Annotated in this window: 190 protein-coding genes and 19 pseudogenes (1 of these 209 cut by a window edge); 102 read left to right on the top strand and 107 right to left on the bottom strand. The window is 69.7% G+C overall.

Going from position 1 to position 230,686, the window contains the following annotated elements; translation table 11 throughout:
- Window positions 1-52 carry the beginning of a hypothetical protein gene (locus tag ABT057_RS14290; RefSeq protein WP_352343119.1) on the bottom strand. Its footprint begins 179 nt before the window's first position, so 52 of the gene's 231 nt are visible here — the first part of the coding sequence; the start codon lies at window positions 50-52; its stop codon lies beyond the left edge, outside the window.
- A gap of 1,198 nt (window positions 53-1,250) precedes the next feature.
- Here ABT057_RS14290 and ABT057_RS14285 point away from each other — a divergent pair.
- The 8 genes from ABT057_RS14285 (at window position 1,251) to ABT057_RS14250 (ending at window position 10,940) form a co-directional block, all read left to right on the top strand.
- Window positions 1,251-3,251: an ATP-binding cassette domain-containing protein gene (locus tag ABT057_RS14285; RefSeq protein WP_352343117.1), complete on the top strand. Its 2,001-nt coding sequence runs from the start codon at window positions 1,251-1,253 to the stop codon at window positions 3,249-3,251.
- A 297-nt stretch (window positions 3,252-3,548) separates the two neighbouring features.
- The gene (locus tag ABT057_RS14280) at window positions 3,549-3,785 is read left to right on the top strand and encodes an HIT family protein (protein WP_352343116.1); all 237 of its coding nucleotides are present in this window, start codon (window positions 3,549-3,551) and stop codon (window positions 3,783-3,785) included.
- A complete protein-coding gene (locus ABT057_RS14275) occupies window positions 3,782-4,819 on the top strand; it encodes a phosphotransferase enzyme family protein (protein ID WP_352343115.1) in 1,038 nt (345 codons plus the stop codon). The genes ABT057_RS14280 and ABT057_RS14275 overlap by 4 nt, the downstream gene beginning before the upstream one ends.
- On the top strand, window positions 4,803-6,182 hold the full coding sequence (locus ABT057_RS14270; protein WP_352343114.1) for an MFS transporter: 1,380 nt from the start codon (window positions 4,803-4,805) through the stop codon (window positions 6,180-6,182). Before ABT057_RS14275 ends, ABT057_RS14270 begins: the two co-directional genes overlap by 17 nt.
- The gene (locus ABT057_RS14265) at window positions 6,179-7,738 is read left to right on the top strand and encodes an NUDIX domain-containing protein (protein ID WP_352343112.1); all 1,560 of its coding nucleotides are present in this window, start codon (window positions 6,179-6,181) and stop codon (window positions 7,736-7,738) included. The genes ABT057_RS14270 and ABT057_RS14265 overlap by 4 nt, the downstream gene beginning before the upstream one ends.
- Window positions 7,735-9,000, top strand: a complete 1,266-nt coding sequence (locus tag ABT057_RS14260) for a protein-L-isoaspartate O-methyltransferase family protein (RefSeq protein WP_352343111.1) — start codon at window positions 7,735-7,737, stop codon at window positions 8,998-9,000. Before ABT057_RS14265 ends, ABT057_RS14260 begins: the two co-directional genes overlap by 4 nt.
- Window positions 9,001-9,047: 47 nt before the next feature.
- Window positions 9,048-10,445, top strand: coding sequence for an NUDIX domain-containing protein (locus ABT057_RS14255; protein WP_352343109.1), 1,398 nt, complete (start codon window positions 9,048-9,050; stop codon window positions 10,443-10,445).
- Between the two features lie 33 nt (window positions 10,446-10,478).
- Window positions 10,479-10,940 carry a phosphotransferase gene (locus ABT057_RS14250; RefSeq protein ID WP_352343108.1) on the top strand — a complete coding sequence of 154 codons (462 nt, stop codon included), beginning with the start codon at window positions 10,479-10,481 and terminating at the stop codon, window positions 10,938-10,940.
- A gap of 128 nt (window positions 10,941-11,068) precedes the next feature.
- Here ABT057_RS14250 and ABT057_RS14245 read toward each other — a convergent pair whose 3' ends face one another.
- The gene (locus ABT057_RS14245; protein WP_352343107.1) at window positions 11,069-12,385 is read right to left on the bottom strand and encodes an MFS transporter; all 1,317 of its coding nucleotides are present in this window, start codon (window positions 12,383-12,385) and stop codon (window positions 11,069-11,071) included.
- 89 nt (window positions 12,386-12,474) lie between these two features.
- Between ABT057_RS14245 and ABT057_RS14240 the strand changes: the two genes are divergently transcribed.
- Window positions 12,475-13,455 (top strand): winged helix-turn-helix domain-containing protein, encoded by a 981-nt coding sequence (locus tag ABT057_RS14240; RefSeq protein WP_352343105.1) that lies wholly within the window; start codon window positions 12,475-12,477, stop codon window positions 13,453-13,455.
- Window positions 13,456-13,459: 4 nt separating this feature from the next.
- Here ABT057_RS14240 and ABT057_RS14235 read toward each other — a convergent pair.
- Window positions 13,460-13,888, bottom strand: a pseudogene (locus tag ABT057_RS14235) (IS5 family transposase); the annotation flags it as partial.
- A gap of 205 nt (window positions 13,889-14,093) precedes the next feature.
- Between ABT057_RS14235 and ABT057_RS14230 the strand changes: the two are divergent.
- The 5 genes from ABT057_RS14230 to ABT057_RS14210 all read left to right on the top strand — a co-directional run bounded on the left by ABT057_RS14230 (window position 14,094) and on the right by ABT057_RS14210 (window position 19,436).
- Complete coding sequence (locus ABT057_RS14230; RefSeq protein ID WP_352343103.1) at window positions 14,094-15,206, top strand: tyrosine-type recombinase/integrase; 1,113 nt, start codon at window positions 14,094-14,096, stop codon at window positions 15,204-15,206.
- A complete protein-coding gene (locus tag ABT057_RS14225) occupies window positions 15,203-16,183 on the top strand; it encodes a hypothetical protein (protein ID WP_352343101.1) in 981 nt (326 codons plus the stop codon). Before ABT057_RS14230 ends, ABT057_RS14225 begins: the two co-directional genes overlap by 4 nt.
- A gap of 9 nt (window positions 16,184-16,192) precedes the next feature.
- Window positions 16,193-17,827, top strand: a complete 1,635-nt coding sequence (locus tag ABT057_RS14220) for a tyrosine-type recombinase/integrase (RefSeq protein WP_352343099.1) — start codon at window positions 16,193-16,195, stop codon at window positions 17,825-17,827.
- The gene (locus ABT057_RS14215; RefSeq protein WP_352343098.1) at window positions 17,824-18,384 is read left to right on the top strand and encodes a hypothetical protein; all 561 of its coding nucleotides are present in this window, start codon (window positions 17,824-17,826) and stop codon (window positions 18,382-18,384) included. Before ABT057_RS14220 ends, ABT057_RS14215 begins: the two co-directional genes overlap by 4 nt.
- A 104-nt stretch (window positions 18,385-18,488) precedes the next feature.
- Window positions 18,489-19,436, top strand: a complete 948-nt coding sequence (locus ABT057_RS14210) for an SMI1/KNR4 family protein (RefSeq protein WP_352343097.1) — start codon at window positions 18,489-18,491, stop codon at window positions 19,434-19,436.
- A 78-nt stretch (window positions 19,437-19,514) separates the two neighbouring features.
- On the opposite strand, the gene ABT057_RS14205 is transcribed toward ABT057_RS14210, so the two are convergent.
- Window positions 19,515-19,790, bottom strand: coding sequence for a hypothetical protein (locus tag ABT057_RS14205; protein WP_352343096.1), 276 nt, complete (start codon window positions 19,788-19,790; stop codon window positions 19,515-19,517).
- A 542-nt stretch (window positions 19,791-20,332) separates the two neighbouring features.
- Here ABT057_RS14205 and ABT057_RS14200 point away from each other — a divergent pair.
- From ABT057_RS14200 to ABT057_RS14185, 4 genes are read left to right on the top strand one after another with little or no spacing between them, the layout of a single operon-like run.
- Window positions 20,333-21,625 carry an IS256 family transposase gene (locus tag ABT057_RS14200; RefSeq protein WP_352343094.1) on the top strand — a complete coding sequence of 431 codons (1,293 nt, stop codon included), beginning with the start codon at window positions 20,333-20,335 and terminating at the stop codon, window positions 21,623-21,625.
- Between the two features lie 28 nt (window positions 21,626-21,653).
- Window positions 21,654-22,946, top strand: coding sequence for an NsdA family TPR-like regulatory protein (locus ABT057_RS14195; protein WP_352343092.1), 1,293 nt, complete (start codon window positions 21,654-21,656; stop codon window positions 22,944-22,946).
- Window positions 22,943-23,338, top strand: coding sequence for a hypothetical protein (locus ABT057_RS14190; RefSeq protein WP_352343091.1), 396 nt, complete (start codon window positions 22,943-22,945; stop codon window positions 23,336-23,338). Before ABT057_RS14195 ends, ABT057_RS14190 begins: the two co-directional genes overlap by 4 nt.
- Window positions 23,314-24,129, top strand: a complete 816-nt coding sequence (locus tag ABT057_RS14185; RefSeq protein WP_352343090.1) for a DUF3592 domain-containing protein — start codon at window positions 23,314-23,316, stop codon at window positions 24,127-24,129. Before ABT057_RS14190 ends, ABT057_RS14185 begins: the two co-directional genes overlap by 25 nt.
- A 9-nt stretch (window positions 24,130-24,138) precedes the next feature.
- On the opposite strand, the gene ABT057_RS14180 is transcribed toward ABT057_RS14185, so the two are convergent.
- A complete protein-coding gene (locus tag ABT057_RS14180) occupies window positions 24,139-25,602 on the bottom strand; it encodes an NF041680 family putative transposase (RefSeq protein ID WP_352343089.1) in 1,464 nt (487 codons plus the stop codon).
- A 228-nt stretch (window positions 25,603-25,830) separates the two neighbouring features.
- Between ABT057_RS14180 and ABT057_RS14175 the strand changes: the two are divergent.
- A pseudogene (locus tag ABT057_RS14175) lies at window positions 25,831-26,638 on the top strand (IS5 family transposase).
- Between the two features lie 98 nt (window positions 26,639-26,736).
- On the opposite strand, the gene ABT057_RS14170 reads toward ABT057_RS14175, so the two are convergent.
- Window positions 26,737-27,042, bottom strand: a complete 306-nt coding sequence (locus tag ABT057_RS14170; RefSeq protein WP_352343088.1) for a hypothetical protein — start codon at window positions 27,040-27,042, stop codon at window positions 26,737-26,739.
- Window positions 27,043-27,526: 484 nt separating this feature from the next.
- On the opposite strand from ABT057_RS14170, the gene ABT057_RS14165 reads away from it, so the two are divergent.
- Together ABT057_RS14165 and ABT057_RS14160 are read left to right on the top strand one after the other, a co-directional pair.
- Window positions 27,527-27,814, top strand: coding sequence for a hypothetical protein (locus ABT057_RS14165; RefSeq protein WP_352343087.1), 288 nt, complete (start codon window positions 27,527-27,529; stop codon window positions 27,812-27,814).
- Window positions 27,815-27,842: 28 nt separating this feature from the next.
- On the top strand, window positions 27,843-28,379 hold the full coding sequence (locus ABT057_RS14160; protein ID WP_352343085.1) for a TetR family transcriptional regulator: 537 nt from the start codon (window positions 27,843-27,845) through the stop codon (window positions 28,377-28,379).
- Between the two features lie 146 nt (window positions 28,380-28,525).
- On the opposite strand, the gene ABT057_RS14155 is transcribed toward ABT057_RS14160, so the two are convergent.
- Window positions 28,526-28,810 (bottom strand): hypothetical protein, encoded by a 285-nt coding sequence (locus tag ABT057_RS14155; RefSeq protein WP_352343083.1) that lies wholly within the window; start codon window positions 28,808-28,810, stop codon window positions 28,526-28,528.
- Window positions 28,807-29,625, bottom strand: coding sequence for a phytanoyl-CoA dioxygenase family protein (locus tag ABT057_RS14150; protein WP_352343081.1), 819 nt, complete (start codon window positions 29,623-29,625; stop codon window positions 28,807-28,809). The genes ABT057_RS14155 and ABT057_RS14150 overlap by 4 nt, the downstream gene beginning before the upstream one ends.
- Window positions 29,626-29,695: 70 nt before the next feature.
- On the opposite strand from ABT057_RS14150, the gene ABT057_RS14145 reads away from it, so the two are divergent.
- Window positions 29,696-30,481, top strand: a complete 786-nt coding sequence (locus ABT057_RS14145; protein ID WP_352343080.1) for an AraC family transcriptional regulator — start codon at window positions 29,696-29,698, stop codon at window positions 30,479-30,481.
- A 77-nt stretch (window positions 30,482-30,558) separates the two neighbouring features.
- On the opposite strand, the pseudogene ABT057_RS14140 reads toward ABT057_RS14145, so the two are convergent.
- A pseudogene (locus ABT057_RS14140) lies at window positions 30,559-30,657 on the bottom strand (peptide-methionine (S)-S-oxide reductase MsrA); the annotation flags it as partial.
- Between the two features lie 892 nt (window positions 30,658-31,549).
- Here ABT057_RS14140 and ABT057_RS14135 point away from each other — a divergent pair.
- Window positions 31,550-32,364 (top strand): annotated as a pseudogene (locus ABT057_RS14135) (IS5 family transposase).
- Here ABT057_RS14135 and ABT057_RS14130 read toward each other — a convergent pair.
- The gene (locus ABT057_RS14130) at window positions 32,353-32,784 is read right to left on the bottom strand and encodes a DUF5959 family protein (RefSeq protein WP_352343167.1); all 432 of its coding nucleotides are present in this window, start codon (window positions 32,782-32,784) and stop codon (window positions 32,353-32,355) included. The pseudogene ABT057_RS14135 and the gene ABT057_RS14130 sit on opposite strands and share 12 nt — an antisense overlap.
- 192 nt (window positions 32,785-32,976) lie before the next feature.
- Window positions 32,977-33,423: a nuclear transport factor 2 family protein gene (locus tag ABT057_RS14125; protein WP_352343079.1), complete on the bottom strand. Its 447-nt coding sequence runs from the start codon at window positions 33,421-33,423 to the stop codon at window positions 32,977-32,979.
- Between the two features lie 237 nt (window positions 33,424-33,660).
- On the opposite strand from ABT057_RS14125, the gene ABT057_RS14120 reads away from it, so the two are divergent.
- Entirely contained in the window at window positions 33,661-34,272 is a 612-nt protein-coding gene (locus ABT057_RS14120) for a TetR/AcrR family transcriptional regulator (RefSeq protein ID WP_352343078.1), read from the top strand.
- A 410-nt stretch (window positions 34,273-34,682) separates the two neighbouring features.
- Here the strand turns inward: ABT057_RS14120 and ABT057_RS14115 are convergent, their stop codons facing one another.
- The 5 genes and pseudogenes from ABT057_RS14115 to ABT057_RS14095 form a co-directional block, all read right to left on the bottom strand.
- Entirely contained in the window at window positions 34,683-34,892 is a 210-nt protein-coding gene (locus ABT057_RS14115; protein ID WP_502973898.1) for a transposase family protein, read from the bottom strand.
- 10 nt (window positions 34,893-34,902) lie between these two features.
- A pseudogene (locus ABT057_RS14110) lies at window positions 34,903-35,501 on the bottom strand (transposase); the annotation flags it as partial.
- A gap of 91 nt (window positions 35,502-35,592) precedes the next feature.
- A complete protein-coding gene (locus ABT057_RS14105; RefSeq protein WP_352343076.1) occupies window positions 35,593-36,015 on the bottom strand; it encodes a DUF6417 family protein in 423 nt (140 codons plus the stop codon).
- On the bottom strand, window positions 36,012-37,226 hold the full coding sequence (locus ABT057_RS14100) for an MFS transporter (RefSeq protein ID WP_352343075.1): 1,215 nt from the start codon (window positions 37,224-37,226) through the stop codon (window positions 36,012-36,014). The genes ABT057_RS14105 and ABT057_RS14100 overlap by 4 nt, the downstream gene beginning before the upstream one ends.
- 34 nt (window positions 37,227-37,260) lie before the next feature.
- Window positions 37,261-38,135 (bottom strand): annotated as a pseudogene (locus ABT057_RS14095) (threonine aldolase family protein).
- Window positions 38,136-38,499: 364 nt separating this feature from the next.
- Here ABT057_RS14095 and ABT057_RS14090 point away from each other — a divergent pair.
- On the top strand, window positions 38,500-39,684 hold the full coding sequence (locus ABT057_RS14090; protein ID WP_352343074.1) for an IS701 family transposase: 1,185 nt from the start codon (window positions 38,500-38,502) through the stop codon (window positions 39,682-39,684).
- A gap of 206 nt (window positions 39,685-39,890) precedes the next feature.
- On the opposite strand, the pseudogene ABT057_RS14085 reads toward ABT057_RS14090, so the two are convergent.
- Both ABT057_RS14085 and ABT057_RS14080 read right to left on the bottom strand, forming a co-directional pair.
- A pseudogene (locus ABT057_RS14085) lies at window positions 39,891-40,061 on the bottom strand (IS481 family transposase); the annotation flags it as partial.
- 175 nt (window positions 40,062-40,236) lie between these two features.
- Window positions 40,237-41,724: an RICIN domain-containing protein gene (locus ABT057_RS14080; protein ID WP_352343073.1), complete on the bottom strand. Its 1,488-nt coding sequence runs from the start codon at window positions 41,722-41,724 to the stop codon at window positions 40,237-40,239.
- Between the two features lie 1,265 nt (window positions 41,725-42,989).
- Here ABT057_RS14080 and ABT057_RS14075 point away from each other — a divergent pair.
- The 5 genes from ABT057_RS14075 to ABT057_RS14055 all read left to right on the top strand — a co-directional run bounded on the left by ABT057_RS14075 (window position 42,990) and on the right by ABT057_RS14055 (window position 46,605).
- Window positions 42,990-43,328 (top strand): ArsR/SmtB family transcription factor, encoded by a 339-nt coding sequence (locus tag ABT057_RS14075; RefSeq protein ID WP_352343072.1) that lies wholly within the window; start codon window positions 42,990-42,992, stop codon window positions 43,326-43,328.
- A complete protein-coding gene (locus ABT057_RS14070; protein ID WP_352343071.1) occupies window positions 43,325-45,061 on the top strand; it encodes a SulP family inorganic anion transporter in 1,737 nt (578 codons plus the stop codon). Before ABT057_RS14075 ends, ABT057_RS14070 begins: the two co-directional genes overlap by 4 nt.
- Window positions 45,058-45,498, top strand: a complete 441-nt coding sequence (locus ABT057_RS14065; protein ID WP_352343069.1) for a pyridoxamine 5'-phosphate oxidase family protein — start codon at window positions 45,058-45,060, stop codon at window positions 45,496-45,498. Before ABT057_RS14070 ends, ABT057_RS14065 begins: the two co-directional genes overlap by 4 nt.
- A complete protein-coding gene (locus tag ABT057_RS14060; RefSeq protein WP_352343068.1) occupies window positions 45,498-45,929 on the top strand; it encodes an ATP-binding protein in 432 nt (143 codons plus the stop codon). Before ABT057_RS14065 ends, ABT057_RS14060 begins: the two co-directional genes overlap by 1 nt.
- Window positions 45,930-46,254: 325 nt before the next feature.
- Window positions 46,255-46,605: an ArsR/SmtB family transcription factor gene (locus ABT057_RS14055; protein ID WP_352343067.1), complete on the top strand. Its 351-nt coding sequence runs from the start codon at window positions 46,255-46,257 to the stop codon at window positions 46,603-46,605.
- Between the two features lie 30 nt (window positions 46,606-46,635).
- On the opposite strand, the gene ABT057_RS14050 is transcribed toward ABT057_RS14055, so the two are convergent.
- The gene (locus tag ABT057_RS14050; protein ID WP_352343066.1) at window positions 46,636-46,974 is read right to left on the bottom strand and encodes a hypothetical protein; all 339 of its coding nucleotides are present in this window, start codon (window positions 46,972-46,974) and stop codon (window positions 46,636-46,638) included.
- A gap of 173 nt (window positions 46,975-47,147) precedes the next feature.
- Here ABT057_RS14050 and ABT057_RS14045 point away from each other — a divergent pair, with 173 nt between their 5' ends.
- The 3 genes and pseudogenes from ABT057_RS14045 to ABT057_RS14035 all read left to right on the top strand — a co-directional run bounded on the left by ABT057_RS14045 (window position 47,148) and on the right by ABT057_RS14035 (window position 49,113).
- Entirely contained in the window at window positions 47,148-47,918 is a 771-nt protein-coding gene (locus ABT057_RS14045) for a transposase (protein WP_352343065.1), read from the top strand.
- A gap of 756 nt (window positions 47,919-48,674) precedes the next feature.
- Window positions 48,675-48,883 (top strand): annotated as a pseudogene (locus ABT057_RS14040) (DinB family protein); the annotation flags it as partial.
- Between the two features lie 92 nt (window positions 48,884-48,975).
- Entirely contained in the window at window positions 48,976-49,113 is a 138-nt protein-coding gene (locus tag ABT057_RS14035; RefSeq protein ID WP_352343174.1) for a hypothetical protein, read from the top strand.
- A gap of 35 nt (window positions 49,114-49,148) precedes the next feature.
- On the opposite strand, the gene ABT057_RS14030 is transcribed toward ABT057_RS14035, so the two are convergent.
- Window positions 49,149-49,988, bottom strand: coding sequence for a COG4705 family protein (locus ABT057_RS14030; protein ID WP_352343064.1), 840 nt, complete (start codon window positions 49,986-49,988; stop codon window positions 49,149-49,151).
- Between the two features lie 92 nt (window positions 49,989-50,080).
- On the opposite strand from ABT057_RS14030, the gene ABT057_RS14025 reads away from it, so the two are divergent.
- Window positions 50,081-51,118 (top strand): bile acid:sodium symporter family protein, encoded by a 1,038-nt coding sequence (locus ABT057_RS14025; protein WP_352343063.1) that lies wholly within the window; start codon window positions 50,081-50,083, stop codon window positions 51,116-51,118.
- A gap of 3 nt (window positions 51,119-51,121) precedes the next feature.
- The gene (locus tag ABT057_RS14020; protein ID WP_352343062.1) at window positions 51,122-51,766 is read left to right on the top strand and encodes an FtsX-like permease family protein; all 645 of its coding nucleotides are present in this window, start codon (window positions 51,122-51,124) and stop codon (window positions 51,764-51,766) included.
- Window positions 51,767-51,849: 83 nt separating this feature from the next.
- On the opposite strand, the gene ABT057_RS14015 is transcribed toward ABT057_RS14020, so the two are convergent.
- From ABT057_RS14015 to ABT057_RS13985, 7 genes are read right to left on the bottom strand one after another with little or no spacing between them, the layout of a single operon-like run.
- Window positions 51,850-52,518, bottom strand: coding sequence for a response regulator (locus tag ABT057_RS14015; protein WP_352343061.1), 669 nt, complete (start codon window positions 52,516-52,518; stop codon window positions 51,850-51,852).
- Window positions 52,515-53,780: a sensor histidine kinase gene (locus ABT057_RS14010; protein ID WP_502973897.1), complete on the bottom strand. Its 1,266-nt coding sequence runs from the start codon at window positions 53,778-53,780 to the stop codon at window positions 52,515-52,517. Before ABT057_RS14010 ends, ABT057_RS14015 begins: the two co-directional genes overlap by 4 nt.
- A gap of 51 nt (window positions 53,781-53,831) precedes the next feature.
- On the bottom strand, window positions 53,832-54,671 hold the full coding sequence (locus tag ABT057_RS14005; RefSeq protein WP_352343059.1) for an ABC transporter permease: 840 nt from the start codon (window positions 54,669-54,671) through the stop codon (window positions 53,832-53,834).
- Entirely contained in the window at window positions 54,668-55,606 is a 939-nt protein-coding gene (locus ABT057_RS14000) for an ABC transporter ATP-binding protein (RefSeq protein WP_352343057.1), read from the bottom strand. Before ABT057_RS14000 ends, ABT057_RS14005 begins: the two co-directional genes overlap by 4 nt.
- Before the next feature lie 31 nt (window positions 55,607-55,637).
- Window positions 55,638-56,528 carry a M56 family metallopeptidase gene (locus tag ABT057_RS13995; protein ID WP_502973892.1) on the bottom strand — a complete coding sequence of 297 codons (891 nt, stop codon included), beginning with the start codon at window positions 56,526-56,528 and terminating at the stop codon, window positions 55,638-55,640.
- Window positions 56,468-57,265 carry a lysylphosphatidylglycerol synthase domain-containing protein gene (locus ABT057_RS13990; RefSeq protein WP_352343056.1) on the bottom strand — a complete coding sequence of 266 codons (798 nt, stop codon included), beginning with the start codon at window positions 57,263-57,265 and terminating at the stop codon, window positions 56,468-56,470. The genes ABT057_RS13995 and ABT057_RS13990 overlap by 61 nt, the downstream gene beginning before the upstream one ends.
- Window positions 57,262-58,785, bottom strand: coding sequence for a hypothetical protein (locus ABT057_RS13985; RefSeq protein ID WP_352343055.1), 1,524 nt, complete (start codon window positions 58,783-58,785; stop codon window positions 57,262-57,264). The genes ABT057_RS13990 and ABT057_RS13985 overlap by 4 nt, the downstream gene beginning before the upstream one ends.
- 110 nt (window positions 58,786-58,895) lie before the next feature.
- On the opposite strand from ABT057_RS13985, the gene ABT057_RS13980 reads away from it, so the two are divergent.
- A complete protein-coding gene (locus tag ABT057_RS13980) occupies window positions 58,896-59,279 on the top strand; it encodes a BlaI/MecI/CopY family transcriptional regulator (RefSeq protein ID WP_352343054.1) in 384 nt (127 codons plus the stop codon).
- Window positions 59,280-59,455: 176 nt separating this feature from the next.
- Here ABT057_RS13980 and ABT057_RS13975 read toward each other — a convergent pair whose 3' ends face one another.
- Together ABT057_RS13975 and ABT057_RS13970 are read right to left on the bottom strand one after the other, a co-directional pair.
- Window positions 59,456-60,385, bottom strand: a complete 930-nt coding sequence (locus tag ABT057_RS13975; RefSeq protein WP_352343052.1) for a M48 family metalloprotease — start codon at window positions 60,383-60,385, stop codon at window positions 59,456-59,458.
- On the bottom strand, window positions 60,382-60,753 hold the full coding sequence (locus ABT057_RS13970; protein ID WP_352343050.1) for a BlaI/MecI/CopY family transcriptional regulator: 372 nt from the start codon (window positions 60,751-60,753) through the stop codon (window positions 60,382-60,384). Before ABT057_RS13970 ends, ABT057_RS13975 begins: the two co-directional genes overlap by 4 nt.
- 122 nt (window positions 60,754-60,875) lie before the next feature.
- Between ABT057_RS13970 and ABT057_RS13965 the strand changes: the two genes are divergently transcribed.
- From ABT057_RS13965 to ABT057_RS13945, 5 genes are read left to right on the top strand one after another with little or no spacing between them, the layout of a single operon-like run.
- On the top strand, window positions 60,876-61,547 hold the full coding sequence (locus ABT057_RS13965) for a DedA family protein (protein WP_352343049.1): 672 nt from the start codon (window positions 60,876-60,878) through the stop codon (window positions 61,545-61,547).
- Entirely contained in the window at window positions 61,544-62,152 is a 609-nt protein-coding gene (locus ABT057_RS13960; RefSeq protein WP_352343047.1) for a phosphatase PAP2 family protein, read from the top strand. Before ABT057_RS13965 ends, ABT057_RS13960 begins: the two co-directional genes overlap by 4 nt.
- Window positions 62,149-62,886, top strand: coding sequence for a phosphatase PAP2 family protein (locus tag ABT057_RS13955; RefSeq protein WP_352343046.1), 738 nt, complete (start codon window positions 62,149-62,151; stop codon window positions 62,884-62,886). The genes ABT057_RS13960 and ABT057_RS13955 overlap by 4 nt, the downstream gene beginning before the upstream one ends.
- On the top strand, window positions 62,840-63,502 hold the full coding sequence (locus ABT057_RS13950) for a response regulator transcription factor (RefSeq protein ID WP_352343045.1): 663 nt from the start codon (window positions 62,840-62,842) through the stop codon (window positions 63,500-63,502). Before ABT057_RS13955 ends, ABT057_RS13950 begins: the two co-directional genes overlap by 47 nt.
- Complete coding sequence (locus ABT057_RS13945) at window positions 63,499-64,869, top strand: sensor histidine kinase (RefSeq protein ID WP_352343044.1); 1,371 nt, start codon at window positions 63,499-63,501, stop codon at window positions 64,867-64,869. The genes ABT057_RS13950 and ABT057_RS13945 overlap by 4 nt, the downstream gene beginning before the upstream one ends.
- Window positions 64,870-64,888: 19 nt before the next feature.
- Here the strand turns inward: ABT057_RS13945 and ABT057_RS13940 are convergent, their stop codons facing one another.
- From ABT057_RS13940 to ABT057_RS13920, 5 genes are all read right to left on the bottom strand, one after another.
- Entirely contained in the window at window positions 64,889-65,680 is a 792-nt protein-coding gene (locus ABT057_RS13940; protein ID WP_352343043.1) for a COG4705 family protein, read from the bottom strand.
- 409 nt (window positions 65,681-66,089) lie between these two features.
- The gene (locus ABT057_RS13935) at window positions 66,090-66,776 is read right to left on the bottom strand and encodes a helix-turn-helix domain-containing protein (protein WP_352343042.1); all 687 of its coding nucleotides are present in this window, start codon (window positions 66,774-66,776) and stop codon (window positions 66,090-66,092) included.
- A gap of 47 nt (window positions 66,777-66,823) precedes the next feature.
- Window positions 66,824-67,267: a hypothetical protein gene (locus ABT057_RS13930; protein WP_352343041.1), complete on the bottom strand. Its 444-nt coding sequence runs from the start codon at window positions 67,265-67,267 to the stop codon at window positions 66,824-66,826.
- Window positions 67,268-67,294: 27 nt separating this feature from the next.
- The gene (locus tag ABT057_RS13925) at window positions 67,295-67,486 is read right to left on the bottom strand and encodes a hypothetical protein (protein ID WP_352343040.1); all 192 of its coding nucleotides are present in this window, start codon (window positions 67,484-67,486) and stop codon (window positions 67,295-67,297) included.
- A 479-nt stretch (window positions 67,487-67,965) separates the two neighbouring features.
- The gene (locus ABT057_RS13920; protein WP_352343038.1) at window positions 67,966-68,883 is read right to left on the bottom strand and encodes an alpha/beta hydrolase; all 918 of its coding nucleotides are present in this window, start codon (window positions 68,881-68,883) and stop codon (window positions 67,966-67,968) included.
- 235 nt (window positions 68,884-69,118) lie between these two features.
- On the opposite strand from ABT057_RS13920, the gene ABT057_RS13915 reads away from it, so the two are divergent.
- From ABT057_RS13915 to ABT057_RS13905, 3 genes are all read left to right on the top strand, one after another.
- On the top strand, window positions 69,119-69,988 hold the full coding sequence (locus ABT057_RS13915) for a helix-turn-helix domain-containing protein (protein ID WP_352343036.1): 870 nt from the start codon (window positions 69,119-69,121) through the stop codon (window positions 69,986-69,988).
- Between the two features lie 399 nt (window positions 69,989-70,387).
- On the top strand, window positions 70,388-70,753 hold the full coding sequence (locus ABT057_RS13910) for a hypothetical protein (RefSeq protein WP_352343035.1): 366 nt from the start codon (window positions 70,388-70,390) through the stop codon (window positions 70,751-70,753).
- A 260-nt stretch (window positions 70,754-71,013) separates the two neighbouring features.
- Window positions 71,014-71,559 (top strand): GNAT family N-acetyltransferase, encoded by a 546-nt coding sequence (locus tag ABT057_RS13905; RefSeq protein ID WP_352343034.1) that lies wholly within the window; start codon window positions 71,014-71,016, stop codon window positions 71,557-71,559.
- 92 nt (window positions 71,560-71,651) lie between these two features.
- On the opposite strand, the pseudogene ABT057_RS13900 reads toward ABT057_RS13905, so the two are convergent.
- Window positions 71,652-72,249, bottom strand: a pseudogene (locus ABT057_RS13900) (IS256 family transposase); the annotation flags it as partial.
- Between the two features lie 92 nt (window positions 72,250-72,341).
- Between ABT057_RS13900 and ABT057_RS13895 the strand changes: the two are divergent.
- Entirely contained in the window at window positions 72,342-72,947 is a 606-nt protein-coding gene (locus ABT057_RS13895) for a dihydrofolate reductase family protein (protein ID WP_352343032.1), read from the top strand.
- 193 nt (window positions 72,948-73,140) lie between these two features.
- On the opposite strand, the gene ABT057_RS49185 is transcribed toward ABT057_RS13895, so the two are convergent.
- A complete protein-coding gene (locus ABT057_RS49185; protein WP_502973891.1) occupies window positions 73,141-73,392 on the bottom strand; it encodes a hypothetical protein in 252 nt (83 codons plus the stop codon).
- Between the two features lie 123 nt (window positions 73,393-73,515).
- Window positions 73,516-73,686 carry a hypothetical protein gene (locus tag ABT057_RS13885; RefSeq protein ID WP_352343031.1) on the bottom strand — a complete coding sequence of 57 codons (171 nt, stop codon included), beginning with the start codon at window positions 73,684-73,686 and terminating at the stop codon, window positions 73,516-73,518.
- Between the two features lie 361 nt (window positions 73,687-74,047).
- On the opposite strand from ABT057_RS13885, the gene ABT057_RS13880 reads away from it, so the two are divergent.
- The 6 genes from ABT057_RS13880 (at window position 74,048) to ABT057_RS13855 (ending at window position 83,534) form a co-directional block, all read left to right on the top strand.
- Window positions 74,048-75,025 carry a carbohydrate ABC transporter permease gene (locus ABT057_RS13880; protein ID WP_352343029.1) on the top strand — a complete coding sequence of 326 codons (978 nt, stop codon included), beginning with the start codon at window positions 74,048-74,050 and terminating at the stop codon, window positions 75,023-75,025.
- A 14-nt stretch (window positions 75,026-75,039) separates the two neighbouring features.
- A complete protein-coding gene (locus tag ABT057_RS13875) occupies window positions 75,040-75,879 on the top strand; it encodes a carbohydrate ABC transporter permease (RefSeq protein ID WP_352343027.1) in 840 nt (279 codons plus the stop codon).
- 123 nt (window positions 75,880-76,002) lie between these two features.
- Window positions 76,003-77,346: an ABC transporter substrate-binding protein gene (locus tag ABT057_RS13870; protein ID WP_352343026.1), complete on the top strand. Its 1,344-nt coding sequence runs from the start codon at window positions 76,003-76,005 to the stop codon at window positions 77,344-77,346.
- A 52-nt stretch (window positions 77,347-77,398) separates the two neighbouring features.
- Window positions 77,399-78,478 (top strand): LacI family DNA-binding transcriptional regulator, encoded by a 1,080-nt coding sequence (locus ABT057_RS13865; protein ID WP_352343025.1) that lies wholly within the window; start codon window positions 77,399-77,401, stop codon window positions 78,476-78,478.
- A 176-nt stretch (window positions 78,479-78,654) separates the two neighbouring features.
- Window positions 78,655-81,282, top strand: a complete 2,628-nt coding sequence (locus ABT057_RS13860; RefSeq protein ID WP_352343024.1) for a carbohydrate-binding protein — start codon at window positions 78,655-78,657, stop codon at window positions 81,280-81,282.
- 116 nt (window positions 81,283-81,398) lie between these two features.
- Entirely contained in the window at window positions 81,399-83,534 is a 2,136-nt protein-coding gene (locus ABT057_RS13855; protein WP_352343023.1) for an alpha-galactosidase, read from the top strand.
- A 54-nt stretch (window positions 83,535-83,588) separates the two neighbouring features.
- On the opposite strand, the gene ABT057_RS13850 is transcribed toward ABT057_RS13855, so the two are convergent.
- From ABT057_RS13850 to ABT057_RS13800, 11 genes are all read right to left on the bottom strand, one after another.
- Complete coding sequence (locus ABT057_RS13850; protein ID WP_352343022.1) at window positions 83,589-84,038, bottom strand: hypothetical protein; 450 nt, start codon at window positions 84,036-84,038, stop codon at window positions 83,589-83,591.
- Window positions 84,039-84,220: 182 nt separating this feature from the next.
- A complete protein-coding gene (locus ABT057_RS13845) occupies window positions 84,221-85,306 on the bottom strand; it encodes an MSMEG_0565 family glycosyltransferase (RefSeq protein ID WP_352343020.1) in 1,086 nt (361 codons plus the stop codon).
- Window positions 85,303-86,139 carry a carbon-nitrogen hydrolase family protein gene (locus ABT057_RS13840; RefSeq protein WP_352343018.1) on the bottom strand — a complete coding sequence of 279 codons (837 nt, stop codon included), beginning with the start codon at window positions 86,137-86,139 and terminating at the stop codon, window positions 85,303-85,305. Before ABT057_RS13840 ends, ABT057_RS13845 begins: the two co-directional genes overlap by 4 nt.
- The gene (locus ABT057_RS13835) at window positions 86,136-86,984 is read right to left on the bottom strand and encodes a carbon-nitrogen hydrolase family protein (protein ID WP_352343017.1); all 849 of its coding nucleotides are present in this window, start codon (window positions 86,982-86,984) and stop codon (window positions 86,136-86,138) included. Before ABT057_RS13835 ends, ABT057_RS13840 begins: the two co-directional genes overlap by 4 nt.
- The gene (locus tag ABT057_RS13830) at window positions 86,981-88,447 is read right to left on the bottom strand and encodes an MSMEG_0567/sll0787 family protein (protein WP_352343016.1); all 1,467 of its coding nucleotides are present in this window, start codon (window positions 88,445-88,447) and stop codon (window positions 86,981-86,983) included. The genes ABT057_RS13835 and ABT057_RS13830 overlap by 4 nt, the downstream gene beginning before the upstream one ends.
- On the bottom strand, window positions 88,417-89,499 hold the full coding sequence (locus ABT057_RS13825; protein ID WP_352343015.1) for an MSMEG_0568 family radical SAM protein: 1,083 nt from the start codon (window positions 89,497-89,499) through the stop codon (window positions 88,417-88,419). The genes ABT057_RS13830 and ABT057_RS13825 overlap by 31 nt, the downstream gene beginning before the upstream one ends.
- Window positions 89,500-89,509: 10 nt before the next feature.
- Window positions 89,510-90,040: an MSMEG_0572/Sll0783 family nitrogen starvation response protein gene (locus ABT057_RS13820; protein WP_352343013.1), complete on the bottom strand. Its 531-nt coding sequence runs from the start codon at window positions 90,038-90,040 to the stop codon at window positions 89,510-89,512.
- Window positions 90,041-90,077: 37 nt separating this feature from the next.
- Entirely contained in the window at window positions 90,078-90,893 is an 816-nt protein-coding gene (locus ABT057_RS13815; RefSeq protein ID WP_352343011.1) for an amidohydrolase family protein, read from the bottom strand.
- A 12-nt stretch (window positions 90,894-90,905) separates the two neighbouring features.
- Window positions 90,906-92,219 (bottom strand): MSMEG_0569 family flavin-dependent oxidoreductase, encoded by a 1,314-nt coding sequence (locus tag ABT057_RS13810; RefSeq protein ID WP_352343009.1) that lies wholly within the window; start codon window positions 92,217-92,219, stop codon window positions 90,906-90,908.
- Window positions 92,216-92,521, bottom strand: a complete 306-nt coding sequence (locus ABT057_RS13805) for an MSMEG_0570 family nitrogen starvation response protein (protein ID WP_352343008.1) — start codon at window positions 92,519-92,521, stop codon at window positions 92,216-92,218. The genes ABT057_RS13810 and ABT057_RS13805 overlap by 4 nt, the downstream gene beginning before the upstream one ends.
- Before the next feature lie 219 nt (window positions 92,522-92,740).
- Entirely contained in the window at window positions 92,741-94,546 is a 1,806-nt protein-coding gene (locus ABT057_RS13800; RefSeq protein ID WP_352343006.1) for a helix-turn-helix domain-containing protein, read from the bottom strand.
- A gap of 192 nt (window positions 94,547-94,738) precedes the next feature.
- Here ABT057_RS13800 and ABT057_RS13795 point away from each other — a divergent pair, with 192 nt between their 5' ends.
- The 4 genes from ABT057_RS13795 (at window position 94,739) to ABT057_RS13780 (ending at window position 98,380) form a co-directional block, all read left to right on the top strand.
- The gene (locus ABT057_RS13795) at window positions 94,739-95,542 is read left to right on the top strand and encodes a class II aldolase/adducin family protein (protein WP_352343005.1); all 804 of its coding nucleotides are present in this window, start codon (window positions 94,739-94,741) and stop codon (window positions 95,540-95,542) included.
- An 8-nt stretch (window positions 95,543-95,550) separates the two neighbouring features.
- Window positions 95,551-96,633 (top strand): enolase C-terminal domain-like protein, encoded by a 1,083-nt coding sequence (locus ABT057_RS13790; protein ID WP_352343003.1) that lies wholly within the window; start codon window positions 95,551-95,553, stop codon window positions 96,631-96,633.
- Between the two features lie 82 nt (window positions 96,634-96,715).
- Window positions 96,716-97,759 (top strand): carbon-nitrogen hydrolase family protein, encoded by a 1,044-nt coding sequence (locus ABT057_RS13785; RefSeq protein ID WP_352343001.1) that lies wholly within the window; start codon window positions 96,716-96,718, stop codon window positions 97,757-97,759.
- A gap of 81 nt (window positions 97,760-97,840) precedes the next feature.
- Window positions 97,841-98,380, top strand: a complete 540-nt coding sequence (locus ABT057_RS13780) for a YbhB/YbcL family Raf kinase inhibitor-like protein (protein ID WP_352343000.1) — start codon at window positions 97,841-97,843, stop codon at window positions 98,378-98,380.
- Window positions 98,381-98,578: 198 nt separating this feature from the next.
- Here the strand turns inward: ABT057_RS13780 and ABT057_RS13775 are convergent, their stop codons facing one another.
- Window positions 98,579-99,277 carry an alpha/beta fold hydrolase gene (locus tag ABT057_RS13775; protein ID WP_352342999.1) on the bottom strand — a complete coding sequence of 233 codons (699 nt, stop codon included), beginning with the start codon at window positions 99,275-99,277 and terminating at the stop codon, window positions 98,579-98,581.
- A gap of 89 nt (window positions 99,278-99,366) precedes the next feature.
- On the opposite strand from ABT057_RS13775, the gene ABT057_RS13770 reads away from it, so the two are divergent.
- From ABT057_RS13770 to ABT057_RS13760, 3 genes are all read left to right on the top strand, one after another.
- On the top strand, window positions 99,367-99,783 hold the full coding sequence (locus tag ABT057_RS13770; protein ID WP_352342997.1) for an effector-associated constant component EACC1: 417 nt from the start codon (window positions 99,367-99,369) through the stop codon (window positions 99,781-99,783).
- The gene (locus ABT057_RS13765) at window positions 99,783-104,306 is read left to right on the top strand and encodes a caspase, EACC1-associated type (protein ID WP_352342996.1); all 4,524 of its coding nucleotides are present in this window, start codon (window positions 99,783-99,785) and stop codon (window positions 104,304-104,306) included. The genes ABT057_RS13770 and ABT057_RS13765 overlap by 1 nt, the downstream gene beginning before the upstream one ends.
- A 308-nt stretch (window positions 104,307-104,614) precedes the next feature.
- Window positions 104,615-104,767, top strand: a complete 153-nt coding sequence (locus ABT057_RS13760; RefSeq protein WP_352342994.1) for a hypothetical protein — start codon at window positions 104,615-104,617, stop codon at window positions 104,765-104,767.
- Window positions 104,768-104,921: 154 nt separating this feature from the next.
- Here the strand turns inward: ABT057_RS13760 and ABT057_RS49180 are convergent.
- The 3 genes and pseudogenes from ABT057_RS49180 to ABT057_RS13740 form a co-directional block, all read right to left on the bottom strand.
- A pseudogene (locus tag ABT057_RS49180) lies at window positions 104,922-105,681 on the bottom strand (winged helix-turn-helix domain-containing protein); the annotation flags it as partial.
- A gap of 25 nt (window positions 105,682-105,706) precedes the next feature.
- Complete coding sequence (locus ABT057_RS13745; protein ID WP_352342991.1) at window positions 105,707-106,222, bottom strand: SRPBCC family protein; 516 nt, start codon at window positions 106,220-106,222, stop codon at window positions 105,707-105,709.
- Between the two features lie 695 nt (window positions 106,223-106,917).
- Window positions 106,918-107,616, bottom strand: a complete 699-nt coding sequence (locus ABT057_RS13740; RefSeq protein ID WP_352342989.1) for an alpha/beta hydrolase — start codon at window positions 107,614-107,616, stop codon at window positions 106,918-106,920.
- A gap of 110 nt (window positions 107,617-107,726) precedes the next feature.
- On the opposite strand from ABT057_RS13740, the gene ABT057_RS13735 reads away from it, so the two are divergent.
- On the top strand, window positions 107,727-108,353 hold the full coding sequence (locus ABT057_RS13735) for a helix-turn-helix domain-containing protein (protein ID WP_352342987.1): 627 nt from the start codon (window positions 107,727-107,729) through the stop codon (window positions 108,351-108,353).
- Between the two features lie 17 nt (window positions 108,354-108,370).
- Here ABT057_RS13735 and ABT057_RS13730 read toward each other — a convergent pair.
- From ABT057_RS13730 to ABT057_RS13715, 4 genes and pseudogenes are all read right to left on the bottom strand, one after another.
- Window positions 108,371-109,512, bottom strand: a pseudogene (locus tag ABT057_RS13730) (IS630 family transposase).
- A 698-nt stretch (window positions 109,513-110,210) separates the two neighbouring features.
- Entirely contained in the window at window positions 110,211-110,936 is a 726-nt protein-coding gene (locus ABT057_RS13725; RefSeq protein ID WP_352343164.1) for a glucose 1-dehydrogenase, read from the bottom strand.
- Window positions 110,937-111,435: 499 nt separating this feature from the next.
- Window positions 111,436-112,425, bottom strand: coding sequence for a sugar kinase (locus ABT057_RS13720; protein ID WP_352342985.1), 990 nt, complete (start codon window positions 112,423-112,425; stop codon window positions 111,436-111,438).
- A gap of 10 nt (window positions 112,426-112,435) precedes the next feature.
- Window positions 112,436-113,856: pseudogene (locus tag ABT057_RS13715) on the bottom strand (MDR family MFS transporter).
- 387 nt (window positions 113,857-114,243) lie between these two features.
- On the opposite strand from ABT057_RS13715, the gene ABT057_RS13710 reads away from it, so the two are divergent.
- The 3 genes and pseudogenes from ABT057_RS13710 to ABT057_RS13695 all read left to right on the top strand — a co-directional run bounded on the left by ABT057_RS13710 (window position 114,244) and on the right by ABT057_RS13695 (window position 117,176).
- On the top strand, window positions 114,244-114,792 hold the full coding sequence (locus ABT057_RS13710) for a YciI family protein (protein WP_352343163.1): 549 nt from the start codon (window positions 114,244-114,246) through the stop codon (window positions 114,790-114,792).
- 207 nt (window positions 114,793-114,999) lie between these two features.
- Window positions 115,000-115,345 (top strand): annotated as a pseudogene (locus ABT057_RS13705) (DUF4158 domain-containing protein); the annotation flags it as partial.
- Window positions 115,346-116,699: 1,354 nt separating this feature from the next.
- Window positions 116,700-117,176, top strand: coding sequence for a hypothetical protein (locus ABT057_RS13695; RefSeq protein WP_352342983.1), 477 nt, complete (start codon window positions 116,700-116,702; stop codon window positions 117,174-117,176).
- Window positions 117,177-117,350: 174 nt separating this feature from the next.
- Here the strand turns inward: ABT057_RS13695 and ABT057_RS13690 are convergent, their stop codons facing one another.
- From ABT057_RS13690 to ABT057_RS13680, 3 genes are all read right to left on the bottom strand, one after another.
- Complete coding sequence (locus ABT057_RS13690; RefSeq protein WP_352342982.1) at window positions 117,351-118,295, bottom strand: serine/threonine dehydratase; 945 nt, start codon at window positions 118,293-118,295, stop codon at window positions 117,351-117,353.
- Between the two features lie 52 nt (window positions 118,296-118,347).
- Window positions 118,348-119,397 (bottom strand): carbon-nitrogen hydrolase family protein, encoded by a 1,050-nt coding sequence (locus ABT057_RS13685; RefSeq protein WP_352342980.1) that lies wholly within the window; start codon window positions 119,395-119,397, stop codon window positions 118,348-118,350.
- A 116-nt stretch (window positions 119,398-119,513) separates the two neighbouring features.
- The gene (locus tag ABT057_RS13680; RefSeq protein WP_352342979.1) at window positions 119,514-120,266 is read right to left on the bottom strand and encodes an IclR family transcriptional regulator; all 753 of its coding nucleotides are present in this window, start codon (window positions 120,264-120,266) and stop codon (window positions 119,514-119,516) included.
- Between the two features lie 619 nt (window positions 120,267-120,885).
- Here ABT057_RS13680 and ABT057_RS13675 point away from each other — a divergent pair.
- Window positions 120,886-120,987 (top strand): annotated as a pseudogene (locus ABT057_RS13675) (aminoglycoside phosphotransferase family protein); the annotation flags it as partial.
- Between the two features lie 330 nt (window positions 120,988-121,317).
- On the opposite strand, the gene ABT057_RS13665 reads toward ABT057_RS13675, so the two are convergent.
- From ABT057_RS13665 to ABT057_RS13655, 3 genes are all read right to left on the bottom strand, one after another.
- Window positions 121,318-122,013: an alpha/beta fold hydrolase gene (locus ABT057_RS13665; RefSeq protein ID WP_352342977.1), complete on the bottom strand. Its 696-nt coding sequence runs from the start codon at window positions 122,011-122,013 to the stop codon at window positions 121,318-121,320.
- A 542-nt stretch (window positions 122,014-122,555) separates the two neighbouring features.
- Window positions 122,556-123,296 carry a 3-oxoacyl-ACP reductase family protein gene (locus ABT057_RS13660; protein WP_352342976.1) on the bottom strand — a complete coding sequence of 247 codons (741 nt, stop codon included), beginning with the start codon at window positions 123,294-123,296 and terminating at the stop codon, window positions 122,556-122,558.
- 108 nt (window positions 123,297-123,404) lie between these two features.
- The gene (locus ABT057_RS13655; protein WP_352342975.1) at window positions 123,405-124,013 is read right to left on the bottom strand and encodes a TetR/AcrR family transcriptional regulator; all 609 of its coding nucleotides are present in this window, start codon (window positions 124,011-124,013) and stop codon (window positions 123,405-123,407) included.
- A 154-nt stretch (window positions 124,014-124,167) separates the two neighbouring features.
- Here ABT057_RS13655 and ABT057_RS13650 point away from each other — a divergent pair, with 154 nt between their 5' ends.
- Window positions 124,168-124,881, top strand: coding sequence for an SDR family NAD(P)-dependent oxidoreductase (locus ABT057_RS13650; RefSeq protein WP_352342974.1), 714 nt, complete (start codon window positions 124,168-124,170; stop codon window positions 124,879-124,881).
- 183 nt (window positions 124,882-125,064) lie between these two features.
- Here ABT057_RS13650 and ABT057_RS13645 read toward each other — a convergent pair whose 3' ends face one another.
- The 3 genes from ABT057_RS13645 to ABT057_RS13635 form a co-directional block, all read right to left on the bottom strand.
- Window positions 125,065-125,451, bottom strand: coding sequence for a hypothetical protein (locus ABT057_RS13645; protein ID WP_352342973.1), 387 nt, complete (start codon window positions 125,449-125,451; stop codon window positions 125,065-125,067).
- Between the two features lie 434 nt (window positions 125,452-125,885).
- Window positions 125,886-126,233 (bottom strand): hypothetical protein, encoded by a 348-nt coding sequence (locus ABT057_RS13640; protein WP_352342972.1) that lies wholly within the window; start codon window positions 126,231-126,233, stop codon window positions 125,886-125,888.
- Window positions 126,234-126,349: 116 nt separating this feature from the next.
- Window positions 126,350-127,210, bottom strand: a complete 861-nt coding sequence (locus ABT057_RS13635; RefSeq protein WP_352342970.1) for a hypothetical protein — start codon at window positions 127,208-127,210, stop codon at window positions 126,350-126,352.
- Window positions 127,211-128,005: 795 nt separating this feature from the next.
- On the opposite strand from ABT057_RS13635, the gene ABT057_RS13630 reads away from it, so the two are divergent.
- Together ABT057_RS13630 and ABT057_RS13625 are read left to right on the top strand one after the other, a co-directional pair.
- On the top strand, window positions 128,006-135,316 hold the full coding sequence (locus ABT057_RS13630; protein WP_352342969.1) for a SpvB/TcaC N-terminal domain-containing protein: 7,311 nt from the start codon (window positions 128,006-128,008) through the stop codon (window positions 135,314-135,316).
- 352 nt (window positions 135,317-135,668) lie between these two features.
- Window positions 135,669-140,969 (top strand): Tc toxin subunit A-related protein, encoded by a 5,301-nt coding sequence (locus ABT057_RS13625; protein ID WP_352342967.1) that lies wholly within the window; start codon window positions 135,669-135,671, stop codon window positions 140,967-140,969.
- 186 nt (window positions 140,970-141,155) lie between these two features.
- Here ABT057_RS13625 and ABT057_RS13620 read toward each other — a convergent pair.
- Window positions 141,156-141,990: pseudogene (locus ABT057_RS13620) on the bottom strand (IS5 family transposase); the annotation flags it as partial.
- Window positions 141,991-142,221: 231 nt separating this feature from the next.
- A pseudogene (locus ABT057_RS13615) lies at window positions 142,222-142,707 on the bottom strand (DUF6192 family protein); the annotation flags it as partial.
- A gap of 517 nt (window positions 142,708-143,224) precedes the next feature.
- On the opposite strand from ABT057_RS13615, the gene ABT057_RS13610 reads away from it, so the two are divergent.
- Window positions 143,225-144,211, top strand: a complete 987-nt coding sequence (locus ABT057_RS13610) for an NAD-dependent epimerase/dehydratase family protein (RefSeq protein WP_352342966.1) — start codon at window positions 143,225-143,227, stop codon at window positions 144,209-144,211.
- Between the two features lie 324 nt (window positions 144,212-144,535).
- A pseudogene (locus tag ABT057_RS49175) lies at window positions 144,536-144,892 on the top strand (IS701 family transposase); the annotation flags it as partial.
- A gap of 194 nt (window positions 144,893-145,086) precedes the next feature.
- Here ABT057_RS49175 and ABT057_RS13605 read toward each other — a convergent pair.
- Window positions 145,087-145,923 carry an SMP-30/gluconolactonase/LRE family protein gene (locus ABT057_RS13605; protein ID WP_352342965.1) on the bottom strand — a complete coding sequence of 279 codons (837 nt, stop codon included), beginning with the start codon at window positions 145,921-145,923 and terminating at the stop codon, window positions 145,087-145,089.
- Between the two features lie 484 nt (window positions 145,924-146,407).
- On the bottom strand, window positions 146,408-147,352 hold the full coding sequence (locus ABT057_RS13600; protein WP_352342964.1) for a LysR family transcriptional regulator: 945 nt from the start codon (window positions 147,350-147,352) through the stop codon (window positions 146,408-146,410).
- 72 nt (window positions 147,353-147,424) lie between these two features.
- Here ABT057_RS13600 and ABT057_RS13595 point away from each other — a divergent pair, with 72 nt between their 5' ends.
- Window positions 147,425-147,868 (top strand): RidA family protein, encoded by a 444-nt coding sequence (locus tag ABT057_RS13595; RefSeq protein WP_352342963.1) that lies wholly within the window; start codon window positions 147,425-147,427, stop codon window positions 147,866-147,868.
- A gap of 31 nt (window positions 147,869-147,899) precedes the next feature.
- Here ABT057_RS13595 and ABT057_RS13590 read toward each other — a convergent pair.
- Window positions 147,900-148,164, bottom strand: a pseudogene (locus ABT057_RS13590) (IS5/IS1182 family transposase); the annotation flags it as partial.
- Between the two features lie 117 nt (window positions 148,165-148,281).
- Between ABT057_RS13590 and ABT057_RS13585 the strand changes: the two are divergent.
- Both ABT057_RS13585 and ABT057_RS13580 read left to right on the top strand, forming a co-directional pair.
- The gene (locus tag ABT057_RS13585) at window positions 148,282-149,439 is read left to right on the top strand and encodes a mandelate racemase/muconate lactonizing enzyme family protein (protein WP_352342962.1); all 1,158 of its coding nucleotides are present in this window, start codon (window positions 148,282-148,284) and stop codon (window positions 149,437-149,439) included.
- Window positions 149,440-149,589: 150 nt separating this feature from the next.
- Window positions 149,590-150,120 (top strand): hypothetical protein, encoded by a 531-nt coding sequence (locus ABT057_RS13580; protein WP_352342961.1) that lies wholly within the window; start codon window positions 149,590-149,592, stop codon window positions 150,118-150,120.
- 601 nt (window positions 150,121-150,721) lie between these two features.
- On the opposite strand, the gene ABT057_RS13575 is transcribed toward ABT057_RS13580, so the two are convergent.
- The 3 genes from ABT057_RS13575 to ABT057_RS13565 all read right to left on the bottom strand — a co-directional run bounded on the left by ABT057_RS13575 (window position 150,722) and on the right by ABT057_RS13565 (window position 152,509).
- Window positions 150,722-151,111, bottom strand: a complete 390-nt coding sequence (locus ABT057_RS13575; protein ID WP_352342959.1) for a toxin Doc — start codon at window positions 151,109-151,111, stop codon at window positions 150,722-150,724.
- A gap of 3 nt (window positions 151,112-151,114) precedes the next feature.
- Complete coding sequence (locus tag ABT057_RS13570; RefSeq protein WP_352342958.1) at window positions 151,115-151,363, bottom strand: antitoxin MazE7; 249 nt, start codon at window positions 151,361-151,363, stop codon at window positions 151,115-151,117.
- 258 nt (window positions 151,364-151,621) lie between these two features.
- The gene (locus tag ABT057_RS13565) at window positions 151,622-152,509 is read right to left on the bottom strand and encodes a LysR family transcriptional regulator (protein WP_352342957.1); all 888 of its coding nucleotides are present in this window, start codon (window positions 152,507-152,509) and stop codon (window positions 151,622-151,624) included.
- A 79-nt stretch (window positions 152,510-152,588) separates the two neighbouring features.
- Between ABT057_RS13565 and ABT057_RS13560 the strand changes: the two genes are divergently transcribed.
- Window positions 152,589-153,509, top strand: a complete 921-nt coding sequence (locus tag ABT057_RS13560; protein WP_352342956.1) for an EamA family transporter — start codon at window positions 152,589-152,591, stop codon at window positions 153,507-153,509.
- Window positions 153,510-153,531: 22 nt separating this feature from the next.
- A complete protein-coding gene (locus ABT057_RS13555; protein WP_352342955.1) occupies window positions 153,532-154,395 on the top strand; it encodes an NmrA/HSCARG family protein in 864 nt (287 codons plus the stop codon).
- A gap of 19 nt (window positions 154,396-154,414) precedes the next feature.
- Here the strand turns inward: ABT057_RS13555 and ABT057_RS13550 are convergent, their stop codons facing one another.
- The 3 genes from ABT057_RS13550 to ABT057_RS13540 all read right to left on the bottom strand — a co-directional run bounded on the left by ABT057_RS13550 (window position 154,415) and on the right by ABT057_RS13540 (window position 155,692).
- The gene (locus ABT057_RS13550; protein ID WP_352342953.1) at window positions 154,415-154,705 is read right to left on the bottom strand and encodes a hypothetical protein; all 291 of its coding nucleotides are present in this window, start codon (window positions 154,703-154,705) and stop codon (window positions 154,415-154,417) included.
- Window positions 154,702-155,367 (bottom strand): nitroreductase, encoded by a 666-nt coding sequence (locus ABT057_RS13545; RefSeq protein WP_352342951.1) that lies wholly within the window; start codon window positions 155,365-155,367, stop codon window positions 154,702-154,704. Before ABT057_RS13545 ends, ABT057_RS13550 begins: the two co-directional genes overlap by 4 nt.
- A gap of 187 nt (window positions 155,368-155,554) precedes the next feature.
- Window positions 155,555-155,692, bottom strand: a complete 138-nt coding sequence (locus tag ABT057_RS13540) for a hypothetical protein (protein ID WP_352342949.1) — start codon at window positions 155,690-155,692, stop codon at window positions 155,555-155,557.
- Window positions 155,693-155,808: 116 nt separating this feature from the next.
- Here ABT057_RS13540 and ABT057_RS13535 point away from each other — a divergent pair, with 116 nt between their 5' ends.
- A complete protein-coding gene (locus tag ABT057_RS13535; protein WP_352342948.1) occupies window positions 155,809-158,664 on the top strand; it encodes a helix-turn-helix transcriptional regulator in 2,856 nt (951 codons plus the stop codon).
- Window positions 158,665-158,707: 43 nt separating this feature from the next.
- Here the strand turns inward: ABT057_RS13535 and ABT057_RS13530 are convergent.
- Window positions 158,708-158,890, bottom strand: a pseudogene (locus tag ABT057_RS13530) (IS5/IS1182 family transposase); the annotation flags it as partial.
- Between the two features lie 122 nt (window positions 158,891-159,012).
- On the opposite strand from ABT057_RS13530, the gene ABT057_RS13525 reads away from it, so the two are divergent.
- A complete protein-coding gene (locus ABT057_RS13525; protein WP_352342946.1) occupies window positions 159,013-160,260 on the top strand; it encodes a CoA transferase in 1,248 nt (415 codons plus the stop codon).
- Complete coding sequence (locus tag ABT057_RS13520) at window positions 160,257-161,717, top strand: amidohydrolase family protein (protein ID WP_352342945.1); 1,461 nt, start codon at window positions 160,257-160,259, stop codon at window positions 161,715-161,717. Before ABT057_RS13525 ends, ABT057_RS13520 begins: the two co-directional genes overlap by 4 nt.
- A gap of 212 nt (window positions 161,718-161,929) precedes the next feature.
- Here ABT057_RS13520 and ABT057_RS13515 read toward each other — a convergent pair whose 3' ends face one another.
- Both ABT057_RS13515 and ABT057_RS13510 read right to left on the bottom strand, forming a co-directional pair.
- Entirely contained in the window at window positions 161,930-164,404 is a 2,475-nt protein-coding gene (locus tag ABT057_RS13515) for a SpoIIE family protein phosphatase (RefSeq protein ID WP_352342944.1), read from the bottom strand.
- Between the two features lie 562 nt (window positions 164,405-164,966).
- Window positions 164,967-166,151: a thiolase family protein gene (locus ABT057_RS13510; protein ID WP_352342943.1), complete on the bottom strand. Its 1,185-nt coding sequence runs from the start codon at window positions 166,149-166,151 to the stop codon at window positions 164,967-164,969.
- Window positions 166,152-166,758: 607 nt separating this feature from the next.
- Here ABT057_RS13510 and ABT057_RS13505 point away from each other — a divergent pair.
- Complete coding sequence (locus ABT057_RS13505; RefSeq protein ID WP_502973888.1) at window positions 166,759-168,831, top strand: HelD family protein; 2,073 nt, start codon at window positions 166,759-166,761, stop codon at window positions 168,829-168,831.
- A gap of 246 nt (window positions 168,832-169,077) precedes the next feature.
- On the opposite strand, the gene ABT057_RS13500 is transcribed toward ABT057_RS13505, so the two are convergent.
- Both ABT057_RS13500 and ABT057_RS13495 read right to left on the bottom strand, forming a co-directional pair.
- Window positions 169,078-169,299: a helix-turn-helix domain-containing protein gene (locus ABT057_RS13500; protein WP_352342941.1), complete on the bottom strand. Its 222-nt coding sequence runs from the start codon at window positions 169,297-169,299 to the stop codon at window positions 169,078-169,080.
- Window positions 169,299-169,790: a DUF2975 domain-containing protein gene (locus ABT057_RS13495; protein WP_352342940.1), complete on the bottom strand. Its 492-nt coding sequence runs from the start codon at window positions 169,788-169,790 to the stop codon at window positions 169,299-169,301. Before ABT057_RS13495 ends, ABT057_RS13500 begins: the two co-directional genes overlap by 1 nt.
- Window positions 169,791-170,291: 501 nt before the next feature.
- Here ABT057_RS13495 and ABT057_RS13490 point away from each other — a divergent pair.
- Both ABT057_RS13490 and ABT057_RS13485 read left to right on the top strand, forming a co-directional pair.
- Complete coding sequence (locus ABT057_RS13490) at window positions 170,292-171,140, top strand: hypothetical protein (RefSeq protein ID WP_352342938.1); 849 nt, start codon at window positions 170,292-170,294, stop codon at window positions 171,138-171,140.
- A 268-nt stretch (window positions 171,141-171,408) separates the two neighbouring features.
- Window positions 171,409-172,353 (top strand): S66 peptidase family protein, encoded by a 945-nt coding sequence (locus ABT057_RS13485; protein ID WP_352342937.1) that lies wholly within the window; start codon window positions 171,409-171,411, stop codon window positions 172,351-172,353.
- A 237-nt stretch (window positions 172,354-172,590) separates the two neighbouring features.
- On the opposite strand, the gene ABT057_RS13480 is transcribed toward ABT057_RS13485, so the two are convergent.
- Window positions 172,591-174,531, bottom strand: coding sequence for an SMI1/KNR4 family protein (locus tag ABT057_RS13480; RefSeq protein ID WP_352342935.1), 1,941 nt, complete (start codon window positions 174,529-174,531; stop codon window positions 172,591-172,593).
- A 297-nt stretch (window positions 174,532-174,828) separates the two neighbouring features.
- Here ABT057_RS13480 and ABT057_RS13475 point away from each other — a divergent pair, with 297 nt between their 5' ends.
- The 5 genes from ABT057_RS13475 (at window position 174,829) to ABT057_RS13455 (ending at window position 181,258) form a co-directional block, all read left to right on the top strand.
- Window positions 174,829-175,353 (top strand): GNAT family N-acetyltransferase, encoded by a 525-nt coding sequence (locus tag ABT057_RS13475; RefSeq protein WP_352342934.1) that lies wholly within the window; start codon window positions 174,829-174,831, stop codon window positions 175,351-175,353.
- A gap of 531 nt (window positions 175,354-175,884) precedes the next feature.
- Window positions 175,885-177,018 carry an FAD-dependent oxidoreductase gene (locus ABT057_RS13470; RefSeq protein ID WP_352342932.1) on the top strand — a complete coding sequence of 378 codons (1,134 nt, stop codon included), beginning with the start codon at window positions 175,885-175,887 and terminating at the stop codon, window positions 177,016-177,018.
- Window positions 177,019-177,812: 794 nt separating this feature from the next.
- Entirely contained in the window at window positions 177,813-178,241 is a 429-nt protein-coding gene (locus tag ABT057_RS13465) for a hypothetical protein (protein WP_352342931.1), read from the top strand.
- A gap of 60 nt (window positions 178,242-178,301) precedes the next feature.
- Window positions 178,302-179,336: an ABC transporter substrate-binding protein gene (locus ABT057_RS13460; protein ID WP_352342930.1), complete on the top strand. Its 1,035-nt coding sequence runs from the start codon at window positions 178,302-178,304 to the stop codon at window positions 179,334-179,336.
- A 20-nt stretch (window positions 179,337-179,356) separates the two neighbouring features.
- A complete protein-coding gene (locus ABT057_RS13455; protein ID WP_352342928.1) occupies window positions 179,357-181,258 on the top strand; it encodes a SpoIIE family protein phosphatase in 1,902 nt (633 codons plus the stop codon).
- Between the two features lie 350 nt (window positions 181,259-181,608).
- On the opposite strand, the gene ABT057_RS13450 is transcribed toward ABT057_RS13455, so the two are convergent.
- Both ABT057_RS13450 and ABT057_RS13445 read right to left on the bottom strand, forming a co-directional pair.
- Window positions 181,609-182,283 carry a hypothetical protein gene (locus tag ABT057_RS13450; protein ID WP_352342927.1) on the bottom strand — a complete coding sequence of 225 codons (675 nt, stop codon included), beginning with the start codon at window positions 182,281-182,283 and terminating at the stop codon, window positions 181,609-181,611.
- A 514-nt stretch (window positions 182,284-182,797) separates the two neighbouring features.
- Window positions 182,798-183,349, bottom strand: a complete 552-nt coding sequence (locus ABT057_RS13445; protein ID WP_352342926.1) for a hypothetical protein — start codon at window positions 183,347-183,349, stop codon at window positions 182,798-182,800.
- 248 nt (window positions 183,350-183,597) lie between these two features.
- On the opposite strand from ABT057_RS13445, the gene ABT057_RS13440 reads away from it, so the two are divergent.
- Entirely contained in the window at window positions 183,598-186,402 is a 2,805-nt protein-coding gene (locus tag ABT057_RS13440; RefSeq protein WP_352342925.1) for an AfsR/SARP family transcriptional regulator, read from the top strand.
- A gap of 86 nt (window positions 186,403-186,488) precedes the next feature.
- On the opposite strand, the gene ABT057_RS13435 is transcribed toward ABT057_RS13440, so the two are convergent.
- Complete coding sequence (locus ABT057_RS13435) at window positions 186,489-187,229, bottom strand: VOC family protein (protein WP_352342924.1); 741 nt, start codon at window positions 187,227-187,229, stop codon at window positions 186,489-186,491.
- Window positions 187,230-187,450: 221 nt separating this feature from the next.
- On the opposite strand from ABT057_RS13435, the gene ABT057_RS13430 reads away from it, so the two are divergent.
- Together ABT057_RS13430 and ABT057_RS13425 are read left to right on the top strand one after the other, a co-directional pair.
- Window positions 187,451-190,696 carry a GH92 family glycosyl hydrolase gene (locus ABT057_RS13430; protein WP_352342923.1) on the top strand — a complete coding sequence of 1,082 codons (3,246 nt, stop codon included), beginning with the start codon at window positions 187,451-187,453 and terminating at the stop codon, window positions 190,694-190,696.
- 481 nt (window positions 190,697-191,177) lie between these two features.
- A complete protein-coding gene (locus tag ABT057_RS13425) occupies window positions 191,178-192,503 on the top strand; it encodes an SGNH/GDSL hydrolase family protein (RefSeq protein ID WP_352342922.1) in 1,326 nt (441 codons plus the stop codon).
- A gap of 93 nt (window positions 192,504-192,596) precedes the next feature.
- Here the strand turns inward: ABT057_RS13425 and ABT057_RS13420 are convergent, their stop codons facing one another.
- The 3 genes from ABT057_RS13420 to ABT057_RS13410 form a co-directional block, all read right to left on the bottom strand.
- Window positions 192,597-193,616 (bottom strand): nuclear transport factor 2 family protein, encoded by a 1,020-nt coding sequence (locus ABT057_RS13420; RefSeq protein ID WP_352342921.1) that lies wholly within the window; start codon window positions 193,614-193,616, stop codon window positions 192,597-192,599.
- Between the two features lie 213 nt (window positions 193,617-193,829).
- Window positions 193,830-194,330 carry a VOC family protein gene (locus ABT057_RS13415; RefSeq protein WP_352342919.1) on the bottom strand — a complete coding sequence of 167 codons (501 nt, stop codon included), beginning with the start codon at window positions 194,328-194,330 and terminating at the stop codon, window positions 193,830-193,832.
- Window positions 194,331-194,426: 96 nt separating this feature from the next.
- Window positions 194,427-195,002, bottom strand: coding sequence for an NADPH-dependent F420 reductase (locus ABT057_RS13410; RefSeq protein WP_352342918.1), 576 nt, complete (start codon window positions 195,000-195,002; stop codon window positions 194,427-194,429).
- An 85-nt stretch (window positions 195,003-195,087) separates the two neighbouring features.
- Here ABT057_RS13410 and ABT057_RS13405 point away from each other — a divergent pair, with 85 nt between their 5' ends.
- Entirely contained in the window at window positions 195,088-195,594 is a 507-nt protein-coding gene (locus ABT057_RS13405; protein ID WP_352342916.1) for a MarR family winged helix-turn-helix transcriptional regulator, read from the top strand.
- A gap of 48 nt (window positions 195,595-195,642) precedes the next feature.
- Here the strand turns inward: ABT057_RS13405 and ABT057_RS13400 are convergent, their stop codons facing one another.
- The 7 genes from ABT057_RS13400 to ABT057_RS13370 all read right to left on the bottom strand — a co-directional run bounded on the left by ABT057_RS13400 (window position 195,643) and on the right by ABT057_RS13370 (window position 202,542).
- Window positions 195,643-195,927 carry a muconolactone Delta-isomerase gene (locus ABT057_RS13400; RefSeq protein WP_352342914.1) on the bottom strand — a complete coding sequence of 95 codons (285 nt, stop codon included), beginning with the start codon at window positions 195,925-195,927 and terminating at the stop codon, window positions 195,643-195,645.
- 37 nt (window positions 195,928-195,964) lie between these two features.
- Window positions 195,965-196,672 carry an alpha/beta fold hydrolase gene (locus tag ABT057_RS13395; protein WP_352342913.1) on the bottom strand — a complete coding sequence of 236 codons (708 nt, stop codon included), beginning with the start codon at window positions 196,670-196,672 and terminating at the stop codon, window positions 195,965-195,967.
- Window positions 196,669-196,869 (bottom strand): hypothetical protein, encoded by a 201-nt coding sequence (locus ABT057_RS13390; RefSeq protein ID WP_352342912.1) that lies wholly within the window; start codon window positions 196,867-196,869, stop codon window positions 196,669-196,671. Before ABT057_RS13390 ends, ABT057_RS13395 begins: the two co-directional genes overlap by 4 nt.
- Before the next feature lie 114 nt (window positions 196,870-196,983).
- A complete protein-coding gene (locus ABT057_RS13385; protein WP_352342911.1) occupies window positions 196,984-197,829 on the bottom strand; it encodes a class III extradiol dioxygenase subunit beta in 846 nt (281 codons plus the stop codon).
- Window positions 197,822-198,178, bottom strand: a complete 357-nt coding sequence (ligA, locus tag ABT057_RS13380; RefSeq protein WP_352342909.1) for a protocatechuate 4,5-dioxygenase subunit alpha — start codon at window positions 198,176-198,178, stop codon at window positions 197,822-197,824. The genes ABT057_RS13385 and ligA overlap by 8 nt, the downstream gene beginning before the upstream one ends.
- Before the next feature lie 50 nt (window positions 198,179-198,228).
- Complete coding sequence (locus ABT057_RS13375) at window positions 198,229-200,025, bottom strand: FAD-dependent monooxygenase (RefSeq protein ID WP_352342907.1); 1,797 nt, start codon at window positions 200,023-200,025, stop codon at window positions 198,229-198,231.
- Between the two features lie 240 nt (window positions 200,026-200,265).
- Window positions 200,266-202,542 (bottom strand): MMPL family transporter, encoded by a 2,277-nt coding sequence (locus ABT057_RS13370; protein ID WP_352342906.1) that lies wholly within the window; start codon window positions 202,540-202,542, stop codon window positions 200,266-200,268.
- Between the two features lie 259 nt (window positions 202,543-202,801).
- Here ABT057_RS13370 and ABT057_RS13365 point away from each other — a divergent pair, with 259 nt between their 5' ends.
- Window positions 202,802-203,404 (top strand): TetR/AcrR family transcriptional regulator, encoded by a 603-nt coding sequence (locus ABT057_RS13365; RefSeq protein ID WP_352342905.1) that lies wholly within the window; start codon window positions 202,802-202,804, stop codon window positions 203,402-203,404.
- 48 nt (window positions 203,405-203,452) lie between these two features.
- Here ABT057_RS13365 and ABT057_RS13360 read toward each other — a convergent pair whose 3' ends face one another.
- The gene (locus tag ABT057_RS13360) at window positions 203,453-204,256 is read right to left on the bottom strand and encodes an IclR family transcriptional regulator (protein ID WP_352342904.1); all 804 of its coding nucleotides are present in this window, start codon (window positions 204,254-204,256) and stop codon (window positions 203,453-203,455) included.
- A 233-nt stretch (window positions 204,257-204,489) separates the two neighbouring features.
- Here ABT057_RS13360 and hcaB point away from each other — a divergent pair, with 233 nt between their 5' ends.
- Window positions 204,490-205,287 carry a 3-(cis-5,6-dihydroxycyclohexa-1,3-dien-1-yl)propanoate dehydrogenase gene (hcaB, locus tag ABT057_RS13355; protein WP_352342903.1) on the top strand — a complete coding sequence of 266 codons (798 nt, stop codon included), beginning with the start codon at window positions 204,490-204,492 and terminating at the stop codon, window positions 205,285-205,287.
- Window positions 205,288-205,356: 69 nt separating this feature from the next.
- Here hcaB and ABT057_RS13350 read toward each other — a convergent pair whose 3' ends face one another.
- The gene (locus ABT057_RS13350) at window positions 205,357-205,968 is read right to left on the bottom strand and encodes a TetR/AcrR family transcriptional regulator (RefSeq protein WP_352343160.1); all 612 of its coding nucleotides are present in this window, start codon (window positions 205,966-205,968) and stop codon (window positions 205,357-205,359) included.
- A 259-nt stretch (window positions 205,969-206,227) separates the two neighbouring features.
- Here ABT057_RS13350 and ABT057_RS13345 point away from each other — a divergent pair, with 259 nt between their 5' ends.
- From ABT057_RS13345 to ABT057_RS13320, 6 genes are all read left to right on the top strand, one after another.
- A complete protein-coding gene (locus ABT057_RS13345; RefSeq protein WP_352342902.1) occupies window positions 206,228-207,550 on the top strand; it encodes an aromatic ring-hydroxylating dioxygenase subunit alpha in 1,323 nt (440 codons plus the stop codon).
- Entirely contained in the window at window positions 207,547-208,095 is a 549-nt protein-coding gene (locus ABT057_RS13340; protein WP_352342901.1) for a 3-phenylpropionate/cinnamic acid dioxygenase subunit beta, read from the top strand. The genes ABT057_RS13345 and ABT057_RS13340 overlap by 4 nt, the downstream gene beginning before the upstream one ends.
- A 79-nt stretch (window positions 208,096-208,174) precedes the next feature.
- Window positions 208,175-208,498 (top strand): bifunctional 3-phenylpropionate/cinnamic acid dioxygenase ferredoxin subunit, encoded by a 324-nt coding sequence (locus tag ABT057_RS13335; RefSeq protein ID WP_352342900.1) that lies wholly within the window; start codon window positions 208,175-208,177, stop codon window positions 208,496-208,498.
- Between the two features lie 41 nt (window positions 208,499-208,539).
- Window positions 208,540-209,454 (top strand): VOC family protein, encoded by a 915-nt coding sequence (locus tag ABT057_RS13330; protein WP_352342899.1) that lies wholly within the window; start codon window positions 208,540-208,542, stop codon window positions 209,452-209,454.
- Window positions 209,455-209,536: 82 nt separating this feature from the next.
- Window positions 209,537-210,388 (top strand): alpha/beta fold hydrolase, encoded by an 852-nt coding sequence (locus tag ABT057_RS13325; RefSeq protein WP_352342897.1) that lies wholly within the window; start codon window positions 209,537-209,539, stop codon window positions 210,386-210,388.
- A gap of 6 nt (window positions 210,389-210,394) precedes the next feature.
- On the top strand, window positions 210,395-211,648 hold the full coding sequence (locus tag ABT057_RS13320) for an NAD(P)/FAD-dependent oxidoreductase (protein WP_352342895.1): 1,254 nt from the start codon (window positions 210,395-210,397) through the stop codon (window positions 211,646-211,648).
- A gap of 93 nt (window positions 211,649-211,741) precedes the next feature.
- Here ABT057_RS13320 and ABT057_RS13315 read toward each other — a convergent pair whose 3' ends face one another.
- The 5 genes from ABT057_RS13315 to ABT057_RS13295 form a co-directional block, all read right to left on the bottom strand.
- Entirely contained in the window at window positions 211,742-212,446 is a 705-nt protein-coding gene (locus tag ABT057_RS13315; protein WP_352342894.1) for a hypothetical protein, read from the bottom strand.
- Window positions 212,443-212,994: an RNA polymerase sigma factor gene (locus ABT057_RS13310; protein ID WP_352342893.1), complete on the bottom strand. Its 552-nt coding sequence runs from the start codon at window positions 212,992-212,994 to the stop codon at window positions 212,443-212,445. The genes ABT057_RS13315 and ABT057_RS13310 overlap by 4 nt, the downstream gene beginning before the upstream one ends.
- Window positions 212,995-213,028: 34 nt before the next feature.
- The gene (locus ABT057_RS13305; RefSeq protein ID WP_352342891.1) at window positions 213,029-214,069 is read right to left on the bottom strand and encodes a serine/threonine-protein kinase; all 1,041 of its coding nucleotides are present in this window, start codon (window positions 214,067-214,069) and stop codon (window positions 213,029-213,031) included.
- Window positions 214,066-215,949, bottom strand: coding sequence for an ABC transporter ATP-binding protein (locus ABT057_RS13300; RefSeq protein ID WP_352342890.1), 1,884 nt, complete (start codon window positions 215,947-215,949; stop codon window positions 214,066-214,068). The genes ABT057_RS13305 and ABT057_RS13300 overlap by 4 nt, the downstream gene beginning before the upstream one ends.
- Before the next feature lie 75 nt (window positions 215,950-216,024).
- Window positions 216,025-216,159 (bottom strand): hypothetical protein, encoded by a 135-nt coding sequence (locus ABT057_RS13295; RefSeq protein WP_352342889.1) that lies wholly within the window; start codon window positions 216,157-216,159, stop codon window positions 216,025-216,027.
- 236 nt (window positions 216,160-216,395) lie between these two features.
- Here ABT057_RS13295 and ABT057_RS13290 point away from each other — a divergent pair, with 236 nt between their 5' ends.
- The 6 genes from ABT057_RS13290 (at window position 216,396) to ABT057_RS13265 (ending at window position 225,312) form a co-directional block, all read left to right on the top strand.
- Window positions 216,396-217,538, top strand: a complete 1,143-nt coding sequence (locus ABT057_RS13290; RefSeq protein WP_352342888.1) for a LacI family DNA-binding transcriptional regulator — start codon at window positions 216,396-216,398, stop codon at window positions 217,536-217,538.
- A 369-nt stretch (window positions 217,539-217,907) separates the two neighbouring features.
- The gene (locus ABT057_RS13285) at window positions 217,908-219,302 is read left to right on the top strand and encodes an ABC transporter substrate-binding protein (protein WP_352342886.1); all 1,395 of its coding nucleotides are present in this window, start codon (window positions 217,908-217,910) and stop codon (window positions 219,300-219,302) included.
- Between the two features lie 74 nt (window positions 219,303-219,376).
- Window positions 219,377-220,318, top strand: coding sequence for a carbohydrate ABC transporter permease (locus ABT057_RS13280; RefSeq protein ID WP_502973883.1), 942 nt, complete (start codon window positions 219,377-219,379; stop codon window positions 220,316-220,318).
- Complete coding sequence (locus ABT057_RS13275; RefSeq protein WP_502973882.1) at window positions 220,315-221,247, top strand: carbohydrate ABC transporter permease; 933 nt, start codon at window positions 220,315-220,317, stop codon at window positions 221,245-221,247. The genes ABT057_RS13280 and ABT057_RS13275 overlap by 4 nt, the downstream gene beginning before the upstream one ends.
- 47 nt (window positions 221,248-221,294) lie before the next feature.
- Window positions 221,295-223,448: a beta-galactosidase gene (locus ABT057_RS13270; protein WP_352342885.1), complete on the top strand. Its 2,154-nt coding sequence runs from the start codon at window positions 221,295-221,297 to the stop codon at window positions 223,446-223,448.
- Window positions 223,449-223,506: 58 nt separating this feature from the next.
- A complete protein-coding gene (locus ABT057_RS13265) occupies window positions 223,507-225,312 on the top strand; it encodes an RICIN domain-containing protein (RefSeq protein WP_352342884.1) in 1,806 nt (601 codons plus the stop codon).
- A gap of 201 nt (window positions 225,313-225,513) precedes the next feature.
- Here ABT057_RS13265 and ABT057_RS13260 read toward each other — a convergent pair whose 3' ends face one another.
- The 5 genes from ABT057_RS13260 to ABT057_RS13240 all read right to left on the bottom strand — a co-directional run bounded on the left by ABT057_RS13260 (window position 225,514) and on the right by ABT057_RS13240 (window position 230,481).
- On the bottom strand, window positions 225,514-227,670 hold the full coding sequence (locus tag ABT057_RS13260) for an alpha-galactosidase (RefSeq protein ID WP_352342883.1): 2,157 nt from the start codon (window positions 227,668-227,670) through the stop codon (window positions 225,514-225,516).
- Between the two features lie 274 nt (window positions 227,671-227,944).
- Window positions 227,945-228,328: a nuclear transport factor 2 family protein gene (locus ABT057_RS13255; protein ID WP_352342881.1), complete on the bottom strand. Its 384-nt coding sequence runs from the start codon at window positions 228,326-228,328 to the stop codon at window positions 227,945-227,947.
- 20 nt (window positions 228,329-228,348) lie between these two features.
- Window positions 228,349-229,941 (bottom strand): Na+/H+ antiporter, encoded by a 1,593-nt coding sequence (locus ABT057_RS13250; protein ID WP_352342879.1) that lies wholly within the window; start codon window positions 229,939-229,941, stop codon window positions 228,349-228,351.
- Window positions 229,938-230,078 (bottom strand): hypothetical protein, encoded by a 141-nt coding sequence (locus ABT057_RS13245; RefSeq protein WP_352342878.1) that lies wholly within the window; start codon window positions 230,076-230,078, stop codon window positions 229,938-229,940. Before ABT057_RS13245 ends, ABT057_RS13250 begins: the two co-directional genes overlap by 4 nt.
- A gap of 19 nt (window positions 230,079-230,097) precedes the next feature.
- On the bottom strand, window positions 230,098-230,481 hold the full coding sequence (locus ABT057_RS13240) for a DUF2255 family protein (protein WP_352342877.1): 384 nt from the start codon (window positions 230,479-230,481) through the stop codon (window positions 230,098-230,100).
- Between the last annotated feature and the right edge of the window lie 205 nt (window positions 230,482-230,686).

The raw sequence follows: 230,686 nt of genomic DNA, 5'->3' as shown, positions 1-230,686 counted from the left end.
CGAAGAGCAGGTGGATGTCCGAGGTGCGGGCAGCAGGGTTGGGCTGGGGCATGAAGGGTGTTCCCTTCCGCGGTGAGGTGCCGGGCGTGTGCTGAGGTGCTTGCCGGTACGGGCGAGGCCGCCGCTCCGGCTTGCGGGCCTGGACGGCGCCGGCCGGCGCTGACTGGGCGGATGCGTGCCTGAGGATCCGGGCGACCTGGTGGGCGAGCTGGAGCATCAGCCGTTCGCGGGCGACGAGTTCGCAGGAGGCCGGGCGGGTGTCCTGGGCATGGAGCAGGCCGGCGGCGTCCCACAGCAGGTGCTGGCCGATCTCGGCCGACCGGCGCGGCTCGTAGCGGTCGCTACTGGAAGAGCTGCACCTTCAGCCCGAGGAACTCCTCCGCCGCCTGGCCGCCCGGCTGCGCCACCAGACCGGCATCGGCGTCATTCTCAACACCAGCACGGTCACCCCCCGCCCCGTGGGAGACGTCCTGACCCGCCGCGACCCGGTGGAGCTGGTTCCGTACGACAACCGCCTCCTGTGCGCGGAGCCTTCGCCCGCGTGCGACCCGCGGACGCTCTGGGAACTCGAGGCACGCTTCGGCCCTCTCGTCATCGAGGTGCCGAGACGGGACGCTCCGCTGATCACTACGGACTACCTAAGGGCTGTCCCGTAATCCCCGGCGGGCGCGCGACGACAGCTGCGGCACCTCGCCGCGTTGTCGGAACATCCGCATACATCCAGTATGCGGACGTCCCTCCGCCTTGTGATGCACCGCATCTGACGCCGCGCGCTGATCCACCGCGGATTACGGGACAGCCCTTAGGACAGCAATTCCCAGCAACCCGCCCACACCCCCGCCCGCCTCAGTCAGCTGGTGTTGACGGAGCCGGAGCGCGACCGTCTCGCCCTGAAGCCGTGAAAGGCCCGCGCAAGCCCCTGATCGAGTGCCACACGTCGTCAACCACTCGAACGTGTGGATTCAAAAGCGACCAGGCAGGCGGCCCTTGCCCCGAACGCCAGAACCGCATTCATGTTCGAGACATTCACCCGTCCGGGGCCGTTACGGCCCCGGATTCGGCGCGTTCTTAGAGCACCAGTACCAACCAGCCGGCCAAACGGAGGACACCATGAACACTGAGCCCGCTCCCGCCCATCGCCCCGGATTCGAACAGCGGCGGCGGTCCCCGCTCACCTCCCCGAACTGCGGAACTCGGCAGTCCGACGTCCACCCGCGCCGCTCAGCACGACTGAATACGAGGTGGGCGGCATGAGCAGCGGAAGTGATGCAGACGGCATCCGCCCGGGGGCGGTACCTGGCCCACGCGGTGCGGAACTTCCGCTGCCGCCCGCCGTCGCGCCCGGCGGGCCGCACGACGGTGACATCGCCGACGGCCTCGAGGAGGCGTACTGGTCCGTCTACGACGGCGCCGCGTCCCAGGCCACGGTGGGCCAGATCCTCGCTCGGCTGCCGCGCATCGTGCGCCAGATCGGTCGGCTGGCCTGGGCCGCGGACCGGACCGCGACCCTCTCCGTCGTGGTCTTACAGCTGGCGTCGGCCGCGATGACGGCCTTCGGGCTCATGGCCTCGGTGGCGGTGCTGCGGGAACTGTTCGCCGAAGGGCCCACTCCGGACCGGGTGCGCGCGGCCATCCCCCAGCTCCTGGTCGTCATCGGATTCCTGTCCGCCCGGGCGCTCCTGGAAGCGGGCGTCGCCACCGCGCAGGCCAGGGTGACCCCGAAGATCCGCACCGCGCTGGAGACGGAGTTCCTCACCCTGACCGCCCATGTGCGGCTGGAGGTCGTCGACGACGCGGACTGGCACGACGAGGCCTACCGGGCCAACGACCGCGGGCTGTTCTACGCCCGGCAGATCGTCGGCCAGGTCGTCTCCCTGGCCGCGGCACTCCTCGGACTCCTGGGCACCGCCGGCGTCCTGGGCGTCCTCCACCCCGCCTTGCTGCCGCTGCTCCTGCTGTCGGTGCTGCCAGTCGGCGCGGCGGCCGTTCGCAGCGCCCGAGCGCGCTTCCACTCCTTCAAGCGATGGAACACCCTGCAGCGCAGGGTGCGGATCTTCTCCTGGCTGCTGCTGGAGAGAGACGCCGCCGCCGAACTCCGCTCGGACACCGCCCAGGGCACGCTGCTGGACGAGCACTACCGGCTGACGACCCGGATCGCCGAGGAAGACACCCGCCTGGGCGTGAGCTCGGCCGTGCTGACCCTGGCAGGCCGGGCGGTCGGCGGGATCGGCACCGGCATCACCTACACGGCGCTCGGCGCCCTGCTGATCGCGGGCCGGCTTCCACTGGCCGCCGGCGCGGGCGCGGTCCTCGCCATCCAGGCCGCCCAGTCCTCGCTGACCCGGCTCGTCGACGTCTCCCACCTGGTCTACGAGCACGCCATGTGGGTGGATGACCTGCTGGCCTTCCAAGAACGCTGCCGCGACCTCCAGCCGCGCCGCAGCGGGCTGCCCGCCCCCGAAACGGTGAAGACCATCTCGCTGGACGACGTGTCCTTCACCTACCCGGGCAAGGACACCCCGGCGCTCAACGGCATCTCCATGACGCTGCACGCCGGGCAGACGGTGGCGTTCGTCGGCGTCAACGGCTCCGGCAAGTCCACCTGCGCGCGGCTGCTCGCAGGACTGTACGAACCCCAGGACGGGGGCACGGTCTGCTGGGACGGCGTGAACGTGCTGGACATGGACGCCGAATCGCTGCAGGCCCGCGTGGGCTGCGTGCTCCAGGATCCGGTCCGGTTCCCGTTCAGCGCGCTGGCCAACCTGACGGTCTCCCGGGGCACCCCCACCGAGGCCGACCCGCAGCGGGCCCTGGACGCCGCGCGGGCCTCCGGCGCCGAGCAGGTCATCGCCGGACTGCCCGGCCGGTGGGAGGCGCTGCTGTCCAAGCGGTTCCGCGGCGGCCAGGAACTGTCCGCCGGCCAGTGGGCGAAGGTCGCCGTCGCCCGCGGCCTGTACAAGAACGCCCCCGTCCTGCTGCTGGACGAACCGACCGCCAGCATGGACGCCCGGGCCGAGCACGCCGTGTACGAGGCGGTCCTGCGGGACAACCCGCGCCCCGATCAGATCACGGTGCTGATCTCCCACCGCCTGGCGAGCGTCGTTGCCTGCGACCGCATCTTCGTCTTTGACGGCGGCCGCATCACCGAGAGCGGCACCCACCAGGAGCTGATGGACCTCGGCGGCGAGTACGCCGCCATGTTCACCCTCCAGGCCGATGGCTACCGCGCCGAGGCCGGGGAGGCGGCATGATGCCCGACCACGTACAGCCCCGTCCCGCGTCGGCTGGCGTCTGGCCGGAGCACTTCACCGACCACCGCTACGGCACCAACTGCCCGATGTGCATGAACGACTTCGCCGCCGACGACATCGGCTGCGGCCTTCCTGTCCGGCGCGGAGAGGTCAGCAACGCCTACCTGTGGCGCAGCAGCCAGGTCCGCGGGTACACCGTCGTGATCTACACCGGCCGTCATGTCGCCGAGCCCACCGAGCTGGACGAGGGGGAGGCGGCCGCGTTCCGGCGCGACGTCCTCGCCCCGGGGCCGGGCGGTGGAGGCGCTCTACGAGCCGCTGAAGATGAACTACCTACTGCTGGGGAACCAGATCCCGCACGCCCACTGGCACTGCGTTCCACGCCGCGAAGCCGGAACGGACCCGGCCCCGGGCGGGCCGCTGCCCTTCGAGGTGCTCGATCTCGGGCGCCAGGACGAGGAGCAGCTGCAGGCGGATACCCGAGCGCTGCGCCAGCTGCTGAACCCCACCGGCCGGTCGGGGGTGCGGCAATGAACGGCGCCGAGTCGGACGTGATGGTCGCGGCAGGGATCCTGACGCTGTTCTACCGGATCATCCCCACCGCGGTCGCCGAAAGTCCCGCAGGGACCGCGACCCGCAACTACGTCGCCCGGGACAGCGACGGAGCCCGATGGTTCGTGAAGGCCTACCCGGCGGGCACCGATCTGGACGCGGAGCGCCAGGCGCTGAAGCTCGGCCAGTTCGCACGGCTCGGCCGGATCCGGGTGCCGATGGTGCGGCAGACCCTCGACGGTGACCTCATCGCGGCCGCCGGCGGCATGGCAGTGTCGGTCGCGGCGTACGTCGATGACGCGCAGACAGCGGAGGGTGGCCTGTCCGGCGACCGGTGGGCCGCGGTGGGCGAGACCGTCGGACGCCTTCACCGGACCCTGGCCCGGGACCCGGCCGGGCCACCGCGCCGGGTGCCCGGCCGGGAGGTCTGCGATGTGAAACGGGCCCGGCAGCGCCTTGAACTGCTGCTCGCCCTCTTCGCCAAGAGGCCGCCCGCCTCGGGGTTTCCCGCCTGGGCGCGCGAGACCGCCGCCCGGCGGCTCGACGCGCTGCCCGCTGTGGCCGCCATGGTCAAAGGGCTGCCGACGTCCTTGACGGTGCAGACCGTCCACGGCGACCTGGCCTCGCCCAACCTGCTCCTGCGCGGACGGCAGGTCGCGGCGCTGATCGACTTCCGGCCGCCCGGTCACCGCAGCCCCGCCTGGGAGCTCGGGCGGATCGTCCTCGACCCGCGCACCGTCCTGGCAGAGCCGCAGTGGGCCACGGGCCTGGCCGAAGCTGTCGACGCCTACCGGGCAGCCAACCCGGCGCTGCCCGCCGAAGAACTCCTCGCCGTGACCCCCCTCGCCGCCGGGTACCTGGCCTGCTCGGTGTATCCGCTGTCCGAGGCCGTCGACGACCCGGCCGCCGTCACCCCCGAACTCGAGGCGTACGGCCACAACCGGCAGGCGGCCATGGCTGAGCTGTGCGAGCGCCTGCCGGAAGCCGAGGAGGTGCTCCATGACCTCCTCCACTGACCCCTCCTCCCCCGGTGCCCGGCCTTCGCTTTGGCGGCACCGCGACTTCCGGCGCTACTTGACCGGGCAGGCAGCCAGCGTGACCGGCAGCTCGATCAGCACCATGGTGATCCCCGTGCTGGCGGTGCTCGATCTGGACGCGACCACCGCCGAGGTCGCCTGGCTGACGTTCCTGGGCCAACTGCCGCCCGCACTGCTGGCCTTGCACGCCGGGGCCCTCGCCGACCGCCACTCCAAGCGGAAGCAGATGATCACCGGCGACCTGGTCGGCGCCGCCGCGCTGGCCAGCGTGCCGGTGGCGGCCGCGCTGGGCCGGCTGTCCCTGACCCAGCTGATGGTGGTCGCGGCCGTGCAGGGCGCGGCGGGGGTGCTGCACGATGCTGCCGCGATCAGTCTCCTGCCCGGCCTGGTCGACCGGTCACTGCTCCAGCGGAGCAACAGCCGCATCGGCGGCCTCTTCGCCGTCGCCGCCACTGCGGGCAGCAACCTCGGCGCCGCCCTGACCGCGTTCCTCGGACCCGCCCGGGCCCTTCTCGGGGACGTCCTGTCCTACCTCGTCAGCGCCTGGTGCACCGCCCGCATCCAGGCCCCCGAAAGCCCCCGGCCGGCAGTGGAAGGCCGTCGGCTGCACACCGAGATCGGTGAGGGCCTGCGCTACGTGAACGGCGACCACCGGCTGCGCACTCTGACCCTTGTCAACGCCACGACGTCGTTCGCCCTGGCGCTCCTCAATACCTTGTGGGCGCTGTACCTGCTCCGGTCCCTCGCCCTGGGCCCGACCGTCTTCGGCGTGGTCCTGGGACTCGGAGCCCTGGGCGCGGCGGCGGGTGCTCTGGCCGCCCCATCGCTCGCGGCGCGGTACGGGCCCGGGCCGATGATGCTCGCCGCGCTCGCGATCACCCCGCTCACCCAGGTCCCTCTGCTCCTCGCCTCCCCGGGCCTGGTCTGGCAGTTCGCCATCGGTGCCACTCTGTTCCTTCAGCTGGCCTGTGCCGGGGCCGCGGGGACGACCCAGCGCACCATTCGCCAGGTCATCACCGCCGACGGTATGCAGGCCCGGATGCAGGCCGTGAGTACCTGGCTCACCTCCGGCGGGCGGCCGGTGGCCGCGCTCCTCGCCGGCGGGCTCGGCACCTGGATCGGTGTGCGCCCCACCCTGATCGTCGGCACCTGCCTCCTCGTCGTCCCCCTCGTGGTCCTTTACCGCTCCCCGCTGCGCAGCCTGCTGGACATGCCTGGCGCACCCACCGTGGCTCCGCCTTCAGCCGAGGCCGTCACACCCCCGACGCCGGGGCCGATCGTCCCCCATCCGTCAGTCGCCGTGGATGTGCGGCACGACCGCTCTTGGGAAGGCGGGCCGTGAGCACGAACCCGGACACGGCCCTCCCGCCCGTCCCCTACTGCCTGCCCTCCAACGTTCGAGGTGATCACGTGCCGCCCTCCCGCTCTCATATCCGCGCGACCATCGAGGCCTATCTCAGTCGGCACGCCGAGGAACGGGACGCTCCAGAAGGGTTGCTGGCTGCCCTGGACGGCACCGGGGAGCCGTCCAGCCGCGCCCCGCTGCCCGGTCACGTCACCTGCAGCGCCGTGGTCATCGACCGCGACCGGCGGGTGCTCCACATCGGGCATCGGGTGACAGGGCTGCTCCTTTGCCCAGGCGGCCACGTTGAGGCGGGTGACCGTACGCTCCTGGCCGCGGCCGTGCGCGAGGTGTACGAAGAGGCCGGGCTGCACCCCGGCGACCTATGCCTGACTCCGCAGTTCCTCGACGAGCCGATCGACGTGGACGTGCATGACATCGACGCCAATGCGGCCAAGGGCGAGCCCGCTCACCAGCACTTCGATGTCCGCTTCGCGTTCTGCCTCACCGCCGAGCAACCGCCCACGCTCGCTCTGCAGGACGAGGAAGTTGCCGGGGCCCGGTGGCTCTCGTACGCCGACGTGCGGTCCCCGACGCTGCGGGCCAAGCTCATGGCCGCCGAGGCGGACGGCCTTGATGGGCGCCCGGAGCCCGTCAAGGCGAGCACCTTGATCCATGACGGGGCCGGCCGGTATCTCCTTCATCTTCGGGATGACCGGGAGGGCATCTGGGAGCCCTGGGTGCTCGCCCTCCTCGGCGGCGGCCGCACGAGGGACGACGCCTGTCTCAAAGCGACGCTGCGACGTGAGCTTGCCGAGGAGGTGCCGGGTCTGGAGCCCGACGATCTAGTGCCGTTCGCCGTGGAGGAGGCGACGAGCGTCGACGGCCTGGCTGTGCCCATCAGCGTCTACGCCGGGCGCTGGAGCGGTGATGCCGAGGCGGTGGAACTCCGCGAAGGTGTCCTGCAGACGTGGTGCACCGTGGACAAGCTCGACCGGCTACGCCTGAGCCCCGGTCTCGGGGAGCTGATCCGGCGCCACGCCGCCGAGCAGCCCCCGGCCGAGGGACCGCCGGACGGCACCGGCCCGCTGGCCGACGAGGCTCCGCCGGGGACCGAGCTGCACATCGTTGGCGTGCACCTCCATCTCCAGGACGACCAGGGTCGGATCCTCCTCGGCCTGCGCCACCCGGACTCCGCGTATGCGCCGGACACCTGGCACTTCCTGGCCGGCCACTGCGAGCGGGAAACGGCGATCGACTGCCCGGTACGCGAAGCGAAAGAGGAAGCGGGCCTCACCATCGCACCCGAGGACGTCGATCTCGTCCACACGGTGCACCACGTCGACTCCCCCGACGCCCGGCCGAGGATCGCGCTCGTCTTCCAGGCCCGCTCCTGGACCGGCGACCCGGAGGTCCTGGAGCCCGACCGGTGCGTGGAGTGGCGATGGTGGAAGCCGCAGGACCTTCCGGCCGAGGTCGTGCCGTACACCCGCATGGCGATCGACGGAATCCTTCGGGAGCGCCCGTACTCCGAGCAGGGCTGGGGCGAGCGATGAGCACTCTGGACAACTGTCCCGCCGGCGGCCCGGTCGGCGGCCCCGCGCCGACGGATGCGGAAGCGGATCCGGCAGCCGCGCGGGCGGCGATGGTCGCCCGGCTTGAGAAGGAAGGGTCTCTGCGGCCGGGCCCGGTCCGCGACGCCCTTCTCGCGCTGCCCCGCGAAGTGCTGATGCCGCAGGCCTACGTACGGCGCAGCGGCCCGGGCGACGAGCCGCCACGGTGGGATCTGCTGGACTGGGCGGCGCCGCAGGACCGCCCCGAGCTGCTCGGGCTGCTGTACGGCGGGGCCAGTGTGCTCATCCAGCACGACGGGGAGCCGTTACTGAGCCGGGCGCGCGGGACGCGGTCGGGGGCGTCGATCACGTCGATGTCGACGGTGATGGGCCTGACCGTCGAGCTGCTGGAGGAGCTGGATCTGCGCCCGGGCCTGCGGGTGCTGGACGTCGGGACGGGCGCGGGGGTGACCGCCGCGGTGGCCTGCCAGGTCTGCGGCGACCAAGGGGTCGTCACCCTCGACCGGGACCGGCACCTCACCGACGCGGCCGCCGCCCGCCTGGCCGATCTCGGCTTCCGGCCCCAGGTAGCGTGCGGGCCAGGCGAACAGGGCGTGCCGGGACGGGAGTTCGACCGGATCTTCGTGTCGTACACGGTGGAGTGCGTGCCAACGGCCCTGGTCGAGCAACTCGCGCCAGGCGGCAAACTGCTGGCACACGTGACCAGCGCGTCCCCGTCGTGGCCCGGACTCGCCGTCGTCGAGCGCACCGCAGACGGGCATGTCACGGCGGAGCTTCAGGCCGTGGAGTTCGCCCACCGGGCCGGGCACGGCATGACGCGGATCTGGCTCAACGAGGAGCTCCGGCAGCGCATGGCCACCGAGCCCGGCACGTGGACCCAGCGAAGCAAGCTGACGCCGCCCGCGGACAGCGACCGCGGCTTCTGGCTGGCGGCTGACCACCTCCTCGGAGGTTTGGTGCGGGACTTCGGCGCTGAGCACCTCGCGATCGCCGCACCCAGCTGCGGATCCTGGATGCGCGCGGAGCCGGTGGGCCACCAGGGCTGGAACGTCACCGTCCAAGGGCCGCGGGACATCTGGAAAGAGATCCACGACCTCGCCGACCGGTGGCGGCCCGCACGCTCCCCCGACCGCTACCGCCTCTCCTTCGACACAGACGGCGGGCAGCGGGCCGCGTCCGAGTGCGGACGCCTGTCCTGGCAACTGCCCATCGCCCGCCCGCTTGATGAGGGAACCACCTCGTGACCTACCCCGACGGGCCCCTTGCGGGCCTTGCACCGGAGGAGGAGGCAATGTTCGAGGGCGCGGCGTTGCCCTACGCCCGCCACCGCCCCGGCCTGCCGGACGCAGCGGTGCGCCTACTCGCCGACACGCTGCGGGGCCGTCCGTCCCCGGTTCTCCTCGACCTGGGCACCGGAACCGGACAGGTGCCCCTCGCGCTCCTGACCGCCGGCGCTGACCTGACGCACATCGAAGCCGTCGACGTCAGCCAACAGATGCTGCATCAGGCCAGGCAAGCCCTCACCCCCGTGCTCGGCCACTGCACCCTCACCCTGGTCCACGCGGCAGCCGACGCCTACGAGCCGCTCGCGACGCTGCCCGGCGAACCGGACTCCGGCCCGGACCTGATCACCTTCTGCCGGTCCTACCACTGGATGAACGGTGAGGCGGTCCTGGAAATGGCCGATCGGATCGCCACACCGGGTGCCGCAGTGGCGATCACGGGCGACGGGAGCCTGTGGACCCACGACGCCGACCGGACCCGTGCGCTGCGCGAACTGATCCAGCGCTACCTGGGCGCCGAGCACCGGGCGGGCACCCGCCGTTCCTACGCCGAGCCCCGCCGCTCCTACGAGGAGGACCTCGCCGGCTCAGCGTTCAACGACGTCACCGAACACCTCTTCCCGGTGACCCGCACCTGGGCGCCGCGGGAGGTACTCGGCTACCTGCGCGCCACGTCCTTCGCCGCTCCTGAGCTCTTCGCAGAGCGGCACCACGCGTTCGAGGAGGCCCTCACGCACACGCGGTGGACGGGTCCCTGGTCGAGGAAGCGAGTTCAGGGTTCTGCCCGCCCGGCGTCCGGAGGGAGCGCGATGAGCGGCGGACAGCGGCACACCGAGCCGGTGGACGTCCACCTGATCCTGCGCCGGGAGACCGCCGACGGGCCTCAGGTTCTGCTGTCCCGGCGGGCCGGGCAGGTGTACGCCGCCGGCCTGTGGCACCTGCCGTCGGGGCATCTGGACGGTCCGCATGAAGACGTGGTCACCGCTTTGATCCGCGAGGCACGGGAGGAGACCGGGGTCGTCACCGAACCGGCCGACGTGCGGTCCGCCGTGACCGTGCACCACCACAGCCCCAAAAGCGCCAGTCGTACCGGCCACTTCTTTGAGGTCCGGCAGTGCAAGGGCGAGCCCGAGATCGCCGAGCCGGATATCTACGACGCGATGGACTGGGCACCCCTTACCGCCCTGCCCGCCCCAATGGTGGCGTACTGCCGTGCGGGCCTGGACACCTACACCGCCGGCGCACGCCTCGCCGTGCACTTCCAACTGCCCGGCGACACCATCGCCTCCGACCCCTGTACCGACCGGCTGCGCATCGTGCCGGACGTGACCGGCCAGGCGTCCGGCGCCCATCCCGACGCCACGGTGGAGTTCACGGAGCGGGCAGTCGACCGGATCACACAGTGAACGGATACCTCACGGGCACGCGAGGAGAGCCACGTGTGGCGGGTCCACGGCGTCCAGAGCGCCACCCGGTACGTCAAGGTCCACCAGAGCGAGCGGTTCCACGGCCGGGAAATGCGGGGGCTACGGACGTGGGCGCCGGAGCTGGGGGCGGCCGCGCCACGGCTGGTCACCGCCGACGAGACGCTGCCGACGGTGGTCCTCACCGCGGTGACGGGCCGCCCCCTGCACGGCACTGTCCTTGCTCCGGAGCCGGAGAGGGCGGTCCTCTACCAGATCGGCGCGCCGGCCCGCCGCATCCCTCAGTCCTCTCCCCCGCAGCCCGCTCCTGCCGGCAGCGGCCCGGCCGTGGCCAAGGCCGACCGGCACCTGGCCGGGGCGCGGCCTCATCTGCTCCCGGGTGATGAGGAGTTCGTCCGCGAGCTCGTCCGTCAGGCCGAGGACCTGCCACCGCTGGAGTGGGTGGAGACCCACGGAGATTTCCAGCTCCTTCATTAGGCAAGTCGACTGTCGGGTTCGAAGTTGTCGGGATTTTGGCCCAGGGATCTGGCGCAGTTCGGGGGCGGCGATCAGGCTGAGGGCCAAGGCGTGGCTGACGGGTGTGGTGGTGACTCGACCTGCGAGGGTTACTGCGCAGAAGGGCTACACGCATGCTGTTCGGTGCTGTTCTCTGATCCCGTTGAGTAGTTCGGGGCGGGGAGTGGGGAGGTAGGCGGGTGCCAGGTGAGTATCCAGCCGGCGGTAAGCGCCACCGCGCCGCCTGCCAGGGCGATTGCGCCGCCTGTTCCAATGCCTGCGGCCACCGCGCCCAAGCAAACCGGTCCGACGCCCTGTAGCGTCATGCTGCCGGAGCCGAGCAAGCCGAAAGCCTGACCTTGGCCGTCCTGCGGCAGGGCGTCCAGGAACGGGCGTTGCAGGCCGAGACCGTAGGCGTATCCGAGGCCGCTGAGCAGCAGCAGGCAGGACGAGAGGCCCACCCCGGGTTCGGCGGCGAAGCCGATCAGAGGCAGCCCCGCCAGCGCAGTCAACGGGACTACCAGTTGCTCCCGGGTGAGTGGCCGTAGGAGGCGGCCTACCAGCAGGTCACCGACGAGCATGCCGACCGGCAGACAGCCCATCAGCACCGCGTACCAGCCGGGTGCGAAGTTGCGTCCTCCGGCGTAGGCGACGATCAGGCCTTCCGCGCCCGCTACGAACGCGGGCGGTAGCCACTGGGCCAGCATCAGTCGTCGCACCGTGTGTCCGCGCAGCAGCAGGCCGGCACCGCGCAGGCTTGCCCGGACGGTCCCGCCATCGCCCCGAGCGCTGCCGGGTGTGCCGCCGAATTCTCCCGCCTGCAGCCGGGGTAGCCGGATGCGGACAGCGAGCGCGCAGCCGAGGTAGAGGGCGGCGCTGACCGCGAGCGCCCGGCGCGGGCCGAGTACCGCGACGGCCGCACCTCCCAGCGCCAGGCCGAACAATTGCGCGCCGGAGGCGGCGATGTTGTTCAGCGACCGGCCCAGTACATAGGCGTCGCCCTCCAGCGACTGGGCGACCAGCCGACTCGACGCGCCGTGAAACACCGGTGTGGCGAGGGCGACCAGCGCAACGACACCGAGGCTTGCCGCGATCGGCATCCGCACCAGGGCGAGCAGCAGGGCGGCGGCGCACGTCAAGGCGTAGCCGCCGGTGATGAGCGCGCGGGCCGGCAGCCGGTCGGCCAGTGAGCCCAGCAGCAGCGAGCCGAACAGCTGCGGGATGAAGCCGATGCCGAAGGCTAGTGCGCTCAGCAGCGCGGAGCCGGTGGCCGAGAAGACCAGCACCGAGAACGTGGTGATCCGCAGCGCGTCCGCAGTGATCGCGACGGTGCGGGTTGAGAAGAGCAGCCGGAATCGCGGCTCGGCCAGCACCTCCTGGTAGCTGGCACGGTGGTTGCCCTGCGCGGGCTCGGCGGTTGGGGTCATGACGCCCAGGCTCGCCGTGCGCCCACGCCACTCACCAATGATTCGTCGCTGGACGAATCTGAGCAGACGTCCTTCGGTAGCATGGCGCGGTGCTCCGCTTCGAAGTCTCCGTCGAGGACCTGCTGCGCAGCCGCTTCGCACTGTCGCCCGCGATGGACCTGTGCTTCCTGCTGCGCTCGCTCGCCGGCCAAGACAGGCCGCTGCCGCGAGCCTGGGCCGCCCGGCTCCTGCCGGCCTTTGAACGGCTTCGCCGCGAGAGCGAACTGAACGCCGCCCTCGCCCTGCACACCCCGCAATCCGGACCGAACTTTGTCGCCCCGCCCCCGCGCGGCCTCAACCAGACCTGGGCAGACGACCTGGCCATGATCCGGGCCACACCGCTGGACGCGGCCCGCCACGAAATCGCCACCAACGCGACCGGCCCGTCCGCCCGTGATCCCCGCGTACGCGCAGTGCTGGACTCGACGGACGCCGTCTCCAGGATCGCCGAGGCGATGGACCAGGCCTGGCACGAGCTGCTCGCCACGGACTGGCCGCAACTGCGCGCGATCTGTGAGCGCGACGTCGTGCACCGGGTGGGTGTGATCGGCGAACACGGATGGGTCACGACCATCGAGAGCCTGCACCCGAGCATCGCCTGGCAAGCCGGCGGTATCGAGATCGGCCACTTCCCTCAAGTCGGAACAGTCCGCCTCGCCGGCGACGGGCTCCTGCTGATCCCTTCGGTCTTCGTCGCGAATATCGCCGCCCACCTGGAAGACCCCTGGCCCAGGACCTTGATCTATCGTGCCCGCGGCACCGCCGCCCTGTGGGGCGAACAGGAGAGCGTCCCCCGACCGGACGCCCTGACCTCTCTGATCGGCCGGTCCCGAGCCCGGCTGCTGTTGGCGCTGGACGCCCCGGCCAGTACCAGCCACCTCGCCCGAAGCCTCGCCATGACACCCGGCGCGGTGGGAGACCACCTCGCTATCCTGCGAGGCGCGGGACTGCTCGTCCGCGCCCGGTCCGGACGGTCCGTGCTCTACCACCGCACCCCGCTCGGCGAGGCACTGGTCGCCGGTACGGGCTGAGGGCTCAGATCAGCACTGCTTTCTTGAGGCGCCGCCAGCAGATGATTGCGCAGCCGAGGGTGAGGAAAGCCTCGTGGATGTCGTCCCGTATCTCCCGGCGGATCCGCAGGCGGCGAAACCAGTGCAGGTGGGCGAACGCGCGCTCCACGACCCAACGTTGGGTTCCGAGGCCAGAGCCGTGCTCGGTGCCGCGGCGGGCGATGACCGGCTTCACGCCGAGGTCCCAGACGAGCCGGCGGTACTTGTCGTGGTCGTAACCGCGGTCTCCGAGGACGACGTCCGGGCGGCGGCGCGGTCGACCGCGCTTGCCGCGCACGGGTGGTACCGCTTGAAGCAGCGGGATGAGCTGGGTGACGTCGTTGCGGTTGCCGCCGGTCAGGGTGACCGCGAGCGGGATGCCGGTGGCGTCGGTAACCAGGTGGTGCTTGCTGCCCGCTTCTGCCCCGGTTTACCGACCGCAGGTAGTCCTGCCCGTGTTGTCCGTCTGGGACTGTGACCAGCACGTCCCAGACTTGTTTACCGACCGTGTCCGGGGCGTCTGTCATGTTCTGGAGTCGGTACGGAGGACGAGTGGCACGGCACGTGGTGGTTGGGGACTTGCGGGTCCAGCAGATCGAGCGGAAGGACGGGCGGCGGTCGTGGGGACGATCGTGTGGCCCGAGGGGACGGTGCACACGGAGGCGGACCGGTTCCTGCGTCTGCATGATGGTTCGGGAACGCAGAGGACGTACGCGTATCTGCTGGTGGACCACCTGCGGTGGCTGGAGCGGGAGTGCCTGGCCTTCGCTGCGGTCCAACTGCGGGACCTGGAACGGTACATGGGCATGGTCGGTGCCGAGGTCCGCATGCCGCTCGGCGAGCCGTGGCGGGTCGGCAAGCGCCCCTACGGCCGGTCCACGTTGTCGATCGCGGCGGCGTGTCTGAAGGGCTTCTACCTGCATCAGTCCTCCCTCGGTGTGAATGGGGAGCTCGGCAGGAAGCTCGATAAGTCGCGGCTGCCGTCGCGAGTGGACCGGCGCCGTTCGTTCCTCGGGCATGTGAAGTCGTCGCTGCCCACCAACCCGCTGGCGCCGAAGGGGCCGCACCGCCGGCATCCGAAGATGCTTCCAGACGGGGCGCGGGAGAGGCTGCTGGAGACGGTGAACGCCGCCCGGGACCGGCTGGTGGTCACCTGGCTCGCCGACGGCGGGCTTCGCATAGGCGAGCTCTGCGGACTCCACCTGGTCGACCTGCACCTGCGCGAGAACGCGGCCTGCGGCGAGTGCCGCGCCCCTCATCTGCACGTCTGCCACCGGCCCGGCAATCCGAACCGGGCCGAGGCCAAGCGCAAACCCCCCTGGCGGGTCGAACACGGAATCGTGACCGGCGGGTTGATCAAGCGGGTCAGCCCGGCGATGGTGCACACCTACTTCGAGTATGTCACCACCGAGTACCCGCGCGGCGCCGGGCACGGCATGCTCCTGGTCCAGCTGCACAGCGCCGATACCGGACAGCCGTGGGCTCCGGTCGGGGCCCGGCGGATGCTCGGCCGGGCCGGGAAGCGCGCCGGGCTCGGGCTGGTGAAACCCCATGCCTTCCGGCACTCGTTCACGTCCGCGGTTCTCGACGCCGCCGACGGCAACCTGTTGATCGCCCGGGATGCTGGCGGCTGGGCCTCGGCCGCGATGGTGGATGAGGTCTACAGACACGTCGACGTCCACGACCCGGTCTTCGACGCCGCCCTGCGCACGGTCTGGGGTGAGACGAAGTGACAACGCCATGGCTGCTGCCGCAGCAGGATGCCCGCACGCGACGGGACCGGCTGGAGGTGCTCACCGCGCTGATCAACGGGCCCGAGTTCGACCCGGCGCTGCGCGGCGGGGTGCTGAAGATCCCGCCGACGCACCCGGTCTATCCGTGGAGCTGCACGGTCGTCGACTGCGCGCGGCCCCGCTGGCGGCGCTACGCGATGTGCTCGGTGCACGCCGAGCAGTGGCAGGAGGCGGAGGCGCGCGGCATAGGCCGGGCTCAGTTCTTGCGGACCGCGCAGCCGCTGTCGGCCACGGAGATGCCGGAGGCGATGATGTGCCGGATCTGCCCGCAGCGTCCGGCGTTCAGCCTGCAGCTGGTGCTGTGCTTCCGGCACCGCAACCGGTGGCTGAGCCACCTGAAACGGCACCCCGGCGGGGGCGAGGCGGAGTTCGAACGGTGGCTGGCCGACCAGCCGTCGCTGCCGGGCTACGGTGAGTGCCTCGCGGACGTGTGCGACGAACTGGCCGCCTCGCCGGTGGGGCTGTGCGGCGCGCACGAGCGCGGCTACACCCGGGCCGGGCGCCCGGGCGGGGCGAGGCTACCGAAGAACTTTTTCGCCACCTACGAGCGTCGTGATCGCCCTGTCCCGGTGACCTGCGAGGACGACGTCGCCTTCCGGGCCTGGTGCCGCGCACAGCTGCCGGTTCACCGCACCGGAACGGTTAACCTGAGCGGGCTGCGGCCCTTGCTGCGGGCGGAGTTGCAGTGGGGTATGTATGTCCACGGCCTGCAGACCGTCGCTGTGTGGCACCTGACGTGGGTGCAGTCGCTCGCGGACGAGTGCCAGCGCCGCGACGTGGCATCCCTGGCCGGCCTGGATGCGTCCGTCTTCCGCCGCGTCTACCACCAGCGCATGGTCCAGGAAATGCAACAGGCCCTGCGGAAGATCTATTTCACCCCCTCCGAGACCCGGGATGCCGGCTATATCGAGACTTAGCACTTCGGGGTGCGCTTCTCCCACCGCTCCAGCTACGTCGACCTGACCTGTATCTCCCAGCGGTGGCTGCGCGACCTCTTGTGGGAGCACATCGCCGACGTGCTGCGCTCGCCCACCTGCCCTCGCAGCGCGCAGCCGGTGGACTTCGTGCGCCGCGCCGGCGCCGAACTGTCCGCGTTCTTGGAGGTGGAGGCGCCGGGTGGCGGCCACGACCCGTCCGTTCTGCGCGGCGAGCACGTCCACCGCTTCGTCGCGGACCTGCGCAACCGCGAACGCCTCGGCCTGGCCTTCCGCGGCCAGGCCCGCCTGGACGGCAAAAGGGCGAAGGTCACCGAGAACTCGCGCCGGATGGTGTTCAACTACGGCCGGTCTCTGCTGCGCGGCGCGCTGGACCGCGGCAGCGCCGAGAGAATCGGCCTGGACCGCGCCTTCATTGCCGCCATGCCGGTTGGCGGCCCGGGCACGCCCCGCAGCCGCAACCCCTTCCCCGACGAGGTCGCCCGGGCGCTTGCGGACGAGGCCAACCTGCGGCAGCTCGCCAACGGCTACGACCCGCACGACCGGGGCCTGAGAGATATGTGGGAGACCATCATCGTCACCGGCCGGCGTGCCAGCGAGGTCATCCAGCTCCGCCTGGACTGCGTCGGCCACTACGGCGGGCTGCCCCTGCTCTGGCACGACCAGACCAAGGTCGGCAACCTGAACACGGCCGTCCGCATCCCCGACCATCTCCTTCACCGGCTCGAAGAACGCCGCCAAAAGACCCTGACCCACTACGCCGACCGGCACGCCGGCCGCCCACCCGCTGCTGCCGAGCGTGCCCATCTGGCCCTGTTCCCCACCGACATCCTCAACCCCGACGGCCGCCGCGCCCTGTCCTACACCTGGTTCCACACCGGCTTCCGCGCCTGGATCGCCGAGCTTGACCTCGGCGGTCACTACGTCGCCCACCAGGCCCGGCACACGCTGGCCACCCGGCTGCTGCGGCACGGCGCGAGCCTGACGCACATCCGCCGCTACCTCGGCCAGGTCTCCGACCGCATGGCCGAGCACTACGTCCACCTGACCCAGTCGGACCTGGACAACGTCCTCCAGCACGTGTGGGTCACCGGACCCGGCACCATGAATCCCGGCGAACTCCTCACCAGCGACACCACCCCGCTCACCCGCGAGCAGGCCCAAGCCCCGGCCATCGACCTCTCTCGCCGCAGCACTCCCGCCGAGGGCGGGTTCTGCACCGTCCAGCCCGTCGTGAACGGCGGCGCCTGCCCCTTCAACCTCGACTGCCACAACTGCGACAAGTTCGTCCTGTCCGGCGCCGACCTCCTCTATTGGCGCCGCAAACGGGAACAGTGGCGGCTGCTGGCCGAAGGCGCCCCCGACGACGCCACCGCCGACTACCTCCACCGCTACTTCGAACCCACCGCCCGCGCCATCAACGGCCTGGAAAAGGTCCTGGCCAGCCTCGGCCTCCTCGACGATGCCCTCGCTCTTGACCTGCGCAAACCCCAGGACTACTGCAACCGCGTGTGGTCCACCGCTTTCCGCGCCGCCGATCTCGCCGACGCGGGCACCGAGGAGGGCAGCGAGTACAGCGATACATGCACGACCGAGGACACCGACCCCGAACAGGACGTCGCATGAACACCGTCCCCGAACCCCGCACCGCCGCTGCCCTGGCAGCCCGCCGCAGCAAGACCGAAACCGCCCTCCTGCGGGTCCGCGAGTCCGTCGCCCGGCGGGCAAACGTCTCACGCACCTTCCTCCATGCCAACCCCGAGGCCCGGGCCGCCATCGCCACAGCGCTAGCCGAGGCCAGTGAACGGCGGTCCCGGAAGCTTGCCGAACAAGACGACGAGCGCGAGGCGATATGGCGCGAGCGCTCGCTGAACGCCGAGGACGCACTCAAAGCCGCCCAGACCGAGATCCTCGCCCAGCGCATCCGCATCGGCGAACTCATGGGCCAAATAAGGGACTTGCAAGCCGAGTGGACCGAGGAATCCATCCAGCGGATCACCACCGAGAACACCACCCTCAGGCAAAGGGTCCGCCAACTGGCCGCCGACAACCGCACCCTCGACGAGCGGCTCAAGGCCGCCCGCTCCAACCTCCGCTTCCAAGACCGCCGCGTCGCCGACCTTGAAGCCCAGATCGCCGCCCCGGGATCAGCGCCGTTCTCAGGAGACCCCACAACCGCCTGACCCGCCCCGCACGGCAGGACGCGCGCACCACCTGCCGGTGAGCGCGGACCCCCTACTGTGTGAGGGGGACCGTCCTCCATCCGACGAGCAAGGAGCATCAGGCTGTGAAGGTCGAAATCCAGCCGGACGTATGCGACATCGCCGCCCAATTAGGGGCAGGCGTTCCCTACGCGCTGAAGGTCCTGGCAGGCCAGCTGGCCGACGACCCTGACATGGGCCGGCCCTCGAATCTGCCCGGTGTCCTGAACGTGACGGTTGACGGCGCCATGTTCGAGGATTGTCCTGACCTGTCCGTCGGCTACATCCACGAGCCGGACCGGATCGAGATCCGGTTTCTGAGAGCGGCTTCCTCCACCGAGCCCTCCACGGACGCGCGCGACCAGGAGCAGGGCCGAGGCCAGGACCAGCCTGCCGACCCTGCCATAGCCGCGGTCACCGTACGGGAGGTCGCCGATGCCTGGCGGCGCATCACCGGCTGGCTGAAGCACAACGCCCCCGACTCATACGCTGCACTCCGCGCCGGCGCCAGTCCCGCCGCCATCGCTGCTCTGGAAGGCGAGCTCGGCATCCGGATACCCGTCGAGCTGCACGTCCTGTGGCTGCTGACCTCGGGCGATGACGGTGGCAATGGCTGGGGATGTCTCCCGGGCAATAGGGCTCTGATGACCCTGGACGCCGTGGCCGCCGCCTACCGGCTGAAGATGGACACCCAGGCTCACGAGGACACCTTCAATACCGATCGCCCCGAGGAGGAGCGGATCAGCGTATGGAAGGCAACCCGGATTCCGGTTGTCGCTCTGGGCCCGGCTGACAGCACCTCGGGCCTGTACCTGGACGCCGAGACCGGTTATCTGGGCCGGTGGTCCCGCTACAACGAAGGTCCTGGTGAAGTACTCGACACCCTGGTCACCTACCTGGAAGGGGCTGCCGACATGCTCGAGGCCCCCGCCCTGGCCACGGGGGACAAACCCGGCCTGATCGGTGGGGCGCTGGTGTGGCTCAGCAGTATCGACCCGGTACAGGAAGACCAGTGGCAGCCCCTGACCGGCTGACCACGTATGAGATGGGGGGTCAGCCCCGCAGGCTGGCCCCCCCCATCTCGGCCTTCACATGCTGGCGCTCGGGCTACGTCAGCCGATCTTTTTCCACGTGCAGGTAGTCGCGGTCGACGTGCAGTGCTCGAAGCCCGGAAGGGTCAGGAAGAACCCGTCACCGTCCAGCATCCGCCACGCAGGGGCCGGGAATCCGCTGAACGCCTGCTGATTCTGCACGCTCGGGATCGCCGCACGCCCGCACCGCTCCGTGCCGCTTGGCCCGTTCGTTGCCGTGCGGGTGTCCGCGAGGATGCCGAAGTTCGCAGAGCCGTCGCCCATCTTGTCGGTGAACAGCTGGGCGCCAATCTTCACGTCCTTCGCCCATGACGGCACCAAGCCCCAGCGCAGCGGCCGCAACTGCCTGCCCTCCGGCGCGGCATCATCATGTCCACTCGCGGTGCGCTCGAGGACAGCCCACGCATCGTTTGGCCGGCGCGACATTCCAGTTCGGCGCGAGCGTCTCCTCGGCACGCCAGTCGGTGACCTGGAAGAGCTGGACCAGATCCTCGGCACTGCGGGTGGAGACGTATCAGCCACACATACAGCCACTGTGCCACCGGCCGGGCTTATCGAAGAACCATCTAGCGCGCCATGCCGGGCCGTGTCCCGAAGCTGCCGCAGGGCGTCCGTAGTGCCGACCGCTGGCGTTGCAGCGGTCCGGGTCATGGCGGGTGTGGCGGAAGCGGGCGGTGTAATCGGGGCGGGTGCGGGGGCCGCAGTACTCCAGGGGCAGGCCACAGGCCAGGCAGCAGTAGCGGTCGTGGGCGCGCCCGCGGGGCAGACGCTGGGCAGGAGCGGCGACGGTGGGGACTGTAAGACGTTCGGTGTAACTCCCGATCATGGAAGACGCATCGATGACCAGTGAGAACGTGTCCGAGTCCAAGGCCGTGGAGCCCACCAAGGCTGCGTCGCCGAAGACCGGGGACGACCAGCTGATCGACGAGCTGGTGGGCCGCGCCCGGGCCGAGGGTGTGCAACTGACCGGCGAGGGCGGGCTGCTGCAGCAGCTGACCCAGCGGCTGCTGGAGTCCGCCCTGGAGGGCGAGATCACCGACCACCTCGGCTATGACAAGCACGATCCGGCGGGCGAGAACGGCGGCAACTCCCGCAACGGCAAACGCTCCAAGACCGTGCTGACCGACGTGGGCCCGGTGGAGATAACCGTGCCCCGCGACCGCGACGGTTCCTTCGAACCGAAGATCGTCAAGAAGCGGCAAAAGCGCCTGACTGGCGTCGACGAGATGGTCATCTCACTCGCCGCGAAGGGCCTGACCACGGGCGAGGTCCAGGCCCACCTGGCCGAGGTCTATGGCGCCGAAGTCTCCCGCCAGACCATCTCCACCATCACCGACAAGGTCTTGGAGGGCATGGCCGAATGGCAGAGCCGCCCCCTCGACGCCGTCTACCCGGTGGTCTTCATCGACGCCATCCACGTGAAAATCCGCGACGGCGCGGTCGCCAACCGGCCCATCTATGTCGCCCTGGCCGTCACGGTCGAGGGCCGGCGGGAAATCCTCGGACTGTGGGCCGGTGACGGCGGCGAGGGCGCCAAGCACTGGCTGCACATCCTCACCGAGGTCAAGAACCGCGGCGTCAGCGACGTGCTCATGCTGGTCTGCGACGGGCCCAAGGGCCTGCCCGAAGCGGTGGAGACCGTCTGGCCCCGGACGATCGTGCAGACCTGTGTCGTGCATCTGCTGCGGAACTCCTTCCGCTATGCCGCCCGCCAGGACTGGGACAAGATTGCCCGGCTTCTCAAGCCCGTCTACACGGCGCCGACCGAGGAGGCCGCCCTGGACCGGTTCGCGGAGTTCGCCGACGCCTGGGGCCGGAAGTATCCGGCGATCGTGAAGCTGTGGGAGAACGCCTGGGAGGAGTTCACCCCGTTCCTGCGGTTCGACACCGAGATCCGCCGCATCGTCTGCACGACGAACGCGATCGAGTCGGTGAATGCGCGGATCCGACGGGCGGTCAAGGCCCGCGGGCACTTCCCCAACGAGCAGGCCGCCCTGAAGTGCGTCTACATGGCGATCATGTCCCTCGATCCCACCGGCAAGGGGCAGGCCCGCTGGACCATGCGCTCGAAGACCGCGCTGAACACCTTCGACATCACCTTCGACGGCCGCCTATCGGCGGCCCGTCAGTAACCTCAACTGCACCGATTACACCGCTCGTTTGACAGACCCGATGGAAGAGTTCGTCTCCGGTATCCGTGACGCGGCCGCCCGCCGTGGTCTGCGCCCAGGCACGGACGAGGCACGGGTGCGCAAATGGCAACGTGGCATCAAGCCCAACAAAGAATCCCAGATCTACATCGCCGAAGCACTCGGCTGGCCCGCGGACATCGTCCGCGCCGACGACTGGCCGAACTGGCTGCCGCTCACCGCCGACGGCGTGGTCCCGCTCGGACCCCACAACTCCGTGCCCGCCCTGAGAGAGGCCATGCGAACAGCGATGGACCGCCGCACCTTCTTCACGATCTCCGGCGCCACCCTGTCCGCGCTGGCCGCGGACTGGGCCGCCGACCCTACGAGCGCGCTCGCCCAGGCCCGCGACGGCAAACCAATCGGCGAGGACTTCGTCGCCTTCCTGGAGAACACCACCCAGCAACTCGCCAGTCACGCCACCGAGCAGCGACAGCACACCGCCACGCTGCTGGACGCCCACCTGTCCACGGTGACCGAACTACTCGAACACGGCCGCTACGCCCCCGCCCTCGGGCTGCGTCTGCACACCCTGGCCGCCTCCCTGTCCCAGACTGTCGCCTGGCACCGATTCGACCTGGACCGCCACACCCACGCCAGCCAGAACTGGATCGCCGGTCTGTACAACGCCCACGCAGCCGGGGACCACGACATGGGCGCCGGCCTCCTGGGCGACCTCGCCTACCAGGCCGCATGGCGCACGGACCACACCACCGCGGCAAACATCCTCAACTATGCCCTGACCCGCGCCCAGAACCCCGCCGCCCGCTGCCTGCTCCAGTTACGCCTCGCCCGCACCCTCGCTGCACAGGGTGACCGGAGCGAACGGCGCGCCGTGCTGCGTGCCCTTGCCGCGGCGGAGAAACACCTGGGCGACGCCGGCGCCGACCGACCGGCCTGGTGCGCCTGGGTATCCGAAGCCGATCTCGCCGTGGACTCCGGCCAGGCCCTCCTGGACCTCGGCGACATCGGCTGCGCTCACCGGCTGATTACCGAAGGCGAAGGCCTGCTGCCTCCGGCCCGGGACAAGACCCGCGGTGTGTTTCTCGCCTACCGTGCCGCGAGCTATCTCGATCTGAAGGAACCCGAGCCCGCCGCGGCCGCCGCCACCGAATCCCTGCTCCTGGCACGTCGCATCGGAGCACCCCGCTGCGTGCAGCTTGTCGACGACCTTCTCCCCGCTTCCAGCACTACCAGGACGCCCAGGGCGTTCCGGAACTCCTCCAGCTTGCTGCCGCATAGCAGGAAGGGGCGGATCCGATGACCACCGATGCTGGGCTCCCGTCGGTCAGAGAGTCCCTCCAGCTCGCGCTCCTGGCGGAACCCGAGGGCAGTCCGCTGGTGGCCGAACTCGCCGAAGCCGCCGCCGACCACTACCACCTCAACTACAGCAAGCACCCCATCCCGGTGCTGTTCCGGGAGGTCCGCGCCGCGCGCACCCTGCTGGCCGGGGTGCTCCCCGCCGGCACGGACGGCACCGAACTGCACCGCCAGCTCGGCCGGCTCTCAGGACTCCTGGGCAACCTGGCCTTCCACCTCGACGACCCGGCCGGCGCACGCACCCACCTGGGCACCGCCGTCTCCTACGCCAACCGCTGCGGTGACACGGCGCTGGCGGCCTGGGCGTACGGGTGGCCCGCCACACCGGCAACCTGACCGCCGCGTATACGTACGCCGAGCGCGGCGCGGCCGCGGCCCCGGCCGGACTGGTCCGTGCCCAACTCCATGCCTGGGCGCTGCTGCCCACCCTCGCCCAGCAGGGCAGCGACCGGGAGGCGGCCGCCGCCCTGGACGTCGCCTTGACCGAACTCGAAGCCGACCCGGGCGGCCAGGCCCCGGGCCGTTTCGGCTTCGACGAGCCCGAACTCGCCCTGCACCAGGCCGAAGCGCCCCCTCGGAGCCTGTGTCTGAACCCCGGTCGAGGGACGAGTTCGGGCGGCGACCGCAACCCTGACACCAGGGTGACGCGTCATCACTTTTGGGGTTCAAAGAGCCTTGCGGTACAGACGAGACTGGCGAGACGGAAGAGACACCCATTCATGCTGAAGGCGTTCGTGGCGGTTTTGATATGCGGGGGAGTCGCCGTGCTGCTCTTCCGTGCAGCACTTAAGGACGGTGCAGCGGCACGGAAATTACGGCGGCACGGGATACACACCCGTGGCGTCGTGGTTGACAACGTACCGGTGGAAGAACGGAATTCGGGGGCCAACGTGGCCCCGATCATCGCCTTCGCCGACCGGCAGGGCTGCCGCGTGGAGTTCACGACCCGGATCCGCGGGGTCGGGATGGGACTGGCGACCGGGCGGGAGGTGCCGGTGGTGTATCTGGCGCACGAACCACAGAGCGCGCGGGTGTTCACGCGGCGGCACATGCTGGGGCCCGCGCTGGGCATGGCGTTCGTGGCGTCGGGCTTCCTATGCGCCGGCGTGGTGATCGCCGTGCTGTGAGCTTGCCGTTTATCCAGTGCGGCGTGGTTTGGTGCCGACCTTGTGGTGGGTCGGTCGGCGGTGAAGTGCGCCGGTGACCAGGAGCAGGCCCACGTCGTAGCGTTCGGCTGGGCGGCGGTTCTTCGAGCCAGGTGGGCGTCCGGGGCCCGGTCTGGAGGGTTTCGGCACTCCGGCCGACGTTGAGATTTTGACGTGCAGGTGTCGGAACCCTCGGCGGACCCGGGCCGGGGTGAGCCTGTTCGCGGGGACTGGCCTTTCCCACGGGCGTCGAAGGTCAATGGCCAGGGGGCGGGCGAGGCGGAGTTGGGTGTAGGCGGCGATGATCAGCCAGGTCCAGTTGTCCGCCGCCTTGGGATCGCGCAGTTTCGGGGCGGTCCAGCCGAGGGTCTGCTTGATCATTCTGAAGAAGTGCTCGATGTCGAACCTTCGGAGGAACGCCTGCCAGGCCAGGTCGATGTCTTCGGATTCGGCTGCGGGCCGTGACCACCACAGCCATACGGGCTTGGGTTCACCGCCACTGGGCAGGTGGTCGACCTGGAGGCGGATCACGGTGCCCTCGATGACGGGGAGTTTGCCTGGGTGGTTGCGCCAGGCTGAACGCTGTTGGAGCTCGGGGTGAAGGCGGTGCCAGCCCTGAGCGTGGGCGGTGCCGTAGCGGGTCGTGGTGGTCTTCGTCTCCGCGTCAGGGGCGCCCCAGGTCCTGGTGTCCTTGAAGATGAACTCGCTGCCGTGCTTGGGCGGTCGTCCGCCCTTCGGGTCGTAGACGCGTGGGGGTGCGGGGCGGCGCATGACCCGGTCCGAGCGGAGACGTCCGAGGAGTTCGACGGGCAGGTCCCGCAGGAGGTAGGACAGGCGCATCACGTCGTAGCCGGCGTCGACCACAATCCAGATTAGTGGGTCGCCGTCATGCCACTGGCCTGCTGTGATCAGGCGGTGGACCAGGTCTCGGACCTGGTCGGCGGTCACGGCGGCGAGGTCGGCACCGGGCTGCAGCCGCACGGCATCCAGCGGTGCGGTCCACGAGGAGCGGCCCGTTTCCAGGGCGACGATCCACGAGCATGGCCAGCCCGGGATCATGAGGTGCTTGTTCTCGCCACGGCCGTAGGTATGGCAGAACGAGCGCGCATCGCTGGTGGCGGCGTCCGGTCGCAGCCACGGCGAGACGTCCACGGCCAGGACCAGCCGCCCGTCGGCAGCCCGCGGCAACGGAACCGAGGCCAGTGTCCTTCGCAGCCGGGCGACCTCGATGCGGCCCTGGTTGAGACCGGCGTACAGCGCACCGTGCCCACGCCGGTGCTCGGGCGCCAGCGCCAGTCCGACCAGGGTCTTCACCGGTCCGTCCGTACACAGCAGGGCATCGGCCAGCTCGAACAGAGCATCCGCCCGTCCTGTCAAGCAGTCGTAGAAGTCCGCCCGGAAGCATGACAGTTGCCAAATCGCATCCGGCCCGGCTCCCACGCGCGACAGAGACATCTCCACGGCCTTCCTGCTGAGCGGTATACCTGTGACGGAGCACAGCATCAGTGGAAGCCCGTTCCCACGTGCCCTGATCTAGGCAGAGCCCACGCATGCGTGAACTACGTTCGAGACCAGGCAGCAGACAACCGCGAGACATCCCGTGAGTTCCTTTAACTGATCGTTTCAGAATGAGTTGAGCTGTGGGTCTCGTGCTCGGTGATCTTGATCGGCAAGGTGTTCCGAGTGCGTGCTGATCTTGTTCCGGATGACCTGTGGGAGCGGGTGGCTCCGCTGTGCCGTCCGCTCCCGAACAGCGCCGTCGCTACCCGGGTCGACTTCGGGTTCCGGACCGGGCCGCCCTCGCGGGCGTCATGTACGTGCTGCGGACTGGTGTCGCTTGGCGCGATGTTCCGGCCGAGACCGTGGGCTGCTCCGGGGTGACGGCCTGGCGTCGGCTGCGGGACTGGACCGAGGCCGGCGTCTGGCCGCGTCTGCATGCCGCCCTGCTGGCCGAACTGCGCCGCGCCGCCCTGCTGGACCTGGACGACTGCTCCGTGGACGGGTCGCATGTCCGGGCCCTGAAAGGGGGGATCACGTCGGCCCCTCGCCCGTCGACCGTGCCCGTCCCGGCTCCAAACACCATCTGATCGTCGACCGCCAGGGCATTCCGCTCGCTGTCACGCTCACGAGCGGGAACCGACATGACGTCACCCAGTTGCTGCCGCTGCTGGACGCTGTCCCAGCGATTCGGGGCCTGCGAGGACGCCCACGCCGCAAGCCCCGGCGTCTGTATGCCGATCGGGGCTACGACTTCGACAAGTACCGCCGCCTGCTGTGGAAGCGGGGCATCAAGCCGTTGATTGCCCGACGCGGGGTCGCCCACGGTTCCGGACTGGGCAAGGTGCGCTGGGTCGTCGAGCGCGCCTTCGCCTGGCTGCACCAGTTCAAGCGGCTCCGCATCCGCTACGAACGACGCGCGGACCTGCACCAGGGCCTGCTCGAACTGGCCTGCAGCCTCATATGCCTTCGCCGTCTCCGAACTTCATTCTGAAAGGTCAGCGAGGGGCGACATGCCGGAGGCGGTGGCAGGGCGGCAAAGTCGATTCCCGCCCTTGGGGGGCTGAACTCAGGGGAGGTCGAAGGTGATGTTCACACCGAACCGTCCCCGTCCGGCGCCTCCGTGAGCGTGAGAGTTCCATCCTCTGCCTCGAAAACTCTCACCAAGATCCCGCCGTTGTCCTCGCCGGGAAACACAATGGAGAAGTAGGGGTCCATCTCCATGAGGAAGTCCCAACCCTCGCGCTGGGTCGTGTCGAGGGCATTGGCATGCCGACCGGTTGCCCGCCACGTGCCGACCGCGTCGACAGCGACGGTGATTTCGATGTCGTACTTCTCAAGGCACGTCGCGTGATTGGCCCACCATTCGAGGCGGGCCTGACCCACGAATCGATCCATGAGCACACTATGCACGGCGCCCCGGCCGGACGGGCAAGTCTGTGCGGCTGCCGGCCGCCGTGGGTCAGGCTGTGAGACAGAGCCGCATGGGGCAAGCCGGACAGACCCTCGCCTCAACCGGCTGCACCGCATGTGCCTCGCTGCCTCCGGATCTCATTCTGAAACCATCAGTTAGAGCACCAGTACCAACCAGCCGGCCAAACGGAGGACACCATGAACACTGAGCCCGCTCCCGCCCATCGCCCCGGATTCGAACAGCGGCGGCGGTCCCCGCTCACCTCCCCGAACTGCGGAACTCGGCAGTCCGACGTCCACCCGCGCCGCTCAGCACGACTGAATACGAGGTGGCCGGCATGAGCAGCGGAAGTGATGCAGACGGCATCCGCCCGGGGGCGGTACCCGGCCCACGCGGTGCGGAACTTCCGCTGCCGCCCGCCGCCGCGCCCGGTTCCCCCAGGCCCGCGCGACGCTCTCCCGGGTCGGCATGGAGGTCTTGCAGACTCTCGCCGAGCCGTACGGCCGGCACGAGCTGCCCACAGCGACCTGGAAGGACGCCGAACGAGGCGTCCCCGGAGACGACGTGCTCTCCCTTGTCGCCCGGCTGCTCGCCCGTGCGCCCGCGCCGATGACGCGCACCGACATCCTGTCGGCCCTTCCCGCCGCCGCGCAGCACCCGCACCGCCGGCAGATGGACGGACTGGGCCGCCTTCTGCACCGTTTCCCCGCCTTCCACCAGCCCGCCCCCGGGAAGTGGAGCGGAACCCGCTGCTGAGGGGCTGCGGGAGCGCAAGAAGCGGCTGTTGCGGCAGCAGCTGTCCGACACGGCCACCGAGATGTTCATGGAACGGGGCTTCGACGCCGTGCGCGTCTCCGAGATCGCCGAAGCCTGCGGGGTGTCGGAGAAGACCGTGTTCAACTACTTCCCCACCAAGGAGTCCCTCGTCCTGGACCTGGGCGAGGCCACGTTGGGCTCTCTGCGGACCACACTGGCCGATCCGGTTCTCTCGCCGGTCGAGACTGTGCTGAAGATCTTGTCCGGCGAGCTGGCGGCCATCACATCCTGGCTGACCGAACAGGACGACCTCGCCCAGGCGAAGAACATGCTTCTGCGCTTCGGCATGCTGATCAGATCCACTCCGTCGCTGCGGGCCTATCAGCGCGACATGGCTGACCAGCAGGCCGCCGTAGCCGCCGAAGTCCTGGCTCGGCGCAGTGAGACGAGCCCGGACGACCCCGAGATGCAGATCGCCGCAGCCGCCCTGCTCGCCCTGTGGCCCATCCAGTTCCAGGCGCTACGCAGGCACCTGAACCGCGTCCAGGCCCCCGAGCAGCTGTAACGAGGTGGTCGGCGCCGACGTCCGACGCGCAGCCCAACTCATCGACACGGGACTGGCCTCGCTCGCCCACGTCCGGCGCGGCAAGTGAAATCGCCCTGGAGCGGCGCCCGACGCCGCGCCCCAGGTGAGCGGCGGTGCAGCTCGGCTCACACCGCAACGAGTTTCTCGAAGAAGAACTCGTGCTTGAGGAACGACGTCTCGTGTTCGGCCCCCGGATACGGCGGGATGAGCTGGGCGGCCTGGATGAGGCGCCAGCCGTCCTGCAGTGCGGCGACGGCGCTCTCGTACGGCGGCTCGTCGCTGTCGCCGGTGGTGGGGCGGGTGGCGCCGGCGCCGTCGTAGCGGGCCCATCCGACGACCGGGGAGTCGAGCGCGGAGGTGCCCAGGTACAGGACGAGGACCTGCTGCCGCACGGTGCTCGAACTGGTCATGCGTTGCTCCTCTGCGCGGGCCGGTTGGCGATCCGGGTGGCCCAGTACTCGATGTCGAAGTCGGGGTCGGCGGACAGGAAGCGCCAGAGCTTGATCCGGTTGTGGATCTCCAGGCGGCCGGTGGCCGGTTCGTACCAGGGGAAGGTGCGCCCCAACTCCTCGCGCACAGCCGGGTCGTACAGGTCCGCGGTGTCCCAGAGCCGCACCTGTGGCACGGTCGGGTTGAAACGGATCTTGTACATGTGGCGGACGGTGTCGCTGTCGTTGCGCCGTCCGCCGTGCCAGATGCCGTGGTGGAGCAGGATGACGGTGCCCGCCGGGCAGGTCAGGCGGGTCTGGCCGCGCAGGTTCTGGTAGCGGCCGGTGTCGGACTCGTTGGTACGGCGCAGATGACTGCCGGGGACGATGAGCGTGCCGCCCATGTCCGCGGTGACCTCCTGCGGGTAGTACATGAGCTGCACGTCGAAGGCGTCGGTGCGGACGTCGATGAGGGCGTCTGCGTGCAGTGGTTGCGCGCTGCCCTGGCGCGGTTCGCGGATGTGCACGTAGTGGTGGTCGACGGTCGGATCCGCACCCAGCAGGCTCTCCAACGCGCCCGCGACGGCGGGGAGTTCGACGAGCCGTCGAGTGAAGGAGCCCTCAGGGAACGCCTTCGGTACAGGAGTGCCGTACGGCACGGAAGGCAGCCCCGCGGCGAAGACGCCGAGCGCCTCCTCGTTGAGCTCCCGGGGCACGACACCGTCCAGGCGCAGGAAACCCTGGGCCACGAACCGCGCCACCTGGGCAGAACTCAGCAGTTGTCGTGTGGTTGGCATACAGCAACCGTAGGAAGAGGCAGGCCCGAAGTAGTGGGCTGCAATCGGCGTCCACTGGTAAATTTCCGCCATGACGGATTCCGTGGAGCTGACCCTCGACCTGCCTCCCCAGGTGGCGAACGCGGGCGTGGGTGTCCACGGGTACGCCGGCCCCCACGACGTGTTCCGGCTGCCGCGGCTGTGGCAGCTCCATCTGTACGGCTACTCCGGCACCCTGGAGTTCGGCGGCTTCCGGCATCCGATCCGCCCCGGGCACGTGAGCCTCGTTCCGCCTGACACAGAGGTGCACTTCCACTACGACACCACGCCGAGCGAGCACCTGTACGCGCACTTCCGGCTGCCGGGCGAGGGCGAGCGGCGCCGCGTTCCGGTGATGCAGGACGCAGGCCCGGACGCCGCGGTGCTCCGCGGGCTGCTGCGGCAGACGGTCGCGGCCGACACGCAGTGCCCGGCGCGGGCCGCCGCCGAGCTCTGGACCGTGCTGTGGCGCATGACCGGCCTGGCCGGTGCCTCCGGGAGCGGCGAGGAGTCCCGGCATCCTGCGCTGCGGACGGCCATGGCCCACATCGAAGAGCACCTGGCCGCCCCGCTGGGCGTTCCGGACATCGCCCGTGCCGCCGGGATCTCGCACACGCAGCTCACGCGGTTGTTCCGTAAGCACACCGGGCTCACGGTCGTCGGCTACATCCGGCGCCGCCGCATGGAACGGGCCCGGCACCTCCTGATCGCCTCGACGCTCGCCATCCCGGCGATCGCCGCGACCGTCGGCATCCCCGACCTCCAGGCGTTCAACAAGACCTGCCACAGGGAACTGGGCGCCTCACCGCGAGCTGTCAGGAGCTCAGCACTCAGGTAAAGCGGGCCCGGGCTGCTACTCCGCCCCGCCCGGCGCCGAAGGCGACCGGGCGAGGCGAGTACCGGGCCGTTTCCCGGTCAGCCCTCCGTGCGGGCGGGCAGCCGCCATCCCGGGCGCGGGAAGTGGCAGTTGCAGCCGTCGGGATAACGCTCCAGGCAGTCCTGGTACTCAGGCTCGGTGCCTCCACCGACACCACATCGGTCGCCGTGCTCGAACTGGGACGAGCACGGCGTCCAACTAAGGCGTGTTTCGAAAGTGGCGTCGTCTGCCCGAAGGGCAGGCCTGGCGGCGTCTGATGCGTGCGATCGCAAGGCGGAGGGCCGCCCCGATACTGGATGTATCGGGGCGCGCCCGACAACGCGGCTGGGGTCCCCCCTCTGGGGGAGTGCATGCCAGACGCCGCCAGGCAGGCGGGACTTTCGAAACACGCCCTGGACGACGTTGAAAGGGCGTTCCGCAGGACTCGGGAGAGCCTTCGCCCCTCCGGGGCCAGACGCGGAAGAACTGCGCCGCGGCAACGCCCGCCCGCCCAGGCCGCGGTCGCGATGACGAACAGCTCCATCGCCTCGGTCACGTGTCCGAGGACGAGGACGACGGCGGCCGCGACGAACACCGCCGTCCCGGCCGCCGCGAGCCCCGTGGCACCAGTCTTCACCGCGAATCGGACGACGCGCACACGCAACTCGTGCAGGCGCTCACGGCGCAGCCGACGCCGCACGGCCCGGGCTTCGCGCCGCAGACAGACAGACTCGTGCTCGATCTGCGCCAGGAAGTCCACCGGCGTGCTGCTCAGCAGCACGGAGACCGGGACGTCCTGGCCTCGGCCGCCGTCGGGGTGCATCGTGGTCATCAGGTGTTCCTCAGCGAGTGCCTGCCCGCCGCCCGGGTTGGAGAGCCTGGGGGCGGCGGGCCCCGAGCGCGTGTACGCCGGTACGAACACAACAGTCGGGCCGGACCTGCAGTGTGAGCACCGACCCGGCCCGAATACGCAGAGGTGGCTTAGAACTCCTAACGAAATGATCTTTGAGGTGGTTGGATCGCCCTGGGAGTGTTGATCTGGGGGTGCGAGTGGCTCGGCCGAAGCTGTGGGACGTCGATGACGACCTGTGGGCTGTGATCGAACCGCTGTTGCCGAAGGTCGAGCAGCGGACTCGGCATCCAGGGCGGAAGCGGCATCCGGTCCGGCTGGTGTTCCAGGGCATCCCGTTCGTGCTGCACACCGGGGTCGCGTGAGAACACTTGCCGCAAGAGCTCGGCTTCGGCTCGGGCATGACCTGCTGGCGCCGCCCGGCCGAGTGGACCGAGGCTGGCTTGCGGCCCCGGCTGCACCAGGAACTCCTGGCGAAGCTGCGCAGCGCGGACGTGCTGGACTTCTCCCCGGCAGCGGTCGACGGCTCTCACATCCGGGCGCTGAAGGGGGGCCCAAGACTGGACGAAGCCCTGCCGACCGGGGCAGAACCGGCAGCAAACACCACCTGATCACTGACGCCACCGGCATCCCACTCGCCGTCACCCTGACCGGCGGCAACCGCAACGACGTCACCCAACCCATCCCGCTCCTCGAAGCCGTTCCGTTGGTGCGCGGCAGGCGTGGCCGGCCCCGGCGGCGCCCGGACATTGTGCTCGGTGACCGCGGCTACGACCACGACAAGTACCGCCGCCTCGTCCGGGCTCTCGGCGTGAAGCCGGTGATCGCCCGCCGGGGCACTGAGCACGGGTCAGGGCTCGGGACTCAACGCTGGGTGGTGGAGCGTGCATTCGCACATCTGCACTGGTTCCGCCGCCTGCGGATCCGCTGGGAGATCCGCGACGACATCCACGAGGCCCTGCTCAGTCTCGGATGCTCCATGATCTGCTGGCGCAGGCTGAGCTCACTCCGATGACAGGTGCCCGTCCCAGGCGCCGAGCACGGCGCTGAGCAAGCCCCGATGAGTTGCGACCCAGTCGGACGGCAGATCGATGGGCACCCGCACGGTCGTCATCGAGATCAGTTTGTCTTCAACCACCACCTCGGGGCAGTCACGCTCACCGTTCAGGTGGATGTAGACGGATGGCCCGCGCTGGACGTGCAACCAGGCGATGTCCTCACCGGCCTCCAGGCGGTCCAATGCCTCGGCCCACGAGGTGAGCCGCGATCGCCACAACGAGAGGTCCACGCGGCCGGCCACGAACGGCGTGTCGACGACAATCTCTGCGGCGAGCCCACCGGCCACACCCTGCAAGGGGCCAAGCACGGTGATGCGCACACTGTTGCCTTCGTCATCGCACAAAAGAGCCAGATCCAACTGCCCAGCCGTTACCACGCCGCCTCCCACGAAGATGAGACGATCTTGACGCACCTCCGCCTCAGCTGGCCAGCGACTTCCGAGTGGAGTGCGCCATTTCGTTAGGAGTTCTCAAGTGGCCCGAGCGGGGGAATCTGGCTGGCCGCTGACGCGCAGGGGGGAGCGGAGCCCATCGGTGCCCTTGGTGCGGTCACGAACAGGTCATGCCGGCTACATGCTGTCACGTACGGACTGACCCCAGGACACTCCGTCCGTGTGGGTGCCTGCGAAGTCGGGGTCTTCGTAGATGTGGAGCCTCTTGATCTTTTCGCCCTGGAACTCGAACACGTTGCAGAAGAGTCCGAAGGATGAGGATCCGTCGGGGAACTCCACACCGGATGTCGTCTCTCCCTTGACGGCCCCTTCGACGACGACGTAGTCGCCGGACGTGAGGACGTTGAAGTGCGCGATGTCGTGCTCGATGTCAGCGATGCCCCGGGCGAAGCCTTGGGCGAAGGCCCCGATCTGCGCCAGGCCCTTGGCGGTTCCGAACTTCGGGAAGAACATCTGCGCGTCGTCCGCGAAGAGTTCCAGGAGTGCCGGATCGGCGGCATCGACCAGGCGGAAGTACTGGATGGCTGTTGCTTCGCGCTGCGCGTGGAGGTCGTTTTCGTTCATGGTTCGTTCCGCTTTCCGTGTTGCCGATGCTCGTGGTTTCCATGGAGCACCGTTTCGACCTGATTCGTTTGAGGAGTCGCGTCGGCCCGCCGAGGGGTACGCGGCATGGCGCCACCGTAACACGGTTTCTGGTCGAACAACCAAAAACCTGCTCCACCGCCTCCGGGTGGACGGCCCGCCAGGGTCCGGCGCCGCCATTTTTGGTCGCGTACTCAAATTGGGGGGTAGAGTCTCCCCATGGCGCGACCACGAAAATTTGATGAGAGCACGGTGCTGAAGGCCGCTCGGCAGCAGTTCTGGCGCACCGGGTACGCGGCCACGAGCATGGCGGACCTCTGCGAGGCGACGGGGGTGGCGTCGCAGAGTCTGTACGGTGCTTTCGGCAGTAAGCACGGCCTGTTCGTGAAGAGCCTGCGGGACTACTGCGAGCAGCAGATGAACGGGCTGCAGGCCGACCAGGAGTCTGCCGACAGCGCCTGGGAATGGCTCATGGCCGCGGTGACCTACGGTGACAGCGGCCGCCCGGGACTGACCGAGGACGGCTGCTACCTCTCCGGCTCGGCCGCCGCGCTGGCCCGGCACGACGATGACGTCAGCGAAGCGGCCCGGCGCACGTACGACCGCATCATCGCCGTCTTCACGACCGCACTGCAGCGGGCCAGGGCCGCAGGTGAGATCCGGTCGGACACAGACATCGACAAGGCCGCGCTGAGCCTGCTCACGGCCATGCAGGGCATCGAATTCCTGCGCAAGTCCGGCATTGACGATGCACAGTTCCAGGAGGCGAAGGCAGGCATCGTAGACACCCTCAGCCGTGCTTACGGCGCCAACCAGGCCACCCAGGGCTGACGACGGGCCGCCCCAGCCGGCTTTCAGGATCCCGTAGGTCCGCCGTCCGCGAGCCCGAAGTCCCGTGACCGAATGCCCTCGTCGCCCCGGCAGGGCGCCACTTCGGGGCCCTCGCGGTCGACAGGCTCCCAAGTGATCGCATGGGGAGCATTGTTGCCAGGACGTCGTGGCAGGGAAGCTTTCAAAGGGGTAATGCGGGCCGTCGGCGAGAGGTCGACGTATTGGTCGACGGTGAGGATGCCGCAGACGAGCCCGGGATATGGGATGGCGATGACGAAAGCGGTCTGCGGGAGTGCGCGGCGCACTGAGACCCGTGCATCATGAAAACTGCACGTCAGACGGCCTGGTGTGCGTAGGCATCAGGAAGCTCGGGCAGGTCCGGAGCGGTAGTCGACCGACAAGATCATCCGTCAGCGGGCGACTTCCCGGTTCGTCAGCACGAGCAGGGCCCGCACCAGCGCGGTCGCCCAGTTCGGGTCGGTGCGGACCTTGCCGAGGACGCGCCAGTTCTTGAGATGGGCGAAGCCGTGCTCGACCGGGGCCCGCACCGCGGCCAGTGCTTTGTCGGACAGCTTCTGAGAGGGTGTTTTCTCCCGTCGTTTCGTCCAGGATTGCCGGATTGAGGGCGGTTCAGGGGCCGCGCCAGGTCGGGGTGGATTCCGCGGTCAGGCGGCGTGTCATGAGGTTGATCATTGCGAGGTGGACCATGGCTTCGGAGCGGTGGGGGTGTGCTTCGTAGTCGCGGGCCGGGCGGCGATTTCATGAGCCGGCCCAGGGTGCGTCCAGCGGCGGGGCAGGACTGTGAAACCCCTGGTGGTGGAATCGCGGCGGACGATGTGCATGTCGATGCCGAGGGTCGCGGCGTGCTCGACGAGGTGCTGGCGGTAGCCGCCGTCGACCCAGGTCTTGCGGACGGTGGGATGCTCTGCGGCCACCTTCTCGATGAGGGCCTGGCCGGCGACGGAGTCCTGCACGCTCGCGGCCGTGACCAGTACTGCCACGAGCAGACCGACGGTGTCGATGACGATGCTCCGCTTGCGGCCCACGATCTTCTTGCCCGCGTCGACACCCTGGCCGGCCGCGGGGACGTTGGTGGAGGTCTTGATGCTCTGCGAGTCGATGACGCAGACGGTCGGTTCGGCCTCCCGGCCTTCCTGCCTGCGGACTTGGCGGCTCAGGAGACTGTTGAGCTGATCGAAGACGCCTCCCTCCTGCCAGCGGGCGAAGTAGACGGAGGCGGCGATGCCAGGTCACAAGACGATCCCGGAGTCACCCACCGGAACAGCCGCCGACCGCCCCGACATCCACGGCCGCTTCCTTCTAGAGCGGCTGCGACCGCCGTCCACCAGCCGAGCGTTCCTCCGACTGGTGGACGACTCCGTATCCGCGTGCGAAGCGGTTGGCCTCCGCCGCCGATCCCGTCTGCTGGTGCAGCCAGAACCCGTATGCAGCCGACTCCATCTGCTCATGCGTCAGATACAGCTGCCACCGCCCCGCGCCGCGGTCGGGCACCGCCCTACAGACCTGCTCGACCAGCCCCAGAGCCGGAGGAGTCCTCAACTCTGCCGCCATGCCGACAAACAGCAACGCCCCGCGCATGGCCCATCTTCTGGCCGGGCTGCCGGTGGAGGTCCTCGGACGGTGCGTGCGGACCGGGCGGTGCGCAAGCCGGTCCCGGTGCCCTGGATCTCCGCGCCGCAGGGCAGGCTCCCACCCAAGCAGGGCAAGGAGTTCTGCTGTCACGGCCGAACCGCGGGGTCACCCACCCCCGCTGCCCCCGGCAACCGGGCACCGCCCTGCGCCCCCTCCACCGGTCCCGCGCCCGCGAAGACACGGGCCTGGACATGAGCCAGCGGCAGGCAAGGCAGACAGACAGCGGCCATGCACAAGAACGCCCAGTGCGGAGAGGCGGCGTAGAGGGGGCCGGTGACAGTGGTGACGGCTGCGACGCCGAGGCTGATCGCGAGGGCCGCGTACAGGCCGTGGGCGGTGGCCCAGAGTTGTCCGGGCACGTGCTCCTGCACAGAGCGGGCGTGTGCGATGTGCGTGAGGGCGAAGGTGCCGGCGTGCAGTATTTGCGTCAGGACGACGATCGTCACCGGGACCGGCGCCGCGAGCAGGCCCCAGCGCAGGAGGGAGATCCCGGCGGCCATCGCGAAGAGCACGGGGACGGAGCGCCGGCCGAGGAGCCGTCCCGCGTACTTGAACAGCAGCAGCTCGCATGCGACGGCGAGGGCCAGCATCAGGCTGACCTCGACGCTGGACACGCCGAGCGTGTGGAAGTACTCGGCCCCGAAGGCGTAGTACGCGGCGTGCGCGCCCTGGAGCAGGACCGAGTTGCCGAGCGCGAGGGCGTAACCGGGCTGGCGCAGCAGACGGCGCCGCCCGCCGCCCGCTATGGCGGTACGGCCCTCGGGGAATGTGGTGGGCCGCACCAGGTCGGCCAGCGCCATCACGGAGCACCCCACGACAAAGACGTACACGAGCGCCGTATCGCCGAACTGCCGCTCGATGCCCCCGGAGATGCCGAGTCCGACGATGAACCCCGCCGATCCGAAGTAGCGGACGCTGCCGTAGTCCACGTGGCCGTCCGCCGTACCGATGGTGGCCAGCGTCTCGCTGAGCGGCATCAACAGCGGGTAGGCCATGCCGACCAGTACCGACACTGCGATCATTGGCCCGAACCCCGGGTCGGTCAGATACAGGGTGCTCAGACCCGCCGACGTCCATACCAACACTCTGGACAGCCGCCGCAGCGAGGTCAGTCGGCACAGCAGCGGATAGAGGAAGGCGATGGAGAACGACCGCGCGACCAGCCCCACGGTCACCACCATTGTGACCTGAGTGGCCCGGAAGCCTGACGCCAGCAGCCAGACGCCCCAGTAGGAGAGGTACGAACTCCAGGTCAGGAAGAACAGGAAGAAGCGGGCGGACAGCCAGACTCGTAACGGCACCTCGGGCCTTTCGGTGATCGGCGGTCGGCGGTGCTCAGGCCCGCTCGGCCGCCTCGGAGACGGCCTTCGTCACTGTGAACGCCGCCCTCTCGCACTGCTGCGCGGTGACGTTCAGATGTGTCACCAGCCGCACCCTCGTCGGCGTCATCACGGAGACCCTGACCCCGGCGGCCGCGCAGGCTGCCTGAACCCTACCCACGTCGGGTACCTGCACGAACACGATATTGGTCTCAGGTGTGCCCACGTCCAGGCCGCTGTCGTTCAGCACAGCGGCGATCATCCGTGCGTTCTCGTGGTCCACAGCCATGCGCTCAACGTGGTTCTCGAAAGCGTGGATGGCAGCCGCGGCCAGGATCCCGCTCTGCCGCATCGACCCGCCCATCCGGTGGCGCATCGTCCGTGCCTCCTCCAGCCGGTCGGCGTCGAGAAGAAGGACCGTGCCGGCCGGGGCTCCCAGCCCTTTGGAGACACAGAGGGAGAGCGTGTCGAAGCAGGCGCCGTACGCGTCGCCTGAAGGGTCTCCAGCGGATAGACCACGCCTCCGCCGGCGTTGTGGGTGTTCTCCACAGCGACCGCCCTGGTGCCGGTGCCGTAGGGGGTGGTCGGCCGGATCATCCGGGCCAGTACGGCGGGGTCGAGCAGCCCGTTTTCGGACACGGTCGTGCGGGTCAGGATGCCGCCGTGCCAGGCGACGCCTCCGTCCTCGTAGAGGAGGAAGTGCGAGTCGGCGTCCGCCAGCAACTCCTGCCCGGGCGGCACCAGCAGCCGCAGGCCGAGCTGGTTTCCCATGACTCCGCTGGGCAGGAACAGGCCCGCGCTGAACCCGAAGGCGTCCGCGAGCATCTGCTCCAGGCGGATCACGGTGGGGTCCTCGCCCAGGGTGTCGTCGCCGACCTCGGCTGCCGCCATGGCGGCCCGCATCGCGGCAGTGGGCTTGGTGACGGTGTCGCTGCGCAGGTCGATGATCTCGTCGGGCACGGGTGTCTCCCACGGGTTGGTGGAACAGGTGTCGGGCAGGCTGTGGGCGAGGCGGGTCAGACGGTCCGACAGGACATCGAAGAAGACATCAGGCCCGTCGCGAAAGTAGAAGTGGCCACCAGCCAGGATCCGCACCTCGCACGGGCCGGTCGTGTGGTGCCGCCATTCGCCGAGCCGGTCCTCGTCCTCCCAGTCCCGCGCACCGCCCAGCACCAGCACCGGGCAGCCCAGCGGTGCCTTAGTACTGCAACGGTGCTTGCCGTGACTGCTGGCCAGCTCGTTCGTTGGTGTGGTTATGGGTGGGGACCTTGCTGAAGTCAGGTTGTGGGCCGGAGAGCTGGACGTACTGCATGAGCGGTTCGTGCACCGGTTCAACCGGGAGGAGCCGCGTCAGTCGGCGCTTGCTTATATGCGGGGGCTGGTTGCGCCGCTGGAGCGGAAGAACGGCTGGACGCTGGCGGAGGAGGCCGGTCACGCGGGCCCCGATCGCATCCACCGGCTGCTGAACCGGATCGAGTGGGATGCCGACGAGGTCCTGGACGACGTACGCGACTACGTGGTGGAACACCTCGGAGACCGGGACGCCGTCCTGATCGTCGATGACACCGGCTTTTTGAAGAAGGGCATCCGCTCGGCCGGCGTGCAAAGGCAGTACTCCGGAACCGCCGGCCGCACCGAGAACAGCCAGATCGGTGTGTTCCTCGCCTACGCCACCGGCCGTGGACGCACTCTGATCGACCGCCGTCTGTATCTGCCCACCTCCTGGACGGACGACCGGGCCCGCTGTCGCCGGGCCGGCATCGACGACAGTGTCGCTTTCGAGACGAAGGTGGCCATGGCCAAGGCGATGGTCCGCCGGGCCATCGCCGACAAGGTCCCGTTCAGCTGGGTGACGGCGGACGCCGCCTACGGCTACAGCAAGGGGTGGCGGTTCGAGCTGGAGCAGGCCGATGTCTTCCACGTCATGGCCACCACCCGGCACGACACCGTCGTCACCCGCTGGTCCATCGATCACCCCGTCCACGACCTGTTTCCCGGCCTGCCACGGCAGAAATGGAAACGCCGTTCCTGCGGTGAAGGAGCCCATGGCCGGCGGATCTTCGACTGGGCCCGCGTCGAGGTGAGGCCCTGGCACCGGGAGGACCGCCGGCACTGGGTTCTCGCCCGCCGCAGTGTCAGCAGGCCCGAGGAGACCTCCTACTACGTCGCCTACTGTCCCGCCGACACGACGCTGGACGAGCTGATCCGCATCGCGGGCAGCCGATGGGCAGTCGAGGAATGCTTCCAGACCGCCAAGCAGGAATGCGGCCTGGACGACTACCAGGTCCGCCGCTACCCGGGCTGGCACCGCCACATGACCCTGGCCATGGCCGCCCACGCCTGCCTGACCGTCCTGCGGGCCCGCCAGCTGGACACGGACAAAGCAGAAACGGATCCTCCCAGCCCATCCACCTCAGCCTCGCCGAAATCCGACGCCTGATCCACCGCCTCACCGACCGCCGGCCAGCACCGGTCGAGCACATTCTGCGATGGTCAACGTGGCGTCGGCGACGCCAATATCAAGCCCGCCTGAGTCACTACAAACGACGCGGACACAGCCCCTGAAACCTGCCCAGCACTCAGAACAAGCACCGTTGCAGTACTAAGGCATCAACCCGCCCAGTCACATGACCTATCGGACAGGCCCTAGTTGTATTGACCCGCAGCGTTGTTGACACGGCTGATCGGTGGCCGGCCGCCGAGTGCGGTGTGGCAGCGGCGGTGGCTGTAGGCGTGCAGGAAGTCTGCCAGGGCTGCGGTGCGTTCGGTGTTGCTGGTGTAGGGCCGCAGGTAGGCCCATTCTGCCTCGCAGGTGGTGGCGGATGCCTCGGCCCCGGAGCTGGTGAACCGCCTTCAAGTGGATCCTGCGACGCATCGGGCTGGACGCCGACCCCCGAGCAATGACCGCCCCGCTGATCGAGCGGCGCGGGCCCGGAGCGCGGGAGGGCCGGGGGGCCTGTGCCCTCCCGCGCTACCGGCCCTGCAGCACAGGTCAGGAGAGGCTCCACTGCTGGCTGGTCGCGCCGGTGCCCGTCTCCTGGTCCACCGCCGCGCCCTGGGTGCTCGACCCGGCGACGCCGATGTCCAGGTCACTGCCCACCCCGGCGAGCAAGTATGTGCTGCCGGTGTAGCTGCCGACCAGATCCAGGAACCACTGCTGGTTGGTCCCGCCGTTGCAGGTCCACTGCTCCAACTGCACGCCGGTGTCGGTCGACTGGCTCGGCACATCCAGGCACAGGCCACTCTTCACGCTCTTGAGCGTGTAGACGTTGTCCGTCACCTTCGTGAGGGTCCACTGCTGATTGGTGCCGCCGGTGGACGGCCACTGGATGATCTTGGCGCCGGTCGAGGTGGAGGACCCGGAGACGTCCATCAGCATCGTGCTGCCGACGTTCTTGAGGGTGTGGGTCCCGGCCGTGGGGATTCCGCTGTTCGGCGTCCAGGTGCCCGCGGACGTGTCAAGGGACCAGGTGGGGTACTGGCCGACGTTCACCGTCGTGCCCCTGATGGTCAGCGGCAGCCAGATCAGTTTCGACGAGCCGAGGTCGGAGGTGTTCCAGCGGTCGCCGGCGTAGATGTAGGTGGTGCCGGAGGCGCCCTGGACGGTGATGACGTTCGCCGTCTGGCTGCCGTAGGTGTGGGTGCCGGGGGCGGCGAAGTTCCGGAAGGACGACCACGGGCCGCTCAGGGAGGTGGCGGTGGCGTAGATGTTGTCGTTCAGGCTCCAGCCCGTCAGGTGGGAGCCGAACACGTAGTAGGTGCCGTCCTTCTTGATCATGGCGGGTGCCTCGACGCTGCTGCTGCCGCTGCCGCCGAGTATCGTCACCGCGCTGTCCACGGACAGGTAGTCGGCGGACAGTTTGTCGATGCGCAGGCCGTTGTTGCGGTCCTCGCTCAGCAGATAGGCGGTGCCGTCGGTGTCCTGGAACAGACCGAGGTCACGGCTGAGGTTGCCCAGTGGCCGGAAGCTTCCCCGGTAGGTGTAGGGCCCGCACGGAGTGCTGCTGGTCGCCACGCCGACCTTGGCCTCCGAGTAGTTCGTGCTGTCGATGTGCATGTACATCACGTACGTGCTGGTCGACTTGTTGTAGATGACCTTGGGCCGCTCCACGACGCGGCTTGGCCCCAGGTCGCCGCTGCTCTGCCGGCTCAGGGCCTGGCCCTGGTAGCTCCAGTCGGCGAGATTGGCCGAGGTGTAGCAGGTGATGTCCTGGAAGGACGTGTCCGACGAGGTCTCGCCGGTCTTGTCCTCGCCGAAGCCGTACCAGGTGTCTCCCACCTTGATGATGCCGAGGCCGTGCAGCTGGAGGGTGTTGCCGTCCTGGTCGGTGCGTGCGGCGCCCGTGGTGAACGACACTGTGGCGGCGTGTGCCTCGGTCGCCGGAAGCAGGAGGGCCGCGACGCCCCCGAGCAGCGCCAGAAAGGCGCTGACGGCTCTGTGCCATCGACCGGCCGGCCGACGAGGTACCCCCTTGGGCATGCTCTTCCCTCTCCGATCCGGAGCAGGCGGGTCCCTGCCGCCTGGCAGAGATCAATAAGAGGGGGGCTCACTCGCGGCGTCAAGAAGCGCGATCGATTTTGTTCGTTCTTGACCCACATCCGCTCTGTCCGATATTTCGGCCATCCGTCCTGTGTGTATCGGGGGTTGACCTTTCGGTCGATGAGACGCTAGAACTTCGGCGCAGTCGAAATCTGTCACTTGCTGGTCGGGTTTGTTTGAATCGATGTGCTGCCGCGAGGAGGGTCGCCGTGACCGTCCCAGTACACCGGGAATCCTCCCGCCGCGGGATACCCGGAGGCGCGCCGCCGCCGTCACCGCGGCGGCCGCGCCGTGCGGCGCGGCCGAGGGCGCCGACGCCTCGGCCACCGCCACCTCGCCCGACGGCACCACCATCATCACGATGTCACTGACCGGCGGTGCGCTGACGTGGTCGGCCGAACGCGACGGCGCGACGGTGGCCGACGCCTCGGCCATGGGGGCTGCGTCCGGGCGACGGCACCACCCTCGGCACCGACGCCGTGCCGACGAACTATCAGCACTGGCACGCCGACACCACTTCAGCCCCTGCCGCACACCCGTTGTCGTGAGCACGCAAATCTTCACCTCGGCGGCCACACTGCGCGTGGCGATGGCCGCCGCGGGGGCCGGGCCGTGGTCCTGAAGTCGAGCTGAGCACCCATTGCAGGTGAACAGCCGTCGGAACGGGGGCCACTTCCTGCGGGGTGTCCGTCCGACTGGTGTCCGCCCCTGTGGATCAGGAGGAAGCAGACGCGAACCCGGCCGCGGGGAAGGCCCCGGACCTCGTCAACCGCCACTTCAGGTGCGGGAGCGCGGGGTCATGACGCCCCCGTCGTCACCGTCGTCGTTCTCGTGACGGACCGAATCGCCATGGTCCTCGTCGTCGCCGTCTTTCGGGTCGGCGGAGGAGGACGCCACGGGGTTCCGTGCGGGCTGGCCGGACGGCGAGGGGAGGCCGAACTCCCCGGGAACAGGTGGGTGCAGAGTCACCCAGGGCCGCCGCACCGGTCACGGCGGCGACGGCGGTCAGCCCGCATCCGCCGCCGTTCGACCCAGTGGCCGGCCTGTGAGGCAAGCGCCCGGTCATCAACCAGATGCTTAATTGCAAAATTTTGCAATTCATTAGATGCTGTGCTGGCTGTGTCCGCAGGTTGGACCCCACGCGGGGCGGGCGCAGCCTTCTGCACCTGCCCCGTGTGGGGCGCCGTCGGGGAAGTCGAGGGGCCGTGTCCGTTCCGCTGTACCAGGCCAAGGCCGAGTTCTTCCGGTTGCTGGGGCATCCGGTACGGATACGGGTGCTGGAGCTCTTGCAGGGCGGGCCCATGCCGGTACGTGATCTGCTCGCGGAGATCGAGGTGGAGCCCTCCGGTCTGTCGCAGCAGCTGGCGGTGCTGCGTCGCGCGGGCATCGTCACCTCCCGGCGGGACGGCTCGACCGTGGTCTATGCCCTCGCGAGCGGGGACGTCGCCGACCTGATGCAGGCCGCCCGCCGGATCCTGACCGAGATGCTCACCGGGCGGAACGAGCTGCTGGCCGAGCTGCGAGAAGCCGAGGTCGGCGCATGAGGGGCACCTCCCTCGGCCGGATCCGGGCCCGGCTCACCGAACTACTGCCCGGCCGTACCGATCTGGCGGAGATACGCCGGGATCCGCGCCGGGACCTGCTGGCCGGTCTCACGGTGGCGGTCGTCGCGCTGCCGCTCGCACTCGGTTTCGGCGTCTCCTCAGGGCTCGGCGCCGAGGCGGGACTGGCGACCGCGGTGGTCGCCGGTGCGCTCGCGGCGGCCTTCGGCGGGTCGAATCTGCAGGTGTCCGGGCCGACCGGAGCGATGACGGTGGTACTGGTGCCGATCGTCGCCGAGCACGGGCCCGGCGGGGTGCTGACCGTGGGACTGATGGCGGGCCTGATGCTTGTAGCGCTGGCGGTGCTGCGGGCCGGCAAGTACATGCAGTACGTGCCCGCACCCGTCGTCGAGGGCTTCACTCTTGGCATCGCCTGCGTCATCGGCCTGCAGCAGATTCCGAACGCCCTCGGCGTGCCCAAGCCCGAGGGCGACCGCGTCCTCGTGGTGACCTGGCACGCGCTGGAGGAGTTCGCGAAGAACCCGAACTGGACCGCTGTGGCCTTCGCCCTGGCCGTCGCCACCGTCATGCTGACCGGGGCCCGCCTGCGGCCCATGATCCCCTTCTCCCTTCTCGCCGTGATCGCGGCCACGGTCGTGGCCCAGCTCTTCGGCCTGGACGCGGCGAAGCCGATCGGTGACCTGCCGTCCGGTCTGCCGGCTCCCTCGCTCGCCTTCCTGGACCCGGGGGCACTCGGCTCACTGCTCGCCCCGGCGCTCGCCGTCGCGGCGCTGGCCGCCCTGGAATCCCTGCTGTCGGCCTCGGTCGCCGACGGCATGACGGTCGGCCAGAAGCACGACCCCGACCGTGAGCTGTTCGGGCAGGGCCTGGCCAATATCGCCGCCCCGCTGTTCGGCGGTGTCCCGGCCACCGGTGCGATCGCCCGCACCGCGGTCAACGTCCGCACCGGCGCGAGCTCCCGGCTCGCCTCCCTGGTTCACGCCGCGGTCCTCGCCGTGATCGTCTTCGCGGCGGCCCCCCTCGTCTCCAGGATCCCGCTGGCCGCGCTGGCGGGTGTGCTGCTGGCCACCGCGATCCGTATGGTCGAGGTGGGCTCGCTGAGGGCGATGGCGAAGGCCACCCGCTCTGACGCGCTGATCCTCGTGCTCACCTCCGCCGCCACGCTCGCCCTCGACCTCGTGTACGCCGTGATCATCGGCCTCGTCGTCGCGGCAGCCCTCGCCCTGCGTGCGGTCGCCAGGCAGGCCCGCCTCGAAGAGGTCCCCCTCGACCGCGGCGACCACAGCGCCGAGGAGCACGCACTGCTGGCCGAGCACATCGTGGCGTACCGGATCGACGGGCCGCTGTTCTTCGCCGCCGCGCACCGCTTCCTGCTGGAGTTGGCCGAGGTCGCCGACGTACGCGTGCTCATCCTGCGCATGTCCCGGGTGACGACCGTCGACGCCACCGGTGCCCTCGTCCTCAAAGACGTGGTGGAGAAGCTGAACCGGCGCGGCATCGTGGTGATGACCTCCGGCATACGCCCCGGCCAGCACCAGGTACTGGAGTCCGTCGGGGCCCTGGAGCTGCTGTGTCCGGAGGGACGTGAGTACGCCACCACCCCGGAGGCGATCCAGGCTGCGCGCACCCGTCTGGAGTGCGCCGGACTGATGCCGTCCCTGACCGCCCACAAGTCCCGGCCCGTCAGCGAGCACACAGAGGAAACCGTCGGATGAGCACTGCGCCCGCATCCCTGCCCATGGCCGAAGTCTCCGGTGCCGAGGCCCTGTGGCTGCCGGAGGGCAGCACGCTGGGGCGGCCGGTGCACACGCAGCGGGACCGGACCCTCATCGGGCCCGGTCGGCACCCGTGGGAGTACGGGCGGCTGATCGTACGTACGCCCGCGCCGACCGCCGCCGTGCCGGAGACGGCGACCTACCACGAGGAAGAACCGGGCACGGAGACCGGCATCGGCCGGACGGTCACCGTCGCCGGTCCCGTCCACGTGATCCCCGATCCCGACGAGGCCACGCTCCTCCCCTGCCTCAAGGGCACGGGAGGTGTCCCCGTCCAGCGCAAGCTCACAGGCTGGACCCACGGGCCCCACGACACCTTGCTGCGCCTCCACCCCAGGACGGTGAGCGGATTCCGCCTCGCCCGTGCGGAGACGTGATGAGCCCCAGGCTCGAAGCCCTGCCCCACCGGCGCGTGCTGACCCTGCCGACGACGCCGTCCGCGGTCCGAACAGCCCGGGAGACCGCCGAGCGGTCCCTGACCGAATGGGGCATAAACCCGCGCCACCCGGCCATCGGCCCCGCTCTGCTGATTCTGAGCGAGCTGGTCACCAACAGCGTCCGGCATGCCGCGGTGCTCTCCCCGCAGATGACCGTCATCTACGCGGCCGGGGAGGACTGCCTGGCCCTCGCCGTCCACGACCGCCACCCCTACCAGCCGCTGCTCTACGGGGCGATCGGCGGTCCCGGCACCGGGACCCGCGGTCTTGCCATCGTCATGGAACTCACCCTCGGCCTGGGCGGCACCGCGGTCGTCCGAGGCGACGCCGACGGCCGAGGCAAGAGCATCTGGATCACCCTCCCGCTGTGACCGGCGGTGAGATTCCGACCTGCGACCCGTGCAAGGAAGTGCACCGTCATGATCATCGAGTGGCGTCACTCAGTGGAAGAAGGCTTTGACGTCCTCTCCACCAGCGGCTGTCCGGGCCCGGACACCGAGGACACGGATGCCCTTCTCAGGGCGGGCCGCACCCGAGGGGCCCCCACTCGAACCGGTAGGCCTGGTGGCTCGGCGCGGATTCGGTGTAGTCGGTTGCGTGGGTGAGGATGGGCCGCATGTCTGTGACGAGTGGGCGGATGCGATGCGCCGAGGTCCGGTCGACGGTGCCGTGCTGCTGCGGGGAGGAGACGGCCCGGTGACTACGCCGCTGTACCAACTGAAGGCCGAGTTCTTCAAGACGCTCGGGCATCCGGCACGCATCCGGGTCCTGGAGCTGTTGAGCATACGAGAGCACGCAGTCGCGGAGATGCTGCCCGAAGTGAGCATCGAGCCCGCTCACCTCTCCCAGCAACTCGCGGTGCTGCGGCGGGCGAACCTGGTCGTGACGCGCAGGGAAGGCTCCACGGTGTACTACTCGCTGACGAGCCCGCACGTCGCCGAGCTCCTGCGGGTCGCCCGCACCATTCTCTCCGGTGTGCTGACCGGCCAGGCCGAACTCCTCGCCGACCTCCAGGCCGCCCAGGTGCGGGGCAAGCCGCCGTCCTAAGAGCTGTCCCGTAACCCATGAGGCTGAGGGTCATGCTGTGTCAGGGTCGGTGCCGATGGCACCGGCCGAGCGAAGCGAACGCCCGAGGTCTCCGGTGAGGATGCGGGGGTGTCGCCGCCACCACCACAGCTCCGGGCCGGGCAGTCTGTGGAACTGGTCGAGTGTTTGGCCGTCGTCGTCGACGGTCGCGGCCTTGTACCGGTCGTCCAGAGCTTTGATCTTCGGGCTCCAGAGCTGGACGATGTGTTCGTCCAGCAGGAGCCACGCCTCGTGCAGCCAGTTTCGGCAGTAGAGGTCGTTGGTGTACTCGTAGATGTCGTCGCCGTAGCCGCGCTCGATGACGCTCACCAGGGCGGCCCACGCGTTCACCCTTCAGCGACCGTGAATGCCGTCCGCCGGCCGCGCTGGTGCAACAGCTCCCCCACCTCGGTTTCCGTAGCCACGGGCGTGAGGCTCTCACGCCGAATCCGGCCGGGCGAGCGAGATATGTGCCGCCAGGGACTGCGGGTCCTGGAGCATGATCAAGGTGAGACGATCTCGCCGTGGCTGGTGTGATCACGGTGTCGGAAGCCTCCTGGATAGCCCCGTTCACCGGCCTGAGCCTGCGACAGTTCGCGGAGCTCGTAACCGCGTTGCGGCGGGAGGGAACCAACACGGTGCGCAGAGGTCGCCCTTGGGGGCTGCCGCTGGAGCACACGGTCTTGCTGGTGGCCGCGTACTGGCGGACGAACCTCACCCTGCGGCAGCTCGCCCCGCTGTTCGGGGTGCCCAAGTCCGCCGCGGACCGGATGATCGCGCACCTCGGGCCATCACTCGCCCTGCAGCCTCGCAAGAGGTTCCGAAAGGACACCGTGCTGATCGTCGACGGCACCCTGGTCCCCACCCGTGACCACACGATCGCCGAGCAGTCGAAGAACTACAGGTACTCCACCAACCACCAGGTCGTCATCGACGCCGACACCCGTCTGGTCGTCGCAGTCGGCCGGCCGGTCCCGGGGAACCGCAACGACTGCAAGGCATGGGAGCTGTCCGGAGCGAAGGAGGCTATCGGCCGGACTGCCGTGATCGCTGACGGCGGCTACCGGGGCACTGGCTTGATCATCCCTCACCGCCGCGACCCTGGCCAGGCCGATCTCCCGAGCTGGAAAGAAGAACACAACGCCTCGCACCGTAAGGTCAGGGCGCGCGTCGAGCACGCCTTCGCCCGGATGAAGAGCTGGAAGATCCTCCGCGACTGCCGCTTGAAAGGCGACGGTGTCCACCACGCCATGCTCGGGATTGCCCGCCTCCACAACCTCGCCCTCGCCGGCTGAACCGAGAGCAGGCAGGCCAGCAAGCACTACCGTGATCAACTACGGGACAGCGCTCAGAGGACTGGGGCGGGCAGTACGACGGCGGCAAGAAGATCAACGGCAGGCGCCGGCACGTCATCACGGACTGCCTGGGCCTGCTGCTGATGGTGCTGGTGTGTGCCGCCGACGTCACCGACGCCAGGCCGCCCGCGTCATGCTGCCCCGTCTGCGGACGCGGTTCGCACGATCACGCTGGTGTGGGCCGACGGCGGCTACACCGGCCGCCTGCCGCCTGGTCACTTGGGCGAAGGAGAAACTCCAGCTCACTCTTGAGATCGTCAAGCGCAGCGACGACATGAAGGGGTTCGTGGTGCTGCCGAGCCATGGGTAGTGGAGCGCACACTGGGGTGGCTGATGCGTTCGCGCCGTCTGGTGCGGGACTTCGAGACGCTGCCCGCTTCCAGCGAGGCGTTCACTTCTCGCAGACCATGCTCAAGAGTCGTCGCCTCGCCCGCCCGGCTTCCCGGCGGCGGCAGGAACGGTCACGGTGGGCTGTCGCAGCGTGAACCGCCCGGACGGCGACACAGCCAGCCGTCCCCGTTCGGCCAGGCGCCTCGCCCTGGACCGTACTCACTCGATCGATCTTCGCCGGCACCAGCTCCAGCCCGCACGCGATCTGCTTCGCCGTCACCCCCTCGCCGCCACCGGAGCCCGACTCCAGCAGCTCGACGATCCGCGGCAGCCGGCCACGCCACCCGCCTACCACCCGTCTCCTGGATGACCCACATCATCGTCTCGTGCCTGGGCTATGGGGTCGGGTGGTACTTCGGCGGCCAGGACGTCGACTCCGAGACATCCGCCTACGCGGTGACCGCTGACGAGCGCTGAAACAGCTAGATGAGAGGTACGGGAGATGGAACGCGTGGGTCCGTGCGCTCTCGGACGCCGACTTGGAGAATCCGCCCGCGGTGGGTCCCGAGCGGTTTCGACGGCGGGGGGACAACTCGGGTGCAGCGAGGGGGACAGCGGAGCCAGGGACTCACTCAGCGAGGGCGGGAAGGCAGGCTCCTTGCACTGTATGTCCCGGCAGCCTCCGGCCGAGGTGCGGGTGATCGGCTCCCAGCCCGTCACCGGCCTCGCCGCCACCGCGACCCTCCTGCTGCGCCGCTACGACGCCGCCGTCACCGCCGCCCAGCCCCTCGCGGCGGCCGCCTGAACCGGCGCCGGGCGGCAGCGAGATCAACTACCTGCTCAGATCCCCTGCCGCGCCCCACCCGGCGGCTGCGCGACGTCTTTGCGCGTCACCGCAAGATGGACGACCAGGCCCAGGATGACCGCGAGGAACAGCGCGCTGGTCACGACGGTGCCCAGGCCGAGGCCGCCGTCGCCGGTCGGCTGGGAGAGGTAGTCGCCGATAGAGGCTCCGAGCGGACGGGTGAGGATGTAGGCGATCCAGAAGCTCCACACCGCGTTCAGCCCCAGCGTGAAGTACGCGACAGCGACGGCGGCGATGGCCAGGGCGAACAGGACCGCCGAGAGCCAATAGCCGAGGTCCATACGCTCGGAGACCAGGTCGCCGGCCGCCGTGCCGAGGGCGAAGGTGAACAGCACGGCCAACCAGTAGAACGACTCACGGCTCGTGGAGTCGATGCTGTGGATCGACAGGGTCCGCTCACGCCGGCACCAGACCACGAACACGACCGCCAGGAGGAGCGCGAAGACCGTGGTGCTCGTCTCCAGCGGTACGCCCATGTTGTCGGTGAGGTTGTCGCTGATCAGGGTGCCGACGACGCTGATCAGAGCGACGGCGAGCCAGTACACGCCTGCGCGGTAGGCGGTCGTACGGAACTGTACGGCCAGGACGACCGCGAGCAGCACGCTCATGAGCACGGACACGCCGGTCAGGCCCAGGCCGGCCTTCTCGTTGAGGAGGTCGGCCGCGGTCTCGCCGACGGTCGTGCACAGGACTTTGATGATCCAGAAATAGGCGGTGACCTCGGGGACCTTGTTCCAGCGCAGACGGTGGGAGGGACGAGCAGAGACACTCGTGCCCGGTTCGGCCTCAGGAGTCTCGGAGAGTTCATAGGTCATGGGCCCAGACGGTGCCAGCGGTTACCTGAACGCATCCTGACTGCCGCGCGGCTTTCCCGACCCACCGGGTCCGGCCTGATCACGATGAGCGCATGCACACCCACGCCGTGTCCTGGCTGCGGCACCGGCTCGGCCGTGCCGTGGTTCTCGCCTACGTACTCTCCGTGTTCCTGCCCGGACCGGGTCTGTGGCTGCGCCGCCCCCATCACTTTCCGCTGACACACCTGACGCTGCACACCGCACCGCTCCTGCTGTCCCTGGTGCTGTTCTCCGCCGGGCTCCAGGTGCCCGTCCGCGCGCTGGGCCGCCTTCTGAAGCACCCGAAGGCGCTGCTCGCCGGACTCGTGCTGCACCTCGCCATCCCGCTGGCGGTCGTGCCGTTCGTCGCCTTCCTGCTGCGGCGCACCCCCGACACCGACGGCGGCAGCGGACTGCTCACCTCGATGATCCTCGTCGTGGCGATGCCCGTCGCCGCCGGGGCCACCGTATGGACCGGCAAGGGCGACGGCGACCAGCCGACGATGGTGGGCCTCGTCCTGGCCTCCACCCTCCTCAGCCCGCTCAGCACCCCCTTGCTGCTGGAGACCTTGGCGCCGCTGCTGAGTGGCGGCTATGGGCAGGTACTCGTCGACACCGGCAGGCTGGCCCACGGGGGGTTCGGCCTGGCCACCGTGGTCCTGCCCTGCGCGGCGGGCCTCCTGGGCACGCTCGCCCTGCCAGCGCGGTGGCTGCGCCGTCTCCAAGTGACGGTGACGCCCCTGGCCCTGACCGGCTCGCTGTTCCTGACCTATGTCAACGCCAGCGGCGCCCTCGGCTCCGTCCTCACCCGGCCCCGCCCGCTGCTGTTCGCCGCCGCCCTGGCCGTGGCCACTCTCGTCTGCCTGCTCTCCTTCGCCCTCGGGCGGGCCGCCGCCCGCATCCTGAGGCTGAAGGCAGGTACCGCCTCGTCGCTGACGCTCGCCTGCGGCATGAACAACAGCAGCGCGAGCGCGGTCCTGATCACCGCGTCCCTGCCCGACAAACCGCACCTGCTGCTGCCGGTCCTCACCTACGGGCTGCTGCAGAAGACCGCCGCGAACCGGATCGTCACCCGCCTCCAGCGGGATTCCGCTCCCCCGGCAGGCCCCTGAACCATGCTCAGCCGCCGCCCGCCGGGCCGGCCGACCGCGCCGAAGGACAGCTTCTTCGTCGCCAACGCCGCCTACGTGGCGAAGGCGACCGGCAGCGATGCGGTCGGTGCCTTCCTTCTCGACACTGGCGGCAATCACCAGAAGCAGATCGCCGCGCATCTCCGGGACCAGCTGGGCACTGGCGCCACGGTCACCGACCTCACGCAGACGCGCGGCACGGTCGGCACCGGTCTGACCTCAGTCGACCTGGCTGCGCTCACCCGGATCGAGCTGGCCTTCGTGGTGCTGCTGGCGGCCGGGGCGGGAGGGCTCGTCCTCGCCGTGGGGCTGGCCGGGCGCCGCCGTGCCTTCGCCGTCGCCACGGGCCTCGGCGCGAAGAGCGGCCAGTTGCGCGGCATGGTCCTCACCGAGGCCCTGCTCCTGACCGCCGGCGGTCTGGCAGGCGGCGCCCTCATCGGCTGGGCCGTGTCGGAGATGCTCGTGAAGGTCTTGACGGGAGTCTTCGGTCCGCCGCCCGCGAGCCTGTCGGTGCCGGGCGGCTATCTGGCCCTGACCGCGGGCGTGGCCGTCGTCGCCGTACTGGCCGCCGCGCTGAACGGCATCCGAAGCGCCGGCCGGCCCGCCGTGGAGGAACTGCGTGACCTGTGAGCAGGCGGGAGCGGGCGGGCCGAGTGCGCTGGAACTCTGACGGACAGGGAGGTTGTCCGGCCTTCCCCCCATCGCTCGTCGGTTCAGTCCGCGTTGGGCCGGGCGAGGCCCTGGTCGTAGGCGAAGATCACGGCCTGGATGCGGTCGCGGGCGCCGATCTTGGCCAGGACGCGGCCGACGTGGGTCTTGACGGTGGACTCGGACAGGACGAGCCGGGCGGCGATCTCACCGTTGGTCCAGCCCTTGCCGACGGCGACGAGGATCTCGCGCTCGCGGTCGGTGAGGGAGCCGAGTCCCGGGTCCTCGGGTGACTGCGCGCGGTGGGCGGGGACGTAGCGGGCGTACTCGTCCAGGAGGCGGCGGGTGAGGGCGGGCGCGATGACGGCGTCGCCGGAGGCGACCGCCCGGATGCCGGCGAGGAGCTCCTCGGGACGCGCGTCCTTGAGGAGGAAGCCGCTGGCGCCGGCCCGGATGGCGGCGTGGACGTACTCGTCCAGGTCGAAGGTGGTGAGCACGAGGACGCGCGAGCGGCCGCCGGCGGCGACGATGCGGCGGGTGGCCTCGATGCCGTCCATGCCCGGCATCCGGACGTCCATCAGGACGACGTCCGGGCGCAGTTCGGCGGCCTTGCGGACGGCCTCGGCGCCGTGGGCGGCCTCACCGACGACGTCGGTCTCGGGGACGGAGTCCAGGAGGATGTGGAAGCCGTAGCGTTGCAGGGGCTGGTCGTCCACGATGAGCACGGTGGTCATCGGGCACCACCTCTGTGGGGCGTGAGGTCGAGGACGGCCTCGACGCTCCATCCTCCGCCGCCCGTCGGCCCCGCGCTGACGGTTCCTCCGTACAGAGCCGCTCGTTCCCGCATGCCCACCAGTCCGTGTCCTTCCTCGTCCGGCGGTCCGGACGGTGTGACCGGGCCGCTGTCCTGGACCCGGATGGTCAGCCGACTGTCCTCGACGAGGATCGCCAAGCGCACCCGGGTGTCGGTGTCAGCGTGCTTCAGGGTGTTGGTGAGGGCTTCCTGGACGATGCGGTACACCGTCAGCTGCACCCCGCCGTCCAGGGCGTCCACGTCGCCGGAGGTCCGGTAGACGACCTCCAGTCCGGCGGCGCGCACCTTGGCGCACAGTGCGCCGATGTCCACGATGCCGGGCTGCGGGCTGAGCTCGGGCCCGCCCGGCCGGCCGCCGGCGGCCTCACGCAGCACACCGAGTACGCGCCGCAGCTCGCCGAGAGCCTGTCGGCCTGTGTCGCCGATGAGCTGCAGGGCCTCCTTGCCCCGTTCGGGAGCGATGTCGGTGGCGTAGGCGCCCGCGTCGGCGAGCGTGATGATGACGGACAGGTTGTGGCCGACGATGTCGTGCATCTCGCGGGCGACCCGGGTGCGTTCGGTGGCCGTGGCCAGCCTGCTGCGCTGGTCGCGCTCGATCTCCAGCCGGGCTGCCCGTTCCCGCAGTCCGGCGAGCTGGGCCCGGCGGATGCGGACCATCAGGCCGAGCGCGAGGGCCGCCGTTGCCGTGCTCAGCAGGAAGAACAGCGCGTCCCAGACGGAGACGGCCGACGACACGCGTACGGCGACCAGCGCCATGGCACCCGCCATGGCCGCACAGGCCCACGGCAGCTGCCGCAGCCGTCCGTGCAGGGCCAGGCTGTACAGGGCGACGAAGAGGGCGACGTCGGCGCGCAGCGCGGCGCCCAGGGACCACTGGAGGACGAACACCGCCGTGATGGCGGCGAAGGCCACCGCGGGTCTGCGCCGCCGCCACAGCAGGGGCAGTACCAGTCCGGTCTGCAGCGCCAACATTCCCGCGACGGGCAGCTGGGTGAAGACGAGCCGGAACCGGCGCGGGCCGTCGCCGTCCCCGTCGTCCACCCTGCCGTGGAGCAGGTCGGGCAGGCAGAACATCAGGAAGACCAGGGCCACAACCGCAGTGTCCAGCACCCACGGATGGGCCCGGTCGGCCTGCCGCAACCGCTGGCCGCCCCGGGACAGACGGGCGACCAGCGGCCCCATCCCGCTGATCTCATCGGTGGTCACGGACGTCACCTGTCCATGGTGCGGGCGTCAGACGTCGCTGCGCACGAGCCGGTACGCCGCGCCGCCCAGCGCCAGCGCCGTCCAGCAGAGGAAGACCAGCAGTCCGGCGCCCGGCGACAGGGTCGTGGAGTCGTGCGTGAGGGCGAACATCGCCTCTCCCGCGTTGGACGGCAGGTAGGGGCTGATGTCGTCCTGCCAGGAGCTCGGCAGCAGGGAGATCAGTCCCGGGATCAGCATGAGGGCGGCCACCAGCACCGAGATCCCGCCGGCCACCGACCGCAGCAGCGCGCCCAGGGCGGTGCCGATCACCCCGACCAGGCCGAGGTAGAGCCCCGCGCCCAGCAGGCTCCGCAGGACGCCCGCGTGCGAAAGACTCATGGCCGCGGGCGTGCCCGAGACGATGCCGCTCCCGATCAGGAAGGCGACGAACCCGCCCAGTGTCCCCACGGCCAGCGCGACCAGCCCGAATACGGCCGCCTTGGACCAGAGCACGGGTAGCCGGCGGGGAACCGCGGCGAGCGTGGAGCGGATCATGCCGGTCGAGTACTCGCCGGCCGTGACCAGTACGCCGAGCACTCCCAGGGCCAGCTGGGCGAAGTTCGTACCGAAGAGGGACAGGCTCACGGCCGTCGAATCGGCAAAGTCCCGGTCCATGTGGCCGGAGTCGATCCCCGACTTGTAGCGGCTCGCGGAGATCAGCCCGAAGGCCACCAGGAACAAAAGGCCCAGCCCCAGGGTGATCCACGTCGAGCGCAGGGACCACAGCTTGGCCCATTCGGAGGAGAGTACGCGCCGGCCGGTCACCCGGTAGGCGGGGCGGGCGGGGGCGGTCCGGGGTTCCTCTGCGGTCGCGGTGAGGGTGCTCATGCGGGCCTCCCGAGGGTCTCGGTCGCGGTCGTGGAGCCGTGGTACTCCACGGCATCCCTGGTCAGGTCCATGAATGCCTCCTCCAGTGACACGGTCCGGGCGCTCAGCTCGAACAGCGTGATCCCGTGCTCGGCCGCCCTCAGTCCGATCTCGCGGGCGGTCAGCCCGGTCACCTGCAGCTCCTCGGAGCCGATCCTGCCGGTGACGTCGACGCCCGGCCCCGCCAGCACGTCCCGCAGCCGCTCCGGGTCCTGCGTCGCCACCTTCACCGTGTCGCCGCCGGCCTCGCGAATCAGGTCCGCCACGGTCGTGTCGGCCAGCAGCCGCCCGCGCCCCACGATGATCAGGTGGTCCGCCACCAAGGCCATCTCGCTCATCAGGTGCGAGGACACGAACACCGTCCGTCCCTCGTCGGCGAGGGCCTTCAGCAGGTTGCGGATCCAGAGGACACCCTCCGGGTCCAGCCCGTTGACCGGCTCGTCCAGCATCACCGTCTGCGGATCGCCCAGCAGCGCCGCCGCGATGCCCAGCCGCTGGCCCATCCCGAGAGAGAAGGCACCTGCCCGCTTCTTCGCCACACTGCCCAGTCCGGCGAGGTCGATGACCTCGTCGACCCGGCGGCCCGGAATGCCATGGGTCAGCGCGAGTGCCCTGAGGTGGTTGTACGCCGAGCGGCCCGGGTGGATCGACTTCGCCTCCAGCAGGGCGCCGACCTCCTGCAGCGGTGCCTGGTGGCGGGCGTAGTGGTGGCCGTTCACGGTGACGGAGCCGCTCGTCGGGGCGTCGAGGCCCACGATCATGCGCATGGTCGTGGACTTGCCCGCGCCGTTGGGCCCCAGGAAGCCGGTCACCGTGCCCGGCTTCACGACGAAGTCCAGCCCCTCGACGGCCGTCTTCTCGCCGTACCTCTTGGTCAACTGCCGTGCGTCGATCATTCGCGTTCTCCCTGTCGGGCTCCGGCGTCCGTCACCTCCGACGCCACACCGGCAACGCTAAGAGCCGAATCACCCCGATCCGGTGGTACCGGGAGGCTGAACCGCGCCGGGCGCGTAGTACCGCGGTACTACGCGACCACCTGCGGTGCCGTCCGTCTCCGTCGGCCCCACGGTGGTGACAGCAGTCGTCCGACCGCTGCGTGGGATGCGCCGCGTCCGTCGCCCCGGCGTCCGCGACGCACTGGGCCCGCTCCGCAATGTCGACCAGGCTCTCGCTGTCCGACGCGGCGTTGGCCAGGCTCGCGCAGCACAGGGTGAGCAGGAGGGCGCCCGCCACGAAGGGCAGGGTGCGGCGCGGGGGAGGCGGGGCGCGCACGCGCTGGGGCACGGCGCCGCCGGTCGCGGCCAGGGCGGCGGGGCGGGACGCGCCGACGGAGGCCAGAGCCGCCCGCCCGACGGCGCGGGCGACGACCCTACGGCTGCCGACGTGGGCCGCGGCCTCCTCGTCGGCCCATCGCTCCAGGACGAACCCGCCCGCCTCGGCCGGCGGTCGCAACAGCGGGTTGGCGGCTGCCGTGAGTCGCCACACGGTCAGGAAGAGGTGGTGGCGGCCGCGGAGATGCGCTCGCTCGTGCGCCAGGAGGGCCTCGCGCTCCGCGTCAGTGAGACAGCGCAGCATCCCCCGGGACACCACGATCCTTCCGGGTGCACCGGGCAGCGCGAACGCCTGCGGCGTGTCGTCGTCGAGCACCGCCAGTTCGGTATCTCCGGGCACCTGGCCGCTTTCCCGCCGGGCCCACAGCAGACGGCGGCCCTGCCGTACGGCGGCCACCCCCAGCGACACGAGCCCCGCCGCCGGCGTCAGGGCGCTGACGGCCGCGACGGCCAGGAAGACCGGGTCCTGCGTGCGAAGCGCGGCCACCGACCAGTGGCGGCACAGGCCGAGCGCATCGCGATCGTCTCGGCGAGCATCGGCGCCGGCCACGACGGCGCCGCCGCCGAACTGGCCCGCCGGCTCACGGCCCACGGCCTCGTCGTCGACCGTTTCGACCTGCTGGATCTGCTGCCGGCCCACATCGGGCGGCTCGGCCCCATATGGCGGCGCAACGGCCGGCTCAGTGCCACGGCGGTGGCAGCCATGGCGACGCAGCCGGTCACCCCGGCCACGACGCACGAGCTCGGGACGACGGGCGACAGCCGCTGGGTCGGGGGCGAGGCCAGGAGCAGTACGACGGCCAACACGAAGCGGACCAGCCCCCCGACCGCGGCCTTGACCGCGAGTGCGGTCGCCGAGCGGGAGGTGGACACCCCGCAGCGGGTGAGGAACCTCAGGTTGACCGCGCTCGCGCCGATCCCCGCGGGCAGCAGGTGGTTGGCGGCGCAGGCCGCGAACTGTGCCGCCACCAGCCGCCCGGCGGGCAGTCGTTCGGCCACCGCTCCTTGTTGGGCGAGCGCCGCGCACACCCAGGTCGCCAAGGCGGCCCCGCCGGCCGCCAGCAGCCAGTTCCGGTCGGCGACGGCGAGCCGGTCGGCACCGGCGTCCACCGTGTGCCGGTGCGCGGCGAGCACCCAGACGGCCGTCACCACCACGGCAGCGGAAACCGCGAGCTGCCAGGGCCGGCTGCGGGCACGGGGCAGAGGTACGCCGGTGGCGCTCACGGCCGCGCTCCCGGTACCGGGGACGGAGCGATGTACACGCGCAGGCCGGCCACCTGGTGCGCGGTCCAGGAGCGGGCGTAGCCGGGCGGGGCGCCGACGGGCGCCACGAGGGTGGCAGTGGGCAAGTGGCGGGCAGTCCGCAGGACTCCGTCCGCGGTGGTGTTCGCGTCGTGGCCACCGGTCGCCGCGGACCGACAGCCCGCGTAGAAGGCGATCGGGACGTAGTTCTCTCCGGTGACCAGGCAGGGCGGGCGTACGCCCAGCCGGTGCAGGCCGGTGGCGACGGCGGCCCACTCGCGGTGGGCGGCCGTGGTGCGCCGCACGGTGTGCTCCAGCACCGTGAACTGCACGGCCAGATGCCCGGCGAGGGCGACGGTCACCACTGTCACGGCCAGCGGCCGGGAAATCCGTCCCGCCGTCCGGACCAGGCGCACCAGCAGATCGGCTAGCGGGACGGCGAGCAGCGCGTAGGCGGGCAGCAGGAAGCGAGGTGCCGCATAGCCGATGAGGAAGAGGTAGGGGAAGGCCGCCGAGGCGGCGCAGGCCAGCGGTACCAGCGTGGCCGCGGTGCGCCGAACGCGGACCGCAGCCACGGCCGCGAGGACGGCGAGCAGCGGCAGGGCGTACCACCACAGGGTCACCGGGAGAGCGGGCGCGGCACCGGTGCACGGGCGGCACAGCGTACGGCCGCCCAGAGTGCGCAGCTGGTCCGCGACGGCGACGTGCCAGCCGAGGCCGCCCTCGATACGGGACGCGTCGGACAGCCGCCGCCCCAGGCCGCCGTAGGAGGCGTACGCCTCGATCACCCACTCGGCCGCCCCGACCGCGAGACCCCCGACCAGCGCTGTCAGCAGCGCGAGGCGCCGCCAGCGCCGTGCCCCCACCATCAGGACGAGCAGGGGCAGCGTCGCCCAGACCGCGTCCGTGGGGCGCATCCAGGCCATCAGGGTCGCGCTCAGGCCCACCCCCCACAGGGCCGTGCGGTCGAAGCGGTTCGCCTGGGCGCGCAGGAAGCACCCCGTGCCGGCCAGAGCGCTGACAGCGACCCAGTAGTTGGGCATGGCCTGCGGGCCGTAGTACAGCGTCACCCACAGGGTGGCGAACAGGGCGCCCGCCGTGGCGAGCACTCGGACGGGGAGGACGCCCCACCAGGCGCGCAGCGCGAGGTAGAGGGCCAGGCCGGAGAGCACGGCCAGGTAGTCGCGCAGCAGGGCGGTGGACGAGGACCAGGCGGCGACCGGCGCCACCAGCAGGGGGACGCCGCGGGCGCGCGGGGCGCTGAAGAACGCGGCCGGCCCGTGGGAGGAGACCTGGCTGACGTAGACCGACTCGTCCCAGCCGAGGCCCATCCCCGGCCGTACGAGAAGGAGTTGGGCCAGGGTGAAGGCGGCGGCCACGGCCGCGAGTGCCATCTCTCCCCGGAACCGCCGAGCGGAGCGGCCGGTTGTCTGCGGGCCGGGCCCGCGCCGGCCGGTCGACGTGGCCTGCGTGCTGTCCATGGCCTGCGGGCCGTCGCGCATCACTCACCCCTCACCCCTACAGCCTGTAGGGCCCTTCAACCCTACAGACTGTAGTGTCTCGCCCCGTACGCCGGGACCGCGAAACACCTACACGCTGTAAGGTTTCAGGCATGGCTGGCACGGGCCCGCGGGGCAGAGCCGAACGGCGTAACGCCGGCGAGTTGGAGAGCGAAGTGCTCGCCGCCCTGTGGGCGAGCGACGAGGCGCTGACTCCGGCGGAGGTCCAGGCCGAAATCGGCGGCGAGCTCGCCTACAACACCGTGCACACCATCCTCAAGCGCCTGTACGACAAGGGGCTCGTCCTGCGGGACGCGGACGGGCGGCGCGGCGCCTACCGGCCTGCCAAGAACGCCGCCGAGCTGACCGCGGAGGCCATGCACGAGGCCCTCGACCGGGGACCGGACCCCATCGCGGCGCTCCAGCAGTTCGTCACCGGACTGAGCGCCGAGGAGGAGCGGGCACTGCGCGACCTGCTGGGGGGAACGGAACGGTGAGGGTCGACGTCTACAGCCCGTTCCTGCTGTCCCTGCTGGGCGCCGCCGACGCCACGGGTGACCTGCTGCGGCTGCTGGAGCCGGCCTTCGCCCGGGGCTGATCGCTCGGCGGGCAGGCTGCGCACCTCGCGGTCCGCCGTCTGGGCCGAAGCAGTCGGCTGTCCGCGCCGGACCGGTCATGGCCCCTCTTCTCCCTGGGCGACCTCGACCTCGTGGTGGAAGTCGACGGCGCCGACTGTTCCGGCGGCGACGGAGAGGACCGTGCAGACCACGAGGAGGAACCCGGTCCAGTGCGTGGCGCGCGAGTGCCCCTTGGAGGGCTGCAGGAGGGCGGTGACGCGTTGCGGAACCGGGCCGGTCGTCGCCGCGGGTGCGAAGCCCGGGCGGGTGGCCGGGGAGGCGTGGCCGGCGAGTGCGGCGCGGGCGATCGCCGTGGCGATCAGACGCCGGTCGCCGATGGCAGTTGCTGCGGCCTCGTCGGCGGCCCGTTCGGCGGCGAGCCGGATGGTGTCGCGGGCGCCGCGCAGGGCGGGGTGGCAGTGGGCGGCGAGTTCGGCAGCGGCCAGGAAATAGTGGTGACCGGCCCGGTTGTGGGCGCGCTCGTGGGCGAACAGGGCCTCGCGTTCGGCAGGTCCCAGGCTGCGCAGCATGGCGGTGGTGACGACGATGCGGTGGGGCCGGCCGGGCAGGGCGTACGCGTCCGGGTGGGGCGAGTCGACGACGCAGAGGTCGCCGGCGGCGGGGCGGCGGTCGGCCTGGGCGCGGGCGCTGCGGAAGGCGCGAGCCTGCAGGAAGGCCGAGCGCGCGAGAGTCCAGACACTGACGGTGAGCACTCCGGTGGCCGTCACAGCAGCGGGGAGGACGAGGTAGTCCGAGGGGGTGCGCAGGGGGTGGACGAGTTCACCGAGAGCGGCGAAGGCGGGCAGCTTGAGCAGTCCGGTCAGGACCAGGGCGCCGAGGGCGGCGACGCAGGCTCCCGCCAGTGCCAGAGCCGAGGCGGTGAGGACCCACAGCGCGGTGGCGGGGACGAGACGGTCGAGGGTCCGGCGGGCCAGCGTCGGCGCGAGGAAGGGCAGGACCAGCGGTACGAGCAGCAGAGCGGTCATCGCTCGTCACCCTCCAGGAGCCGGCGCAGGAGTTTCTCGTCGCCGGGGTTGAGCTGGGCGACGAAACGGGCGAGGACGGTCTCGCGGTCGGTGTCGCGGTCGAGTTCGGTGTGCATGCGCCGGGCGGTCAGGCCGGGAGCGTCCTGCACGGGGAAGTAGGCGTAGCCGCGGCCCTGCCGCTCGCGGCTGACGACGCCCTTCTCGTACAGACGGGTCAGTATCGTCGTCACGGTCGTGCGGGCCAGGCCGGAGCCGAGTCCGGTCTGCACCCGTCCCGGCGTGAGGGGGGCACCGGCGGTCCACAGCACGGCCATGACGGCGGCTTCGAGCTCGCCGGCCGGCCGCCTCTCGTCCCTCGCATCGGTCATGGAACGTTCCTCACTCCACCATCGTCTACAGTTCAGTAGACAGTCTACAGAATTGTAGTCGGTTGTCGGGCGCCGCTGTTCCGCCGCATCCGACGGCCGGTAAGAAGGATGAAGGGCTCTCGATGACGACCACGGCCATGCACCTATCGTCGCAGCTTGCCGTCAATGTGCTGGATGCCCGGTCTCTGTTGTCGGCCTTCGGTGTGCTGGGCGTGGGTGTGGTGCTGTTCGCCGAGACCGGGCTGCTGATCGGTTTCTTCCTCCCGGGCGACTCGCTGCTGTTCACGGCCGGTCTGCTGTGCACCGGCACCGCCGACCGCGGCCTGAAGCTCTCCCTCGCCCCGCTCCTGGTCGCTGCGGCGGTGGGGGCGCTGGCCGGTTCGCAGTGCGGATACCTCCTGGGCCGAAGAGGGGGCCGCGCCCTGCTCGCCCGCAGCCGCTCGGCCCGCCTGCACGAGGGGGCGAAACGCGCGGAGGAACTGCTGGAACGCTACGGGTACGCGAAGGCGATCGTCCTGGCCCGCTTCGTCCCGGTGGTGCGCACGGTCCTCAACCCGATGGCGGGCGCCCTGCGGGTGCCGGTGCGGACGTTCACCGCCTGGCAGGTGACCGGCGGGCTGGTGTGGAGCCTGGGTCTCACCCTCGCCGGGTACGCGCTGGGCTCCTCCGTGCCGAACGTGGACCGGTATCTGCTGCCGATGGTCGCGGTGATCGTGGCCCTGTCGCTGCTTCCGCTCGCCTCCGAGGTGTACCGCACGCGGCGAGCCGCGAAAGCGAAGGAGGCCCGCGGATGATCCTCGCGCTCGACGGCTCGTCGGTCGACGGCTCGGCCTACATCGACGTGGTGAACCTCGCCCGGCACGCTCCCGCGTGGCTGGACGACTCGGTGTCGGCCTGGTCGACGTACGGGCTCGCCCTGTTCGCGGTGCTCATGACGATTGGCTGGTGGCGGAGCCGGCGGGTGGGCGCCGCCGCTTCGGTGACGGCGCTCGCCGTGCCGTTCGTCGTGGTCGTGGCCTACGGACTGGATACGGCGCTGAAACTGCTGGTGCGCGAGGACCGGCCCTGCCAGCGCCTGCGGGTGGCCATGCTGGAGGAGTGTCCGGCGCCCGGCGACTGGTCCTTCCCCAGCAACCACGCGGCCATCGCCGCCGCGGCGGCCGTCGCCCTGCTGTTCGTCTCCCGCCGGCTCGGCGCGATAGCCGCGGTGGCGGCCGCTGTGATGGCGGTCGCCCGGGTCTGGGTCGGCGCGCACTACCCCCACGACGTGCTGGCAGGTGTCGTAGTGGGCGTCTCGGCCGCGCTGCTCACCATGCCGGCACTGCGCAGCCGTGCGGAGCCGTTGGCCCTGCGGCTCACGGCCACCCGCGTGCGTCCGCTGCTGGTGATGGCGTCGTGAAGCGCGGCGACGTCGCCGAACTGGCCGGCAGTTGCGGCCTCGGCGCATGGACGGCGTTCGGTGTGCTGACCATGGTCGTGGTGGGCCGCGACGGCCTACCGCTGTTCGCGGACGCCGACCTGCTCTCGTGGTCCGTCCGTCACCGGCCTGACGTGGCGGTGGCGTTCGCCCGTGGACTGACCGCCACGGGGACGGGCGTGGTCCCGTTCGCGCTGGCCGCACTGGCCGGAATCATCGCGGGACGCACCCTCCGGCAGCGCGCACTGGCCGTCGCGCTCTGTCTGGCCTGCCTGGGGGCGGGCCAGACGCTGCGGTACGCGGTGATGGCGCTCGTCGCCCGGCCGCGGCCGCCGCACACGGACTGGGACACGCACGCCGCGGGATGGGCGTTCCCGTCCGGTCACACCACCACGGCGGCCCTCACCGCGGGCCTGCTCGTCATCGCCGTCTGCGTGCGGGGGCCGCGCGGCAGAACCCCACTGGTCCTGATCATCAGCGGCTGGGGTACGTCGGTCGGGCTGACCCGCGTCTACCTCGGGGTGCACTGGTTCACCGATGTCGTCGGCGGCTGGCTGTTCGCCCTCGGCTGGCTGGGAGTGTGCCTGTGCGCGGTGGCCTGGTGGCTGCCCGAGCGATTGCCCCCCTCCACGACGCACACGGACACAGCACAGGAACGGAGGGAGGACCATGCGCCGGACGATCCTGGTCGTCGAGGACGATCACGCCCTGCGTGACGTGCTGATGCGCGGGCTGCGCGACGAGGACTTCGACACCGTGCCCGCGCCGAACGGCGCCACCGCCCTGCGACTGGCCACCGCCGAGGTCTCCGCCGCCGTGCTCGACATCGGGCTGCCCGACGCCGACGGGCGGGACGTGTGCCAGGCGATGCGCGCGAACGGATTCCACTCCCCCGTCATCTTCCTGACCGCCCATCACCGGCTGCCCGACCGGCTGGCCGGGTTCTCGGCCGGAGGCGACGACTACCTGCCCAAGCCGTTCCACCTCGCCGAACTCGCGGCCCGCCTGCGGGCAGCCCTCAAACGGGCCGCGCCGCCGCCTGCTTCCACAGCGGGAGACCTGACCCTGGACGCCGTCCGGCACATGGTCAGCGTCCGAGGCACCCGGGTCGACCTCACACCGACCGAGTTCCGTCTCCTGGCCGCGCTCATGGCGGCTTCCGGCGGTATCGTGCGCCGCCGCGAGCTGGTCCGGGCGGCCTGGCCCGAGGGCGCCCAGGTCCACGACAACACCCTCGACCAGTACCTGACCCGGCTGCGCCGCAAGCTGCGCAAGGCGGGCAGCGACCGGACCATCGGCACGGCCCGAGGGATCGGCCACCACCTGACATGAGCGGCACCCGCCCCCGCCCACGGCCCGCCTTCCTCCACCGGCTGGCGCCCCGCACACTGCGCGGCCGCCTCTCACTCGTCGCCCTCACCACGGCCACGCTGCTGATGCTGGTCCTCACCGTCGCCTTCAACGCCGTAGCCGGCCACCGCCTCCAGCACCAGGCGGACGACGAACTGCGCACCCGCGCCGCAGCCGTCGCGACGACCATCGACACCAGCGGCACGACGGTACGCGTCCTGGAGACCTCCCACGACGAACTCCTCGACACCAATGTGTGGATCTACGCCGGCCGACGGCTGCTGGAAGAGCCGCCGAACGCCGGCCCCCTGACCCGCGTCGCCGACGCACTCGCCGGGCGCGGCGGGCGGCGGTGCGTCATCGCCGACGTCCACGGCCCCCTCCGGCTGTGCTCCCAGCCGGTGTCGGGCGAGAAGAGCAGGGCCACGGTGGTCACGGCGCTCGACCTCTCCCCCTACCGGAGTTCGGCCGACACCCTGCTCCTGGGATCGCTCGCCCTGGACGCCGTGATGCTCGCCTGCACCTACGCCCTGACCCGGCTCGCGGTGGGCCGCGCGCTGCGCCCCGTGCGCACGATGACCGACCAGGCCACCCAGTGGAGCGCCGTCACCTCCGAGGAACGCTTCGGCAGCATGCGCCACCCGGCCGAACTCGCCCGCCTCGGCATGTCGCTGGACGCCATACTGGACCGCATCCGCACCCTGCTGCGACACGAGAGGCAGCTCACCGGGGAACTCTCGCACGAGCTGCGTACGCCCCTGAGCCGGATCATCGCCGAACTCGACTGGTGGCAGACCCGCCCCCGCACCACCGACCAGACCCGCGCCACCCACCAGGTCATCGCGGACGCCACCGAGTCCATGCGCACCATCTGCGACACCCTCCTGAACGACGCCCGGGGCGGCACACTCACCGCTCCGGGCACCGCCGAGGTCCTGCCGACGCTGCGCCGTGTCGCCGAACTCCTGGACACACCAATCCACTTGACGGTCACCACCGACGACCCACGCCTGGAGGCCGGAGTCCCACCCGCCCTCCTCGAACGCATCGTCAGCCCGCTCCTGACCAACGCCTGCCGCTACGCCCACTCCCTCGTCGCCGTCCGCGCGTACCGCACACCCGACGGCGTACGCATCGACGTCATCGACGACGGACCCGGCGTACCGCCCTCGTTCTCCGGACGGCTCTTCGAGCCCGGTCAACGTGCCGATCCCCGCGACGGCCACCGCGGAGCCGGCCTGGGACTGCCGCTGGCACGACGCCTCGCACGCTCCGTCGGCGGCGAGGTGACGTACGACCCCGGCCACACGCCCGGAGCACGGTTCGTGATCAGCCTGCCTGGCGGCTGATGCCGAACCCTCCCGCGTGTCACAGCATGTCGTCGTGCCGGATGTCCTTGCGGGAGACGGCCAGATAGCCGACGAAGCCGATAATGGCCACCGTCCAGGACAGCGTGACCGGCCCCAGGCCCAGGTCGAGTCCGCCTCGGTCGCGGCCGACGGCCATCCAGTCGGCGACGGACGCACCGAGCGGGCGGGTGATGACGTACGCGGCCCAGAACGCGGCCACCGCGTTCAGGCCGCCCCAGCGGTGCGCAACGGCCGGAACGGCGATCGCGGCGGCGTACAGGACGGCGGAGCCCAAGTAGCCGAGCCCGATCGTGGCGGTGAGGTCGCCCGCGGCCGTACCCAGCGCGAACGTGGCCAGCACGGCGGCCCAGTAGAAGGTCTCGCGGCGCCGGGTGTGGATGCTGTGGATCGACAGAGTCCCCTCGCCGCGGTACCAGAGGGCGAAGACGGCGGCCAGCGCGGCCATGAAGAACGGGGTCGACAGCGTGTACGGCACACCGAGGCCGACGTGCAGGACGTCGGCGGCCATCGTGCCGAACACGCTGACCATGACGATCGCCGTCCAGTAGACCCAGGCCACATACCGCCGGACGGCGAACTGCACCGCCAGAGCGGCCACCAGACCGATGCCACCGAGGCCGACAGCGGGAATCGGACCGAACGTATGGGCCAGAAAGTCGGAGGCCGTCTCGCCCATACCGGTCGTGAGCACCTTGATGATCCAGAAGTAGACAGTCACCTCCGGCACCTTGCTCGCCGCGTGCCGTGCGTGGCGCAGAGGCCGGTTGTCCGTGAGGTGATCTGTCGTCATGGCAGGCACGATGGCACGGCGCCCGACGGTTGCCCCAGACCCCTTTGCCAGAGCTTTGGCGCTTCTGGTGACTGAGTTTCCCCATGTTCGTCCAGGCCTGAACACAACCTGAACGCAGTGACCGATGTACTGGTCAGCGACGTGCGAGCGGTGATATCGGCGGTCTCCCCGCATCAAAAGCCTGGACAGGCCGGCGCACTGGCATTCAGGTTCCGGGGCGCGTGAGCAGCCCCCTTGGGGAAGACCAGACCTGCTTGATGAAGACCCGACCGCTCATTCCGGGTGTGTTCACACACGCGCCGTTTCCGGTAAACAAGCCGCGACTCCCATGAGCCCGGCACTCGCCGGCCCACCCCGAACACCCGGGAGAGACCAGATGTCCAGACGTCACGTCAGGCCCGCAGCCGTCCTAGCCGCCGCCGGAGTCCTGACCGGGGTGACCGCCGTTGAAGGCATCCTGCAAGTGCGGCTTGACGTCGAACCTCTTCCAGATCCGCCCGATGGTGGACTTCGACAGCCCGGTACGGGCGGCCATGGAGGCCCGCGACCAGTGCGTGTCCTGGCCAGGGGTGGATTGCAGCGTCGCGACGACAACATCCTCGACCTGGCCGAGCAGGATGGACGGCGGCCGACCGGGCCGCGGCTCGTCGACCAGACCCTCCAGCCGCCGCTTGACGAACCGGGCCCGCCAGCGGCTCACCGGCTGCTCACTCACACCGAGTTCTGCCGCCACCTGCTTGTTCGTCCCGCCCTCCGCACACCGCAGCACGATCCTCGCGCGCAAAGCCAGGAACTGTGCAGTCTTCGCACGCCTCGCCCAACGCGTCAGCTGTGCCCGTTCGTCATCGCTGAGCACCAACTCCAACTTGCGCCGGCCAGGCCGCGGCTCATCCGCAAGTCCGGCCATCCGCCGGGCAGCAAACCGCGAGCGCCACTTCCTCACCGTGTCCACGGACACCTTGAACTCCGCCGCCACACGCGTATTCGGCTGCCCGTCCGCGCACGCCAAGACGATGCGTGCCCTCTCTACAAGACGGGGCGCCACCGCTCCGCCCGCCCAGCGCAGCAACTCGACGCGCTCCTCATCGGACAGCACAACTTCGACGGCACGAGGACCCCGAGACATGAAAACAGGCCATGGACTTAATCCCGTGATTTCAGGCGCATCACAGTAGACAGTCTGCGAGGGAACCAGTCGTCGATCCCGGCTCTCGGCAGGGTGAACGCCTCGCCGCCACGGTCGTGGCGGGCCGGCAGACGTGCGAAGAACTCCAGTGCCAGCCGGCTCTCCCGCCTGCGCGTACGGCCGGCCCCGCTCGATCGTCTCTTCCACCCGCCCCAGCCCTCCAGCAACTCCGCTTCGGCCCGGGTGGCCGGCCACCAACCGGTCGCCACATAAGGAGCAACCGTCTCCAGCGCCTCTGCCTGTCGGCCCTGCCCGCCGAGCAGGTATGCCCACTCCCGCGCGCAGAACCACTCCCCACGCCCAGCCTGGAACCCCACCTCCACCGCATGACCCAGCTCAAGAAGCCGCGAGACCAGCAGCGGCGGAATGCAGCCAGACAACGTCCGGGACCCGATGGTCAAGATCAGCAGCTTCCACGGCAGCGCACTCTAGTCCGAGTCCAAGGTGGAACCGCCCGTGCGCCTCCTGCTGTTGTTGGATCCGAGTAGGAGCCTGACCAGTCCCAGCGTGATCGAGGAGATGGCGCGGACCCAGCGGGGGCCGCCGAAAGCCCCCCAGACGACGCCGACGAAGCCGCACACGACGAGTGCGAGAAGACCGAGTACAAGGAAGCTGTCCATGGCCTCATCCTGGCAGCGAGGGTGTTCCGTGACTGTTCTGGTCATGTCACCAACCGGTACCGGTGGACACCTCGGTAGCCCCCACCTCCGACACCGACCCGCGTCACGGTGGAGCTCACCGAGGACCAGCTCGAGGCCGTCGGCCTGCCGCCCGGTCACGGCTACCAGGTCACCGGCATGCTGCTCGATGCCGAGGACCCATGGAGCTCCCCCAGGTTGGCACGCTCACCGTGGCAATCCGCTGGCTGCATCCCATGGACATGCCCGTCTCCAGCGGCCTCCACTACGCCTCACTCCGGGGCATCTGACTGTTGCGGAAAGCGGCCACCCGCTGGGCGTGTTCCCGATGCGGATCTTGGAGGCGTCCTCGGCGAGGGTGGTGTCCAGGACATGGTGATGGGCTTCGACGTGCCAGAGCTCGCGCACCGCTCGGGCGAGCCGGCTGCCTCTGCTGCCCGTGGGTCCGCAGTGGCGGGTGGTCACCCCGCCAGGTGCTTGCCGAAGAACTCGGCGAGCTTGGCGACGGCGGGCGTGACGTATTCGTCCTTGTCGTACAGATCGATATGGGTGGCGCCGTCGATGACGACCAGTTCCTTGGGCTCGGCCGCCTGCGCGATCGCTTCCCGGCTGAAGTAGGCGCTCTCCGCCTCCGAACCGGCGATCATCAGCAGGGGGCGGGGCGAGATCAGCTCGATCAACGCGTACGAGTCGTACTGGGCGAGCTGGTCGACGCTGCGCAGCACCCATCCCTGGACCGCACGAGGGTGGTGACCGCGCGGGGTGCAGTAGAACTCGAACGTCTCGCGGAACTGCCGGGTAGCGGTCTCCAGCAGTTCCTCGGCGTTGTCGGGAATCCATGCCATGAGCTCCGGGGCCGCGCCGCGTGCCTCGGCGGTGCGCGCCGCGCCGGCCTGGTCGAGCAGGGCCTTGAGGATCGCCGGGTCCTGGGTGCGGCCCAGTCCTTCACGGATCACCGAGCCCATGTCCACGGCGCTGACCGTGGCCACGCCCTTGATGCGGTGGTCGGTCTGTGCGGCGTAGGGGACGTAACCGCCGGAGGCGCAGATGCCCAGGGCTCCGATACGGTCCGGGTCGATGTCGTCACGTGTGGTCAGGTAGGTCACGGCGGACTTGATGTTCTCGGCGCGCTGGAAGGGGTTCTCCATGCCGCGCGGCTCGCCCTCGCTCTCGCCCTGGTAGGCGGCGTCGAAGACGAGCGCAGCGAATCCGGCGCGGGCCAGGCGCTCGGCGTAGATGCTCGGGCTCTGCTCCTTCACGCCGCCTCCCGGGTGGGAGATGACAATGGCCGGCAGCCGGCCGTCGGTGTGGTCGTCGGGGGTGAAGAGAATCCCGGCGAGGGCGAGATCGTTGCCGGGGAAGGTGACGCTGGTCTTCACGGTCTGTGTCTCCTGGTGCAGGTGGGGAAGTGCTGGGATCGCGACGGCGCGGATTGCTCCGGCAGGACCTTTGGCGGGGCCGTCGTCTTCGGGGCGGTCCGTCCGCCGGCCACGTCATCGACACTCGCACGCGGAACACGGGCGGGTAAGAGGCTTCTTTTGTCCCCGGACACCGTGGTCCTGGGACAGAGCAGGCCCACTGTCACAGGACCGGCGGGCTGTAACACTTGTGCCTATGAGCAGCAGCAACCCCCGCGACAGTGAGCTGGGTGCCTTCCTTAAGGCGCGGCGCACAGAGCTGAGCCCGGCCGAAGTGGGGCTGCCCGACTCGCCCGGCAGGCGCAGGGTCAAGGGCCTGCGCCGCGAGGAGGTGGCCTTGCTGGCGTCGATCAGCCCCGACTACTACACGCGCCTGGAGCAGGGCCGCCGCCAGGCCTCCGAACCAGTGCTGGACACCCTCGCGCGTGTCCTCCGGCTTGATGACAGTGAGCGCGCCTACATGTTCGAACTGTCCGGTCGAGACGCCGCCCGGCCGCGTCGGCGCACCACGCAGAAAGTCCAGCCGCAGCTGCAGCGCCTCTTGGAGGACCTCCCCACCACGCCGGCCGTCGTCCTGGGCCGCCGCACGGACATCCTCGCCTGGAACGCCATGGCGGCCGCTCTGTTCACCGACTTCGCGCGGATCCCGGAGAAGAAGCGCAACTTCGTACGGCTGGTCTTCTGCGAACCGGCCATCAGAGCGCTGTACCCGGACTGGGAGTGGGTAGCGCAGATGACCCTGGCGCAGCTGCGCATGGAGGCCGTCCGCGATCCGAAGGATCCGCGGCTGGCCGAACTGGTGGGCGAGCTGTCGCTTCAGGACCCCGACTTCCGGCGCTGGTGGGGCGCCCACCGCGTCGCCACCCAGAGATCGGGCACGAAAACGCTGGACCATCCCGTTGTCGGCCCGCTCACCCTCGACTGGTCCTTCCTCACGTCCACCGACGACCCCGACCAGCAGCTCATCACCCTGACCGCCGAGCCCGGCACGCCCAGCCACGACCGTCTGCGCATCCTCGCCTCATGGGCCGCGCAAGCCGCCGACGACCCGATTGCGGACCGTTAGTGCGTTGTGGCAAAGGGAGTCCCTGTTCGATGAGCAGGGGCTTCTTCGTGTGCGGGGCATGATCGCCCTGGGGTAGGGGCAGGCAGCGGACGGCTTGTTGTGGATCGAGAAGGGTGCGATGCCGTCGGTGCTGGGGTTGATGGAACAGCGTGAGGCGCGGGCGAGGGCAGGATCTGGAGTCCTGGACGGAGGTCCTGGAGCAGGCTCAGGCGGAGGTGGATGCCGCGCGGGAACGGGTCGAGCGGGCCCGGGTGGGGCGTGAGGAGCTCCTGTCGGTGCTGGCCGAGGAGAGCAGTACGAATACGCCGGTTTCTGTGCCTTCGGGTGGTGAGATGGCTGCCGAACTGGCGGCCAGGCTGGCCCGAAAACGCGGATGGCAGCCCGCGGGGATTCACTAAGGTGGACCACCTGGACGCGCTGCAGGGTGACCTGTTTCTCCACGTCATCGAGACGGGCTGCAGCGTTCTATGCCTGATCGGAGTGACCGGTCCCCTTGTCGGCCGTGTCGTCACCGGCAACGCGGACGGCTTCTGGCCTCCGAACGTCTCATCGGCACAGGACTTCCTCAGCTGGTACGAACGTTGGCTCAACCACATGCGGGAGGGCAAGGACAACGCCGCACTGGGGCTGACCTCCCCGGCAACCGTCGCAAGCACCCCGTGGGGCGCCGGGCCACAGCCCAGAACGCTCCGCGTTCGCATGCCCCGGGCCGTTGATGGAACGCCGGCCCAGGGCCGGGACCACCACAGCGTCCGTGCCTCATGAGACATGGCGACGTCTGGAGAATGAGGGCACTACCGGCTCGTCGCGGAGAGGTTGATCCCGCTCGACCCGTTGAGCGAGGTCCACGTCTCGCCGGCCGGGCCGGACACTGCATTCCTTCGGGCCGGCCGCACGCACTCGACTGGTTCGCCCTGGGCCAGGAGTAATTGTCGAAATCCTGCGGATCATTGTCTGCGCCAGCGAAGTTCGGGTGGGTGCCCCCGAGTGTCGACGAGCACGGCTCGTTTGTGACACTCGTCCCCATGACCAGCAGCAACGCCCTTGGCTTCACCCAGATCGTTGACCCGCACGAGATCACTGACGAGCTGAAGCAGACCCTCGTGGACTGCTGGACCGAGGTGAGCAATGCGGGTGGGGCGGCCGGGTTCCCCTTTCCGCCGGTGGATGCCGCCGAGGTCACCGCTGTCCTTGACCGCATCATCGAGAAGCTTGCCCCAACGACCAGCCGCCTTCTGATCGCCCTGGCCGATGGCACCGTCGCGGGCTGGCTGAACATCCGCTGCGATCCCCACCCGGTCGTCGCGCACTGGGGCACGATTCACCACGTGCAAACCCGTCTCGGCGTCCGGGGCCAGGGGATCGGCGCGGCATTGATGAACCGGGTCCGTGAGGTCGCCCGCGACGAGATGGGCCTGGAGCAGCTGCACCTTGCCGCCCGCGGTGGTGTCGGTCTCGAAGAGTTCTATCGCCGACTCGGCTGGAAGGAGATCGGCAGGTGGCCCGGCGCTCTGCGGCTGGCCTCCGACGACGATCGCGATGAGGTCCTCATGCTGTTGTCGCCTTTGTGACACCCAGCAACCTGATCTTGGCCCAGGCAGGGCACGACGACAGGGACAGCAAGGTTGTCATGCCGAGAGGGGCTGCGTGCGCTCGATGAACTGCCCGCGTTCGAAGCGGGCCCGGCGCGGACGACGGCGACGAGGTGAGGTGAGTTCACGGCCCGCCAGCGGGCCTGGACGGACTCGACGAGCTTGAAGGCCATGGCCAAGGCGGCGGCCGCGCTGCCGGCACCCCGGGTGACCTTGGTCCGCAAGCGGACGGCGGCAAAGGTCGACTCAATCGGGTTCGTCGTGCGCAAGTGGATCCAGTGCTCGGCGGGAAAGTCGTAGAACGCCAGCAGTTCGTCGACGTCGTCGGTGATCTTCTTGACAGCCTTGGCGAACTTCGCGCCGTAGCTCTTGGCGAACCCGGCGACGGCCTTTGAGCGCGTGGTCGCGGTCCTCGGCGTTGTAGATCTCCTGCAGGGCCTTCTTCGCGCCGGGCTGCGCGGACTTCGGCAGGGCGTTGGCAACGTAGGCGATCTTGTTAACCCAGCACCTCTGGTGCCGGGTCTCTGGGAAGACTGCGGCCAGGGCCTTCCAGAAGCCGAGTGCGCCGTCGCCGACCGCGAGGACGGGAGCGCGCATCCCGCGCCGTTGGCAGTCGCAAAGCAGGTCGGCCCAGGAGTCGGCAGACTCGCGGTAGCCATCGTTCATGGCGTCATGGGTTTTCTCGATACCTCACAGCGCGTCCGATGAGTTTGTGGCTCCCGGCCGGTCCAAGCTCATGACACCCAGGAAAGGACACCGCCATGTCGGAGCTTCTCGTCGACTTCATCACCTCTCTCGACGGCCACGCATCGGCAGAGGGATGGCCCGGGTTCTGGGGCCTCGAGGGCCCGGAGTACCTCGCATGGCTCGGCGAGCAACCCGAGGCCACCTACCTGATGGGAGCGAACACCTACCGCCTGATGTCGGGCTTCGCCGCAGGCGAGGTGCCGAATGGCCAAGACGAGTTCCGGCCCGAAGAAGAGGCGTCCGTCGACGAGCTCACACAAGCCTCCAAGGTGGTGTTCTCCTCCTCACTCGAGGAGCCACTGACGTGGGCCAACTCCACGCTCGTCCGCGACGACGCCGTCGAGGCGGTCCGCGCCATGAAGTCGAATGGCTCGGGGCTCCTCAGCACGATCGGCAGCCTCAGCCTGTGCCGGTCGCTGCTACGAGCCGGACTCGTCGACCGCTTCCGGGTCGTGATGTTCCCGGTGATCACCGGGGCCACGGGCGAAGAACGCATCTACGACGGCTATCCGGACGTTGCCCTCGAGATGATCGAGCACCACACCTTCGACGGCCGCATCCAGCTGGTCGAGTACAAGCCCCGCGTGCTCGAGCACCCGCCGCTCGGCGTCCCTGCGTGACGTCGCCCCGTCCGCCGGTCCGGACGGCCGCCAGGCCGACGCCGGCGGGCGCGGAGCAAGACCTGACAGGGGCGAACGGCCAACGTCAGGACGCCCGGTCCAGGTCGTGGGCGCGGTTGAGGGAGACAGGGTTCCTCTCTCACTCGGAGGTGATCGCGGCCTCAGCCGACATGGTCACGTCTGTCATCAGGTGTTACTCCGTTTTGAAGATCCACCGTTGACCGTACAGACCCGGCAGCTCAGGCCGCTGCGACGGCGGCACGGGCCGGGGAACGGCCGAGGTCGGGTGAACGCTGCCGCGGATCAGCCGACGGGTCATGAGAGTGATCGCGGCGAGCGTGCGCATCGCTTCGGAGTGCTCGGGCAGCGTCTCGTAGTCCCCGGCATTGCGGCGAAGCGCCCGCGTGAACGTCGAGTACGCACCCTGACAGCCGAGCGCGGTCACCTTGTCGAACCGCGTCGAGGCCCACAAGCGTGAGTCGTCTGCGAGCCGTTGCCGGCAGTATGGCAGTACGGCAGGAACGGTACGAACGCGTCCGGCGCCTGACGTCGCTGACCGGGAGTCCGCTCACGGTTCAGGCAGGCGCGGATCGTCCTGCGGTCCCGGCCGGCCGTCCGCAGGGCCGGGTCGTGGTGTGAAGGCTTGGCCGTGCTGGTCGGCCAGATCCTCCTGGGTGGCAGCGAAGCCGGCGGCGTGGCCGAAGACCTCGCGCAGTACGGGCAGGTCACGGACGACCATTGGACACCCTCGGCCCGGGCCTCCATGCCGGCGAGGAGGAAGTCCTTCCTCGGGGGAAGGGAAGGCGAACTCGTCGACGGCCCTGCACGCACCGGCAGTTCACCATCGGGCACCGGGCCGAGTGCGACCGGCGCGACGCCCAGTTCCGCGACTCCCCCAAGGAGCTCCATCGGGGCAACAAATCTCCCCTCCAGCTATTGACGTGCCTGGTGTTAACGTTAACACTCTGTTTCACCGCTGAGTCATCACCGCGCTAGCCACTCGTGTATCCCACATTTTCCAGCGCCTCAAGCCGCAGCCCTCTACCCGCTGCCCCTTGCGCCCCCGATCGAGCCGCCCCCGACGGAGCATAGATGTGACCGTGAACATTCCTACTGACCCGCACCACCAGGCAGTCGACCGGGGCCGTTCCCCTGTCAAGACACCCACACCCAGCCCGGACGGCGCACGCCACCGGCGACGGACCCGGATCCGCACCACCGTCGAGGCGTACGTCCTGCTGACACCAAGCTTGATCGGGTTCGTGCTCTTCCTGCTCGCGCCGATCGCCGGGGTCGTCGTGATCAGCTTCTTCGACTGGAACCTGATGGGCTCCCCGCACTTCGTCGGGCTCGCGAACTACCGTGAGATGGCCGGTGACAGCGAGGTGTGGCGCGCAGTGCGCAACACCATCTACTACGTGGTGCTGAACATCCCGGCGCAGACCGTGCTGGCCCTGCTGCTCGCCCTCGCGATGAACCGGAGGATGCGCGGCGGAAAGGCGCTCCGGGTGCTGTTCGTGCTGCCCTGGATGGCCATGCCGGTGGCGCTGGGCATCGTCTGGAACTGGGCGTTCGACCCGCAAAACGGCGTGGTCAACCAGTTCCTGTCGCTGTTCGGCATCGATGGCCCGGCGTGGCTGTCATCCACGGCCTGGGCGATGCCGGTGCTCGCCTCGGTCAACGTCTGGCAGTACACCGGCTACACCATGTTGTTCTTGCTCGCCGGGCTGCAGGCGATCCCGGAGTCGCTGTACGAGGCGGCCGACCTGGACGGAGCGGGTCCCGTACAGCGGTTCTTCCGGATCACGCTGCCGCTGCTGCGCCCGTCGATGTTCTTCGTGCTGGTCACCAACACCATCGGGTCGTTCCAGATGTTCGACACCGTCTACGTGATGACCCAGGGCGGACCCGGCGGTTCGACCGACACCATGAACTTCCACATCTACCAGCAGGCGTTCCAGTTGTTCCGCACCGGCTACGCCTCGGCGCTGGCGATGCTGCTGTTCACCCTGATCCTGCTGGTGACGTCGGTCCAGGTCCTGTACTTCCGCAAGCGCACTGTCTACGACTTCAGCTGAGGGCGTCCATCACCATGCATTCGTCTTCGATCCCCACCGTCGTCCGCAGGACGACGCTGTACGGAATCCTGCTCGCGGGAGCGCTGCTGTCCGTCGGCCCGTACCTGCTGACACTGAACGCCGCGTTCAAGCGACCCTCGGACCTGCTGTCGACCGACGCCTGGGCCCCCGCACACCCCGCCACCTTCGCCAACTTCGCCGATGTGTGGAACCAGTACGGGATGTCCTCCTTCCTGCTCCACACCCTGCTCGTGGCAGTCGTCGTCACCGCAGGACAGGTCGTGTTCAGCGCGATGGCGGCGTACGCGCTGGCCCGCCTGGAGTTCCCGGGACGGGACTGGCTGTTCTGGGCCTATCTCGCCACGATGATGGTGCCGCAGATGATCACACTGGTGCCGCTGTTCCTGATGATGCGTGACCTGGGCATGGTCGACACCTACGCCGGCCTCATCCTGCCCACCGTGCTCGGCACCCCGTACGGCGTATTCCTGGTGCGTCAGCACTTCATGACCATCCCCAAAGACCTGGAGGCCGCCGCCCGTATCGACGGCGCGACCACCTGGGGCATCCTCGTGCGGATCATGCTGCCCCTGAGCCGCCCGATCCTGGCCACGCTCGCCACGATCACCTTCATCAACACCTGGAACAACCTGATCTGGCCGCTGATCATCACCAACAGCGACCGCACCCGGGTGATCACCGTGGGCATCGCGGCGCTCCAAGGAGAGCACGCCTCCGACCTGCCGCACATCGTGCTCGCCGGAGCCGCGATCGCCCTGATCCCGCTGATCGTCGTCTTCCTGGTCTTCCAGAAGCACATCGTCCGCTCCATCGCCCTCACGGGCCTGAAGTGAGGCGCGCATCGTCGGTGATCTCTCGATCCGCAAATTGTTAACGTTAATACTTTCCCACACCGGGCCTCCGCCCCACTTTCCGAACCCTCGCGCACCACCTGCACCTGAAGGGACACCACAACCATGTCCGCATCCGTCAGAAGAATCCTGGTCGGTGCCGCCACCGGCGCCCTCCTGCTCGGCCTCACCACCGCTTGCGGCTCGTCCGACGGCGCCTCTTCCGACGGCACCGTGACCCTGCGGTACGCCATCTGGGACGCGGTCCAGAAGCCCGCCCTGCAGAAGTCGATCGACGCGTTCGAGAAGGCGCACCCGAAGATCAAGGTCAAGATCGAGCTGAACGCCTGGGCCCAGTACTGGAGCAAGCTCCAGACCCAGCTGGCCGGCCGCACCGCACCGGATGTCTTCTGGGACCACGTGGCGTACTTCCCGCAGTTCGCCCAGCAGGGCGTTCTCGCCGACCTGACCCCGTACATCAAGGCCGACAAGCTGGACACCTCGGTCTACGACTCCAAGCTGCTGACGGGCTGGGAGCAGGACGGCAAGCAGTACGGCCTGCCGAAGGACTGGGACACCATCGCGCAGGTCTACAACAAGACCATGCTGAAGACGGCAGGGCTGACCCAGGAGCAGCTCAGCGGCCCGTCGTGGAACACCACCGACGGCGGCCCCTTCGTCAAGGCACTGCAGAAGCTGACGATCGACGAGAACGGCAACCACCCGAACCAGGCGGGCTTCGACAGCAAGCACGTCAAGCAGTACGGCCTCGCACTCTCCTCGCCCAACGGCCAGACGGACTGGTGGAACGCGGCGACGCAGAACGGCTGCAAGCTCCAGGACAAGGCCTGGGGCAAGTGGACGATCAACCAGCCGTCCTGCGTGGAGGCGATCCAGTTCATCCGGGACCTGCGGCTGAAGTACCACGTCGCCGTTCCCGCCTCGGTCACCAATACCCCGAACGGCGCCGCCCTGCCGCAGGTCATGGCCCGCAAGCAGGCTGCCGTGGTGTGGGACGGCAGCTGGGACCTCAACGCCTACCAGAGCTCGATGAAGGGCAACTTCGGGGTCGCCGAACTCCCCAGCGGGCCGGTCGGTAAGGGCACGGTGTACAACGGTCTGAGCAACGCCCTGTACACCGGCAGCAAGCACCCCAAGGAAGCCTGGGAACTGGTGAAGTGGCTCGGCTCCGAGGAGTCCCAGAAGATCATCGTCGCCGCGGGTTCGGTGTGGCCGGGCATTCCCACGCTCAACCAGGACTTCGTGGACATCTGGAAGAAGCAGGGCGTCGACGTCAGCGCCTTCTCGAAGGAGGCCGCCGGCACGACGACCGGCTATCCGCTCACCACGTCCTCTGCGACGTACAACGTCAAGGTGCAGGACGCCTTCAACCAGGTGTGGCTCGGCCAGCAGTCTGCCCAGAAGGCCGCCGACTCGGTGAACGAGGAGTCCAACACCGCGGTCAAGTAGCAGCCGCGGACGAGTAGCCTTAGCGGCGACCAACCACCAGGAGACCACCGACATGCAGGAAGCAACCCCGGTCCACCGTGACGAGGCCCCGCCCCGGGACGGCGCGGACCGGCACCGGTCGGTCAGCATCCTCGACGTCGCCAAGGCCGCCGGGGTCTCCCACCAGACCGTCTCCCGTGTCGTCAACGACAAGCCGAAGGTCAAGAAGGCCACCCGCGAGCGGGTGCTGCAAGTCATCGACGAACTGGGCTACAAGCCCAACCGACTGGCCCGGGCACTGGCGGGCGGGACCGTGCGCTCGGTGACCGTGCTCACCTCGGACACCACCTTGTACGGGGCGTCCCTGGCGCTTCGAGGCATCGAGGAGGCTGCACGTGCGGCGGATTTCGCGGTGGCGGTCAGTGTCCTGGACGCGGACGCCGCGCTGACCCCGGTCGACATCGCGGGCCGGCTCGCCCGTCCGGGCGAGCCCGTCCTGGTCATCGCCTTCAACGCACCGGGCGAGCAGGCCTGGCGGGCGCTGCCGACGGACTTTCCCGCAGCAGCCGTCGTGGAGCTGCCGCGGGAGGGACACACCAGCGGACGGCCCGAAGCCTGGCTCGATGACCGCTCCGCGGCTGCGCAGGCCACCCGGTATCTGCTCGGCCTCGGTCACCGCACCGTCCACCACCTGGCCATCCCGTCGTCCACGGCCCGCGTCGGCCAGCGCGCCGAGGGCTGGCGGCAGGCGCTCCAGGGCGCGGGCCGCCTGGTCCCGGAGCCGGTCGAAGGCGGCTGGAGCCCGCGATCCGGGTATCTGGCCGCCCGCTCCCTCGTCGCCGACCCGCAGGTCACAGCCGTACTGTGCGGGAACGACGACCTCGCGCTCGGCGTGCTCCGTGCGGCCCGGGAGGCGGGCCGGGACGTGCCGGGTGACCTGAGTGTCGTCGGATTCGACGACGCACCGTACGCGGCATTCACCCACCCGCTCCTGACCACGGTGCGGCTGGACTTCGAGGGGCTGGGGCGCGGCGCCTTCGGGATGCTGCACCGGCTGCTCGACCCCGACAACGCACCGGCACCACCGCTGTGGGCCGAACCAGAGCTGATCGTCCGCCAGAGCTCCGGCCCGGCGCCCGACCGTTCCGTCTGACCTCCAGGGCCCTCCGCGGGGCCCGTCACCGAACCACTCCCAGGCACCGTCGCCGCACGCTGCCTCCAGCAGTCGCTTCCGCGCGTATCGCTCCGTCCTGATGATGTGAGCGTTCACATTCCACCCCTACGAGCCGCCCTCCCGCAGTGTGGCGGGAGGAGAAAGCCAGGTCTTCCATGTCCCCAGACCTCCACAGCCCGGCCCCCGGCGCCTTGCCGCCCGGCCCTAAGAGACTGGCCCTCGCCAGAGCACTGCTGGCGGTCGCCGCTCTGGTCGGCACGGCGCTCGCCGTGCCGCAGTCCGCAGAGGCGGCCACCCAGACGTACACCGTGGACCTCGGCACGACCACCGGAGCCGTCCTCCACGGCTCGAACGGCGCGCTGTACGGACAGAGCGACGACGGCGTCCCCGGTGACAACCTGCTGGCACCGCTGAAGCTCACCACCGGTTCCCAGAAGCCCCCGAACGGAGCCCAGCACCCCAACGGCGACATCCTCCAGGTCGCCCCCTCGTTCTTCCGCAACGGCGGCGGGACGATGTACACCAACATCCAGGACGAGTACTCCGACTGGCCTTACCAGAACCTGGGCCTCAGCGACTACCTCACCAAGGTCGACACCGCCGTCAACGCCGTCAAGGCGACCTCGTACGCGAACAAGGTGGTGTTCGTCCCGTTCAACGAGCCGGACGGCAACTGGTACACCGGCCTCAACAGCTCGAACACCACCACCTACAACACCGCCCGCGACAACTTCCTCGCCGACTGGAAGACCGTCTACCAGCGGATACGCACCGACTATCCGGGCGCGAAGATCGGCGGCCCGAACAACGCGAGCTGGAACAGCAAGTTCTTCGGCGACTTCCTCACCTACGCCCGCGACAACAACGTCCTGCCGGACGTCTTCACCTGGCACGAGCTGGGCCCGGGCTCACTCGCCGTCTACCGCGGCCACTACACCACGTACCGCTCCCTGGAGAGCGCCCGCGGCATCAGCCCCATCACGATCAACGTCGACGAGTATGCCAACCGGCGCGACCTGTCGGTTCCCGGGCAGATGGTGCAGTGGGCCGCGATGTTCGAGGACACCAAGGTCTACGCACAGCAGCCGTACTGGGACATCGCCGGCAACATGGACGGCAACACCGTCCAGACCAACATCCCCAACGCCACGTGGTGGTTCTGGCACTGGTACGCCGGGATGACGGGGCAGACCGCCAAGACGACCCCGCCGCAGGCCAGCACGCAGGACACCCTGCAGGGCATGGCCTCGCTGGACACCAGCCGCAAGCAGGCGCAGGTGATCGTCGGCGGCTCCGCAACGGACACCGACGTGGTGATCAACAACATTCCGGCCGCCACCTTCGGAAGCAAGGTCGAGGTCACCGTCCAGGCCCTGGACTGGAGTGGCTACGAGGGCGCGTCCGCTCCGCCGCGCACCATCTCCCGCACCGCGTACACGCCTTCGAGCGGCTCTGTCACGGTGCCGCTGACCGGCCTGAACGCCATGTCCGCGTACCGCATCACCGTCACCCCGAACGGTGGGGGCGCCGCGACCACGCCCAGCGTGCCGTGGAGCGCCTCCTACGAGGCGGAGAACGCCGCCATCACCGACGGCACCGTCGTCACCCAGGCCACCGGCGCCGACTACGGAAGTGCCCAGAAATATGCCACCTCCGGCACCAAGGACGTCGGCTACCTGTCCCAGAGCGACAGCAAGGTCGTCTTCACCGTCGACGTCCCCGCCGCCGGCACGTACAACCTGCGGATCTTCTACGGCAACCAGAACGGCTCGCCCTCCCAGCAGGCCCTGCGCATCGACGGCGCCAACCCGAAGTTCGTCACCTACCCATCGACGCTGAACTGGCAGTACCGCTCCACGGTCACCGTTCCGGTCAGCCTCGGCGCGGGCAGCCACACCGTCTCGCTCGCCGTCACGGACCCGACGCTGGGCACCTCCGCCGGGCAGGTCACTCTCGACAAGATCGACCTCACCGCCGTCCCGAGCACCCCGGAGTCGGTGTACGAGGCGACGTTCGCCGACATCAGCGGCAGCCCGTCCTTCTCGTACACCGACGTCGGTGAGACCGGCACCGGGCGGCTCGTCATGGCCTCCGGTGACAAGGCCACCTTCGACGCCTACGCCCCGGCCGACGGCTACTACACCGTCAAGACCGACTACTCCTCCGCCGGGGGCAGCACGGCCCTCGCCCTGAACGGCACCACGGCCGCCGCCTACGGTTCCTCCGGCGGCGCCACCACCACCTCCAGCACCCGGCTGTACCTGGCGGCGGGCGTCAACCGGATCGCCGTCAGCCCGAACAGCGGCACCTCGCTCGTCCTGCGCGACCTGAAGGTGTCCGGCGCCGGCGACACCACAGGCGTCTCCAAGTACGAGGCCGAGAACGCCACCCTGGCCGGCCAGGCCAAGGCCCAGTCCGACACATGGGCGTCCGGCGGCAAGAACGTCGGCTACGTCGGCAACGCCAGCGGGAACACGCTCACCTTCGGCGCCGTCAGCGCCTCCGCAGCGGGCCGCTACACGGTCGTCGTCCACTACGCCCACAACGACCGGGCGGGCTCCGGGAACTACAACACCAACGTCGAGTCCCGCACCGCGCAGTTGTCGGTCAACGGCGGCACGGCGACCACGCTGACGTTCCGCAACACCTACAGCTGGAACGACTACTGGGCGCTGCCGACGACCGTCAGCCTCGGCTCTGGCACCAACACCCTGAAATTCTCCAACTCGTCCTCCTGGGCACCCGACATCGACTACATCGAGGTCGCCCCGGTGAACGGCTGACCGTCCTCCCCGTCCCCAGGGGCCGCCGCCGGACCGCGAACCGGCCGGCGGCGGCCCCGCCCCGCCTCTTGTCACGGCCACCCGCCGCCCAGCCCGCTCCAGACCGAAAGGCAGCCATGCCGAGCATCGCCCACGACCCCGAGCACCGGCTGTGGGTCCTGTCCGGACCCGGCTCCAGCTACGTGCTGCACCTTGACGACGACCACCGGCTGCGCGGCCTGCACTGGGGGCCTGTCCTCACCCTCGAACAGGCCGTCTCCCTGCTGGAGCGGCCCGAGGCGGGACGCCGTTCCTTCGAGGATCCGGCCGACGGCACCCTGGACCTCGACACCGCGGGAGCCATGCGGTACGCCCTCGCGGGCGTCCAGGTCCGCTTCCCCGACGGAGTACGCGACCTGGAGCCCCGCCTCGTCGGGTATGAGCAGAGCGAGCACCCCCACGGGGGCACGGAGCTGGTGCTCCGGTTCGCCGACCGGCACTACCCGCTCGTCGTGGACGCCCACTACCGTCTGCACACCACGACCGACGTGATCGAACGTCACCTCGTGCTCCGCCACACCGGCACCGATGACGACGGACCGGTCACGGTCGTCCGCGCCGACTCGGCCACCTGGGTCCTGCCCCGGCTGGGCGAGTACCGCCTCAGCCAGGTCCGCGGCCAGTGGTCGGCCGAGACCCAGCTGAACCGGACACCACTGCCGTACGGAGAGCTGCTGCTCACCAGCCGCCGTGGCACCACCGGCCACCAGGCCAACCCATGGGCCATGATCGACGACGGCCGCACCAGCGAGGACCACGGTGCCGTCTGGTCGTGCGCGCTCGCCTGGAGCGGCAGCTGGCGGCTGACCGCCCAGCGGCTGCCCACCGAGCGGGTCACGCTGTCGGCGGGCTTCGGCCACGACCCGCTCACCTGGGAGCTGCCGCCCGGCGGCGAGCTGACGACCCCCGTCTGCGCGGGCGCCTACAGCGAGGGCGGCTTCGGTGCCACCAGCCGCCTGTGGCACCGCCACGTCCTGGACCGGGTCCTCCCCCACGCGGACGAGCTGCGGCCCGTGCTCTACAACTCCTGGGAGGCGACCGAGTTCGACATCGACGTCATCGGGCAGATCGAGCTGGCCGAAAAGGCGGCCGCACTCGGCGTCGAGCTGTTCGTCATGGACGACGGCTGGTTCGGCGCGCGTACCCACGACGCCGCCGGCCTCGGCGACTGGATCCCCAACCCGGCGCGCTTCCCCGACGGCCTCGGACCGCTGATCGACCGGGTGCACGACTTGGGCATGCGGTTCGGACTGTGGGTCGAGCCCGAGATGGTCAACCCCGACAGCGACCTCTACCGCGCCCACCCCGACTGGGTGCTCCACCAGCCGCACCGCCGCCGCACCGAGCACCGCAACCAGCTGGTGCTCAACCTCGCCCGCCCCGACGTCGCCGCATGGCTGCACGGCAGGCTCGACGACCTGCTGACGAAGAACGCGATCGACTTCCTGAAGTGGGACATGAACCGGCCCTTCACCGAGGCCGGCTGGCCCGGCGCGAAGGCGGACCAGGACCGCTTGTGGATCGACCACGTACGCAACCTGTACACGCTCCTCGACCGGCTGCGCGCCGACCACCCGGGGCTGCGCATCGAGTCGTGCAGCAGCGGTGGCGGCCGCCTCGACCTCGGCATCCTCGCCCGCACCGACCAGGTGTGGACCTCGGACAACACCGATGCCCTGGACCGCATGGAGATCCAGCACGGGTTCTCCCAGCTGTACCCGGCACGAGTCATGGGCGCCTGGGTCACCGACAGCCCCAACCCCTACACCGGCCGCAGCGCGCCCCTGGACTTCCGCTTCCACACTGCCATGACCGGCGTCCTGGGCATCGGCGGCGACCTGAACCGGTGGAGCGAGGCCGACCTGGCGCGGGCCGCCGACCTCGTGGCCGCCTACAAGCGCGTACGACACCTGGTGCAGCTAGGCGAACAGCACCGACTGCGGCCGCTCGGGGACGGCGACCTGAGCGCCGTACAGTACCTGGCCCCCGACGGGAAGGAGTGCGCCGTGATCGCTCTCCGGCGCTCACGGCACTTCGGCCACCGCGAACCCGCCCTGCCCTTGCGCGCCCTCGACCCAGCGGCCTGCTACCGCGACACCGCCACCGGCATCCTCCACCACGGCGCTGTCCTGCTCAGCCACGGCCTGCCGTTGGACCTGCCCGCCGACGACTGCGCCTCCACACTCGTCCACCTGGTCCGTGAGCGGACCTGACGACAGACGCCCGTGTGCCCCCGGAGCCGCCACCGGCTCCGGGGGCTGTCGTGGCTACGGGATCGAGACCCGGTAGACCCCGCTGGAGACGTCAGCGGCCGTCGGCGTGACGGTCACGCCGCCGAGGGACTGCGTCCGTCGGGGCGTCGCCGGGTCGTCCCAGTCGCACTTGGCGCCCTCCCAGGCGGAGATCCCGTAGGTGGTGCCCGCGGTGACCTGGTAGTCGGTGGCGATGACGGGCCGGGGCCAGACGCCGGAGACGTCGTAGTCGCTCACGCATGTGACCGAGGTGCCGTCGTCGATCCGGAGGCTGCCGAAGGACACGACGGAAGTGCCTTCCCCTCGGACCTGTGCGGGTACCTCTACGGTGAGCGAGGCCGTGGAGGCGGCGGACGCCGTGGGCGCCGCGGCGAGAGCGGTGACGCTGGTGAGGGCGAGCAGAGTGGTCAGGCCGACGGAGCGGGCCGTGCGGCGTGTGCGGGCGTCGGGGGGTGTGAGACGCATGTCTTCTCCAACCGGCTAAGTGTCAAAAGTGGCCGGCTTGCCGTGCCGGCGACGACGATGTGTTGAATCGTCAAGTAAAAGGTCTAACCTCTGCGACTTGAGGCATCAAGTGATGACCGTGTTAATGGCTTGAACTGTCAAGTCACTTGGCCTGACGGTCAGATGGGCGGGCCCCGGAGCGGTCAGCCCAGCGAGCGGTAGAAGTCCAGGTGGCGCCGCGCGGCGGTGTCCCACGTGTGGCGGGCCGCGAGCTCGCGCCCGGCGGTCCGCAGGGCCGGGTCGTGCTGCGCGAGGGCTTGGCCGAGTTGGCCGGCCAGGTCCTCCGGGGTGGCGGCGAAGCGGGCGGCGGGGCCGAAGACCTCACGCAGGACGGGCAGGTCCCGTACGACCAGCGGTACGCCCGCGGCCAGGGCTTCCATGGCGGCGAGGCCGAAGCCTTCCTTGAGGGAGGGGAAGGCGAAGGCGTCGGCGGCCGCGACGAGCGCCGGCAGTTCGTCGTCGGGCATCGGTCCGAGCACGACCGGCTCGACGCCCAGTTCCGCGGCGCGCTCCTCCCAGCGGGTCCGGTAGTCGCGGTAGTCGAAGAGGGTCTCGCCGCCCGCGATCACCAGCCGCACCTCGGGGCGCCGGGCGCGCAGCAGGGCGTACGCCTCCAGCAGGTCCAGGGAGCCCTTGCGCGGTTCGATCCCGCCCACGGTGAGGACGTACGGGCCGAGGCGGGAGCGCCAGGCGCCACGAGCCTCCGGGTCGGTCCTGGCGAAGCGCTCGTACGCCACGCCGTTGGGGATCACCTCGGCCTTGATGCCCCAGCCGGCGGTGAGTTCGTCCGCGACCGACCGGGAGACGCACAGGTGCGCGTACGGCTCGGCGATGGCCCGCTCGTGGCAGGCGGCCAGCTCGGGGGTGGTGAAGTGGTCGATGTGGTGGACGGTGCGGACGCAGCCGCCGTTCACCGCGTTGGCGCTGATGCAGTCCTGGGCGTGGACGACGTCGTACGCCGCCCCGAAGGGCTCGAACGCCTCGCGCAGGACAGTGATGGAGCGCAGGATGCGCTCGCCGACCGTCTCCTGGGGCGGGCCGTCGGGGAACGGCACGATCCGCACCCGTACGGCCGGGCCCACGGGCCGGAAGAAGCCCGCGTCGCCGCCCCGCCCCAGCGACCACACCGTGACGTCCTCGCCGAGCGCCGCGAGGGCCTCGGCGAGGGCGAGGGTGTGGACGACGCCTCCGCGGGGCTTGGTGGAGTAGCTGAGCAGGGCGATCTTCACGACGGGGTCTCCCGGTAGGCGTCAGGGCGGCGTTCGTCGAGGTGCCGCAGCACCCGCCGGGCGCGGTCGATCTCCTCGGCCACGTCCACCTCGGCGACGGCCAGGCCCGCCTTGGCCCAGGTGCGGGCGAGGATGTCCCCGCCGGGGCCGACGACCTTGGACTGGCCGAGGAAGCGCATGCCGCCCATCGCGCCGGTCTGGTTGGAGGAGGCCAGGACGACCTGGTTCTCGGCGGCGCGGGCCTGGTCGTACAGGTCGAAGAGCTTGGCCTGGCGGTCCTGGGCCATGCGTGGGGCGCGGTTGGTGATGCTGGTGGGCCAGGCGGACAGGCAGGCGAGGATCTCGGCGCCGTCCAGGGCCAGGGAGCGGGCGGACTCCGGGAACGTCTTGTCGTAGTCGATGAGCATGCCGATCCGACCGACCGGGGTGTCGAAGGCGTCGAAGCGGTCGCCCGGCGCGTAGGCCGCGACCTCGCCGGCCGGGAGGTGGACCTTGCGGTGACGGCCCAGGACGCCGTCGCCGCTGACGCACACCGCGGAGTTGTACCGCTCGTCGCCGCCGTCCTCGCAGTAGCCGACGCACACGACCATCTCGGCGGCGAGGCGGGCGACTTGGAGGATCAGCGGGTCGTCCGGCTTGAGGGCCGGGGGCAGTGCCTCGGGGTCGGGGTGGCGCAGGTCGGCGAGGTAGCCGCCGAGCGCGGCGTCGGGCAGGACGAGCAGTCCGGCGCCGGACGACCGGGCGTCGTCGATGAGTTTCGCGATACGCGCGAGGTCGAACTCCAGGTCGCGGCCGAAGTGGGCGGCGGCGGCCGCGATCCGGACGGTGCTCATGTGCTGACTGCTCCTGCGTGCGTGTAGGTTTCCGGGCGCCGGTCGCGCAGGTGCCCCATCGATCGGCGGGCCGTCTCCAGGGCCTGGGCGACGTCTAGTTCGGCGATCGCCAGACCGGCTTCGACACCGGTGTCGGCGAGGATCTCGCCGCCCGGGTCGACGACCTTGGCGCTGCCGACGAAGCGTAGCGACCCGAAGGTACCCGCCTGGTTGGCGGAGATCCACACGATCTGGTTCTCCAGGGCGCGGGCCCGGTCGAAGAGGTCGAAACGGCGCTTCCAGCGGTCGTTGACCAGATCGGTCGCGGCGTTCGTCCGTGCGCCCGGCCAGGCCGAGACGACCACTCCGATCTCGGCGCCGTCCAGGGCCAGCGCGCGGGCCGACTCCGGGAACGCCTTGTCGTAGCAGATCATCATGCCGATCCGGCCGACCGGGGTGTCGAAGGCGTGGAAGCGGTCCCCGGAGGAGTAGCTGGCGTCCTCGCTCAGCGGCTGGTGGACCTTGCGGTGGTTGCCCAGCACACCGTCGCCGTTGACGCAGACGACGCTGTTGTACCGGGTGTCGCCGGCGGCCTCGCAGTAGCCCGCGACCACGGTCATCTCACCGGCCAGGGAGGCCAGTCGGCGAATCTCGGGGCCGTCGAGGGCGAGCGCGGGCGGGCCCTCGTCCAGTTCGCTGTCGTCGTCGAGGCTGAGCAGGTATCCGCCGAGGCATGCCTCCGGCAGAGCGAGGAGCTGTACCTCCTGCTCGCGGGCCTCCTTGATCAACCGCTCGGCGATCGCGAAGTCCTCTTCGAGGTCGCGGCCGAACTCGGCGGCAACTGCGGCCATGCGAAGGGTGGTCATGCGGTCCCCATCCCGGTCACCGTGGAGGTGACCGCTTCTGTGATCTCTCCGTCGGGCCAGCGCAGCCCGACGCCTTGTCCTTCGGTCAGTTCTCCGCACACAGCGCCCGTAGCGGGCCCGGCGGGGAGGGGTGGTGTGCCCGGCGCGTCGGCGGTGAGCATCGCGAAGCCGGGGAAGCAGGTCAGCCAGTCCCCCGCCGATGCCGCCCGCGGCCGGGGCACGGCGGCCACGTCGAGGACGGCTCCGCAGCCGCTCGCCTCGGCGAGCATGCCGAGGGTGCCGGCGATCCCCGCCATCGACACGTCCTTCGCGGCGGCGGGCCGGGCGGCGGCCACCGCGCCGGTCATGGTGCGCAGTTCGTCCGTACGACGGTGGGTGGTCGAGTCCCACTGGCGGCCCCGGTAGCCCGGCCGCCAGCCTCCGCCGAGGTCGGCTGTCAGCCGTACGGTGTGTCCGGGCCGCCCGCCGCCGCCCGGGACCGGACGGTCCGTGCGGCCGAGGGCGGTCACCGACAGGGCGGCGGGGACGCCCAGTTGGGTGTGCCCGCCGAGCACCGGCACGCCGTACGCCTGTGCCGCCCGCCCCAGTCCGGCGAGGATCCGCGCGGCATGCGCGGCGTCCTTCGCGCCCACCGCGTCGAGCAGTCCGAGGGGTGAAGCACCCATCGCGGCAAGGTCGTTGACGTTCACGAGGACCGCGCACCAGCCCGCCCAATCGGGGTCCCGCTCCACCATGGACGGCACGATCGCGTCGCAGGCGGCGATCACGTCCGTACCGGGGACGGGCGCCCCGTCGTCGCCGACGAAGCCCGAGGGAGCAGGGAGCGCGGCGAGTAGGGGCCCCAGCGGCGCCTTCGTGGCAGCCGCCTGTGCCGCGATCCGCCCGATCGGCCACCGCATCAGCACATGCGGGGTGTCCGCGACCGTCGTCTCACGCACCGGACGCCAGCCGAGCCGCTTGAAGAGGACCGTGTTGTGGGCCTGGACGGTCGCGTCGAAGCGCAGCACGCCTTCGGCCTCCGCGCGGGCGCAGGCGGCCCGGACGAGTGCGGCGCCGATGCCGTGCGGACCGCGGGCGCCGGGGGCGACGACGAGCCGGCCGCCGGCCCACCAGCCGATGTCGGGGCCGTCGGCGACCGGACCGAGCCGTACTCCGCCGACGACCGCACCCGCATGGTCCTTGGCAACCAGCACGAGGGTGCGGGGGTCGGCGTCCCGGTCGTCGAGGTCGTGACCCGTGAACAGGCCCTGCTCGTGGACGAAGGCGTCCCGGCGCAGCTGCCGGTAGGCGGCCACCTCCGCTTTGTCCGCGGCCTGTTCTATGTGGAACGCGGGCCGACGGGCGAGCGTGCTGCGGTCGCCGAGCAGGGCCAGGATGTCGACCGGCCCGTCCACCATGGACGGCGCCGCGGATCCGTCGAGGTACACGGCCCTCACCCGCCCGCCGTCTTGAGCACGCTGCACGCCCCACAGGCCGCGCAGCCCGCCTTCTGGTCGGCGCCGCTCATCCCGGCCGCGCGCAACTTCGCCGCGACGCCCTCGGTGACGTACCTCAGCAACTCCGCGTCGGGCGCACGGACCCCGTCGCGGGCGGCGAGCGTGCCGCCCATCGGGCGGAAGGGAACGACGAAGGGGTACACGCCCCGGTCGATCAACCTGCCCGCTCCCGCGATGAGTTCGTCAGGATCCTCGCCGAGGCCGACGAGGAGGTAGGTGGAGACCCGGTTGGGCCCGAAGACCCGTACCGCCTCGTCCCACGCGGCCTCGTACTCGGCCATCGACACCGTCGACTTGCCCGGCATCCAGCGTCGGCGCACCTCGTCGTCGAGGGACTCGACGTGGATACCGATCGCGGTGGCCCCGGCATCGTGGAGCGCGCGGATCCACGCGAGGTCACCGGGCGGCTCGCACTGCACCTGGACGGGCAGTTCGGGCACCGCCTTCAGGACGGCACGCACGGACCGTACGAGATTCCGCGCGCCCCGGTCCGGTCCGGTCGTCGTGCCGGTGGTCATCACCATCTGCCTGACGCCGTCCAGCCGCACGGCCGCCTCGGCGACCTCGGCGAGTTGGGCAGGCGTTTTCGCGGCCACCGTCGCACCCGAGCGCAGGGACTCCTCGATGGTGCAGAAGCGGCAGCGGTCGGACTCGGCGTATCGGATACAGGTCTGGACGACGGTGGTGGCGAGGACGTCGGCGCCGTGCAGACGGGCGATCTGCTCGTAGCGGACGCCTTCAGCGGTCGTCAGGTCGTAGAACTTCGGTCGCTGTACGGCTTCGAGGGTGAGCCCGGTCTCCTCCTCGCCGAGCCAGACCTTGCCGTCGCGTACGGAGTAGGGGCTGTCGGGGTTGGTGGGCAGCGCGGCGTTGGCACCGTCGACGAGGACGTGTCCGTCGTCGCTGGGCCCCGCGCCGTCGGGCCTGCGCACGGGCGCTTCCAACGCGACGCCGTGCAGGGCGAGTTCGGTGCGGGTCATGATCCGCACGTCCACCGCTGTGTTGGTGCCAACGCTCACGGCCTGCCCCTTACAGCTGGTAGGTGGAGTTGATGATGGCGCCCTTGCGCGCGTAGTGGATCAGCGCGTCCTGGACGTCGAGGGGGTGGGTCGGGATGACGCCCTCGATCAGGTCCTCCTCGCGGGCGCCGTGCAGCGACAGGCCGAAGCGGCAGCAGAAGACCTTGCCGCCCTCCGCGATGAACGTCTTGAGCTGGTTGTTGATGTTGTGCTCGCCGGGGAAGGCGGAGTTGCCGACGGTCGGGAAGCCGCGCGTGGCAAGGCAGTTGAGCGAACCCGGGCCGTAGAAGTAGATGGCGGTCTCGAAGCCCTTGCGCAGGGCGCGGGTGGCCTGGAGCACGGCGACGAAGGAGACCGACGACTCGTGGGCGATGCCGTGGACGAGGGTGAAGTAGGTCTCGCCGTCCTCGGCCTTGTAGTCGGGGAAGACCTTGGTGTCGCCGTAGATGCTGGTGCCCTCGGGGAGGGAGGGGTGGGGGATCTCGTTGAGGGACTTCTGCTCGATCTCGCTGAGTTCGGCGGTGACGGTGGATTCGGACATGGCTGTCTCCTTGCAGATGAGGGGAGTTGACGGTGGATCAGTCGTACAGCGCGGCGAATGTGTCCTTGAAGACCAGTTCGCCGAGTTCGCCGCCGCCGGTCGCTTCGGCGAGCCGGGCGTACTCGCCCGTGAAGTCGCCCCACGGCTGGTCGCTGGCGAAGAGCACCCGGTCGTGGCCGATGCCGCGGCGCTCGATCTCCTGGGCCAGCCAGCGGGGAGTGAAGCCGATGGCCCAGGAGAGGTCGGTGTAGACACGCTTGCCGGCCGTGATCCAGTCGAAGAACCGGGAGCCGACAAGCTTGATGTGGCCGCTCATCCCGCCGCCGAAGTGCACGAGATGGACGGGGACCTGGTCTGCGTACCAGTCCACCAGGTTGCCGACCTCGTCGATGTCGGAGGCCGCGCCCGGCGAGGTGTGGACGTGGACGACCAGACCGTGGCGGCCGGCCTCCTGGAAGATCCGGTCCAGCATCGGACGGCAGGCCGGATCGGTGGGACGCCCGCCCAGCAGGAAGCTCAGCTTCAGTGCCTTCACTCCCTGCTCCCCTGCCAACGCCAGTGCCTGATCGGTGCGTTGTGCGTCCTCCGGGCGCGGGGACACCCACAGTCCGGCCCGGATCCGGTCGTCGCTCTGCGCGGCCTCGATCGCCAGTTCGTTGAAGGAGAAGGCGATCGCGGGGTCGGGGACGCCGTAGTTGGGGATGACAAGGGCGCGTTCGGTGCCCTCCGCGTCGAGGTCGGCGACGAGTTGCTTGACGGTGGCACGGGCGGTGGTGTCGGGGTGGACGGGCGGGCCGCCGTAGAAGGGGTAGGCGGGCAGGACGCCGATGTGGCGGTGTGCGTCGTAGACCATGTCCTTGGGTCCTCAGCCGATCGGGAGGGCGGAGGCGAGTTCGCTGGGCGCGCCGGTGAGGGCACCGCAGACGTCCGCCATGCGGCGCGAGGCGTCGATGTGGTTCGCCAGGAACTCGGCGTCCCGGCCCACCGCCTCGAAGCGTCCGGAACCCCACGAGTACTGCCAGGGCAGGCCCAGGAAGTACAGGCCCGGCGTACTGGTGGCGCCCCGCCAGTGCATCGGGTAGCCGCGGCCGTCGAAGGCCGGTATCTCGACCCACCGGTGGTCGCGGGTGAAGCCGGTCGACCAGACGACGGAGGTGATGCCGGCGGCCTCCAGATCCAGCGCGGCCGCCTGCTCGGAGGGCTCCCAGACCGGTACGTACCGAGCCTCGTCCGGGGCGTCGATCCCGTGCGCGGTGATGTACGCGTCGATGCTGTCCTTGATGCCCTCGGCCACCGCGTCCGCGCGGTCGAGGTTGACCTTCAGGTCGTCGGCGAAGTCCATGTGCGTGCCGTCGATGCCGGTCAGTCGCCCGTACAGGCGCATCCCGTCGCGGGCGAAGGCCCGCAGGTCGATGTCACGACCCCCGTCACGCCCGGTGACGTAGTGGTTGACCCGCATCCGGACGGCACCGGCGTCGTCGAACTCGCCGATGTCCTTGGCGTAGTAGCCCATGTCGTCCAGCCAGGCCACACAGTCCCGCCCGCGGTAGAAACGGGCTACGCGGGGCGCACTGCCGACGGCCAGGTGCACCTGCCGGCCGGCCAGATGCAGATCCTCGGCGATCTGGCATCCGGACTGGCCCGTGCCGACCACCAGGACGGCGCCCTCGGGAAGCTGGTCCGCGTTGCGGTAGCGGGAGGAGTGGATCTGCTCGACGCCGGCGGGCAGCCGCTCGGCCATCCGCGGGACCGAGGGGGTGTGGTACGGGCCGGTGGCCACCACCACCTGGTCGGCGGTGAAGTCGCCTTCCGATGTGCTCAGTTCGAAGACACCGCTCGGAGACCGCCGCAACCCGTCGACGGACACTCCCTCCGCCAGCGGGGGCTGGAAGAAGGCGACGTAGTCCTCCAGGTACCGGATGATCTCGTCACGGACCATGAACCCGTCGGGGTCGTCCCCCGGATAGGGGTAACCGGGCAGTTTGCACTGCCAGTTGGGGGTCACCAGGCAGAACGAGTCCCAGCGTCGCTCGCGCCACTCGTGGCCGACCCGGTTCCGTTCGACGACGACGTGCTCGATACCGCGCTCACGCAGGCAGTAACTGACCGACAGCCCCGCCTGGCCGCCACCGACAACCGCGACCGGGTAGTGGGCCCCGGCCAGCCGCGGCGCGTTCACCGCGCGCTCCCGTCGGCGTTGCTCAGGGCCTCGACCGCGACCTTGGCCCCGTCGAGGGAGGCGTACGTGGCCGCGGTCTCCTCGATCTGCGCCAGCTGGTCGGAGGCACCGGTGCAGGCGAACCCGTACTTCTCGCGCACCCGGTCGCTCGCGATTCCGAGCGCCGTCCGGCTCCGCTCCAGGAAGTCACCGAGCTCGTACACGCCACCGGTGGTGAGGTAGTCCTCGATCACCGTGGAAGGTGAGTAGCAGCGCTGGGTCTCTCCGTCGGGCCAGCGCACATGGAAATACAGCTCCGGCATGAAAATCCTCCATGCGAGGCGCCGAGGTTTTGCCACCTCGCCGCTGGTTGTGGCGACCACTTCAGCCAGCGGGAATTACGGAACGAGGTCATCCGGAATAAAGCGGAGTTACGGGGTCCTCACCACGGGTGTTGATTCGCGTACGCAGAGTTGCCTCTGAGGCAAATTCGGGCCTTCATTCAAGGCGTCCACGGCCCGGGCAGAGGCGAATCCCGCCTTTCAGTCGACCTGCTCGACCTGTCGGGCCAGTTCATGCAGGTGAACTGCGAGATGAAGTCTCAGGATGTGGTCGGGCTGCTGCCAGTCCCGTCCGAGCAGGCTGCCGATGCGGTCGATCCGCTTGAGCAGCGTGTTGGTGTGGATGTGCAGCGCGCGGGCAGTGCCGGCCAGGTTGCGGGCGTTGGCGAAGTACGCGGCGAGGGTGCCCACCAGGTCGGTTCCCCGCTCCGAATCGTGGGCGACGAGCCCGCCGAGGGAGTCGTCGAGGAACGCGTCGAGATCCTGGTCCCGATCGGGATCGAACAAGATCGTGTACATGGCGAGCTGCTCCGTGGTCGTACCGCCGTCCCGCACCCCGAGACCGCGCAGCAGCCGGCAGCAACGGCTCGCCACGGTGACGCCGCGACCGAGTGGCTCCGTACCGGGCGGGACGGGTGCGGCACAGACGAGAGCGGGGACGCCGAGCACGCGCCTGAGGCGCTGATGGACGGCCTTCGCGGCCTCTGCAGCGTCCTTGCCGCGGATCAGCGCCACCGGGACTCCGAGGTGTTCGCCCGCCAGACCGTCGTACTCCTCCGCGAGGCCGTGCAGCAGGCGGGTGGTGTCAGCGAGCCGGTCCTTCGCCGTGGCCACCACCAGGACGGTGTCCAGACGCTCAGGCTCGATGTGCCGGGCGCGTGCGCGCAGCGCGAGCTCGCTGGAGAACGGGCGTGGCGCGGTGAGGAGTTGGGTGAGCAGCTCGCCCCGTACGCGTTCTTCGGCCCGTACGACGGCGTCCTGGGTCAGGGTCAGCAGGGCCGCGGTCTGCGCGGCGCGTTCGAGGGTGCGCGCCTCGACCGGGTCCGGGTCGCTGTGGCGGGACAGGACCAGGGCGCCCATGTGGGTCGCGCCGACGACGACCGCCGCCACGGTGTGGCGCAGCGTGGCGCCGCGGTCGACGGTGACGCAGCGCCCGGACCTGCGGCTGTCCTCGATGCCGAGGACGATCGCCGCGGCCATGCGCGGGCAGGCGGTGAGGACGGCCCGCTCGCGGACCTTCGCCTCGTCCTCGTCGGCGGGCTCTCCGCGCGCGACGAGCACGCGCTGGGCGTGGTCGAGGAGCAGCACACCGCCGCCCAGGGTGTCCACGACGAGGTCCGCCACGGCACCCACGTCGCCGCCGGCGAGCACCAGCCGGGTGAGCGCCCCGTGGACGGCCTCGGCCTCCTCGATCGTCGCGTACGCCCTTTCCAGGGCCTGCAGCGCGCGGCGGCTCTCGTCGTACAGCCGCGCGTTCTCCAGCGCCACCGCTGCATGGTCCCCGAAGGCCGTCAGCAGGGCGACGTCGTCCCGGACGAACGGCCGCTCCTGCCGGTTCGCCGCGATCAGCGTGCCGAGGAACCGGCCGCCCGCGACCAGCGGAACCCCGAGCATCGACACGATGCCCTCCGCCTCGATGGCACTGTCGACGCGGGGATCATGGACGATCTCGGTCGACGCCAGGTAGTCGCTCTCCCAGTACGGGGCCCGCGTGGTGGCCACGCGCCCGGCGATGCCGACGTGGGCCGGCGCGTGCACCCGCTCACCGAACCCCGGGGTCAGCGTGCCGACCGTGGAGCGCACCCGCAGGTACGTTCCGTTCTCCTCCAGGACCGCCAGATACGCGAGGTCGGTGCCGATCAGGTCGTGGGCGTGCTCGACGACGCTGGCCAACACCTCGTCCAACCCGCGCAGGGCGGTCAGGGAACGCGCCGTGGCGTACAGGCTGGACAGTTCGCGCTCCCGGCGGCGGTGCCGCTCGATCAGCTCGTCGTCCGTGCGATCCATGAGACGTCCTAGGTTGCCGCCCCCTGCCGAGTGTGTGAATCATATGCCTTATCCGCGATCAGAGTGGAGGATTCCCACCTCTGCACGGCTGGAGCATCGCCGTAGCGTTTCGGACAACGAGCGGTGAATCACCCCGCTCGCCGTACCGGCCGCCTACAGGCCCTTCCATCGCATGCTCGGGAAGGATCTCGCATGATCACATCCCCTCACCCGGCCAGTCCCACCTGGGACCGCATCGCCCTGCCCGACCCCACGGTCCGGGAGCGCGTCAGCGCGGAGGAATGGGCGGTGCGCGTGGATCTGGCCTCCTGCTACCGGCTGATCGCCCGGTACGGCTGGACCGACATGATCTACAACCACATCTCGGCCAGGGTGCCCGGCACTCACGACCGGTTCCTGATCAACGCCTTCGGTCTCCTCTACGAAGAGGTCTGCGCGTCGAACCTGGTCACGGTCGATCTGGCGGGCAACGTCCTGGACGGCCCCGAGTCGGGCGCCAACCCAGCCGGCTTCCTCATCCACTCCGCCATCCACCGGGCCCGTCCCGAGACGGCGTGTGTGTTGCACACCCACAGCAAGGCCGGTTCCGCCGTGGCGGCACAGCCGCGCGGTCTGCTCGACATCAGCCAGCACGCCATGCGGTTCCACGGCCGGCTGGCCTACCACGACTTCGGCGGCATCGTGCTGGACGAGGCGATGCAGGACAAGCTGGTCGGCGACCTCGGCGACAAGCGGGCGCTGATCCTGCGCAACCACGGCCTGCTCACCACCGGCAAGGACGTCCGCTCGGCGTTCGAGGACCTCTACTACCTCGAACTGGCCTGCCAGATCCAGATCGCCGCGCAGGCCGGCGGCACGGTGATCGAGTGCGACGAGGAGATCGCCGAGCACACCGCCCGGCAGTTCGACACGTCCAACGAGGCCTTCATCCACGGCCGCGACTGGGCCGCCCTGCGCCGCATGCTCGACCGCACCAATCCGTCGTACGCGGAATGAGCCGTCCCATGGGAAGCGAGCAGCTCACTACGCGGTCGGTCCGGGCCCGCGCCGTCGACGTCCCCCTGTCCCGGCCGGTCCGGACAGCGGTGGGCGATGTGCCCACGGCACCGCTCGTCCTGATCGACGTCGGCACCCACCAGGGGGTCCGCGGCCGGTCGTACATCTTCGGATACACGGACCGGACCCTGGGCTCTCTGGTCCGCCTCATCACCGACATCGGACCCGAGCTTGTCGGGAAGTCCGTGGCTCCGGCGGAGCGCATGCGCGCCTTCGACCGCCGCTTCAAGCTCCTGGGGTGGCAGGGCCTCGTGGGGATGGTGGTCGGCGGTCTCGACATGGCCCTGTGGGACGCCCTCGGCCGGGCGGCTGGGCTCCCCGTCGTCACCCTCCTCGGCGGCGAGCCCAAACCCCTTCAGTCGTACGACAGTTACGGCGTCGTCGACCCGGCCGAGGATGGCCCGGTCCTGGAGAAGGCGATCGCCCGCGGATTCCGCGGCATCAAGATCAAGCTTGCCGGCCGGACCACGGAGGACGACGTGAAAGTCGTACGGGAGGTCCGGGAGATCATCGGCCCCGAGGTGGCGCTGATGGTCGACTACAACCAGTCGCTCACCCCCACCGAGGCCGTGAAGCGCATCAACCGCCTCACCGAGTACGACCTCACCTGGGTGGAGGAGCCGGTACCCGCCGACGACCTCCACGGTCACGCCGCTGTCCGCCGCGCCTCCCCCGTCCCCGTGCAGACGGGTGAGAACTGGTGGTTCCCGCGCGGCATGGCGAACGCGGTCGCGGCCCGGGCCAGTGATCTCTGCATGCTGGACATCATGAAGATCGGCGGGGTGACCGGCTGGATCCAGGCGATGGGCCAGGCCGACGCGGCCTCGCTCCCGCTGTCCAGCCACCTCTTCCCGGAGGCGAGCGCGCACACCCTTGCGGTGACGCCGACGGCCCACTGGCTGGAACACCTCGACTTCGCCGGCCCGCTGCTGGCCGAACCCGTACAGCCGGTCGACGGCACGATCACCGCGCGAGGACCCGGACTCGGCATCACCTGGGACGAGGAGGCCGTGGCGCGCTTCAGCTGCTGAGACTTCCCGAGCCGGATCGTCACCCACCCGCACTGGAGGACACCGCTCGCACCTGCACACCTGATCGAATGGAGTACGAGACGTGTCTTCCGTAGTGCGCGTAGCGGCCGTACAGGCCGAACCCAAGTGGCTGGACCTCGACGCCGGCGTGGCCCACGCCGTGGACCTCATCGCCCAGGCCGCGGCCGGCGGGGCCGAACTGGTTGCGTTCCCCGAGGTGTTCCTGCCCGGCTATCCGTGGTGGATCTGGCTGGACTCCCCCCTCGCGGGCATGCAGTACGTCCCCCGCTACGCGGAGAACTCCATGACCCGCGACGGAGAACACCTGGCCCGCATCGCGGCGGCCGCCGCCGAGCACGGCATCTTCGTCGTCCTCGGCTTCGCCGAACGCACCGTCACCGGCAGCCTCTACATGGCCCAGGCGACCATCGACGACACCGGCCGCATCCTCTCCGTGCGCCGCAAGCTCAAGCCGACCCACGCCGAACGCACCGTCTACGGCGAGGGCGACGGCAGCGACATCCAGGTCCACGAGACCAGACTCGGCCGGCTCGGCGCGCTCAACTGCGCCGAGAACATGCAGCCGTTGACCAAGTACACGATGTTCAGCAAGGGCGAGCAGATCCACGTCGCCTCCTGGCCCAGCTTCTCCGTCTACCGGGGGAAGGCGACGGCGCTCGGTCCCGAGGTGAACACCGCCGTGAGCCTGGTGTACGCCGTCGAGGGCCAGACCTTCGTCCTCGCACCCTGTGCCACGGTCGGCCAGGCCGCCCAGGAACTGTTCTGCGACACCGACGCCAAGAAGGAACTCCTGCTGCAGGGCGGCGGATTCACCCGCATCTACGGCCCCGAGGGCAGCGAACTCGCCAAGCCGCTGCCCGAGACCGAGGAAGGCATCCTCTACGCCGACCTCGACTTCGCCCTCCTCTCGATCGCCAAGAACGCCTACGACCCAGCCGGTCACTACTCCCGCCCGGACGTCTTCACCCTCATGTTCAACCCGAACGCGACCCACGCGGTCCAGCTCGTCGGCCCGACCGGCGGCGCGTCGGTCACAGGACCCGGACCCGCCATCGCCGCCACCGAGCCGGCCGAATCCGGCACGGACACGGCGGTGGCGGACTGAGCACGGGAGGGTGGCACTGGGTGACCGTCCCACCCTCCCCCCTCCCCCATGTACGACTGATTCCGTGAAAGGAACAAGGCAATGAGCGCCAACGACCCGTTCGCCCGCCTCCCCGAGGCCGCGACCTTCACCGTCACCAGCACCACTCTGACCGACGGCGCCCCTCTGCCCATCGAGCAGATGTCCGGCCTGTTCGGCGTCCCGGGCGGCAAGGACGTCTCTCCGCAGCTGTCGTGGAGCGGCGCCCCCGAGGGCACGAAGAGCTACGCCGTGACGATGTACGACCCCGACGCCCCGACCGGCTCCGGCTTCTGGCACTGGGCCGTGGCCGACCTCCCCGCCACCGTCACCGACCTGCGCGAGGGCGTCGGCGACGACACCGGCTCGAACCTTCCCGAGGGCGCCTTCCAGGTACCCAACGACGCCCGCACCGGCCGTTTCATCGGCGCGGCCCCGCCGGCCGGACACGGCCCGCACCGCTACGTCTTCGTGGTGCACGCCCTCGCTGTCGAGAACATCGGTGTCCCGGCCGATACCAGCTCGGCCTTCCTCGGCTTCACCATGGCCCGCCACATCCTCGGCCGCGCGGTCCTGACCGCCACCGCCGAAACCCCCGCCTGATCGCCAGGCCGCCATGCCGCCATGCCGCCGGGCAGTGGCTCGGGATGAGAGGCTGACCGAGTCCGGCCTCCGTGTCCGCCGAAGAATGAGGAGTGTTCGTGCCCGAGCCGCAACCCGTCCCGCAGGCAGTGCTGAGCCCACTCACCAGCTCCGCCGTCTTCCTGGTCGTGACGGGATCCGGACGGGGAGGGGGCTCGTTCAGCCGGCTGAGCGGGTGGCCCGCACGATCAGTTCGGTGACGGGGCCCGGGTCGCTCACGGCGACCGCGTGGAGTGCGCGGACCCTGACGGTGTGGGCGTGGGCGCGTTCGGCCATCCACTGCTCGGCAGCCGGAGGGATGTTGCGGTCCTCGGTGGCCACGAGGTACCAACTGGGGATCTGCTTCCATGCCGCAGCGGTGGACTTCTCCTGGAGCGCGGCCAGGGTGATGGGCCGCTGCCCCACGGCCATCACCTGAGCGGTGGTGGTCGGCACTCCGGCCGCGAACTGCTCCCGGAACAGTTCCTTCTTGATGACCAGCTCCTCGCCCTGGCCGCCGCCGGGCAGTGGGCAGTACTGGGTGGAGGTGGCCTGAGCCAGGGTGCTGCCGGGGTACTTGCCGGTGAGTTCCAAGGCGCTTTCGCCGATGTCCGGAACGAACGCGGCTATGTAGACGAGGGCTTCGACCCGAGAAGCTTCTGCTGCGGCGACGCTGATGACGGCGCCGCCGTACGAGTGGCCCACAAGCACGATCGGGCCCGGAATACTGTCCAGGACGCTGCGGATGTAGGCGGCATCGCTGGTCAGCCCGCGCAGGGGCAGGGCCGGCGCGATGACATGGTGGCCTTGCCGCTGAAGCCGTTCGACGACGGCACTCCAGCTGGAGGCGTCCGATGTCCACCCCGACCCAGATCGCATTGCTCTGATGTCGTGAGGTCATGCCTCCCGTGTTCCCGGCGCCCTATCATGGGAGCGTTTTCGGAGCCGGTATTAGGCGGGGGCGGCTGATGTTGCTGACAATCACTGCTCAGGACGAGCAGCCGGGAGCGAGTGCCGGGGCCACGCATGACCTCAGGGCGTGGCTGGGCCGGCAGCGTGATCTGCGCGGGGTGATCACTCGTGCCGGAGGGACGCCGAGCCCGGGCGCCATGGGTGCGTCGACTGAAGTCATCACGGCTCTGCTGGTTCCGGGTGGAGTGGCCACCGTACTGGCGAGTGCGGTCGTAGCCTGGGTGCGCAGCCGTGCCGGCAAGCAGACGGTGACCCTCACCCGGCCCGATGGTGCGCAGTTCACCGTCACCACCGAGGGGGTCAAGGACCTGACAGCCAGCCAGGTGTCCGAGTTGGTGCTGAAAGTCGCTTCGTCGCTGGAACTTCAGCAGAGCACCGTGGAAGGCCCACAGCAGGACACCCGGGAAGGGTGATGCCGCACTCGATGCGCCATACCAGCGACTTTTCCGGTGAGTCGGCGTATGCCGTCGTGGTTGGGACGGGCCATCACAGAAAGGCCTCCGCCCTGGAGGACCTGCCCAGCGTGGGTGACACGGCGCTGAACGTGGCCCGAGTCCTGCATGAAGTGTGCGGCATGGACACCTCGCGTATCACCTTGCTGCTCGATCCGGAGGACGACGGAGTCGTCGTCGAAGCCGTGGAACACGCGGCGTCCACCGCGCGAGGGCTGCTGCTGTTCTACTTCATCGGACACGGCCTGCTCGGTCCTCAGGACGAGCTGTACCTGGCCACGCATTCCAGCCAGTCCTACGAGCGGGTCGCCCACTCGGTGCCGTATCGGTCGATCCGGAACCTGCTCAGCACCTGTCCAGCTCGTGCCGTTGTTGTCCTGGACTGCTGCTTTTCCGGGCTCGCGGAAGCAGCCTCGCGCGGCCGCCGGAACGAAGCTCTTGCCAGTGCTCGCCCCCAGGGCAGCTATCTGCTCAGTTCTGCCTCCGACTACGCGCTGTCGTTCGCTCCTGCGGGCGAACGCTTCACAGTGTTCTCCGGCGCGGTGCTGGAACTGCTCGAACACGGGGATCCGGCCGCACCCGCCTGGATGACCCTGGATTACCTGTACGCGGCACTGGACCGCAGTTTTGAAGATACGGCCGTGCGCCCGCACCGTCTGAGCGAGGACCGCGCAGGCGAACTCGTCATCGCCGCCAACCGTGCCTATCGCAGGCCATTGCGGACACCCCCCGACTCCCCTCACCCGACGGACGACCTCCCTTGCCCGTATCCAGGCATGGAACCCTTCCAGGCCGAGGACAGCGACCGGTTCTTCGGCCGGGACGATCTGGTCGCCGATCTCCTCGGCAAGGTCTGCGAGCCCCCCGGTGCTTCGCCGCTGGTTTTGCTGGGCCCCTCCGGAGTGGGCAAGTCGTCCGTGCTGCGCGCCGGCTTGCTGGCCGGCCTCGAACGCAAGTACGAGGCGGACGCGTTGACGCCCTGGCCCGTCATCCTGCTCGCCTCCCCAGGCCAGGAGCCGATGCGCGCGTTCGGGGAGCGATGGGCACAGGCCACGGGCCGGTCGTACGCCGAGGTCGAACCGGAGCTGGCGGCCGGACGGTTACCGGGTCCTGTCGCTGGACGTCCCCAGTGCCAGGTGCTGGTGATCGACCAGTTCGAAGAAGTCTTCACACAATGCCAGGACGCAGCCGAACGGGAGCGCTTCATCCGGCTTCTGTGTGCTGACCGCGGTGCACACGGGCCCCGCGTCGTCCTCGGGATGCGCGCCGACCACTACGGGAACTGCTTGTCTCACCCCGCGTTGGTCAAAGCGCTGCGCGACCGGTCGGTCATCGTGCCCCCGTTGGGCGAGGACGGCGTACGGGCCGCCATCGAGCAGCCTGCCCGTGCCGCAGGCCTGCAGCTCGAACACGGTCTGACCGATCTGCTGCTGCGGGACCTGCGGGAAGGCGGGCACCGCGATCTGGGCTCCGCACTTCCCTTTCTCGCCCACGCGTTGCGCGAGACATGGCTCCGGCGCAGCGCCGGGACACTGACGCTGGCCGGTTATGCGGACACGGGCGGGATCTGGGACTCGGTCACCGAGACCGCAGAGAGGATCTACCAGGAACTGGCCGAGCCGGGCCGCGAGGTCCTGCGCGATCTCCTGCTCAGCATGGTGCTCGTACGCTCCGGCAGTGGAGAGGCGGTACGCCGTCGTGCGGGCTTCGACGAGCTGACGCACGGTCGCTCCGTCCTGCAGAGCCAGTTGGTGCGTCTGGTGGGCGACCGGCTGGTGCATGTCCGTCTGATCACCCGGGACCGGACAGGTGCACAGATCTCCCACGAAGCCCTGCTCCGGGCGTGGCCAAGACTGCGTCAATGGATAGCCGAGGACCGGGCCGGGCTGGTGACCCGCCAGCAATTGGCGGACGCAGCGGACGAGTGGCAGCGCGCAGGCCGTCAACAGGCCTACTGCTATCGGGGCGTCCGACTGGCCAATGCGGAGGACTGGACACTCAAGGAGGGCAGGCGCAGGCCTCTGCGCCCGCTGGACGCCGAGTTCCTCAAGGCCAGCCGTGCCGCGGAGGACGCCGAGCGCACCCGGGAACTCACTCGTGCCCGTAGGCTGAAGCAGTCACTGGGCGCTGTTGTCATCGCTCTGGTCATGGCCTTGGTGGCAGGAGGGATTGCGCTGCAGCGCAACGCCGTCGCCCAGCACAACAGGAAGACGGCACAGACGCGGCAACTGGAGGCGCAGACACGGCAGTTGGAGGCGGCGGCACGCGCCGAGATCTCTTCGGACCCCCGGGCCGCGCTGTGGCTGGCAGTCGCCGCCTACCATCGTACGGGCGGAGACGGAACAAGCCGCGCGACACTGCTCGATGTGCTCAGCGGAACGCAGTTCTCCGGCTCGGCACAGGCGGGGACGACCGGGGGATCACCGCTTTCTTACAGTCCGGACGGGCGGACACTGGTGATGGGTACGGGAATCGGTACCGCGGAGATCTTCAGAGCGATCGGTTCCAGCCAGGTGCAGCGCGTCGCGGACGTGGCGCCGAGTCCGTACACGGAAGGCTTCGGACTCACATGGACCTGGGTCTCCGATCACTCCATGATGCTCATCGCAGGCAACGGCATCCTCGGCCGATTCTCCCTCACCGACCGGTCGGAACCCAAGCCGCGAGGTTATCAGCGCCTGGTGCGGGGCCTGGAAGCCGCGGGGTTCAGTACCGACGGCACACTGCTGGTGACAGCACCGGTCGGATTCGGGCCGGCCACTTTGTGGGCCACCGGTCACGGCTCCGGCCATGCCCGCTCGGTGGCGTCCTTCCCGACCCGCCCGAGCAGCATCCAGACGATCACCTTCTCAGCCAGACACCATCTACTGGCCTTGGGATGGCAGGACGGCATAGTGGAGCTGTGGGACGTGGCCGACCCCTCCGCACCGCACCGACTGGGACAGCTCCCCGGCACCGGCGACGCTCCCCAGACTGCCGCCTTCAGCGCGGACGGAACGAGGCTGGCGGTCGGCTCACAGGACGCGCAGACACGCCTGTGGGATCTGTCGGATCCCGCTCATCCCAACCGAGTGGCCGTCCTCAGCGCACACGGCGGGCCGGTGACGTCGGTCGCCTTCGACACGGCCGGACGCTACCTGGTCACCGCGAGTACGGACCGCACCGCAATCCTGTGGGATGTCTCAGCCCGGCAAGAACCGGTGCGAGCAGCCGCCTTCAGCGGCCAGCAGGCCCAAAGCGCCGCCTTTTCTCCCGATGGCGGCAGCGTGGTCACCGCAGACCCGGCCGGCCAGCTCTACTTCTGGACGATCACGGACCGGCTCACCCCGCAGAGGACCGGGCAGGTGGCACCCCGCACACCCGTAAAGTACGCCAGCCAGGTCATGCCCGTATTCCCGCACGCATTGCACCCGCGCGGCAGACTGCTGGCCCTGGCCACCGGGGAAAAGCAGATGAGCCTCATCTCGCTGAACGGCCCTCAGACGAGCCACACCACCGCGACGATTCCCGTCGGCGACTGGTACCGCCTCGAGACTCAGGAAATTTTCTCGCCCAATGGCCGTCTCCTGGCAATCACCGAGCAGACCGGGACCACAACCGTCTGGAACGTGTCCGACCCCGGCAACCCGAAGCAGTGGGCGCGGGTTCACATCGACACAGACGAAGCCGCCGTGCCAGGCTTGGCGTTCTCGCCCGACGGCACGCTCATGGCCGCGAACGTCCTCCACCACCCCACCACCCTGTGGAACATCTCCCGTCGCGGTAAGCCGGTGCGCATGACACGGATCAAACAGGCAGAACTCCACGGCGGAGACCCGCTCTTCATCCCCGGAGGCAAACTGCTCGCCATCGGTACGGACTTGTACAGCGTGACGGATCCGCGTTCTCCCCGACGGTTGGCCACGCTTCCCGACCCAGATGGTGACTACTCGCGACTCATGGGGAACGCAGCCGCCGTCAGTCCAGACAGCCGACTGCTGCTGTTCGACTCGCTCGGCCGCGGCATCCTATTGTTCGACATCTCGTCGCCGAGCAAGCCGCGCTATCTGAGCCGGTTGCCTGACACCGAAGACTATGGCCAATTCGCATTCAGTCCCGACAGCCGCATGATCGCAGGACCCGGCAGCAAGAACCAGGCACTGCTGTGGGATGTCGGCATACCGTCCAGCCCGCACACGCTTGCCCACGTCGATCTCGACGAAGGTCTGAGAGAGGTCGCCTTCTCCGCCGATGGCTCCAGCCTGTTGACCTACGACACCCAAACCGTCACGACATGGCGAATCGCCCCGCTCAGCGCAGCCGTCCGTGACCCGGACGGCCGTGCCTGCCGCCTGGCCGGGTCCAACCCCATCCAGGAGCAGTGGGCGGACGTTGCGCCCGACATTCCCTTCAGCAGAGTGTGCACAAACCTTCCCTCCGCCCCGGCGACGCCAACCGGGCTCCCGCTCGAGCTGTTGCCATCGGCCATTCCCGCCGGCCGTTGACTCCGAAACAGCCGGATCGCAGAGTCGTACCGCCGCCTGCACGGCTGCCGCTGCGGCGGTCATCGTCTCGGCCGGTGGCGGCGTCGCCGACGACCTGGTCTCCGCCCTCAACAATCCGGCGATCGAGGCGGTCTGCTCCCCCGCCGGGCAGGTCGGAAGCGGCAACACGTCACAGTCCAGCGATCGTGGACGAATCCCGCAAGGGGATGCCGCAGGCTGGAGCGGCAGCATCACCAACCAGCGGAATGCTCCCGTCGACTTCACCGTCCAGGCGATCTGCAGACACCGACTCCTGATCATCTTCAACAATGCGACCGGACCGCTGGGCCAGGGACGTCTGCGAAGCCCTCGACCACGAACCGCTACCGAAGAACATCGAAGACACCCACGCCGAGCTGAAACACCTGGTCAAGATCGACATCCTCACCGAGGCCGACATTGGCAGCTCCACCGGGAAGTAGTGACCGACGAGACGTGACCAGCATGGTCATCATGGACCGGGTCCTTCGAAGCCGCATCAGGCGGCGTATTGGACTCGATAGCGAGGACTGATTTAGACGTGATCAGGGTCAGCAGGACCAGCGCATAGGTTCACCCTGACGAGCCGAAGTCAGTAACGTGCGCCCACGGGCCTTCGACCGGATTCAGCTCGGGTGCATAGGCCGACTGCAGGAACACCGTCAGCCACTCCCGCGCGGCAATCAGTTCGCGCATCGTGTGCGGGACATGGGTGTTCAACCGGTCCCGCACCGGCCATCGGCGCCTTGACCAGGCGGTGGATGCCATCGAGCAACCCGATGCAGTCGCGCTCGCCCATGCTGCGGCGCTCGCCTTTCCGGTCGGCGTGTGCACGCAGTCGGTGGGACGACCACGTCCGCGACCCCGGGCGGAGAGCAATCAGACCAGTCACCGACAGCCGTCCAGAGCGGCGACCGCCGACCGTCACGGCCGGTGTGGTCCCGCGCCGTCACCAGGTTCGGCCTCTGGGCGGCCGACGGGTGAAACCCGCTTCGTCCTCGGAGCAGATCCAGCCCCCGCAGGCCGCCCGGGCGCTTTTACCTCCGACCAGGTCGCCTCCGTCCAGACGGTCATGGTCTGCTCGTCGGGTTCGGCCATCCGCCGCGCCGGTATCTGCGGGCTGAAGTCCAGGCTGTGCATGAGCCGGGTCGCGCCCGAGACTCTGTAGGAGATGTGGAACTTCCACCGATCAGCGTGGCCACCCGGCCGTCGGTCCACATCTGGTCCTCAGCCCAGCCCTGGGCGGTCGGCCCCTGGTCGAGGTACTCGGCCAGCCGGGCCAGACAGTACGGCGAAAGCCGGGCGCGTCGCCCGCCGGCCCGCGGGAGGTCAGCGCCTCCGACCCTTCGTTCCTCCACGTCACTCTGAAGAGCCGACCTCAGTTACTTGGAGGCGGCGGAGACGAGTCCGTCGAGCCAGGCCTGGTGGCCGTTGAGCATCGGGTTGGGGCGCTCGCCCGCCAGGGCCGCGGCGGGCCGGCCGATCTGGGTCTCCTGGGTCAGGATCCGTACCCGGCCGCCGGGCAGGTCCTCGACCAGCCAGGCGTGCAGCACGTCGAGGCGCTCCTCGAGGGTGCCGTCCTGCTTGGCGGTCCAGGACAGACGCCCGGGGACGCCGTCGGCCGGGGCCTGGAACTCCACGACGTGGGCGTCCAGCGGAGGGAGGCCGAAGGTACCGAAGCTGAAGACGAGGTCGTCCTTCAGCTGGGGGCCGCCGCCCTGCGGGAAGGAGATGTCGGCGACGTTGTCGTAGTAGCCCTCCCACTCGGAGGTGTCGATGAGGTAGCGCCATACGTTCGCCGCGGTCGCACCGGCCACGATCACCTCGTTGGAGACGAAGTTGTCGCCGGTGCCGGGCAGGTACTTCTCGGGCCAGTTGATCGCGTTCTGCGTGGTCATGGGGGTGCCTTTCAGGGGCTCGCGTGTATGACCTTTTCCGGCGATGGCAGCGCGACGGCACCGGGAAACAGATCTTCACCGAGCTGCAGGCCCAGGCCGACGCAAAGAACCTGATCACCTGGGACATCAACGTCGACTCCACCGTCTGCCGGGCCCGCCGGCACGCTGCCGGCACGCACAAAGGGGGGACCTGCAAAAGGAGCCGCCCGGCGGCATCACCACCGAGCCGGACGACCATGGCCTCGGACGCTCGCGCGGCGGCCTGACCACCAAGCTGCACCTGGCCGTCGAGCGGGCCAGAAACCGATGTCGATCGTCATCACGGCTGGACAGTGTGGAGACCCCCCGCAGTTCGAGCCCGTCCTCAAAGCGATCCGCGTGCCCCGCGTCGGGCAGGCCAGGCCCCGCACTCGCCCCGATCGCGTCCGGGCTGGCAAGGCGTACGCCTCTCGAAGGAACCGCGCCTACCTGCGGCGACGCGGGATCCCTTGCACCATTCCGGACAAGGCCGGCCAGGCCGCAACCGCAAGAACCTCGGCTCCCACGGCGGCCGTCCGCCACAGTTCGACAAGACCGACTACAAGGAGCGCCACGCGGTTGAGTGCGGGATCAACCACCTCAAGCGCCACCGCGCGGCGCCACCAGCTACGAGAAACCCGCCGTCCGCTACGAAGCGACCGTCCTCGTCGCGGCCATCAACGAGTGGTTGTGACTCCTTCATCCCGGCTGCGCGGGGTGTTGGTGGCTAGCAGGTCCTGCAGGAGTTCAACGATGAGATCGGGCTGTCCTATGAACGGGGAGTGGCCTGTCTGCCACTCGCGCACGTTAGTGCAGCGCGAGGCCATCTTCCGCTGCAGGTCCGGGGCGATGGCCCGGTCCTGTCCACAGACGACGTAGGTGGAGGGATCGTGCTTCCAGCTGTGGTGCTCTGGGACTCCTCGCCCGCAGCCAGGGGCTTGCGCACGCAGGAGGCCAACCGCCCGGGCGGCGAGAGGTTCGGGACAGTCGCCGTAGAGGAGGTCGACAGCCCGGTCGGGGTGCAGGCTGGTCGAGCCGTCGGGCTCAGGGCTGATCGCATCCAAGAGCTGCGGGGACGCACCACCCAGACTGGCCGCGCTCTCACCGGCGTCCAGCACGAATGCCGCCAGATAGACCAAGTGTCCCGCTCCGCGCACCCCGGTGATCACTGACCCACCGTAGGAGTGACCAAGCACAATCGGAGGCTCGTGCAGCGAGTCGATGGCGGCCTGGACCACGGCCGTGTCGTCGGGCAACGAGCCCCGGTGAAGCCCGGGAACGACAACGTGGGTTCCCGCAGCCCGCAAGCGCTCTGCCACCACGGCGAAGTGCTCTGGACGATGATACAGGCCGTGAACGAGCACCACGGCGGCCAATTTCGCCCGCCTCCTCAGGTCGGCGTCAGGCCAGTGATCCTAGTGCCGCGTCAGCCAACGTTTGCCTGGTCGCGGCAGAATGCTCTGTTGACCGGTGGGAGAGTGCGGACATGAAGATTGCCAACCGCACGCTGACGGCGGACGTGATCGCGGCACTGACGTACTGGCCTGACATCATCTGGGGAGGTCAGAAGAACCCTCCGGACCCGGTGGATCTCACTGTTCTGCCCCCCTTCTTCAACGAGGTGCTGCAGGATCTCCCCTGGTGGAACCGCGACTGGAAGGTCAGCCACGTCGAGCCGGGCCTTCCCCTGGAGATCGGGAGTGATCACCACAGTCACCCTTCAAGGTTCACTGAGGTGTCAGTGCCGGGCGCGGTCGGCTCCGGCGGGGACGAGAGCCTGCCGTTCGTCGCGAAGGTCGGGTTTGCGGGTGACCGACTGATCCGATTTCAAGCCAAGATCGACGACGTAGTCCTCGGTCCTGCCGTTGCCCCTGCTGGGCGGCTGGAGCCACATCCGTTCGCAAGGGTGCTCACCGGGTTGATGGACCTGCGCGGGATTCCGGTCAAGAGGATGGCAAGGGAAACCGCACGATCGATGTCCACCATCCACATGCTTCGCAGCGGAAGGTATAACCCGGAGCCGCTTCTTACCCAGGAAATCGCCAAGGTTCTGGGCATGTCCGAAGCGGACGTCAGAGTCATCGCTGGACTCGACGACGGCAGTACGCAGTAACTGACAGGCGGCGGGCGTCACGATGCAGCCCTGGCGCTGCGCCAAACGACGCTCGCCCTGTTGATCCCGGTGCGGAGACACTTGTCGGCGGCGTGTCCGTTTCGCCAGATGGTGCAGCGGCGGATCATGCTGCCCTGGGCCTTGTGGGTGGGGTGTCGGTGCCGTCGAGGGTGAAGTAGCGCAGGGCGGTGAACTGCGCCTCGATGCGGTTCAGCCAGGAACTGTTGGGGGGCGTGTAGGCGAACTCGACGTTGTTCGCCTCGGCCCAGTCGCCGACTCCGGTGTCCTTCTTCGTGCTCAGGTGCGGGGAGAAGTTGTCGAGCACGATCGCGATGCGAATCTGGGGCGGGTGAAGGCTGCGCAGGTAGCGGCAGAACTCCAGGAACTTCGTGCGGTGCTTCCTCGGCTTGATGTGGCCGTAGAGCCGGTCTTTGCCCAGGTCGTAGGCGGCAAACAGGTGCCGGACGCCGTAGGGGCGGGTGTAGGTCCCCCGCCGTCTCGGCCTGGGCTCGCGGTCGGGGTCCTTGTGCCGTCCGCCGCGTTCGGCCCACTGCCTGCCGGAATGGGGCTGGAGGTTGAGCGGGCCGAACTCGTCCATGCATAAGACGACTTCGGGCTCGCCGTCTTCGGGTATGACCTCGCCGTCGGCGATGCCGTAGAGGTGTTCGACGCGGGCCTTCTTGGTCGCGTAGCCCGGGTCACGCGAGGTCTTCCAGGTCTTCACGCGTTGAAAGGAATCGCCTTCCTCGCGAAGCAGGATGCGCAGGCCGTCGTGGATGATGTCGTCGACCACCCCTTCGGCGACCGGGAAGTCGGCCGGCTTGACCAGACTCCAGGTCGAGAACGGCAGGCCGTACTCAGCCGTCCTGGACTTGGCGATCTTCTTGATCTCCCGGCGTTCGGGCAGGGTGAACGTCATGGGCCGGCCGCCCTCGTACTTCGGGTGGAGCGAGTCCAAGCCGTCGGCGTTGGAGTTGTGGATCACGTCCCGGACCCGGTCGTCGCTGGTGAACGTCACTTCGGCGATCTTCGCCACCGGCATGCCCTGAGCAGACAGCAGCACCATTTGGGCCCGCCGCCAGGTCACCACCGAACCGGTGCCCCTGCGGATGATCCGCAGCAACCGCCTGCCCTCGTCGTCAGGTACCTCACGGGCCACATCGGAGGCACCTACGACGCCGACCACGACCCGATGAGCATGACCACCCCGGATCGCCTGGGTCGACCCCTGCATCCACACCAGCGCACTCGGCGAGCACCGCGTCTTTCCGTAACCGTGCCTCGGCCGGGGCACGTGTGCCGCTTACGCCCTGTACCTGCCCGACGAGTACGCAAGGGCGCCCCGCACATCGACGCGCCCCCCGCCCCATTGCCCCCCCGGGAGGGCCGCGGCATCGAGAGCTGGTCGGCCGGCGGCTTCGGCACCCTGCGGTCCGCCTTCAGGTACACGGAGAAGTTCGGCAACGTCTCCAGCCTCGCGGGCGCCCAACGTCCGCCTCCTGGTCGGCGACGGCGACTGGCTGTACGACAAGGACGGCAAGAAGATCACGGAGAATTTCGGCAAGTCGCTGACGCCGTACGGAAATCGACCACACCTACACCGTCATCCCCGGCGTCGAGCGCATGATCACCGAGACCAGCCGACGCAGCGTGTCGATGAGGAGCTGAACCCGGGGCAAGCGCGTGACGCCGTATCAGTTCCAGCAGTTCCGGGTTGCCGCCCGACATCAGCGCGGCAGCCGCAGAAAGGGCCACCGAGCTCCTCCGCAGCAGCCCGCCGCGCCGCCGTGGTGAACGCCGTCGAGTGCCTCCTCCCCGCGCGTCAAGCGTCTCGCGACCGATGGCCCAGCCGGGCCATCAGGCCAGGCCGCCTGTCGCCAGCAGGTTCTGGCCAGTGACCCACCGGGCGTCCGGGCCAGTGAGGAACGCGACGACATCGGCCACGTCGGACGGCTGACCCAGTCGACCAAGAGGTGTTATGCCGATGACCGCTTGGAGAGCCTGTGGGGTATTCGTTCCATGCAGTAGCTCGGTGTCGGTCGCACCGGGAGAGACGGCGTTGACCGTGATGCTGCGTGGCCCGAGCTCCCGGGCAGCCACCGCCGTCAGCTGCTCGATCGCGCCTTTGCTGGCCGCGTACGGCCCTATGCCTGGAGCCGGCCGCACAGTGTTCAGCGTCGAGATGTTCACGATCCGGCCGCCGTCGCGCATCCGCCTGGCCGCGTAACGCATTGTCAGGAAGACCGCCCTGGTGTTGACCGCCATCACGCTGTCGAACACCTCCGTCTCGGTCTCGGCGAACGGGGCCGGCGTGAATGTCATCGCAGCGTTGTTCACCAGGATGTCCAGGCCGCCGAGATGCGCCTCGGCGGCTTCCATCAGCTGCTCCGGCGCATCCGGCTCCTTCAGGTTCAGGCGCATGGCTCGAACCTTGCCGCCGTTCGACTGTACGGCGCGTACAACCTCAGCTGCGGCTTCCTCACTGGTGGCGTAGTTGAAGACCACGTCTGCCCCGTCGCGGCACAGCCGTTCGACAATTGCCCGACCGATGCCTCGGGATCCCCCTGTGACGACAGCAGCCATACCCTTCAGCACTGTTCCTCCTCATCGGCGAGAAGACGATCTGGCACGTTCGAACGTACTGGTGCCACTGCCGTTGCATGGGTGCTTTCGCCGAGCGCGAAGGTCGACGAGCAGGCAACTGACGTCCAAAACTGCCGATCATTAATTGACAGGTAACCAAGCAACTCCCCCGCCTGGCCGTTTGGGCAGGCTGCGTGGCGGTCACATCTGCCCCGGCCCTCGGCCTCGCTCCGGTCCCCGCTTCTCGGATTCCACTGCCCTTCCGGGCGGAAGCCGTATGCCCTGCCGCCTCCATCACCCTCGGGCAGGCAGCCGGGATTCAAGGGCCTGCTCGGCTCACCAGGACCACCGGCTTCTCGTTGTGGAAGCCTCGATCAGGGCGATGCCGGTGCCGCGTGACCCGAGCCACCCCAACTCGTGGACGGACACGGGAACTCCAGTGTGGGAGTCCGACTGCGGTCGCCGTTGAGTTTCGCAGCCGGACGCCGAAGTCGTCGCTTCATCCGCATGCCCTGTCCACGGTGGACTCGTGCGCAGCGCCCGCAAGGTGGCTCAGTATCGCGGGGCGATCGGGGATCGGCCGAACCGCGCCGTGTCCCGTGGTCGTCAGGGCCGCGGCCACCGCCGCGTACCGCGCCGCCTCCACCGGCGAGGCCCCCTCCACGAGCCGGGCAGCGAACGCCCCGTCGAAGGTGTCGCCCGCGCCCGACGCGTCGACGGCGGTCACCCGGTGTGCCAGGACGCGGGTCACTTTGCCGTCCTCGGCCACCAACACCCCCTCCTCCCCCAGCTTCAGCACGACCACCCTGGGACCCTGGACGCACAGTGCCCGCAGCACCGCCTCCGGAGACTCCTCACCCGTGAGCATCCGCCCCTCGTCGATATTGGGAAGCGCGATGTCACACAGCTGCAGACTGCGCAGGATCACCGCACGTGCCCGCTCCTGCGACCACAACGCAGGCCGGTGATTGGGGTCGTAGGTGACCAGCGTGCCGTGGGCGCGGGCCACTGTCATCGCGTGGAACGCCGCGTCGCACGCCGCCGTACTGATCGCTTGCGTGATTCCGGTGACATGCAGCAACCGCGCCCGGGCGACGGCCTGTTCGGGGACGTCGCCCGGCGCCAGCCGGCTCGCCGGCGAGCCGGCCCGGTAGTACGTGAAACCATGCCCGGCCGGTCCACGGGCGATGAAGTAGATCCCCGTACGCCCGCCCGGCTCACGTGTCACATGCTCCGTGCCGACTCCCTCGCGCTCCCACAACCGCATGAGGGCGGTCCCGAACGCGTCATCACCGATCCTCGTCACATAACCGGCACGCCCGCCCGAACGAGCCACTACCACTGTGAAGTTGGACGTGTCACCGCCATAGCCCACCGCGAAGGACCCGGCACTCTCCAGCGTCCCGTCCGCATCGGCGTTGAACTCCAGCATCGGCTCACCGACGGCAAGGATCTCGGCCGGGGCGAGTTCGGTCTCTGCGTGTGTCATGGCCTCGGATTCAGATCGGCGCGAAGCGCTGCGTACGGGGACATGGGGCGGGAGCCTTCACGGGCCTGCGGTCCCCCTCGGCCGTGCGAACCCGGCGGGAGCGGAACGGCGGGTCGGCGGTGCCGTACGCCTCCCGGATCCGTCGGTCGCTGACGCGGAGGGCGAGAAGGGAGGCGCACAGGCACAGGGCGGCCAGGGCGAAGAAGGCGACCCGGTGGGCGAACGCGCCGTCGGTACCGGCCGGTGAGACCGGCGATGCCGCCAGTGTCCCGGCCCGGGCCACTCCGAAGGCTCCGGCGGCCTGCCGCTGCATGTTGAGGAGGGTGGTCGCGTCGGCCGTACGGGAAGGCGGGATCGTGACGAAGGCGGCGTTCTGGGCGCTCGAGAAGAGCAGGCCGACGAATGTCCCGAGCAGGTACATCGACGGGTACAGGGCGAGGGGCTGCGGGGTGACCGTGAGGATCGCCAGCAAAACGATGACCAGCACGGCTCCGGCGCCGCCCACGACCATCAGGCGGCGGGGGCCGACCCGGTCGTGGAGACGGGGCACGATCTGGGAGGCGGTCAGCATGCCGAGCGCCTCCGGGAACGTGGCCAGGCCCGAGTGGAGGGCGCCGTAGCCGAGGTCGGTCTGCAGGAACTGGGGAAACAGGTACAGCACGCCCATGAAGGCGGCCCCGGTGGGCAGCAGGACCAGCTGAGTCGTACGGAACAGCTGGTCCTCGGCCACCCGCAGATCGATCATCGGATGCCTGGCCCGCAGCTCCCACGGGACCAACGCGGCGAGGATCACGACGCCGCCCACCAGTGGGACCAGGACGGCGCCGCTTTCCCAGCCCCGATCCGGGGCGCCGGTGGGGGCGTACAGGACCGCCGCGAGGCCGCCGCCCGCGAGGACGAAGCCGGGCACGTCGAAACAGGGCGCGCCCGGACCGGGGAACTCGGGCAGCACGCCCAGCCCGAAGAGAAGGGCGAGTGCTCCGACCGGCAGGTTGACGAGGAAGACCCAGTGCCAGGAGGCGGTGTCCACGAGCCGGCCGCCCAGGACGGGTCCGAGGGCGGGAGCGACGGCGGTCGGCAGCATGACGTACTGCTGCGCACGCAGCCGCTCGGCGATGGGAAACGCCCGCAGCATCATCGTCATCCCGACGGGGGCGAGCAGACCGCCCCCGCCCCCTGCAGGACGCGGTACCCGGTGAGCGCTTCGAGCGACCCGGCGCTCGCGCACAGGCTCGAGGCCACGGTGAACAGCAGCAGCGCGGCCAGCGCGGTGCGCCGGGTACCGAAACGGTTGCCCAGCCAGCCGGAGACGGGAATGAAGACCGCGAGGGCCACCAGGTAACCGATGTTGACGGAGCTCAGGCCGGAGGCGTCCACGCCGAAGTCACGGCCGATGGCGGGGAGGGCCACGTTGACGATCGTGGTGTCCATGATCGCCATGAAGTTCGCGGCGACGAACACCACAAAGACGGCGATCTTCGCGGGGACCCGGTGACCGAAGCGCGGGGAGGGGCAGGGGCCGGGTGCTGATCAACAACCAGACCGCCAACACGACCGGCAGGGCCGGCAACCACTGGATCAGTGCTGCGATGCGGGGGGGCAGGAGGCGACTTCGGAGAGACTCCGCGTCGACCGGCAGCTCTAAAGGCCTTGGTCAACGGCCCCGACCCTATCCACCTCGCGGAGGTCTTCGGACTCGACTAGAAGACCGCGATGCGCTACGCGGACTCCGCACGTGCTCTGCTGGAACAGGCCGTCGAGCAGTCATCGCCGTGAAACCCGCTCGACCTGGTTACCCCCGTGAAGAGATCATTGGGCATGGAGTTCCTCTGCTACCACCGCGACCGGCCCGGCTCCCTGCCGCTGCGCTACGGACTGCTGGAAGAGCATTGGTCATATATGGACCAGTACGAGAAAGAGATGATCGCCCGGGGTCCGACCCTCGCCGACGACGGCGACACACCCACCGGCAGCGTGCACATCGTCGACCTGCCCGATCCCGCCGCTGCCCGCACGTTCGCCTTCGACGAGCCGAACTACCAGGCCGGCGTATACCGGGATGTGCTGCTGCGACGGTGGCACAACACGCTGGGGCGCACCATGTGGGACTTTCCCGGCGGCCCGACCGGCGGCAACCGGTACCTGGTGCTCGGCCTCGGCACGGGGCAGGCCGCCGACACCGCGGTGCCGCCCGACCGGGACGAGCTAATCGCCTACGGGCCACTGTTGTCCGATGACGGCGCCACCTGGCTGGGCACGGCGGCATTGGTCCAGGCGCCGGACCCGGACACGGCACACGCCATCCTGACCCCGGACCGGTATGCCGACATCGAGGTGCACAACTGGCAGTTCGGCGGGCGCCGGTGATGACCGAGAACGCCCCGGCCGATGTCACCGCCGAAGCCCTTCGGATCGCTCAGCATCCTCGTGTTCCACCCGAACCCACGGATGCATCGGCCTGACGCACAACGGTGAACCCGTGGGTTCGCGCTGAAGGACCTTCAGTTTCCCTGAACCCACGAGGATCGACGGCGTCGGGGATCAATGGAACCGTGAGTACCGGTGAGATTGATCATGGATCCGGGGCTGTTGCCACGGAACGGACGGTTCGTGGAGGAGCCGACCCGCCCGGAACTGGAGCGATTCTTCTTCCTGGATGACGTGGACCGTGGCCTGATCGCGTTGCGGCGCACACAGCACCACCAGCTCGGCTTCGCGGTGCAGATGGTCACGGTCCGGTACGTCGGCCGGCTCTTGGTGGAGAGCCCGCTGGACGTGCCGTGGTCGGTGATCGGGCGCCTTGGCCGCGCAGCCGGGGATCGAGGATCCCTGGGTGGTGAAGCGGTACGCCGAACGGCGGCAGACGGTGGACGACCACGCGTGGGAGATCCGGGACGCCTACGGGTACCACCTGTTCGAGGGCACAAGCTCGCCCGGGACATCTGGCACGGCAAGCGCGGGCAGATCATGCAGGCGTATCGCGAGCCAGGAGGACCGGCTCGGCGCGCTCGGACTGGTGCTGAACGCCGCGGTGTTGTGGACCACCTGCTACCTGGACGCCGCGATGGCCGCGCTGCGAGAACCGTCTGCCGCGGCACGCGAGTACGAGATCCGGGACGAGGACGTCGCCGGGTTGTCCCGCTCGAGCACGCCAACCTCGACGTGCTGGGCCGCTACACCTTCCGGGCCTCCACCTCGGCCGACGATGCCGCGGCAGCTGCGCGACCCGGCCGACGCCGAGGAGGAGGATGAGCCCGGAGAGGGCTGAATCGGCCGCACGCCGGGGAACGGCGGCGCTCGGCGCGACTACCAGCCGTCTGAGGCGAAGGTGAGCGGGGCGACGCACGGCTGCAGGAGCCCGGCAGCAGCGGCAGCGGCAGCGGCAGCGGCAGCGGCAGCGGCAGCGGCAGGAACTGGAGCGGGTCAGCAAAGGCTCCGGTGATCTGCAGGACGGCGCCGGTGGTCCGGGCGGCCCGGCGCCAGTCGCGGGTCGCGGGTCGCGGGTCGCGGGTCGCGGCCAGCAGGCCGGTGTACCAGGGGCCGCCGGGACCGGTGAACGTGAGCTGCTGGCCGGTCAGAACGGCGGACCACTGCGGATGCGGCTCGGTCCAGCTCTCGGGCTGCCGCTGCCCGCACCAACCGTCGTTCCCGCGCGCCGGCGGGGCGGCGAAATGCTGCGTGTGGACGACGGCTGGACGGCCGTGGTTCAGCTCAGGCCACGCGGCTTGGCCTGGGTGGGCGGCCAGAGCACCGCTCACGGTGTCTGTTGGTTCTCGTGTGCGGCCTCCAGGACGACGGCCAGTCGGTCGGCGACGTGGGCCGAGCAGCCGCCGAGTTCCACGAAGCCGCGCTCCATCACCGGGTAGCTGCCGCGGGACAGACCGCAGGGTGATGCCGTGAAGCGCGAGGACGACGATCAGACTCACCAGCACCAAGGCCGACACTCGACGATCACTGGCACACCTTTGGCGGCTGACACACCCTTACCGTTCAACCCCGCAGCAATACCGGCAAGCCTCCCCCGGCCAAGCCGATCTCTCGGTACGGCAACGGCTCTCCAGCAGCCAACACTTGACCAGTGCTCTGACCGCGCAGGTTCGCCGGGCTGTTGTGGCTGAGTGCTTCAGTTGGCCTATGAGCAGGGGGGTTGGCCCCGCTGAGCGCCATGATGGGCATTCCACCTGGTACGCGTCGCAGCTGTTCGTGACGCCCCTGTTGCCGGAACTGTGGGCTCCGTCACGGCGGTTGCGATTTCCTGCTGATGAACTCGCCGGATGGCGCTCCTCCTCATGTTCGTCATCCCGGCCGGGCTGATCTCTTTCTGCGCCCTCGTCGGCTATGGCCTCGGCACCCTCGGCCGGGTGGGACTCCGTCGTGCCGACCGTCAGAGATGGCTCCGAAGCAGCGCCGCTCTCCTGGGGGCCGTCGCGGCGGCCCTCTATACGTGGGGCCTACTCCACATCGCCGGATCGGTCTTGGACGCGGAAGACGGTGGCACCGACTCGTCACCGCTTCGGCCCTGTCGGACCCCCGGGCAGTGGGAGCGAGCCTTGAGCGTCGTCGACTACACCGTGGACTACCTGCCCCTCCGGTTCGTCTGTGAGACGAAGGACGGCGGGAACTATGCCGCCGAGTCCGTTCCGGGCTACGTCAACCCGGCCGTGCTGGGCTTTGCTCTGGCCACCGCGGTATCTCTCGGAGCTGCGGCCTTCAAATCGGAGCGTCCCGGCGGAAGTGGGCCGGCCGTGTGAGCCGGGGTGCCCGGCCGAACCCCGCGACATCCACCGGCAGGGCCAAACCAGGCAGCCAGCGCGTGGGCCAATGCCACGCTCAGCAGGCCAAGCGACTCGCTCACAGGCCATCGGATGTCACCGCACGTCCAACCGACACGACCACCAACCCGGCGAACCTGTGCGGCCACAGCACTAGAGTGCTGTGTTGGCTCCTGAGACGACGACGGTGGCCCCGTCCGGGAATTGTTCGGGGTGGGCGAGCAGCGCGGCGAGAGCGGTGGCTCCGCCGGGTTCGGCCACGATGCGTAGCCGCTGCCAGAGGAGTGCGCGGGCGGCGGCGACATCCTCGTCTGCGACGGTGAGGGTCTTCATGCCGAGCGAGAGGCCGACCGTGGTGGCTATGCGGCCCGCCCGGCGGGCACCCAAGCTGTCCACGGCGATCCCGCCGACTTCCACGTCCACTGGTTTTCCTGCCTCCAGCGCCGCTGTGAGCGAGGGCGCCGAGGACGGTTCGGCCGCGGTCACGCGGTTGCGTCCGTCCAACGCCAGGGCGACCCCTGCGTACAGGCCTCCTCCACCGCACCCGACCAGCACGGGCTGGCCCTCCGGTACCTGCTCGGCGAGCTCCAGGCCGAGCGTGCCCTGCCCTGCCACCGTGTGCGGGTCGTCGTATGCGTCGATGTGGAAGGCGCCCTCCTGCCGGGCATGGTCCTGGCTGGCTGCGAGCGCGTCGGCGTAGAAGCCTTCGACGCGGCGCAGGCGTGCGCCGAGAGATTCGATGACGTCGGTCTTGGCCTTGGGTGAGAAGTCGGGCACGAACACGGTGGCGGGCAGGCCCGCTTCGCGCGCCGCCCAGGCCACGGCGGCCCCGTGGTTGCCTCCCGACGCGCAGCAGACGCCGGCGGTCGGGGCACCGCTTTCCGCGGCGCGCAGGAGGGCGACGGCGTTGGATGCGCCGCGGACTTTGAAGGAGCCGGTGTGCTGGAGGAATTCCAGCTTCAAAGTGACGGTGATGGGCACGTCCAGTTCCCCGGCCGCCACCTGTATCACGGGTGTGCGGCGCACTACGTCGCGGATCCGTCTGGCTGCAGACTCGATGTCGTTCAAGGAGGGAATTTCGACGGGTTGTGCATTCATGGGCGGTGTCCAAAGGGGCCGGAATACCTCTGAGCGAGGATGGACATGTCGGTCATTCGTCAGGCGTGGCACGCGACGAGGTGAACGTGTTGGGCACGTCGGCCGAGTGGGATGCGCTCAGACTGTCGTTGGTCTGTACGGCGCGGCGGACTGTGGTGTCCACGTGGAGGCGGAAGATGTCGGGCCGCGCGTAGTGGCCGACGGGGTCGAAGTCGTAGCGGGCGCGTGGGATCAGTGCCATGTCGAGGTCCGCGGTCAGTAGGACCTCGTGATCCAGGACGGGCCCGGCCAGCACTTCGCCCAGCGGGCCGATGATGCTGCTGCCACCCCGGGAGACGAGTTGCTCCGGGTCGTCACCGTACGGCGTGGGGTGGTCCAGGGGGAAGTCCCTCGTGCGCAGGCACTGGTTCGCCACCAGCACGAAGCATCTGCCTTCCATGGCGATATGCCGCATGGTCGCGTGGTGGCTTTCCCTGCTGTCCGCTGTCGGCGCACAGTACAGTTCAATGCCTTGCGCATACATGGCCATTCGCGTCGCGGGCATCATGTTTTCCCAGCAGATCACGGCCCCGAGTCGGCCGAGCTTCGTAGGGTGCACCTCAAGGGTTGAGCCGTCGCCGAACCCCCAGATCATCCGCTCGGCGCCGGTCGGCATGAGCTTGCGCCGCTTCCCGAGGAAGGCTCCTGTGTCGGAGAAGAACAGGACCGTGCAGTAGAGCGTGCCGAATTCCCGTTCGACGACGCCGATGACCAGGTGTGTGCGGGCCTGGGCCGCCAGTTGGCTCAGGCGGTCCGTGACAGGGCCGGGCACATCCACGGCGCCGTTCCAATACCGGGCGAACTCGTCTCGTCCGGCAGTGGTTCGGTCGCCCACCACTCCCCCGAACGCCGATCCCTTGGGGTACCCGCCGATGAATGCCTCAGGGAACACCACGAGATCCAGGTTCCGCTCGGCCGCCTCGGTCAGCCACCGTTCCACAACATGCAACGTGGCCGCCGGATCGAACGGAACCGGGGCGGCCTGCACTACGCCTGCCCGAACGACTCTCGACTGGCCGGGACCTGCATCCGGGCTGTTGTAAGTGCTGTCGTCACTGGTCATACCGGTGAGAATGCCGATGGCGATACAGAGAGGGAAGCCGCGACCCATTCAATGGGACACGCAGGGCACGAGCCGGCCGGGGCCGCGATGGGACGAGCAGCTCGGTTCATGGCGATTCACGGTGAGACGGCCTCGTGAAGCCGCGAGAGCGCCCGGGCAGCTGCACGGACCTGGTCCGCCAAGGGCGCCAACGGCCGTGACGCCGGGACAGACACCGACAGCGCCCCGGTGATGGACCCGCGGCGGCCGACGACGGGCGCGGCGGCACAGCACAGCCCGGCACTCACCTCCTCGTGGTCGAAAGCCACGCCGGAGCGGGTGACCCCGTCGAGGGCTGCACGTGCGCCTTTCGCGATCTCTTGGTCGGTCACGGCTCCCAGTACACGCCTGCGCTGTTCCCAAGGGAGCCCCGCGAGGAGGACCCTCCCGACCGCGCTGCCGGCCGGTGGCTGAAGACGTCCGACTTCTGAAGGCGCAACGTCCCCGTCACGCCCCACGAGCTTGGCTACATAGCAGACGGCGTCGTCCACCATGACCGCGAGGTGCACGGTCGCTCCCGTCCGTCGGTGCAGCTCAGCCAGGACGGGCTGACCCACAGCGGCCAGCTGCGCCCCCGACCAGCGTGATCCGAGGAAGAACAGTCCGGAGCCGAGAGTGAAACCCTCGCCGACCCGAGCCACGGCACCGTACGCCTCCAGCTGTGTCAGCAACCGGGACACGGTCTGCTTGGGTATCCCTGTCGCGCGCGTGATCTCGGCGCAGCGTACAGGGGCATCGGAGGCCTCCAGAGCGCCGAGGATGGCAAAGGCCCCGTCGAGGACCCCGCGTCCGAGTGACTGTCCGCTCATCGTTTCGCCGTCCTTCCCCATGGACCCCCGGTCAGGCGGGTGGTCCAGGCTCCGGGCCAGACCTGGGGCCTCAGGACGAGCGGAGCCGGACCGCCGGCATGTCCCGCTCTGTGGCCGTCCTGGCGGTGTCGGCCCAGGGGCTTGCCCGGATCCTCTATACCATCCGTGCACAGCGTCCGGCGACTCCACTGGGTAGACAGGACTGTGTTCTCCGGGTCCGGCGGCGCTCAGGACGCCGGGTCCCTTCCGGGTGTGGGGCGGATGGGGATCACCGTCCGTCTCCTTCCGTCTCCTTTCCGGGGCTGCCTGAGCAACTGGGCCACCACGTCTCCGGTGAGGACCCGACGCGGGAAGTGCGTGACGAAGTACCACACCGCCCGCTTCACCCTCGCGCTAGGGGAACGGGGACTTCGCGTCCGGCTACTACAACGACATCAACATCGAGACCAACTACACCCGCGACGTCAGACTCTGCACTCATAACAAATGTCCTTGGACTCCTGACAAAAGTGGTGGACTTGACCTGGTCAGAGGTCGGTGTCGCGCGCGAGGCCGCCCGGTATCGGGACGCAGTCAGCCGCGCATTCGCACGCGATAAACCTGGCGACGTCGGCGATCATTCCCGGGATACTGGTCGCCCATGGATGAGGTCAAAGTCGTTGTCGCCCATTCCGAGCGCGCGACCCTGCGCGTCGGCGACGTGTTCCTGAAGGTGGACGCCGATCAGACGCGCATCGAAGTCGCGACCAGTGGGTGTCCTCGTGCTGGCCGAAGGAGCGTTGGCGGCGTCTCGCACACCATCCGCAAGATGCTGGCCAGCCCCCCCCAATGAGCAGGAGCGTTTCGAGGCGGTCACCGACCCGCCGCCCGGCGCGCGGTCCATGAAGCCCAGTTCGAGCGGTTCCGCCGGCAGGCCCAGTTCGTGCACCAGGAGGCAGCCCCGCAGCTCCAGCGCATGGAGCACAGTGCCCAGTTCATGGATCTGGCCGCGGCCTGCGCTCAGTTCGTCACCACGGACGGCTGGATCGGGTGGGTGCGTTCACAGTCCGCCAGCCGCAGGCCGAGCCGGCGATCAGCCGTGAATCTTGTTGAGGACGGCGGCGAGCTTTTCGGGCGCACTGATCATGGCCATGTGGCCGGTGTCGAGATCGATGACGTCGGGCCGAAGCAGTGCAATGGATCGCTGCTGGAGTTCCTCGACGTAGCACTGGTCGCGCGTGAGGTGCACGTACGTCCGGGGGATCTCGCGTCTGTAGCCGCTCAGGTTCACAGCCTCGCTCAGCAGGGCGGCCGAGTCGTCGGCCAGCCGGTCGAGGGTGGACGCGGCGGTCGCCTCGTCCATGTCGTTGCACAGCATTGCGGCGGCGCCCTCGCGGGTCTGGTGGTAGACGCCGTCGGCGATGGACTGCTCCACCAGACCCCGTACTCCGGGATCGATCTGGTCGAGCACCCGGGATCTGTCCGCCGGCACCACGGCCGACACGAGGACGACGTGGCGGATCCGGTCAGGGATGAGGTCCAGGACACGCGGGACCGTGACGCCCGCGAAGGAGTGACCGACCAGTACCACGTCGCGCAGATCTTTCGCTTCGACGTCCTCGCGGACCGCGTCGGCGCAGTCCGCGAGAGTGACGGTGCCCAGGTCGACTTCGGCCCTGGCCCCGCGCCCCGGAAGGTCGACCGCCAACGCTTCCGCACTGAGATGGGGGATCAGCTCGTCCCAGCAGTTCGCGCCGAAGCTTGCCCCATGGATGAGAACGAACGCCATGACTGACCTCCTCGTCAACGGTACCAACCGAACCATAATTGAATTCAGTTCTGCTGTGGAGACCTGCGGCAGAGTACGGGAGTAAAAGCCAAGACGTGATCGGTTGGGGTTGTTCACGCCGCAAGGGCCTCGGGGCGTCAACGAACTGACCTCGTTCGAAGCGGGCTCTGGCTCTGACCAGGAGGGTTCCAGGTGCCGCGCCAGCTGGACACACCAGCATTCCACGAAGCCGTCGGGCATAAGCGCGGGGAGCTCGACGCCGAGATTCCCACCGGCGCTGAGGGGGCCGTTGAAATGGTTCGACGCCCGACAACTGCCCGAGCAGGTGAGCGCGGGCCACGACCCGGGGCTCAACTCGCCCGAATCTGCCCGCGATGCGGCCATGACCTGGTCGAACATCGCCGGCCAGCGGGCAGGGGTCTTCGCTGTGGCCCGCGGCCACCGCACGATCTTCAGGAGTCCGCACAACCCCCGATGATCACGCAGTGGCCGTCCCTCTTGCGGGATGGGCCTCAGCGAGGTTGCGAAGTCGAGCTCGCGTGTCAGGCGGTGAAGCCGCCGTCGACATGGATCGAGGCCCCGGTGATGTACGCGCCGTCCGCACTCGCCAGGTGGGCGACGGTGGCCGCGATCTCGGCCGCTTCCGCATAGCGGCCCACAGCTGTAAAGCCGGCGATCATCTCGGCGTTCGGCCCGTCAGCGGGGTTGGTGTCCGTGTCAGTGGGGCCGGGATGCACCAGGTTGACGGTGACTCCACGCGGACCGAGCTCTCGGGCCAGGCCCTTCGTCATCCCAACCAGAGCCGTCTTGCTCATCGAGTACAGCGCCAGTCCGGGGAAGACCGCACGCTCGGCGACATTGCTGCCGATGCTGATGATGCGGCCGCCCCGGCCCATGTGACGCGCTGCCGCCTGGGACGCTGCGAACGGCGCCCGGACGTTCACCGCCAGGGTGCGATCGATCTCTGCCGGCCTCAGGTCTTCGAGTGGGCCAACCAGGAAGACTCCCGCGTTATTGACCAGGATGTCGAGTCTGCCGAACGTCGCGGCGGCCTCGTCCACTGCGGCGGTGAGGGCCTCAGGGACGGCGCTGTCGGCCTGGACGGCCAGCGCCCGGCGCCCTCTGGCCTTGATCTGCTCCACCACCTGGGTGGCGCGTTCCGCGCTGTTCTCATAGGTCAGGATGACGTCGGCGCCTTCTTCGGCCAGCCGTAACGCCACAGCGGCACCGATGCCCCGGCTACCGCCCGTGATCAAGGCCGCGTTTCCTTCAAGTCGGTTCATGACGTTGAGCATTGTTGGCACCAGCGGCGGAAGCTGGCGGGATTCCGACCTGGCGTTCGGCCTCCAGGAAGGCAACACCATGCTGATCACGAGGTTGGCCGCTGCGGGTCATCCGCGCACCGCAGCCAGGCACTCGTCGTACAGGTCCATGATTTCGCCCTTGCCGTCGTTGGCGACCCACGTGATCGATGCGGCATCCAGGCACGCGAACGCCGTCGCGAGCACTGCGCGGGCCTTCGCGCCCTCGTTGCCGGTAGCCGCGTCCATACGGGTCTCGATGAGCGGCAGCAGATCCTCCTGGAATCGCAGCCGCTTTTCGAGCCAACCGGCACGCAGCGAGGCGGTGTTGTGCAGGAGGCGGAACCGCTCCAGGGTCTGTTCGCGGCTGTCGTGCAGGGTCAGTACGGCAGCAACCCCTGCGCGCAGGGCCTCCCAGACGCCGACATCGGCCGGCAGTTCGCTGATCGTGTCTGTCAGGACCTGCCCGAAGCGGTCCTGGCTGCCGCCGAGAAGGTCCTCCTTGGTGCCGAAGTAGCGGAAGAGGGTGCGCTGGGAAACGCCGGCCTCTCGGGCGATCTGGGCGATGGTCGTCTCGTCGTAGCCCTGCTCGGTGAACAGGCGCAGGGCCGTCTCGAGGATCTCTCGGGAGGCCATCTGTCGTGTCCGGTCCCACAGCGTGGTCGGAGTCTTCGTCGCTGCCTTGGCTTCCTGCTGCATACCAACACATTACCCAGCGCTGCCAGACCGGCATGCGCACCCGATATGGCAGTTACCGGCAATCTGGCATACGCTGCCAGAGTTGAAGCGACTCGCCCATTGCCCACGGACAGAGCCGCTCATCCCCTCCCAGAAGTACGCAAAGGAGAGCATCATGCCTGCACCCACAGCCCTGATCACCGGTGGAACCAGCGGCATCGGCAAGGCGACCGCCGAACTACTCCACTCCCGCGGCTACCGCGTCATGGTCACCGGCCTCGGCAACGTCGCCGACAGCGGACTTCCCGAAGACGTCACGGCTGTCCGGGCCGACGCAAGGTCCCTGCCGGACATCGACCAGGCGATGGACCAAGCGCGCCGGCAACTCGGCTCCCTCGACCTGCTCTTCCTCAACGCGGGCATCTCCCGCCCCGGCTCGATCGAATCAACCGACGAAGACGCCTTCGACGCCCTGTTCGACATCAACGTCAAGGGAAACTTCTTCACCCTGCAAAAGGCGCTGCCGCTCCTCAACGAGGGCGCCTCGGTCGTGTTCACCGTGGGCGCCGCCGAAGGGCTCGGGGCCGCGATGACAGCCGCCAAGGGGGCTCTGCTGCCCCTCATGCGGTCCCTCGCGCTCGAACTCGCCCCCCGCCGCGTCCGCGTCAACGCGGTCAGCCCGGGAATGATCAACACCCCTGCCTACAGCAAGATGGGTGTCTCCCAGGAAATGATCGACTCCTGGGGCCAGGACGTCCCGCTCGGCCGCGTCGGCGCTCCCGCCGACATCGCCGAAGCCGTGGCCTTCCTCGCCTCGGACGCCGCCGACTACATCACCGGCGACAACCTCACCGTCTCCGGCGGCATCGGTGTTCACTCCAACCCCTGACGAGTAATCCTGCTCTGGCCTGGAAGTGTCACCGGGCCCGGTGATCAGGCTGTGGCCCTGGCGAGCCATCTCCGCTGCCCTGGCAGCCTGTTCGACCCCCGAGGGCTTCCAGCGCCGACCATCAAGTCGCTCATGGACGCTGGGAGATTGGCCACCGGGGTGCATCCGCGTCCTTGCCGCAGTTCAGCAATCTGGGCAGTACGAGCCGGCGGGCACCTTCGGAAAGTCGTCGCGTCCGTCGAGCCATCCGCTGAGCCGTTCGGCCAGTGTGAGGTCTTCGGGGAACAGAGCGTGTCCGTGTTCAGGGCATCGGGCGTTGGGATCCCAACCCCACATGCGGCCTTCAGGGGTTCTGTAGTCGACGAGGGACCAGATCGCGCAGCCCCACGTCAGGAGCGGTACAACAGACGGCGGGTAGTTCGGGGCTCCCCGCCAGCCCAGGTACTCGTCCAGCAGCCGACGACTGTCGCTGAAGCTGTAGGTCGTATCCGTGAGGGACAAAGCCTCCCCCCAGCGGCCGAACCCCCCGTCGGCGACTTCGAGATAGATCCGCTTGAGGAGCGGCGGCATCGGATGCCCCACCGCCGCCTCAGCGGCGGCAGCTCGCCAACCGCCGCCTGCTCTCGGATCCTGTGGATGATCTCGTCGTCGCTCATGCCGACATGGGTAGCAACTGCCACCGACAATGCCCGGCCTGGCCAAGGCACCTCAACCGGCTGGGCCGCCGGCCGCGGGTGGCCCCCGGGTACACAAGGCACGGAAGCGGGTCCCCCTGACGACCTGGCAACGATGTTCTGCCAGCGCGTCGCCGCGAAGATCAAGAAGACCAGGTAGGAGCTGGACGAGAGCCCGCTCGCGGAGTGGGAGCTCACCGAGGCCCTGGTCGGGACGACAAGGGTGGTCCTTCACACTTGGGCTGCCCTGGCGACGTGGCTATTACGCGCGCCCCGCACGGAGTCGGCAACCGGTGGCCGGCTCCATGCGGGGCGCGTTCGGGCCTGCCGTCAGTTGATGTGAAGGAAGGTCACGCCGCCCTCAAGGAGGTCGATGTCCGCCCACTTGCCGAACCACACCCCGGTGAACTCGTTGATGTAGAGGTAGCCGGCATTGTTACCAGAACTCAGACGCGTGACATCATTGACCCAAATCTGATCATCCTCGCCCGCATTGGCCCAACACCTTTTCGCCTCAACCTTATAACCGCCTACGATCTGAGTGTAGTAAATGTAGAGGAAATCACTCTGAGTGCACCTGACCTCGTTGAGTGCGGACGCAGGCGCCGCCGGCAGGCCGAGGACCAAGGTGGCGGAAGCTGCCACGGCCACAGCCGCCCTTTTGAACATGCGGGGCATAAGAGTTCCCTTTCTCGTCGTTTTCTTGTGTCAGCCGAACGGTGCGGAATGCCGTCGGGCAGGGTGCCCCGTCCGGACATCATGGTGAACGCTGGGCCGCCTGTCTGATTGCGGCCTCAGATCGGGGGAGATTTGGCCAGAAGGCGCGTTGCCTTGTCTGTGCGCTCCTGGACCTGTTTCTTGTAGGCGGTGAGGGCTGGGGCGTTGGCGGAGATCAGCTGCCGCTGGTACCCGGTCAGTACAGCGAAGTAAATGGCGGCCAGGCTTGAGGACCTCGTGCAGGACTCGTCAGCGGTGGCCGCGGCGATCTCGTCGTCGGTGGGTTCCGCCGCGTTCCAGGGGCCCGCGGCCAGCTTTTCGGGGTCCTGAGCCGGGTGGCCGGCGGTGGTCATACAGGCGGCCCAGCGTTTGCGCGCGGCGGTCACCCGCTGATCTGCGTCCGTCCGCTGGAATGACTGGCCGAACAGGGTCTGGGTCAGTTTGAAACCCTGGGTGTCCGTCAGATCCGGCAACTGTTCACCGGCCTCGCCCGAGCAGGTTTGGTAGTCCTGCAGTACCTGGCGGCTCAGACCCGTCGCGCCCCCCGTGGGCCGGATGCCTGTATGGAACCCTCGGCGTTTCGCCGTCGCTCGGCCGATGTAGCCCCAGGCGCCGACCGGGCGGGCGACCTCTTTGTCTGCCGGGGTCTTTGCAGTGATCTGGGTGATGTTCCGGCCCGAGTAGCTCTTGTGTCCCCGGTCTTTCATGCAGCGGATGACCAGCGCCTTCTGGGTCCGGAACAGCAGGTCGTCGTCCTGCTCCGAGGTGCTGTAGCCGGACAGTGGAAGCCTCGTCAGAGCGTCGTATCCGGTGGCGGGCGCCGTTGGTGCGGCTGCGATGACCGGCGGAGTCGGCGGCGCATCCGCCGCGCTGTCGAGGGGGCTTGCGGAGCAGCCGGTGGCCAGCAGACCGACGGTGATCATCGCGGTCAAGGCCATGCCTGCAAAGGGCTGTGAGCCGTGCCGCGCGGCAGGTGTGACTCTGGCGGATCCCATCCGTGTTTACCTTCCAGCCGCAGAAGCGGGCGACCAGCGGGGGCGCGCTTGGCGTCGTACGCCGCCCCTGAGAGTCAGTCATCAGTGCTTGATTGCTGATTCGTTTTCTGTCGTTGTTCCGATATGGCACGGGGACAACGACAGTGGTGGAACTGCGAGTGGCGTGAGTGGTGCGGATACTGCACCGCTGCGTGGAGGATTCTCTGCCGCCAACCCGACCCTTGGCCAGTCCAAGAAGGCAGTATTGCCCGCCAGTGCAAGAGGATTGACTGCCCGGCCCTCGACCGCTGCCCGATTGTCGGCGACGGCTGAAAAGTTGACCAATAGCGACGCTTGGATTTTAGCGCTTCCTAAACATTCCCTGAGCATTAAGAGTGCGTTTATCGACCGTCTACAGGGCGTACATGAAGATGCAGGCCGACTCGATCTGGGACGGAGAAGCCCGTGCTCGGCGCAGTCAACGAAGACGGATCCACGCCGGGTCGTCGGGGCCTGTGACCAGCCCGACCCGCGGCCACCCGGTCCGCTGAGCGGAACAGCACGCGACCGGCGTTTCCCGCACCACCAGACTGTCGGTCGGTGTCCCGACACGTCGGGAAAATCCCGCAGACCGCCCATGACGACAGCAGCAGTGCCTACCACGTCGCCCCGGGCGTCCCGGGTGCCGAGTGAGTACCAGCGCCACGTCGGGACGTGCGGGTCAGTCCAGTGATCTTCGGGGATCGAGGGGGCAGGTAAATGAGCACTGAGGGCACAACCGACACTGCCGCGGCCGGGTCGGTCATCTCGTTGCCCAAGGGGGGCGGTGCGGTGGGCGGCTTGGGGGAGAAATTCTCGCCCGACCTGTTCACCGGGACCGGGAATTTCTCGGTGCCGATCGCGGTGCCGACCGGACGCCATGGCATACAGCCCCATTTGACGCTCGCGTACAGCACGGGGAGCGGGAACGGGCCCTTCGGGCTCGGCTGGCAACTCGGCCTGCCCGGCGTGTCCAGGAAGACCTCGCGGGGGCTGCCCCGTTACGCCGACGCCGGGGGCGCCGCGGGCGCCCCGGGCACCGCCGGTGAACGCGCCGACGTTTTCGTGCTGTCGGGGGCGGAGGACCTCGTACCCGTCGAGGGCACATACCCGGGGCGGGTGCGGTACCGCCCGAGAACCGAGGGCATGTTCGCCCGGGTCGAGCACGTCAAGGACGCCACGGGCGACTTCTGGGAGGTCCGCGCCAAGGACGGCTCCCGCACCAGATACGGCACCCCGCGGCCGGTCGACGCGCCGGACGGATGGCGGGACCCGGCCGTGGTCTGCGACCCGCAGGCACCCGGCCATGTGTTCTGCTGGCGGATCACCGAGACGGCCGATCCCCTCGGCAACCTTGTCAGGTACTCATACCTGCGCGACCTCGGCCAGGAGCCGGGCCATACCTGGGACCAGCCGCTGCTCGCCCGGATCTCCTACGCGGACTACGGCGACCGGGCCGACCCGGCGTTCCTGGTGATGGTGGACTTCGACTACTCCACGCGTCCCGACCCGTTCTCCGACTACCGGGCCGGCTTCGAGGTCAGGACATCGCTGCGCTGCGACACGGTCCGGGTGACCACACACGCGGCCGACGGGGTGGCGCGACCGGCCCGCGAGTACCGGCTCCGCTACGAGCAGGCCGCCTTCAACGGCGCGTCCCTGCTGGCCGACGTGACCTGCGTCGGCATCGACGAGTCCGCTCCGGCCACAGGTACCGGAGCGGGTGACGGGCCCGGCGGACCGGCATCAGGTGACGGCCCCGGCGGGCAGACGATCGCAACGGCCGCCGCCTCCGTTGCCCGGCCGACCCTCGAGACGGCCGTCGAGCCGACCCTCGAATCCCTGCCGCCACTGACGTTCAGGTACTCGGGCTTCGCCCCGGCGACACGCAGATTCGAGCCTGTAACGGGACCCGGCCTGCCGACCGCGGCGCTGAGCAGTCCGACGCACGCGCTCGTCGACCTGCGCGGGATCGGCCTGCCCGACGTGGTGGAACTCGGCGCCGCGCAACGGGTCTGGCGCAACGCCGGGAACGGCCGCTTCGAGCTGCCGAGAACGCTGGCCGAGGCCCCGCCGTTCTCGCTCGGCGCGAATGGTGTCTCATTCTTGGACGCGGACGGTGACGGGCGTCCCGACCTGATCGTCTCCCGGGCCGCCCCGGCGGGCGCCCGCGCGGCCGGGGGCGGCGGGCCGACGGGGTACTTCCCGATGACGTTCGCGGGCGGGTGGTCACGCCGTTCGTTCCAGCCGTACCGGCAGGCGCCGGACGTGAGCCTGTCCGATCCCAGCGTGAAGCTGGTCGATCTCGACGGTGACGGGCTGACGGACGTGCTGCGTTCGGGCAGCCGCCTGCAAGCCTGGTTCAACGACCGGGATCCGCAGCTGGCCTGGCAGCGCACCGCGGTGAGCAACGGCACGGGGCCCGGGGTCGACCTGGCCGACGCGCGGGTACGGCTGGCGGACATGACCGGCGACGGCCTCCAGGATCTCGTACTGCTCCGCAACGGGAACATCTCGTACTGGCCGAACCTCGGCCACAACCGGTGGGGCGCGAGGGTGACGATGCGCGACTCGCCGCGGCTGCCCGACGGATACGATCCCCGCCGGGTGCTGCTCGGCGACGTGGACGGTGACGGCGTCGCCGACCTGGTGTATGTCGATCGCGGCCGGGTGTCGTTGTGGGGCAACCTGTCGGGCAACGCCTGGACCGCCCAGCCGGTCACGATCAACAGCACTCCGGGTGTCGTCGACTCGGACTCGGTCCAGCTGTCCGACCTGTACGGCACCGGGATGGCCGGGTTGCTGTTCAGCCGGGCGGCGGGCGGCCCGGGGCGGGGCGGGGCGAACCTGCGGTTCCTCGACTTCACCGGCGGCACGAAGCCGTACCTGCTGGCCGGCATGGACAACAACCTCGGGGCGGTCACCAGGGTGACGTACACACCCTCGACCCAGGAGTACCTGCGCGACCAGGCCGATCCCGCGACCCGCTGGCGGACCACGCTGCCGTTTCCCGTGCAGGTGGTCTCGAAGGTCGAGGTCGTCGATGAGATCTCGGGCGGCAGGCTGACCACCGAGTACCGGTATCACCACGGCTACTGGGACGGCGTGGAGCGGGAGTTCCGCGGCTTCGCGATGGTCGAGCACCTCGATACGGAGACGTTCGGCGCCGCGCCGGCCGGGCCCGGCTCGGTACCGCCCGAGCACTACTCGCCGCCCACGCTGACCAAGAGCTGGTTCCATCCCGGGCCGGTCGCCGCCGCCGAAGCCGGCGACTGGACCGAACTCGACCTGCGGCACGAGTACTGGGCCGGCGACGCGCCGATGCTGCCCCGTCCGGCCGCGCAGACCGCGTTCCTGGCCGCCCTGCCGCGCGGGGCACGCCGGGCCGCGCTGCGGACGCTGCGCGGCCAGGTGCTGCGCACGGAGCTGTACGCGCTCGACGGCACCGCCCGCGAGGGGCTGCCCTACACGGTGACCGAGACGGTCTCCGGTGTACGGGAAGAGTCGGCCGCGGTCTCCGTCGGTGCCGAAGACGCCGACCGGGAGCGGATCTTCTTCCCGTTCGCTCTCGGCAGCCGGACCACGCGGTGGGAGCGCGGGGCCGAGCCGATGACGCAGTTCACCTTCCCCGCCGGTCACGACGCGTACGGGTTCGCGACGGGGCAGCTCGCCATCGCGGTGCCGCGCGGGCGGGACCCGCTGGCCGTGGCTCCGCCGGGAACGTCGGCCCAGCCGTACCTGGCCACGTACGCGACCACCGAGTACGCCCGCCGCGACGACGCCGGCCACTACCTGGTCGACCGCGTCGCGAGGACGACCAGCTACGAGGTCGTCAACGACGGCCGGCTGCCGGTGGCCGGCCTGCGTGCCGCCGTACTCGGCGGGCCGGGGCAGGCCACCGGGGGTGGCGTGTCCCTGCGGGTGACCGGCGATGCCCGCACGTTCTACGACGGCGACGCCTTCGTCGGGCTTCCGCTCGGCACGCTCGGCGAGTACGGCCTGGTGACCCGCACCGAGTCGCTCGCGTTCACCGACGCCTTCCTCGACTCGCTCTACGCCGAGGGCGACCCGCTCGCGGTCGGCCCGCGGCCCGCCTACCTCGCGCCGGGCGGGGTGGCCGCCTGGCCGGCCGAGTACCCGCAGGAGTTCCGCGGCCTGCTGCCGTCGCTGGCGGGCTACACCCACTACACCGACACTGACGTACCCGGATCACCCGGCGGGTACTACGTGACCACTGCGCGGCACCGGTACGACGTCCACGTCCCGGGCCGCGTGCCGCGCGGCCTGCCGGTCGCTTCCCTCGATCCCCTGGGCGCACAGAGCGTCATCGACTACGACGAGCACGACCTGCTGCCCGTTCGCGCAGTCGACCCCGCCGGTCTCGAGACCATCGCGGTGCACGACTACCGCGTGCTGCAACCCGTCGAGACGACTGATGCCAACGGCAACTCCGCCGGCGTGGCCTTCTCCCCCGCCGGGCTGGTCACCGCCCACTTCGTGCGAGGCAAGAACGGCGACGGGGATCTCAGCGCGCCGAGCACCCGGATGTCGTACGACCTGTTCGCCTTCGCCACGCGCGGCCGGCCCGTGTCCGTGCGAACGGTCAAGCGGGTGTACCACGACACCGACACCGACGTCCCGGCCGCCCGACGCGACGAGGTGATCGTGTCGGTGGAGTTCTCCGACGGGTTCGGCCGGGTGGTGCAGTCCCGCTCGCAGGCCGAAGACACCCTGTTCGGCGACCCTGCTTTCGGCGGCGGGGTGATCCCGGCGGAGGATCTCGCGGCAGTCGGCGACACAACCGGGCGTACGCGCGCCGAGTCGGCCCCGGACAACGTGGTCGTCTCCGGCTGGCAGATCTACGACAACAAGGGCCAAGTGGTCCAGAAGTACGAACCGTTCTTCTCGACCGGATACGAATACGGGCAGCCCTCCGACTCGCACCTCGGGCAGAAGACGGTGACGTTCTACGATCCCCGGGGGCAGGCCGTCAGGACGGTGAGTCCGGACGGCAGTGAGCAGCGCCTCGTGCTCGGTGTCCCGGCCGACCTGACCGACCCCGACAGCTACGTGCCGACGCCGTGGGTGTCCTACACCTACGACGCGAACGACAACGCGGGCCGCACCCACCCAGCACAGGCGCAGCCGTACGCGAGTCACTGGAACACCCCGGCCAGCGCCGAGTTCGATGCGCTCGGCCGCGCGGTCACCGCGGTTGTCCGCAACGGCCGGGCGCCGGCCGACTGGTTCACCACCCGCTCGGCGTACGACATCCAGGGCAACCTGGTGGCGATCACCGACGCGCTGGGTCGCAAGGCGTTCCGGTACTCGTTCGACCTCGCCAAGCGGCGTTGGCGGACGGACGGTATCGACTCCGGCCGCCGCGACACCGTCCCCGACGCCCTGGGCAACACCGTCGAGAGCCGCGACAGCAAGGGCGCGCTCATCCTGGGCGCGTTCGACCTGCTGCACCGGCCGACCCGTGTCTGGGCCAGAGACGACGCCAGCGGCACGGTCACCCTGCGGCAGCGCATCGACTACGGCGACGCCGGCACGCCCGCCCAGCGGCCCGCCGAACGCGACGGTGCCCGCACCCGCAACCTGCTCGGCCGGGCGATCCACCACTGGGACGAGGCCGGGTACGTCGGCACCGACTCCGTCGACTTCAAGGGCAACGTGGTGCAGAGCACCCGCAGGGTGATCGCCGACGCGCCCATCCTGGCCACCTACGACCAGGCGGCCTCCACCGGCTGGCAGGTACAGCCGTTCCGGGTCGACTGGACGCCAGCGTCCGGCCAGACCCAGGCCCAGCGCGACGCGCAACTGCTGGAGCCGGGCGGCTATGTCACCTCCACCCAGTACGACGCCCTGAACCGCGTCAAGAGGTGCTTCCTGCCCGCCGACGTGGACGGCAAGCGGCACGTGCTCTACCACACGTACAACCGGGCGGGGGCCCTGGACCAGGTACAGCTCGACAGCACCGTGCACGTCAAGCGCATCGCCTACGACGCCAAGGGCCAACGATCGCTGATCGCCTACGGCAACGGCGTGATGACCCGTTACGCCTACGATCCGCACTCGTTCCGACTGGTCCGGCTGCGCAGCGAGAAATACAGCCAGGTCGACGCAACGACATACCGGCCGACGGGACCCGCACTGCAGGACTACGGCTATGACTACGATCTGGCCGGCAACATCGTCTCCCTGCGCGACCGCACGCCCGGCAGCGGCATTCCCAACAACCCCGAAGCGCTGACCACCGACGACCCCCGGCTGCGTGCCCTGCTCGGCAGCGGAGACGCCCTCGACCGCTGGTTCACCTACGACCCTACCTACCGGCTGGTGACCGCCTCCGGTCGCGAACACCAGGCGCCATCGACCGGGGGTCCATGGATCGATCTGCCGCGCGGTACCGACGCCACCAAGGCCCAGCCCTACACCGAGACCTACCGCTACGACCCTGCCGGAAGCATCCTGCAACTCGCCCACGCGGGCGCCGGCGGCTTCACCCGGGACTTCACCGTCACGACCGACAGCAACCGGCTGCACCGGATGACCGTCGCAGCGATGCCGTACGACTATGCCTTCGACCTCAACGGCAACCTGACCGCCGAGACCACCAGCCGGCATTTCGCCTGGAACCACGCCGATCAGCTCGCCGCCTTCGCCACGCAGACAGCAGGCGCCGAGCCCTCCGTGCACGCCCACTACCTCTACGACGCCGGCGGGCAACGCGTGAAGAAGCTCGTCCGCCGGCAGGGTGGCGCCGTCGAGGTGACCCATTACCTGGACGACACCTTCGAGCACCATCGCTGGACCGGAACGCAACCCGGCGCGAACAACCACGTCCACGTCATGGACGACCGCCAACGGGTCGCTCTCATCCGGGTCGGCGCGGCTCACCCCGACGACCGCGGCCCGGCCGCCGCCGTCCATCTCGCCGATCACCTCGGCAGCAGCACCACCGTCGTCGACGCCACCGGCGCCCTGGTCAACCATGAGGAGTACACCCCTTACGGCGAAACCAGCTTCGGCAGCTACACCCGCAAGCGCTACCGCTTCACCGGCCGGGAGCGCGACGAGGAAAGCGGGCTCACGCGCTGCGGGGTGAGGCATCTGATGCCGTGGGCCGGGAGGTGGACGAGCTGCGACCCTCTTGAGGCCGCAGGCGGTCTCAACAGCTCCGCATACGCGCACGACAATCCCTTGTGTCTCGTGGACCCCGAAGGAATGGCGCCCGAAGAGCCCCCTGCCCAGGATTATCCAAGAGACGAGAATGGGGTGATCCAAGTTCCTGGTGAAGTCATCCATGTAACGGGGACAGCGCCCGCACCTTCGAATCTCGACCGTGCCGTGGCGAACGGACTGAGTCACGTCACGACCCGGAATGAAATGGAACGCCAGGAGATCTGGGAATACGAGCAGCAGCCCAATGCGCTCAGTCGCAGACAACGGGCGGACTACTACCGCGACCACCCGGAGGCCGAGGCCGACTACTACGCCGGCCTGCAAGATCGACACAACGCCTACTGGGCTCGCGAAGAGGCACGGCTTAGCGACCAGCAGCGGCGGATGGACAATGCCGCAAGCGCCGTCAACAAGATCGTCATAGCCCACGCGGCAGCCGCCACGATCCTCGTCGGCGGCGAGGCGCTCGCCCAGGCGAGCGTGAGCCGAATCGCGTACTGGCTCGGGCCGAAGTTCTACTTTTCGAGCCGCGTGGCCCCCGCTGTCGCCTTCGGTGTGGGCGTCCTCTCCCCGCCGGGCGCCCCCGACCTCGACCTGCCCGGCCAAGCCGACGACGCCGGACGGCTGGCCCGCGGGATCTTCGCCAAGGGAATTCGCCGGGTCAGCAGCAACGTGGCGAAGAACAAGGAGTTCTTGGACGCGGTCAAGAAAGCGGAACGCCTGATGGGATTCAAGCTCACGGATGATCAAATCGAATTGATCCATGATGCGATCAACAAGCAGGGATATTCGTTCCACGAAATCGTGGACCTGATTGTTGGCGAGTACGGGCATAGCCGTTGAGGCCTGCCGTGAAGTCGGGCATCGATGGCTCATGGACTGACACCACCGAACGACAAGAGGGAGACGAGTTCGTGAGCGTTACCGGTCACGGTCAGGGTCAACGCCGACCTCGGCGAGCGCTGGGTGCGGAAACCTCCGAACCCGGACTGGGAGGAAGAGGACAAGGTCACCTACACCGACGCCGCAGCCGGGCCCCGGTGTTCACGGTGCCAGCGCCCGTCAACGACGCCGTCATCGGCCTGAATGAGGGTGGGGGCAGGTCACCGTCCGCTCCGGCTTCCGGCTCAAGTAGTGGTCCGCGTGCACGTATGGAACGAACCAGTCATCGGTGTCTACCGGATGGGATCTCCCAATGACCACCAGCAATGACATGTCGAGCGAACCGCCGACTGCGAACGGCGGACGGATGCCCGCCCTGATATCCCAGACGATTCCCAAGGCACCCCCGGAAGTCGAGCCCTCGGTGAGCATCGCGTCGGTGACCGCCCGCGTGGTGGCCGGAGTCGCGACCTCGGTCACGGTCAACGCGAACGAGGGCACGCACTGGGTGTGGCTGTCCGGGGACCTCAGCTGGAATCCCGAGCCCAAGGTCACCTACACCGAGACCCGGATCAGCATCGACGGCGTCGAGGTGCTCACCGACCACCGGGGAGGCGGCGGGACCGAGTCGGTGACCTTCCCGAAGGCCGGGACGCACACGCTCGTGGCGTCCGCGGTGACCACCACCGGGACCCTCATCTCGTCGGCCCCGATGAGCGTCCGGGTCGCCGCGGCCGGACCGCCCGCGTTCACGGTGACGGCGCCCGCCAACGGCACCACCGTCGACCTGGACGAGGCCGGGAAGGACATCACCGTCCAGGTGAACACGACGAGCGATCAGTACTTCCCGCTCACCGTCAACGTCGCATGGGACAACCAGGTGACGACCGGGACGATACAAGCCGGCACCACCCAGTACCAGACGGGGATCCACCTCGCCCCGATGCCGCTGGGGGCGCGGACCATCTCGGTGACGGTCGCCGATCCGGACGGGGTCGGCTCGACCCAGTCCCGTTCGGTGACCTGCCGCGACGTCTCACCGCCGCAGGTACAGATCGACTATCCGCCCCAGAACGGCAACATCGTGGGCGACGACACGGGGGCGGCGACCGTGCCCATGCACGGCACGGCGACGGACCCCCAGAGCGGCATGGTCGGGGGCAGCGCGTCGGTGGCCTGGGCCCTGACGCCCGGGGGGACCAGAACAACGGCGACCCCGACGGCCGCCGGAGACTTCAGGAGCTGGACAGCCAGCGTGCCCCTGCTCCCGGCCGGCTTCGGCGCCCACACGATCTACGTGTGGGCGACCGACTCGGCAGGCAACACGATGGCGGCCCCGCAGACCGTTCCGGTCACGGTGATCAGCTCGTACACCCCCAAGACGCTGGACGAGCGGCTCAACGAACGCGAGTACCTCGCCGCGCTGCTGTCGTTCGCCCAGGAGCAGGTGACGTTACCGGGGACACCGCCGACGCCCCTGGACACTCACACCCTGGTCGGCGCCCTCCTCCAGCCGGTCGACCGGTTGAGCCAGCCGCTGTCGGCGGCCGTCGACCAGGGAAACCGCGAGATCAACCAGCTGCGGGTGCCCGTCGAGGTACTCAGGGCCCACATCGCCGCCACGGGCACCTCCACCACCCCGGGTGCGAACGGGGACCGGGCCTATCGCACCGCGGCGTACACGGCGCTGCTCGCCGCCGCCGGGACCTCGTACACCGAACTGAGGCTGGCCCGGGGCGCCGATCCCGGCGTCCGTCGGGCGCTCGCCGCCCGGCTGGGCATCAGGCTGTCGGCGACCTCACCCGATGAGCTCGACCTGCTGCTGCTGGACGCCACGGGGCCGGCCGAGTCGGTGCTGGAGACCGTCTTCGGCCTGCCGTCGACCGTCGCGGCCGACCCCCTGCGGGTGCCGTCGACGCCCTGGCTGCTGAGCTGGCAGCAGTCCGCCCTCGCGCTGACCTGGGCCGAGCAGGACCAGCACCCCACCGTGGCACCGGCGTACCAGGCACTCGCCGACCCTGACGTGATCAGCGCCGCCGACATCGTTCCCGGCCCGAACGGCAACCGTGTTCGCACGCTGCTGACCGCCCGGTCCCTGCTGCTCACCGCATTCGCGGCATCGCTCAACGACGCGAGAACAAAAGCCGCCAATGCCACGGCGGGGCTGGCGGCCATGCAGAGCCTGGCGCTGCCCGGCGTCGACCTCGCCCTCCTGGAGGCCAAGGACGGGCAGGGCAACGACATCAGCGCCGACCTCGCGTCGGCGGGGCTCACCCGCAGCGGCTTCCTCCTCCTCAGGAAACTGAGCAGGCTCGCGGGCACCGGGACCGTCACCGTTACCGAGTGGGGCGACGCCATTGCCGTGCTCATCCGTGCGCACAAGGAGACGCTCTACCCGGCATGGCGGGCACAGGAGTCCGCCTTCGTACTCTCCCCCGACTTCTTCGTCCTCTCCGACAGCGGCCCCACGGTCAGTGCCTACCGCGTCGACGGCCGTGCCCGCGTGGACTGGCAGTCCACGCTGCGCCGCCGGATCGCTCAGCGACAGGACCTGACCGACGCCAACGCACAGGCCGTCGCATCGGCCGAGCAGGCCGCCCTGCCGATTCTGCGCGACGCCCTCCTGGCCGACCTCGCCCCCACCACCACGGGCAACATCGGCGAGGAGATGTCGGCCAGGTTCTTTGTCGACGCCCTGGCCGGGGGCACCCTGCGCACCACCCGCATCCGGCAGGCCATCGAGAGCGTCCAGTCGCTGCTGTCGGCCAAGCGGGCGGGCGAGCTGCCGGCGAATCACCCCGCGGCGGCCTGGATCCTCAACGGCCCCGCGTTCAGCAGCGCCTGGACCTGGATGGGCGAGATGGGAAGCTGGCAGGCCGCCACCCTGGCGTTCCTGTTCCCCGAGCGTCATCTCGACCCGGCCCTGCTCGTCCCTGGCAGCGGGCCGCTTTACGAGCTCTTCGAGACCGTTCGCGGTGCGGGCGTTTTCAACGCCGAAGCAGCCATCAAGGCGTCGGACCACTACCTGGGCGAAATGGGAAAGACCTTCGGCTACTTCGACCCGAACCTCAAGACCCTGCCACCCCTGCCGGAACCGGCCAACACGGAGATCTTCTGGACCGTACCCGTCCTGCTCGCGCAGCGGCTGCAGGCGGCCGGCGACTACCAGGCCGCGCTCGACTGGTACCGGCTCGTGTACTCGTACGACGTCTACGACGTCACGAAGCCGGTCTCCATCTACAGCCGGATCAACACCGAGAGGGTGTTCCGCCCCGACCTCAGCTTCCCGCCCGGATGGACGACCGCGCTCGATCCCTTCGCGCTCGTGGCCAGGCGCCCCGCCCCCTACACCCGTTACACCCTGCTGTCCGTCATCAGGTGCCATCTCGACTACGCCGACGCCCAGTTCACCCGGGAGACCGACGAGTCGGTCGCGCACGCCCGTACCCTCTACGTCACCGCGCGGCGACTGCTCGGGACAGCCGCGCTGCAACCGCAGGAACCGTTGACCGCCGGCGAGCCGCCCTTGGCGATCCCGGACCTGGACGTCCTGCGCAACCGGGCGGAGGTACAGCTCGCCAAGATCAGGCAGGGACGCAACATCGCGGGCATGCCCCGCACACAGGGGGTCGCGGCCGCGACGGTCGTCCAGCCCACCCCCTACCGGTTCAAGACCCTGCTCGAACGGGCCAGGCAACTCGCCGCCCAGGCCACCCAGATGGAGGCGGGTTTCCTCGCCGCACTCGAGAAGTACGACGACAGGAGCCTGCGCCTCTACGACGCGGTCAAGGGCATCGACCTGACCGCCGCGCAGGTCGGCGTGGCGACGAGCCGGGTGCAGGAGGCCAACGACGCGGTCACCGCCGCCACCGCGCAGCAGACCAAGGCGGACACGATGGCCGCGTCCTACGCCGCCGCCATCGACGCACCCCCCAGCCAGTACGAGAAGAACCTGCTTGATGAGTATTCCGACTTGCAGTACGTCAGGGATGGCATCGCGATCGCGGACACGGCGATCGGCATCCTGCAGGCAGCCTCCAAGGCGTCCAGTGTGTTCGAGGCGGTGACGAGTTTCGGCGCCAGCACGATATTCTCCGGCCAAATCGCCGCGGCGACCGTCGTCAAGGGCGGGTTCGAGTTGGTGCAGAACCGTCTCGACGCCCAGATACAGGCAAACCAGCTCCAGGCCGGCATCGAGCAGCGCAAGAACGAATGGCGGCTGCAGGAGGTCGCCGCCCAGCAGGAGTCACTCGTCGCCGCCGCCCAGGTCACGACGGCTCGTGACCAGGTCACGATCGCCACCCAGGAGCAGGCCGTCGCCACGCTGCAGCACGACCAGGCCGTGGCCACGCTGAAGTTCCTCAACGAACAGTTCACCAACGCCGACCTGTACCTGTGGATGAGCAACACCCTGGGCGGCGTATACCGGTACTTCCTTCAGCAGGCCACCGCCACCGCCCGGCTGGCCCAGGCCCAACTGGCCTTCGAACGGGCGGAACCGGCGCAGACCGTGATCCGCAGCGACTACTGGCAGTCGCCCGCGGAGCTGACTGGGAGCACCGTCCAGGCCAACCGCCAGGGCCTGACCGGCGCGGAACAGCTCACCGCCGACCTGGCCCGTCTCGACGACTACTCCTTCAACTCGGCACGGCGCCGTCTGAACCTGTCCCAGACCTTCTCGCTGGCCAGGCTGATGCCCGTGGAGTTCCTGGAGTTCCGCCGCACCGGAACGCTCGCCTTCGCCACGCCGATGTCCCTGTTCGACGCCGACTTCCCAGGCCACTACCTGCGGCTGATCCGCCAGGTGCGTACCAGTCTCGTCGCGCTCGTGCCGCCCGACCGGGGCATCCGCGCCACCCTGTACTCCAACGGCATCTCCCGGGTGACCACCGGAGGGGACGGCAGCTTCCAGGACGTGACGGTGCGCTCCGATCCGGGGGTCGTCGCCCTGACGTCGCCGGTCAGCGCGAGCGGGGTGTTCGAGCTGGACGTCCAGTCGGACCTGCTGCTGCCCTTCGAGTCCAGCGGCGTGGACACCACCTGGGAGTTCCAACTCCCGCCCGCGGCCAACCCGTTCGACTTCTCCAGCATCGCCGACGTGCTGCTCACCATCGACTACACCGCCGCGTACGACGACACCTACCGCGGCCAAGTGGTCACTCGGCTCAACGCCAACCGAAACCGCGGCGCGGACTGCGTGTTCAGCCTGGCGCGCGACTTCCCCGACCAGTGGTACGACCTGAACAACCCGTCCGATCCCAGCACCCGTTCGGTCACCGTCCCGTTGCGTGACGTCGACTTCCCGCTCGGGATCGAGGCCATGTCCACCGCCGCCGTCGCCGTCCGGCTCTCCAGCAGCGGAGCGGTGTTGCCCGACACGGTGGTCACCCTCACCCGCGGCACGGCCGGAGGCGCGGCCACCGCCACCAACGGCATCGCCAGCACCAGGCGTGGCAACGCCGCCGCCTGGATCCCGCTGTGCGGCCCCGGCCCCGCCGGGGACTGGCAACTCACCTTCGGAAGCGACGCCGCCCCCCTGTTCGCCTCCGGTGATCTCGACGACATCATCCTCGTCGTCAGCTGGACCGGACAGGCCCCCATCTGGACGCCGTGAGCCCGACCGGGCAGCAGAACTGCACAACGGCAGGCCGGGCCGGGAGTCATCTCCACCGATGTGGCGGTGGACCTGCACACGCCCGTCCGCTGACCCGGCCCGGGGCCCCGTCGGAGGCACGCGCTCACGACGGGGCCCTGGCGCGTCCACCGGCCCGGTGGCCTGCCGCTCCGGTGATGTCGGGACGCGCCAGGAAGTAGTGGCTTCGCCGGTGAGGCGGCGAGCCATCAGGTCGGTCATGGCCAGCTGGATCATTGCTTCGGACCGGGCTGGGAGGGTTTCGTAATCGCGGGCAAGACGCGGGGGGGGGAACATCAGCCACCCGTACATGCGCTCCACGCACCACCGTTTCGGGAGTGGAGCGAACCCCTCGGTCCCCGGGGTGCGTTGGACGACTTCCATGTCGATGCCGAGGGTGGCGGCGTGCTCAACGAGGTGCTGGCGGTAGCCGCCGTCGACCCACACCTCGCGGACGGCGGGGTGGGCGGCGGCGACCTGGTCGATCAGCTGGGTGCCGGCGACGGAGTCCTGCACGCTGGCTGCCGTGACCAGCACGGCCAGCAGCAGGCCGATCGTGTCGGTCACGATGTTCCGCTTCCTGCCTATGATCTTCTTTGCCGCATCGGTGCCCTGACTGGAGGCGGGGACGCTGGTGGCGGTCTTCATGCTCTGCGCGTCGATCACGCAAGGCCGACGGTTCGGTATCGCGGCCCTCCTGCTGGCGTAACAGGCTTCGCAGCAGGCCGTTGAGCCGGGCGAACACGCCGCCCTTCTGCCACTTCGCGAAGTATCCGTAGACCGTCTCCCAGGGCGGGAAGTCGTGCGGCAGGTAGCGCCACTGCACCCCGGTGCGGTCCACATACAGGATCGCGTCCAGGATCTCGCGGAGGTCGTGCTCGGGCGGGCGTCCGAAGTCCAGGGCCCGGCCACGGCGCTCGAAGTGCCAAGCCGCCAAAACCGGCTCGATCAACTCCCAGCGGGCATCGGACAGGTCACTCGGATACGGACGTCGCTCACTCATGACCTGGACGTACCGTCCCGAGCCGAGTGCGCCCAGGCGCGCGGCACCGGCCATGGAAGCACGGCATGGAACAGGGCGTCTTGGAATGAGACAGGCGCAAGCGGCATCCGAACTCAGGGGTCACCCCGTCTGGCTCCCGCAGCGCCACCGCAGTGAGGGGCGATCAGCCGTCGGCCTGCGCCGGTTTCCTCGGCCGGCTGGGGGTGGCGCCTTTCCGGGCGAGGCGCCTGGTCATGAGGGTGATGGCCGCCCAGGTGATCTGGGTTTCGGAGTGCTGGATGAGCCGTTGAGCAGACGGGCCAGTTCGTCGTCGACGTCGACCTTGCCGGTGTCGACGGCCGTCTCGATCCAGTCGAATGTCGCCCGGACGCGGGCAACGTTCTCGTGCACGATCGTGCGTTCGTCGTCGTTCAGGGTGCGGTCGCGCAGGCCGGGAACGGTGCGGCCAGCGGCTGCGACCAAGGAATGGCAGGCGGTAACCAGGTCCAGGAACTCCACCGACCGGTCGATCGCGCGGACTGCCGGGGCGACGGGACTGGTGCGGTCGAAGTCCTCCCGGGCTTGCCGACTATGTTCGACCTGGGCATGGTTGACCTGGAAGCGGGCGGTGTCGTCGCTCATCGCCTATAGGGCGACATCCGGCCTGCGCAGCAGGCTGGTCTCGGCCGTCGCCGCGACCGACTCGTCGCGGGTGAATTCCTCCACCACCCGGACCTTGCCGTAAAAGACCGGATAGTGAACGAAGTTGGATGAGGGATGCGTTCGCATAGCGATTACTGAGACCTTTCGCCGAACGGTACCTCTCGGCGCCTCCAGGCCCTCACCTTGCACCGCGGCGAGCAGAACACCGCATCCGAGCGGCGGTCGACGCCGGCCACCCACCGGGCCCCGCATTCCGGGCACTCCGCCTCGCCCGTACCGCCCTGAACGGCCACCAGCCGCTTGCGCAACCGCCGTTCCCGACGCCACTGCCTGGACCGACACACCGACGAACAGAACTCCGCTCCGGGCCGGGCCGCACTCATCATGGCGGCACTGCCGCCGCCACGATGAGCCGACCGGTGAGCGGCAGTGGCCTGAGAACCTGGTACTCCAGTGTGACTTCCTGATCGGGTGTTTGGATGCCTCGGCGGGTCGACGTCATTGCCCGATGGTTGAGGTCGATCTGCCGCTGACCATCTGCTGTCAGCGAATCCGCCTGGCCGGGCGGTGATCCCAGTGCTTGTGTGTCGGTATGGAGATCCTGGTTCTGGGCGGAACGGCATGGGTGGCTCGGGAGCTGTCGCGGCAGGCGATCGAACGCGGCCATCGGGTGACCTGCCTCGCGCGTGGCGAGAGCGGAGAAGTCGCGGACGGAGCGACACTGGTCGCCGCCGACCGGCGCGATCCGTCGGCGTACGAGCCCCTGCTCGACCGAGAATGGGACGCGGTCGTCGAGGTGTCATGGCAGCCGGGCTTCGTTCGTGGAGCGCTCGACGTGCTGGGCAGCAAGGCCGGGCACTGGGTGTATGTCTCGTCCGGCAACGCCTACGCCGCCCATGCCACGCTGGGGGCGGACGAGTCCGCGGCCCTGCTCGCCCCGACCGACCGGAGCGAGGTCGACCGCGAGTTGTACGGCGAGGCGAAGGTCGCCTGCGAGCAGGCGTCGACGGCCGCTGTGGGCGACCGCCTCCTCATCGCACGAGCCGGGCTCATCGGCGGCCCAGGCGATCACAGCGGGCGCTCCGGCTACTGGGTCGCCCGGGCCGCACGCGATCCGCGAGGGCCGATGCTGGTCCCGGACACACCGGCCGTACCCACCCAGGTGGTCGACGTGCGGGACCTCACCTCCTGGCTGCTCGACTCCGCGGAGACGGGGACCACCGGCACGTACAACGCTGTCGGCCCGGTCGTTCCCTTCGAAGAGTGGATCGAGCTGTCCCGCGCCGTCGGCGGGCACACCGGTCCGGTGGTCACCGCCGAATCGGCGTGGCTGCTCGCCAACGGCGTGGCCCAGTACATGGGGTCCGAATCGCTGGCGATGTGGCTGGTCGAGCCGGGCTGGGAAGGGTGGTCGGCGCGGGACGGGTCCTCGGCACGCGCCGCGGGGCTGCGTCACCGGCCTCCGGCGGAGACGCTGGCCGACACGCTGCGTTGGGAACGCGAGCAGGGGCTGGACCGGGAAAGGCGTGCAGGCCTCAGCGCCCAGCGCGAGCGCGAGTTGCTCGACGCCCTCGGCTGACAGCGCTGGACCGGTCTCGCACACCCGAGCGTCTCTACTGGCGCCTTCCGTTCTGACTTCCCGATCCCGTGGTGGGCCCGGCCGAGAACCGGTACGGCCACCGCGTGATCATCGAGGGTTGGGCGGACTCTTGAAAGTCGTGCGGTGGCGATAGGCCATAGGGTGGACCCTGCCCGCCGGCGGGCGATGTTCGACCAGGTTATGGCCCGAATCGCGGGCCGGTTCGGGCGAGTTGAGCCCCGGGCCGCGGCCCGTTCCTACCTGCCCGGGCTGCTGTCGAATGTCGAACGGAAGAACTGCGACGTGTTCCTCCCGCTGGCCTGAGTGACCGGCGACGAAGCCTACGGACAAGGCCCCCAGCTGCGTGCCGCCCTCGAGGCACGCGGCCGGCTACGTGCCGGCCGTCGCGTGCTCGATGCGAGTGAGAATCAACCACGGCCGCACTGCCGTCCGCGCGGACACCGTCGCCGCCCGACTGCCCGCCACGGCCTGGCAGCGGCCACAGCGCCGGCAACGGCGCGAAGGGCCGCGGTACTACGGCTGGGCCTGGATCCACACCGGCACCGACAGCCACCACCAGCTGCTGATCCGACGCACAACGAACCGGTCCACGTCGCCGGTGCCCGCTGGAGCATCGAGGAATGCTTCCAAACGGCCAAGGGCCAGGTCGGACACGACCACTAGTGCCGCGGCAGGCAGCGTTTGCCCGTCAAGGAGCGGCGTCCGGCGCGTGCTCTCGGCGTGCCGGGTGCAAGCCCTCGTACTGGATGTACTTGGGCTTGTGCCCGGTGCGCCGAGAGTGCGTGCCGGGCGTCGCGACGGGGCGAACGTTGCCTGCCGCGGCACTAGTTAGTGAGACACCGAGCCTGACTGGGTCAGGGTCTGCCGGCACCCGGTGCGGGTGCCGCGAACGCCACAACCCGCCCGCTGGGTTGCCGCGACTCGGGTCCGCCCCAGGTCTGGCCGACGACGAACAGACGGGGATCGTCCCCGCGGCTGAGCGCGCAGGCGAAGGCGCCGCGATCCAGGTCGACTGTAGCGAGCACCTCACCGCCCTCGCGCACACGAACACAGTGCTGGTTGCCGACGTCGGCGTACCAGACGGCGCCTTCGGCATCCACGCAGATTCCGTCCGGGTGGTCGTCGGGTGTCTCCGCCCACACGCGCCGGGTGCCGAGGTCGCCGTGGCTGCCGATGTCGTAGGCGGTGAGCCGGTTCGCATACGACTCGGCAACGATCAGCGTGGCACCGTCCGGGCTGATCGCCATACCGTTGGGAAACGCGAGGCCGTCGGCAATTTGATGGACGTTGCCTTCCGGCGTGACGAGCACGATCAAGCCCGGCGCGAACTCACCGCCGGGAAAGTCGAAACCGATGGTGTTGACATAGGCGTTGCCCCTGTCATCGACCACGATGTCGTTCCACGGCTTCTCCGAGACCTTGGAAAGGTCGGCATGCTGGACGAGTGATCCGTCCGGCTCATGGCGCAGCAGCCGTCGTTGTGCCGAGTCCACGACGAGCAGTCGCCCGTCGGGGAGGAAGTCGATGCACATCGGGAATGACGGGACGGTTACCACCACCTCATGGCGTCCGTCGGCGTCCAACGCGATCACCTGGTTCGCGCCCCAGTCGGAGAACCAGAGTTGCTCGTTGTGCCAGCGCGGTGACTCGCCGAACACGACGCCTTCCATCAGGACCCCGAGCGCGCTCATCACTCTTCTCCTCTCGCTTCGTATAGGGACAGACCTGCCCAGGCACCAGAACTCATCGCGGTCCGCACTGCGATTCGGAATCGTCGAGGCGCGCAGGTGGAGGCCGGCGAGGTAGTTTCCGGGATCTTGTCGTACCGGGTGGCGATGCCTCGTGGGCGCGATTACCGCGGGACGAATAGGCCTTCTCGCCTGCGACGGCTTCCGCTCGGGTGCTGGGAGGGGCGGTCGACGGGCCTGCGGACCCGGACCTTCTCCACCACGGGGATGAACTGTGAGCTGTGGGCTGTGGGCTGTCTGCTGCCTGGGCGGCGGTCGGCGACGAGGGGGACCTTGCTGCTCTGCCCGGCCTCGTGAATGCCTGAGGAGGAGGTCGAGCCGGATGCTGCGTGAGCCGCGCGAGGGGGAACGGTTCCGCCAGGGTGGTGTGCTGGTGCGCAAGGCCGGGCAGCCCGCGTGATGCCCGCCCGCGCGGGGCCGCCGGGCGTCACGGGTGGAGCCGGACGGGTGGGGTGGCCCCGGGAGCGGCGGCCGTCGGCAGATCCTGGTCGACGGCCGTCAGGAGGCGGGCGACCAGGGGGTTCGGGTCGTCCTGACGCCAGGCGACGGCGACCCGGGTACGGGCGGCGCCGGGTCCGATCCCGCGGAAGGCGACCCCTTTGAGGCGCAGTCGGCGGATGCCGGCCGGGGCCAGGGAGACGCCGAGGCCGGTCTCCACCAGGGCGCAGACGGTCTGCCACTCCACCGTGTGCTGGGCGATCCGGGGCGTGAAGCCCGCGGCGGCGCACAGCCCGGTGATCCGGTCGTACAGCCCTGGTCCGGCTTCGCGGGGCAGGAGGACGAAGGGCGAGTCCGCCAACTGTCCGACGCGGACCGCCCGCTGTGCCGCGAGCGGGTGCCCGGAGGGCAGCACGGCCACGAAGGGCTCGCTCAGGACGGTCCGGAAGGCGAGCCCAGGCTCGTCGGCGGGCGGCTCGCGCAGCAGGCCGACGTCGATGTCCTGGTCGTGCAGGGCGGCGATCTGCGGCGCGGTGGTCATCTCGTGGATGTCCAGGCGCACGTCGGGGAACCGCTCCCGGAAGGTGCGCAGCAGGCCAGGCAGGACGGTGAGGGCGAGGGAGGCGGCGAAACCGATCCGCAGCCGCCCGGCGAGTCCGCCGCCGACCGCGCGGGCCGCGGCCAGGCCGTTCGCGAGGCCGGTGAGGGCCTGCCGGGCGGCGGGCAGCAACTCCCGGCCCGCCGGGGTGAGCCCGACGCCCCTGGGGGCGCGGGTGAACAGCGCGTGGCCCACCCTGTCCTCCAGGCGGCGGATCTGCTGGCTCAGCGGGGGCTGCGCGATGCCCAGGCGGGCGGCCGCGTGGCCGAAATGGAGTTCCTCGGCGAGCACGACGAAGGCGTGCAGTTGCTGGAAGGGGAGTTCGGGACGGTCCATACGCCTATGCATATCAGCCCGGTCCTTGATGAATATTGGACGTATCAGTGCAGGTCACCTAGCGTTCGGCGCATGACAGAGCGACTGACGGAACTACCGGCGGAGCGACGGGCGGAGCGGCTGGAGCAGAGGGAGCGGCGCGCGATCCTCAGCGGTTCGACGTTCGAGGAGCGAATCGGCTATGCCCGGGCCGTGGTGGACGGCGACTTCGTTCACGTTTCCGGGACGACCGGTTTCGACTATGCCGCCATGACGATCTCTGACGACGTGGTGGAACAGGCCGAGGAGTGCCTGCGCAACATCGAGGCGGCGCTGGGCGAGGCGGGCTGCACCCTCGCCGACGTGGTGAGGGTGCGGTACATGCTCCCCGACCGCGAGGACTTCGAGCCGTGCTGGCCGGCCTTGCACCGCGCCTTCGGCGCGATCCGCCCGGCCGCGACCATGCTGGTGTGCGGCCTCTCCGACCCCCGTATGAAGATCGAGATCGAGGCGTACGCCCGGCGGCCTGCCCCGTGACGGCCCGCCCGACCGCCCCTGCCCAGGGCGTGTCCGGCAAGTGATCTCGGGGTTGGCGGAGCCAGAGGACCAGTGGTGCGAGGTGGATTCCCGCCCGGTAGCGGGTGGCCGGCTTGTCGTGTCGTGGCGCGATCGCCCGCAACCGCCTGGGGCCGGCGAAGTGGCGTTCGACGACGTTGCGGGCCCGGTACGGCGGGCGGTCGAGGGCCGGCAGCCTGCCGTCGGCCGGTCCGCGCCCGGTCGGCTCTGTCGTTCGCGCGCTGTCGGATGACCGCCCGGATACCGCGGCGCCGCAGCCCTGGCGGATCGCCCGCCGCCCTCTCTCGGCGCGCCCGGGCCGATCAGGCCGCCGAACTGCGCAGCGCCTTGCTGCGTGTCCGATGGAACCCCCTGAGTGCAACGAGGCCTGATCGATGACCATCGCCGCTGTCCATGTCCGCCGTCTGGTGGCCCCCCTCCACACGCCGTTCGTCACTGCCCTGGCGCATCTGACCCACGTCTCGACCGTCGTCGTCGAGATCGTGGACCGCGACGGGCGCTCCGGCTTCGGTGAGGCGCCGGAGGTGTGGACTGTCACGGGATCCTCACTCGCCTCCAGCGAGGCCTGCGTCACCGAGGTCTTCGCCCCGCTTCTCATCGGTCGCGACGCCGATGACCTGGTGGAGAACTGTCGCAGCGTCAGCCGCGCCGTGGTCGGCAACGAGCCGGCCAAGGCCGCGGTGGACATCGCGCTCCACGATCTCGCCGCGGTCCGCCTCGGGATCCCGCTGGTCCGACTGCTCGGCGGCTCCCGGCTGGTGGTGCCCACCGACGTGAGCCTTGCAGTCGGCACGGTGGACAGCCTGGCCACGGCGGCGAAGAGCCGGGTCGCGGAGGGATTCGACGTGCTGAAAGTCAAGGTCGGCACGGACGCGGCCACGGACATCGACCGCGTGACGGCAGTCCGCCGGGCGGTCGGTCCCGAGGTGAGGATCCGTCTCGACGCCAACCAGGGGTGGACGCCCCGCGAGGCGGTACGGGTCATCCGCTCGCTGGAGAACACCGGCATGGGGGTGGAGTTCGTCGAACAGCCGGTGGCCTACCGGGATGTGGAGGGCCTGGCCTGGGTGAGCGACCGTGTCGAGACCCCGATCATGGCGGACGAGTCCGTCTTCGACGTGCGCGACCTGGTGGAGGTCATCCGCCGGCGCGCTGCGGACCTGGTCAACGTCAAGCTGGCGAAGAGCGGCGGACTCAGCACCGCCCGTACCCTCCTCGAACTGGCGCGAGCCCACGGCATGGGCACCATCCTCGGCTGCATGCTGGAGAGCGAGATCGGCACCGGCGCCGCGGCCAGCCTGGTAGCCGCCTACGGGACCACGATGGTGAGCGACCTCGACGCAGTGTGGTGGCTCCAGTGCCCCGCCGTCGTCGGCGGCATGCGCTACCAAGGCGCCACGGTCGTTCTGCCCGACGCGCCGGGCCTGGGCATCTCCGGCCTGGTCGCCGCAGAATCCCGGGAGGCCACGGAGGCAGGGGAAGCCACGAAGACAGATGCTGCAGGCGCCAGCGGGGCGGGATCTGTGCTGTGAGCTGCGGTGACAGCCTGTTCTTCTGAAAGCAGCTGCAGGGCGACAACGAGCACGCAACGGACAGGCGGCGACGCTGCCGCCCGATGACGTTCGCCACCTACCATCCGGAGGGGCAGGGGCCTCACGCGCGCCCCAGGCAGGGGGCTGATCATGCGGTCGACCACTTCACGGCGGGTGTTCCGGCGCTTCGTCGGTGCCGTCGCTGCCGGCGTGGCCCTGGCCGCAACCTCAGGGTGCACTGTTCCCGTCGATGCCGTCGCCGGCATCTCGGTGACCGGCGACGGCCATCTGCTCGGCGTCATGATGGTCTGCGGCCATCAGATCGACGGCGCGACCCTCTACGTGGACAACGCCGACGTCGACAAGGCGGTGACGGTCGGGTCTTGGACCGCCGACCGCCCTCTCACAGCCGGTCTCGCCACCTGGACCCTCGATTCTCCTGCTGCTGGTTGGACCGCGACCAGGTCCCTCACCCCGCTCACCGACAAGACCACCTATGCCCTCTACGGCTGGACCAAGGACAACTCGTGGTCATCGGGGAGCGTCTCCTTCACCCTGACCGATCGGGACCGGCTCACCCCGGGGCAGGTCCTCTACGACAACATCTCGGACAATGGCGACGAATCCACAATCTCCGTCCCTCTGGCGAAGTTCAAAGCCAGGGCCTGCCAGAACATGTAAACGCCGCGGCTCCTCCTGCCAGGCCGAGGTACACCCGCCGTCGACAGGCACGCGCCCAACCTTCGCCGCCACAGGACACGATCGCGATCTGCAGCCGACGATCCACATCACCGAAGGCCGTGCACTGACCGCACTCCCACTGATCATCGAGTGGCGAGACGACATCGGCGGCGTCGAAGCCGATCTCGCCTCCGCCTGCCGGTCGCGGTACCGGTACCGGCCCCGGCGCGACGGCGACGGCGTATGACGCATCACGCGGAACACCTCGGTCCACGGAAAAGACACCCTCCCCCGCCCTTGCCGGGCACGGCCAGGAGCGCGCGCGTGGTTGGCGCAGGGGCCTTCGGCGAAACCATGGCCTGTCGGCCAGGGCGATGACGCGGTCGGCTCCGCCTTCTTGCGGTTCGTCCGGCGGTGCCGGGGCGGAACGCAGGCAGCCGCGGTTCCGGCAGACGCACTGCTTGGCGGCTTCGCCCAGGTTGTGCCACAAGTGCCGTCGATCGGCAATTCGTTGGGCCTGCGGTGCACCACGGGTGGCTCCTTCGGCGAAGCACCACCGGCTCAGCCGGGTCTCAGGGCTGCCGAGAATGCGCAGCGCCGGTCAGGGTGCGGCTTGGCGCCAGGAACGCAGCCGTTCGGCGATGCCGTACGAGTCCAGCCGTAGCCCCCGGATGTCGTAGATCAGTTCCCGCCAGAGCTCGAACTTCGTGTCCACGCGTTCTCCGGAGGCCTCCAGGTAGGCGATGGCGACGCTGTATCCGTACACCTCGTTGCGGGCCGGGAGCGGGCGCAGCAGCACGCACTCCTCCAGCATGACCGCAGCCCGCCAGAAGGCGTCGGGATGGTGCTGATCATGCCTGGGAGGGTCGACCCGGTGACGCTGGGCCATGCCGACGAGCACAGAGAAGTCGTTGACGGTCAGGTCGTCCCGGAGGATCTCTTCCTGGCGCTCGAGGAACCACCGGTAGTCGACGTACACGACGGGAGGCACAGGTCAGGCCGCCCGCGAGGTGTCGTGGGCGATGGACGGCAGCCCGCCGAACTCGGCGTCGAAGGCATCCATGACGCCGGGCTCGCTGATAGCGCGGCGGAAGGCGGCGGTCGCCGTCTGCAGGGCCCGCTCCTGTTCCTTCTCCCCCGCCACCTTGGCGAGGTAGGCCTTGACGGACAGGCCTTCGGCGGCGGCGAGACCCTGCAGGGTGTCCCTGGTATTCGTGTCGACCTTGACAGTGGTTTCAGCCATACCCGAAGTATCCCGCACGGTATACGCGTCGCGCTACCGCCTCCGCGATTTCGCCCGCCCACGGGCGGTGCCATGGGATGCCGGAAGGCCGGGGGGCGGCGTGGAGCGCGGGGAGGAGTTGGAAGCGGGCGGGGCGGTGTTTGAGCGCGATCTTCTCGGGGTGGTCCGGCACGGTGAGCCTGCCGGGGGTGCAAGTGCAGGTGGACATCGGGCACGGGTTGGCTTCGACGAGCTTGTGTGGTCGGTGATCACGCCGATTCATGTCGAGCCGAGCATGGCGGGGACGTCAAGAAGGGCAAGGAAGGCGGTCGCCGCGGGCGTGGGGCTGACGCGGCCGCAGATGACGTATTCGACGCGGGCCGGCGCGTCAGTGACCTCGATGGTGGTGACGCCAGTGAGCTGAGACGCGTACGCGGAGGGGAGCATGGCGATGCCCAGCCCCTGCCCGACCAGCCGAGCCAGGAAGTCGGCGTTGGTCACTTCGAAAGCGACGTCGCGGCTGAGACCGGCGGCCGAGAAGGCCTGGTCGGACTGGACGCGTCCGGCTGTGTTGGCCGGCAGGTCCACGAACACCTCTGAAGAAAGCCTGCGAAGGTCGACGGTCGGTTCCTCGGCGAGGGGGTGGTCCGGCGCGACGACGGCGACGAGCAGGTCACGGGCGAGTTCACGGGCGTCGACACCTTCGGGTCGCGCGGTGGTCGGCAGCCCGAGGAAGGCCACTTCGAGGGCGCCTTCCTTGACCTGCTCGACGAGTTCCTCGCTCGCGCCCACGCGCAGGCTGATGCGCACGTCCGGGTACCGCCGGTGGAAGTCGCGCAGGACGCCCGGGATGTCGACCGCGGCGACGCTGGGGATCACGCCCACGGCGAGCCGTCCGCGTACCTCACCGACGGCCGCGGCGACCTCGGCGGCCGCGCGCTCGGCGGCGTCCAGGCACTGACGGGCGGCGGGAAGGAACGCCGTACCGGCCGGTGTCAGCCGCACCCGGCGGCTGGTGCGCTCGAAGAGCCTCGCACCCAGTTCCTTTTCCAGGCGTGCGATCTGGTGGCTGAGGGCGGACTGGACGACCAGGCATCGCTCGGCGGCCCGGGTGAAACTGTTCGTTTCGGCGACGGCGACGACATAGCGCATCTGCTGGAGCTCCATCGATCCATCTTCTATCGCGATCAATTGGATGACAAACATGTGTTGGACTCATTGATTGTCGCCGGATGAGACTGCGGGCATGACCAGTCCAGCAACACAGAGAGTTCCCGCCGGGACCGTCGGCGGTGTTCCCCGTGGACATCTGCCGCGTGCCGTCCTGACGGCGCTCACCCCCATGGCGTGGGGCACGACCTACATCGTCACCACTGAGCTTCTTCCCCCGGGACACCCCCTGTTTGCGGGACTGCTGCGTGCGCTGCCCGGCGGCTTGATCGCCCTTGCGCTCACCCGGACGCTGCCGCGCGGAGGGTGGTGGGGGAAGGCCGCGACACTCGGCGTGCTGAACATCGGCCTCCCCTTCCCGCTGCTGTTCCTCGCGGCCGAACGCCTGCCGGGCGGTGTGGCCGCCACGCTGGCGGCGGCCCAGCCGCTCATCATCGCCCTCCTGGCCGTGGCAGTCCTGCGTGAGGCGCTGTCCGCCTGGCGTCTCATCTGGGGGCTGATCGGCATGGCCGGCGTCGGCCTGGTGGTGATCGGGCCGAGCGCGGCGTTCGACCACGTCGGGATCCTGGCGGCCCTTGGCAACGCGGCGTCCATGGCGCTCGGAATAACACTCACCAAACGCTGGGGGCGCCCTCCCGAGGCCGGCCCCACCGCGTTCGCCGGCTGGCAGCTCACCGCGGGAGGGCTGTTCCTGCTGCCCATCACGTTTGTGGCCGAGGGGGCACCTCCCTCCATCGACCTGACGGCCGTCCTCGGCTACCTCTGGATGGGCCTGCTCGGCGGACTGATCTCGTACGTCCTGTGGTTCCGCGGCATCACCACGCTGCCCGTCACCTCGGTCGCCGTTCTCGTCCTGCTCTCGCCGCTGGTCGCCGCGGTGCTCGGCGCCGTCGTGCTCGGCCAGACCTTCGGTCCGGTCCAGCTCCTGGGCTTCGGGCTCGCGCTCGCCGCGATCGTCGCGGGACAGCTGCCCACCTTCACCCGCTCACGTGGCTGATCTTCAACGGAAGGATTTCGTCATGCTACACAACAAGACCGACAAGACCGTTCTGGTCACGGGCGCGACCGGCGGCCAGGGCGGCGCCGTTGCCCGCAGACTGCTCGACAACGGCTGGACGGTACGCGCCCTCGTCCGTGACCCGGCCAAGCAGGGGGCCAAGGACCTCAAGGCGCTCGGTGCGGAACCGGTCACCGGCGATCTCGACGACGCGGAGTCGCTGCGCGCGGCGGCGCAGGGCGTACACGGCGTCTTCAGCGTGCAGCCGGCCGACATGACCGACCCGCACCCCGAAGTCGAGGTGCGGCAGGGCAAGAACGTCGCCGACGCGGCCGCAGCCGCAGGCGTCGCGCACCTGGTCTACAGCTCCGTGGGCGCCGCAGAGCGTAGGTCCGGCGTCGCCCACTTCGAGAGCAAGGCGGAGATCGAGGCGCACATCGATGCCGTCGACGTGCCCACGACGGTGCTGCGGCCGGTGTTCTTCATGGAGAACTGGATGTACATGGTGCCGGAGGCAGAGAACGGCGAGCGGGTCGGTTCGATCGCGCTGGACGCGGACATCTCGCTGCAGATGATCGCGCTGGCCGACATCGGCCGGATCACCGCGGACGTGTTCGACAAGCCGACCGAGTTCATCGGCGAGAAGATCGAGATCGCCGGCGACGAGCTGACCGTGCGGCAGATCGCCGAGGCGTTCAGCAGGGTCGACGGCATCCCGACTCGCTTCGAACGGCAGCCGATCGAAGAGCTGCGGGCCGAGGCCGAGGAGATGGCGAACATGTTCGACTGGTTTGCGGAGAAGGGATACCAGGCCGATATCGCCGCACTCCGCGAGAGGTACCCAGAGCTGCTGACCCTCGAGTCGTGGCTGCGTAAGAACCGGTAGCGTGACGGCCCGCGCGTCATCATAGTCCTGGGCCCCCGGGAAGCACGCCGCCGGAGCGACCTCGTGGCTCAGGCGGACTGTCCGAGGCCGGGGACCGGTCAGGTCCCTGCTCGCGCAGCAGCGTGAAGCCGACGACGACTTTCGGGTCGAACGCCTCGGCCTGGATGCCGAACTCGTGGGTGCGGTACTCGCCGAACCAGTTGATGTGCTCGCTCGGGTACGGCGAGATGTGCGCCAGGTCCTCCGGATCGATCTCCCCTTCCGGAGTTGCGAGGGTCGGGGCTGATGCCAGGCCGACATGTGCCGTCACACTCCGATGAAGCTGACCGTTTCCGTCATGTCGGCTCGCCCGGTACGCAGCCGTGGCACGCCCTCCTTCTCGAATCCCACCGCGACACCGCAGAACAGCACGAGCCCGTCGTCGGCTCCGACGATCTGGCTGACAGTCCTGCGATACGTCGTCCACATCACCTGCGGGCAACTGTGCAGTCCTTCCGCCCTCAGTAACAGCATGATTGTCTGCAAGTGCATCCCCGCGTCCCCCCACTGCCCTGGCCCCATCGCCTGGTCGAGGTAGCAGAACAGCGCGACCGGCGCCCCGAACGCCTCCGAGTTCAAGGCGGCGATCTTCATGGGCCTGTCGGGGTCGTCGCGCTCGATCCCCAGAGCTTTGTACCGCTGGGCAGCAGCGGCGGAAAAACGGTCGGCATACGGCGCGGTCAGTTCGGCCGGGTACATCGGAAACTCCCGCTCATCCCCCGGGTCCCCCGCCCGTGCCCTGGCCGTTGCGCGCCTCTTCAGCTCGGCCAAGGGCTCGCCGGTCACGACATACACATGCCACGGCTGAAGGTTCCCGCTCGACGGAGTCCGCGTCGCCGCGGCCAGCACACGTTCGAGTATTTCTTTGGATACTGGCGCATCACTGAACGCCCGCACAGCCCGGCGACTGTCCACAGCCTCATACACATCCACGTCCGCTCTCCCTCTCACACGACGACAACCACCTCTCTACCGTCTTCAGCACGTACAAGACGCAACAGGCGAACTGGATCGCACTTCGATCTGTGGCAGGCGGCAGCGCTGTTCCTCGGCCTGCCGATGCGATCGGACTCCGGCTGCCCCACGAGGCGGTGGACCCGTTCGTCGGTGATCGGACGAATCACGGAGCGGGCTCCCGGACGTCACCGGTGCGGAGCGCGATCGGGGTGAAGGTGGGCTTCCCCAGGCCGACGTGCGGGACCTCGTCCGTACGCTGGACCTCATGAGCGGCGCCGCCCGTGTGAATCGCCAGGGCCACTCGGCGGGATCCCTCGGTGAACGGAGGCTTCGTTCTTCTCCGTACAGGTGAAGGGAACGAAAACGCGCCGGGTGCTGTCTCATCTCGGGGCTGGGGAGAGTGAGCGAGGTGGCACCGTGCGGCAACAGCGTGGACTGGTCATCGGCAGAGACAGCGCCGTCCGCGAGGTGGCGGATGTCCTGTGCGCGACCGGTGCGGCGGCGCGTGTCCTGCTGGTCACCGCAGGAGCCGGGGTGGGCAAGACCGCTGTGGTGGAGCAGGCGCGGCGTTCGGCGGTCCAGGTCGGTGCCGCAGTGGTGCGGCTCGGCTGGGAAGACGAAGACGCCGAGGAAACCACCGATGTGACCGTCATCGCCGCCGGATGCGGCCTGGTCCTCGCCGACCCCGACGACTGCCTGCTTCCTCTGCCCAGTGCCCACCGGGCACGACTGGGCTCCGCGGCGCGGGAGGGCGGGGTGAGCGGACTGTCCGCGTTCTCCGACGCACTGGCCACAGCAGCCCGCCAGGTGCCGTTCGCGCTGATCGTCGACGGTGTCGAGCGCATGCCGCGCCACATCGCCGAGGCGTTGGGCCTGCTCCTGCGGATCTTTCGCCCGCCCGGCGTCCCCGTGGTGATGGCCGGCCGGCCTCAGCCCGGGGCGGACCCCGGCCGCGCCCGGTTGACGGCCGCCGCCGACCAGGTCCTTGAACTGCCGCCACTGCGGCAGGCCGATGTCGCGACGCTCGTCGACATCCACGTCACCCGGCGATTCGGCCGGCCGGCCGAACCCGCTCTGGCGGACGCCGTGTCGCGGGCCCTGGGCACCCTGGCAGGCAACCCGCAGGCCGTGCTGTCGGTCCTCGACGCCCTGGACGAAGAAGACCTGCTGGAACTCGACGGCCGGATGTGCCTCACGCGCGCGGAGGAACATCTGCGACTGACCAGCGAGGAAGCCTTCCTCCTCGGGTTCGGCCGGCCCCACGCGCCCCCGTACCCCGAGATCGTCAAGGCGGCGATCGTCACGGCCTGCGTGCTGGACCACGCGGACGTGCACGTCGAAGACGTGTTCAGGCTGACGCCATCGGCCGACGCCCGAGCCCTCGAGTACACACTGGGCCGCCTGATCACGGACCGGATCCTGAACGCGGACCCGCAGGGCCGCCTGTCGTTCGCCGTCCCGGCGCTCGCGGCGGCCCTGCGGACCCTGCCCAGCCGGCGCGACGTGCGGGGCAGGTCCGCACGGTTCGTCACGTCGTTGACGGACAAGCTCGGTGCCGAGGCCACCGGCAGCAGCTACCCGAGGCTGGCCGATCGCGTCGCGGCCGCCGGCCCCCGCCTCGACGATGCCCTCGCGGTGCCGCTGCTGCTGGCCGCGGCCCGCCAGGAGGCCAGGACCAACTGGCCCCGCTCGGCCCGCGCCTACGCAGCCGCGCTTCACCGGCTCACACCGCAGGACGAGCGCACCCCTGGTGTGCTCCACGAGGCGAGCAGCCTGAGCCTGGGGCACGGCGATCACGAGGGGCTCCTGGCGCTCGGCGAGCCACTGCTCGAACTTCTGGACACGCCGCGCACCGAACACACCGAGGACGCCGGGAAGCCGGCTGGTCTGTCGAGCGTTGCCGCCGCATGGGCGTGGGCGGCACTTCACGAACACCGAGCCCCCTGCACCGATGACGTCCACCCCCGCTCCGGCGAGATGGCTGACCGGTTTCCCGCCGCGGCCGGCCTGGCGGCACTCGGCAGCCTGTACGGCATCGGCCCGCTGACTCCCCGGCCGACGACGGCCGTCCGCTGTGGCACGGACAACGATCCCGAGCACCGCCGCGCGCCGTTGCCCTCACCCGCTGAACTGCAATTGGTGGCCGCCGCGGTGGGCGGCCACACCGAACTGAGCCGAGCACAGCAGAACCTGCCCCCGGACGCCGTCGCCGACCAGACACTGGACCGGCTGCGCCACGCCGCCGCCTACGCAGACCTGGCCGGCGCGCTCGCCGCCGTCCTCGGCGACCGGTACGTCGCGGCCTCCGACGGCATCGCCGTCCAGTACCGGGGCATGGTGCGCGACTACCTGGCGGGGAACTGGGACGCCGCGCTGGCAGCCGCCCGCCGCATCGAAGTACGCAGCCGGACCCACGCCACGGCGGGCACCCCGCATCTGCCACGGGCGCTGGCCGCAGAGATCCACTGCACGCGCGGGGACGTCACACTCGCCACAGCGTGGCTCGACCTGGTTCCCGACACCCTCACTCACCCCCTGGCGGCGCGGGCGCGGCTGGCCGTCCGGTACTGGTCGGGCCGAAGGGAGGATGCGCTGGAGGAGGCCTGGCGTGACGCCCGGCAGGCACGCAAGAACGGCCAACTCGGCGGCGTTGAACGGCTGCTGCTGCGCATCCTGTCGCTCGCCGCCTTCGAAGGCAGAGCGCAGACGGTCCAGCGGGCCGTCGAGGAACTGGAAACCCTGCACGAGGAGGCAGCCACGCTCATGACCCATGAGACTCTCTTCCTCGGACGTGGCATCGCGCATCACGACGCGGACAGCGCACTGACCGCCCACCGTTCGATCCAGCGCCGAGGTGACGTCCACCTGAGCGTCATCTCCAGCCTCTGCCTGACACACATCGCCGACGACCCCCGACGCTGGCTGACCGAGGCCATACGCAACGCCCACACCCTCGGCATGGGACGTCCCTTCCGCACCGCCGTCACCCGTGCCGCACAGCAGCGCAACATCCCCATACCGAGACTCCGCCAAGGCCACGAGAAGCTGACCGAACTCGACATCAGGCTGGTACGCATGGTCAGTGACGGCGCGACCAACCGGCAGATCGCCGCAGAACTCGCCTTCAGCCAGAAGACCGTGGAACAGCGGCTGACACGACTGTTCCAGCGCACCGGCTCCCGCTCCCGGAGAGAACTCACCGCCGCCTGGCTCAACGGAAGCCTCACCTCGTCCGGCATCGCCTCCGACCCTTCCAGCCCGGACGACCACTGACCCCGCGGACACCGACATGCTCCCGAGCCGACCCACACTGACCGCGCCGTCGGAGGGCCGTCGCGGGCCCGAGGTGATCGATGCTGCGGTCTGCGGCCGACGTCGACACCCCGAACAGCGGCGCCGGCCGCCGCATCGCGAGGTTGGTCCGCCCGCACGCGGCGACCGGCAGAACCCGGTCCGCCGGCGGAAGGGTTCCAGGGCTTCTTTTCCGGACCGGGCCGGCGGGAGTGACCCCGCCGCGGGAACCGAAGGCCGCGTCATCACGTCCTCACCGCGGGCTGGAGGGCCGCGAGTGTATCGTCAGGCTCATGCCGCTTGTCGCTTCGGTTCCCGCTGGTCAGTGCCATGAGCGTCGTCCCTGACCCGTCGGCCGACTGGGCGGCCGGCGGCGTCGTCGCGCTCACCGGACGTGCGGACGGACCGCCCTTGGTACCGCCCGGGCGCGCGGCTACGTATGCCCGGGAACTCAGCGACCGCATCCACGAGTTGACCGCACGCACCCGGGCACCGGTGCAGGTCGACGGTGCCGCGCTGCTCGCCGAGCGGGCCGCGTTCACCGGTCACTCACGCCGGGGCCGCATATCGGCGGGCGGCGTGTGCCGGCTGCTTCCCACCGCCGACGGCTGGTCGGCTGTGTCGTGCGCCCGTCCGGATGATCCCGCGCTGCTCGGCGCCCTGGTCGGGGCCCCGTTGACCGGTGATCCCTGGCCGGTGGTCGCGGCATGGGTGCGCGACCACACCGGGGCCGAACTGGCAGAGCGGGCCGAACTGCTCGGGCTCGCCGCCGCCCCGGTCGCGTCACCGGCGCCGGTCCGCCCCGCCGCGTCGCCCCGAGCTCCTCTCGTGCCCCGGCCGGTCGCCGGTCTCCTCGTGGTGGACTTCAGTGCCCTGTGGGCCGGACCGTTGTGCGGTCACCTGCTCGGCCTGGCCGGAGCCCGCGTGGTCAAGGTGGAGACACCCACCCGCCCCGACGGGGCCCGCCGTGGGCAGCCCGACTTCTATCGGCTGCTGCACGCCGGGCAGCGGTCCGTCGTCCTCGATCCTGACACCATGTCAGATCGACGTGCTCTGGCCGCACTTGTCGCGTCCGCCGACATCGTCATCGAAGCGTCCCGCCCCCGCGCACTGGCCCGCTTCGGGCTCGACGCGCACGCGGCGGTGTCCGCCGGAACGACGTGGATCTCCCTCACGGCGGCCGGACGGGCGAGCGAACGGATCGGCTTCGGCGACGACGTCGCCGCCGCGGCCGGGCTCGTCGCCCGTGAGACCGACGGCACCCCCCTGTTCTGTGGCGACGCCATCGCCGACCCGCTCACCGGACTCGCCGCCGCCGCACGGGCGTTGACCGCTCCCGCCGACGGCAGCGGCTTCCTGCACGACATCGCCATGACCGAGGTCGTCGCCTCGACGCTGGAGCATGATCAAGGACCCGCCCCGGCCGCCCGGCGCTCCGGGACGGGGTGGGTGGTGGAGACCGCCGACGGGTTCGTCCCCGTCGCGCAACCCCGGCGGCGCGAGCCGGCCGGAGACGCGCCAGGCATGGGCGAGCACACCACCGAGGTGTTGCGCGGCCTCGGGATCCCCGCGCCATGAGCCGGCTCCTCCGCGTCACCGATGTGCTCCTGCAGGACGCCGAGTTGACGGAGGGCCGCCGGGCCGACGTGCGGGTGGCCGGCGGACGGGTCGCGGAGGTCGCTCCGGCCCTGTCCCGCCGCCCTGGGGAAGAGGCCGTCGACTGCCGCGGGGGTGCTCTGTTGCCGGGTCTGGTGGACCACCATCTCCACCTGCACGCCCTCGCCGCGCACCGGCAGTCGGTCCGGTGCGGACCGCCCGCCGTACGGGACCGGGCCGGCCTCGCCGCGGCGCTCGCCTCCAGGGCCCCGGACGAGCACGGCTGGATCCGCGGCGTCGGCTACCACGAGACGGTCGCCGGGAACCTCGACGCGGTCGCGCTGGACCGGATCCACCCGAGCCACCCCGTACGCGTCCAGCATCGCAGCGGCGCCCTCTGGATCCTCAACTCCCGTGCCGCCGAGGCGGTTTCCCTGTCCTCCGGTGACCATCCGGGCATCGAGCGCGGCGCCGACGGCGCACCCACCGGCCGCCTGTGGCGCGCCGACGACTGGCTGCGCCCCAGGCTTCCACGCACCCGGCCGCCCGAACTCGCCGCCGTCGGTGCGGAGCTCGCACGCCTTGGTGTCACCTCGGTCACCGACGCCACGCCCGACCTCGCCGCGGAAGCGCTCGCCGCCATCGCCGACGACATGGCGACCGGAGTGCTCCCGCAACGGGTTCACCTGCTGGGTGCACCCCTCGACGCGCCGCCCGCCGAGCTCTCGCCACGCCGGCCGACCGTCGGTCCGTACAAGATCGTCCTGGCCGACTCGGGACTGCCGTCCCTGGACGACCTGGTGGAACGAATCCGTGCGGTGCACGCCGCGGGCCGTGCCGTCGCCGCGCACGTGGTGACCCGCGAGGCGCTCGTGCTGCTGCTGGTGGCGCTGCGCGAGTCGGGCGGGCTGCCCGGTGACCGGATCGAGCACGGCGCCCTGGTGCCACGGGAGTTGATCGGTGACCTCGCCGCCCTGGGACTACGGGTGGTGACCCAGCCCGGCTTTCTCGCGGACCGCGGTGACGACTACGCCCGCGACGTGCCCGCCCGCGACCACGCCGACCTGTATCGCTGCCGGTCCCTCGTCGAGGGCGGGGTCCGGCTGGCCCTGTCCTCCGACGCCCCGTACGGGCCGCTCGACCCTTGGGCCGTCATCGCGGCGGCCGTACGCAGGGCCACCCCGGCCGGGCACGTCCTCGCCGCCGAGGAGAGGCTCAGCCCGGTCGCCGCGCTCAACGCGTATCTCGCGCCTGCCGACGATCCCGGCGGACCGCCCCGCCGGGTCCGGGTCGGGACCGTCGCCGATCTGGTGCTGCTGCACACCGGGCGGGCCGAGGCGCTCGCCGATCCGACGGCGGAGTCCGTCCGGGCCACCCTGATCGGAGCCGAGAGGGATCCGGCCGTATCTCCTTGCGACCACCCATGCCTACGTCGCTGACACTGGTGGTGGCGGGCACGCCGTCAAGGAGCTCAGGAACCGATGATCCGCATAGGCGCGGTGCTTGCGTTCGAGCCCGGGCCGTCGCCGCCCATTACTGCAGCTGCGACCATGCGCGCGTCGCCACTGCCACCGCCACCGCCACCGCCACCGCAGCGATTGCGATTATCCCCCGTCGCCGTTCTCACCCTGGAGCGGCAGCGATGAAAGGCTCATTCGGTGCCATACATGTCGAGGGTGTCCGATGGGCTTACGGGGAGGGTCTGTTCCGCCCATATGGTTTTGCCCTGGGTGGTTTGGCGGGTGCCCCAGGCGGCTGTGAGCTGGGCGACCAGGAGCAGGCCCCGGCCGCCTTCGTCGTAGGTGCGGGCGCGGCGCATGTGGGGTGCGGTGCCGCTGGCGTCGGAGACTTCGCAGATGAGGTTCCGGTCGTGGATCAGACGCAGTTGGATGGGTGGGTCGGCATATCGGATGGCGTTGGTGACCAGCTCGCTGACGACCAGTTCGGTGACGAAGCCGGCCTCGTCCAGTCCCCAGGCCTCCAGTTGGGCCATGGCCTCCTTCCGCGTTCGGGCGACGGCGATCGGGTCCGCGGGAACCTCCCAGGTGGCTACGGAGTCGGAACCCAGCGCTTTGGTACGGGCGACGAGCAGGGCGATGTCGTCGGAGGGACGGCGGGGCAGCAGAGCGTCCAGAACGGCGTCGCAGAGGCTGTCCAGGGGGGCGGAGGGGTGGGCGAGGTTCTGGCGGAGCAGGGACAGGCCGGTGTCGAGGTCCCGTTCGCGGGATTCGATGAGCCCGTCGGTGTAGAGGGCGAGGAGGCTGCCTTCGGGGAGTTCGATGTCGGTGGCTTCGAAGGGGAGTCCGCCCAGTCCGAGTGGGGGGCCGATGGGGAGGTCGAGTAGTTTCGCGGTGCCGTCGGGGGTGACCAGGACGGGTGCCGGGTGTCCGGCGAGGGCGATCGTGCAGTGCCGCGACACCGGGTCGTACACGGCGTACAGGCAGGTCGCGCCGACGTCTCCGGTGGTCTCGGCGCCGGGGCCGGGCCGGGGGGCGTCTTTGACTTCGGTGGACAGGCGGGCGACGAGGTCGTCGAGGTGGGTGAGCAGTTCGTCGGGGGGCAGGTCGATGTCGGCGAGGGTGAGTACGGCGGTGCGCAGCCGTCCCATGGTGGCGGAGGCGTGGATGCCGTGGCCGACGACGTCGCCGACGACGAGGGCGACTCTGGCGCCGGACAGCGGGATGACGTCGAACCAGTCCCCGCCCACCCCGGCGTGGGCGCCGGCGGGCAGGTAGCGGGAGGCGACCTCGACGGCGGCCTGCTCGGGCAGTGCCTGGGGCAGCAGGCTGCGCTGGAGGGTGACCGCGGTGGCCCGTTGGCGGGTGTAGCGACGGGCGTTGTCGATGCAGACCGCCGCTCGGGCGGCCAGTTCCTCGGCCAGCACCAGGTCGTCCTCGCGGAACACCTCGGGATGCCGGTGGCGGACGAAGACCACCACGCCCAGGGTGGTGCCGCGGGCGGTCAGGGGCACGGTGATCGCCGAGTGCATGCCGAAGTCGCGGACCGTGGCGGCCCGGCCCGGGTCGCGGGCCGTCCACTCGGTGATCGTGGGGTCGGTCGCCAGGTGCAGCCGGGAATGTCCCGACCTCAGGCTCTCGACCGGCGGGGAACCTTCCGGATAGTCGTCCACCTCGCCCGGTGCGACGACCGCCTCGGGGGTCCCCGGGTTCACGGACCGGTGGGCGACGCGCCGCAGGGGGACGGCGCCGCGGGGCGGCTCCGTCCCCGGGGGCGGCTCCTGCGCGCCGTCGAGGAAGGGGAGCAGGTCGACGCTGACGAAGTCGGCGAATTCCGGGACGGCCACATCCGCCAGTTCCTGAGCCGTCCGCGTCACGTCCAGGGTGCTTCCGATACGGGTACTGGCATCCGCGAGCAGCATGAGCCGCTTACGGGCCCAGTACTGGTCGGTTATGTCATGACCGGCCGTACTCACGCCCAGGACACGGCCGTCTTCGTCCTTCAGCGGGGTGATGAAGGTCGACCAGGCGTGCTCGCGGCTCTCGCCGAGGGCCCTCCCGTAGTACTCCATGAACTGTGCCTCACCGGTCTCCAGCGCCTGCCGGACGGACCGCTCGTACCTGTCCATCTCCGGATGGTCCACAATCTCGGTAGGCAGTAGCCCGCGCGTGTCGTCCGCGGTCAGGAGCAGGACACGGTGGAAGGCCTCGTTGCCCCGGCGCAGGCGCAGCCCGGTGTCGTACAGCGCGATCTGGCAGCCTTCGACCTGCTCGTGGTGCAGGCCCACGAGAGTGTCGTCGCCGGGCTCGGGCCGCAGCCCTGTCGTCAGCGCGGAGACCAGAAACCATTCCCCGGGTCGCCCGCCGTCCGGCGCCCTTCTGTGTGCCAGGACCTTGATCGACAGGCGGTGGCCGTCACGGTGCCGGAGAGCGACCCGCCCGTTCCACCGGGGCAGCTGCGTGAGGGACTGCAGCTCCCGCTCGTCAATCCCCTCGGCCAGCAGACCGGCCGCGGGCCGTCCCACGATCTGCGTGGGCGAGTACCCCAGCAATGCCTCGGCTCCCGCGTTCCACCCGGTCACGATGCCGTGCTCGTCGATGGTGGCCCGCGCGCTGAGCGCCTCGCCGAAGACATACTCGGACGACCCCGGCACCTTGTCGGTAGCCATGCGTCCTCCCACGGTTGCTTGCTACCTCGCTCTCGCGGAGATCTCCACCACTCACGGCGTGGCACCCGGACTCGCACCGCCCGGACGAGCGCGGCATATATCTGTATTATCGCGCTTTGGTCGGTTAGATCATGATCAGGTTGCCGCACCGCCACCGGCCACCGCGCCGCCCTGGGCCGCCGCGGGCGGCAGGCAGGATGTCGGGACCGATCTTCACGGCGCGATCTGCGGAGCTCCGGCGACGGCGACCCCGGGCCCGACGGCCGGCACGACGTCGCCGCACACAGCGGCGACCTGTACGACCTCGTCGTGAACGGACCGGGCACGAGCGGGTCACGGTCTGCGCCGAAGACGTGGGCGACCCGACAGCCCAGGACCCGGCCCTGCGCTTTCCCGGCCTGATGTCGTCGACGGTCGCCTTCCACACCGCTCCGTTCGCGGACGCCGGCCCCCGGCTTCTTCGGAAGCAGCGCCCTCGCCCTCGAACCCTGGTCGGCGTCAACGTACCGAGATCGACGGATGTGCAGGCGGGGCACCTCCGCGTTCGTAGGCGCCCGGGGACTCAGCGCACCCGGCGGAACAGCGCGGCCAGCGCCTGTCCACCGCCGATGCACATGGTGACGACCCCGAGTTCGAGGTCCCTGCGCACCAGGTCCTTGGCCACCCGCAGGGACAGGATCGCGCCGGTCGCCCCCACCGGGTGGCCGAGCGCGATCGCGCCGCCGTACGGGTTGGTCCGCTCGGGGTCCAGCCCGGCGTCGCGGACGACGGCCACCGCCTGAGAGGCGAAGGCCTCGTTGAGCTCGACCGTGTCGATGTCCCGGGGCGTCGTACCGGTCTGTGCGAACAGCTTCCGCAGCGCCAGCACCGGTGCGTAGCCCATGAGTTCGGGTTCCATGGCCGCGGTCGCCACGGACTCCAGCGACACCAGGCCGGTGAGCCCGCGCTCCCTGGCCACTGACTCCCGCGCCAGGACCACCGCGGCTCCGCCGTCATTGATGCCCGAGGCGTTGCCCGCCGTGACGGTGCCGCCCTTGGCGAACGCGGGACGCAGCCCTGCCAGCGTCTCCACTGTGGTCGCGGGCTTGGGATGCTCGTCCTCCCGCACCGTGAACGGCTTGCGGCCGCCCACCTCGACCGGCACGATCTCCTCGGCGAACGCGGCCCGTGCCGCGTCCGTCGCCGCGCGCCGCTGGGACTCCACGGCGAACTCGTCCTGCTGCTCACGCGACACGTCGTACTTGGCGGCCACGTTCTCCGCCGTGATGCCCATGTGGACGCCGTGGAACGGGTCGGTCAGCATCATCACCGTGCCGTCCACCAGCGTGCGGTCGCCGAGTTTGTAGCCCGTGCGTGCCCCGAAGTCGTAGAACGGCATCCGGGTCATCGACTCGTTCCCGCCGGCGAGGGCGAAGTCCACTCCACCCCAGCGCATCTGCATCGCCGCGGACCAGATCGCCTGCAGACCGCTGCCACAGAGCCGGTTGACCGTGTAGGCGGGTACGTTGTCCGGCAGCCCGGCCGCGATCGCGACGCGGCGGGCGTTGTAGGCGTCCGGGCCGACCTGGCCGATGCAGCCCATCACGACCTCACCGATGTCCTCGCCGGCGACGCCGGAACGCTTCAGCGCCTCCTTCGACGCGGTCGCGCCGAGTTCGTATCCGGGTACGTCCTTGAACACTCCGCCGAAGCTGCCGACGGGGGTCCGGGCTCCGTCGAGGACGACGATCTTCTCGGGCTCTGCCATGTGTGCATCCCATCTCGCTCGGTCATCGCAGATACTAGGACGCCCTACTATCAGCCTCCACGCGGTGTACGTCACACGACTGGCCACCGTTGATCTCCCGGCGCAGGCACATCGGCCTGCCGCCGGGCGTCGTGGCGGCGAACGGGGTGAGGGTTCACCGATCCGTTCTCCGGGTGGCCGCGGCCGACGGCGGCGTGGTGCTGCGGTCCTGAGATGGGGCCGTCGGCACGGGTCGGGCTGTGGTGGACCGGTCGGGGGCTTAACCCATTCTGTGCTCGTCTCCTCGGCCGGGTCGCCAGACGAAGCGACCAGATGCCCCCCTGGCAGTGAGCTCGACGGCGCCGGTCGCCTCGCCGGATCTTCCCCCCTTTTCCCGAGCGTGGCAAAACATCGCCGGCATCCAAGGGCGGGCTCGCCCATAAGGCAGGCGGGCATCGGGAGCGCAATCAGCGATATAGGGAACGGCGGAATGCATGGTACGCCATACGGTCAGCCGCCATGGATTCAGCCGTAGGGACACGGCTTCACCAAGTAAGTCAAGACTTACCTTCAGGGAACTTTGACCGTATGGTGTGGGCTCGAATCGAAGGGGGCCCTGTTGTCGAAAATGAATGATCCCGCTGTGCGTGCGGTTGAATTGGAGCGGGATTATGTGTCCTCCTTGTATGAGTTACTCACCGAGCGGATTTCCGAGGCGCGAGTACACCGAGCGAGTGTGCTGAAAGCCCTGGCGGAAAGCGCCGGTGAGGCATACGAGAGAGAAATCGCCGCCGAGCGTCTGGCAAAGGAAATCGGCCGGCTGGAGGGCGCCGAAAAGGGGCTGGTCTTCGGGCGCATCGACTGGGCGGATGGCACGGCCCTGCGCATCGGGCGGATCGGACTGCATACGGAGGAGGATGACCTGCCTCTGCTCGTGGACTGGCGCGCGAACGCGGCGCGGCCCTTCTACGAGGCGACACCGGTCCACCCGATGGACCTGCGGCGGCGTCGGCACCTGCGCCTCGAGGAGCGCACGGTCATCTCGGTGAGCGACGAACTGCTGGACGGATCCGCCCCGACCGACGAGGACGTCGTGGGGGACGGCCCGTTGACCGAGGCTCTGTCGGCACGGCGTACGGGCAGGATGCACGCGGCCGTCGCGACACTGCAGGCCGAGCAGGACGCGATCGTCCGCTCCGCCCACCGCGGGGTGACCGTGGTGCAGGGCGGGCCCGGCACCGGCAAGACGGTGGTCGCCCTGCACCGGGCGGCCTATGTCCTGTACGCGTTCCCGCGCGCCGCGGAGGAGGGTGTTCTGGTGGTGGGCCCGAACGCCCGGTTCCTCGACTACATCTCCCAGGTCCTTCCCTCGCTCGGAGAGAACGACGTCGTTCTGGCGACCTGCCGGGAACTGGCCGGAGTGTCCACGGACGCGGTGGACCCGTTCGATACGGCGCGTCTCAAGGGCAGCTCCGACCTCGCCGACGCCTTGGCCGGCCTGCTGCGCGTCCACCAAGCCCCCGCCGGTGACTTCACCGTGCGGGTCGGACAGGAACTGGTTCACCTGTCCGGTGAAGAAGTCGCCACGGCACGCGACGCCGCCGTGGCAGCCGCACCGGGGCACAACCCCGCACGCCAGGTGTTCAAGGAGCTCTTGGTCGACGCCGTCACCGACGCCATGCAACGGGACATGGGCGACCTCCTGGAGCAGATCGACGCCGATGCCGAAAGGATGACGGGCATCAACCTCGACCGGTTCACGGGAGCCGCCCAGCGCCGTGCCGAAGGTGCGGCCGACCCGGGGCCGGTCCACGAGCTGGACCTGGACGCCGTCCGAGCCGATCTCCTCGACGACGCCGGCGTCGACCGAGCCGTCGAGGTGTTGTGGCCGCGGCTGGCGCCCGGTGACCTCGTGAAGGCGCTCCTGACGGACGCAGGCGCTCTCGCCGAGCGCCTGCCCCGCCTGACCGCGCAGGAGCGGTCCCTTCTGCTGCGCGGTCCGGACGACCCGTGGACCGATGCCGATGTGCCGTTGCTGGACGAGGCGGCGAGCCTGGTCGACGGCCCCCCAGAGCGGACGTACGGGCACGTCGTCGCCGACGAGGCGCAGGAACTGACCGCCATGCAGTGGCGGATGATCGTCCGCCGCTGCCCGGCAAGGGCGATGACGCTGGTGGGTGACTTCGCCCAGGCAGGCCCGGTCGCGACAGCACGCGACTGGAAGGAAGCACTGAGCCCTCACGTCGGACCGCGGTTCAAACTGCACAACCTGACCGTCAGCTACCGCACCACGCAGGAGATCCTGGAGAGCGTCCGGGACCTGCTCACGCGGATCGCTCCGGACCAGAAGCCCACACGGTCGCTGCGAAGCGGTGAGAGCCCTCGCACCGTGACCTCACCTGAGGACGGGTTGGTCACCGCCGTCGTTCAGGAACTCCGCGCCCAGAGGACCGCGCACCCGGGCGAGCTTCTGGGAGTGATCTGTGCGGACACCAGGGTGAGCGAGCTGACGGCCCAGGGCATCACTCACCACGCACGCATCGTGCCGTCGTCCGAAGCACGCGGCCTGGAATTCGACGGGGTCGTCGTCATGAACCCCGAGGAAATCATCACAGCCCGCCCCGGTGGGGAAAGGGACTTGTACGTAGCCCTTACCCGGGCCACCAAGCGCCTCTGCACCATCACCGTTCAGCCCGCCTGACGACTCGGCGCCCGCGTCGTCGTGGGCGCAGGGTCTCGACGACCTCTCGTCGCCAGGTCGTCGCGCACGAGTGTCCGCGCCATGTGGGCAGGCCAGCAGCGCGACCCATTTGCTGACCGCGCAGTCCCGCAGTACGGGGTTGCCGTCGGTGTCCGTGACGGTCGAGGGTCGGGCACCTCGCCCAGTCGCGGCAGGCGCGGTCTTCCACTCGGATCACGGCGCGTCGAGAACTCCATGCCGGGCACGTCATCCGCCCGCGGCCTCCTCGGCTTCCCAGCGCAGCAGGTCGCCCGGCTGGCATTCGAGCACCTCGCAGAGCGCGGCGAGTGTCGCGAAGCGCACGGCCTTGGCGCGGCCGTTCTTGAGTACCGCCAGGTTGGCGGGCGTGATCCCTATGCGGTCCGCGAGCTCGCCCACGGACATCTTCCGCTTGGCCAGCATCACGTCGATGTCGACGGCGATCGCCATCAGATCACCTCGTCCAACTCGGCCTGCATCTGCGCCGCTTCCACGTCGCGCGCGACGGCCTGGACGAGCAGCATCCGCAGCACGAGCACGATGAGCGCGACCCCCAGGATGGCCACACCGACCCCAGCCATGATGACGGTGACGCCCGGGTCGTCCCGCTGGCCCGGCGCGTTGATGGCCGTGACCGCGAACCACACGAGGGCAGCCGCCACGATCGCGCCGATCACGCCGTCCACGTACCGGAAGGCGGCGTGGGAGAACACGGTTCCGCGTCGCACCATCGTCACCAGCCGCCATACGCAGGCCACGGCGACCTGGACCGACACCATGCCCAGGATCGTGACCACCCGCAGCGGGGTGAGCGGGAGCGACCCGTCCTCCGGGTCGTTCCCGCTGACCAAAGCCCACAGCATCAATGCCTGTACGAACACGGTGCCGGCGAGCACCACCACGAGCACGGCGCGCAGCGCACGCACTGCCAGTTTCCCCACGACACATCCTTCCATCGAGTTGCGATGGAAATCTATCGAATTTCGATAGGTCAGGCAAGGGCTGAGGCCGAGGACAGGCGCCGGTTTCGCACCGTGGCGGGACATCGCCGACCCTCAGGGGGCAAGACGGTTGCGCGAACCGTCCTGGTCTTGCGAAGTGGGCCTCGCGCGAGCACGAATCGGACACCACCCGGCACTCCCAGGAGACATCCCCTGCCCTACCTCTGGCAGATGCAGCACCTCACCCGCCCCTGACCGACGCGCCCGCTGCGGCGACGGCCGCCCGGAAGGCGGCAGACCCCCTGTCCCTTCAGGACGCTGCCGGGCCGAGGCGCAGAGTCATGCCCATTTGCGCAGACGGCGAGGTGGCCAGTAGTCCATTACGCACTTATTGCATATTTGATCTTCACTATTTCCGACCTGAGTTCATATGATGCGAAGATCAACAGGCCCGGCCAGAGGGAGACTTCGGCGGGCCTCTCAGGTTCTCGTGGGGGATTCATGCGTATACGCGTCGCGGCCGCCGTAGTTTCCGGTGCCGTCGTTCTGTCCGCGCTCGCTCTTCCGGTCGCCGCCCAGGCGTCGGAGCGTGCGGGTGCGTCGGGGAAGCTCAGCTCCTTCGCCTCGAAGACCGTTCGTCCGCACGACTCGCTGGGCAACACCAAGTTCTCGAACGCGGTCATCAACGGCGGCAAGGACATCGTCCTCGGCACCACCGGCACCAAGTCCGTCACCGTCACGTACACCGCCACCGACCAGAACGGCGTCGCCCTCACCGAGGCCTTCCTGTGGCAGGGCACCGACAGCTCGACCACGGACGGCATCACCGGCGGCCTGGGGACGGACGACGACCCCAACTGCACCGAGACGGCGACCCAGGGCGTCTACCACTGCAAGGCCGTCTTCAACATCCACCCGGCCATCGACATGAAGGACAACGGCGCAGCCGGGACCTGGAAGCTGTTCCTGGGCGCGTGGGACCTGTACGCGAACGCCAGTTACAACGACGACGTCGCCACCGTGGCGATCAAGAAGCTCTCCACACTGACCGCCGATGCCGCACCCGAGCCGGTCAAGAAGGGCAAGACCATCACGGTCACAGGCAAGCTCGCCCGCGCGAACTGGTCGACGGGCAAGTACGCCGGCTACGCGTCGCAGCCCGCGAAGCTGCAGTTCCGCAAGAAGGGCAGCAGCACCTACACCACCCTCAAGACCGTCAGGACCAGCAGCACCGGCGTCCTGAAGACCACCACCAAGGCCACAGTCGACGGCTACTACCGCTACCTCTTCGCCGGCACCGCCACCACCGCCGCCTCGACAGCACCCGGCGACTTCGTCGACGTCAGGTAAGCGCACCCTCGCCTCCTCCACCGCTCTGGTCGGCTTCGGCCTGGACTCGGTCATCGAGGTCTCCTCCGCCGCGGCGGTCGCCTGGCAGTTCCCGCCTCCGAAAATCACGTGCGTGAGGCCCGCGAAGGACCACTTCCGGGGCCTGGCCAGATCGCGTCGACGAAGCGGAATACCTGCGGTACCTGCATGGTTGTCCGCCGTTGTCGATCAAGAAGGAGGCCCAATGCCTACGATCCGTCGTCCCCGTGCGCTGCGTTCCGGCGATCTCGTGGTCGTCACCGCGCCCTCGGGCCGGCTCGAGCCCGGTGAGGAACCGCTACTCGCTCGCGGTGTGGCGATATTGGAGCGGATGGGTTTCCGCGTGCGGGTCAGCCCCATGGTCGACACCGCGCGGAGCCGCTGGTGGGCGGCGGGCACCCCGGCGGAGCAGGCCGCCGAACTCAATGCGCTGCTCCGGGATCCGGAGGTGCGGGCCATCGTCGCGCACACCGGTGGCCAGGCGACCATTGGTTATCTCGATTTGATCGATCTGGATGCGGTCCGGGCCGACCCGAAGCCGATCCTCGGCTACAGCGACATCTCGCTGCTGCACATGGCGTTGTACGCCAAGACCGGCCTCGTCGGCTTCCACGCCGACATCGTCACCCACGGTTTCGGCAGCGATTGGTACACGTTGGGCGACGAGGCCCGTCGGTCCGAACTCGTCGACCTCTACGCCCGTGTGCTGACCAAGGCCGAGGCGCCGGGCGTGCTGCCGGCAGGGGGGACTTGGGAAACCTGGCAGCCGGGCCGCGCGCAGGGACCACTGGTCGGCGGCTTGCTGAACCGCCTGGTCCAGCTGCAGTCGACACCATTCGCACTGGCCCCCGAACGGTTCGACGGCGCCGTCTTGTTCTGGGAAGAGGTACAGCGGCCGGTCACGCGGATCTGGTGCGACCTGCACACCTTGCGGCTGTCCGGTGTGCTGGACCGGATCGCGGGCATGGTGGTCGGCATCCCGAGTGAGGTCACGCCCTACGAGGGCGGCGGAGACCAGGTCGGTCTGCGCGACGTTGTGCTCGACGTCCTGGCGCAGCGTGACATTCCCGTCCTCGCCCAGGTCGACTTCGGCCACACCTCGCCGAACCTGCCGCTGCCCCTCGGCGTCCGCGCAGACGTGGACGCGGACAACCGGACCCTGTCCCTGCTCGAGTCGGCGGTCGCGGAACGCTGAGTTCTGTCGGATCCTGGCACGGGTTTCGGCGGGCTCCGGCCCGTCGTGATCCGCTTTCTCCGACCGCCCGTCCCTCATGCCCGTTGCCATCGCCCACCAGACGGGCCTGCATTTGGCCACGGTCTGCGGCCCCGGCCTGGATGATGCCGGGGCCGGGCGGGTGGCGGCACAGGCGAGCAGGTCATTGCCGACGGCGGACAGGCGTACCGCCCACGTCACCGGCCGGCCCCACGCAGCTCAGGGCGAGTGCCGCACAAAGCTGATGTAGGCGAACCCCTCGCCCTCGCGTGGCGCCCGGGTCCAGGACCGGGTGGTGAAGGTGTGGAGCTTGCCTTGGGTCAGCGCGAAGCGGGGCAGCGAGAGCCCGAGTTCGCTATGCAGGGCCTCCAACACACGTAGTTCGCAGTCCAGTTCACTGTCCTCCGGGCGGAACAGCCTTGCGGGATCCAGGGCCTGGGGTATCGCGCCGGAGCACTGGATCTCCGTACCCCGCACGGTGAAGGAGTAGAGCTCCTCGCCCTGTTCGGCCACAGAAAGGTGGAACGCGGCCGGGTGGCCGCCCGGGGACGAGCTCCTCGGGCCACGCCACACCACGACCGCACGGCCGGACGAGGAGGCGGCCGCAGCGGGAGACAGGAACAGCTTGCTCAGGTGATGGTGGGAGTGGCAGTCGAAGGCGAAGGCCCACCCTTCGGCGGTGCGGCCGACCGCGACCACGGCCCTGTCCTCCCAGAGTTCCATGCCCGCCCGCTCGTGGGACTTGGGGGCACGCCAGGACGCCTCGCGCGGATCCGCGGGCGGGCTCAGCTCGGCGCCCTCCTCGCCGATCAGGGCGGGCAGGCGGGCGGGGTCGATCCCCTCGACCCAGACACCGCGGTATCCGTCGAGGGGCCGCCGGTTCGCCGCAGGCTCCGTCAGCCAGGCAAGGTCCGGCGGGTCGAGATCGGGAACCGGCTCAGGGGTGGGTCCCGTCTCCCCGTTCCTCGGTGTCGCAAGGATTTCCCGCCCGCGCTCCGGGGTGATCAGCGGACCCAGGACCGGATCGGCCAGCAGGCCGACGGGGGCGATCAGCAAGGGCCCCGGCGCCTCCCACAGCCGGAGCGCATCCCGCAGCACCTGCCACGCGGCGTCGGTCTGCCCCCAGCGGGCCGACTCCCTGGCCTCGGCGACGGCCCGACCCCATGGACCGGGAGGCGCATAGCAATGGGTGCCGTCACGCATCGCGCTCAGTACACCCTCGGCGGTCTTCCGGAGGACCCCGCGGGCGGTCATCATCCCGAGCCAGTGGTCGTCCCCGCCCAGCCGCCATTCGCCACGTGCCGGCGTCATGGCCTCCACGGGCAGAATCTCGGTCAGGTAGCGCGGGTCGGCCGACAGGTTGCCGTAGTCCCGGGAGTCGCGCGGAGCCAGCAGATGCCGGAGTTGGTTCAGCAGCACGGCGCTCCGTGGCCGCCCGAAGGACCGCGCCTCCTCGAGCAGGGACAGGGCCTCCTCGTATCCTCCGCGCAGCGCCAGCAGGCGGGCCTCCTCCACACGGGCGTCCTGGGCGCGCGTGGTCGCGTTCACGAAGTCAGTTCTCGCCGCCCGGTCGCCGTGGAAGCCGCAGTACATGGCCTCCATGTATGCGCGGAACGACGGGTACCGGTTGGGCAGTTCACCGCTCCAGCCCTTGTAGACGTAGAGCGCCCACTCGCCGTCCTGGTCGCGGTCGCCCGGATCGAGCAGGGCGTACGACATGTCGGAGTCCGTCTCCAGCCGTAGCGCCCGTTGCCACATTCCGGCCAGCAGAACGTCCTCCTCGCGCGGGTTGTCGCCCAGATTCTCCTCGTACAGCGGGGTCATGTCGTGCGGATCCTGGAACCAGCCGATGTCCGCGACGCCGCCGAGCTGGTAGACCCCGGCCGTCTGGTCCACGTGCCACCCGTCGCTGACGGACAGGAACTCCCGGTACGAGGGCGGCAGCCGCCGTCCCAGCCGCTCCTCGGCCGCGACGATCGCCGCCTCTTCCGCCCCGGGCCTGCCCGGCCGGACGACGCTCTGTCCGCCGTCCTCGTCCTCGTCCTCGTCCTCGTCCTCGTCCTCGTCCTCGTCCTCGTCCTCGTCCTCGTCCGAGCGTGAAACCCACTCCTCTTGCCAACGTCCGAGAAAGTCATGCCAGTTGAAAGACTCGCCACTCATGGTCGGATGGTGCCATCCGACACTGACAACGGCGCCCGACTCTTCCCTCAGCGCAGGATGATCCCACTCGGCAGGCTTCTCCTCCACCAGCGGTTGGGCATACAACAGCGCCTTCGCGGCCACCAGCCCCTTCCGCCCGCGCACCACCCCGCCTCTTCCGAGTAGGGTCTTGACCAGTACAAACGGGGCTCTGGCCGAGCCCATCGACCGGCAGATAGGTTGACTTGGCCGACTTCTTGGCCACTGCACCTTAAATGGACGTCCAGGCTCATGGATCCGCCGAAGGGGAGCCCTACAGTGTCAGACCGCTGGGTCAAGCTGGAACTCGATGCGAGCACCTTCCAGGCGGCGCGCTTCGAGACGTACTTGGAGCGTTGCCGAAGCGCCGGGATCCGATTGACGACGCTGGCCGATCTGGGCGACACCCCACCTCATCGGCGCGCGCTCTATGAGCTCAACAAGGAGTGCTCCGCCGACATCCCAGGCCGCGGCGAGTTCTACACCTTCGACGAGTATCTCAAGCGCAGAATCGAGGCTCCCTCCTACGACCCGCGTGGTGTCGTGGTTGCCCTCGACGGCGACACGTGGTGCGGGCTCGCCGCGACATCGGACTGGCGAACCGCAGGCTTCGTCTTCAACGAGATGACCGGCGTCAGAAGGCCCTACCGCAGTCAGGGCCTCGCGGTCGCCATGAAGACGTACGGCATCAAGTTCGCTCGCCTCTGCGGAGTGGACAAGATCCGGACAGTCCACCATCGGGATAACACGACCGCCATCGAGATGAACCGGCGCCTCGGTTACGTCGACGCCGAGTGGGATTGATCCCGAGCCGCCTTGACAGATCAGATTCCACAGAACTCCGTGGGAGACGGGTTACGGGTTCTTCTGTCGGTGGAACCGCCGTGGTGTCGTCACCTTCATCCGGAACCAGCTTCGGCGCCGTCTCCGCACTGGCCTGGGGCGATGACGCCCGTCGGCATGCAGGACCCGGCCTCCGCCCTCGCGCTGTGGACCAGGGCCGAGATGAGCGCCTGGGACCGCGCCGGCCCGACTGGCTTCCCCAGTCGGCGGACCGCACTCCGTTCTCGGGGTGGCTCTTGCAGACCTGGCAGGTCACCTCTCGGCGTGGCGGGGCGTCCCGAACGGAAGTTGCCTGTCGTGTCGGATGCTGTGCTGGGCCTTCTTGCCGGTCAGTGCTTTGACCTGGGGTGATCGGACGGAAAAGCTCCTGTGTCGGTCACATGTCGGTGGCTGTGGGTCCGTTGTCGGCGACTTGTCGGCGGGTCCTGAAACCTTTCCCCACAGATCCTGCCGGGTGCCCATCCGGCAGGCATGCGACAGCAAGGAACCACCATGACCACTGACGTCACGATCATCGGTGCCGGACTTGGCGGCCTCATGCTCGCCCGCGTCTTACACGTCCACGGCATCACGGCCACCGTCTACGAGGCGGAGGCTTCTGCGACGGCGCGTACGCAGGGCGGGATGCTCGACATCCATGAGGACAACGGACAGCCGGCTTTGCAGGCGGCCGGCCTGACGGACGAGTTCCGCGGTCTCGTCCTGGAGGGCCGCCAGTCGACGCGGGTCCTCGATGGGGATGGGGCCGTTCTGTTCGACCAGTCCGACGACGGCACCGGGGGCAGGCCCGAGGTTCTGCGCGGCGAGCTGCGGCAGATGATCCTCGGCTCTCTCCCGGCCGGCACCGTCCGGTGGGGGCACAAGGTGAGCGGTACCCGTGCCCTCGGCGAGGGCCGCCACGAGGTGACCTTCGCCGACGGCACCACGGTCACCACCAGCCTGCTCGTCGGTGCGGACGGCGCGTGGTCCCGAGTCCGGCCGCTGCTGTCCGACGCCACGCCCGAGTACATCGGCATGTCGTCCGTCGAGATCTACCTGTTCGACTCCGACACCCGGCACCCGGCCAGCGCGAAAGCGGTCGGCGGCGGGTCGCTGTTCGCGCTCGCGCCGGGCAAGGGACTCCTGGCTCACCGGGAGAAGGGCGGCACCTTGCACACCTACGTGATGCTCGCCCGGCCGCGGGACTGGTTCACGGACATCGATTTCACGGATTCCGTCAGGGCCACCGCACTGATCGCGCAGGAGTTCCACGGCTGGGCACCGGAGCTCACCGCGCTGATCACCGACGGTGACACCGCACCGGTGCTGCGGCCCCTCTTCGCCCTGCCCGTCGAGCACCGGTGGGAGCGGGTGCCGGGGGTGACCCTGCTCGGCGACGCCGCCCACCTCGCCCTCCCGAACGGCGAGGGCGCCAACCTGGCCATGTACGACGCCGCCGAACTCGGCAAGGCCCTTGCCGCACACCCCGACGACATGGAGACCGCGCTCACCGAATACGAGCAGGCCATGTTCCCCCGCAGCGCCGCGGCCGCCACCGAAGGCACCTACGTCCACGACATGCTCTACGGAGACGACGCACCGCACGGCCTGATCAACATGTTCACGGGAGGCGAGCAGACCCCGTGAGCCGCTGGGCCGGGGGCACCGCGGTGAACGTCAGAGGCGTTCCGGCAGCCGGCAGGCGTCGTGGCCGGCGGCGAGGAGCCGGACGGGCGTAGCGGCGGTCGCCCCCAGCCCGCATCGATCAGGCCCGTCCAGCAGATGCGAAGCGGTGCGGGCCACTTCATCCAGCACGGCACGGTCGGCCTCGGTGACCAGTTCCAGCCGGGTGAGTGCGTGGGGGCGGTCGGCGCGGCCGGCAGCACGCGGACGGTCGCCGGCTGGGCGGGTGACAGACCCGGAAGCCCGTCACGCGGGGACCAGTCAGCGAAGTCCTGGTCGCACCACAGCCCGTCCAGGCGGTCTGTCACCCACATCGCCGTCGTACCGCCCGGGTTGCTCGCGCGCGGAGCGTCAACGGTCGCCCCGACAACTGCATCGGTCTTCGAAACAGCCCGAGAATGCCCGCTGACCAAGCCGGCGCGCAGGGAAACCGATCGGGTGCGCCGGTTCAGCTGATCCGCTCGAACACGCACTGGGCATCTTCGAGCCGGCGGGGACGCATGTGATCGCCAGGGGACTGGCCGTGGACCTGGAATTGGTGCGGGCGTCGACCGGAGTGCCCGTCGAGGTCGCGGAAGACTGTTTCGCGCTGCCGCGCAAGCCGGAAAGCTCCTGACGCAATCGGAGGACACTGACCATCGACGTGGATTCCGGTGGCACGTTCACCGATGTCACGGTGGCGAGCCCCGAGGGGCCGCTCAGCGTCCCGGCAGGCACTGGACAAGATCGGCGACCGGTTCGGTCCGGGGCCCGAGGAGTTGCTCGGCCGGACCGAGGCGCTGCGGTCTTCCACCAGGGTCGGCGCCCACACGGTGATCCAGTGTGACGGGCCCCGGCTCGGTGCGCTCGTCGGTGAGTCCCAGGCGGCCGCCGTCCGTGTTCTCGACCCGGACGCATTGCCGGGTGCGCTGCTGATCCCGAGCTCCGGCATCGTCGCCGGTATCGCGTCGGACGCCGGTCAGGACGAGGTGGTGCGGGTGGTGGAGAAGCTGCTGGCGACCGGAACGGAACGAATCGTCGTGGCCGCCGCCGACGGCGACCGACCGGCTCGCGAGATCACATGTGCCGGGTGTACGCGCTCGGCGGTGGCGGCGGCACGCGATCGCGCGGCCCGGCCGGAACGGACAGGTGATCGCCAGGGGGCATTTCTCCGTTGTCCCCGGATGGTTCGGCATCCCGGGAACTGAGGCGGCCTTCGGCCCGACTAGGTGGAATGAAACCCGCTCACCATGCACCGAGGAGTCCGTATGTCGAAGAATCGGTCCGTCGCCGCTGTCCTGGCCGGAGCTCTCTGTCTGGTCACCGCAGGATGCGCCGGTTCCTCGAACGGGACGGCGAGTGACAAGGCGTCCGTCTCCGCGTCGGGTTCCGGTTACCCGGTGACCGTCACCAACTGCGGGCAGACCGAGACCTTCGCCAAAGCCCCCGGCAGAGTGGTCGTCATGAACGGCGGCTCTGTCGCAGAGGTCTCCACACTGCTCGCGCTCGGGCTCGGCGACCGCATCGTCGCCAACGAGCAGACTTACGGGATGTCCGAGGTCGCGGGCCGGGCCAAGGCCATCAAGGCGTTGCCCGCCGGGGACATCGAGCTCAATGACGCCGGCGACATCCCCAGCGAGACGATGCTGAGCCTGCGGCCGGACTTCGTACTGTCCGTCACGGCCTACGGCTTCGACGCACAGAACGGTTTCGCCACCCGCCGGCAGCTGAGGACGGTGGGCGCGAACAGTTACGTCTCCCCGCAGGGCTGCGACGACGACCCCTCCAGGATGACCATCTCCGACAGCTACACACTGCTGCGCGACATGGGCAAAATCTTCGATGTCAGTGCCCGGGCGGAACAGCTGATCGCCGCCTCCGAGAAGTCGATCGCCGCGGTGTCCGCGAAGGTGAAGGGCGAGAAGAAGTCGAAGGTGATGGTGCTCTTCGCCGGCACGTCGATGGACAACGACACCTTCGAATGGGTTGCCGCCAAGGGCATTTTCAACGACATCCTCGCCAAGGCCGGCGGCACCAACGTCTTCGAATCGGCGTCCAGGACCGTCTTCGCCGACCTGAGCAAGGAGAAGGTCGCCGCCACCGACGTCGACGCCCTCGTCGTACTCGGCGCCGGCTCCCCCGACCCGACGGCCTACGCCAAGCAACTGCTCAAAGAGTTCCCCCAGTGGCCGGCCGCCAAGAACAACACCTACACGGTCCTGTCCGACTCGATCTACCTCGGCCCCAGCAACGACCTGGCCGTGGACAGGATTGCCAGGATGCTGCATCCCGACGCGTTCTGACCCGGCTGAACCTTCCGCTGATGCCAGGTGAGCCAGGTGGGTCAGGCCTGCTTGATGGGGGCGCCGGAAGGGTGTCCGGTGCCACGGACCGCGACGAACATCTGCCCGGCCCTGCGGCACGTCCCGCGTTCCACGTTCATGCGTCCAGCCTCACCGCGAGAGGTCACTTCATCGACGGGGTATGCATGGGCTCCAGTGGAGACAGCGAGAGGGAACATGTGAACGGTGAAGGCCCGATGCCGCAGTGGCCTCTTCCGGAGGGTGACGGCCTTCCGGCGCGTCAGCTCGTGGAGGGGACCTTGGCCCCCATCGTCGTTCTCGACGCGCAGCTGCGCCATCTGTACGTCAACCCGGCATGGGTCCGGGTCAGCGGCGTGCCCGCCACTGCGTTCCTGGGACGAACGCTCGGGGAAGTACTGCCGGACCTCCAGAGCCCGGACGACGTCCTGTTCGAGGTACTCGCCGACGGGCAACCCCGGGAGGCGACCATCGCAGGAACGACAGGGGTCTCGTCTCCGCTGGGGCAGCGGCTCTGGCGAGCGGTCTATCACCGCGTGGACCTGCCGGGGCAGGACGCGTGTCTGTGCGGGATCGGCGTGGAGATCAGCAGTCTGCGCCGCTATCTGGAGGACCTGGAGACCGCGCACAAGCGGCTTGCCCTGCTGGATGCCGCGGCCGCGCGCGTCGGCACGACACTCGACATCGAAACCACGTGTCAGGAGCTGGTCGACTTCCTGGCCCCGTCGCTCGCCGACATGGCCGCGGTGGGAATCGTCGAAGAGGAGTTCACCGGCGCTCCCCCGCCTCCTCCCGGCTTCCTGCGGCTGCGCAAGGTGAGGGGCTCGGCGCCTCCCGGGATGGAATGGGTGCTGCACCAGCTGGGCGGACCAGGACCGTACGTCGACGTTCCCCGCGGCGTCGCAACACGGCATTGCCTGGACAGCGGACGGCCGTGGCTGGGCAACCTGGCCTCGGACGAGCTGTTCCAGAAGGTGACGGTGGACCCCGAACGGACCAGGATCTTCCGCGCCGCCGGTATTCACTCGCTTCTCATCACCCCGCTGATCACGGCAGGTCGCCCGGTCGGCGTCGTCCTTCTGGGTCGGGCCGGCGCGTCGCAGCCCTTCGACGACAACGACGTCCTGACGCTCCAGGCGCTGGCAGGCCGGGCCGCCGTCTCCATCGACAGCGCACGCCGCTACAGCCACGAACACACCATGGCGCTGGAACTCCAGCGGGCCCTGCTGTCCGAACCCCGCACCCCGCACCCCGCTGTGGAGGTGGCCGCCCGCTATCTCCCCTCCGGCCACAGCGTCCTCGTCGGTGGGGACTGGTACGACTCGATCCCCTTGCCGGACTCCCGCACCTTGCTGGTCATGGGCGATGTGATGGGCCACGGCTTCCAGGCCGCCGTCGCCATGAGCCAGTACCGCTCCCTGCTGCGCACCATTGCCGCTTCCGGCGCGGGCGTCGACAAGATCCTCGGCGAGTTCGATCGCCAGATCGCGCACCTCGGCCTTGACCGCCTCGCCACCTGTCTTCTCGCGGTCATGGATCCCGGCGCGGACACCTGCACGACGGCCAGCGCCGGTCATCTGCCGCCCGCCGCCGTACGACCGGACGGCAGCATCGAGGTCCTGTGGCTCCCGGCAGGACCGCCCATCGGCACCGGACTCGGCGGCTACGAATCGCTCACCGTACGAATGGACCGCGGCACCACTCTCCTGCTCTACACCGACGGCCTGGTGGAACGACGCGGCACAGACATCGACATCTCGGTGCAGGCGCTTGAGACGCTGAGTCTGCCGGCGGACGGCCCTCTGGACGACCTGCTCGACACGTTCCTGGTCCGCCTGGCGAACGGTGCGTACGAGGACGACGTCGCGATCCTCGCCGCTCGCCGGCGCGAGGGAAACGAATGACCTTCGCGACCCGGTCTTCGAGGCTTCGACGGGCGGCGTGTGCCGGGCATCCATCGCTCACCGCGGTCGTCGGGACCGGGCGGGAACAACTCGAGGCAGCCGACCGTTCACCTGTACGTGGCCGGCGGAGGGGACAGTGTCCCCGGGCCTCACCTGTAGCCCATGGGGACGATCGTCCGGCTGAAGCCCCATGGAGCCTTCCGCCGAGAGGCGACCGCCCTCCGCCTGTCACCGCCTTACGGCCCCGGCTGGTCTCCCCCGTCCAGCCGGGGCTCCTGCGTGCCGACGGCCGGATCGGGCCCGCCGGGGACGCGCGGGCCGTTCGACGCGACACTCCGACAGCGGCCCCTTCAGGCGAGGTGGAGGGTGGCCAGGGCCGTGGTCCAGTCGGTGACGATGGCCTGCTGCGCGGCTCTGAGGGTGACCCGGCCCTTGCAGACCGCGGTGTGCAGCTTCGTCTCCACCGGGTCCTTCTTGTTGTTGACCCCCGAGCCCTTGCGATGGCCGGGGTCGGCGGGTTCCACCCACAAGTTGCGGTAGTCGTTGGGGTCTCCGCCCAGCTGCAGGCTGATCAAGTGGTCGTACTCGGCGTCCCCCAGACGGCCGGTGAAGCCGTAGGCGGCGGCATTCAGTTCCTTCTCCTTGCCGGTGACGGAGGTCGACGGGCGGATGCCGGAGGTGTAGCCGCCTTTGCGGCAGATGGTCGACGCCAGGTTCGCCTGTGTGACCGCCGGGGATATGGCGCCGGGCGTGCACTTCGGGTCCTCCAGCGGCTCCCCGTGCTCGTGGCGGTAGTGGCAGGATCCCGCGGCCGGCTGCTGCTGCACCGTGTACGTCTTCTGCGGACCGGCCCCCACGGCGATGGCCCGCCCGGCTGCCCCACCGGAGGCGGCCGTTCCCGATGGGCCGGCCGTCGGCGTCCCGCTCGCAGACGCGGACAAGCCACCGAGCGAGTCGGGCGAGCAGCCCGCCACGAACAGGGTGGCGAGCAGGACGGACGAAGCAGCACGGCAAGCAGAGCGCATGACGACCTCTCACGACGAGCGATGGCTGAACAGATGTTCCCCCACCCGTCCGGCGGCTTGTCACTCGGGGGTCTGCGCGAGCGCCGCGAATGCCGGGAGACCGCACGCCCCATTCCGCGATGTCCGGGTCGGCCAGGCGGGGCGGGGCCGCCTGCCGGTGAGCGGCGAGCGCGACGAGATGCGGGCGCCGCTGCTCCCGCACCCTCACGCCTCAGCGACGCGAAGTCGATGGCCGGCTGTGCCACCGCGAAGACCGGATCGAGCAGGGCCTGGGCCCATCGGCCCGATCCGGACAGGCCGTCGGCCGTGTTGCCGGAACGTGGCGCGCAGGAATGCCGACAGCTCGGCAGGCAGTGAGCCTTCGTCCGGGACCGTGAATCTGGTCTCTGCCGTCGTCTGCCCGAAGGGCAGGCCTGGCGGCGTCTGGTGCGTGCGACCGCAAGGCGGACGGTCGCCCCGAAGGCGAGCGTGCGTGCCAGACGCCGCCAGGCAGGCGGGACTTTCGAAACCCGCCCTAGGACGGGTACACGTAGCCCTCGACTCGGACCAGGCTGTAGCCGGCGGCGTACGCCGAGTCGATCCCCGCCTGGGTTGCGGTGACGAAGTTGTCCTCTCGCGCGTCGCTCCAGAACTGGTACAGCGGCACGGTACCGCTCACCTGGGAGGAATAGACGTAGGCTTCGACCCCGGCGAGGGTGTAGCCGGCGGCGTACGCCGAGTCGATGCCTGCGGCCGTCGCCGTGCTGAAGTTGTCCTCTCGGGAACCGCTCCAGAACAGATACAGCGGAACCGTGCCCGGATCCTGGGTCGCCAGGGCCCAGCCCTCCTGCCTGGCGAGCGAGTAGTTGGCGATTATGGCGCTCTGTTCTTCGGCGGCGTTGCCCGAGGTGAAGTTGTCGCCCCGTGCTGCGTTCCACCACAGGAACAACTGGTGGCGGGCGGCTGCGGCAGCGGCGGCAGGTTTGGCCGGGGCGGCCTGGGCTGTTCCCGTCCCTGCCAGATTCAAGCCGGCCGCGATCGTCATCGTGCCGGCCAGCCACAGACCGACCAGTCTACGTCTGTTCACGTCTTCTCCTCCTGGCGGAAACTGATGATCGTGTCGTGCTCACTGATGTCACCCGTGATTGCTGATCGCCGTGTCCCGGTGGAAGCGGGTCGGTATTTTTCCGCCGGTCCGGTTCTCCGGAGCATTTGCTGTCTCGCACCAAGGTGGCGGGCCGGTGAGCGACAAACGTTGGACATTCGTTGAATCGGCCATCCAGACCCGGTCAGAACAGGTGTGCGATATCCGGCCTCGGGAGGAGTACGGTCAGGATGACGGTGGAATTCGGTGTGCTGGGCAGCGTCGAGGCCGGCATCGACGGCCGCCCCGTGGCGTTGGGCCACACCCGCCAGCGGGGTGTGCTGGCGGTGCTGCTGGTGGACGTCGGCCATCCGGTGACGACCGATCAGCTGATCTACCGGGTCTGGGGGGACCGTCCTCCGCGGCAGGCTCGCACCACCTTGCGCGGTTACCTCTCCCGGCTGAGACAGGCCCTGGCCACCACCGGCGAGGCGGTCATCGCGCGGCAGCCGGGGGGCTACGCCCTGACCACCGCCGGCACCGTGACCGTGGACATGCACTCCTTCCGCCGCCTGGCCGAACAGGCCCGCGCCGCCGACGACGACACCCTGGCCGCGGCCCTGTTCGAACAGGCCCTGCGACTGTGGCGCGCGGAGCCCTTCTCCACCCTGGACACTCCCTGGCTGAACGCCCTGCGCGACGCCCTGGTCCAGGAACGGCTGGCGGCCCAACTCGACCTGAACGACCTGCGATTACGCCTGGGACAGCACACCGCGCTGCTGCCCGAGCTGTCGGCCCGCGCCACGGAGCACCCGCTGGACGAACGTCTGGCCGGCCAGCTGATGCTCGCGCTGCACCGCTGCGGCCGTAGCGCCGAAGCCCTGGACCACTACCACCGCACCCGCGACCGGCTGGCCCGGGAGCTGGGCATCGACCCCGGGCCCGCGCTGCGGGACATCCAGAGCGCCGTCCTGCGCCAGGACGCCGTCCCGCAGCCGGCAGCACCGGCGCAGTCGAGCCCGGCCCCCGCACAACTTCCGTTGTCCATCGCGGCCTTCACCGGCCGCGACGGCGAACTCGCCCAGCTCGACCACCTCCTGCTGAGCACTGCCGAGGCCGGCCCGGTGCGGCCTGCCGCAGTGGTCATCTCGGCGGTGTCGGGCACCGCGGGGGTGGGCAAGACCGCACTGGCCGTGCACTGGGCGCGCCGGGTGCGGGATTCCTTTCCCGACGGGCAGCTCCATGTGAATCTGCGGGGGTTCGATCCCGGTGGCGCGACGATGGACCCGGCGGAGGCGGTACGGGGCTTCCTGGACGCGTTCGGGGTTCCGCCCGCCCGTGTTCCGGCCGGACTGGACGCGCAGGTGGGCCTGTATCGCAGTCTGCTGGCGGACAAACGGGTGCTGGTGGTGCTGGACAACGCCCGCGACGCCGAGCAGGTCCGTCCGCTGCTGCCCGGCGCGCCGGGCTGTCTGGCTCTCATAACCAGCCGGAACCGGCTCACCAGCCTGGCTGCGGCCGAGGGTGCCCAGCTGCTCCCCGTCGACTTGCTCGCCCCCGCTCAGGCCGGGGAACTGCTGACCAACCGCATCGGTGGCGACCGGGCGGCCGCCGAGCCCGCCGCCGTGGCGGAGATCATCGCCCGGTGTGCCGGGCTTCCGCTGGCGCTGGCGGTCGTCGCCGCCCGCGCCGCCGCCCAGCCCCATCTGCCGCTCGCCGTGCTCGCCGGGGAGTTGAGGGAATCCGGCACTCGTCTCGACGCCTTGGACGGCGGTGACACGGTCACCCGGATACGGGCCGTGTTCTCCTGGTCCTACCGGGCAATGAGCCCCGATGCGGCCCGGCTCTTCCGGCTGCTCGGTCTCCACCCGGGCCCCGACATCGGTGTCCCGGCCGTGGCCGGCCTGGCGGGGATCGCGGCCGGGCAGGCCCGTACCCTGGTGGCCGAACTCGTCGGCGCAAACCTGCTCACCGAACACGCTCCGGGCCGGTACGCGTATCACGATCTGCTCCGCGCCTACGCCACCGAACTGGCCAACACCCTCGACAGCGAGGCTGACCGGCACACGGCCACGCGCCGTATGCTCGACCACTACCTGCACACCGCCCGCACCGCCGATGCAGTACTGACCCCTTATGTGCGCAAGTTGATCGCCTTACCCCCTGCCCCGCCCGGCGCGGTCCTCGAAGATCTCTCCGACCACCAGGACGCGCAGGCCTGGTTCATCGCCGAGCATCCCGTTCTCCTCGCCGCGATCGATCAGGCCTCCGCCACCGGCTTCGAGACCCACGCCTGGCAACTCGCCTCGACCCTCACCAGCTTTCTCGACCGGTACGGCTACTGGCGGGCGCTGGCCGCAGCCCACACCGCCGCCCTCGACTCCGCGGTGCGCCGTCGCGACCCGGCCGGTCAGGCCAACGCCCACCGGGGATTCGGGATCGCCCAGGACCGGCTGGACCACCCGGACGACGCCCGTACCCACTACCTGCTCGCTCTCGAACTGTTCGGCGAACTCGGCAGCCACCCCGGTCAGGCCCGCACCCACCTGCACCTCGCCCGGCTGTCCGGGGCCCAGGGCCACGCCGAGCAGGCACTCGACCACGCCCGCCACAGCCTGGGGCACTCCCAGGCCGCCGACGACCGGTCCGGACAGGCGGCCGCCCTCAACCACATCGGCTGGTTCCGCGCCCAACTCGGTGACCATCACCGGGCGCTCACGGACTGCCGGCAAGCCCTCGCCCTGACCCTGGAGACCGAGGACCTCAACAGCCAGGCCCACACCTGGGACAGCCTCGGCTACATCCACCATCACCTCGGCCGCCACTCGGAGGCCCTCGACTGCTACGGGCAGGCACTCGCCCTGTTCCGCAAGACCGGTGATCGCCACGGTGAGGCCACCGGCCTCGTCTATCTCGGCGACACCCACGCCACCGCCGCCGACCACGAGGCCGCCCGCACCGCATGGACCCAGGCCCTGACCATCACCGAAGAACTCGGCCTCCCGGCCACGGACCCACTGCGCACCAGGATCGTTCAGCGCCTGGCGGCAGGGTGACGACCGAGACGCCGCAGCCCGGCCCACCCGGGCCTGGCGTATGAGCACACAAGGCTCATGTGTCGCGGTGTCGTTGCGGCTCCGCGTCAGGACAGGGCGAGGACACAGAACTCGTGGCCCTCAGGGTCGGACAGGCACGTCCACGGGACGTCGCCCTGGCCCACGTCGAGGTCGGTGGCGCCGAGGGCCCGCAGCCGGGCCACCTCCGCCGCTCTGTCGTCACCGGGGTACGGCAGCAGGTCAAGATGGACGCGGTCCGGCACGGTCTTCACGCCGGGCGTGCGGAGGAACTCGAGATACGGGCCGACACCCTTGGCTGAGCGCAACGCCGCATGATCGTCCGTAACCTCATGCAGGGTCCAGTCCGTCGCCTCGTCCCAGAACCGGGCCATGGCCCGCGGATCCGCGCAGTCGACCACCACCGCGGCGATCGGTCCGGTGTCCCGGTAGATCTCCCGGGGCTCCAGCACGCAGAACTCGTTGCCCTCCGGGTCGGCGAGGACCGTCCACGGCACATCGCCCTGGCCCACGTCGGCGGGCGTCGCACCGAGAGACTTCAGGCGCGCGACCAACTCCGCCTGATGGGCCGCAGAAGTGGTGGCGAGATCGAGGTGCACACGGTTCTTCGTTGTCGTCCTGGGTTCCGGGACGGGAACGACGTCGATGCCGACGGCGACCGGGTCCGGCCAGACGAGGCCGCCGACGGGTCCGACGTAGGTGGTCACGCCGGGGCTGTAAGCACTCCACCCGAGCGCCTCCGCCCAGAACCGGCCGACCGCCGGGGCATCAAGAGCCTTTATGTTCACCTGAACAGGTCTCAGTCCCATGCCGGCGATCCTATGCGCCCGCTCTCCAGCGACATCCGCGCCATCGCCGAACAGAGATCAACTCGCTCACCAGCCGCAATGCTCAGCTCGCCGACCAAGCGCCCAGCCCGGCCAAGCCAAGTGAACCGCTCATCCGAAGAGCCTTTGGTGCACGGCTATTGACCTTGGCGCGGACATGCCCGACCGTGTGTGGCCGAGACGTCGTCGCTCAGGAGTCGTACATGGGACGCTTCAGAACGCAAGTCGCAGCCGTCACCGCGGTGGTGGCCGTGCTGGCGATGGGACCGAGCGCGTCCGCCTCAGCCCTGACATCGTTATCAAAGGCTTCGACAACGTTGTCCACGCGCGAGGCGGAACCGGTGGAAGATCCAGCCGACTACGTGGACCCGCTCATCGGCACCGGCAAGGGCGGCGAGTCGGTGGGAGAGATCAACAACTTCCCCGGTCCGTCGGCCCCGTTCGGCATGATGCAGTTCTCCCCCGACACCGCGGGTTCCTACGCCGGTTACCAGTATCACAGCGAAAGGATCAAGGGCTTCAGCCTCGATCACGCATCGGTCGGCTGCACCGCGTTCGGGGATGTGCCGCTGCTGCCGGTCGTCGGCGACATCGGCGCCTCGCCGTGGGACCGCACGGAGACGTTCACGCACACCGACGAGAAGGCGGAGGCCGGCTACTACGCCGTGACCACAGGCGACGACGCGAAGACACGTACCGAACTGACCGCCACCACCCGCACCGGGCTCGCCGCGTTCACCTTCCCCGCGGAGGCGGCGGGCAAGGCGCAGGTACTGGTCAAGGGCGGCGGCAGCCTGAAGGGCGACAAGAGGGCCGACCTGCGGATCAACGGCGACCGTGAGCTCACCGGCTCCGCGACCACGGGCAACTTCTGCGGCAAGGGCAACGAGTACACCGTCTACTACGCGATCACCTTCGACCGCCCGTTCACCGCCCACGGCACCTGGGACGGCAGCACGGTGACCGAGGGCGGCGAAGCGGTGGACGCCCCGAAGGCGGGCGCCTACCTGACCTTCGACACGACGAACGACCGTACCGTCCGCGCCAAGGTCTCCATGTCGTACGTCTCGGTCGACGGCGCCGAGGCCAACATGGCCGCGGAGATACCCGGTTGGAGCCTGGACGACGTACGAAAGCAGACCCGGGCCGAGTGGACCGAGGCACTGCGCAAGATCCGGATCGCGGGCGGCGAGACCGGTGAGCGGACGATGTTCTACACGTTCCTCTACCACTCGCTGATGCACCCGAACACCTTCAACGACGCCGATGGCCGCTACACAGGCTTCGACGACAAGATCCGTACGCTGCCCGAGGGCCGTACCCAGTACGCCAACTTCTCCGACTGGGACACCTACCGCAGTCTCGCGCCGCTCCAGGCGATGCTGTTCCCCGAGCAGGCGAGCGACATGGCGCAGTCGCTCGTCCACGACGCCGAACAGGGCGGCTGGTGGCCGCGCTGGCCGCTCGCGAACGACTACACGGGCCAGATGACCGGTGACAGCTCCGTGGCGCTCATCGCGAACCTGTACGCCTACGGCGCCCGCGACTTCGACCTGAAGACCGCCCTGAAGTACCTGGTCAAGGGCGCCACTTCGGTGGACGCCACACCTGGTGCGTACCAGGAGCGGCCAGGTGTGGAGGAGTACGTGGAGCGCGGTTACGCGAACAACAGCGCCGTTCGCGGCGACCACACCCGCGTCGGCGCCTCCGTCACTCTCGAATGGGCGATCGACGACTTCGCCATCGCTCAACTGGCGAAGGCCGCGGGCGACAAGGACACGGCACGCACCTTCACCCGCCGCGGCCAGAACTGGCAGAACATCCTCAACCCGGCCACCGGCTACCTCTCCCCGCGCGGCGAGGACGGCCGCTTTCCCGACGGGCCCGGCTACCAGCCGCCGGCAGAGGGCACGTTCGGCCAGGACGGCTTCGACGAGGGCAACGCGGCGCAGTACAACTGGCTGGTGCCGCAGAACACGGCCGGCCTGATCCAGGCGATGGGCGGCCGCGAGACCACGGCGAAGCGGCTCGACACCTTCTTCACCAAGCTGAACGCCGGGCCGAACGAGCCGTACATGTGGGCCGGCAACGAGGTCGACTTCGGCGTCCCGTGGGTCTACAACCACGTCGGGCAGCCCTGGAAGACCCAGCAGACGGTACGCACGATCGCCACCACCCTCTTCAGCCCGACCCCGGACGGCGAACCGGGCAACGACGATCTCGGCGCCCAGTCCTCCTGGTACGTGTGGGCCGCGCTCGGCCTCTACCCCGCCACCCCGGGCACTTCCGACCTGTCGGTGCACAGCCCGCTGTTCCCGCGTGTGGTCCTGGATCTGCCGGGCACCGGGCGCGACCTCGACATCCGTGCTCCGAAGGCCGCGGCGGGCACGCCGTACGTGCACCGGCTGCGGCTCGACGGCCACGACTGGGAGCGCACCTACCTGCCGCGGTCCGCGGTCACGAAGGGCGGACGGCTGGACTTCGACCTGTCCGGGACGCCGGACAGGTCCTGGGCGGCATCGGCGAAGGCGGAGCCGCCGTCGTACCGGGAGGGCGAGCAGGACTTCCTGGCGTACGCGACGCCGAACCAGGTGATCGCCGCCCCGGGCGGTGACGGCGCGAAGCTCACGGTGCACGCGCAGCGGCTCGGCGGACGCGACCGCCTGCTGACGGTCACCGCCGACGCCCCAGCCGGGCTGACGGTTTCCGGCGCGAGAGTCGCCCTCGATCCGCGCACGGGCTCCGGCACCGCCGACCTGACGGTGACGGCGGCGGCCGGCATCGAACCCGGCTACTACGAGTTGCCGCTCACCGTCCGAGGGAGCAGCGGCAGCGCCGTGCACCGCACCGCGATCGTGCTCATCGCGGAGGACGGCGGTCTCGTCGCGGCCCTCGCCGACGCCTACTCGGGCACGGGCGTGTCGAGTGACGACAGCACAGCCGAGGCCGACTACGACCGCGCCGGGAACAGCTACTCGCGGCAGGCTCTGGCGGCCGCCGGACTCACGGCCGGTGCGCGCGTCGAGGTCTCGGGCACGACTCTCGTCTGGCCCGGCCCGCCCGCCACCCGGCCGGACAACATCGCGGCGAACGGCCAGACGCTCGACATCGCGGCCGACACCGCGGACGCGACGCGGCTCCTGTTCGTCGGCTCGGCCACGAACGGCGACAAGAAGGGGACCGCCACTGTCACCTTCACCGATGGCACCACGGCGCAGGCCGATCTGTCCTTCGGCGACTGGACCAAGCCGGGCGGCGGCTCGGATCCGGTCTACGGCAACACCGTCGTGGCGAAGACGCAGTACCGCAACACACCGAACGGAAAGGGCGCAGCGGTGTACGTGTTCGCGACCCAGCCGTACGAAGTGCCGGAGGGCAAGCAGATCGAGTCCGTCACGCTGCCGAAGGAACGAGATCTGCACGTGTTCTCGGTGGCGCTCGGCCGTTGAGGGCCGACGCGCATGTGGCCCGGACCCGGGCACGGGTGCGGCGAGGAGCCGGGGACGGCCGACAGGCTGTTCTTGTTCTCCTGCACGCACGGGTGGAACGGGTCCGGGATCTTCGCCCGCTCCACGGGCGTGCGGTGCATCGCGTATCTCCCTCTCCAGCCGTCGGCACTCTTTTGCGGCACCACCGTCCAGCAGCCCCTGCGCGCGCATGTCTCAGGAGTTCCGGTAGCTCTGGCGCCGTTCCGACAACGGCGTTGTTCGCGAAACCGGCGCAGCAGTGGCGCGCCACCACCACGGGCCCGCTGATGGACGTCTCCTCCGGGCTGTGCCTGAACGTCCGCCGCCGGAGCGACCGCCACGTCGGGGGTCCTCCGGCGGCGGGCAGGGTCGTTTCCGCCGAGCGCCGCCCCGGGCTCTTCACACAAGAACAGCATCCAAGGCATCGGCCGGACCGGCCGACGGCATCCGAACCGGAGGAAGAATGGTCACACACACCACGCGCGGCGTTCTCGCGCGTGCCGTCATCGCGCTGGCCGCCGCTGTCGGGCTGACCGGCATCGCGGGCGGGCCGGCGCCGGCCGCCACGGAGGCCGCCCAGCCCACAGCGTTACGGGTCATGCCGCTGGGCGACTCGATCACGTGGGGCGAGGCGAGCAGCACGGGCAACGGCTACCGGTCGGCCTTGTGGAACGATCTCGCGGCTGAGGGCCACGACCTGGACTTCGTGGGCTCGGTCCGCAACGGTCCCATGGCGGATCCGGACAACGAGGGTCACCAGGGGTGGCGGATCGACCAGATCGCCTCGATCGCCGACGCGAGCCTGGCCCGTTACCGGCCCAACGTCGTCACCCTGGAGATCGGCACCAACGACATGCTCCAGAACTACCAGGTGTCCACCGCCGCCGACCGGCTGCGCTCCCTCGTGGACCAGATCACCGCCGACGTCCCCGACGCCACCGTGCTGGTCGCCTCCCTCATCGTGTCCACCAGCGCGGTGGAGGAGCCCAACCGGCCGGCCTACAACCAGGCCGTCCCCGGGATCGTCCAGGCGGCGCAGGCCGCGGGCAAGCACGTGCGGTACGTCGACATGAGTGCCGTGACCACCGCCGACCTCGTTGACGGGGTGCACCCCAACGACGCCGGCTACGCCAAGATGGCCGACGCGTTCAACGCCGGCATCCAGGCGGCCGACAGTGCCGGCTGGATCCACCAGCCCCTGCCCGACAGCGCGCTGCCCGGGACCTGGGACCTCTGCGCGACCGAGAACGGGACCTGCGCAGCCGGTGAGGCAACGGCCATGGCCTACGGCGCGAACGGCAGATTCAACTACCTCACCTCGACCGGTTCCGCGCCGTGCACCAACGCGATCTTCAAAGACCCGATTCCCAGCACCGTCAAGGCCTGCTACCGCCAGACCGCCCCGCCCGCGGACAACGTGTGGTCCCCCTGCGCCACCGAGGGCGGCACATGCGCCTTCTCCGGCGTGATGACCGTCGCCTTCGGCGCCAACGGTTCGTTCCGCTACGCGACTCTGCCCGGCGGGACCGCGTGCACCGACGAGGTGTTCGGAGACCCGATATTCGGCACTGCCAAATCGTGCTACCTGATCTCCGCACCGCCTTCCTTCACCACCTGGACCTCTTGCGCCGCCGAGAACGGAACCTGTTCCTTCAGCGGTGAGCACGAGGTCGCGTACGGTGCCGGCGGACGGTTCGTCTACCGGTCCGTCACCGGTTCGACCGAGTGCAGCAACAGCGTCTTCGACGATCCCGCTCCCGGCACCCGGAAGTCCTGCTACGTGCAGTAGCCCGGAAGGCGCGGTGCCCTGGCCGGAACGGCTCTTCCGTTCCGGCCAGGGCGAGCCCGACCCCGCCGGGGATCTTGAAGGAGTGACACCTTCCTACTGTTCGATCGCCGTGCGGGCCAGTGAGATCAACGTGGCGTCGTCCACGAGTGCGCCGTCCCACAGGGCGGTGAGGCGGGTGATCTTGCCCCAGCGATCCAGTTCAAGGGCGACGACGCCTCGGGGAACCGCGCTGTCGGACGCCGTCCATTCATATCCCCCTCCCACCGCGCTGCCGACGACGTGGCGAACCGCCGTACCGCCACCGGCGTAGGGCAGCAGGGAGACGGCGTTGGTCAGGTAGGCGCCGATGCTTCGCGGGCCGACAATGTGCAGGTGCGCCGGCATGTCCTCGAAGACGGCGCCGGGGGCGAAGAGTTCCGCGGCGCCGGCGCCGTCGCCATGACGCAGTGCCCGCGCGAGCTTGTGTACGACGCGCCTCATGGCGGGCGCCGCGGTTTCTCCGACGGTGGATTCCCCGAAGTCCGTCAGGGGCCCGGACGTGGCTGCCGCGAGGGCCGCCGTGTTGGCTATGCCGAAATGCCGGCCGTCCCAGTAGTCGATTTGCCTGGTGATCTTACGATCGCGGAAGTTGATGACGCCGACCGCGCGGATTTCGGAAGGGCCGAAGAGACCTGCGGTGTCGGTGAAGAACACCAGAGCGCTGGTCGCGTCGCCCAGGATCCGCGTGGGGTACGACTTGCCGTCACTGGGCCAACTGGGAACGAATTGGGACAATGAATCCCGCAGTGAGTCCCAGTTGAAGTAGCCCGCGCCGACGACCGCATCGATGTAGGTGATGAGATCACGCGAGAAGAAGGACATCCACCCGTCCAGGTCGTGCGCGCTCTTGCGGGCGAGATAGCGCTGGACCAGCACGGCCGCCTCCCTGGTGGCGTGCGAGGAGTCGATGACCACATCGACCCCGGGGAACACGAGCCCGTCGCCGGAGTCGGCGGCCGCCGCACGTCCGGGGGAAAGCAGAGAGGCCGCGGCAACCCCGGACCCGCCGAGCACGGCACCACGCAGCAGCGCACGTCGTGACTTCTGGTTCGGTATCTGCACGTTGCGTTCCATCACATACCTTTCGAATGATCTTGCATGACTCGCGACTGTGCTTCGGGCCACTTCAAGTGGCGCAGCATTACCGACCGTTCGATCAGTGGACGATGCCGGACCGTCGGCCGACGACCCTCCGGTCCTCTCCCTCCGGCGCCCACCCGACGGTGCAGCGGTTCAGGGTTTCGAGGATGCGCCCGCCGAGATCGGCCTCGCCGGCGCGAGTGCTGATCAGCGGATCTCACCGGCGGTGCGTACACCGCTCCAGCGGCTGAGTTCAGCTTCCAGGTCCAGGGGTTCGACGGACGCGGTGGTTGCGTACGCGCCCCACTGGTCGCGAGGGAGCATCCACATGATCTCGAATTCGTTGCCGTCGGGGTCGGCACCGTAGACGCTCTTGGTGGTGCCGCCGTGGCTGGACTCTCCGGTGTATGCCCCGGCCGCGGCCACCGCCTTGCGGAGTTGCCGGAGATCGTCGATGGTGTCGACCTGCCAGGCCAGGTGGTAGAGCCCGACCCCGCCGCGTCGCTTGGGCGGCGCGGACGGGCCGACGCCCATGAGGCCGAGATCGTGATCGTGGACAGAGCGTGGCAACCGCAGGAACACCGCGTCGGCCCGGGGCTCGCGCAGGGCGACGTCCATCCCGAGGACTTCGGTGTAGAACCGCTCGGATCGTGCCAGATCGGCGACGAACAGGACGGCGTGGTTGAGCCGCACCGGACCGATACCCATCGGAGTGCTCCCTTCTTGTGACCGCTCGGAGGCAGTGCCGGTTTCGAGTGCCCGCGGCGGTCCAGGTGGCGGGGTCGCCGGTCGGCTGTGGTGGCGTCAGTGGGCGAGGGTGAATCCGCCGGTCCAGGAGGTCTTCTCGCCGACGGCGAGGGTGAGCTGAAGGAAGCCGACCGCCTCCAGCTCCCGGGCCCGCTTGAGGCCGCCCGCGTCCACGGCCCGCAGCCCGGCGGCGCTGATCACGACGGCGAGCGCCGCCTTGGCGTCCGCGTCGTCACCGGCGAGCAGCACGGTGGTCGGCCGCCCGCCCACGGTGCCGGTGGCCAGCGTGCCGGCGAAGTTGGTGTTGAACGCCTTGACCACACGTGACTCGGGCAGCGCGGCGGCGATCTCGGCGGCAGCCGAGCCGTCGGCCGGGACGGTCAGCGAGTCGAAGGTCTCGAAGTTCAGCGGGTTCGTGACGTCGACGACGACCCTGCCGGCCAACTGCGCGCCACGCTGGGCGATGACCTGCCCGACGGCCGGGTACGGCACGGCGAGCACCACGATGTCGCCGGTGACCTCCCGCTCCGCGTCGGAGCTGCCGATGACCTCCACGGTCGCGCCGCTCTTGCCGAAGAGGCCGGCGATGGCCTGACCCATGTTCCCGCTGCCGATGATGCTGATGTGCGGCATGACGACCTCCATTGGTTGTAGCTACAACCATGCCATGACAGTAGAGGTTGTAGCAACAACTTTTCGGCGCTGACATACTGTGAGCGTGGAGACGCGATGGCTCACCCGGAAGCAACTGTCGGCATGGCTACGGCTCGCCGCCGTGCTGGAACTGCTGCCGACCGCCCTGGACAGCCAACTGCGACGGGACGCCCAACTGACCCACTTCGACTACCAAGTGCTCGCCATGCTCTCCGAGGCACCCGACCGCACCATGCGCATGGCGAAGCTCGCCGAAGGCACCACCGCCACCCTCGCCCGGCTCTCCCATGTGGTGCAACGCCTGGAAACCCGCGGCCTGCTGCAACGCGTCCCCTGCCCGACGGACCGGCGCGCCACCAACGCCCGCCTCACCGAGGACGGCTGGAAGAAGGTGCAGGATGCCGCCCCGGGCCACGTGACCTTCGTCCGGGACAACGTCATCGACGCACTCACACCCGACCAGATCACCCAGCTCGCCGACATCGGCCAAGCCATCCTGCACAGGCTCGACCCCGACGCCGCCCGGGCCGGAATGTACCAGTGGTACGACGCACCAGACCCTGCTGATTGATCACGACCACGCGCCCTGCCTTGACCATGCCACCCGCCCGCGGCAGTGTCATGTCCCTTTCTGTTCCTGGGGGTGGGTGGCCAGGGCCTCGACGGTGACGTCCAGCCAGGGGGCCATGGGCAGGGACATCAGAGCATCGTGGAGCTGGGCCGGGTCCTCGGCCTCGTAAAGGCCGACGGTCGCGTTTCGGCCGGGAACGCGCCAGAGCCGTTTCAGAATGCCGGCGTCGCGGAGTTCCCGGGCGCGGGCCCGCTCACCCGCCCGCAGCTCTTCGCGTCGCTCGGGCGGGATGGTGGGCGGCAGTCGGTTCTCCGACCGGACGAGGAATTCCACGTCGTCTCCTTCACCTCGTGGTGTTCGGTGGGCTGCCTCAGCGGGCTGTCAGGTCCAGCAGCACGTCGGCGAGTGCTTTCGGGGCGGTCACCATCGCCTCGTGACCGGTGTCCAGCTCGTACACCGGCCAGCCCCGCTGTCGGGCGCGATCGGCCTGCGTGCTGAAGACACGCATCCAGTTCACGCACTCCACGAACACCCCGGGGATGTCCTCGGCCGCGCCGGTGAGTCGGAGGGGATCGGTGTAGGTCTTCCAGGGATGTGGCGTGAGTCCCGGCGTCAGCCAGTCGATGTCGGTCTGTTCGGTGACTCCCAGGACGGAGAGCGAGCGTACGGGAACGAGCCAGCCGAGGCCGGGACCGGCGGCCGCTTCGGCCCAGTGGCGGGCGACCGCCTCGGGGAGCAGATCCCGGGCCGCTTCACCGTTCGTACCGAGGAAGGCGTCGAGGTGGACGAGCCGGGCGATTCTCGCCGGCCGGCGGTCGGCCACAGCCGTGATGACCTGTCCGGCGTAGCTGTGGCCGACCAGGACGACCTCACACAGATCCAGTACGTCCAGCAGACGGACGACGTCCTCCACGTGGGTGTCCAGGCCCACTTGAGGGGAGAGGAGGTGGGCCCGTTCCGAGAGGCCGGTCAGCGTCGGAGTGTGGACGACGTGGCCGGCAGCGCGCAGCACGGGAATGACGCGGTCCCAACACCAGCCCCCGTGCCACGCCCCATGGACCAGGACGAAGGTGCTCATGTCCCGCTCACCCCATGTGTCTCGTCCTCGGTGGCCGGCGTCACTCCGTACGTCGGGGTACCGCTGGGACGCACCACATGGACGGCCGAGCCGTGCTGCGCGTGCAGGGCGATGGCGCCGCCTCCGCGCCGGACGAAGTCTCCGGAGTGCGCGCTGATCACCACGACACTCGGGGGTGCGATATTGCCTGACGTCATTCTTCCGTCTCCGAATCGGGGGGAGGAGGGTACGGTCGGGGCGCGGCCTTCACGGGGCCGGTACCGGGGGTCTGCTCCGTCGCTGACTGCCCCGCAGGCGAGGCCCATGGGACGTCAGCCCAGGTTCTCGAGGAGCACCATGCCTGCCGCCGTGTTCGAGGCGGGCACGTGGTAGGTCTCGTGGACCCGACGGATCCCGGGGCCCATGGCACCCCGCATGACCAGCCACATGATCAGCTCGATGCCCTCGGACCCGGCGTCACGGATGTACTCCTCGCGGGTCATTCGGGCCAGCTTCTCGGGGTCGTCCTCGATCGCGTCGAGGAACATCCGGTCGAAGGCCTGGTTGATCAGTCCCGCGCGGTCGCCGGCGAGCTGCTGCGACATCCCGCCGGTCCCGAAGACGGCCACCTCGAGGTCCTCGGGATAGGAGCGGAGCGCCCGTCCGAGAGCCCGGCCCAGCGCCAGACACCGCGCGGCGCTGGGCTGCGGGTACTGGATGACGTTGACCACGATCGGGATGACCTTGCACGGCCAGGCGTCCCCGGGTTCGGGGCAGTAGACCGACAACGGCACGGTCAGCCCGTGGTCGACGTCGAGTTCCTGGTACACCGTGACGTCGAAGGAGTCGTCGACGAGGCTCTCGACCAGATGGTCGGACAGCTCCGGCGCGCCGGTGACGGCCGGTACGGGGCGTCTGCCCCAGCCTTCGTCGGCGACCTGGTAGGACGCGGCCGTCCCGATGGCGAACGTGGGGGTCGTGCTCAGGTCGATGCCGTTGGCATGGTCGTTGTAGACGACTATCGCCACGTCGGGTGTGTGCCGGGCCATCCATGCGCGCGCCGGGGCGTACCCGTCGAACAGAGGCTTCCAGTAGGGGTCCTGTGTCTTTCCGCGGTCCATCGCGGCGCCGATCGACGGCACGTGCGAGGTCGCCAGGCCCCAGGTGACCCTAGCCAAAGCTCCGCCCCCCTGCCGTCAATGCCTCCGTGAACTCCTCCACGGACATTCCGGTGAACACGCCACCGAGGTACTGCATCGACCGGTTGTCGAGCATCGCCAGCTTGTAGACGTAGAAGATGGAGCCGCCGAGCTCCAGCATCCTCGTCCACTGGCGTCCGACGACCGCGTCCCGCTGTTCCGGTGACAGTCGGTACACGTCGCAGTAGGCGGCCTCGTCGGCCTTGAACCGTTCACGGTTGTCCGCGTACTTCAGCGACCCGCACAGGCGGTTGAGCGCATAGCCCCGGCGACTGGTCTCGGCATCGAACACATACGTGCCGGGGATGTTCGGCGTCGATCTGGACATCCGTTCCTCTTCTCCGTCTTCCGCGTGCACACGTCGTCCCGCGGCGATGTTCAACCTGCGGCGTTCACCAGGGAGGCGAACGTGCCGGGTTCCACCACGGCGGGCAGGCGGCGGTCGAGCAGCGTCGCCATCACCCGGACCAGTTCCCCGGCACTCTCGGCCGAGCGTGCGCGCCAGGCCACGTGGCCGTCGGGGCGGAGGAGCACAGCGCCGTCCTCGTCGGTGCCCCGCACAGCGGCCCACTCCCCCAGCAGATCGCGGAACGACCCGAGGGCTCCGATCGTGCGGACGGCGACGCCGACACCCAACCGCTGCCGCACCTGTTCGGCGGCGTCGGTCCACGCCTCGCCACCGCGACCGGTGATCAGGGCGAAACCGTCGCCGATGAGATCCAGCGTGGACCACTGCCGCCGGCCCCGCTCCAGCCACACGTGCGGCAGGTGCTCCCCGGGCACGGTGGAGGCCCGGTAGACCAGATCCGTGCTCGGCGGCTCTCCCGCGGGGTCGCTCGAGTCCCGCACCAACGCACCGGTCTCGTAGCGGTAGCCGATCTCGACCCCGTGCGCGTTGAGGTTGTACTCCATCAACTCCATAGCCTCGGCGATCGACGCCCTGCGAGACTCGCCCTCCGGGCCCGGTGCGTCCGCCTCGATGATCTTCTGCCACTTGGTGTCCGTGCTCATCTCAGGCGTGACGCCGAACGCACCCGAGACGGTCATGACCTCGCCGGCGGACTGGTACGCCCGGTCGATGACCTGGCGGCCGACCGGCGCCCGTTCCTGGGAGTACGTGTCGAGCAGCCGTGGACCGGCCCGGCCGGACAACACCGCGGCAAGCTTCCAGGCGAGATTGAACCCGTCGGCCACGGCCGTGTTGCTCCCCAGCCCGTTGAACGGAGGGTGGACGTGGACGGCGTCGCCGGCGCAGAAGACCCGGCCCGACGAGTACTGCTCGGCGACGGCGTGGTTCACCTTCCACCTGGTCACGTCGACGATCTCGATCGGGACGCTCCTGTCGCCGATCGACCGGTGGAGCACCTCGCGGATGGCGTCGTGGTCCGTGAGATCGAAGGTGTCGGGATCGATCTGCCAGCTGATCATCCACTCGTCCCAGCGGTTGAGCATGATCCAGGTCGGGAATTCCGTCATGTCGATCGACCAGTACATGGCCGCCGGCCGGTACTCGGCGTAGCGCCTCAGGTCCGCCTTGACCCACACGAAGCCGAAGGTGGCGAGGTCCATCTCGCCGGTCAGGCTGAGCCCGGCCTGCTCGCGCACCGCGCTGTGCGCGCCGTCGGCACCCACCAGGTACCGCGCCCGGACGGTTCGCAGTTCACCGGTCCCGCGGTGCCGGGTGCGGACGTCGACGCCGTCGGGGTGCTCGGTGAAGTCGAGGAACTCCGTGTCGTACCGGAGGTCGGCGAGGCCGGAAGCGACCACGGCGTCGGCGAGGACGGGTTCCAGCCGGTGCTGGTGGATGTTGTACGGCGTGTAGGGGCTGGCCCGCCGGTACCGCTCCTGGTCCTTGAGACCCGCTCCCCAGGCCGTCGCCCGCACCACCTCCGGGCCCGCCATCGAGAGGATGAACGGGTTGTACGGGATGTCCTCGATGCGCACCGCCTTCTCGACGACGTCGTCGGCCACGCCGAGCGCCCGAAAGATCTCCATCGTGCGCTGGTTGGTGATGTGCGCACGCGGCGTGTGTGCCTGGTTGGGGTGGCGGGTGATGATCTGGCACTGGACACCCTGCCGGGCCAGGGCCAGGGCCGTCGTGAGTCCCGCCGGGCCCGCCCCGACAATCAGCACGGGCACGTTCTCGTCGGCCGAACGCTGTTCTCCGCTCGCCATGTCGCGTCACTTCCTCGGGTGTGAGCCGGCCGGCGAGCCCCAGCCGGCGGTTGGCGTCCATCACAACCCGTGGCGCGCGAACGGTGGCGCGGCTGTTCCGGCAGCCGGAACGGTGCTCCTCGATCCGGATCACCGAGGTTCCGTCCAGGCCGCCGTGCGGGGCCGGGTCACCAGCAGGGCGTCAGCGATCGTCGCGGTGGCCGACGTGGCGGTCGGGCGACCGCCGGTCGAGACTCCCCGTCACCGTCCGGCATGATCCCTCGACTCGATCGCCTGACCATCACGGAACTCGGACTCGGTCTCGGACTCCGACTCGGGCTCGGACTCGGGTCGGACGGGTTCGGACACGGCCGGGCGAGCCGCGAGGCCCCGCCCTTCGATGTCGACCTTCGGCAGGATCCGGTCCAGGCCGCGGGGCAGCCACCAGGCGGCGGGGCCGAGCAGGGACATCAGGGCCGGCACGATGGTCATGCGGACCACGAACGCGTCGACCAGGACACCGAAGGCGAGCGCGAAGCCGATCGACTTGACCAGGACCTGGTCCGAGAGGATGAAGCCGCTGAACACGCCGGCCATGATGACCGCGGCGGCGGTGACCACGCGTGCGTTCGTCCGGAAGCCGGCGACGACGGCCTGCACCGGGGCGTCACCGCGCACATGGGCCTCCCTCATCCGGCTGACCAGGAAGACCTGGTAGTCCATGGCCAGGCCGAAGAGGATGCCGACCAGCAGGATGGGCAGCAGGTTCACGATGGGACCGGTCTCGTGGACACCGAACACAGAGCCCAGCCAGCCCCACTGGAAGACCGCGACCACGGCACCGAAGGTGGCGCCGATGCTCAGCAGGAAGCCCAGGGTGGCCTTGAGGGGGATCAGTACCGAGCGGAAGGCCAGCATGAGCAGCAGGACGGCGAGTCCGACGATGATGGCCAGGTACGGCAGCAGGGCGTCACCGATCTTGCGGGACACGTCGATGTTCAGCGCGGTCGTACCGGTGACCGCGACATCGGCGCCGGTCGACCGGCGCAGTGCCGCCTCCTCGTCCCGGATCGCGTTGACCAGATCCGTGGTGGCCTGGTCGGTGGGTCCGCTCTTCGGGATCACGGTCAGCAGCGCGGTCTCGCCGTCGGCACCGAGCCGGGGGGCGCCGACCGCGACCACGTCGGGCAGGACCTGGATCGCGGTGGCCACCCGTGCGGCCCCGGCCCGCACGTTGCCGTCCGCGTCGACGACCACGGTGAGGGGACCGTTGAAGCCCGGCCCGAAGCCCTCCCGGATGAGGTCGTACGCCTTGCGCTGGGTGCTGGCGGCCGGGTAGGTGCCGTCGTCGGGCAGGGCCAGGCGCAACTGCGACAGGGGCAGCGCGACGGTGAGCAGCCCGCCCAGTGCGACGATCAGTACGGGGATCCGGAACCGCGTCACGAACCGCGCCCACCGCTCGCCCATCGCCACCGCGGTGCGCGTGTCGTCCGGGCCGCTCGCGGGTCGCCGTGGGAAGAGGCCGGACCGGCCCCGGGCCACCCGGCCTCCGGCGAAGCCGAGCAGGGCAGGCAGCAGGGTCACCGCGACGAGCACCGCCAGCGCGACGGTGGCCGCCGCGGCGAGCCCCATCGAGCGCAGCACCGGGATGCCCACGACGGACAGGCCGGCCAGTGCGATGACGACGGTCAGGCCGGCGAACACGACCGCGGAGCCGGCCCTGCCCACGGCCCGGCCGGCCGCCTCCGGGCCGGCACCGTGTTCGCGCGCTTCCTGCCGGAACCGGGAGACGATGAACAGCGCGTAGTCGATGCCCACCGCGAGCCCCAGCATCAACGCCAGGACCGTGCTGTTCGCGTTGACGTCGACGAAGCCCGAGGCGATCGCGACGGCCGAGAGTCCCGCGCCGACCCCGACCAGGGCGGTGAGCAGTGGCAGTCCGGCCGCGAGCAGCGACCCGAACGTGATGACCAGCACCAGCGCGGCGACCACGAGCCCGGTCAACTGGGTCGTGCTCTGCTCCGCCTGGACTCCCAGGGCGGTCCCGCCGGCCTCCACCGTCAGCCCGGCCGCCCGGCCGGTGTCCAGCGTGTTCAGCAGTGCCTTCCGGTCGGCGGTGGTCACATCGCCACTGGGCGCCGTGTAGCTGACCTGGACCAGGGCGTACCGGCCGTCGGCGGACAGTGCCCTGGTCCGGTACGGATCGGTGACGGCGACCACCTTCGGCGTGCCCTTGAGCCCGGTGACCGTCTGCTCGACGGCCGCCCTGTTGGCCGACGTGGTCAGTGTCGACCCACTCGGCGCGACGAACACCACCTGCGCGGTGGCCCCTCCGACATGGGCGTCCGGGAACCGGTCGGCGAGCCGGCTGATCGCCTTCTGCGACTCGGTACCGGGGATGTCGAACGAGTTGGACATCTTGCCGGACAGCGTCGCGGCGCCGGTGCCGGCCAGCGCCATCAGCACGAGCCACAGGCCGAGCACGACCAGTCGCCTCCGGTACGAGAACCGGCCGATCTTGTAGAGGAGTGTTGCCACGGCGTCTCCAGCCCTCGGTGTCGATCCCGATCAGGGATGCACCGAAGCTAGCCGTTCGGCAAGGAGTCGCCTAGTCGACCGTAAGGTACACAAAGAGCCGCTCGGCAGGTTGCGGGCGAGCCGACCGTACGGTACAGGATTGCCGCTCGGCAGGTGGTTGCGCTTGCCGGTCAGCAGGTTGTGGGCTTGCCGACCGGCAAACTACTGTTGAGTACGCAGGAGCGGAGCCGCCGCACCGGCTCGACCTTCGGGAGGTAACGTGGTCGCCGCACCGTCACGGACCGCCACGCACACGGTCACCGGCCAGGAAGGCACCCGGGACCGGATCCTCGGTGCCGCGCTCCGGTTGTTCGCCGAGCACAGCTTCGCCGGTACTTCGCTGCAGATGATCGCCGACGAGACGGGCCTCACCAAGGCTGCCGTGTACCACCACTTCCACACCCGTGAGGATCTGCTCACCGCCCTGGGCGAACCGGCGCTGACGGAGATGCGGGCGGCGATCGAGGCGGCCACCGCGCAGCGCACGCCCAGCGCCCGCGCGGAGCGTATGCTCACCGAGTTCGTCGACCTGGCCCTGCGCCACCGCAAGCTGACCTCGATGCTGGCCACCGACCAGGCGATGATCCACCTGTTCCGGACCCAGGGGCACTACGACGAGTTGGTGGGACGCCCGCTCACCCTGCTGGCCGGCTCGGCCCCGGACCCGGCCGGCCGGATCAGCGCGGCAGTGGCACTGGCAGGCATCGCCATCACCGCCGGCCGCGAGCTGACCGACGACCTGGAAGACGACACGGCACGTCGGCACCTGGTCGAGACCGGCCGCCGCATCCTCGGCCTGCGCGCCCCGCGCACTCCCCGCTGAGCCGCCCCACCACGGTCCGTGGGCGGAGTCTCCGACCGGCCGGCGTGTTCAGCGGCCGTGAGCGGCCGTGGCCACCGCCGGGGACAGGCTCCCCACGAGGGTCGGCGGCACCGAACGCCCGATCCTGACCGCCGTCTCCCGCAGGCTGTTGACCAGGACTTCTCCCGTTCCCGCGACCGCCGGGAAGGCGATCGACAGGGCCGCCACCGCCGCACCACCCGCCACGATCGGTACCGCGATGCAGGCAAGCCCCTGCATCGCCTCCTCCCTGTCGGTCGCGAAGCCACGAGTGCGGGTGAGGGCGAGCTCGCGAGCGAAAGCGAGCTGATCAGGAACGTTCCGTCCGGCTCGGGGGCTCGGGATGCCCACTCGGACCCCCACGCCGGTCAGGTCTTCGGCCATCAGAGCCTTCCCGACCGCGGTGCAGTGAGCCGGGAGACTGGCACCGACCACTGCCGGTGTGGGAATCGCCAGATGGGTCCGCAGCTTCTCGATGTAGACGATGTCCGGACCGCGGAGAACGGCCAGGTGCAGGGTCTGCCGGGTCACTCGGTGCAGAGCCTCCATGGCCGGCAGCGCCAGGTTCCGCAGCGCGACCTCGGCGGAAAGCGACCCCACGGCGAACATCCGCAGGCCGATCCGGTAGCCGTCCTCGTACTGCTCGACAGCCCCCATCTCGAGCAGCATCGCCAGCACTCGATGCGTGGTGGACTTCGGCAGTCCACTCCCTCGGGCGATCTGTGCGAAGGACAGGACAGGGCGGTCCGGAGCGAAGGTGCCGAGGACGTCGAACGCCTTCTTCAGCACGGACGGAGCCGCGGTGTCCCGGACGACGTCCACGCGATCAGTCACGTGTCCAGCGCTGTATGACGTCTCCATAGCCTGCTCCCGTCACCGCCATTGGCGACTCTCTAGAATCATCGTTCTAGAGTCCAAGCTAAGCATGCGTTTTCACAGGGTCAACAGTCGGGACATGTTCTCTGCCGCCTGTTCCAGGGAGCGGAACCGCGGGTGGCCGGACATCGTCACGATTCCGCACCGTGGCCGCGAAGTCCGAAACGCACGCAAGACGCTGAGAGCAGGGGATGGCAATGGGCCGCCTGAACGACCGGACAGCCGTGATCACGGGTGGTGGCTCTGGCATGGGCGCCGCCGTCGTCGACAGATTCGTCGAGGAGGGCGCAAGAGTCGTGGTCCTGGACCGCTCCAAGGACAAGCTGGACGGCATCAAGGCCGTCCACGGCGACGCGGTACGCACCGTGCTCGGCAGCGTGACCGACTACGAGGACAACGCACAAGCCTGCTCGATCGCCCAGCAGGAGTTCGGCGGTCTTGACGTCTTCGTCGGCAACGCCGGGCTCTGGGACTTCTCACGTTCGCTGCTCGACACCTCACCGGAACACCTGAGCGCCGGCTTCGACGAACTGTTCGCGGTCAACGTCAAGGGCTACCTTCTGGGAGCGAAGGCCTCCGTGGCAGCCCTCCGGGCGTCCCGGGGATGCATGGTCTTCACGCTCTCGAACGCCGCGCTCTACCCCGGAGGGGGCGGAGTGCTGTACACCGCGGCGAAGCACGCCGGGCTGGGACTGGTGCGCCAGCTGGCCTACGAACTGGCTCCCGAGATCCGGGTCAACGCGGTCGCACCCGGTGGGATGGCCACCGACCTCCGTGGTCCGGCCGCCATGGACCTCTCCGACGAGTCGATCACCACGGCTGTGCCGATCACCCGGATCGTCAGGGACAACTCGGCACTCGAGATCGAGCCGGTGCCCGCGGACTACGCGGAGGCCTACGTCCTGCTGGCTTCCGCACGAGAATCCCGTACCGCCACCGGATCGATCATCGACCTGTCCGGCTTCGGCACACCGCGCCGTCCTCGCTGAGCCGGGCACCTGCGCACGACGAACGGCGCGGGACCCTTTCAGCGATCATGGCCGCGACGGCGCGCCGGCTCAGCCGGCGCGCCGCGCGCCCTCAGCGGCATCGGCGATGGACAGCAGGATCAGGTGGTGCACCCGACGCATCGCCCGCTCGGCCCCCTCGATGTCGCCTTGGAGCAGGCTTCCCCTGGTCAGCACCATGGTGAGGTCCGCCAACTCGATGGCCAGCCCTGCGGGATCCGGCACACCGGAGTCGCGGGCAGCGGGCTCCACCACGCTGACGATCTCCCGCACGGTGTAGTCCGTGACCTCGCGGAGCACCATCCGGATGGCCTCCTCCTCGTGGCTCTCCAACTGGAAGGCGGGTTCGAGCCGGAAGAAGGCCGAGTTGGCGGCGATGGCTTTGGCGGCGGCCTCGAAGAACTGGCAGAGCCGTTCGGCCGGGCCGCCCTCGAGGTCCGCCGCCCGTGGCATCCGGGCGAAGAAGGCCCGCGCGCCGCGCTGCATGACGGCCAGCGCCACACCGGCTTTGTTGCCGAAATGCCAGTACACGGAACCCGTCGGCAGTCCTGAGACCTTGCACACCGCGGCGATCGATGTGCCCCTGTAGCCGCGCGTGGCAAACAGCCCTTCCGCGGCGTCCAGGATCAGATCCCGGGATTTCGCGGCGTCTCGCCCTTCCATCTTGCTCACCGTCTGACGATATCTGACGGGGTGACCGGGCCAGGAGACCGTCCGCGGGAACCCTCGCCACCGGCCCCGCCACCGTATCCGGACAGCGGTCGATCCCCGTGTCCAGGCGTTCCGGCGACCGGAACGAAGGCTGGTCCCCATCCGCCCTCCCAGGCACCGTTCGGACCACGACACCCCGCACCACACCGATCGGAAGCACCGCCGGCTCCGCGCCGGCAACCGACCGGACGCAGGCCAAGGAAGGAGTGCCATGGCTGTTGATCTGACACAGCTCATCGACTCGGCACGAGGCGAGATCGATCCGACCATCTACACCGACGAGGACCTGTACCAGCTCGAACTGGAGCGGATCTTCGCTCGTAGCTGGCTGTTCCTCGCTCATGAGTCCCAGCTGGCCAAGCCGGGATCGTTCGTCCAGACGTACATGGGCGAGGACCCCGTGCTCGTGGTGCGGCAGCGTGACGGGTCGATCAAGGCCTTCCTCAACCAGTGCCGACACCGCGGGATGCGGATCTGCCGGGCCGACTCCGGGACGGCGAAGGCGTTCACCTGTACGTATCACGGGTGGAGCTACGACATCGCCGGCAACCTGGTGAGCGTCCCGCAACTGGAGCGGGGATACAAGAACGAGATGGACAAGGCGGCCTGGGGACCGACGCAGGTCCCTCGGCTGGCCGCCTACAAGGGGTTCGTCTTCGGCAACTGGGACCCCGAGGCACCGAGCTTCGAGGACTACCTCGGCGACTACGCCTGGTACTTCGACGCCTACGTCGACAAGTACGAAGGCGGTCTGGAAGTCGTCGGCGGGATGCACCGCTGGGTGGTCCCGTGCAACTGGAAGTTCGGCGCGGAGCAGTTCGCCAGCGACATGTACCACATCGCGATCTCGCATTCGTCGGGGTTCTCCGTCCTCGCTCCCGAGGGTGCCGAGGCCGAGTTCATCGAGATGGCGAGCGGCGGTCCGGGGCGCCAGTTCAGTTCACCGCTCGGGCACGGCACCGGCTTCTGGACGGCCCCCACCCCGGACTTCGCGGGACCCGTCGCGGACGCCTGGCTGGCGACCCAGCGGGAGAGCATCGTCGCCCGGGTCGGTGAGGCACGCTCGACGTTCCAGGGCCACAACACGGTCTTCCCGAACTTCTCCTTCCTGACGCCCTACAACACCATGCGCGTGTGGCATCCCCGCGGGCCGGGGGAGATCGAGGTGTGGGGCTGGGCACTGGTTCCCGCGGCCGCGCCGCCCGAGGTCAAACGGGCCATGCAGGTGATCACCTCCCGGAGCTTCAGCCCGGCCGGCCTTTTCGAGCCGGACGACAGCGAGAACTGGACGGAGATCCAGCGGGTCCTCCGCGGCCACAAGGCCCGGGACACGAAGTTCAACATGCGGATGGGGCTGGGGTACTCCGACCAGGACGCCGGCGGGTTGCCCGGATCGACCGCGGACGTGTACAGCGAGGCAGCCGCCCGCGGCATGTACCAGCGGTGGGCCGACATGCTGACCGCCGCCACCTGGGACGAGCTCGACAAGCTGACCCAGGCCCGCACCGCGGCCCCGGAAGGAGCCCTCTCATGACCGGTATCCTCCGAGCGTCGACCAGCGTCAGCACACAACTCCAGCACGAGATCGAGCAGTTCCTCTACGCGGAGGCGGCGCTGCTGGACGCCCACGACGTGGACGAATGGTTCACGCTGATGGCCCCGGACATCCACTACCACATGCCGGTGCGGAGCAACCGGCAGCATCGCGAGCTGGCGCAAGAGGTGTCGGTGGTCGGGGAACTCGCCCACTTCGACGAGACGTACGACGAGATCTACCAGCGCGTCCGACGGCTCCGGCTGGGCACCGCCTGGGCCGAGGACCCGCCGAGCCGGACCCGTCGCCTGATCACCAACGTCCGGGTACGGCCGACCGAGGACGAGGACAAGGACGAATACCACGTCGAGTCCAACTTCCTCGTGTACCGAACGCGGTTGGAGCGCGACCAGGACCTGTTCGCGGGAAAGCGGTCGGATCTCCTCCGGCCGACGGACAACGGCCTGGGCTGGCAGATCGCCCGTCGCACGATCCTGCTCGACCAGAGCACCGTCCTGGGCAAGAACATCAGCATCTTCCTCTGACATCGTCCCCGGTGGCGCACTCGCACGTCGCCGCCGGGGCCACGACACCTTTTGACAGCCAGATCGCAAGGAGGTCGCGGTGACCTGGATCCGCGCCTGCACCGTCCAGCAGATCCCCGAGGACGAGGGATTCCGGCTGGCCACCACACCGCCGATCGCGGTCTTCAGGGCGGCGGGCGAGTTCTTCGCCACCGGCGACACCTGTACGCACGACGAGTTCTCCCTGGCCGAGGGGTACCTCGACGGCGACGTGGTCGAGTGCCCGTTGCACATGGCCAGGTTCTGCCTGCGCACGGGAAAGGTGCTCGCGCCGCCCGCGGTCGTCCCGCTGGAGACCTATCCGGTCCGCCTGGACGGGGACGACCTGTACATCGACGTCCCTGAGCACAGCGGCGACCGCTGACATGTCCGGACGCCCCGCCCGGCGTCGAGGAGAGGATGACCATGAAGATCACATCGCTTGGGTACCTGCGGGTGGAGTCCCCCGATGCCAAGGAGTGGGCCACGTTCGGCCCGGAGGTGCTCGGCCTCGCCGTCTCGGAGGACCTGGCCGGACGGCCGGACACCGTGACGCTCACCAACGACGACCGGCCGGGCCGGCTCCAGGTCATCGAAGGGCCACGCAACCGGGTGCAGTGTGTCGGGTGGGAGCTGCCCACCGCCGGGGACCTGGAGGACGCGGTGGCCTCGCTCGAGCGGGCCGGGGTGGCCGTGGAGCGGGGCACCGAGGAGGAGTGCCGGGCGGCGCGGGTCCGCAGGCTGGTGCGCTTCACCGACCCCGCGGGCTTCACACACGAGTTGTTCTACGGCCAACTGGTGGTGCCGGGTTCGTTCCGGCCCGGCCGCGGCACGACCGGGTTCGTCACCCGCGGTCAGGGGCTGGGCCACATCGTGCTCGTCGTTCCCGACCTCGCCGAGTCCCTCGACTTCTTCTGTACGGTGCTGGGTTTCCGGGTGAGCGACGAGATCGACTTCGCCGGCAACACGCTCGTCTTCCTGCACGTCAACCCCCGGCACCACAGTCTGGCGATCATGGGTGTCCCGGGCATGCGCGGCATGCATCACCTGATGCTGCAGGTGGACGACGTCGATGACGTGGGCATGGCCCACGACCTCTGCCTGGACCGGGACATCCCGCTGGCGATGACCCTCGGCCGGCACACGAACGACCGGATGCTCAGCTTCTACGTCCGCACCCCCAGCGGCTTCGAGATCGAATACGGCTGGGGAGCCGAGACCGTCGACGATTCCGACGAGTGGGTGGTGACCCACATGCAGAGCACGAGCATCTGGGGGCACCGGCCCGGCAACGCTCCCGCACCGGCATGCATGGAGCCGGTGGAGCCGGCTGCCTCCTGACACCCCGCTCCCGTCACACCCCCGCCGCCGTCCGGAACGACCCGGAATGACGCGGAAAGAAAAGAAAGAGGAAAGCGAGATCATGTATTCCCCCCCTGGCACGTTGATCAAGACGGGCGAGTTCCAGACCCACTACATCGAGCAGGGCACCGGCGAGCCGGTGATCCTGGTCCACGGCGGTGGCGCCGGTGCCGACGGCACGTCCAACTGGACCAACTGCCTGCCCTTCTTCGCGCGGAGCAAGCGGGCGATCGCGGTCGACATGGTCGGATTCGGACACTCGGACGCGCCCGACCCGGCCGAGTTCACCTACAGCCAGGACGCGCGCACCACGCAGCTCATCGACTTCATCGAGGCGCTCGGGCTGGAGAAGGTCAGCCTGGTGGGCAACTCCATGGGCGGAGCCACCTCCCTGGGCGTCGCCATGCGCCGTCCCGACCTGGTCGAGAACCTCGTCCTGATGGGCAGCGCGGGCATGCCGGGCCCCACGAGCCCGGCGCTGGCACCGCTCGTCGAGTACGACTTCACGGTCGAGGGCATGCGCCGGATCATCGCCGCGCTGGCCAACCCCCACTTCACCGCCACCGAGGACCAGGTCCGGTACCGCCACGAGCTCTCCGCGCGACCGGCGACCAGGGCGGCCTACACGGCCATGATGGTCTGGGTGCGTGAGCACTCGCTGGCCTACACGACCGAGCAGATCGCGCAGGTCAAGACCCGCACACTGGTGGTGCACGGCAAGGACGACCTGGTCGTGCCCGTCACCCAGGCGTACGAGTTCCTGGATCTGCTGGAGAACTCGTCCGGGTACGTGATCCCGAACTGCCGTCACTGGGCGATGATCGAGTACCCGGAGCTCTTCTCCGCCGTCACCCTGGCTTTCCTCGACGGTTATCGCGGGACCACCGCGAGCTCCGACACGACAGGAAGGTAGGCGGACGTGCCCGGGACCCACACACGGGTCGTGGTGGTCGGCGCCTCGCTGGCCGGAGTGCACACCGTGCGAGCGTTGCGCGCTCGTGAGTACGCCGGCGAGATCGTCCTCGTCGGTGCCGAGCCCGGTGCCGCCGACGGGGTCGCCGTCGACCGCCCCGCCCTGTCCAAGGAGTTCCTCACCGACACGGAACCGTCGGCCGTGCCGGTGCTCTCCCCCGGTGACCTGGCGGACCTCGACGCGCGGCTCGTACGGGGGCGGGCCGTCGACCTGGACCTCCGGACCCGGCACGTCGTCCTGCACGAGGGGCGACGCCTGGAGTACTCCGCGCTGGTCGTGGCCACCGGCTCCACGCCGCGGACGCTGCCGGGGGTGGAGACCCTGCGGGGCGTCCACACCCTGCGGACCCTGGCGGATGCGACGGACATCCGGGCGGCGTGTACGCCGGGCACCCGGGTCGTCGTGATCGGAGGCGGGTTCATCGGGGCCGAGACCGCGTGGGCGGCCCGGGCACGGGGATGCTCGGTGACCGTCGTCGAGATGCTTCCGGCGATGCTGCTGCGTGGCGTCGGGCCGCTGCTGGGCGAGGCGTTCACGCGCCGGTACGCAGCCGCCGGGATCGACCTGCGCATGAACACGGGCGTCGCTGGCATCGAGGGCCGCGACCGGGCCGAGGGGGTTCGGCTGACCGATGGTTCCCGCCTTCCGGCCGACGTCGTCGTCCTCGGGCTCGGGACCCGCCCGGAGACCTCGTGGCTGGACAGCTCGGGCCTGGACCTGCGCGACGGTGTGGTCTGCGACGAACGCCTGGCGGCTCGCGGCGCCCAGGACGTGTTCGCCGTCGGTGACGTCGTCCGCTGGCGGAACCCGCGGTACGGCGAGGACACCCGGGTCGAGCACTACACCAACGCGGTGGAGACCGCCGGCGTGGTGGCCGCCAACCTCACCGGCGGGGATCAGCGGCACGATGCCCTGCCCTATGTGTGGAGCGACCAACTGGACTCACGTCTCCAGGTATTCGGCCGGATCCGGCCCCAGGACGACCTGCACGTCGTCCAGGGCGACCTCGGCGGATCGTTCGTCGCCATCTCCGGCGGGGACGGCGTACTGCAGGGGGCCGTGGGGTTCGGCGCCGTCCGGCAGCTGATGCCGTATCGGAGGATGCTGGCTTCGGGCACGAGCTGGGACGAGGCCCGGGGCATGGCGGACGGGACTCCTGCCGACGCGCAAGCCCACCCCCTGGTCCGTCCACGCCCATGACGCCCCGACCAGTGACGCGTGGACGTCGAACGACAAGCCGAGGCTCGTAGGCGTCGAGCTTGGTCGTCGCCTCGTGCGGGACCTGCCCCGTCCTCAGGGATGGAGGGTGGCGCTGGCCACGACCGAGCGGTCGGTGGCGACCAGGTGCACCTTGGTCACGGGCGGCGAGCCGGCGGGGTAGGGAGTGACCCATTGGGTGTAGCCGGCAACCAGCGGGAAGGTGCCGATGGTGGTGGTGGATCCGTCCGCCCGTTCGATCCGGCAGGTGACTGTGCCGTGAAGGGCCGCCCGGGCGCGTGGCGGGAGGTCGTCGGCGTCCACCGACATGTACAGCCAGTGCGGCCGGCCCGTGTAGGCGAAGACGCGTCCGACGTCCTGACTGTGGGAGGTGAGGTCCGCGCTGAGCAGTCGATCGGGCCGGGTGGGGCCGGCGCCGGGCGGTGAGGCCGCGGAGGTGACGCCGATCGCCCATCCGCCCACGGCCAGCGCCGCGGCTGCCACGGCGGTCGCGACGCCGAGGGCGAACCGTTGGCGCAGTGTCCGGCGACGGCGGCGGGGCGGCAGGCCGATGCGCTGGAGCACGCGGGTCTCGAACCCCAGGGGCGGCTCGCGTTCGGGAATCAGGTGGAGCAGTTCGTCGGCCGTGCGCGCCAGCTCCCGGACGTTCTCCCGGCAGGCGGGACAGCGTTGCAGGTGGGCCAGGGCCGCGGCGCGCTCCTGGGCGGGCAGTACTCCCAGTGCCACTTCGGCGGCGATGTCCCGCAGTCGTCGGCACGCGAACGCGTCGTCGCCGGTCATGATGTCGTGTCCTGCCTGTGCGTCAGGGCCTCGCGGAGCTTGGCCAGCGCCGTCCTGATCCGGGTCTTGGCGGTGCCGAGGGGCACCTGTTCCAGGTCCGCCACCTGCTTCGCGGTCATCCCGTAGACGCCGGCCATGACGATGGCGCGGGCCTGGCCCGGCGGCAGCTCCCCGATGGCCCGCCGCAACTCGGCCGAGTCCTCGTCGGCCACTGCCAGCCGTTCGGGGGTGTCGGTGGTCGCTTCCAGCAGCGGTGCCATCCGGGTGGGGTCCACGGGGACGGCTCTGCGGGAGCGCATGGCGTCGATCGCCAGGTTGTGGGCGATGGCCGTCAACCAGGTGCGGACCGATCCGCGGCGTGAGTCGTAGACCTGGGCGTGGCGCCAGGCCTGTTCGAAGGTCTGCTGTGCCACGTCCTCCGCGAGCTGGGCGTCGCCGGTGACCGTCATGGCCACCCCGAAGACCTTGTGCTGGAACCGGCGGACGAACGCCACCGCGAACTCGGGGTCGTCGGTCGTCAGGCCCGCCAGCAGCGCGTCGTCGGGCATCCGCTCCAGAGAAAGCCCCAAATGGTGCATATCACTAATACGTAGCATTCTCTCGGAGGGATTGTCCGGGGGCCGGCTCGGATGCCGGTGGGGCCAGTGGGATCGGTGGGGTCGGTGGTTCCACGTCTTTGCGGTGGGAGGGCAGCAGCGCGTCGAACGCCGCGGCGAGGGAGCCGACCCCCGGCCGGTCGGCGGGGTCCGGTTCCAGGCACGCATCGATCGCGGTGGCGAGCGCACTCGGCAGCCGGCGCCGGCTGCCCACGGGGGCGGCCCGGCCCTCCAGCTGCGGATACCGGCGCTGTCGGCCGTAGGTGTCGCTGAGGCTCGCGGAAGCCGACGGGGCGCCTCGGTCACCGGCCGGCTCTCCGTCCATCGTGGTGGAGGTGGCCTCGGGGAACGGCAGGTCACCGGTGGCGGCCTCGTACAGGGTGATACCCACCCCCCACACATCCGCGGCGGCGGACAGGGTGGCGCCGCGCGCCTGCTCGGGGGCGAGATAGCAGGGGGTGCCGATGCCGGCGGGCGCGGGCCCCGGCGAGCGGGCGACGCTGAGGTCGAGGAGTTTGGCGCGCCGGCAGTCGATGATCACGTTCGAGGGCTTCACGTCCAGGTGCAGCAGGTTCCGGCCGTGCAGGTAGTGCAGTGCAGAGCACAGGTGCAGGCCCAGGAATGCCACGTCATTGGCGGCGAGCCGGTGCCGCAGACGGCCGATGAGGTGGGTGACGGTCTCGCCGGTCAGTGTCTCCAGGACGACGAGGGGCTCGGGCATCTCGACGGTCTCGTAGCCGCGGACCAGATGCGGGTGGCTGAACGCCTGCAGCCAGCGGCCCTCGCGCAGAAGCTGTTCGCGGAGCCGAGGTTCGTGCCGGCGGTCCGGACGCAGCGTCTTCACCAGGCAGCGGCAGTCCCGGTCGTAGCTCCAGGCGTCGTAGACGTCGAGCCATCCGGTCCTGGTCAGGTGGGCCAGGACCTCGTAGCCGGCGACCGGCCTCGCCCCCGGCCGCAGGGGCGGGGCCGGCGGGGCGGTCCGGTGCCGGGGGACCGCGCGCGGCGAGGGCAGGTTCGGGCGGCTCATGGGAAGGCCTCGATCATGGGAGCCGTGGCAGCGGGGTCCGCGGGGGCGTGGAACCGGTGCAGCCGGGCATAGGTCCTGCCCCTCAGCAGCAGGTCGTGGTGGGTTCCCTGCTCGACGACCCGGCCGTGGTCCAGCACCAGGATCCGGGTGGCGTCGCGGACGGTGAGCAGGTTGTGGGAGATGACGATCGTGGTGCGTCCGGCCATCAGCCGGCGCAGTGGCTCCATGACACGTCGGCCCGACTCGGCGTCCAGGCCGGTGGTCGGCTCGTCCAGGATCAGCACGGGCGCGTCACGGATCATGGCCCGGGCGATCGCCAGGCGCTGGCGCTGACCTCCGGACAGCAGCCTGCCGCGCTGGCCCACGACGGTGTCATAGCCCTCCGGCAGAGCGGTGACGAAGCCGTGCGCGTCCGCGGCGCGGGCCGCCGCGACGACCTCCCCCTCACTGGCGTCCGGGCGGCCGTAGAGGATGTTCTCGCGCACGGTGGCGTGCAGGACGAGCGTCTCCTGGAGCACCACGGCCACACTGTCGCGGACGTCGGCGAGCCGCAGGGTCCTCAGGTCCGCTCCGTCGAGGCGGACGACGCCGTGCTCGGGGTCGTAGAAACGCAGCAGGAGCTTGGCGACGGTGGACTTCCCCGCGCCACTGGCCCCGACCAGCGCCAGAGTCTGCCCGGGCTCCACCCGCAACGACACATCGCACAACGCGGGCCGGTCGGTCCCCGGATAGGTGAAGCCCACACCGTCGAACTCCACCTGCCCGCGAGCACGCCCGAGCCGGACGGGAGCGGGTACCTCGCTCACCTGCGGACGCTGGTCGAGCAGCTCGACGATCCGCTCCGCGGCGGCGGAAGCTCCGTAGAAGGTGCTGGTCAGGTGGGACATCCCCCGGATCGGGCTGTAGAGCTTGCCCAGCAGGGCGAGGAAGACCAGCAGCTCGCCCAGGGTGAGACGGCCGCGGGCCAGCTGCCAGGTGCCCAGGCCCATCACCAGCAGGGCCCCACTCAGCTCGATGAGGTCGACCAGCGGCGCGAAGACGGCACGGATCCTCGTCGAGGCCATGGTGGCGCGGTACCGTCCGAGAATCTCGCGCTGGAACCTGCCCTGCTCCCACTCCTGGCGGTTGTACGCCTGTACCAGGGCGATGTTGCCCAGCACCTCCTCGGCGACCGCGCTGACGGAACCGCTGCGCCGACGGCGCTCCCGGGAGGCGGCCTTCACCAGCCGGGAGAAGTAGCGGGCCGCGCACCAGAAGAGCGGCACGATGACGAGGGCGAACAGCGTCAGGTCCCAGCTCAGGTAGAAGAGCATGCCCAGGAAGATGCCCAGCCGCATCACGTACCACAGCGCCTGGGCCACGCCCGAGAGCAGGAACGTCTCGACCGCGTCGACGTCACCGGTGACCCGGGCCAGCACATCGCCGAGCCGGCGCCGTTCGAAGAAGCCGAGGGAGAGGCGCTGCGCGTGCCGGAAGACATCCGCCCGCAGCGCGAGCAGGAATCGCTCACCGACCCAGGTGGAGGTCACGTCGTCGGCGAACGACACGATGCCCGCAGCGAGGCTGAGCCCGACGTACGCCAGGGCGATCGGCAGGAACGGGCTGAGATCGCGGTGGACGAGCACCTCGTCCACCACCACCTTGAACAGCCATATCTCGGCCGCGTCGATGGCGGGGCCGACGACGCAGAACGCCACGAGCGGCAGCAGCCACCTCCGCCCGCCGCGTGTGTAGGGCCAGAACCGCCGGAAGATCTGCCGTACCGGGAGGGCCGGCGCGGCAGCGACGACCTGTTCGCCTTCCGGCTCCGCGACAGTGAGCAGCCGCCGCAGCCCGGTGGCCGGGGCGGCGCTGCGGACGGCGTGACGGCGTAGGTTCACGGAACCGCGGCTCACCGGACGTCGTCCCCCGACGGCCGGGAGAACTGGCCTACCGGCCGCCGAGGGGTACCGACGTCACTTGTGCGTGCCGGTGCTGGAGGTACGGCGACGGTGCTTGCGGTGGTGGGACGTCCTCCCCTTCGAGGTGGTCGTGGTCTTCCTGCCTTTGGAGTGCCTCTTGGCGGGCACCAGGTGGCTGAAGAGCGACATGATCTTTCCTTTCATCTTGCTCGGTTCACTAGGACATACGTGCGACCTCCTTCACGGGATGGCGATTCGGCAAGATTTTCCGGGGCGGGCCGGCCGTCCGGGCGACGCGATTGGTGTTACGGATGCGTTCCGAACTCTTGACGGCGGCCTTATGACTGCGTAGACATGACTGCGTAGCCAGACGCTGACGGTTCTAATATCGTCTGGTTCGAACATCCGGCCACCGGGAGACGCCCATGACGCGAGGAACAGCACGGAGCGGGAACACCGCGGCTCCGCGCAGCGTGGACGTGGCCCGCCTGGCCGGGGTCTCGCAGAAGACGGTGTCGAGGGTCTTCAACGACGAGCAGTACGTCTCCGCCGAGGTGCGGCGGCGCGTCCTCGAAGCCGCCGAAGAGCTCGGCTACCGACGCAACAACGCCGCCCGGGCACTGGCCTCCGGACGCACCCGCTCCATCGGTGTGGTGACACTGGGCACGGCCCTGTACGGCCCCGCCACCCTGCTCATGGGTGTCGAACGGGTCGTCCGGGACACGGGCTACGCGCTGCGCGTGGTCAACACGATGGAAGGCGACCCTGCGGGCGTGGCCGGTGCCGTGGACTCGCTCCTCGATCAGGGCGTGGACGGCATCGTCATCTCCGAACCGATCGACGAAGCAGGGGCCGAAGGAGACGCTTCCCTCCGCATCGACGTTCCGGTCCTCGTCCTCGGCGCGCCCTCCTCCGTCACCGCGCCCACCGTGCTGACCGCGGGGCGCGGTGCCGACCTCATGGCCCACACCGCCACCGAGCACCTGCTGAATCTCGGCCATCGGACGGTCCATCACCTGGCCGGTCCACAACGGTGGTACGCCGCCCGCGACCGCCTCGAGGGATGGCGGGCGACACTGACCGCCCACGGCCGGGCCGTACCGCCGGCCGTCGAGGGCGACTGGTCGGCCGCGTCCGGGTACCGGGCAGGACGCGCACTGGCCGAAGACGGTGACGTCACCGCGGTGTTCGCCGCCAACGACGACATGGCGATCGGCCTGATCCGCGCGCTGACGGAGGCCGGACGGCGCGTGCCCGACGACGTCAGCGTCGTCGGCTTCGACGACATTCCGGTCGCCGCCTATGTGACCCCTCCGCTGACCACGGTGCGGCAGCCGTTCGACGCCGTGGCGCAGGAGGGACTCAAGCGTCTGGTGCACGCCATCGAGAATCCGGACGCCGATCCCTTAACGCCGAGCGATCCACCGATCGACCTCATCATCCGCACCTCGACCGCGCCACCGCCGAGCCGGACAACCCTGGCTCGTGGCCGGCGTACCGCCCCGCGTTCCCTTGGGAGTGCGGAGAATCCTCCACTCCCGAACGGAGACCCGTCCACCCACCACTGACCCCCACCGGTCGAACCGGACGACCCCGAGCCCAGGGCGGGCGCGTGACTCCAGGACGAGCCGCTTCCTCCGGTCACGCCCCGCTCCTGCGGACGCCCTCGCCGCACGATCGCCGCGGCGCCGTTCCTGAACCCAGCAGGCGCTGAGCCGGTTTCCACACCGTCTGCCTCCGGTTCGTCTTCTTCCTCCTCGGCCGCGACCGCCACCCCCGCACACGGAAAGCTCCCGGCCCCGGTCCACGAGGGCACGCACCCGGCCCCGCCGGTGTCCGGGCCTCGGCCGGCGCGTGCGCGCCTCCCTCTCCTCCACCACACCTCCGTACGCCCTTGTCAGGCGTGCCGTCATCTTCGCCACCGGCGGGAGTTCACCATGCGCAGAAACACGTCCACACCCATGTCCGACCGCTCCTCGATGAGCCGTCGGCTGTTCCTCACCGCGACGGGTGCCGTCTCGCTCGGCATCACCCTCACCGCCTGCGGCGGCGACTCCGGCGGCACGTCCGCGTCCGCCAAGCCGGTCGGCCAGGCCGACATCGACAAGGCGATGAAGACGCCGACCGAGCTGACGTTCTGGACCTGGGTCCCGAACATCGACAAGGAGGTCGCCCTCTTCGAGGCGAAGTACCCGGCCATCAAGGTCAAGGTCGTCAACGCCGGCCAGGGCACTCCGCAGTACACCAAGCTGCGAACGGCACTCAAAGCCGGCAGCGGCGCCCCGGACATGGTGCAGATCGAGTACCAGGCCATCCCCACCTTCACCATCACGGACAGCCTCCTCGACCTGCGGCCGTACGGCGCCTCCGCGCTCAAGGAACGGTTCGTGGACTGGACTTGGCAGCAGGTCAGCGGCAGCAAGGGCGAAGTGTGGGCGATCCCCCAGGACACCGGCCCGCTCGGCATGCTGTACCGCAAGGACATCTTCGACAAGCACGGCATCCAGGTCCCCACGACCTGGGACGAGTTCGCCGCCGCGGCCCGCAGGCTCCACAAGGCCGACCCCGACATCTACCTGACCAATCTCGCGTCCGGCCAGGTCGCCGCCTGGCACGGCCTGCTGTGGCAGGCGGGCGCCAAGCCGTACGTGCTGTCCGGCAAGAGCGACATCACCATCGCCGTCGACGACGCCGTTTCCAGGAAGCTCGGCGCGTACTGGGGCGGCCTGGCCCAGGAAGGAGTCATCAGCACCGACCCGGACTTCACCGACGGCTGGTACGCCGGGTTCAACAAGGGCAAGTACGCCACCTGGATCACGGCGGCCTGGGGACCGGCCTTCCTCTCCGGCTCCGCCAAGGCCACCACCGGCAAGTGGCGAGCCGCCCCCCTCCCGCAGTGGGACGCGGCCAAGCCCAGCTCGGGCAACTGGGGCGGCTCGACCACCGCGGTCATCCGCTCGACCAAGAACCCCGTCGCGGCGGCGATGTTCGCGCAGTTCCTCAACAGCGATCCGGCCAGCGCGAAGATGTTCGCGACCGAGCAGTTCTTCTTCCCGGCGACCAAGTCCCTGCTCGCGGACGCCACGTTCACCGGGGACGCGCCCGCCTTCTACGGCGGCCAGAAGGTCAACCAGGTCTTCGCCGACATCAGCTCCACGGTCAACTCCTCCTTCCAGTGGCCCCCGTTCCTCGACCAGGCGGCGACCGACTGGACCGAGACCGTCGGCAAGTCCCTCGCCGACAAGACCGACACCGTCCGCGCGCTCGGCACCTGGCAGTCGCGGCTCACCACGTACGCCAAGAGCCAGGGCTTCACCGTCGAGACGCCGTAACGGCCCGTCAAGTCCCGTGCGGTGCATGGGCGCCCCTCCCCCACTGACACAGTCCCATCCCGCAGAAAGGCCCGATGATGACTGCCACAACCGCGGCCTCCCCCAAGGGCAGGAGACGAGACGGGCCGACGCGCCTCGGGCGCGGCAAGAGCCGTCAACGGGCGGCGGGACCGCTGTTCGTCGCCCCCTTCATGGTGCTGTTCCTGCTGCTCTTCCTCGCCCCGCTCGGCTACGCCGCCTACCTCAGCCTGTTCCAGGAACGCCTCATCGGCGGCACGGCGTTCGTCGGTCTCGACAACTACGCCCAGGCCCTGAGCGATCCGCAGTTCCTGCACGGCATCGGACGCGTGGCGCTGTTCTTCGTGATCCAGGTCCCGGTGATGCTGCTGCTGGCGCTGGTGTTCGCCCTGGCCCTCGACAGCGGGCTGCTCCGGCTCGCCCGTGTCATCCGGCTGGGCATCTTCGTCCCGTACGCCGTCCCCAGCGTGGTCGCCGCGCTCATGTGGGGCTATCTGTACGGGCCGGACTTCGGCCCGTTCGCCCAGCTCAGCCGCGATCTCGGTCTGCCCGTCCCGGACTTCCTCGGTGACGGCTGGATGCTCGGCAGCCTGGCGAACATCGTGACCTGGGAGTTCGTCGGCTACAACATGATCATCCTGTACGCCGCCCTGCGCACGATTCCCGAGGAGCTGTACGAGGCGGCCGCGGTGGACGGGGCCGGAGCCTGGCGGACCGCCTGGTCGATCAAGCTGCCGGCCCTGCGCCCCGCGCTGATGCTCACCCTGCTGTTCTCGGTGATCGGCAGCTTCCAGTTGTTCAACGAGCCGAAACTGCTGATGACCATCGCCCCGGACGTGATCAGCAGTTCGTACACCGCCAACCTCTACGCCTACACGCTCGCCTTCACCGGACAGCAGGTCAACTACGCGGCCACGGTGTCCTTCCTCCTCGGCCTCGTCATCGTGATCGCCTCCTACGCCGTCCTGCTCACCGCGAACCGCAGGAGGACCCCGTGACGACCACGACCCCCACGGCCACGATCACCGAACCGGTGCGGCCGGCCTCCGCCGCTCCCCCGGGACGCCGTCGACGCGGGACCCGGCACAGCACCCCGCTGACGATCGCCATGCTGGCCGCCCTGGCGTACTTCCTGCTCCCCCTGTTCTGGCTGCTGATCGCCTCGACCAAGAGCACCCAGGACCTGTTCGGCAGCTTCGGCCTGTGGTTCTCACACGCCCCGCAGTTGCTGACGAACGTCAAGGAGACGTTCGCCCAGGACGACGGGGTCTTCGTGCACTGGCTGCTCAACACGGTCATGTACGCGGGCGTCAGCGCGGTCGGGGCCGCGCTGCTCGCGGCCGCCGGCGGGTACGGATTCGCGAAGTTCCGCTTCCGCGGCGACCGGGCCGCCTTCAACCTGGTGCTCGGCGCCGTCATGGTCCCGGCCACCGCGCTGGCGATCCCGACCTATCTGCTCTTTGCCAAGGCGGGCCTGGTCAACACCCCCTGGGCGGTCATCCTGCCCTCCCTGGTCAACCCCTTCGGCCTCTATCTCATGCGTGTCTACGCCCAGGACGCCGTCCCGGACAGCATCCTTGAGGCCGCTCGCATCGACGGCGCCGGGGAAGCGCGGATCTTCGGCACGATCGTGCTGCGGCTCCTCGCGCCGGGCCTGGTCACCGTGCTGCTGTTCACGCTCGTGGCGACCTGGAACAACTACTTCCTGCCTCTGATCATGCTCAATGACCCGAATCTGTACCCCGTCACGGTCGGCCTCTCCTCCTGGGCCGCGCAGGCACAGAACGGCGGGGCCGGCGCCGGCAGCGACATGCTCGCGCTCGTCGTGACCGGCTCCCTCATCTCGGTCCTCCCCCTCGTTGTGGCCTTCCTCCTGCTGCAGCGCTACTGGCAGAGCGGCCTCGCCGCCGGCGGCGTCAAGCAGTAGGGCACGCAGCCCTCGTACCACTCCCTGTTTCCTCGGAGGTTCACCTCATGGCGGCTCTGCCTGCCCGCGTCCTGTTCGGCGCCGCGTACTACCACGAGTACCAGCCTTACGAACGGCCTGACGAACGACTCAAGACCGACCTCGATCTGATGGCCGACGCGCATGTCACCGTCATCCGGGTCGGCGAGTCGGTGTGGTCCACCTGGGAACCCGAGAACGGCCGCTTCGACCTCGACTGGCTCCAGCCCGTCCTGGACGGCGCCCACGAACGCGGCATCTCCGTCGTCCTCGGCACCCCGACCTACGCCGTCCCGCCGTGGCTGGCCCGCCAGTACCCGGAGATCACCGGCGAGCGGGGAACCGGTGAGCGCATCGGCTGGGGCGCCCGCCAGGAGGTCGACTTCACCCACCCCGCGTTCAAGTTCCACGCCGAGCGGATCATCCGCAAGGTCGTCGCCCGGTACGCCGACCACCCCGCGGTCATCGGCTACCAGGTCGACAACGAACCGGGCCTGGAGCTCTTCCACAACCACGGCGTCTTCCAGCGCTTCGTGGACCACCTGCGCGAGACGTACGGCGACGTCGAGACCCTCAACCGCGAGTGGGGCCTCGTCTACTGGTCGCACCGCCTCTCCACCTGGGCCGATCTGTGGACCCCGGACGGCAACGCACAACCGCAGTACGACGTCGCCTGGCGGGCGTTCCAGGCGGACCAGTGCACCGAGTTCATCGGCTGGCAGGCCGACATCGTGCGCGAGTACGCCCGCCCCGAGCAGTTCGTCACCACCTGCATCTCCTACAAGCGGCCGGCGGTCGAGGACGACGAGCTGACCGACCGCCTCGACATCGCCTCCGGCAACCCGTACTACGGCATGCAGGACGATCTGCTACTGCCCGACACCACGCCCGACGGCCACGAGCAGATCTGGAAGACCACCGGTGTCTGGGCGCTGTACCAGACCGCCGACTGGATGTTCTCCTCGCGCCAGGAGCCGTTCCTCGTCACCGAGACCAACGCAGGCTCCATCGGCATGCCGTGGGACAACCGCCCCGCCTACGACGGCCAGTGGCGGCAGGCCGCCTGGGCACTCGTCGCACGCGGCGCCCGCATGATCGAGTACTGGCACTGGCACACGCTGCACTTCGGCGCGGAGACCTACTGGGGCGGCATCCTGCCCCACACCGGACAGCCCGGCCGCACCTATGCCGAACTCGCCCGCCTGGGAGCGGAGTTCGACGCTGCCGGTCCCCTCGTCGCCGGGCTCGAACCGGACGCCGACATCACGATGGTCTACTCGACGCCGAGCAAGTGGCTCATGAAAAAATACCCGCCGCTCGCGAAGCCGGACGGCGAGCCCGACCCGGAGGCCTACCACCGCATCCTCGACCCCTTCTACCGCGGCGCCTTCGACGCCGGCCGCCAGGTGCGCATCGTCCACGCCCGCCAGCTGCACGACCCGCGCGGAGAACGGGAGGGCCTGACCCCGGAGGAGGCCGCACACCGCCACCCCGTCCTCGTCGTCCCGGGGCTGTACATGGCCGCCGACTCGACGCTCGACTGGTTCGCGGCCTACGCGGAGGCGGGCGGCCACCTGGTACTCGGCCCGCGCACCGGCTACGCCGACCACGAGGCGCGGGCCCGGCACGAGCCTGCTCCCGGGCGGCTGGTCCAGGCCGCGGGCGTCCAGTACGACGAGTTCAGCAACCTCCTCCAGGACGTACCCCTCCGCGCCGCCCCGGACAGCCCGCTGCAGCTTCCGGAGAACGCGACGGCGACCCACTGGGCCGACGGCCTGACCGTCGGCGACGCCGACGTGCTCGCCGTCTACGACCATCCCCACTTCGGCCGCTGGCCCGCGGTCACCACTCGCCGCCACAGCGCCGGCCGCGTCACCACCGTCGGCACCGTCCCCGGCCGCGGCCTCGCAAGGGCACTGGCGGCCTGGATGGCACCGGCCTCCCGCGGCGCGTGGCGGGACCTCCCGGAATCCGTCACCGCCACGACCGCCACGGCACCCGACGGCCGCCGGGTCCACATCGTCCACAACTGGAGCTGGGAGCCGAAGAGAGTCCACGCCCCCGTGGACCTCTCCGACGCCCTGCACAGCACGTCCGTCCCCGCGGGCACGGCGCTGGACCTCGGCCCGTGGGACGTACGCGTGTTCGCCTCCACCGGCAAGGACGGCACCCCCTGTCTCTGAAGCAGGCGACCGCTCCGGAAACCCGCACATCACCGTGGTCACCCCCCGAGGAGGGGCTATGCAGAGAAGAAGGCTGGTACGAGCACTGGGTACCGTCACCGCGGCATCAGCCATGGTGGCGATACCCATGGTCAGCGCGCAGGCGTACAACCCGACGGGCGGAACCCTCTACCAGCTCGGCAGCGAGCCGTGCCTGAAGGGGCGGGGCAACTGCGCGATCTACCCGAAGTCGGCGGAGCTGCCCGGCGGACGCCTGGTCGCATCCTTCGAGAAGTCCACGGTGGTGACGGCGACGGGCAGCGCCGACAAGCAGACCCTCCCGGTCTACAAGAGCGACGACCACGGAACGACCTGGCAGGCGCTGTCCGAGGTCAAGGCTCCGGCGTATCTGTCCGGCGACCCCCAGTACGCGAAGTACACGAGCAACTGGACCAACCCGTACCTCTATGTTCTCCCTCAGGACGTCGGGAACCTGAAGCAGGGCACGCTCCTCCTCGCCGGCGTCGTGTCGGGCGACGACTACTACTACAAGGAGCACAAGGCGGCCGATCCGAACTGGACGCCCACCAACGACGGCGACCGCAAGGACCTGGCGATCGCCCTGTACTCCAGCACCGACGACGGCGTGACCTGGAAGGTCGAGAACGTCGTCGCGACCGGCGGTTGGCAGGGCGGCAGCGCGGGCGCGGTAGGCCAGAACATCGCGGCCGCGAACACGAACCACCAGGTGGATCCCGTCTGGGAGCCGTACCTGATGGTCTACAAGGGCCAGCTCGTCTGCTACTACTCCGACGAGAACGACTACACCGGCTTCAACGCGACCACCGGTGTCCCGACACTTGACCCCGCCAACGACACCGCCACGGACTCTCAGGGCCAGATCCTCGCCCACAGGACCTGGGACGGCACCAGTGCCCAGTGGAGCGCCCCCGTCGTCGACGTCGCCGGACTGACCCAGAACATGGGCGGCGGCAAGACCGAGATCGGCAGCGGCCGGCCGGGCATGGCGAACGTCGTCCGCACCACGGACGGCAAGTGGCTGCTGACCTTCGAGTACTGGGGCGGAGGCGTCAACACCAGGTACGTGCTCGCCGACGACCCGCTGAAGTTCTACACCGGCTCCGCCACCGGCACGGGCGTCACCACCCTGCCGCTCGACGCCGGCTCCCACGCCCTGGCGACAAACGGCAGTCCCGTTCTCATCAGGCTGCCCGGTGGCCGCCTCGTCTACAACGCGGCCGGCAGCGGCAACGTCTGGGTCAACGACAGCGGACGCAGCGACGGCACGTGGAAGGAGTACCAGACGACCTCGGCTGCCGGATACAGCCGCAACCTGCAGTACGTCGCGGCCACCGGCCGCATCTCGATCCTCAACAACCAGGGCACATCCACGCTCAAGTTCGCCGAGGTCGACCTCGGCCACACCGACGGCGCCTACTACCAGCTGGTGAACCGCAAGACCGACCAGGTGATCGGCACCGGGAACAAGACCAACGACGCGAACATCGGCAACGCCGACGTGCCCGACGTCCGGCTCGAGGCCCCCGGGTCGGCGGCGAACGCGGACACCCAGTACTGGCACGTGACGACCGAGCCGAACGGCGGCGTGAGCCTGCTGAACAAGTCGGGCGGCCGCGCGGCGGCCATCTGGACCGGCAACGCCACGGCCGGTCAGAAGATCGGCCAGTGGGTCGACAACAGCGCCACCGGCAGCTGGAACCTCGTCAAGACCAGCGACGGGTTCTACAAGCTCCAGTCCGTCAAGAACACGAGCCTGTACCTGACCGGCGCGTCCGCCGGGGCGCAGCTGACCCTGCAGACCGCCCTCACGGACGGCTCGCAGGACTGGGAACTCGTCCAGTAGACCAACGCAGGCGACGCAAGGGCCACAGATCCGGGCCTGGTCTCCTTCGACCGGGCCCGGAGGGGCGGGGCGCGGCTGTCAGAGCGGCGCGAATCCACATCTGCGCGCCTCCACCATCGGCGTCGACGCCCTCTCCTGCCGCAGGCGTAGGGCGGCGCGGTTGATCCGGACATCTGGCAACGGGGTTGCCCGGGAAGGACGTCATTGCGACGAGGCCGAACTCAGCCGGAGGAGAACGGCGGTGTTGGCACGGGGCAGGGAGACCGTGAGTCTGCCGTCGGCTGCGTGCCACTCCGGAGCGGCATCGGCGGTTGCGGGATGCAGCACCACGGGATGAACGTGAGTGCCACGCAGGTGCGGGACGCTGAGTGTGCAGTGGTCGTCGACGGGCTCGTTCTGCCCGTGACGGCTCGGGACGGTCCCGTCTCCACCCGCGCCGGGCACCCGCCGCCACACCGTGACAAACGTGGTCTCCTGACCTCGCAGGCCGTGGGCGATCCACTCGTCCTCCCACGCGGGAAGACCCAACGGCCAGAACGGGAGCGCACCGCTGATCTCCCGCCGGATGTCCTTGTAGACGGAGATCGCCGAGCCGACGAGTCCGAACTGTTCCTCGCTCATGAGGTTGAGGAAGCCCGAAAGGTGGATGCGGCCGAGCAGCGCACCGGTGAGGGTGAAGGCGATCTCGTCGGGGGTGTGGTCGGGCTGGGGGTAGGCCCAGACGGCGGCCTGCTCGGGGGTGGCGGCGGTGGCGGCCGCGGCGGCGATGGGCGGATAGCGCAGGGGATCCTGCTGGTCGCTGGTGGACTGCAGTTGCGCCACCGTCAGCTGCGCGTAGTCCATGCGCAGGCCGCCCGAGCCGCAGTTCTCCAGGACGAGGCCGGGGTGGCGGTCGAGGAGGGAGTTCATCCAGTCGAGGTGGGCACGATGGTGCCCGAGCAGGCCGGCGCCCGCGCTTTCGAAGCCGTTCTCCGTACCCGGGCCGACGTTGATGTTGTAGTCGAGTTTCAGGTAGCCGACGCCCCAATCGCCGACCAGCCGGTCCACGACGGAGTCGAGATGAGTGCGGGCAGACGGGTGGCGCAGGTCCAGGTGGTGCCGTCCGTGTTCGGTGACGCGCAGGCCGCCGCGCCGGAAGAACGCCTCGGGCGGCAGGGTTTGGGCCAGCGGACTGCGTACACCGACGACTTCGGGTTCCAGCCAGAGTCCCGGGGTCATGCCGTGCCGTCTGATGGCGTCCAGGACCTCCTGGAGGCCCCCGGGGAAGCGGTTGGGGGCGGGTTCCCACGCGCCGACGGCGTCCCACCAGCCCTGGGCGTCGTCGTCGTACCAGCCCGCGTCGATGACGAAGACCTCGGCGCCGACCGCCCCTGCCGCCTCGATGAGGGGCATGAGCTTTTCCGTGGTGGGGTCACCCATCAGGGTGTTCATGTAGTCGTTGTAGATCACCGGGAGCGTGCGGTGGTCGGGGTGGGCGCGGCGGATGCCACGGCGGTAGTCGGTGAGTTCACCGAAGGCGGCGTCAAGGCCGCCCGCCTCGGTCCGGACGAGGACGGCGGGAACGGTGGTGAACCCCTCTCCGGGCGCGAGGGTGTGGTGCCACTGGTGGTGGGCGTCATCGGGGCCGAACAGGGCGACGTAGGCCGCGCCCTCGCGTTCGCCGGTCTCGAAGCGCCAGCCCGCGCTGGACTCTATCTGCCACAGCCAGGTGCGGCCTTCCCGGTCGGTCAGGCCGGCGACGGGGAGGTGGCGGCCGGTGGACCAGCTGCCCTGTGAACAGCGCTCGAAGCAGCCGCGCCCCTCGTGCCCATGGGCAGACCTGCTCAGGGAAACGATCTGGTCCCGGAACGCGGCCTGGCGCCAGCGGCATTCGGCGAGCCAGTCGTTGTCCGCCCAGTGCAGGGTCAGGCCGTCGAGGCCGCCCTCGGCATCGGCGATGCCGCCCAAGGTCAGGGTGGTCACACTCTCCAGCCGGAGCGGTGCGCTGCCCTCGTTGACCAGACGTACCTGCGCGCGCAGGAAACCGGCGCCCGAACTCGCCTCCAGGGCGACCTCGGCGGCCAGGCCGGTCGCCGGGTCCGCCAGCCGGATCGTCGTACGCTCGCGGACTGCGTCCTGGACCGTCTGGTGGGCACGGTAGGTCAGGCGGTCGCCGATGGCCGTCTCGATGAAGCGTTCCCCGGACCACATGCGCCCGTGGCCGGTGGCGGTGGCCTCGACGAGGGGGACCAGAGCGGCCCAGTCCTGGTCGGGCCTGCCCAGCCTGACCGAGCCGGTGGCGTCCACGAGGGCATGCAGCCCGAGGTCCGGATGCGACCAGATACGGGTGCTCGCGGCGGTTCCGGCGTCAGCGGCCACACGGTTCCCCTTCCGGGATGGTTCGGAACTGGTGTCCGTCGTGGGTGCCGAGCTGGGAATTCGCGTTCTGCCGGAGAGGATGTGCCGCGTCGACGGATGTACTTGAAAGGCAAGTCTCCAGCTGCGGGTCTCTTGACGATGTTGTGACCGCTCACAATCTTCCCACGCCTGTGACCGGTCACACAACACTGCCGGACCATCTTGACCGGGAACTCGCCCTCGGGGTGGCCGAGGAGCTTCCGGTGAGAAACCGACCGGACCTGCCGCGTATGTGTCACCAGGTCGTTGCCACCGACCGCAGCGCGGTCCACGTTTCGCCGTCTCGGGCGTAGTCCATGGTGAACTGCAGCGGCCAGTCGGCGTGGGTGCCGTAGACCGTTGCCTCGGTGACGATGCGGCCGACGAGACGGGCCGTGTCGCCCTCCACCTCGACGGTGACGTTCTTCTCTTTCACGCTGTGGTAGATGAACCGGCCTGCTCGCATCTCGGACAGCCACTCGGCCTTGGGCTGTCGGTACCCGGTGATGTGGGTGAGGGTGAAGCCGTCGTCGAGCAGGCCGTCCAGGGCGTCGGTGTCACCGTCGGTCATCGCCCGCAGGTGGGCGCGGTAGGCGGCCAGGACTTCTTCGCGGGCGTTCCCGTCCGGGGAGGCGGGCATGGTTTCTCCTGTCCGGGTGGTCATTCGGCGGCTTGGCGTCGGGACAGCCGTACTTCTTCGATGTCGAGCCGGCGCTGGACGTGGCGCAGCACGGTGTCGTCGATCTCGCGCTCGTCGCGCAGGCGGACCAACGTGGCGCGTTTGTGCGCGAGGAGGGCCAGGCGCAGGGCGGTGTAGTGCCGGTGGTGGCGCAGGACGACTTCGTCGTCGGTGGCGGTCTCACCGCCGCCCGCGCGGACGACGAGCAGGTGGGACTCGTACTCCTGGCGCATGCGTTCGGCGACCGCCGGGTCCGTTTCCAGGTCGTCGACGAGCGTGGGAAGGGCCTTGAGGGCCTCCTCGGTCGCGGTCGTCTCCGCGAGAAGGCGTTCCTCCTCCACCGACGTGTCACGGGGCAGCCGGGCCCAGCGCACCACGGCCGGCAGCAGCAGTCCCTGCACGACCAGGGTGGTGACGATGACTCCGGAGGTGACGAAGACGATCGTGTCGCGGTCGGGGAAGGGCGCGCCGGAGTCGAGCGCCGTCGGCACCGACAGGGCCACGGCCAGCGAGACCGCTCCCCGGAAGCCGGCGATGGACGTGACCACCCGGGCGCGGTAGTTCATCCGGCGCAGGCGCTGCTGCGGACGGCGGTCCAGCAGACGGATCAGGTACGGGACGGTGAAATTGAAGGCGAAGCGCGCGGCGACGACCACGGCGGAGACGGCCGCGACGGCGATGAGGGCGTTGGCGAGGTCACTGCCGTGCAGTTCGCGTAGGGCGGCCTGGGCCTGCAGGCCGACGAGTACGAACAACGAGCTGTTGAGCACGAAGGTGGCCAGCGACCAGGTCTCCTCCGCCTGGCGGCGCATCGCGGCCGCAGCCACGCGCGGTCCGGCCTGGCTCATGATCAGCCCGGCGACGACGGCCGCGAGGACGCCGGATGCGTGGATCAGTTCGGCGAGGAGATAGGCGGTGAAGGGCATGAGGATCATCGCCACGTTGCCCAGCAGCGGGTCGTCGAAGACCCGCCGCGCCCTGATCACCAGCCATGCGGTCAACGCTCCGGCCGCGGCCCCACCGACGTAGGAGACGGCGAACAGCGCGGTGACGTGCGGGAGGGTGAAGTGCTCCTCGCCGACCGTGATGCCGACGGCCAGTCCGAAGAGCACCAGCGCGGTGCCGTCGTTGATGAGGCTTTCGGCGCGCAGCAGGGTGACGTTGCGGCGGGGCAGTGCCTTGGCGAGGACGCCGACGGCGGTCGCGTCGGTGGGGGCCACGGCCGCGCCCAGCACCCATGCCGGTCCCCAGGCCAGGCCCAGGCCGTGTGCCACGGCCGCCACGGCTCCGGCGGTGCCGATGACCAGCACGGTGCTCATCAGGATGATGCCGCGCAGATCCCGCCGGATCTCCCGCAGGGACGTGGTCAGGCTCTCCCAGTACAGCAGCACCGGCAGAAAGATGAGCAGCACCGCCTCCGGCGGCAGCTCCACCGCGCGCAGCGCGGGCACGAGGCCGAGCAGTGCGCCGAATACCAGCAGCACGACGGGTGGGGCGATCCGGTAGCGGTCACCGGCGGCATTGCCCAGCAGCACCGCCACGCCCAGGACCACGACGAGTTCGAGGCCGATCACGGCATGGCTCCCGGCCGGGTCAGGAGGCGGATGCCCGACGGCGCGACCTCGTGGTGACCGCGATCGCGGCAGTCGCCCGTGGTGCGGGCGGGGGGATCGCCGGGTGCTGTGTCGGCGTGGGCGTTGACGGTGTACATCGTCCTTCTCCCGCGGCGGTCAGCGCGGCAGAAGCCGCATGGTCGTCGAACCCGCGGTGGAGCTCGTGATGCGCTGGATGGTGTTGGCCGAATAGCGGCCGTACTTGGTGCGGTAGGCGGCGTCGACCGCATCGTTGATCTCGCCGTCGGCGTCCTCGAACGCCACGTCCTTCTCGACGCCGCCGGCCTCGACACGGCCCTCGTGCCGGGCTCGGGTGCCACGGAACCAGGCGGAGGTGGGGCCGTTCACGGAGCGCACGAAGATGTCGTCGCCGACGCGGACGACCCAGATGGTGCGCCGGCCGCCCAGCTCTCCGTCCCGGCGCCGGGAGGCGACCTCCAGTTCCTCGGCCGACCCGATCCGGTCGAGTTCGTCGTCGGTCCAGGGAGCAGGGGTGGTCATCCGCTCTCTCCTCGGTTCTCGTGGGCCTGTTTCCGCGGGGCGGGGGAACTCCTGTGGGTGCGAGAGGATCTCGCGGGCATCGGACCCGGTGAGTGTTCTCGTGTCACGGCAGACCGGCGGCCGCGGTCCGCGGCCACGGGGACCAGTCCCGGAGGCGATGACCATGATCCGCAGGCGGGTGCATGCCACTGGCGTGGTGGTTCTG

Origin of the sequence: Streptomyces sp. NPDC002588 (assembly GCF_040295925.1) — a bacterium.
In the GTDB taxonomy this organism is placed as follows: Bacteria; Actinomycetota; Actinomycetes; order Streptomycetales; family Streptomycetaceae; genus Streptomyces.
This window is presented reverse-complemented; position numbering and strand designations above follow the sequence as displayed.

What these genes read in the sequence shown, in the direction of transcription:
- ABT057_RS14060 (WP_352343068.1), top strand. Translation starts at nt 45,498, where the DNA reads ATGAGCCCCAGGCTCGAAGCCCTGCCCCACCGGCGCGTGCTGACCCTG.
- ABT057_RS13735 (WP_352342987.1), top strand. Translation starts at nt 107,727, where the DNA reads ATGAAGATTGCCAACCGCACGCTGACGGCGGACGTGATCGCGGCACTG.
- ABT057_RS13725 (WP_352343164.1), bottom strand. Translation starts at nt 110,936, where the DNA reads ATGGCTGCTGTCGTCACAGGGGGATCCCGAGGCATCGGTCGGGCAATT.
- ABT057_RS13635 (WP_352342970.1), bottom strand. Translation starts at nt 127,210, where the DNA reads ATGGCCTTGACCGCGATGATCACCGTCGGTCTGCTGGCCACCGGCTGC.
- ABT057_RS13960 (WP_352343047.1), top strand. Translation starts at nt 61,544, where the DNA reads ATGATCCTCGCGCTCGACGGCTCGTCGGTCGACGGCTCGGCCTACATC.
- ABT057_RS13595 (WP_352342963.1), top strand. Translation starts at nt 147,425, where the DNA reads ATGACAGAGCGACTGACGGAACTACCGGCGGAGCGACGGGCGGAGCGG.
- ABT057_RS13295 (WP_352342889.1), bottom strand. Translation starts at nt 216,159, where the DNA reads ATGTCGCTCTTCAGCCACCTGGTGCCCGCCAAGAGGCACTCCAAAGGC.
- ABT057_RS14120 (WP_352343078.1), top strand. Translation starts at nt 33,661, where the DNA reads ATGGCGCGACCACGAAAATTTGATGAGAGCACGGTGCTGAAGGCCGCT.
- ABT057_RS14150 (WP_352343081.1), bottom strand. Translation starts at nt 29,625, where the DNA reads ATGCCAACCACACGACAACTGCTGAGTTCTGCCCAGGTGGCGCGGTTC.
- ABT057_RS13305 (WP_352342891.1), bottom strand. Translation starts at nt 214,069, where the DNA reads ATGAGCCGCCCGAACCTGCCCTCGCCGCGCGCGGTCCCCCGGCACCGG.
- ABT057_RS13315 (WP_352342894.1), bottom strand. Translation starts at nt 212,446, where the DNA reads ATGACCGGCGACGACGCGTTCGCGTGCCGACGACTGCGGGACATCGCC.
- ABT057_RS13285 (WP_352342886.1), top strand. Translation starts at nt 217,908, where the DNA reads ATGCGCAGAAACACGTCCACACCCATGTCCGACCGCTCCTCGATGAGC.
- ABT057_RS13555 (WP_352342955.1), top strand. Translation starts at nt 153,532, where the DNA reads ATGCTACACAACAAGACCGACAAGACCGTTCTGGTCACGGGCGCGACC.
- ABT057_RS13840 (WP_352343018.1), bottom strand. Translation starts at nt 86,139, where the DNA reads ATGAGCACCGTCCGGATCGCGGCCGCCGCCGCCCACTTCGGCCGCGAC.
- ABT057_RS13945 (WP_352343044.1), top strand. Translation starts at nt 63,499, where the DNA reads ATGAGCGGCACCCGCCCCCGCCCACGGCCCGCCTTCCTCCACCGGCTG.
- ABT057_RS13650 (WP_352342974.1), top strand. Translation starts at nt 124,168, where the DNA reads ATGCCTGCACCCACAGCCCTGATCACCGGTGGAACCAGCGGCATCGGC.
- ABT057_RS14035 (WP_352343174.1), top strand. Translation starts at nt 48,976, where the DNA reads ATGTCCCGGCAGCCTCCGGCCGAGGTGCGGGTGATCGGCTCCCAGCCC.
- ABT057_RS13610 (WP_352342966.1), top strand. Translation starts at nt 143,225, where the DNA reads ATGGAGATCCTGGTTCTGGGCGGAACGGCATGGGTGGCTCGGGAGCTG.
- ABT057_RS13240 (WP_352342877.1), bottom strand. Translation starts at nt 230,481, where the DNA reads ATGACCACCCCTGCTCCCTGGACCGACGACGAACTCGACCGGATCGGG.
- ABT057_RS14275 (WP_352343115.1), top strand. Translation starts at nt 3,782, where the DNA reads ATGAACGGCGCCGAGTCGGACGTGATGGTCGCGGCAGGGATCCTGACG.
- ABT057_RS13505 (WP_502973888.1), top strand. Translation starts at nt 166,759, where the DNA reads ATGAATGATCCCGCTGTGCGTGCGGTTGAATTGGAGCGGGATTATGTG.
- ABT057_RS13565 (WP_352342957.1), bottom strand. Translation starts at nt 152,509, where the DNA reads ATGGAGCTCCAGCAGATGCGCTATGTCGTCGCCGTCGCCGAAACGAAC.
- ABT057_RS13630 (WP_352342969.1), top strand. Translation starts at nt 128,006, where the DNA reads ATGAGCACTGAGGGCACAACCGACACTGCCGCGGCCGGGTCGGTCATC.
- ABT057_RS13290 (WP_352342888.1), top strand. Translation starts at nt 216,396, where the DNA reads ATGACGCGAGGAACAGCACGGAGCGGGAACACCGCGGCTCCGCGCAGC.
- ABT057_RS13605 (WP_352342965.1), bottom strand. Translation starts at nt 145,923, where the DNA reads ATGAGCGCGCTCGGGGTCCTGATGGAAGGCGTCGTGTTCGGCGAGTCA.
- ABT057_RS13685 (WP_352342980.1), bottom strand. Translation starts at nt 119,397, where the DNA reads ATGACCAGTGACGACAGCACTTACAACAGCCCGGATGCAGGTCCCGGC.
- ABT057_RS13645 (WP_352342973.1), bottom strand. Translation starts at nt 125,451, where the DNA reads ATGCCGCCGCTCCTCAAGCGGATCTATCTCGAAGTCGCCGACGGGGGG.
- ABT057_RS14155 (WP_352343083.1), bottom strand. Translation starts at nt 28,810, where the DNA reads ATGACCAGTTCGAGCACCGTGCGGCAGCAGGTCCTCGTCCTGTACCTG.
- ABT057_RS13850 (WP_352343022.1), bottom strand. Translation starts at nt 84,038, where the DNA reads ATGCGTCTCACACCCCCCGACGCCCGCACACGCCGCACGGCCCGCTCC.
- ABT057_RS14255 (WP_352343109.1), top strand. Translation starts at nt 9,048, where the DNA reads ATGTTCGAGGGCGCGGCGTTGCCCTACGCCCGCCACCGCCCCGGCCTG.
- ABT057_RS13255 (WP_352342881.1), bottom strand. Translation starts at nt 228,328, where the DNA reads ATGCCCGCCTCCCCGGACGGGAACGCCCGCGAAGAAGTCCTGGCCGCC.
- ABT057_RS13345 (WP_352342902.1), top strand. Translation starts at nt 206,228, where the DNA reads ATGGCTGTTGATCTGACACAGCTCATCGACTCGGCACGAGGCGAGATC.
- ABT057_RS13560 (WP_352342956.1), top strand. Translation starts at nt 152,589, where the DNA reads ATGACCAGTCCAGCAACACAGAGAGTTCCCGCCGGGACCGTCGGCGGT.
- ABT057_RS13585 (WP_352342962.1), top strand. Translation starts at nt 148,282, where the DNA reads ATGACCATCGCCGCTGTCCATGTCCGCCGTCTGGTGGCCCCCCTCCAC.
- ABT057_RS14285 (WP_352343117.1), top strand. Translation starts at nt 1,251, where the DNA reads ATGAGCAGCGGAAGTGATGCAGACGGCATCCGCCCGGGGGCGGTACCT.
- ABT057_RS13965 (WP_352343049.1), top strand. Translation starts at nt 60,876, where the DNA reads ATGACGACCACGGCCATGCACCTATCGTCGCAGCTTGCCGTCAATGTG.
- ABT057_RS13280 (WP_502973883.1), top strand. Translation starts at nt 219,377, where the DNA reads ATGATGACTGCCACAACCGCGGCCTCCCCCAAGGGCAGGAGACGAGAC.
- ABT057_RS14200 (WP_352343094.1), top strand. Translation starts at nt 20,333, where the DNA reads ATGACCAGTGAGAACGTGTCCGAGTCCAAGGCCGTGGAGCCCACCAAG.
- ABT057_RS13425 (WP_352342922.1), top strand. Translation starts at nt 191,178, where the DNA reads ATGGTCACACACACCACGCGCGGCGTTCTCGCGCGTGCCGTCATCGCG.
- ABT057_RS13695 (WP_352342983.1), top strand. Translation starts at nt 116,700, where the DNA reads ATGGCGCTCCTCCTCATGTTCGTCATCCCGGCCGGGCTGATCTCTTTC.
- ABT057_RS13375 (WP_352342907.1), bottom strand. Translation starts at nt 200,025, where the DNA reads ATGGCGAGCGGAGAACAGCGTTCGGCCGACGAGAACGTGCCCGTGCTG.
- ABT057_RS13950 (WP_352343045.1), top strand. Translation starts at nt 62,840, where the DNA reads ATGCGCCGGACGATCCTGGTCGTCGAGGACGATCACGCCCTGCGTGAC.
- ABT057_RS13265 (WP_352342884.1), top strand. Translation starts at nt 223,507, where the DNA reads ATGCAGAGAAGAAGGCTGGTACGAGCACTGGGTACCGTCACCGCGGCA.
- ABT057_RS13775 (WP_352342999.1), bottom strand. Translation starts at nt 99,277, where the DNA reads ATGCGATCTGGGTCGGGGTGGACATCGGACGCCTCCAGCTGGAGTGCC.
- ABT057_RS13940 (WP_352343043.1), bottom strand. Translation starts at nt 65,680, where the DNA reads ATGACGACAGATCACCTCACGGACAACCGGCCTCTGCGCCACGCACGG.
- ABT057_RS14000 (WP_352343057.1), bottom strand. Translation starts at nt 55,606, where the DNA reads ATGATCGACGCACGGCAGTTGACCAAGAGGTACGGCGAGAAGACGGCC.
- ABT057_RS14065 (WP_352343069.1), top strand. Translation starts at nt 45,058, where the DNA reads ATGAGCACTGCGCCCGCATCCCTGCCCATGGCCGAAGTCTCCGGTGCC.
- hcaB (WP_352342903.1), top strand. Translation starts at nt 204,490, where the DNA reads ATGGCAATGGGCCGCCTGAACGACCGGACAGCCGTGATCACGGGTGGT.
- ABT057_RS13915 (WP_352343036.1), top strand. Translation starts at nt 69,119, where the DNA reads ATGAGCAGCAGCAACCCCCGCGACAGTGAGCTGGGTGCCTTCCTTAAG.
- ABT057_RS13515 (WP_352342944.1), bottom strand. Translation starts at nt 164,404, where the DNA reads ATGGCTACCGACAAGGTGCCGGGGTCGTCCGAGTATGTCTTCGGCGAG.
- ABT057_RS14260 (WP_352343111.1), top strand. Translation starts at nt 7,735, where the DNA reads ATGAGCACTCTGGACAACTGTCCCGCCGGCGGCCCGGTCGGCGGCCCC.
- ABT057_RS13760 (WP_352342994.1), top strand. Translation starts at nt 104,615, where the DNA reads ATGCGACCGGACCGCTGGGCCAGGGACGTCTGCGAAGCCCTCGACCAC.
- ABT057_RS13875 (WP_352343027.1), top strand. Translation starts at nt 75,040, where the DNA reads ATGCATTCGTCTTCGATCCCCACCGTCGTCCGCAGGACGACGCTGTAC.
- ABT057_RS13310 (WP_352342893.1), bottom strand. Translation starts at nt 212,994, where the DNA reads ATGCCCGACGACGCGCTGCTGGCGGGCCTGACGACCGACGACCCCGAG.
- ABT057_RS13800 (WP_352343006.1), bottom strand. Translation starts at nt 94,546, where the DNA reads ATGGATCGCACGGACGACGAGCTGATCGAGCGGCACCGCCGCCGGGAG.
- ligA (WP_352342909.1), bottom strand. Translation starts at nt 198,178, where the DNA reads ATGTCCAGATCGACGCCGAACATCCCCGGCACGTATGTGTTCGATGCC.
- ABT057_RS14090 (WP_352343074.1), top strand. Translation starts at nt 38,500, where the DNA reads ATGGGTGGGGACCTTGCTGAAGTCAGGTTGTGGGCCGGAGAGCTGGAC.
- ABT057_RS13690 (WP_352342982.1), bottom strand. Translation starts at nt 118,295, where the DNA reads ATGAATGCACAACCCGTCGAAATTCCCTCCTTGAACGACATCGAGTCT.
- ABT057_RS13480 (WP_352342935.1), bottom strand. Translation starts at nt 174,531, where the DNA reads ATGAGTGGCGAGTCTTTCAACTGGCATGACTTTCTCGGACGTTGGCAA.
- ABT057_RS13745 (WP_352342991.1), bottom strand. Translation starts at nt 106,222, where the DNA reads ATGACCACGCAGAACGCGATCAACTGGCCCGAGAAGTACCTGCCCGGC.
- ABT057_RS13325 (WP_352342897.1), top strand. Translation starts at nt 209,537, where the DNA reads ATGTATTCCCCCCCTGGCACGTTGATCAAGACGGGCGAGTTCCAGACC.
- ABT057_RS14080 (WP_352343073.1), bottom strand. Translation starts at nt 41,724, where the DNA reads ATGCCCAAGGGGGTACCTCGTCGGCCGGCCGGTCGATGGCACAGAGCC.
- ABT057_RS14015 (WP_352343061.1), bottom strand. Translation starts at nt 52,518, where the DNA reads ATGACCACCGTGCTCATCGTGGACGACCAGCCCCTGCAACGCTACGGC.
- ABT057_RS13450 (WP_352342927.1), bottom strand. Translation starts at nt 182,283, where the DNA reads ATGCGCTCTGCTTGCCGTGCTGCTTCGTCCGTCCTGCTCGCCACCCTG.
- ABT057_RS13455 (WP_352342928.1), top strand. Translation starts at nt 179,357, where the DNA reads ATGCCAGGTGAGCCAGGTGGGTCAGGCCTGCTTGATGGGGGCGCCGGA.
- ABT057_RS13415 (WP_352342919.1), bottom strand. Translation starts at nt 194,330, where the DNA reads ATGGGTATCGGTCCGGTGCGGCTCAACCACGCCGTCCTGTTCGTCGCC.
- ABT057_RS13855 (WP_352343023.1), top strand. Translation starts at nt 81,399, where the DNA reads ATGCCGAGCATCGCCCACGACCCCGAGCACCGGCTGTGGGTCCTGTCC.
- ABT057_RS14010 (WP_502973897.1), bottom strand. Translation starts at nt 53,780, where the DNA reads ATGGGGCCGCTGGTCGCCCGTCTGTCCCGGGGCGGCCAGCGGTTGCGG.
- ABT057_RS13625 (WP_352342967.1), top strand. Translation starts at nt 135,669, where the DNA reads ATGACCACCAGCAATGACATGTCGAGCGAACCGCCGACTGCGAACGGC.
- ABT057_RS13680 (WP_352342979.1), bottom strand. Translation starts at nt 120,266, where the DNA reads ATGGGGAAGGACGGCGAAACGATGAGCGGACAGTCACTCGGACGCGGG.
- ABT057_RS13270 (WP_352342885.1), top strand. Translation starts at nt 221,295, where the DNA reads ATGGCGGCTCTGCCTGCCCGCGTCCTGTTCGGCGCCGCGTACTACCAC.
- ABT057_RS13975 (WP_352343052.1), bottom strand. Translation starts at nt 60,385, where the DNA reads ATGACCGCTCTGCTGCTCGTACCGCTGGTCCTGCCCTTCCTCGCGCCG.
- ABT057_RS14005 (WP_352343059.1), bottom strand. Translation starts at nt 54,671, where the DNA reads ATGAGCACCCTCACCGCGACCGCAGAGGAACCCCGGACCGCCCCCGCC.
- ABT057_RS13525 (WP_352342946.1), top strand. Translation starts at nt 159,013, where the DNA reads ATGAGCGTCGTCCCTGACCCGTCGGCCGACTGGGCGGCCGGCGGCGTC.
- ABT057_RS13580 (WP_352342961.1), top strand. Translation starts at nt 149,590, where the DNA reads ATGCGGTCGACCACTTCACGGCGGGTGTTCCGGCGCTTCGTCGGTGCC.
- ABT057_RS13510 (WP_352342943.1), bottom strand. Translation starts at nt 166,151, where the DNA reads ATGGCAGAGCCCGAGAAGATCGTCGTCCTCGACGGAGCCCGGACCCCC.
- ABT057_RS13520 (WP_352342945.1), top strand. Translation starts at nt 160,257, where the DNA reads ATGAGCCGGCTCCTCCGCGTCACCGATGTGCTCCTGCAGGACGCCGAG.
- ABT057_RS13340 (WP_352342901.1), top strand. Translation starts at nt 207,547, where the DNA reads ATGACCGGTATCCTCCGAGCGTCGACCAGCGTCAGCACACAACTCCAG.
- ABT057_RS14245 (WP_352343107.1), bottom strand. Translation starts at nt 12,385, where the DNA reads ATGACCCCAACCGCCGAGCCCGCGCAGGGCAACCACCGTGCCAGCTAC.
- ABT057_RS13895 (WP_352343032.1), top strand. Translation starts at nt 72,342, where the DNA reads ATGTCGGAGCTTCTCGTCGACTTCATCACCTCTCTCGACGGCCACGCA.
- ABT057_RS13350 (WP_352343160.1), bottom strand. Translation starts at nt 205,968, where the DNA reads ATGGAAGGGCGAGACGCCGCGAAATCCCGGGATCTGATCCTGGACGCC.
- ABT057_RS13985 (WP_352343055.1), bottom strand. Translation starts at nt 58,785, where the DNA reads ATGCGCGACGGCCCGCAGGCCATGGACAGCACGCAGGCCACGTCGACC.
- ABT057_RS14020 (WP_352343062.1), top strand. Translation starts at nt 51,122, where the DNA reads ATGCTCAGCCGCCGCCCGCCGGGCCGGCCGACCGCGCCGAAGGACAGC.
- ABT057_RS13435 (WP_352342924.1), bottom strand. Translation starts at nt 187,229, where the DNA reads ATGGGACTGAGACCTGTTCAGGTGAACATAAAGGCTCTTGATGCCCCG.
- ABT057_RS14170 (WP_352343088.1), bottom strand. Translation starts at nt 27,042, where the DNA reads ATGGATCGATTCGTGGGTCAGGCCCGCCTCGAATGGTGGGCCAATCAC.
- ABT057_RS13490 (WP_352342938.1), top strand. Translation starts at nt 170,292, where the DNA reads ATGCGTATACGCGTCGCGGCCGCCGTAGTTTCCGGTGCCGTCGTTCTG.
- ABT057_RS14190 (WP_352343091.1), top strand. Translation starts at nt 22,943, where the DNA reads ATGACCACCGATGCTGGGCTCCCGTCGGTCAGAGAGTCCCTCCAGCTC.
- ABT057_RS13805 (WP_352343008.1), bottom strand. Translation starts at nt 92,521, where the DNA reads ATGCCGGAGCTGTATTTCCATGTGCGCTGGCCCGACGGAGAGACCCAG.
- ABT057_RS13660 (WP_352342976.1), bottom strand. Translation starts at nt 123,296, where the DNA reads ATGAACCGACTTGAAGGAAACGCGGCCTTGATCACGGGCGGTAGCCGG.
- ABT057_RS13460 (WP_352342930.1), top strand. Translation starts at nt 178,302, where the DNA reads ATGTCGAAGAATCGGTCCGTCGCCGCTGTCCTGGCCGGAGCTCTCTGT.
- ABT057_RS13430 (WP_352342923.1), top strand. Translation starts at nt 187,451, where the DNA reads ATGGGACGCTTCAGAACGCAAGTCGCAGCCGTCACCGCGGTGGTGGCC.
- ABT057_RS13770 (WP_352342997.1), top strand. Translation starts at nt 99,367, where the DNA reads ATGTTGCTGACAATCACTGCTCAGGACGAGCAGCCGGGAGCGAGTGCC.
- ABT057_RS13860 (WP_352343024.1), top strand. Translation starts at nt 78,655, where the DNA reads ATGTCCCCAGACCTCCACAGCCCGGCCCCCGGCGCCTTGCCGCCCGGC.
- ABT057_RS13970 (WP_352343050.1), bottom strand. Translation starts at nt 60,753, where the DNA reads ATGACCGATGCGAGGGACGAGAGGCGGCCGGCCGGCGAGCTCGAAGCC.
- ABT057_RS13640 (WP_352342972.1), bottom strand. Translation starts at nt 126,233, where the DNA reads ATGCCCCGCATGTTCAAAAGGGCGGCTGTGGCCGTGGCAGCTTCCGCC.
- ABT057_RS13470 (WP_352342932.1), top strand. Translation starts at nt 175,885, where the DNA reads ATGACCACTGACGTCACGATCATCGGTGCCGGACTTGGCGGCCTCATG.
- ABT057_RS13665 (WP_352342977.1), bottom strand. Translation starts at nt 122,013, where the DNA reads ATGGCGTTCGTTCTCATCCATGGGGCAAGCTTCGGCGCGAACTGCTGG.
- ABT057_RS13870 (WP_352343026.1), top strand. Translation starts at nt 76,003, where the DNA reads ATGTCCGCATCCGTCAGAAGAATCCTGGTCGGTGCCGCCACCGGCGCC.
- ABT057_RS14180 (WP_352343089.1), bottom strand. Translation starts at nt 25,602, where the DNA reads ATGTCTCTGTCGCGCGTGGGAGCCGGGCCGGATGCGATTTGGCAACTG.
- ABT057_RS13440 (WP_352342925.1), top strand. Translation starts at nt 183,598, where the DNA reads ATGACGGTGGAATTCGGTGTGCTGGGCAGCGTCGAGGCCGGCATCGAC.
- ABT057_RS14165 (WP_352343087.1), top strand. Translation starts at nt 27,527, where the DNA reads ATGGAGGTCTTGCAGACTCTCGCCGAGCCGTACGGCCGGCACGAGCTG.
- ABT057_RS13395 (WP_352342913.1), bottom strand. Translation starts at nt 196,672, where the DNA reads ATGAGCACCTTCGTCCTGGTCCATGGGGCGTGGCACGGGGGCTGGTGT.
- ABT057_RS13835 (WP_352343017.1), bottom strand. Translation starts at nt 86,984, where the DNA reads ATGACCACCCTTCGCATGGCCGCAGTTGCCGCCGAGTTCGGCCGCGAC.
- ABT057_RS14215 (WP_352343098.1), top strand. Translation starts at nt 17,824, where the DNA reads ATGAACACCGTCCCCGAACCCCGCACCGCCGCTGCCCTGGCAGCCCGC.
- ABT057_RS13790 (WP_352343003.1), top strand. Translation starts at nt 95,551, where the DNA reads ATGGGAAGCGAGCAGCTCACTACGCGGTCGGTCCGGGCCCGCGCCGTC.
- ABT057_RS14270 (WP_352343114.1), top strand. Translation starts at nt 4,803, where the DNA reads ATGACCTCCTCCACTGACCCCTCCTCCCCCGGTGCCCGGCCTTCGCTT.
- ABT057_RS13655 (WP_352342975.1), bottom strand. Translation starts at nt 124,013, where the DNA reads ATGCAGCAGGAAGCCAAGGCAGCGACGAAGACTCCGACCACGCTGTGG.
- ABT057_RS13765 (WP_352342996.1), top strand. Translation starts at nt 99,783, where the DNA reads ATGCCGCACTCGATGCGCCATACCAGCGACTTTTCCGGTGAGTCGGCG.
- ABT057_RS13570 (WP_352342958.1), bottom strand. Translation starts at nt 151,363, where the DNA reads ATGGCTGAAACCACTGTCAAGGTCGACACGAATACCAGGGACACCCTG.
- ABT057_RS13720 (WP_352342985.1), bottom strand. Translation starts at nt 112,425, where the DNA reads ATGACACACGCAGAGACCGAACTCGCCCCGGCCGAGATCCTTGCCGTC.
- ABT057_RS13925 (WP_352343040.1), bottom strand. Translation starts at nt 67,486, where the DNA reads ATGGACAGCTTCCTTGTACTCGGTCTTCTCGCACTCGTCGTGTGCGGC.
- ABT057_RS14145 (WP_352343080.1), top strand. Translation starts at nt 29,696, where the DNA reads ATGACGGATTCCGTGGAGCTGACCCTCGACCTGCCTCCCCAGGTGGCG.
- ABT057_RS14070 (WP_352343071.1), top strand. Translation starts at nt 43,325, where the DNA reads ATGAGGGGCACCTCCCTCGGCCGGATCCGGGCCCGGCTCACCGAACTA.
- ABT057_RS13820 (WP_352343013.1), bottom strand. Translation starts at nt 90,040, where the DNA reads ATGTCCGAATCCACCGTCACCGCCGAACTCAGCGAGATCGAGCAGAAG.
- ABT057_RS14025 (WP_352343063.1), top strand. Translation starts at nt 50,081, where the DNA reads ATGCACACCCACGCCGTGTCCTGGCTGCGGCACCGGCTCGGCCGTGCC.
- ABT057_RS13815 (WP_352343011.1), bottom strand. Translation starts at nt 90,893, where the DNA reads ATGGTCTACGACGCACACCGCCACATCGGCGTCCTGCCCGCCTACCCC.
- ABT057_RS14030 (WP_352343064.1), bottom strand. Translation starts at nt 49,988, where the DNA reads ATGACCTATGAACTCTCCGAGACTCCTGAGGCCGAACCGGGCACGAGT.
- ABT057_RS13885 (WP_352343031.1), bottom strand. Translation starts at nt 73,686, where the DNA reads ATGGTCGTCCGTGACCTGCCCGTACTGCGCGAGGTCTTCGGCCACGCC.
- ABT057_RS13710 (WP_352343163.1), top strand. Translation starts at nt 114,244, where the DNA reads ATGGAGTTCCTCTGCTACCACCGCGACCGGCCCGGCTCCCTGCCGCTG.
- ABT057_RS13600 (WP_352342964.1), bottom strand. Translation starts at nt 147,352, where the DNA reads ATGGACCGTCCCGAACTCCCCTTCCAGCAACTGCACGCCTTCGTCGTG.
- ABT057_RS13980 (WP_352343054.1), top strand. Translation starts at nt 58,896, where the DNA reads ATGGCTGGCACGGGCCCGCGGGGCAGAGCCGAACGGCGTAACGCCGGC.
- ABT057_RS13330 (WP_352342899.1), top strand. Translation starts at nt 208,540, where the DNA reads ATGAAGATCACATCGCTTGGGTACCTGCGGGTGGAGTCCCCCGATGCC.
- ABT057_RS13865 (WP_352343025.1), top strand. Translation starts at nt 77,399, where the DNA reads ATGCAGGAAGCAACCCCGGTCCACCGTGACGAGGCCCCGCCCCGGGAC.
- ABT057_RS14125 (WP_352343079.1), bottom strand. Translation starts at nt 33,423, where the DNA reads ATGAACGAAAACGACCTCCACGCGCAGCGCGAAGCAACAGCCATCCAG.
- ABT057_RS13410 (WP_352342918.1), bottom strand. Translation starts at nt 195,002, where the DNA reads ATGCCGCACATCAGCATCATCGGCAGCGGGAACATGGGTCAGGCCATC.
- ABT057_RS13905 (WP_352343034.1), top strand. Translation starts at nt 71,014, where the DNA reads ATGACCAGCAGCAACGCCCTTGGCTTCACCCAGATCGTTGACCCGCAC.
- ABT057_RS13390 (WP_352342912.1), bottom strand. Translation starts at nt 196,869, where the DNA reads ATGACGTCAGGCAATATCGCACCCCCGAGTGTCGTGGTGATCAGCGCG.
- ABT057_RS13500 (WP_352342941.1), bottom strand. Translation starts at nt 169,299, where the DNA reads ATGGCGATCGCCGTCGACATCGACGTGATGCTGGCCAAGCGGAAGATG.
- ABT057_RS13795 (WP_352343005.1), top strand. Translation starts at nt 94,739, where the DNA reads ATGATCACATCCCCTCACCCGGCCAGTCCCACCTGGGACCGCATCGCC.
- ABT057_RS13780 (WP_352343000.1), top strand. Translation starts at nt 97,841, where the DNA reads ATGAGCGCCAACGACCCGTTCGCCCGCCTCCCCGAGGCCGCGACCTTC.
- ABT057_RS13420 (WP_352342921.1), bottom strand. Translation starts at nt 193,616, where the DNA reads ATGGAACGCAACGTGCAGATACCGAACCAGAAGTCACGACGTGCGCTG.
- ABT057_RS13245 (WP_352342878.1), bottom strand. Translation starts at nt 230,078, where the DNA reads ATGTACACCGTCAACGCCCACGCCGACACAGCACCCGGCGATCCCCCC.